Source organism: Mucilaginibacter panaciglaebae, assembly GCF_039539265.1.
In the GTDB taxonomy this organism is placed as follows: domain Bacteria; phylum Bacteroidota; class Bacteroidia; order Sphingobacteriales; family Sphingobacteriaceae; genus Mucilaginibacter; species Mucilaginibacter panaciglaebae.
Genome location: NZ_BAABCV010000005.1, coordinates 57,672 through 288,357 on the forward strand (window position 1 = coordinate 57,672; position 230,686 = coordinate 288,357).

Annotated in this window: 203 protein-coding genes (1 of these 203 running past the window's edge); 99 read left to right on the forward strand and 104 right to left on the reverse strand. The window is 43.8% G+C overall.

The genetic code is table 11. From position 1 onward, the window contains the following. Positions 1-102 precede the first annotated feature (102 nt). The 6 genes from ABD772_RS08025 to ABD772_RS08050 all read right to left on the reverse strand — a co-directional run bounded on the left by ABD772_RS08025 (position 103) and on the right by ABD772_RS08050 (position 8,720). Positions 103-1,341, reverse strand: coding sequence for a PP2C family protein-serine/threonine phosphatase (locus tag ABD772_RS08025; protein ID WP_345102660.1), 1,239 nt, complete (start codon positions 1,339-1,341; stop codon positions 103-105). Between the two features lie 41 nt (positions 1,342-1,382). Continuing rightward, positions 1,383-2,528 (reverse strand): ABC transporter permease, encoded by a 1,146-nt coding sequence (locus tag ABD772_RS08030; protein ID WP_345102663.1) that lies wholly within the window; start codon positions 2,526-2,528, stop codon positions 1,383-1,385. Positions 2,529-2,582: 54 nt separating this feature from the next. Continuing rightward, on the reverse strand, positions 2,583-3,713 hold the full coding sequence (locus ABD772_RS08035; protein WP_345102666.1) for a glycosyltransferase family 2 protein: 1,131 nt from the start codon (positions 3,711-3,713) through the stop codon (positions 2,583-2,585). Further along, the gene (locus tag ABD772_RS08040) at positions 3,697-4,674 is read right to left on the reverse strand and encodes a hypothetical protein (protein WP_345102670.1); all 978 of its coding nucleotides are present in this window, start codon (positions 4,672-4,674) and stop codon (positions 3,697-3,699) included. The genes ABD772_RS08035 and ABD772_RS08040 overlap by 17 nt, the downstream gene beginning before the upstream one ends. A gap of 104 nt (positions 4,675-4,778) precedes the next feature. Beyond that, complete coding sequence (gene uvrA / locus ABD772_RS08045; RefSeq protein ID WP_345102673.1) at positions 4,779-7,622, reverse strand: excinuclease ABC subunit UvrA; 2,844 nt, start codon at positions 7,620-7,622, stop codon at positions 4,779-4,781. A 309-nt stretch (positions 7,623-7,931) separates the two neighbouring features. Next, on the reverse strand, positions 7,932-8,720 hold the full coding sequence (locus ABD772_RS08050) for a lytic transglycosylase domain-containing protein (RefSeq protein WP_345102675.1): 789 nt from the start codon (positions 8,718-8,720) through the stop codon (positions 7,932-7,934). Between the two features lie 246 nt (positions 8,721-8,966). On the opposite strand from ABD772_RS08050, the gene ABD772_RS08055 reads away from it, so the two are divergent. Both ABD772_RS08055 and ABD772_RS08060 read left to right on the forward strand, forming a co-directional pair. Further along, positions 8,967-10,307 carry a pseudouridine synthase gene (locus ABD772_RS08055; RefSeq protein WP_345102676.1) on the forward strand — a complete coding sequence of 447 codons (1,341 nt, stop codon included), beginning with the start codon at positions 8,967-8,969 and terminating at the stop codon, positions 10,305-10,307. A 76-nt stretch (positions 10,308-10,383) separates the two neighbouring features. Beyond that, the gene (locus ABD772_RS08060) at positions 10,384-11,526 is read left to right on the forward strand and encodes a lactonase family protein (RefSeq protein WP_345102678.1); all 1,143 of its coding nucleotides are present in this window, start codon (positions 10,384-10,386) and stop codon (positions 11,524-11,526) included. Positions 11,527-11,591: 65 nt separating this feature from the next. On the opposite strand, the gene ABD772_RS08065 is transcribed toward ABD772_RS08060, so the two are convergent. Both ABD772_RS08065 and ABD772_RS08070 read right to left on the reverse strand, forming a co-directional pair. Further along, complete coding sequence (locus tag ABD772_RS08065; protein ID WP_345102680.1) at positions 11,592-12,068, reverse strand: hypothetical protein; 477 nt, start codon at positions 12,066-12,068, stop codon at positions 11,592-11,594. Continuing rightward, positions 12,058-12,621, reverse strand: coding sequence for an RNA polymerase sigma factor (locus tag ABD772_RS08070; RefSeq protein WP_345102682.1), 564 nt, complete (start codon positions 12,619-12,621; stop codon positions 12,058-12,060). Before ABD772_RS08070 ends, ABD772_RS08065 begins: the two co-directional genes overlap by 11 nt. Before the next feature lie 224 nt (positions 12,622-12,845). Between ABD772_RS08070 and ABD772_RS08075 the strand changes: the two genes are divergently transcribed. From ABD772_RS08075 to ABD772_RS08100, 6 genes are all read left to right on the forward strand, one after another. After that, the gene (locus ABD772_RS08075; protein ID WP_345102684.1) at positions 12,846-13,823 is read left to right on the forward strand and encodes an Abi family protein; all 978 of its coding nucleotides are present in this window, start codon (positions 12,846-12,848) and stop codon (positions 13,821-13,823) included. A 79-nt stretch (positions 13,824-13,902) separates the two neighbouring features. Then, on the forward strand, positions 13,903-14,247 hold the full coding sequence (locus ABD772_RS08080) for a DUF6249 domain-containing protein (protein ID WP_345102686.1): 345 nt from the start codon (positions 13,903-13,905) through the stop codon (positions 14,245-14,247). A gap of 100 nt (positions 14,248-14,347) precedes the next feature. Then, positions 14,348-16,501 (forward strand): outer membrane beta-barrel protein, encoded by a 2,154-nt coding sequence (locus ABD772_RS08085; RefSeq protein ID WP_345102688.1) that lies wholly within the window; start codon positions 14,348-14,350, stop codon positions 16,499-16,501. A 61-nt stretch (positions 16,502-16,562) separates the two neighbouring features. After that, positions 16,563-17,687: a lactonase family protein gene (locus tag ABD772_RS08090; RefSeq protein ID WP_345102690.1), complete on the forward strand. Its 1,125-nt coding sequence runs from the start codon at positions 16,563-16,565 to the stop codon at positions 17,685-17,687. Positions 17,688-17,691: 4 nt separating this feature from the next. Beyond that, entirely contained in the window at positions 17,692-18,948 is a 1,257-nt protein-coding gene (locus ABD772_RS08095) for an alpha/beta fold hydrolase (RefSeq protein WP_345102692.1), read from the forward strand. A 37-nt stretch (positions 18,949-18,985) separates the two neighbouring features. Next, positions 18,986-19,450: a hypothetical protein gene (locus tag ABD772_RS08100; RefSeq protein WP_345102694.1), complete on the forward strand. Its 465-nt coding sequence runs from the start codon at positions 18,986-18,988 to the stop codon at positions 19,448-19,450. Between the two features lie 80 nt (positions 19,451-19,530). Here ABD772_RS08100 and ABD772_RS08105 read toward each other — a convergent pair whose 3' ends face one another. Beyond that, positions 19,531-20,019 carry an SRPBCC family protein gene (locus ABD772_RS08105; protein WP_345102696.1) on the reverse strand — a complete coding sequence of 163 codons (489 nt, stop codon included), beginning with the start codon at positions 20,017-20,019 and terminating at the stop codon, positions 19,531-19,533. Positions 20,020-20,029: 10 nt separating this feature from the next. Then, the gene (locus ABD772_RS08110) at positions 20,030-20,335 is read right to left on the reverse strand and encodes an ArsR/SmtB family transcription factor (protein ID WP_345102698.1); all 306 of its coding nucleotides are present in this window, start codon (positions 20,333-20,335) and stop codon (positions 20,030-20,032) included. Positions 20,336-20,509: 174 nt separating this feature from the next. Between ABD772_RS08110 and ABD772_RS08115 the strand changes: the two genes are divergently transcribed. The 3 genes from ABD772_RS08115 (at position 20,510) to ABD772_RS08125 (ending at position 24,222) form a co-directional block, all read left to right on the forward strand. Next, positions 20,510-22,609, forward strand: a complete 2,100-nt coding sequence (locus ABD772_RS08115; protein ID WP_345102700.1) for a CehA/McbA family metallohydrolase domain-containing protein — start codon at positions 20,510-20,512, stop codon at positions 22,607-22,609. Positions 22,610-22,871: 262 nt separating this feature from the next. Then, a complete protein-coding gene (locus tag ABD772_RS08120; RefSeq protein ID WP_345102702.1) occupies positions 22,872-23,504 on the forward strand; it encodes a hypothetical protein in 633 nt (210 codons plus the stop codon). 97 nt (positions 23,505-23,601) lie between these two features. Then, entirely contained in the window at positions 23,602-24,222 is a 621-nt protein-coding gene (locus ABD772_RS08125; RefSeq protein WP_345102704.1) for a hypothetical protein, read from the forward strand. A gap of 2 nt (positions 24,223-24,224) precedes the next feature. Here ABD772_RS08125 and ABD772_RS08130 read toward each other — a convergent pair whose 3' ends face one another. Beyond that, complete coding sequence (locus ABD772_RS08130; protein ID WP_345102706.1) at positions 24,225-26,252, reverse strand: tetratricopeptide repeat-containing sensor histidine kinase; 2,028 nt, start codon at positions 26,250-26,252, stop codon at positions 24,225-24,227. Between the two features lie 120 nt (positions 26,253-26,372). Here ABD772_RS08130 and ABD772_RS08135 point away from each other — a divergent pair, with 120 nt between their 5' ends. Then, positions 26,373-27,503: a glycerate kinase gene (locus tag ABD772_RS08135; RefSeq protein ID WP_345102708.1), complete on the forward strand. Its 1,131-nt coding sequence runs from the start codon at positions 26,373-26,375 to the stop codon at positions 27,501-27,503. On the opposite strand, the gene ABD772_RS08140 is transcribed toward ABD772_RS08135, so the two are convergent. After that, entirely contained in the window at positions 27,500-28,735 is a 1,236-nt protein-coding gene (locus ABD772_RS08140) for a hypothetical protein (protein ID WP_345102710.1), read from the reverse strand. The genes ABD772_RS08135 and ABD772_RS08140 overlap by 4 nt on opposite strands. Before the next feature lie 114 nt (positions 28,736-28,849). After that, positions 28,850-31,138 (reverse strand): GH92 family glycosyl hydrolase, encoded by a 2,289-nt coding sequence (locus tag ABD772_RS08145; RefSeq protein WP_345102712.1) that lies wholly within the window; start codon positions 31,136-31,138, stop codon positions 28,850-28,852. A gap of 236 nt (positions 31,139-31,374) precedes the next feature. Between ABD772_RS08145 and ABD772_RS08150 the strand changes: the two genes are divergently transcribed. From ABD772_RS08150 to ABD772_RS08165, 4 genes are all read left to right on the forward strand, one after another. Beyond that, the gene (locus ABD772_RS08150) at positions 31,375-33,693 is read left to right on the forward strand and encodes a DUF7133 domain-containing protein (RefSeq protein ID WP_345102714.1); all 2,319 of its coding nucleotides are present in this window, start codon (positions 31,375-31,377) and stop codon (positions 33,691-33,693) included. A gap of 278 nt (positions 33,694-33,971) precedes the next feature. Then, the gene (locus ABD772_RS08155) at positions 33,972-35,732 is read left to right on the forward strand and encodes an L-lactate permease (RefSeq protein WP_345102716.1); all 1,761 of its coding nucleotides are present in this window, start codon (positions 33,972-33,974) and stop codon (positions 35,730-35,732) included. Further along, on the forward strand, positions 35,729-36,688 hold the full coding sequence (locus ABD772_RS08160) for a D-2-hydroxyacid dehydrogenase (RefSeq protein ID WP_345102718.1): 960 nt from the start codon (positions 35,729-35,731) through the stop codon (positions 36,686-36,688). The genes ABD772_RS08155 and ABD772_RS08160 overlap by 4 nt, the downstream gene beginning before the upstream one ends. A gap of 59 nt (positions 36,689-36,747) precedes the next feature. Then, positions 36,748-37,326: a DUF4142 domain-containing protein gene (locus ABD772_RS08165; RefSeq protein ID WP_345102720.1), complete on the forward strand. Its 579-nt coding sequence runs from the start codon at positions 36,748-36,750 to the stop codon at positions 37,324-37,326. Positions 37,327-37,682: 356 nt separating this feature from the next. On the opposite strand, the gene ABD772_RS08170 is transcribed toward ABD772_RS08165, so the two are convergent. The 3 genes from ABD772_RS08170 to ABD772_RS08180 all read right to left on the reverse strand — a co-directional run bounded on the left by ABD772_RS08170 (position 37,683) and on the right by ABD772_RS08180 (position 41,930). After that, on the reverse strand, positions 37,683-39,896 hold the full coding sequence (locus tag ABD772_RS08170; RefSeq protein ID WP_345102722.1) for an ATP-binding protein: 2,214 nt from the start codon (positions 39,894-39,896) through the stop codon (positions 37,683-37,685). Positions 39,897-40,049: 153 nt separating this feature from the next. Continuing rightward, complete coding sequence (locus ABD772_RS08175; RefSeq protein WP_345102724.1) at positions 40,050-40,868, reverse strand: MBL fold metallo-hydrolase; 819 nt, start codon at positions 40,866-40,868, stop codon at positions 40,050-40,052. A 48-nt stretch (positions 40,869-40,916) separates the two neighbouring features. Beyond that, positions 40,917-41,930, reverse strand: a complete 1,014-nt coding sequence (locus ABD772_RS08180; protein ID WP_345102726.1) for a dipeptide epimerase — start codon at positions 41,928-41,930, stop codon at positions 40,917-40,919. A gap of 163 nt (positions 41,931-42,093) precedes the next feature. Here ABD772_RS08180 and ABD772_RS08185 point away from each other — a divergent pair, with 163 nt between their 5' ends. Next, complete coding sequence (locus ABD772_RS08185; RefSeq protein WP_345102728.1) at positions 42,094-43,083, forward strand: hypothetical protein; 990 nt, start codon at positions 42,094-42,096, stop codon at positions 43,081-43,083. Here the strand turns inward: ABD772_RS08185 and ABD772_RS08190 are convergent. From ABD772_RS08190 to ABD772_RS08210, 5 genes are read right to left on the reverse strand one after another with little or no spacing between them, the layout of a single operon-like run. Next, positions 43,052-43,684 (reverse strand): rhomboid family intramembrane serine protease, encoded by a 633-nt coding sequence (locus tag ABD772_RS08190; RefSeq protein ID WP_345102729.1) that lies wholly within the window; start codon positions 43,682-43,684, stop codon positions 43,052-43,054. The two genes, ABD772_RS08185 and ABD772_RS08190, sit on opposite strands and share 32 nt — an antisense overlap. Next, positions 43,681-43,974: a hypothetical protein gene (locus tag ABD772_RS08195; RefSeq protein ID WP_345102730.1), complete on the reverse strand. Its 294-nt coding sequence runs from the start codon at positions 43,972-43,974 to the stop codon at positions 43,681-43,683. The genes ABD772_RS08190 and ABD772_RS08195 overlap by 4 nt, the downstream gene beginning before the upstream one ends. Positions 43,975-43,979: 5 nt before the next feature. Further along, positions 43,980-45,422 (reverse strand): M14 family zinc carboxypeptidase, encoded by a 1,443-nt coding sequence (locus tag ABD772_RS08200; RefSeq protein ID WP_345102731.1) that lies wholly within the window; start codon positions 45,420-45,422, stop codon positions 43,980-43,982. 43 nt (positions 45,423-45,465) lie between these two features. Beyond that, on the reverse strand, positions 45,466-45,822 hold the full coding sequence (locus ABD772_RS08205; RefSeq protein WP_345102733.1) for an MmcQ/YjbR family DNA-binding protein: 357 nt from the start codon (positions 45,820-45,822) through the stop codon (positions 45,466-45,468). After that, positions 45,823-46,530 (reverse strand): hypothetical protein, encoded by a 708-nt coding sequence (locus ABD772_RS08210; RefSeq protein ID WP_345102735.1) that lies wholly within the window; start codon positions 46,528-46,530, stop codon positions 45,823-45,825. 53 nt (positions 46,531-46,583) lie between these two features. Between ABD772_RS08210 and pepT the strand changes: the two genes are divergently transcribed. The 13 genes from pepT to cysM all read left to right on the forward strand — a co-directional run bounded on the left by pepT (position 46,584) and on the right by cysM (position 60,110). Continuing rightward, positions 46,584-47,837, forward strand: a complete 1,254-nt coding sequence (pepT, locus tag ABD772_RS08215) for a peptidase T (RefSeq protein ID WP_345102737.1) — start codon at positions 46,584-46,586, stop codon at positions 47,835-47,837. Between the two features lie 580 nt (positions 47,838-48,417). Continuing rightward, positions 48,418-48,939 carry a YceD family protein gene (locus ABD772_RS08220; protein ID WP_345102739.1) on the forward strand — a complete coding sequence of 174 codons (522 nt, stop codon included), beginning with the start codon at positions 48,418-48,420 and terminating at the stop codon, positions 48,937-48,939. A 15-nt stretch (positions 48,940-48,954) separates the two neighbouring features. After that, entirely contained in the window at positions 48,955-49,143 is a 189-nt protein-coding gene (rpmF, locus tag ABD772_RS08225) for a 50S ribosomal protein L32 (protein ID WP_345102741.1), read from the forward strand. Between the two features lie 15 nt (positions 49,144-49,158). Continuing rightward, the gene (gene plsX, locus ABD772_RS08230) at positions 49,159-50,094 is read left to right on the forward strand and encodes a phosphate acyltransferase PlsX (RefSeq protein ID WP_345102743.1); all 936 of its coding nucleotides are present in this window, start codon (positions 49,159-49,161) and stop codon (positions 50,092-50,094) included. A 12-nt stretch (positions 50,095-50,106) separates the two neighbouring features. Further along, positions 50,107-51,096, forward strand: coding sequence for a beta-ketoacyl-ACP synthase III (locus ABD772_RS08235; RefSeq protein ID WP_345102745.1), 990 nt, complete (start codon positions 50,107-50,109; stop codon positions 51,094-51,096). 244 nt (positions 51,097-51,340) lie between these two features. Next, positions 51,341-51,817, forward strand: coding sequence for an acetyl-CoA carboxylase biotin carboxyl carrier protein (gene accB / locus ABD772_RS08240; RefSeq protein ID WP_345102747.1), 477 nt, complete (start codon positions 51,341-51,343; stop codon positions 51,815-51,817). Between the two features lie 103 nt (positions 51,818-51,920). Beyond that, positions 51,921-53,261 carry an acetyl-CoA carboxylase biotin carboxylase subunit gene (gene accC / locus ABD772_RS08245; protein WP_345102749.1) on the forward strand — a complete coding sequence of 447 codons (1,341 nt, stop codon included), beginning with the start codon at positions 51,921-51,923 and terminating at the stop codon, positions 53,259-53,261. Positions 53,262-53,328: 67 nt separating this feature from the next. Further along, the gene (tatC, locus tag ABD772_RS08250; RefSeq protein WP_345102751.1) at positions 53,329-54,183 is read left to right on the forward strand and encodes a twin-arginine translocase subunit TatC; all 855 of its coding nucleotides are present in this window, start codon (positions 53,329-53,331) and stop codon (positions 54,181-54,183) included. A 25-nt stretch (positions 54,184-54,208) separates the two neighbouring features. Further along, on the forward strand, positions 54,209-54,643 hold the full coding sequence (gene rpiB / locus ABD772_RS08255; RefSeq protein ID WP_345102753.1) for a ribose 5-phosphate isomerase B: 435 nt from the start codon (positions 54,209-54,211) through the stop codon (positions 54,641-54,643). Between the two features lie 86 nt (positions 54,644-54,729). After that, a complete protein-coding gene (locus ABD772_RS08260) occupies positions 54,730-56,115 on the forward strand; it encodes a LutB/LldF family L-lactate oxidation iron-sulfur protein (RefSeq protein ID WP_345102755.1) in 1,386 nt (461 codons plus the stop codon). Positions 56,116-56,331: 216 nt separating this feature from the next. Continuing rightward, a complete protein-coding gene (locus ABD772_RS08265) occupies positions 56,332-58,308 on the forward strand; it encodes an alpha-ketoacid dehydrogenase subunit alpha/beta (RefSeq protein ID WP_345102757.1) in 1,977 nt (658 codons plus the stop codon). A gap of 118 nt (positions 58,309-58,426) precedes the next feature. Then, positions 58,427-59,236, forward strand: coding sequence for a serine O-acetyltransferase EpsC (gene epsC / locus ABD772_RS08270; protein WP_345102759.1), 810 nt, complete (start codon positions 58,427-58,429; stop codon positions 59,234-59,236). A 1-nt stretch (position 59,237) separates the two neighbouring features. Next, positions 59,238-60,110: a cysteine synthase CysM gene (gene cysM / locus ABD772_RS08275; RefSeq protein WP_345102761.1), complete on the forward strand. Its 873-nt coding sequence runs from the start codon at positions 59,238-59,240 to the stop codon at positions 60,108-60,110. Positions 60,111-60,340: 230 nt separating this feature from the next. Here the strand turns inward: cysM and ABD772_RS08280 are convergent, their stop codons facing one another. From ABD772_RS08280 to ABD772_RS08290, 3 genes are all read right to left on the reverse strand, one after another. Further along, complete coding sequence (locus ABD772_RS08280; protein ID WP_345102763.1) at positions 60,341-62,560, reverse strand: transferrin receptor-like dimerization domain-containing protein; 2,220 nt, start codon at positions 62,558-62,560, stop codon at positions 60,341-60,343. A gap of 184 nt (positions 62,561-62,744) precedes the next feature. After that, entirely contained in the window at positions 62,745-63,218 is a 474-nt protein-coding gene (locus ABD772_RS08285) for a ribonuclease H-like YkuK family protein (protein WP_345102765.1), read from the reverse strand. Between the two features lie 138 nt (positions 63,219-63,356). After that, entirely contained in the window at positions 63,357-63,887 is a 531-nt protein-coding gene (locus ABD772_RS08290; RefSeq protein ID WP_345102767.1) for an OmpA family protein, read from the reverse strand. Positions 63,888-64,043: 156 nt separating this feature from the next. Here ABD772_RS08290 and ABD772_RS08295 point away from each other — a divergent pair, with 156 nt between their 5' ends. Beyond that, positions 64,044-64,598 carry an arylesterase gene (locus ABD772_RS08295; RefSeq protein ID WP_345102769.1) on the forward strand — a complete coding sequence of 185 codons (555 nt, stop codon included), beginning with the start codon at positions 64,044-64,046 and terminating at the stop codon, positions 64,596-64,598. Positions 64,599-64,662: 64 nt separating this feature from the next. Here ABD772_RS08295 and ABD772_RS08300 read toward each other — a convergent pair whose 3' ends face one another. The 5 genes from ABD772_RS08300 to ABD772_RS08320 are packed head-to-tail and all read right to left on the reverse strand — an operon-like array spanning position 64,663 to position 68,531. Continuing rightward, positions 64,663-65,100 carry a QcrA and Rieske domain-containing protein gene (locus tag ABD772_RS08300; RefSeq protein WP_345102771.1) on the reverse strand — a complete coding sequence of 146 codons (438 nt, stop codon included), beginning with the start codon at positions 65,098-65,100 and terminating at the stop codon, positions 64,663-64,665. A gap of 26 nt (positions 65,101-65,126) precedes the next feature. Further along, complete coding sequence (locus ABD772_RS08305; protein ID WP_345102773.1) at positions 65,127-66,047, reverse strand: DUF5777 family beta-barrel protein; 921 nt, start codon at positions 66,045-66,047, stop codon at positions 65,127-65,129. A 22-nt stretch (positions 66,048-66,069) separates the two neighbouring features. Next, complete coding sequence (locus tag ABD772_RS08310; protein WP_345102775.1) at positions 66,070-66,612, reverse strand: YceI family protein; 543 nt, start codon at positions 66,610-66,612, stop codon at positions 66,070-66,072. A gap of 3 nt (positions 66,613-66,615) precedes the next feature. Beyond that, positions 66,616-67,896, reverse strand: coding sequence for a hypothetical protein (locus ABD772_RS08315; protein ID WP_345102777.1), 1,281 nt, complete (start codon positions 67,894-67,896; stop codon positions 66,616-66,618). Next, positions 67,893-68,531: an RNA polymerase sigma factor gene (locus ABD772_RS08320; protein WP_345102779.1), complete on the reverse strand. Its 639-nt coding sequence runs from the start codon at positions 68,529-68,531 to the stop codon at positions 67,893-67,895. Before ABD772_RS08320 ends, ABD772_RS08315 begins: the two co-directional genes overlap by 4 nt. A 227-nt stretch (positions 68,532-68,758) precedes the next feature. Between ABD772_RS08320 and ABD772_RS08325 the strand changes: the two genes are divergently transcribed. Continuing rightward, on the forward strand, positions 68,759-69,556 hold the full coding sequence (locus ABD772_RS08325; RefSeq protein ID WP_345102781.1) for a glycosyltransferase family 2 protein: 798 nt from the start codon (positions 68,759-68,761) through the stop codon (positions 69,554-69,556). 11 nt (positions 69,557-69,567) lie between these two features. Next, a complete protein-coding gene (locus ABD772_RS08330; RefSeq protein WP_345102783.1) occupies positions 69,568-70,983 on the forward strand; it encodes an oligosaccharide flippase family protein in 1,416 nt (471 codons plus the stop codon). Here the strand turns inward: ABD772_RS08330 and ABD772_RS08335 are convergent. The 5 genes from ABD772_RS08335 to ABD772_RS08355 form a co-directional block, all read right to left on the reverse strand. Further along, positions 70,980-71,645, reverse strand: coding sequence for an ABC transporter ATP-binding protein (locus tag ABD772_RS08335; RefSeq protein ID WP_345102785.1), 666 nt, complete (start codon positions 71,643-71,645; stop codon positions 70,980-70,982). The genes ABD772_RS08330 and ABD772_RS08335 overlap by 4 nt on opposite strands. A 53-nt stretch (positions 71,646-71,698) precedes the next feature. Further along, a complete protein-coding gene (gene lpxA / locus ABD772_RS08340; protein ID WP_345102788.1) occupies positions 71,699-72,484 on the reverse strand; it encodes an acyl-ACP--UDP-N-acetylglucosamine O-acyltransferase in 786 nt (261 codons plus the stop codon). Further along, a complete protein-coding gene (locus tag ABD772_RS08345) occupies positions 72,481-73,893 on the reverse strand; it encodes a bifunctional UDP-3-O-[3-hydroxymyristoyl] N-acetylglucosamine deacetylase/3-hydroxyacyl-ACP dehydratase (protein WP_345102790.1) in 1,413 nt (470 codons plus the stop codon). Before ABD772_RS08345 ends, lpxA begins: the two co-directional genes overlap by 4 nt. Before the next feature lie 59 nt (positions 73,894-73,952). Beyond that, positions 73,953-74,990 carry a UDP-3-O-(3-hydroxymyristoyl)glucosamine N-acyltransferase gene (gene lpxD, locus ABD772_RS08350; RefSeq protein WP_345102792.1) on the reverse strand — a complete coding sequence of 346 codons (1,038 nt, stop codon included), beginning with the start codon at positions 74,988-74,990 and terminating at the stop codon, positions 73,953-73,955. A 116-nt stretch (positions 74,991-75,106) separates the two neighbouring features. Then, positions 75,107-76,339 carry an HD domain-containing protein gene (locus ABD772_RS08355; protein ID WP_345102794.1) on the reverse strand — a complete coding sequence of 411 codons (1,233 nt, stop codon included), beginning with the start codon at positions 76,337-76,339 and terminating at the stop codon, positions 75,107-75,109. Between the two features lie 196 nt (positions 76,340-76,535). Between ABD772_RS08355 and porX the strand changes: the two genes are divergently transcribed. Further along, positions 76,536-78,089 carry a T9SS response regulator signal transducer PorX gene (gene porX / locus ABD772_RS08360; RefSeq protein ID WP_345102796.1) on the forward strand — a complete coding sequence of 518 codons (1,554 nt, stop codon included), beginning with the start codon at positions 76,536-76,538 and terminating at the stop codon, positions 78,087-78,089. 260 nt (positions 78,090-78,349) lie between these two features. Here porX and ABD772_RS08365 read toward each other — a convergent pair whose 3' ends face one another. Beyond that, a complete protein-coding gene (locus ABD772_RS08365; protein WP_345102798.1) occupies positions 78,350-80,827 on the reverse strand; it encodes a glycoside hydrolase family 95 protein in 2,478 nt (825 codons plus the stop codon). Between the two features lie 87 nt (positions 80,828-80,914). Beyond that, on the reverse strand, positions 80,915-86,527 hold the full coding sequence (locus ABD772_RS08370) for a hypothetical protein (RefSeq protein ID WP_345102800.1): 5,613 nt from the start codon (positions 86,525-86,527) through the stop codon (positions 80,915-80,917). A 636-nt stretch (positions 86,528-87,163) separates the two neighbouring features. Here ABD772_RS08370 and ABD772_RS08375 point away from each other — a divergent pair. Genes ABD772_RS08375 through ABD772_RS08385 form a run of 3 tightly spaced genes read left to right on the forward strand, consistent with a single transcriptional unit; the run spans position 87,164 to position 90,952 of the window. After that, on the forward strand, positions 87,164-88,879 hold the full coding sequence (locus ABD772_RS08375) for an IlvD/Edd family dehydratase (protein ID WP_345102801.1): 1,716 nt from the start codon (positions 87,164-87,166) through the stop codon (positions 88,877-88,879). Between the two features lie 10 nt (positions 88,880-88,889). Further along, positions 88,890-90,203 (forward strand): gluconate:H+ symporter, encoded by a 1,314-nt coding sequence (locus ABD772_RS08380; RefSeq protein WP_345102803.1) that lies wholly within the window; start codon positions 88,890-88,892, stop codon positions 90,201-90,203. Between the two features lie 35 nt (positions 90,204-90,238). Continuing rightward, positions 90,239-90,952 carry a 3-keto-disaccharide hydrolase gene (locus tag ABD772_RS08385; RefSeq protein WP_345102805.1) on the forward strand — a complete coding sequence of 238 codons (714 nt, stop codon included), beginning with the start codon at positions 90,239-90,241 and terminating at the stop codon, positions 90,950-90,952. Positions 90,953-91,138: 186 nt separating this feature from the next. Here ABD772_RS08385 and ABD772_RS08390 read toward each other — a convergent pair whose 3' ends face one another. Beyond that, a complete protein-coding gene (locus tag ABD772_RS08390) occupies positions 91,139-91,972 on the reverse strand; it encodes an alpha/beta fold hydrolase (protein WP_345102807.1) in 834 nt (277 codons plus the stop codon). 55 nt (positions 91,973-92,027) lie between these two features. Here ABD772_RS08390 and ABD772_RS08395 point away from each other — a divergent pair, with 55 nt between their 5' ends. From ABD772_RS08395 to ABD772_RS08405, 3 genes are read left to right on the forward strand one after another with little or no spacing between them, the layout of a single operon-like run. After that, complete coding sequence (locus ABD772_RS08395) at positions 92,028-94,088, forward strand: polysaccharide lyase family 8 super-sandwich domain-containing protein (RefSeq protein WP_345102809.1); 2,061 nt, start codon at positions 92,028-92,030, stop codon at positions 94,086-94,088. Between the two features lie 13 nt (positions 94,089-94,101). Beyond that, positions 94,102-95,817, forward strand: a complete 1,716-nt coding sequence (locus ABD772_RS08400; protein WP_345102811.1) for an ATP-binding cassette domain-containing protein — start codon at positions 94,102-94,104, stop codon at positions 95,815-95,817. After that, positions 95,810-96,925, forward strand: coding sequence for a glycosyltransferase (locus ABD772_RS08405; RefSeq protein ID WP_345102813.1), 1,116 nt, complete (start codon positions 95,810-95,812; stop codon positions 96,923-96,925). The genes ABD772_RS08400 and ABD772_RS08405 overlap by 8 nt, the downstream gene beginning before the upstream one ends. On the opposite strand, the gene ABD772_RS08410 is transcribed toward ABD772_RS08405, so the two are convergent. The 4 genes from ABD772_RS08410 to ABD772_RS08425 are packed head-to-tail and all read right to left on the reverse strand — an operon-like array spanning position 96,861 to position 101,049. Further along, the gene (locus ABD772_RS08410; protein WP_345102815.1) at positions 96,861-97,958 is read right to left on the reverse strand and encodes a glycosyltransferase family 4 protein; all 1,098 of its coding nucleotides are present in this window, start codon (positions 97,956-97,958) and stop codon (positions 96,861-96,863) included. The genes ABD772_RS08405 and ABD772_RS08410 overlap by 65 nt on opposite strands. Before the next feature lie 12 nt (positions 97,959-97,970). Next, positions 97,971-98,915: a GNAT family N-acetyltransferase gene (locus ABD772_RS08415; protein WP_345102817.1), complete on the reverse strand. Its 945-nt coding sequence runs from the start codon at positions 98,913-98,915 to the stop codon at positions 97,971-97,973. Beyond that, positions 98,908-99,915, reverse strand: a complete 1,008-nt coding sequence (locus ABD772_RS08420; protein ID WP_345102819.1) for a polysaccharide deacetylase family protein — start codon at positions 99,913-99,915, stop codon at positions 98,908-98,910. The genes ABD772_RS08415 and ABD772_RS08420 overlap by 8 nt, the downstream gene beginning before the upstream one ends. A 9-nt stretch (positions 99,916-99,924) precedes the next feature. Further along, a complete protein-coding gene (locus tag ABD772_RS08425) occupies positions 99,925-101,049 on the reverse strand; it encodes a hypothetical protein (RefSeq protein ID WP_345102821.1) in 1,125 nt (374 codons plus the stop codon). A 278-nt stretch (positions 101,050-101,327) separates the two neighbouring features. Between ABD772_RS08425 and ABD772_RS08430 the strand changes: the two genes are divergently transcribed. The 4 genes from ABD772_RS08430 to ABD772_RS08445 are packed head-to-tail and all read left to right on the forward strand — an operon-like array spanning position 101,328 to position 105,389. Continuing rightward, on the forward strand, positions 101,328-102,062 hold the full coding sequence (locus ABD772_RS08430) for a class I SAM-dependent methyltransferase (RefSeq protein ID WP_345102822.1): 735 nt from the start codon (positions 101,328-101,330) through the stop codon (positions 102,060-102,062). A gap of 1 nt (position 102,063) precedes the next feature. Beyond that, positions 102,064-103,101, forward strand: a complete 1,038-nt coding sequence (locus tag ABD772_RS08435) for a radical SAM protein (RefSeq protein WP_345102825.1) — start codon at positions 102,064-102,066, stop codon at positions 103,099-103,101. Positions 103,102-103,104: 3 nt separating this feature from the next. Continuing rightward, the gene (locus tag ABD772_RS08440; RefSeq protein ID WP_345102827.1) at positions 103,105-104,568 is read left to right on the forward strand and encodes a B12-binding domain-containing radical SAM protein; all 1,464 of its coding nucleotides are present in this window, start codon (positions 103,105-103,107) and stop codon (positions 104,566-104,568) included. After that, positions 104,568-105,389, forward strand: coding sequence for a class I SAM-dependent methyltransferase (locus ABD772_RS08445; RefSeq protein WP_345102829.1), 822 nt, complete (start codon positions 104,568-104,570; stop codon positions 105,387-105,389). Before ABD772_RS08440 ends, ABD772_RS08445 begins: the two co-directional genes overlap by 1 nt. Positions 105,390-105,404: 15 nt before the next feature. On the opposite strand, the gene ABD772_RS08450 is transcribed toward ABD772_RS08445, so the two are convergent. The 3 genes from ABD772_RS08450 to aat all read right to left on the reverse strand — a co-directional run bounded on the left by ABD772_RS08450 (position 105,405) and on the right by aat (position 107,786). Then, the gene (locus ABD772_RS08450) at positions 105,405-106,325 is read right to left on the reverse strand and encodes a nucleotidyltransferase domain-containing protein (RefSeq protein WP_345102830.1); all 921 of its coding nucleotides are present in this window, start codon (positions 106,323-106,325) and stop codon (positions 105,405-105,407) included. 112 nt (positions 106,326-106,437) lie between these two features. Further along, positions 106,438-107,037: a crossover junction endodeoxyribonuclease RuvC gene (ruvC, locus tag ABD772_RS08455; RefSeq protein ID WP_345102832.1), complete on the reverse strand. Its 600-nt coding sequence runs from the start codon at positions 107,035-107,037 to the stop codon at positions 106,438-106,440. 110 nt (positions 107,038-107,147) lie between these two features. Continuing rightward, on the reverse strand, positions 107,148-107,786 hold the full coding sequence (gene aat, locus ABD772_RS08460) for a leucyl/phenylalanyl-tRNA--protein transferase (RefSeq protein WP_345102834.1): 639 nt from the start codon (positions 107,784-107,786) through the stop codon (positions 107,148-107,150). A gap of 90 nt (positions 107,787-107,876) precedes the next feature. Here aat and ABD772_RS08465 point away from each other — a divergent pair, with 90 nt between their 5' ends. From ABD772_RS08465 to ABD772_RS08475, 3 genes are all read left to right on the forward strand, one after another. Continuing rightward, positions 107,877-109,256, forward strand: a complete 1,380-nt coding sequence (locus ABD772_RS08465; protein WP_345102836.1) for a DUF1800 domain-containing protein — start codon at positions 107,877-107,879, stop codon at positions 109,254-109,256. 69 nt (positions 109,257-109,325) lie between these two features. Next, on the forward strand, positions 109,326-110,714 hold the full coding sequence (locus ABD772_RS08470) for a DUF1800 domain-containing protein (RefSeq protein WP_345102838.1): 1,389 nt from the start codon (positions 109,326-109,328) through the stop codon (positions 110,712-110,714). Positions 110,715-110,841: 127 nt separating this feature from the next. Then, a complete protein-coding gene (locus ABD772_RS08475) occupies positions 110,842-112,044 on the forward strand; it encodes a DUF1501 domain-containing protein (protein ID WP_345102840.1) in 1,203 nt (400 codons plus the stop codon). Between the two features lie 235 nt (positions 112,045-112,279). Here ABD772_RS08475 and map read toward each other — a convergent pair whose 3' ends face one another. Continuing rightward, a complete protein-coding gene (gene map / locus ABD772_RS08480; protein ID WP_345102842.1) occupies positions 112,280-113,044 on the reverse strand; it encodes a type I methionyl aminopeptidase in 765 nt (254 codons plus the stop codon). Positions 113,045-113,197: 153 nt separating this feature from the next. Then, entirely contained in the window at positions 113,198-113,761 is a 564-nt protein-coding gene (efp, locus tag ABD772_RS08485) for an elongation factor P (RefSeq protein ID WP_345102844.1), read from the reverse strand. 228 nt (positions 113,762-113,989) lie between these two features. On the opposite strand from efp, the gene ABD772_RS08490 reads away from it, so the two are divergent. From ABD772_RS08490 to ABD772_RS08510, 5 genes are read left to right on the forward strand one after another with little or no spacing between them, the layout of a single operon-like run. Further along, the gene (locus tag ABD772_RS08490) at positions 113,990-115,645 is read left to right on the forward strand and encodes a hypothetical protein (protein ID WP_345102846.1); all 1,656 of its coding nucleotides are present in this window, start codon (positions 113,990-113,992) and stop codon (positions 115,643-115,645) included. After that, entirely contained in the window at positions 115,642-116,601 is a 960-nt protein-coding gene (locus ABD772_RS08495) for a glycosyltransferase (protein WP_345102848.1), read from the forward strand. The genes ABD772_RS08490 and ABD772_RS08495 overlap by 4 nt, the downstream gene beginning before the upstream one ends. A gap of 2 nt (positions 116,602-116,603) precedes the next feature. After that, positions 116,604-117,683: a glycosyltransferase family 4 protein gene (locus ABD772_RS08500; protein WP_345102850.1), complete on the forward strand. Its 1,080-nt coding sequence runs from the start codon at positions 116,604-116,606 to the stop codon at positions 117,681-117,683. Then, positions 117,680-118,804, forward strand: coding sequence for a DUF1972 domain-containing protein (locus ABD772_RS08505; protein ID WP_345102852.1), 1,125 nt, complete (start codon positions 117,680-117,682; stop codon positions 118,802-118,804). The genes ABD772_RS08500 and ABD772_RS08505 overlap by 4 nt, the downstream gene beginning before the upstream one ends. Then, positions 118,785-120,044 carry an O-antigen ligase family protein gene (locus ABD772_RS08510; RefSeq protein WP_345102854.1) on the forward strand — a complete coding sequence of 420 codons (1,260 nt, stop codon included), beginning with the start codon at positions 118,785-118,787 and terminating at the stop codon, positions 120,042-120,044. Before ABD772_RS08505 ends, ABD772_RS08510 begins: the two co-directional genes overlap by 20 nt. Here ABD772_RS08510 and ABD772_RS08515 read toward each other — a convergent pair. The 4 genes from ABD772_RS08515 to ABD772_RS08530 form a co-directional block, all read right to left on the reverse strand. Further along, a complete protein-coding gene (locus ABD772_RS08515) occupies positions 120,028-120,417 on the reverse strand; it encodes an HIT family protein (RefSeq protein WP_345102856.1) in 390 nt (129 codons plus the stop codon). The genes ABD772_RS08510 and ABD772_RS08515 overlap by 17 nt on opposite strands. Positions 120,418-120,498: 81 nt before the next feature. Further along, positions 120,499-120,972 (reverse strand): transcription elongation factor GreA, encoded by a 474-nt coding sequence (greA, locus tag ABD772_RS08520; protein WP_345102858.1) that lies wholly within the window; start codon positions 120,970-120,972, stop codon positions 120,499-120,501. A gap of 217 nt (positions 120,973-121,189) precedes the next feature. After that, positions 121,190-121,486, reverse strand: coding sequence for a hypothetical protein (locus ABD772_RS08525; RefSeq protein WP_345102860.1), 297 nt, complete (start codon positions 121,484-121,486; stop codon positions 121,190-121,192). 44 nt (positions 121,487-121,530) lie between these two features. Next, a complete protein-coding gene (locus ABD772_RS08530) occupies positions 121,531-122,469 on the reverse strand; it encodes an NAD(P)-dependent oxidoreductase (protein WP_345102862.1) in 939 nt (312 codons plus the stop codon). Between the two features lie 94 nt (positions 122,470-122,563). Here ABD772_RS08530 and ABD772_RS08535 point away from each other — a divergent pair, with 94 nt between their 5' ends. Continuing rightward, a complete protein-coding gene (locus ABD772_RS08535; protein ID WP_345102864.1) occupies positions 122,564-123,565 on the forward strand; it encodes a VHL beta domain-containing protein in 1,002 nt (333 codons plus the stop codon). 3 nt (positions 123,566-123,568) lie between these two features. On the opposite strand, the gene rsmA is transcribed toward ABD772_RS08535, so the two are convergent. Next, positions 123,569-124,348, reverse strand: a complete 780-nt coding sequence (gene rsmA, locus ABD772_RS08540; protein WP_345102866.1) for a 16S rRNA (adenine(1518)-N(6)/adenine(1519)-N(6))-dimethyltransferase RsmA — start codon at positions 124,346-124,348, stop codon at positions 123,569-123,571. Positions 124,349-124,505: 157 nt separating this feature from the next. Between rsmA and pdxA the strand changes: the two genes are divergently transcribed. Further along, the gene (gene pdxA, locus ABD772_RS08545; RefSeq protein WP_345102868.1) at positions 124,506-125,558 is read left to right on the forward strand and encodes a 4-hydroxythreonine-4-phosphate dehydrogenase PdxA; all 1,053 of its coding nucleotides are present in this window, start codon (positions 124,506-124,508) and stop codon (positions 125,556-125,558) included. Positions 125,559-125,688: 130 nt separating this feature from the next. Here the strand turns inward: pdxA and ABD772_RS08550 are convergent, their stop codons facing one another. Together ABD772_RS08550 and ABD772_RS08555 are read right to left on the reverse strand one after the other, a co-directional pair. Beyond that, positions 125,689-126,381 (reverse strand): SGNH/GDSL hydrolase family protein, encoded by a 693-nt coding sequence (locus tag ABD772_RS08550; RefSeq protein ID WP_345102870.1) that lies wholly within the window; start codon positions 126,379-126,381, stop codon positions 125,689-125,691. A 251-nt stretch (positions 126,382-126,632) separates the two neighbouring features. Continuing rightward, complete coding sequence (locus ABD772_RS08555) at positions 126,633-127,961, reverse strand: BamA/TamA family outer membrane protein (RefSeq protein WP_345102872.1); 1,329 nt, start codon at positions 127,959-127,961, stop codon at positions 126,633-126,635. A 218-nt stretch (positions 127,962-128,179) separates the two neighbouring features. Here ABD772_RS08555 and ABD772_RS08560 point away from each other — a divergent pair, with 218 nt between their 5' ends. Next, positions 128,180-129,520 (forward strand): glucoamylase family protein, encoded by a 1,341-nt coding sequence (locus ABD772_RS08560; protein WP_345102874.1) that lies wholly within the window; start codon positions 128,180-128,182, stop codon positions 129,518-129,520. 110 nt (positions 129,521-129,630) lie between these two features. Then, positions 129,631-131,811 carry a hypothetical protein gene (locus ABD772_RS08565; RefSeq protein ID WP_345102876.1) on the forward strand — a complete coding sequence of 727 codons (2,181 nt, stop codon included), beginning with the start codon at positions 129,631-129,633 and terminating at the stop codon, positions 131,809-131,811. Positions 131,812-131,873: 62 nt separating this feature from the next. Here ABD772_RS08565 and ABD772_RS08570 read toward each other — a convergent pair whose 3' ends face one another. After that, positions 131,874-132,554: a GNAT family N-acetyltransferase gene (locus ABD772_RS08570; protein WP_345102878.1), complete on the reverse strand. Its 681-nt coding sequence runs from the start codon at positions 132,552-132,554 to the stop codon at positions 131,874-131,876. Positions 132,555-132,638: 84 nt separating this feature from the next. Here ABD772_RS08570 and ABD772_RS08575 point away from each other — a divergent pair, with 84 nt between their 5' ends. Continuing rightward, entirely contained in the window at positions 132,639-133,130 is a 492-nt protein-coding gene (locus ABD772_RS08575; RefSeq protein WP_345102880.1) for a hypothetical protein, read from the forward strand. Positions 133,131-133,135: 5 nt separating this feature from the next. Here ABD772_RS08575 and ABD772_RS08580 read toward each other — a convergent pair whose 3' ends face one another. The 3 genes from ABD772_RS08580 to ABD772_RS08590 form a co-directional block, all read right to left on the reverse strand. Beyond that, positions 133,136-133,291 (reverse strand): hypothetical protein, encoded by a 156-nt coding sequence (locus ABD772_RS08580; RefSeq protein WP_345102882.1) that lies wholly within the window; start codon positions 133,289-133,291, stop codon positions 133,136-133,138. A 39-nt stretch (positions 133,292-133,330) separates the two neighbouring features. Continuing rightward, positions 133,331-135,439 carry a PKD domain-containing protein gene (locus ABD772_RS08585; protein ID WP_345102885.1) on the reverse strand — a complete coding sequence of 703 codons (2,109 nt, stop codon included), beginning with the start codon at positions 135,437-135,439 and terminating at the stop codon, positions 133,331-133,333. Between the two features lie 210 nt (positions 135,440-135,649). Next, on the reverse strand, positions 135,650-136,789 hold the full coding sequence (locus ABD772_RS08590; RefSeq protein ID WP_345102887.1) for a YncE family protein: 1,140 nt from the start codon (positions 136,787-136,789) through the stop codon (positions 135,650-135,652). Positions 136,790-137,041: 252 nt separating this feature from the next. On the opposite strand from ABD772_RS08590, the gene ABD772_RS08595 reads away from it, so the two are divergent. The 3 genes from ABD772_RS08595 to ABD772_RS08605 all read left to right on the forward strand — a co-directional run bounded on the left by ABD772_RS08595 (position 137,042) and on the right by ABD772_RS08605 (position 138,819). Continuing rightward, a complete protein-coding gene (locus ABD772_RS08595) occupies positions 137,042-137,587 on the forward strand; it encodes a peroxiredoxin (RefSeq protein WP_345102889.1) in 546 nt (181 codons plus the stop codon). A gap of 68 nt (positions 137,588-137,655) precedes the next feature. Then, positions 137,656-138,240 (forward strand): carboxymuconolactone decarboxylase family protein, encoded by a 585-nt coding sequence (locus ABD772_RS08600; protein WP_345102891.1) that lies wholly within the window; start codon positions 137,656-137,658, stop codon positions 138,238-138,240. Between the two features lie 114 nt (positions 138,241-138,354). After that, complete coding sequence (locus ABD772_RS08605; protein ID WP_345102893.1) at positions 138,355-138,819, forward strand: response regulator; 465 nt, start codon at positions 138,355-138,357, stop codon at positions 138,817-138,819. On the opposite strand, the gene ABD772_RS08610 is transcribed toward ABD772_RS08605, so the two are convergent. The 5 genes from ABD772_RS08610 to ABD772_RS08630 all read right to left on the reverse strand — a co-directional run bounded on the left by ABD772_RS08610 (position 138,816) and on the right by ABD772_RS08630 (position 144,135). Next, on the reverse strand, positions 138,816-139,244 hold the full coding sequence (locus ABD772_RS08610; RefSeq protein WP_345102895.1) for a response regulator: 429 nt from the start codon (positions 139,242-139,244) through the stop codon (positions 138,816-138,818). The genes ABD772_RS08605 and ABD772_RS08610 overlap by 4 nt on opposite strands. Positions 139,245-139,250: 6 nt before the next feature. Next, positions 139,251-140,336, reverse strand: a complete 1,086-nt coding sequence (locus ABD772_RS08615; RefSeq protein ID WP_345102897.1) for a hybrid sensor histidine kinase/response regulator — start codon at positions 140,334-140,336, stop codon at positions 139,251-139,253. Positions 140,337-140,404: 68 nt separating this feature from the next. Further along, positions 140,405-142,540: a sensor histidine kinase gene (locus ABD772_RS08620; RefSeq protein WP_345102899.1), complete on the reverse strand. Its 2,136-nt coding sequence runs from the start codon at positions 142,538-142,540 to the stop codon at positions 140,405-140,407. A 4-nt stretch (positions 142,541-142,544) separates the two neighbouring features. Beyond that, on the reverse strand, positions 142,545-143,309 hold the full coding sequence (locus ABD772_RS08625; protein WP_345102901.1) for a methyltransferase domain-containing protein: 765 nt from the start codon (positions 143,307-143,309) through the stop codon (positions 142,545-142,547). Positions 143,310-143,325: 16 nt separating this feature from the next. Continuing rightward, positions 143,326-144,135 (reverse strand): hypothetical protein, encoded by an 810-nt coding sequence (locus ABD772_RS08630; protein WP_345102903.1) that lies wholly within the window; start codon positions 144,133-144,135, stop codon positions 143,326-143,328. Between the two features lie 398 nt (positions 144,136-144,533). Here ABD772_RS08630 and ABD772_RS08635 point away from each other — a divergent pair, with 398 nt between their 5' ends. The 3 genes from ABD772_RS08635 (at position 144,534) to ABD772_RS08645 (ending at position 146,750) form a co-directional block, all read left to right on the forward strand. Further along, positions 144,534-145,649: a pepsin/retropepsin-like aspartic protease family protein gene (locus tag ABD772_RS08635; protein ID WP_345102905.1), complete on the forward strand. Its 1,116-nt coding sequence runs from the start codon at positions 144,534-144,536 to the stop codon at positions 145,647-145,649. A 9-nt stretch (positions 145,650-145,658) separates the two neighbouring features. Beyond that, positions 145,659-146,231, forward strand: a complete 573-nt coding sequence (locus ABD772_RS08640; RefSeq protein ID WP_345102907.1) for a Crp/Fnr family transcriptional regulator — start codon at positions 145,659-145,661, stop codon at positions 146,229-146,231. A 69-nt stretch (positions 146,232-146,300) separates the two neighbouring features. Beyond that, positions 146,301-146,750: a carboxymuconolactone decarboxylase family protein gene (locus ABD772_RS08645; protein ID WP_345102909.1), complete on the forward strand. Its 450-nt coding sequence runs from the start codon at positions 146,301-146,303 to the stop codon at positions 146,748-146,750. A 142-nt stretch (positions 146,751-146,892) separates the two neighbouring features. Here ABD772_RS08645 and ytxJ read toward each other — a convergent pair whose 3' ends face one another. The 3 genes from ytxJ to ABD772_RS08660 all read right to left on the reverse strand — a co-directional run bounded on the left by ytxJ (position 146,893) and on the right by ABD772_RS08660 (position 148,729). Further along, positions 146,893-147,222, reverse strand: coding sequence for a bacillithiol system redox-active protein YtxJ (gene ytxJ, locus ABD772_RS08650; protein ID WP_345102911.1), 330 nt, complete (start codon positions 147,220-147,222; stop codon positions 146,893-146,895). 247 nt (positions 147,223-147,469) lie between these two features. Next, entirely contained in the window at positions 147,470-147,964 is a 495-nt protein-coding gene (ribH, locus tag ABD772_RS08655; protein WP_345102913.1) for a 6,7-dimethyl-8-ribityllumazine synthase, read from the reverse strand. 87 nt (positions 147,965-148,051) lie between these two features. Then, complete coding sequence (locus ABD772_RS08660; protein WP_345102915.1) at positions 148,052-148,729, reverse strand: tetratricopeptide repeat protein; 678 nt, start codon at positions 148,727-148,729, stop codon at positions 148,052-148,054. A 144-nt stretch (positions 148,730-148,873) separates the two neighbouring features. Here ABD772_RS08660 and recF point away from each other — a divergent pair, with 144 nt between their 5' ends. Beyond that, entirely contained in the window at positions 148,874-149,974 is a 1,101-nt protein-coding gene (recF, locus tag ABD772_RS08665; protein ID WP_345102917.1) for a DNA replication/repair protein RecF, read from the forward strand. Continuing rightward, on the forward strand, positions 149,967-150,257 hold the full coding sequence (locus ABD772_RS08670; RefSeq protein WP_345102919.1) for a DciA family protein: 291 nt from the start codon (positions 149,967-149,969) through the stop codon (positions 150,255-150,257). Before recF ends, ABD772_RS08670 begins: the two co-directional genes overlap by 8 nt. On the opposite strand, the gene ABD772_RS08675 is transcribed toward ABD772_RS08670, so the two are convergent. The 3 genes from ABD772_RS08675 to ABD772_RS08685 all read right to left on the reverse strand — a co-directional run bounded on the left by ABD772_RS08675 (position 150,244) and on the right by ABD772_RS08685 (position 151,140). Then, positions 150,244-150,441: a hypothetical protein gene (locus ABD772_RS08675; RefSeq protein WP_345102921.1), complete on the reverse strand. Its 198-nt coding sequence runs from the start codon at positions 150,439-150,441 to the stop codon at positions 150,244-150,246. The two genes, ABD772_RS08670 and ABD772_RS08675, sit on opposite strands and share 14 nt — an antisense overlap. A 166-nt stretch (positions 150,442-150,607) precedes the next feature. After that, a complete protein-coding gene (locus tag ABD772_RS08680; protein WP_345102923.1) occupies positions 150,608-151,027 on the reverse strand; it encodes a nucleoside-diphosphate kinase in 420 nt (139 codons plus the stop codon). Beyond that, entirely contained in the window at positions 151,000-151,140 is a 141-nt protein-coding gene (locus ABD772_RS08685) for a hypothetical protein (RefSeq protein WP_345102925.1), read from the reverse strand. The genes ABD772_RS08680 and ABD772_RS08685 overlap by 28 nt, the downstream gene beginning before the upstream one ends. Positions 151,141-151,197: 57 nt before the next feature. Here ABD772_RS08685 and ABD772_RS08690 point away from each other — a divergent pair, with 57 nt between their 5' ends. From ABD772_RS08690 to ABD772_RS08710, 5 genes are read left to right on the forward strand one after another with little or no spacing between them, the layout of a single operon-like run. Continuing rightward, complete coding sequence (locus tag ABD772_RS08690; RefSeq protein WP_345102927.1) at positions 151,198-152,208, forward strand: DHH family phosphoesterase; 1,011 nt, start codon at positions 151,198-151,200, stop codon at positions 152,206-152,208. Positions 152,209-152,214: 6 nt separating this feature from the next. Next, entirely contained in the window at positions 152,215-153,177 is a 963-nt protein-coding gene (locus tag ABD772_RS08695) for an FKBP-type peptidyl-prolyl cis-trans isomerase (RefSeq protein ID WP_345102929.1), read from the forward strand. Positions 153,178-153,233: 56 nt separating this feature from the next. Then, entirely contained in the window at positions 153,234-154,229 is a 996-nt protein-coding gene (locus tag ABD772_RS08700) for an FKBP-type peptidyl-prolyl cis-trans isomerase (RefSeq protein WP_345102931.1), read from the forward strand. A 49-nt stretch (positions 154,230-154,278) separates the two neighbouring features. Then, on the forward strand, positions 154,279-155,046 hold the full coding sequence (locus ABD772_RS08705) for a TatD family hydrolase (RefSeq protein WP_345102933.1): 768 nt from the start codon (positions 154,279-154,281) through the stop codon (positions 155,044-155,046). 32 nt (positions 155,047-155,078) lie between these two features. Continuing rightward, positions 155,079-156,098: an asparaginase gene (locus ABD772_RS08710; RefSeq protein WP_345102935.1), complete on the forward strand. Its 1,020-nt coding sequence runs from the start codon at positions 155,079-155,081 to the stop codon at positions 156,096-156,098. 267 nt (positions 156,099-156,365) lie between these two features. Here ABD772_RS08710 and gcvP read toward each other — a convergent pair whose 3' ends face one another. Further along, positions 156,366-159,275, reverse strand: a complete 2,910-nt coding sequence (gene gcvP, locus ABD772_RS08715) for an aminomethyl-transferring glycine dehydrogenase (RefSeq protein WP_345102937.1) — start codon at positions 159,273-159,275, stop codon at positions 156,366-156,368. 160 nt (positions 159,276-159,435) lie between these two features. Between gcvP and ABD772_RS08720 the strand changes: the two genes are divergently transcribed. Beyond that, positions 159,436-159,894, forward strand: coding sequence for an Lrp/AsnC family transcriptional regulator (locus tag ABD772_RS08720; protein ID WP_345102939.1), 459 nt, complete (start codon positions 159,436-159,438; stop codon positions 159,892-159,894). A 90-nt stretch (positions 159,895-159,984) separates the two neighbouring features. On the opposite strand, the gene ABD772_RS08725 is transcribed toward ABD772_RS08720, so the two are convergent. After that, positions 159,985-160,704, reverse strand: coding sequence for a pyridoxine 5'-phosphate synthase (locus ABD772_RS08725; RefSeq protein WP_345102941.1), 720 nt, complete (start codon positions 160,702-160,704; stop codon positions 159,985-159,987). A 354-nt stretch (positions 160,705-161,058) separates the two neighbouring features. Here ABD772_RS08725 and ABD772_RS08730 point away from each other — a divergent pair, with 354 nt between their 5' ends. Further along, on the forward strand, positions 161,059-164,040 hold the full coding sequence (locus tag ABD772_RS08730) for an outer membrane beta-barrel protein (RefSeq protein WP_345102943.1): 2,982 nt from the start codon (positions 161,059-161,061) through the stop codon (positions 164,038-164,040). A gap of 99 nt (positions 164,041-164,139) precedes the next feature. Here the strand turns inward: ABD772_RS08730 and ABD772_RS08735 are convergent, their stop codons facing one another. Both ABD772_RS08735 and ABD772_RS08740 read right to left on the reverse strand, forming a co-directional pair. Further along, entirely contained in the window at positions 164,140-164,505 is a 366-nt protein-coding gene (locus ABD772_RS08735; protein ID WP_345102945.1) for a response regulator, read from the reverse strand. A 109-nt stretch (positions 164,506-164,614) separates the two neighbouring features. Next, the gene (locus ABD772_RS08740; RefSeq protein WP_345102947.1) at positions 164,615-165,019 is read right to left on the reverse strand and encodes an OsmC family protein; all 405 of its coding nucleotides are present in this window, start codon (positions 165,017-165,019) and stop codon (positions 164,615-164,617) included. Positions 165,020-165,159: 140 nt separating this feature from the next. Here ABD772_RS08740 and lipA point away from each other — a divergent pair, with 140 nt between their 5' ends. Genes lipA through ABD772_RS08755 form a run of 3 tightly spaced genes read left to right on the forward strand, consistent with a single transcriptional unit; the run spans position 165,160 to position 167,448 of the window. Beyond that, entirely contained in the window at positions 165,160-166,038 is an 879-nt protein-coding gene (gene lipA, locus ABD772_RS08745; RefSeq protein WP_345102950.1) for a lipoyl synthase, read from the forward strand. Positions 166,039-166,065: 27 nt separating this feature from the next. Next, on the forward strand, positions 166,066-166,614 hold the full coding sequence (locus tag ABD772_RS08750; protein WP_345102952.1) for an RNA polymerase sigma factor: 549 nt from the start codon (positions 166,066-166,068) through the stop codon (positions 166,612-166,614). Between the two features lie 9 nt (positions 166,615-166,623). Next, positions 166,624-167,448 (forward strand): anti-sigma factor, encoded by an 825-nt coding sequence (locus ABD772_RS08755; protein ID WP_345102954.1) that lies wholly within the window; start codon positions 166,624-166,626, stop codon positions 167,446-167,448. Between the two features lie 131 nt (positions 167,449-167,579). Here the strand turns inward: ABD772_RS08755 and ABD772_RS08760 are convergent, their stop codons facing one another. Continuing rightward, positions 167,580-169,085: an NAD(P)H-hydrate dehydratase gene (locus tag ABD772_RS08760; protein ID WP_345102956.1), complete on the reverse strand. Its 1,506-nt coding sequence runs from the start codon at positions 169,083-169,085 to the stop codon at positions 167,580-167,582. Between the two features lie 125 nt (positions 169,086-169,210). Between ABD772_RS08760 and ABD772_RS08765 the strand changes: the two genes are divergently transcribed. The 5 genes from ABD772_RS08765 (at position 169,211) to infB (ending at position 177,137) form a co-directional block, all read left to right on the forward strand. Then, the gene (locus ABD772_RS08765; RefSeq protein ID WP_345102958.1) at positions 169,211-171,613 is read left to right on the forward strand and encodes a S9 family peptidase; all 2,403 of its coding nucleotides are present in this window, start codon (positions 169,211-169,213) and stop codon (positions 171,611-171,613) included. 266 nt (positions 171,614-171,879) lie between these two features. Further along, complete coding sequence (locus tag ABD772_RS08770) at positions 171,880-172,296, forward strand: hypothetical protein (RefSeq protein ID WP_345102960.1); 417 nt, start codon at positions 171,880-171,882, stop codon at positions 172,294-172,296. Positions 172,297-172,429: 133 nt separating this feature from the next. Beyond that, positions 172,430-172,900, forward strand: coding sequence for a ribosome assembly cofactor RimP (gene rimP, locus ABD772_RS08775; protein ID WP_345102962.1), 471 nt, complete (start codon positions 172,430-172,432; stop codon positions 172,898-172,900). Between the two features lie 4 nt (positions 172,901-172,904). Beyond that, positions 172,905-174,140, forward strand: coding sequence for a transcription termination factor NusA (nusA, locus tag ABD772_RS08780; protein ID WP_345102964.1), 1,236 nt, complete (start codon positions 172,905-172,907; stop codon positions 174,138-174,140). 63 nt (positions 174,141-174,203) lie between these two features. Beyond that, positions 174,204-177,137 (forward strand): translation initiation factor IF-2, encoded by a 2,934-nt coding sequence (infB, locus tag ABD772_RS08785; protein ID WP_345102966.1) that lies wholly within the window; start codon positions 174,204-174,206, stop codon positions 177,135-177,137. Between the two features lie 394 nt (positions 177,138-177,531). Here infB and ABD772_RS08790 read toward each other — a convergent pair whose 3' ends face one another. The 3 genes from ABD772_RS08790 to ABD772_RS08800 all read right to left on the reverse strand — a co-directional run bounded on the left by ABD772_RS08790 (position 177,532) and on the right by ABD772_RS08800 (position 179,972). Beyond that, a complete protein-coding gene (locus ABD772_RS08790) occupies positions 177,532-178,206 on the reverse strand; it encodes a metal-dependent hydrolase (protein WP_345102968.1) in 675 nt (224 codons plus the stop codon). A 103-nt stretch (positions 178,207-178,309) separates the two neighbouring features. Then, on the reverse strand, positions 178,310-178,615 hold the full coding sequence (locus ABD772_RS08795) for a YbaB/EbfC family nucleoid-associated protein (RefSeq protein ID WP_345102970.1): 306 nt from the start codon (positions 178,613-178,615) through the stop codon (positions 178,310-178,312). Between the two features lie 139 nt (positions 178,616-178,754). After that, the gene (locus ABD772_RS08800; RefSeq protein WP_345102972.1) at positions 178,755-179,972 is read right to left on the reverse strand and encodes a serine hydrolase domain-containing protein; all 1,218 of its coding nucleotides are present in this window, start codon (positions 179,970-179,972) and stop codon (positions 178,755-178,757) included. 141 nt (positions 179,973-180,113) lie between these two features. On the opposite strand from ABD772_RS08800, the gene ABD772_RS08805 reads away from it, so the two are divergent. The 3 genes from ABD772_RS08805 to ABD772_RS08815 all read left to right on the forward strand — a co-directional run bounded on the left by ABD772_RS08805 (position 180,114) and on the right by ABD772_RS08815 (position 182,709). Then, on the forward strand, positions 180,114-181,112 hold the full coding sequence (locus tag ABD772_RS08805) for a tetratricopeptide repeat protein (protein ID WP_345102974.1): 999 nt from the start codon (positions 180,114-180,116) through the stop codon (positions 181,110-181,112). A 3-nt stretch (positions 181,113-181,115) separates the two neighbouring features. Then, positions 181,116-181,994 (forward strand): tetratricopeptide repeat protein, encoded by an 879-nt coding sequence (locus ABD772_RS08810; protein ID WP_345102976.1) that lies wholly within the window; start codon positions 181,116-181,118, stop codon positions 181,992-181,994. A gap of 88 nt (positions 181,995-182,082) precedes the next feature. Beyond that, positions 182,083-182,709, forward strand: coding sequence for a CatA-like O-acetyltransferase (locus ABD772_RS08815; protein WP_345102978.1), 627 nt, complete (start codon positions 182,083-182,085; stop codon positions 182,707-182,709). Between the two features lie 115 nt (positions 182,710-182,824). Here ABD772_RS08815 and ABD772_RS08820 read toward each other — a convergent pair whose 3' ends face one another. Further along, on the reverse strand, positions 182,825-183,388 hold the full coding sequence (locus tag ABD772_RS08820) for a C40 family peptidase (protein WP_345102980.1): 564 nt from the start codon (positions 183,386-183,388) through the stop codon (positions 182,825-182,827). 186 nt (positions 183,389-183,574) lie between these two features. Then, positions 183,575-185,803 carry a DUF2961 domain-containing protein gene (locus ABD772_RS08825; protein WP_345102982.1) on the reverse strand — a complete coding sequence of 743 codons (2,229 nt, stop codon included), beginning with the start codon at positions 185,801-185,803 and terminating at the stop codon, positions 183,575-183,577. 360 nt (positions 185,804-186,163) lie between these two features. Between ABD772_RS08825 and fumC the strand changes: the two genes are divergently transcribed. The 4 genes from fumC (at position 186,164) to ABD772_RS08845 (ending at position 189,429) form a co-directional block, all read left to right on the forward strand. Further along, positions 186,164-187,561: a class II fumarate hydratase gene (gene fumC / locus ABD772_RS08830; RefSeq protein ID WP_345102985.1), complete on the forward strand. Its 1,398-nt coding sequence runs from the start codon at positions 186,164-186,166 to the stop codon at positions 187,559-187,561. A 111-nt stretch (positions 187,562-187,672) separates the two neighbouring features. After that, a complete protein-coding gene (locus tag ABD772_RS08835) occupies positions 187,673-188,173 on the forward strand; it encodes a fumarate hydratase (RefSeq protein ID WP_345102987.1) in 501 nt (166 codons plus the stop codon). Positions 188,174-188,179: 6 nt separating this feature from the next. Then, positions 188,180-188,974: a S1/P1 nuclease gene (locus tag ABD772_RS08840; protein ID WP_345102989.1), complete on the forward strand. Its 795-nt coding sequence runs from the start codon at positions 188,180-188,182 to the stop codon at positions 188,972-188,974. After that, entirely contained in the window at positions 188,974-189,429 is a 456-nt protein-coding gene (locus ABD772_RS08845; protein ID WP_345102991.1) for a low molecular weight protein-tyrosine-phosphatase, read from the forward strand. The genes ABD772_RS08840 and ABD772_RS08845 overlap by 1 nt, the downstream gene beginning before the upstream one ends. 148 nt (positions 189,430-189,577) lie before the next feature. Here ABD772_RS08845 and ABD772_RS08850 read toward each other — a convergent pair whose 3' ends face one another. From ABD772_RS08850 to ABD772_RS08870, 5 genes are all read right to left on the reverse strand, one after another. Further along, entirely contained in the window at positions 189,578-190,570 is a 993-nt protein-coding gene (locus tag ABD772_RS08850) for a glycoside hydrolase family 43 protein (protein ID WP_345102993.1), read from the reverse strand. 3 nt (positions 190,571-190,573) lie between these two features. Next, the gene (locus ABD772_RS08855) at positions 190,574-191,800 is read right to left on the reverse strand and encodes a DEAD/DEAH box helicase (RefSeq protein ID WP_345103113.1); all 1,227 of its coding nucleotides are present in this window, start codon (positions 191,798-191,800) and stop codon (positions 190,574-190,576) included. A 146-nt stretch (positions 191,801-191,946) separates the two neighbouring features. Then, positions 191,947-192,375: a CBS domain-containing protein gene (locus ABD772_RS08860; RefSeq protein ID WP_345102995.1), complete on the reverse strand. Its 429-nt coding sequence runs from the start codon at positions 192,373-192,375 to the stop codon at positions 191,947-191,949. Between the two features lie 103 nt (positions 192,376-192,478). Then, the gene (locus ABD772_RS08865) at positions 192,479-193,342 is read right to left on the reverse strand and encodes an AraC family transcriptional regulator (RefSeq protein ID WP_345102997.1); all 864 of its coding nucleotides are present in this window, start codon (positions 193,340-193,342) and stop codon (positions 192,479-192,481) included. Between the two features lie 244 nt (positions 193,343-193,586). Next, on the reverse strand, positions 193,587-195,626 hold the full coding sequence (locus tag ABD772_RS08870) for a glycoside hydrolase family 127 protein (protein ID WP_345102999.1): 2,040 nt from the start codon (positions 195,624-195,626) through the stop codon (positions 193,587-193,589). A 267-nt stretch (positions 195,627-195,893) separates the two neighbouring features. On the opposite strand from ABD772_RS08870, the gene ABD772_RS08875 reads away from it, so the two are divergent. Both ABD772_RS08875 and ABD772_RS08880 read left to right on the forward strand, forming a co-directional pair. Continuing rightward, positions 195,894-198,326: an alpha-L-arabinofuranosidase C-terminal domain-containing protein gene (locus tag ABD772_RS08875; RefSeq protein ID WP_345103001.1), complete on the forward strand. Its 2,433-nt coding sequence runs from the start codon at positions 195,894-195,896 to the stop codon at positions 198,324-198,326. 182 nt (positions 198,327-198,508) lie between these two features. Further along, positions 198,509-199,753, forward strand: a complete 1,245-nt coding sequence (locus tag ABD772_RS08880; protein WP_345103003.1) for a PQQ-dependent sugar dehydrogenase — start codon at positions 198,509-198,511, stop codon at positions 199,751-199,753. 148 nt (positions 199,754-199,901) lie between these two features. Here the strand turns inward: ABD772_RS08880 and ABD772_RS08885 are convergent, their stop codons facing one another. Next, complete coding sequence (locus ABD772_RS08885) at positions 199,902-201,455, reverse strand: sulfatase family protein (protein WP_345103005.1); 1,554 nt, start codon at positions 201,453-201,455, stop codon at positions 199,902-199,904. 172 nt (positions 201,456-201,627) lie between these two features. On the opposite strand from ABD772_RS08885, the gene ABD772_RS08890 reads away from it, so the two are divergent. Next, a complete protein-coding gene (locus ABD772_RS08890; RefSeq protein WP_345103007.1) occupies positions 201,628-202,398 on the forward strand; it encodes an SDR family NAD(P)-dependent oxidoreductase in 771 nt (256 codons plus the stop codon). A gap of 1 nt (position 202,399) precedes the next feature. Here the strand turns inward: ABD772_RS08890 and ABD772_RS08895 are convergent, their stop codons facing one another. Both ABD772_RS08895 and ABD772_RS08900 read right to left on the reverse strand, forming a co-directional pair. Then, entirely contained in the window at positions 202,400-202,849 is a 450-nt protein-coding gene (locus ABD772_RS08895; protein WP_345103009.1) for a DoxX family protein, read from the reverse strand. A gap of 66 nt (positions 202,850-202,915) precedes the next feature. Further along, the gene (locus tag ABD772_RS08900; protein WP_345103011.1) at positions 202,916-205,306 is read right to left on the reverse strand and encodes an ABC transporter permease; all 2,391 of its coding nucleotides are present in this window, start codon (positions 205,304-205,306) and stop codon (positions 202,916-202,918) included. A 245-nt stretch (positions 205,307-205,551) separates the two neighbouring features. Here ABD772_RS08900 and ABD772_RS08905 point away from each other — a divergent pair, with 245 nt between their 5' ends. Then, positions 205,552-205,947 carry a hypothetical protein gene (locus ABD772_RS08905; RefSeq protein WP_345103013.1) on the forward strand — a complete coding sequence of 132 codons (396 nt, stop codon included), beginning with the start codon at positions 205,552-205,554 and terminating at the stop codon, positions 205,945-205,947. A 4-nt stretch (positions 205,948-205,951) separates the two neighbouring features. Here the strand turns inward: ABD772_RS08905 and ABD772_RS08910 are convergent, their stop codons facing one another. Then, a complete protein-coding gene (locus ABD772_RS08910) occupies positions 205,952-207,523 on the reverse strand; it encodes a sulfatase family protein (RefSeq protein ID WP_345103015.1) in 1,572 nt (523 codons plus the stop codon). 135 nt (positions 207,524-207,658) lie between these two features. Here ABD772_RS08910 and ABD772_RS08915 point away from each other — a divergent pair, with 135 nt between their 5' ends. After that, complete coding sequence (locus tag ABD772_RS08915; RefSeq protein WP_345103017.1) at positions 207,659-207,985, forward strand: hypothetical protein; 327 nt, start codon at positions 207,659-207,661, stop codon at positions 207,983-207,985. A 206-nt stretch (positions 207,986-208,191) separates the two neighbouring features. Here ABD772_RS08915 and ABD772_RS08920 read toward each other — a convergent pair whose 3' ends face one another. The 4 genes from ABD772_RS08920 to ABD772_RS08935 form a co-directional block, all read right to left on the reverse strand. After that, positions 208,192-208,371 (reverse strand): hypothetical protein, encoded by a 180-nt coding sequence (locus tag ABD772_RS08920; RefSeq protein WP_345103019.1) that lies wholly within the window; start codon positions 208,369-208,371, stop codon positions 208,192-208,194. A 223-nt stretch (positions 208,372-208,594) separates the two neighbouring features. Then, positions 208,595-208,948: a single-stranded DNA-binding protein gene (locus tag ABD772_RS08925; protein ID WP_345103021.1), complete on the reverse strand. Its 354-nt coding sequence runs from the start codon at positions 208,946-208,948 to the stop codon at positions 208,595-208,597. Further along, the gene (locus ABD772_RS08930) at positions 208,942-209,340 is read right to left on the reverse strand and encodes a response regulator (protein WP_345103024.1); all 399 of its coding nucleotides are present in this window, start codon (positions 209,338-209,340) and stop codon (positions 208,942-208,944) included. Before ABD772_RS08930 ends, ABD772_RS08925 begins: the two co-directional genes overlap by 7 nt. Positions 209,341-209,488: 148 nt before the next feature. Next, a complete protein-coding gene (locus tag ABD772_RS08935) occupies positions 209,489-210,139 on the reverse strand; it encodes a response regulator (protein ID WP_345103026.1) in 651 nt (216 codons plus the stop codon). Between the two features lie 288 nt (positions 210,140-210,427). On the opposite strand from ABD772_RS08935, the gene ABD772_RS08940 reads away from it, so the two are divergent. The 6 genes from ABD772_RS08940 to ABD772_RS08965 are packed head-to-tail and all read left to right on the forward strand — an operon-like array spanning position 210,428 to position 217,345. Further along, positions 210,428-211,117 carry a TolC family protein gene (locus tag ABD772_RS08940; protein WP_345103028.1) on the forward strand — a complete coding sequence of 230 codons (690 nt, stop codon included), beginning with the start codon at positions 210,428-210,430 and terminating at the stop codon, positions 211,115-211,117. Then, on the forward strand, positions 211,117-213,279 hold the full coding sequence (locus ABD772_RS08945; protein ID WP_345103030.1) for an exopolysaccharide transport family protein: 2,163 nt from the start codon (positions 211,117-211,119) through the stop codon (positions 213,277-213,279). Before ABD772_RS08940 ends, ABD772_RS08945 begins: the two co-directional genes overlap by 1 nt. 12 nt (positions 213,280-213,291) lie before the next feature. After that, positions 213,292-214,455: a glycosyltransferase gene (locus ABD772_RS08950; protein WP_345103032.1), complete on the forward strand. Its 1,164-nt coding sequence runs from the start codon at positions 213,292-213,294 to the stop codon at positions 214,453-214,455. Between the two features lie 2 nt (positions 214,456-214,457). Continuing rightward, a complete protein-coding gene (locus ABD772_RS08955) occupies positions 214,458-214,607 on the forward strand; it encodes a hypothetical protein (RefSeq protein WP_345103034.1) in 150 nt (49 codons plus the stop codon). A 32-nt stretch (positions 214,608-214,639) separates the two neighbouring features. Then, complete coding sequence (locus tag ABD772_RS08960; RefSeq protein WP_345103036.1) at positions 214,640-216,133, forward strand: O-antigen ligase family protein; 1,494 nt, start codon at positions 214,640-214,642, stop codon at positions 216,131-216,133. A 9-nt stretch (positions 216,134-216,142) separates the two neighbouring features. Beyond that, positions 216,143-217,345: a glycosyltransferase gene (locus ABD772_RS08965; RefSeq protein WP_345103038.1), complete on the forward strand. Its 1,203-nt coding sequence runs from the start codon at positions 216,143-216,145 to the stop codon at positions 217,343-217,345. Positions 217,346-217,399: 54 nt separating this feature from the next. Here the strand turns inward: ABD772_RS08965 and ABD772_RS08970 are convergent, their stop codons facing one another. Then, positions 217,400-218,179 carry a glycosyltransferase gene (locus ABD772_RS08970; RefSeq protein WP_345103040.1) on the reverse strand — a complete coding sequence of 260 codons (780 nt, stop codon included), beginning with the start codon at positions 218,177-218,179 and terminating at the stop codon, positions 217,400-217,402. Beyond that, positions 218,180-218,974, reverse strand: a complete 795-nt coding sequence (locus ABD772_RS08975) for a glycosyltransferase (protein WP_345103042.1) — start codon at positions 218,972-218,974, stop codon at positions 218,180-218,182. It lies immediately after the preceding gene. A 78-nt stretch (positions 218,975-219,052) separates the two neighbouring features. On the opposite strand from ABD772_RS08975, the gene ABD772_RS08980 reads away from it, so the two are divergent. Next, complete coding sequence (locus ABD772_RS08980; RefSeq protein ID WP_345103044.1) at positions 219,053-220,396, forward strand: oligosaccharide flippase family protein; 1,344 nt, start codon at positions 219,053-219,055, stop codon at positions 220,394-220,396. A gap of 4 nt (positions 220,397-220,400) precedes the next feature. On the opposite strand, the gene ABD772_RS08985 is transcribed toward ABD772_RS08980, so the two are convergent. The 11 genes from ABD772_RS08985 to ABD772_RS09035 all read right to left on the reverse strand — a co-directional run. Further along, on the reverse strand, positions 220,401-221,516 hold the full coding sequence (locus ABD772_RS08985) for an acyltransferase family protein (RefSeq protein WP_345103046.1): 1,116 nt from the start codon (positions 221,514-221,516) through the stop codon (positions 220,401-220,403). A 50-nt stretch (positions 221,517-221,566) separates the two neighbouring features. After that, positions 221,567-221,905: an STAS domain-containing protein gene (locus ABD772_RS08990; RefSeq protein WP_345103048.1), complete on the reverse strand. Its 339-nt coding sequence runs from the start codon at positions 221,903-221,905 to the stop codon at positions 221,567-221,569. A 33-nt stretch (positions 221,906-221,938) separates the two neighbouring features. After that, entirely contained in the window at positions 221,939-222,487 is a 549-nt protein-coding gene (locus tag ABD772_RS08995) for a hypothetical protein (protein ID WP_345103050.1), read from the reverse strand. Between the two features lie 16 nt (positions 222,488-222,503). Then, a complete protein-coding gene (locus ABD772_RS09000; protein ID WP_345103052.1) occupies positions 222,504-223,121 on the reverse strand; it encodes an acyltransferase in 618 nt (205 codons plus the stop codon). Between the two features lie 8 nt (positions 223,122-223,129). Then, the gene (locus ABD772_RS09005; RefSeq protein WP_345103054.1) at positions 223,130-224,302 is read right to left on the reverse strand and encodes a glycosyltransferase family 2 protein; all 1,173 of its coding nucleotides are present in this window, start codon (positions 224,300-224,302) and stop codon (positions 223,130-223,132) included. Beyond that, on the reverse strand, positions 224,299-225,219 hold the full coding sequence (locus ABD772_RS09010; protein ID WP_345103056.1) for a glycosyltransferase family 2 protein: 921 nt from the start codon (positions 225,217-225,219) through the stop codon (positions 224,299-224,301). Before ABD772_RS09010 ends, ABD772_RS09005 begins: the two co-directional genes overlap by 4 nt. 24 nt (positions 225,220-225,243) lie before the next feature. Continuing rightward, positions 225,244-226,446 carry a sugar transferase gene (locus ABD772_RS09015; protein WP_345103058.1) on the reverse strand — a complete coding sequence of 401 codons (1,203 nt, stop codon included), beginning with the start codon at positions 226,444-226,446 and terminating at the stop codon, positions 225,244-225,246. Continuing rightward, positions 226,443-226,856, reverse strand: coding sequence for a response regulator transcription factor (locus ABD772_RS09020; RefSeq protein WP_345103060.1), 414 nt, complete (start codon positions 226,854-226,856; stop codon positions 226,443-226,445). The genes ABD772_RS09015 and ABD772_RS09020 overlap by 4 nt, the downstream gene beginning before the upstream one ends. A gap of 119 nt (positions 226,857-226,975) precedes the next feature. Beyond that, on the reverse strand, positions 226,976-227,794 hold the full coding sequence (locus tag ABD772_RS09025; RefSeq protein ID WP_345103062.1) for a glycosyltransferase family 2 protein: 819 nt from the start codon (positions 227,792-227,794) through the stop codon (positions 226,976-226,978). A 181-nt stretch (positions 227,795-227,975) separates the two neighbouring features. After that, a complete protein-coding gene (locus ABD772_RS09030) occupies positions 227,976-230,075 on the reverse strand; it encodes an LruC domain-containing protein (RefSeq protein WP_345103064.1) in 2,100 nt (699 codons plus the stop codon). A 296-nt stretch (positions 230,076-230,371) separates the two neighbouring features. Next, positions 230,372-230,686 carry the 3' portion of a hypothetical protein gene (locus ABD772_RS09035; RefSeq protein WP_345103066.1) on the reverse strand. The gene runs 39 nt beyond the window's last position, so 315 of the gene's 354 nt are visible here — the last part of the coding sequence; its start codon lies beyond the right edge, outside the window; it ends in the stop codon at positions 230,372-230,374.

Below are 230,686 nucleotides of genomic sequence, written 5' to 3' on the forward strand. Positions count from 1 at the left end.
CAACAACCCGCTCTAAATCTTCCCCACAAGGGGAGACTTTTTGACTAGTGTTGTCTGAAGCCTTCCCTTCCGCGGAGGGTTGGGAGGGGCTGCTGCTCATTCTTAAAATATTCTCAACGTCAAAATAGTAATATCATCAATGGGTTTACCCTTGATGCCCGTGTTAAGGTGATCCATCAGCATTTGATTGAAATTATCGGGCGAGAGCTCACCATTTTCAGCAACAAAATCGATCAAGGTATCTTCATTCCATACTTTATCGCCATACGGTTCGAAATCAAGCAAGCCGTCAGTATAGTTCACCATCATAGTGCCGGGCTCAATATCAATCTCTCCCTCGTTTAAAAACGGCAACTGGTCAAAGGCCCCGATCATGGTCGTGCCCAGCTTAAGTTGAATGACCTCGCCTTCTGAATATAAAATAGTGGCGTTATGGCCGGCGTTAATATAGTTAAGCTTACGGGTTTGCTCATTGTATTTGGCAATAAACAAGGTAATAAAACGCTCGCCCTGGGTATTTGAGACCACTTTTTTGTTCAGGCGGTCAATGATATTGGTCAAGTCGTCTTCTACCGCAGCCCATGCATGCAAACTGGCCTGAAAGTTAGCCATCAGCAGAGCGGCCGATACACCTTTGCCGGATACATCGGCGATGCACCATAAAAACTCGTTTTCATTAAGGCGAATAAAATCATAATAATCGCCGCCAATATTTTGATGCGGAAGGTACTTGGCGCCAATCTCCACGCTCTCATCTTTATGCATCCGCACCGGGATGAGCATGTTCTGTACTTCGGCGGCCAGTTCCATTTCGCGCTGAAAACGCTCGGCCTGTAAACGTTCGCGGAAAAGTTTTTTATTCTCCAGCGCCACTACCACCACGTTAATCATAGTCTGAATAAAATTCAGATCGTTATTTAACATTTCGCCGGATGTATTGAACTCGCCTATAAGCGCAAATGCCAGCGCTTTGCTTTTGTGGTAAATAGGAATAAAGTAATCGTATTTTTTAAGGATGGGGTTGGTATTGCCCGCCAACGATTCGGGCGCCTTAATTTTATTTAGTGTAAGGCAGGCTTTATTGAGCGCCCCCACCTGTTCAAAGTCGCCCCCGTATTTGGAGATACAGGCGTAAGTTCTGTCCTTCTCAATCAGGAATCTGAAGGTACCCACTTGCAGGTAATTTTGCAAAATCACTTCAAGCATCTGTATCAATACAGGTGTTCCGGCGTTCTTATTGATAGCCCTTGTTATCTCTAATAAAGAGTTTAACTCCGACTGCCTTTTTAACAGTAGCCTGATTAATTCGTCCTCGCCTGACGAGGGTATATTGTTTTGCATTGTTGGGTCTCGGAAAGACTAAATTAGAGAAAAAATATAATTTAAAGACGAGTGCTTGCCGATTTTATGTCAAAAGCATCGCGTAAACCTACGGTTACCAGGTTAAAGGCATAGACTATCAGCATGATAGCTAAGCCAGGTGTTATAGACAAGTAAGCCGAATCCATGATGATATAACCATAATGTTCTTTAATCATACTGCCCCAGGTTGGCATCGGCGGCTGCGCACCAAATCCCAAAAAACTCAGGCCGGCCTCCAATAAAATTGCCGACGCAAAGTTAGATGACGCCATTACCAGTATAGGCCCGGCAATATTAGGCAAAATATGTCTGCGGATTATACGGAAATTGGTATAACCTAACGATCGGGCAGCCTCGATATATTCGGTTTGTTTTAAGCTGATAACCTGGCCGCGCACCAATCGCGCCACATCTACCCACATAGATAGCCCTACGGCTATGAATATTTGCCACAAACCCTTGCCTAAGGCAAATGAAATAGCAATAACCAACAACAGCGCAGGCAGCGCCCACAGAATATTCATCAGCCAACTTAATGCGGCGTCAATCCATCCGCCAAAATAACCGGCTACAGCGCCTACGGTTATGCCGATGACCAGACTGATAATAACGGCCATTAAGCCTACTGACAAAGAAATGCGGGCGCCCAGTATTAGCCGGCTCAGCATATCGCGGCCGTAAATATCTGTGCCTAACCAAAATGTTTTATGAATGATATAAGTTGATGTATCCTGAGCAATTGGCGGCGGTGAGCATACGTATGTTTTGGTCTCAGGCTTGTCTTCGTCGCCAATGTATTCATCAACGGTGATCTTATTGCCCGCAATTTTATAGCCGGTAATAGGTAAATCCTGATAAAGCGCCGGCTGTCCGTACAGCATTTTGGTGAACAGACTGACTGTATCGATATGCTCCGCTTTTTTAAGCCGGAGCATTATGAAGGTTGAGCCCGGTTTTTTAATGCTAAGCTGGATAGTTTGGTTGTTGGCCTGTGGGGTAGAATCTGGCATGATAACATACCCCAGAATGGCCACAATCACACAAAACACAATAAACAGCAGACCCGCAACCGCAAATTTATTGCGCTTAAAAACCTTCCAGGTGCGTTGTGTTGGAGTTAAATCAGCCAAAGTGCGTTCTGTTTGGCTAATATAATACGATTGCATGAATTGTCAGGCAAGCAGCCGCCGAACTTGACATTAAATAAACAGCCCCAGGGGTTACTTTACCAGCCGCCCCTTCCATTGGTATTTTCGGCTGGGCCCCATTAAACCCAGGTAGGCCATATAAATTACGTGCAGAGGCGCTACAACAAGGTATAGCCGCAGTAGCCGTGTGCGGTTAAAGAAGGAGCATATTGGGTATAGGTATACAACTTCAATAAAACATTTAAGCACAAATTGAGTGATGAAAACCTGGAAGAACGCCTGATTGAAGAAGCTCAATAAAAGGCTAATGAGCATAGACATATTGAAGAGCCATATCATAACGGCAAATGCAATTACTTTTTTGTCTTTGTACTTGGTTGATTTTGAAGCCCAGCGGCGGCGTTGCTGCAAAAATGATTTTAAGTTACTCTTTGCGTGGGTATAAACAACGGCGTCCTTATAATTGAGGAAGCCGATCTTTCCCGGGAAATGCTCGGTCACCTTTTGAAGTAACAACTCATCATCGCCCGATGCAAGTTCGTCGATCCCGGTAAAACCACCTACTTCGTAAAATATGTCTTTACGATAAGCCAGGTTGGCGCCATTGCAGGTCCAGGCGCGTTTGTTGCCAATAAATGAAGCTCCAACGCCAATCAGGAACGAAAACTCAAGTGTTTGCAAACGCTCAAACAGCGATTTTTCCTCGAAAAATATAACCGGCGATGAGATCATGACCGGCTGCCCGGCTTCATAATAGCCAACAACCGATGACAACCATTTCGGCCCCATACGGCAATCGGCATCGGTAGCTACCATCAACTCTCCGGTAGACATGCCTATGGCTTTGGCGATAGCTTTTTTCTTATAGGAGTTTAGCGGCTCCGCTTCGTTGAGCTGTAAAAGCTTAACACCGCGATTGGCATAACCGGCTATTATTTTAGCAGTGTTGTCAGTCGAATGATCGTCTACAATTATTATTTCGGTTAATTCTTTTGGATAATCCTGCGCCAGAATGTCTTCGATCGTTAAATGAATGCGCTCTTCTTCATTTCTGGCAGCAATCATTACCGTTATTTTAGTTTTAAAATCACCGGTTTTTACTATGGGCCGCTTCAGGTTAAACCATCCTTTAATAAGATAGAGCAGCAGCAGCAGATACCCGCCGGTGAGCAATGCACAAATGACACTATATATTGCGATCAAAGAATTTTAAGTTAAAAATGAAAACGGAGCCTAAAATAGCGGGAATAATTAAATTAATAAGCCAGATGGATGTAAAAGCTGCAATAACAGCTACCTGCTGGCTTGTAACATAAGCAAATAACGTGGCCGAAGCAGTAGCCCGTACTGGTACATCCAACAGGTCGAGCGAAGGCAATGCCGATTGAACAAAGAATACGATAAACACCATCAGTATTACATCCACAAAAGCAATTTCAGGAATCACCAGGTGGATAACCAGGTAATACTGAAACGAAAAGATAAAAAAGCGGGTTAAGCAAAAACACATAATTTTTACCAGTTCTGAAAACTCATACGCGCCCATAATATCAAAAAAACGGTGGTACTTCCGCAGGAATGATATGCTGTTTAACAGTCTGACCAGCCACTTAATATTGAAAAACGCTATCAGAAAAAAGGTCGAGAATGCAAGCCCGACAAGAGTTATCAGCGTTAATATCCACCCGTTAAGATGTAAAAAAGTATAGCAAAACCATATCAACGCAGCCGACCCAAGCACATTGGTAATCACATTTTGGCCAAATGAGCCCACTGCCATGGCAAATACGCCATGTATGCGCTTCCGGGGCGGCAAGAACATTACACGGCCTCCATACTCACCAATTCTGTTGGGGGTGAAAATGGCCCATGTCAATCCGCAGAAAACGCCTTCAATGCATTCCCACAAACTTACCTTGACCAGCTTGCGGGTTAGATACTGCCATTTCAGGCATTCCACCAGCCAGTTAGCCAGCATTAGCAGCACCACAACTGACATTACTATAGTAACCTCTTTATGGCTAAGCCGGGCAATCGCATTTTGAAACTCTTTTAAGTTATTGCCTTTGATTAAATACTGGTGGTAGATAAAAACAAATGCTAAAACCAGTATGGTGGCCTTAAGCAGGTAAGAAAAAAACTTTTTAGCGATAGAGGTTAACAACAGCTTAAATTTTTGTGCAATGTTACAAAAAAACCAGGCAAGCGGTTAGTTTGCCTGGTGTAACTATACAAATAGATGGTAGTATTGTTTGGTAGTAATGAAGTTTAGAGCGCCATCTCCTTTTTCAAGAACTGACCTGTAAAACTGTTTTTCACCTTACATAAACCTTCGGGAGTGCCGCTATACAGAATGGTACCTCCCCCCGATCCTCCTTCAGGCCCGAGGTCGATAACATGGTCGACCACTTTAATTACGTCCAGGTTGTGCTCTATTACTAATACAGTATTGCCTTTGTCAACCAGTTGATAAAGCACCCCTAACAGTACGTTAATATCTTCGAAATGTAAACCGGTTGTCGGTTCATCTAAAATATAAAAAGTATTGCCGGTATCTTTTTTAGAAAGCTCGGTGGCCAGTTTAACGCGTTGCGCCTCGCCACCCGATAGGGTGGTTGACGATTGGCCCAAACGAATGTAACCCAAGCCTACATCCAACAACGTTTTTACTTTGCGGTAGATAGATGGAATATGCTCGAAAAACGGCACAGCGTCCTCGATGCTCATGTCCAGCACGTCGCTGATAGATTTGCCTTTATAGCGCACTTCCAAAGTTTCGCGATTGTAACGCCGGCCGCCGCATTCCTCACAAGGCACCTGCACGTCAGGCAAAAAGTTCATTTCTATAACCTTCATACCCGCACCCTGGCAGGTTTCGCAACGTCCGCCTTTAACGTTGAAAGAGAAGCGTCCCGGTTTATAACCGCGGATCTTCGATTCGGGCAGCGCTACATACAGATTACGGATATCAGAGAAAACCCCCGTATAGGTAGCAGGGTTTGATCTCGGCGTCCGGCCGATAGGCGTTTGATCGATCTCAATTACCTTATCGATATTATCCAGTCCCTCTATCTTATCGTAGGGTAAGGGCTGTTTTTTAGCTCTAAAAAAATAATGATTCAATATTGGGTATAAAGTCTCCGCAATCAGGCTGGATTTGCCGCTACCCGATACCCCGGTAATACCTATGAGCTTACCCAATGGGAAATCAACACTCACCTTTTTAAGGTTGTGGCCGGTAGCTTTTTTAAGTGACAGCAACTTACCATTTCCTTCGCGACGCTTTTTAGGCACTGCAATTTCTTTTTCGCCGTTGATGTACGATGTGGTCAACGTATGCCGCGACATGAGTTCGGCAGGCGTGCCCTGGGCTACTACTTCGCCGCCATGAACACCTGCTGCGGGGCCCATATCAATCACATGGTCGGCTTCCAGGATCATATCTTTATCGTGCTCAACCACCAGTACCGTATTCCCCAGGTCGCGCAGGTTTTTTAAAGCATTGATGAGGCGCTCATTATCGCGTTGATGCAGGCCGATGCTTGGCTCGTCCAAAATGTACATTACGTTCATTAGTTGTGAACCTATCTGCGTAGCTAAACGAATGCGTTGCGCCTCGCCACCCGAAAGGGTTTTCGCCGTACGGTCTAATGTCAGATAACTTAGCCCCACATCCATCAAAAACACAATACGGGCGCGTATCTCTTTTAAAATTTCTTTGGCGATAACGTTCTGGCGCTCAGTCAGCCTGTCCTCAAGGTTTTCAAACCATTGCTGCAGCGTGCGGATATCCATGCAAGCCAGCTCGAATATATTTTTATTGCCGACCTTAAAGTTCAGCGACTCTTTTTTCAGTCTTGCACCATCACAAACCGGGCAAGTTTTAAGTACGCGGTAATTTTCCATGTCGTCCATACCTTCGTCGCCGCGACGCTCCTGCTGCTCTTCGAGCATACGGATAATGCCATCAAAAGTGATCTGATAGCTCTGGACGTTCCACTTATTATACTCAACAGCAACGGTTATCATGTCCTGGGTGCCGTTCAGGATGATATCCAGCTTTTCTTTTTCCAGTTTTTCTAACGGAGTAGACAAAGAAAACTCATACTTTTTAGCCAGCGCCTTCAACACCTGGAAGATCCAGGTTTCGCGGTACTCGCCCAGTGGCGCCAGGCCCCCGTTCAGAATACTTAGTTTTTTATTGGGGATAACCGAAGCCTCATCAACCTCAAAAATATAACCCAGGCCGTTGCATTTTTCGCAGGCACCATAAGGCGAATTGAATGAGAATGTGTTTGGCTGTGGTTCATCATATGATATACCCGAAACCGGGTCCATGAGGTATTTACTAAAATAAGCCACGTTATTATCCTTATCGGCAATGCGGATAATGCCTTTGGCAATTTTTAAAGCAGATTGGATAGATGTATACAAGCGCTTGCTGTTCTCTTCATTGATTTGCAAGCGGTCGACTACGATATCAATATCATGGATCTTATACCTGTCAAGTTGCATTTTTGGTTCAACATCGGCAATAGCACCGTCGATCCAAACTTTTAGATAGCCTTGTTTGCGTATTTGCTCAAACAATTCGCGGTAATGGCCTTTACGGGCTTTTACCACCGGCGCCAGAATATTTACGGGTTGGTCCTTGAATTTTTCGGCAATCGTTTTCAGGATCTGGTCCTCACTCATTCGCTCCATTTTCTCGCCGCTCACGTACGAATAAGCATCCGCAGTACGGGCATACAGCAAACGCATAAAGTCATAGATCTCTGTGATCGTCCCAACGGTCGACCGCGGGTTTTTGCTAGTGGTTTTTTGTTCAATGGCAATAACCGGGCTCAGGCCGGAAACTTTATCAACATCCGGGCGCTCCATACCGCCCATGAACTGGCGCGAGTAAGCCGAAAACGTTTCCATGTAACGGCGCTGCCCTTCGGCGTAAATAGTATCAAACGCCAGCGACGATTTGCCGCTGCCACTAAGCCCCGTAATCACAACCAGCTGGTTGCGCGGAAAAGAAACATCAATATTTTTTAAGTTATGTACCCGTGCGCCGTAAACCTCAACTTCACTTTGCTCGCCCAGATCTATATGTTTTTCGCTCATGTATTATAATTAGTGAACTTTGTAATGAGTGATTGAGTGGATGAGTGATTTTTTTCTTCTTTTTTCTCCGTCTTGTCATTTCAAGCAGCCCGGGAATCTATACGTGCGTTAAGCAGCAATAAGTGCAGATGTAAAACGACAACCTAAATAAATTAACTAAAAAAGTAAGCGATAGTTTCAACAATCACTCATTCACACGATCGCTAATTCACTCATTGAAATTAGCCTGCAAAGTTAGTGAAAAAAGCCCGATCTGCAGACTGCAGACCGGGCTTAAAGTGCTCCGTAATAAAATTTTACGCTTAGCTGTTAGTTGTAAGCAAAAAATTCTTTAGGCTGTAAATAGTTGTCTTTGGGTTTTAAATAGCTGTAGTAATTGTCGTAACCATATTTTTTTGGGTGATCAATTATCGCTTTCATAGCAATCAGGTTATACACATAACTGCCGGTTTCGCGATTAAGCTTCATTCTGAAATAATTATCTTCACTTTGGGTTCTGATGGCTTTAGCTAACTTAATTGAACCATTATTGTAGGCGGCCGCAGCCAAAGTCCAACTGTTAAACTCATTGTGCAGGTCGCGTATATACTTGCAGGCAGCAATGGTTGCTTTACGCAGGTTAAGGCGCTCGTCAACACCGTGGCTAACTTTTAATCCGTAAGTACGTGCGGTGCCCGGCATAAACTGCCAAATGCCCCGGGCGCCTTTTGATGATGTCCCTTCTTTCAGGCCAGATTCAACTAAGGGCAGGTATTTAAAATCAAGCGGAATCCCGTAGGCCTTTAAAATGGGCTCAATTATCGGAAAGATTTTCTCGGCTTTGATTTGTAAAATGTGTGATTGAACATTCTTGTAAGTGTGCCTTTTTATTGAATACTGCATTTTGCGGTACACTTTAGCACTTGCAGGGAGCGATTCGTTGGCAAAGCTGTACTCCGTTTTCCCCGCGGCACTATAATTGAGATAAGATACAAATCTGGGGGCTTTTAGTGCCGGTGCGGGCGCCGGTTTTACAAAGGCAACACTGTAGATGTTGAGCTTTAAAATGACTGCCAGCACGAGGATTACGGAGCACGTAATAAAGTGTTTTTTAATCATTTCTTTTTAATTTAATGAACAATCCATTTGGTAAATGTTGTACAAAGGTACGGTATATAAGTCAGATTGTCAAACACTTACCACCCCCTTAGTGTTTTGAGAATTTTAAAATAGTTCAAAAATCGCACTTTAACTGCGTTTAAACCAGCTTTTTGGACCGTTGAAAAAAGTTGAGAAAACAGGCATGTAACCACCGAAAAATCGTACCTTTGGGGCTCACGCTGCGAAAGCGCAAACTAAAAAACTATGGTGTCTAAAAGACCAGAAAACAACCGCAACGACCGGCCTAAAAGACCAGCCGGAGCATCAAGAAGTGCTGATAGCAAAAGATCATCTTCACGCCGCGATAACGAGTCAAGAAACGCGGATAAATCAAACAACAAAACGTCCGGAAAAAAATACAGCAGTGGCCCCGCCGCTGAACGCAGTTCTTTTTCATCTGGCGCAGCCGATAAAAAAAGCTTTGCCCCGCGTAAACCTTATTCGGGCCGGCCAACCGGTGATGACGACAAACCCAAAAGAGGCTATGGCGATCAGGCTGGCGAAAAGAGGGGCAGAAGCAAACCCTATTCAGGCCGCCCCGTAGCTGGCGATGACCGCCCCGCAAAGAGAGGCTTTGATAATGATGCTCCTAAAGGACGCAAATTTGCCGGCGACGACCGCCCGGCAAAAAGAGGTTTTGATAATGATGCTCCCAGAGCGCGCAAATTTGCCGGTTCAAAACCAACAGGCGACTTTAAAAAGCGCGAAGGCGATAAACCATTCCGTAAAACGTTTGACAAACCCGCTTTTGACAAACCGTACCGCGATAAGCCTGCCCCCGGCAAAACGCTTCGCCCTAAAAAATCAGCTCCTAAAAAAGAAGACGATCACCTGATTCGCCTGAACCGTTATATAGCTAATGCAGGTATATGCTCGCGCCGTAAGGCTGATGAGCTTATTATTGCAGGTGTGGTATCAGTAAATGGTGTGGTGGTTAATGAGCTGGGCCTGAAGGTTGACCCAACCAAAGACGAAATACGTTACAACGGCGAAACTTTGAAGCGCGAAAAGAACGTTTATGTGCTGCTGAATAAACCAAAGGATTATATCACCACTACCGACGACCCGCAAGAGCGCCGCACCGTGATGCATCTGGTTGAAAAAGCCAGCCGCGAGCGTATTTATCCTATCGGCCGTTTAGACCGTAATACTACAGGCTTGCTGCTCATGACCAATGACGGCGACCTGGCCGATAAGCTTTCGCATCCGCGTAGCAACATTACTAAAATTTACCAGGTTGAGTTGAGTAAAAACTTAACCCAGGGCGATTTGAATAAATTGCAATTTGGTGTTGAGCTTGAAGACGGTGTAATTAAACCAGATTCGGTAGCCTATGTTACCGGCGGTACTAAAAAAGAAATTGGCGTACAGATACATAGCGGCAAAAACCGTATTGTGCGCCGTATGTTTGAACACCTGGGTTATGAGGTAGTGAAACTTGACAGGGTTGTTTATGCAAACCTGACGAAAAAAGACCTGCCGCGCGGACGCTGGCGCTATCTGGAAGAAAAGGAAATTATACAGCTAAAACACCTGATTAAATAAAATATTGGCCCCGCAATTGCAGGGCTTTTTTTATGGATTTTGCTACCTTGCGTTATAAACCATTGCGTAGCATCCTATGAAAAATTTACTGTTAGTTATGGCGCTGATATCTCCTTTAGTTTCTTCGGCTCAGAAGAAGGCTAAAACCGGCCCAAAGGTGTTTGACCTGGTAATAGGTACTTATACCGGCACCGATGCTAATGCAAGCAAAGGTATATATGTGTATCGTTTTTATGCCGAGCGCGGTGAGGCTGCCTACCTGAACGAAGTTGAAACCGATAATCCATCATTCGTAGCAGTAACTAACGACAATCATTTTGTTTATGCCGTAAATGAAAATAATGCTGACGGGTCTGGCGGCGTGAGTGCTTTTAAATTTGATAAGCAAAGCGGCAAACTTGAGCTTATCAACGCTCGAAAGACCAAGGGTTCGCCTGCGCATATTAGTGTAGATAAAGAGCAAAAAAATGTATTCGTATCTAATTATGGCGGCGGTAACCTGCAGGTTTTTCCAATAAATAAAGATGGCTCATTAGGTGTCGCAAACCAAACGATACAAGACGAGGGCAAAGGACCCGACCCTATGCGTCAGTCGGAGCCTCACGTACATTCGGCATTTTTGTCGCCCGACGAAAAATATTTAATGGTTTCAGACTTAGGTTTAGATAAGATCAACATTTATCGTTACAAGGCATCAAAGGTGCCGTCACTAACTCCGGCCGAGCCTGCATTTGTAAGCACCGCCGGTGGCAGCGGTCCGCGTCATACCACATTTTCGCCCAACGGCAAATTCATGTATAATGTGCAGGAAATGAAGGCAACTATTACTGTATATACCTATGACAATGGAAAGGTAAGCGAGATCCAGCTGATCAAAATGATGCCGGATAGCTTTACCGGCGTCAATGGTGCTGCGGATATTCACATATCGCCGGATGGCCGTTTCTTGTACGCCAGCAACCGCGGTACGGCTAACCAGATCGTAGTTTTTGCTATAGATCAGCTAACCGGTAAACTAACACGCGTGGATGCTTACTCAACTGTCGGCGATAATCCCCGCAATTTTATGATCGACCCAACCGGACGTTTCTTGCTGGTAGGCACCAGCCGCCGTATCTATGTTTTTGTGATTGATAAAGCCACCGGCCGCCTGATGCAAAATCGCGAAGCTATCGATGTGGCTTCGGCAGTTTGTTTAAAAATGGTGCCGGTTGAGTAAAGGAATTAAAGCATAAGCCTTGTGCGATTCCCCTCTTGAGTGGGATCTTTTTTGGCGGTTACTATTTAATTCAACACAGCTTTTTTACTACGCTGCGTAAGCAAATAATCGCCCAACAACAATACGGCTACTGCAACCGCAGCCAATACATAAGTGGCAGGCACTGCCTGTAGTTGATTAATTACTGATGTTATACTGCTGTCGCCAACAGCAGCATTCGAAGGAGCAGCGTCTGGCAATACGACAATGGTTAAAACGGTAAGCGTAAATACTGCAGTTATGACATACCAGGCTTTTTTGGTAATAATTGGCCGGATAGTGAAAGGCTTAGGGTTGACGTTGATCTGCCGCATTACGGCGGCCGTAAAATCAAACGAAGGCCCCTCGGCCGGATGCTGCTTTAGTAGTACTTTTAAAGTCGTTTCGCGCACGGTATCCCCCTCGATCATCTTCATCACCGATTCGGTAAAACCTTCGGCAGTTTTATCGGCATCTGCTTGTTTAAGCAATTGCTTTAGTTTGTCGTCTTTATCAGTCTGCATAATTTCCCTCCAATAAAAATCTCAAATCTTTCTCTAACACTTTACGCGCCCGGTATAATTTAATTTTAACATTGGGCTTTGATAACCCGGTGATCTCTTCGATCTCTTTTATTGGCAGATCGTTAATATAGTACAGTGTTACTAATAATGCGTCAATCTCCGGCAGCTTTTGTATAGCCGCCCGCACTTGTTGTTTTACCTGACGGGCATGTAATAACTCAAATTGGCCCGGTAAATTGTCGGGCATTTCATGTTGTTCTTCATTAAGAGTAATAGTTGAAACCTTGTTCTCCTTTAACCTTGTTATAGCCGTACGGTAAGCAATAGTATACAACCAGGTCGAAAATTTTGAGTTACCCTGAAACGAATGGATCTGCTGATACGCCTTGATAAAGCAATCTTGTGCCAGGTCCTGAGCGTCATCGGCATCGCGCAGTATTTTGAGGCTGATGCTGTAAACCATATCCTTGTATTTATTGACAAGGAACGCGTACGAAGCCGGATCGCCGTTCTTAACTTTATCTATATAGTACCGGTCTTCTGCAAGCTCCATTGCTAATGAGACAGAAAATTGAAACGTTTGGTTACAATAATAAATTTAAAGCTAAAATGTATACCGTCAATTAAATAATATAACCATTTGATAGATAAGTGCTTGCGTATATGCTGCTTGTATTTATAAAAAATAAATTATATTTTTGTATTAACACGCTCACCCCGCTTCCCGTCAGATCAGCGCGCTTAGGGTGGGCATTTTCTTTTTGTAGTCTAACCTAAATGCCGCTAATCCCTTATAGTAAACCGGCTTTAACACTTGCTCAACAATTACAGCAACTAAAAGACCGAGGCTTAATTATTGAGAATGATGATAAAGCAAAGCATTTATTAGAAAATGTAAGCTATTATAGATTGAGTGGTTATTGGTATCCATTTATAAAAGAACCAAAGTCTGCGCATCAATTTAAACGGGATGCATCTTTTAATCAAGCTTTTCGTCTATACTGTTTCGATAGAGAATTACGAAAGCTGGTAAATTCTGAATTAGAAAAAGTTGAGGTCGCTATAAGGGCCAAGATGATTTATATTTTGGCCCATCAGTATGGCCCGTTTTGGTATTCAAATAGTGCTTTATTTGCAAACCATAGTAAATTTAGTAGTACGCTTAGTGCGCTCCAAAAAGAGTATAATAGAAGCCGGGAAGATTTTGTTTTGGCATTTAAAGTAAAATATAGCGATCCCTTACCGCCCAGCTGGATGATTTTTGAGATAGCATCATTTGGTGTTTTATCTCACTTATACGAAAATCTAAAACCAAGCAGACAAAAACGTGAAATTGCACAATACTTCGGCCTAGATAATACTACTTTCACATCCTGGTTGCATAGTATAGTTTATATCAGAAACTTATGTGCTCATCATTCCAGATTGTGGAATAGAAGATTAAGTGTTGCTCCGAATCTACCTTTAAATACCCATAACCAATGGCTAGTGGTAACTACCAAATCTGATACACGAACGGGCATAACGTATGCTATTAATAATAGTACTTATTACGTGTTGTCAATGATCTTATATTTTGTTCAAACCATAAATAAGGAAAGTAAATTTAAACGTAAGATATTAAGGTTATTAAACAAATATCCTGCTATTGATCCCGCAGCAATGGGCTTTACCCGTAATTGGAAGACCGAACCTTTATGGATTGAAAAAAGTTTATCTTTTAAGATCAATCTCCTTCTTAATGATTTATTTTAAATATTTTGTATCCGGATGATGGTGATTACTGTCATATAGGCAAGCAGCTGAAAACAGCTACATTTAAAATTTAGAAATCATGCACGAAGTAACCAGAGACTGTATAGTATCCTTAGCCGCGTTTGCCGCCATATTTGGCATAGCTTACGTTTTTTTAATGACCCGCCACCGCGAGCGCATGGATATGTTAGAACGTAATGTACTTACCAACCCTTTCCACCGACCGCAATATGGCTTGGCTACCCTTAAATATGGGATGCTTTTGGCAGGCATTGGTGTAGGCTTTATTATGGGCTGGGTATTATATACCTATTGTGAGATGGATCAGGCACTGGGTGTTATATCAATGGTATGCCTGTTTGGCGGTTTGAGTTTAATTATCAATTACCTCATCGTCCGTAATAAATATAACAATAAAGACTAACCCTTAACCAGCTGCACGTCTGCAGCAATAACCCGCAGATTTATTAACCGGTTGAAAAGCGTCTTTCGGCGACTTAATGGAACCCCTTTGTCAAAAAACTATGAAGAAACTTAACCTTAAAACCCTTTTTATATTACTGCTGATGATTTGCAGCTTCACGGCTTTTGCGCAGGACAAAACCCTGAACGAGGTATCGGTAAAAGCACAGAAAACGCCTATAAAACAGGAAGCCGACCGTATTACCTACGAAATGCAGGCCGACCCTGAAAGTAAAACCAGCAATGTCCTCGAAATGCTGCGCAAAGTACCTTACGTTACTTTGGACGCTAACGAAAATATTATGCTCAAAGGTAACACCAGCTTTAAGATATTAATTAATGGCAAACCATCAAGTATGGCAGAGCGCGACCCTAAAACCATTTTGCGCAGCATCCCGGCATCCACCATACAACGTATCGAGGTTTATACCACTCCACCGGCTAAATACGACGCCGAAGGTTTGGGCGGTGTCATCAACATCGTCACCAACAAAAAACTGGTTGACGGTTATAATGGAACAGTTAATTTTAATGGCCGCTTTCCCGGCGGACCGGGCGTCGGCACTTCGTTTTCGGCTAAGGCCGGCAAATTTGGCATATCTGCTTTTGGCGGCGGCAGTTTGAATGATAATCCGCTAACGACAAACAGCAACAAACGTACTGCCACCGGAGCCAGCCCAAGCTTTCTTGATCAGCAAGGCAACAATAAATCAAACGGGAAAAATGGTTATGTGGGCGCCGAGCTTAGTTATGAGATCGATTCGCTGAACCTCATCTCCGCCCAGTTTAATATTAATGGCAGCGGCGCTAACGGTGTAGGTAACCAGGTAAGTTTACTCAGCGGACCCCTGGGCATTATTAACGGCTATTATCTGCAAAACCATAACAGCAATAGTGGTGACGGCCTTGATGCATCCCTGAATTACCAGATAGGTTTTAAAAACATCAAAAACAAGCTGCTCACCTTTTCATACCGCTATTGGCGATATAACAATACATCCGGGGCAAACATTGCTACAGCCAACCGAATCAATTATTCTACCCCCGATTATAATCAGGACGACACTACCTCTTCATCAGAGCAAACCGCGCAGGTTGATTTTGTGCAGGCATTTAAAAAAATCACTGTTGAAGCGGGGGTTAAGGCCATCTTCCGAAAAAACTCGAGCGATTTTAATTATAACTCGTTTAACACTGCTACTAACCGTTTTGAAAACAATACGGCTTTGTCCAATAACTATCGCAGTACTCAAAATATCCTTGCGGCCTATAATACCTGGGGATATAACGCCAGGGCGTTTAGCTTAAAGGCAGGTTTACGTGTAGAACAAACTTTTACCAATGCTGATTTTGTTTCGACCTCAACAGCCGCGCAGCAACGCTACCTGGATGTTATACCGTCCATAGCATTTAATTTGCCCATTAATACTTTAAGCAGCTTCAATGCCGGTTTCTCGCAGCGCCTTAAGCGCCCGGGCATTAACAAACTAAATCCATTTGTTGATCGTTCCAATCCTAATTTTGAAACCTATGGCAACCCCAATTTAACAAGTGTGGTTATATCAGATGTCCGGGTGGGTTACAGTCTCTCGGGCAAAGGGAACCTGAACATCGGTGTATTTTATGACTTCGGCAAGGGGCTGGATTTGCCGTTGTCTCATTATGACCCGGCAACCAACATTACTTACACTACCTACAAAAATAACGGCGACGTAAAAGGCTTGGGTAATTTTGTAAATATCAATTATCCAATAACCAAACAACTCAATTTTGGCACCAGTTGTAATTTAATGTTTTTTAGCCTTACCGGCGATGCCGACGGCACCGTAAAGACCAACCACTTTACCACCCTGGGCATATACAATACATTGGGTTATACCTTTGCCAATGGCTGGCGCGCTAATGCCAACGTAGATATAAATGGGCGAAATCCAACCGGCTTACAAGGCTCTACAAACGGGGTGATCAATACCGGATTAAGCATTAACAAGCAGCTTATTAAAAACCAGCTGGTATTTTCGGCAGCAGTGCGTAATCCGTTTAATAAATACAGATACACTATTACCACAACAACCGGCGCCAATTTTACGCAAACGCAAACCGACCAAAGCTATTTCAGAAACTTCACGGTCAGTCTCAACTATAACTTCGGTAATTTGACGAACACGGTTAAGAAAACCAAACGCAGTATTAATAACGACGATGGCGTCAGATAGCGCAGATTTTAAGGGCACTATTTACTATCTTGCAGGTGATAAACCAATTACCTGCTTAACCATGAAAAAAATATTTGCTATACTGCTGGCGCTGCCTTTGCTGAGCCTGGCACAGAAAACCGCAAAAACGTACGACCTGTTATTAGGCGGCTATACAGGCACTAATGCCGGTAAAGGTATAGCCGTTTACCGCTTTGATACACAAACCGGAACGGTAAATTTTTTAAACCAGTTTGAGGGCGTTGATAACCCCGATTTTTTGGCCATTACTAACGATAGCAAATTTGTATACTCCTGCAATGTAGACCCTAAGGGAGCAGAGGCACAAGTTAGCGCATTCAGGTTTGACAAAACCAGCGGCAAATTAGAATTAATCAACAAACAACCTGCCGGTGGTATTAACCCCGTGCATATTATTTTAGATAAGGATGGTAAAAATGTGATGATATCACACTACAGCAGTGGAAGCCTTACTGTATTGCCGGTAAATAAAGACGGATCGCTGGGGCCGGTTTCGCAAACTATTCAATATACCGGTTCCGGTCCGCACAGAAATCAGAAAGGGCCGCATGTACATTCGGCCATGCTTGCCGACAATGGGAAGAAATTGTTAGTGGCCGATCTGGGTACAGACCATATCAACATTTATAATTACGACAGCAAAAAACAACAGCCCATTATTACTGAAAACGCAACAGCCGAAATGACCGGCCCGGGCGACGGCCCGCGCCACATGGAGTTTTCGCCGGATAGGAAGTTTTTATATGTGATACAGGAGCTGAGTGCTTTTGTACGGGTTTATAAATATGATAATGGCAAACTTGCTTTTATACAGGCAATAAATATGATGCCGGCCGATTTTACCAAAAACAGCGCCGCCGATATTCACCTGTCGCCTGATGGTAATTTCCTGTACGCGTCAAATCGCGGCGGGGCTAATAATATTGTGCAATATGCCGTGGATAAATCGGATGGTAAACTAACCTTTGTCGATAAATTTGATGTAAGTAAGGCCCCGCGGGGTTTTACTATTGATCCTTCAGGCAACTATCTGCTAAGCGCCGGGCAGGAAGGAAATACGATCAATATTTTTAAAATTGACAAAACAAACGGTAAACTTGCACTAACCGATAACAAAATTGATATACCGCAAATAGTTTGCCTGAAGTGGGTATCGGTCGACTAAAAAAATGAAGAAAATAATCGCAGCGCTGCTGGTTCTCTTGGCAGCAGGTGTAGCCTCTGCACAAAACCATAAAGCAAATGATGCACAGGCCGCCAAATTTGTAAAGTATTATAATGCCGGTAAGCCGGATAGCATTTATACCCTGTTAAGCAATGCCGGTAAAGCTAAAGTGCCACTGCCGGGAGTAAGTAGTGCTGTTACGCAATTAAAAGGGCTTTTAGGTGACCTGGTAAGCCAGGAATATTACCAGGCGGCCCCTAATGGAGGCGACACCTATGTGGCGGTTTTTGAAAAATCGGGCCCGGTGCTGTATTTAAGTTTCAGTAAGGAGCACAAGTTAACCGGCTTTTTTACAGATGTTGATAAACGTGTAAGTCCCGGATCTGTAGCTATTAAATCAGCCGGTGCTGACCTCAGGGGTACGCTGACTGTTCCTAATGGCACAGGCAAAGTCCCGGTTGTGTTGATCATAGCCGGCTCAGGCCCTACCGATCGTAATGGCAATACGGTGCAAATGAATATCAGGCCTAACAGCTACCTGTTATTGGCCGACGCCTTTAAGCAAAGCGGCATTGCCACCTTACGTTACGATAAACGCATGGTTGGCCAAAGTACAGCAACAAAACCGCAGGCTCAAACCACATTTGACGACATGATTAATGATGCCATAGCTTGCATCAGGTTTTTAAAGGCCGATGGCCGTTTTTCTAAAATTATTATAGCGGGCCACAGCGAAGGTTCATTGATTGGGATGATAGCCTGCCAGCGCGAAAAAGTTGATGGCTTTATATCATTGGCGGGCCCGGGCTTCCCGCTCGATCAGGTTTTGAAGCAGCAAATAAAAGCAAATGGCACTGAGCCTTCCTATAGAAGGGCAGCGCCAATAATTGATAGCATTAAAGCCGGGCAAACGATAAAGCAAAAATTGGAGCCGGGTTTTGAAAATCTTTTCGGCGCGTCTTTACAGACTTATATGCACTCGCTTTTTCAATATAAGCCCCAACAGGAACTGGCCAAAGTAACGGTACCCGTATTAATTGTTCAGGGCACTACAGATATTCAGGTGGGCCTTGCAGATGCACTTGCATTAAAAAAAGCAAAACCCGATGCCAAGGTTCAAATTGTAAATGGCATGAGCCATATCCTGAAAGAAGGCCCGGAAGACAGGCAGCAAAACGCCGCAACTTATTTAAAGGCCAATTTGCCCCTGCATCCCGAATTGGCCCCTGCATTGGTTAATTTTATAAAAAGCGTCAAATAATTAAAAGATTTCGGCCCATCATTCGTCTGCACTGATTATGTACAATACTTTGTTAGCCTTACACTCGCTTACCCGCTGGCTGGTTTTAGGTAGCATGGCCTTTGCATTGTTTCGTGCTTATCGTGGCCGGTTGCTTAAAAAATCTTTTTCAAAGACGGATAATATTGCCCGTATAGTCTCGGCGACAGCAGCCCATGTGCAATTGGTATTAGGCGTAACTTTATATTTTATAAGCCCCATTGTTGACTATTTCCTGCATAACTTCAGTACAGCAGTGCACGAGCGTTCTATCCGTTTTTTCGGCATGGAACACATTACCATGATGCTGATTGCCATTACGCTGGTCACTATTGGTTCGGCGAAGGCAAAACGCAAACCTGCCGATCAGCAAAAATTTAAAACCATGGCTATCTGGTATACTATAGCTTTTGTCATTATTTTTCTGTCAATCCCGTGGTCTTTTTCACCCTTTACCAGCCGACCCAACTTTAGACCATTATAGTCAGTCGCTTTCTCTAAACATTCGGCAACAAAAAAGCAGCCGAAAAGGCTGCTTTTGATACGCGATATATTTGATCAAGATTACGCTTCCAGTAATTCGTCCAGGTTTTCCAGCCCCATAGAAAATCCTTCTTTGAAACCCATTTGAACAATTTTCTCCAGATCATCCTCGTTAGCAAAAGAAAGCGTGATTTCTACCTTAGAACCCGTATCTGTCGATAAAAAACGATTATCCCAGGTCATAGTCGGAAAGTTAGCGTCTATGGCCCCTTCTTCATTGCAAAAATTCGCATCGGCAACAAAGTTTTTTCCTGGCTCTATCGTCTGAAAGCTAACCTTGCACCAGGCTTTTTCACCGTTCGGCCCCGCCATGCAATATAACCAGTGCCCCCCTTCGGTAAAATCCATGGTTTTGGTAATGGCGCGCCATGGTCTGGGAGCCCACCATTTATCAAGCTGCTCAGCCTCGGTCCACGCCCTCCATACTTTTTCAACCGGTGCATTAAAAGCACGGGTGATATTTAATTTCCTGTTTGAAATGTCTTTTAAAATTTCGGTTTTGTTTGTCATAATGATTGTTTTAAAGATCTTTTAATACGTTGTCTAATTGGTCAAAGCGGTCCTCCCATATCTTGCGGAAAGTGTCCAGCCATTTGTCTACTTCTTTCATTTTATCGGCATTTACGTGATAGTATATTTCGCGGCCATTTTGTTTTTGAGTCACGGCCTCGCACTCAGCCAGTATTTGAATGTGCTTTGATACTGCTTGCCTGCTGGTATTAAAATGCTCTGCTAACGCATTGGGTGTCATGGCATGTATAGCCAGCAGGGCTAAAATAGCTCTGCGGGTTGGGTCGGCAATGGCTTGAAAAATATCTCGTCTCATTTTATCTGCAACTGATTGATTGCAAATATATATGCAACTTTTCGGTTGCGCAAATTTATTTTTAAAAAAATTTCCCCGGTATAGATTACAGGGATGGTTTTAAAACCATCCCTGTAATCTTGTTTAATAAAAATTAATGGCTACTTTTATTTACCAAGGTAAACCACAACACTTATGCTTATTTTAAAACAATTGCGAGCCATTGGCTTGTCTTTTATTGTGCTGATGTTTTTTTACACGCTCAGTTATGCGCAGACCATCAACCAGCAAGGATTAAATAAAAAAAACGGTGTCACTGTTACTCAAAAGGCATCCAATGTTGAGCTCACCTGGCCTGTTGGTGGTTCAGAACATGGGCGCGTAGTACTTGATCTGACTAAGGGCAGCCCATTGTTCAAAAGCATACAAATTACATCGGCAGGAAAATATAAAGAAGTTGCTGCCGACCTCGACCCGCAGTTTATCCTGACTATAGGTAAGCGCGATTTGATATCGCAAAACGGTTGGAACATTTTTTTTGATCGCGTGCCGCAAAAGCCCTTTAAATCATACAATGTTAATTTTGATAAGGGCAATGCCTCGGTAAAAAGTGACGGATCGCGCACTGTTGTAAGTATCGATGGTATCAGCTCGCATAACTTTAGCGGGCATTTAGAATTGACTTTTTATAACGGCAGCCCGCTGTTTAATATAGCGGCAGTGATGGCAACACAAGTCGATTCGACCGCTATTTTGTATGATGCCGGACTAACCAGCCCAAACCCAAAGTGGAGCAAGATCAGCTGGTCTGCAACCAATAATGAATTTACCGGTACGGCTTCAAAGGCGACGGATACGGCACGTAATGTCGAAGTGAAATATCGTACTATTATTGGCGAGACGGGCAAGGGCAGCCTGGCTGTTTTCCCGGCACCTCATCAATATTTTTATCCGCTTGACGAAGCCTTCAACCTGAAGTTTACCTGGTATGGTAATAACTACCGAAAAATGCTGCCGGGCTATGGCATCGGTATTCGACAGGACTTATACGGCGATCACCGCTATGTGCCCTGGTTCAATGCCCCGCCGGGAACGAAACAGCGACTTAACTTTTTCTGTATGATCGGCGGGGGCGCAGGCAAGGTTTTATTAGAGCAGATTAAGTTATTCACCCATGGCGATAAGTTTATCCCTCTGCCCGGTTATAAAACCATGGCAAGCCATTTTCATAACGAATACACTACACAGGTACTGCTTAAAAACAAACCTGTAGAGGCCGAACCCGAATACGTCCGTGTGTTTAAAGAACTGGGGGTAAACATTGTTCATCTGGCCGAATTTCATGGCACCGGCCACCCTAAAGGACCGGATGAGCGTCGTTTGACAGAGTTGAACACCCTGTTTAAAGAGTGCGAAAAGGAATCGGGCAAAAACTTCATGCTTTTACCCGGCGAAGAACCCAACGAATTTTTTGGCGGCCATTGGCTGGATTTTTTCCCTAAGCCTGTGTATTGGGTAATGTCGCGTAAAGAAGGAGTGCCTTTTGTGGCCGATGATAGCCGCTATGGCAAGGTTTATCACATCAGCAATAAAGATGAAATGTTGAAGCTGCTGGAAATCGAGAACGGCCTGGCCTGGACCGCTCACGCCCGCACCAAAGGCTCGACCGGTTTTCCGGATGCTTATAAAAATGAGGCCTTTTATAAATCAGACCACTTTAACGGCGCGGCCTGGAAAAATATCCCGGCCGATCTGTCGACCGAACGCATGGGTAAACGTGTTTTTGATTTGATGGATGACATGAGCAACTGGGGCCTTAAGAAAAAGGTACTGGCCGAGTCGGACATTTTTAGTATCACCCGGGAAAATGAAATGTATGCTCACGTCAACATTAATTATTTGAAATTGAATACCCTGCCCGATTTTAAGAATGGATGGCAGCCCATATTGGATGTGCTGAAAAGCGGCAGATTCTTCGCCACGACCGGCGAGGTGTTAATCCCCGATTTTAAAGTTAATGGCGCCGAAGCCGGGTCGACGATCAAAGTAACGCCGGCTACCAGATCAACTATGGATTTTACGGTTAAATGGACCTTTCCGCTCAACTTCGCCGAGATAGTCAGCGGTGATGGCAGGGGTGTTTACAGACAACGCATTAATCTGAAAAGTACAACAGCATTTGGTACCCAAACGTTCCATATCCCTATCAATTTAAAAAACAAAACCTGGGTGCGCCTGGAGGTATGGGATGCTGCGGTTAACGGCGCATTTACGCAAACGGTGTGGGTAAATTAATAATCTAAAGTGATTGATCCAAAAATAACTTATAAGTCAGTAAAGGTGATCCAAAGTGATCCAAATAAAAAAGTAAATTTTATAAATGTCCTGTAATTCAGCTGTTTGCATTTTTTTGGCGATCCAAATGATCCAAACTGATACACATTTCCGTTTGGATCACTCACTGCACAAAGCCGCTATACCATTATGGAATAGTAAGAACTTTTGCATCCTACAGAAAAATCCTTACTATATTTAGTATAACCAACAGCACCTTATTATGAAAAGACTACCCATTTTTATGATATTACTGTTTACGGCGGTAGCTGTAAACGCACAATCAACAACAGACAGCGTAGAAATTAAGTTTAACAAGCTACTTGATGAGACCGGCATGGTTTTCAAAATGCCGGAAGGTTCGGTTAAAACACCTATTGTTAAAAACCGCCAGATCCATTATGATTACGCGGTTAAATATCCCGATCGGAATATGGAAATCAGATATACCATAGTGCCGATGGCCGGCCGCGTGGCAGAATACCAGGAGTTTCAGAAAAATCACGCACCGGGCAGCGCAATGGCCGATCCGAATAAAGGATTCGACGCTTTCACTTATGTAACGGCAATAAATGCCGGCGGCGGCGTTCAGGACACCACTATTAAAGGACGCAGATTTCCGGCCGCGGACGTAAAAAAAGAGTTTGGAGCAGATTATGGAGCTTTTTTATTGATTCCGGTAAAGAACAACTCTTTTGGTACCGAATACAAATTTTGTAGCCTGGTTTCTCTGCAAAAAGATAATGTGGCCAATGTCTATATTTTCTACCTGTGCAACTCCATGAAGGAACTGTTTGATACCTACCAGGCAATAGGCGCACAGAATATCTATTATGCGTTGAAATTTAAGGATTAACGCCTGGATGAATAGCGCATATTTGCAAGGTGAAGCAATAAGAATTTGCGTCATATAAAAATCCTTGTTATGTTTAGCAACTAATTAAAATCTGATCATGAAAATACTTCATGCTTTTATTGCGTTGCTATTTGTTTCAATAACAGCCGGGGCACAATCAAAAACCAATAATGTCGAGGCTAACTTTACGAGATTGCTCAGCCAGGCCCGCATGACTTTCAAGATGCCGGCCGGCGCGGTAAAAGCACCGATTGTCAAGAATAAACAGTTAACCTACCAGTATGCGGTTAAGTATCCAGGCCGGGGCATTGAGATCCGTTATGCTATTTTGCCGAAAGGCCTGCCGCCGCAACATAATCAAGCTCCATTAAATGGTAAGCCGGCGGGGCCGGTTAATGACCCTTTCGATACTTTTAGTATGGGTGTGGCTACTAAAGTAGCTGGCGGCATAAAAGACCCAAAGATGCAAATAGGCGGATTTGACCCTGTGCAGGCCAAAAAAGAGTTCGGGGCCGATAAGGTTACATTTTGGATGATCAACCTACAAAACAACTCTTTTGGAACCAGTTATAAGTTTTGTAACATGGTAGCCATGCATAAAAATAATGGGGCCAATGCCTTTGTTTTTTATCTTGCCAATTCCCTAAAAGATCTGACAACCGCGTTTAACGAAATAGGGCCTTATAATATCTATTATAATTTAAAATATAAGCAATAAGCTTACATCGGCAGCTCAATATAAAATGTGGTTCCGTAACCGGCCGAGCTTTCAAACCACAGACGGCCGTTATGACTCTCGATGATTCGTTTGGAGATGGCCAGTCCTAGGCCAAAAGGCTGCTCGCCCTCGGTGCCCAGGCGTTTAGCCGTGGTGAACATTTCAAAGATCTTATCTTTATCACCGTCAGGTATGCCCATGCCATTATCGGCTATAGAGATGAGTACTTTACGCTTGTCGGTTAAAGTTTTAATACTCACAAAGATCAATCCGCCTACATAGCTGAATTTTATCGCATTAACAATCAGGTTATTAAATACCCGCCATATTTTTTCGCGGTTAATGGCGGCAATTATTGGCGCATCATCGCACTCAAAAGAGATCTGTTGTTTTTTCTCGCTGGCTTTATATTGCAATAATTCAACCGAGTTATGCAGCATCTCTTTAATATCCATTTCTTCTTTTACCAGCTGCACTTCGTCACTGGCCAAACCCGAGCTTAACAACTCATTGATCATTGCGAGCGAATGGGTTCCTGTTGACTCAAGCAGCTTCAACATATGACGGTTTTCCTCGGATGTTTCCTCTTCATATATCGCGTTAGCCAAACCAATCATACCTGAAAGCGGGTTACGCAGATCATGCGCCATTACCCGCATAATGCGTATTATATTTTGATTAGCACGCTCAAGTTCTTCCAGTGTCTGCTGTAGCTGCTCGTTATGCAATCTGGTATTTTTATGATTTTTACGGCTCTCTTTAAGTACACGCACCACCGAAAAACTGATCACTATCAGCAATATTGAAACCACAGTAACAGCAATGATGTATAACTTTTGCAGGCGTTCATTGTGCTCCAGTTCTGACAATAAATTTTCGCGGTGAATAGCGTTCAATTCGCGTTCAATGTCAACCGCGCGCAGGTTTGAGTTGGTTTTATCCAATGAATCTTTCAACCGAATGTATTTAGCCTGATACTGATAGGCTTCGGTTGCCTTGTGACGGGCAAAAAGGTATTCGGCATATAGTCTGTTCCACTCAATTTGAGGCACCGGATTATCCTTACCAAACAGGTCAAGCAACCGTTTGCTGTTAATAAAGGCAATGGCAGCCTTATTATACCGGCCCAATTTTAAATATAACTCAGCCTGCTTTATATATGGCGGGATACGTATCCCATCTACGTCCTTAATACGTATCGCAATACAAGCCGAAAGATATTTTTCAGCCTCAGCTAATTTACCTTGTGTAAGCGCTAAACCACCCAGATTATCATAGACAATAAAGCGCGGGGCGCAGGTAGTTTCTTTAGCTATCCGGCCTTCGGCGTCTGTCTTATCAATAAAAGCAAGATTCTTTTTATAATAGTAAGCCGCGCTATCATACATACCGGCTCTTTGATAAGTAACGCCGGTATTATCCAAAGCTGCTTGCGTTAAGAAAAAGACCCTCTGCGCCGACATGTTTTTATGACAACCGACCAGCTCGTGGTAACTCTGCACCCAATAACGGGCCGCTATAACATAGTTTTGTTGATTGAAATATATATTGGCGATTTTTGAAGTCAGATTGCCGCCGTCACAGCCACGGTTAGTGCGTTTACGGGCTTTATCATAATACTCCAGAGCGTTGGCATATTGTTTTTGGGCAATAAAGGCGTCTGCTTTAACCAGCAGAGTTTTGTAATAATCGTCCGGATACCGGGCGATATTGTCTGTCTTGGCAAAAACCGCAAGGGCGCTATCGGCATAAAGCGAGGCCAATGACCCGTTTAAGTGGTACCAGTTCGACATATAATTGTAATAAGCTACTATCTGCGGACTATTACTCTTAAAGCGCAAACGTTGTTTCATCAGCATATGCATGGCGCTATCGGCTTTGCCGGCTATGTAAAGGCTATCAGCAATTTTTACATATTGCCTAATGAAATTATCAGCCCGATCATCTTTTGAATTGCAAGCTAAAAAGAAACCCGAAATGCAGATGGAAAGAAAGACAGAAAGGAAACCACGCGCCGCACTTACAGACATGACAATTTTTAGATGGGTTTTAAGCTGTTGCAATCTCAAAGATATAAAACTTTGTATAGTAACCTATAAATCAGTTTGTACAGCAATAGCATTTATCAATAAACACCTTAACTTGGCAATATGAATATCCTGATAGCGCCCAATGCGTTTAAGAATAGCCTCGATGCTAAAAGCGTAGCTGAAGCTATAGCCGAAGGGCTTAACCAAAGCAGCTTGAGTTGCTGTTGCCATATCTTCCCCGTTGCCGATGGCGGCGACGGAACCGGGAGACTGTTAATTGAACATTTTAAGGGCGAACGGATAAGCACCAGAACACATGATGCTTTGGGCCGTCCAGTTACCGCTCAATTTGGTTTGGCAGATAATGGCCATACGGCCATAATTGAAATGGCTGACGCTTCAGGTTTGCACTTGCTTAATACGGCGGAGTTGAATCCAATGCAGGCAAGTTCTTATGGCACGGGCGAACTGATCAAAGCCGCGCTGAATAAAAACATCAACAGGGTAATCATCGCTATGGGCGGTTCAGCTACTGTTGACGGGGGTGTTGGCATATTGAGCGCATTAGGGATAAAATTTTTTAATCGGCAAGGCGATGAGTTAGCACCAGCTCCTGCTGCATTAGGTGATCTGCATTATGTCGATACCAGCAACTTAGATCAGCGTATACTTAACGTTGAGATCGCGATTTTGTGCGATGTAGACAATCAACTACTCGGGCCCCAAGGTGCCGCTACCATGTTTGGGCCGCAAAAGGGCGCTTCGCCTGATGATGTTGTGAAATTGAATATGTTTTTGAACAACCTTGCAGCCATCGCTCTAAAACAAACCGGCAAAGATATGGCTGCTATTAAACATAGCGGAACAGCCGGTGGTGCCGCTGTCGGTATGTATGCTTTTCTGAATGCCCGACTGGTAGCCGGTGCCGATAATTTTTTAAAGCTGACGGGTTTTAATGAAGCGCTTCAGGACATAGACGTAGTGATAACCGGCGAAGGCAGTATTGATGAACAGACACTGCATGGTAAAGCTCCGGTCGCAGTAGCCATGATGGCCAACCAAAAAAACATTAAAGTGATCGGGCTGGCGGGTAAGGTGCTGGCAGAACCCGGCGGGCAATTAAATCGGTGGTTTAATAAACTAATATCTATAAATAAAACACAGGTCGATTTGGAAACTGCGCTAAAAAATACCCGCCAAAACCTCGTTTCGACGGCCAAAGAAATAGGCGATTGGTTAGCGAATGCCTAATGGAGTTCTCGCTTGTCGTTTGCGGCCCAGATGTCGCGTATCGTATCCTCATCGCCATGGCCGTCAGGCACTGCTGTGCTTGGATTATTAGCGTAGTACCAACGCTTTTTGTCCAGAGGCGAGGTGGTTTGACGACCGCCCGGCATTTCGACGTGCCCGTTCGGGTCGGTCTTTTTTACCCAATCAAAGGCATAGTGCAACCAGTTTTGCCGATAAGCTGCTGGCTGGTGCGCAAACCAACTGATCTCGTCATACCCCCAAACCCAAATACTCAGGCCAGCGGCATGAGCCTGACTTGGTTGTTTGCTTACACCATAGTTGTCAAACTCAACCAGGTAAGGCAAATGCGCGCAACTCCAGCCGCTTGGGGTAATGCCGCCTTTGCTGCGCAAAAATAAAGCGTCGGTGTGTCCAACTTCCAGTTTGGCTTCTTCAGGCTTGTCAGGAATTTCTTCTATACGTAACGGGAAAGCGTGTACATCCATCAACAAATGCCCGTCCTTGACGAAGCCACCACTCGGCACGTGCGAATCGCAGATCACCATTTTGCGGCGGGCGTGTTTGTGTGCATATTCGCGGATTAACCCCAGGATCTGTGCATAATGATCCAGATTCTTGTCGTTCTTGTTCATTAGCTCAACCTGGCCAAAATGCAAACCTTCAATACCTGCATCTATGTAAGATGCGCCCAGGAAATAAAAGAACAGCTTCGTTTCATTTTGGCTCACATCGGGTACCGAGCCGCGTCCCCACTGGCCTTTAAATTTACCGTCGGGATATAACATCGCATCGTAACTAAAATTACGATGTTCGACAGGTAGGTTCAAAGCTTTGAAAACCCAGTCGGGCACCGGCAGTTGGTTAACCTGCGGCGTTACAATCTCAAAGATGCAAGCTTGCAAAATAATATCCGGATCAAAGGCATGTATTTTTTCGGCAAGCTCTTTTTCCCTGATCAGATTTTGAGGGATATCACCCTCCTGGCCCCATTGGCACACCGCCCGCCCGATGAATTTAGCACCGATATTTTTAATCATGCGCAGATTATCATCAAAATCGCCCTGACCTATCAGCAGGCTTTGCATCGTAATAGCCCGATCGAGGTAGTTTTCCAATACCTCCCGAGATATTTTGCCTTTGAATTTGTAGTCCAGCTTTTTTGCGGGCTGATTGGCAATAGCGGTTGTGCTCAGTAAGCTAAGAATGATTAATAGGTTGCGGAATGGTTTCATGATATACTAGTTTATGTTCATTTCGAACGGAGTGAGAACGCCATGCACACGCTAATAACCATGTGTAGATTCCTCTCGTTGGTCGCAATGGCAATCTGTTAAAGGAGGGGCTGCTTATATCCCCCACTTTTTATTAGGCTGCGGGCCCATTACAAATTCCAGCGTCCCGCCGTTTAATATTTGCTTATGCTCAATATAGCATTTGTTATAAGGCTCGCCGTTTAAAGTGGCCGACTGAATATAAACGTTAGCCGGCGAATTATTTTTGGCGACGATGGTAAATATTTTACCTGTAGCACCCGCACGAATAGCCACCCGGTTAAATGTCGGGCTAAATAATTCATACCGTGGATTGCCAGGAGTGGCCTGGTGCAACCCGCTTGCTGCCAGCACATACCAGGCCGACATCTGGCCAACGTCCTCATTACCTACCAGCCCCTCAACACCGGTCTTATAGGCATTGGCACAAATTTTACGCACCCATTTCTGGGTAAGCCACGGAGTGCCTAATCGGTTGAACATAAACGGCACCAGGTGAACGGGTTCATTAGCTTGGTTATAGTAGTCGTTCCAATTGTAATTATCCGGTGTGTTTTCAAAGAATGAATTCAAATCGGCAATCATTTTTTCGCGGCCGCCCATTAATGCTGCCAGGCCGTCAATGTCATGCGGAACAAACCAGCCCTGCTGATAAGGGTTGCTCTCCACTGTACCATATCCCTGGTGCAACCGGCCATTGTTTGGCCAAGGCTCCCAGTCACCGTTGGCTTTCCTGGGACGGAACCAGCCTTTTTCGGGGTCAAATATCTTTTTGTAGGTCTGAGCGCGTTCGGCATATAGCTGCACATCCTCCGGATGCCCTAACCAGGTGGCTAGTTGTGATTGGCACCATTCGTCAAAGCCATATTCCAGCGTGGTTGAGATATCCATCGCTTTACGCTCAGGTGTATTGCCAAATTTCTCAACCGTATTGCGCGCATATTTATAGGCCTTCTGCCCGTCAAAATTGCGAATCCCTTTGCTGTAAGCATCTGCAATAACGGGGATAGCCGGGTTACCCACCATGCAGCCCGAGTAAGCGTTTAAAAATTCCCAGCGCTCCAGGTATCCGTTACCGCTTTGATCGGCCAGTTCAACCAACGAGTTGATCATATCGCTTACGATAGTGGGGTTAATAATAGTTTGCAGCGGAAACTGGCTTCTGAAAACGTCCCAGCCGCTAAATACCGAACGTTTCACAAACTTGTCGGTATGATGTGTTTTCATGTCGCCGCCCATATAAGTGCCATCAACATCGGCAGTGGCGCGCGGATCGATCATGGTGTGGTACAATGCCGTGTAAAATACCGTTTTCTGATCTTCTGTACCACCGTTTACACTAATCGCTGACAGGCTTTTGTTCCAAAGCGTTTTAGCATTAGCGCGTACCTGCTGAAAATTCCAGCCGGGTATTTCAGAGGTTAAATTAAGGCGTGCACCCTCCATGCTTGAAAAAGAGATGCCCGTCTTTAATAGTACCACTTCTTTATCTTTGGCTTCAAACTCAGTAAAAAATCCAAGATGTTTGCCTTGCAGCTCTTTGAATTTAGAAACAATATTAGCCTTGGCTATCAGTGAATCATATTTCAAACTTGTTACACTTTCGCTTTTGCGCGATATGCCTGCCGGGATATCAGCCATCCAGGCTCCATAGTTTTTAAATGGTTTGCTAAACTGCGCGTAAAAATAAACGGTGTAATTAGCCTTACCATCACCATTGCCCCAACCACCGCCTTCAGGCGGGCATTTCATCCAGCCGGTAATAGTGTGGTCGTCAATCACTTTAATGTATTGCTCGGTAGAGGTGCCGCCAACGCGACGCGCCAGGTCGACCTGAATGCGCGACTCTTTATTTTTGGGGAACGTGAACCGCATGATGCCGCTATGCGGAGCCGCAGTCATTTCGGCGTGTATATTGTAATCGGTGAGCGTGGTAGCGTAATAGCCGGCTTGCGCTACTTCATCTTTTTTACTGTAACGAGAGCGATAGCCAGGTAACTCAGGATGCCTGCCTGCCACTACATGCATTGGGCCGGTAGTTGGTGTAACCAGGAAATTGCCCAGATCGCCATACCAGCCTATACCGCTCATTTGCGTAAAGGCAAAGCCCTCGATATATTTCATTTCATAGCTGTAGCCAGGGCCATTATCGCCGCCGGTTATAGTGTTTGGGCTTATCTGTACCAACCCGAAAGGTGTTGCTGCTCCCGGAAAAGTTTTTCCAAGCCCGTGATAAATTCCGGCATCGGCTGCACTGGTGCTCGCGCCTATAAATGGGTCGACATAATCGGCAGGCGTTTTGCTTTGTGCCGATAATTGCGATGCCGCGGCCAGGGCCAGCGCGCAAAGTATCAATCTTTTCATCAGTATAATTGGTTCTTTATGGATGGTATCCGCAGCTAAATGTCGGAAAAATAAAACAAGCACCGCGCTGCAGATTCTTCATCCCCAAAGTAAAATAATTATTACGTAATCGATTTCTCAGTTAAAAATGGGTTTTAGTGTTTAAATAGCGATGTTTTTATAAAAAAATAAGTTTTATTTTGATCTTAACTTAAAGTGTATACCAATTTTGCTGTACACTTTGCCAATTACCCTGAATGAAAAAATACGCTTACATAACATTACTGCTGGCTGCAGTAGGCATCCTTTATCAATGCACTGCACATAAAATGCTGGCCACTAACCCACCCAAGGCCGATATCAATTCATCGCCGGTAATCCCTGCTGCCGAGTCTATCAGCAAAATGAAACTGGAGCCGGGCATGGCCATTAAACTGATTGCTTCTGAACCGCTTATAAGTACACCGGTGGCGATAACTTTTGACAGGTATAACCGGATCTGGGCTATTGAGATGCAGGATTACATGCCCGATACTTCCGGCCGTGGAGAAAACGAGCCGCTGGGTAAAGTGGTTGTGTTAAGCGATAAGAACAAAGACGGCATAATGGATACGCGCAAAGTGGTGATCGATTCGCTGATAATGCCCCGGGCCTTTTGCCTGATCGGGAACGGCATCTTAGTTGCCGAACCACCTCGCCTGTATTATTATGAGCTAAAAAATGACAAAATAGTAAAACGAACTTTGGTTGATGCTAAATATACCGACGGCGGCAACGTTGAGCACCAGCCTAACGGCTTATACCGTGCTTTGGATAACTGGATCTACAATGCCAACTCGCCTAAGCGCTATCGCAAACAAGGCGATAAATGGCTGATCCAATCAGCTCATGAAAAAGGGCAATGGGGTATCGCGCAGGATGACCAGGGCCGTATGTATGCCAATGACAACTCGACCAACCTTCAAGGCGACTACTTCCCGCCAAGCCTGGGGCTGACCAATAAGAATCAGCGAGGGCTTGCCGGTTTTAATGAACGCACGGTAGCGGACAACCGCACTTTCCCCATACGCCCGACGCCGGGTGTAAACCGCGGTTACATGAAAGGTATTCTGGACGACAGCCTGCGTTTGGTAAACTTTACTGCAGCTTGCAGCCCGATGATCTATCGAGGTGGGTTGTTTGGCCCTGCTTATACGTTTAACGCTTTTGTTGCCGAGCCTTCAGCCAACCTGATCAAACGCGATATATTAAATGAGAGAGGTAACGTAGTAAAAGGCCGTGAGGCCTACCATGGCCGCGAGTTTTTAGCGAGTGTGGACGAGCGTTTCCGCCCGGTGGGTTTGTATGACGGGCCTGACGGTGCTTTATACGTTGTAGACATGTATCGTGGCATTATCCAGCATAAAACTTATTTAACGCCCTACCTGGCCGGCCAGATAGCCAAGCGTAACCTGATCAAGCCGTTGTCATGCGGCAGGCTATATAAAATATATCCGGCAGGTAGAAAGCTGGTAAACGTTACCTTCCCGGATGACGCTGTTAAACTAGTGGCGTTATTGGGTAACCCGAATGGCTATGTGCGGGATAAAGCTCAGCAGATATTAGTTGATACAAAACCTCAACAAGCCCTGCCGGCTTTGCGCGAGGCGGTTAAATCTGATAATCCACTGTTAGTAACGCACGCCTTATGGACCCTGGAAGGTTTTGGCGAATTAAAAGCTGATGAGGTGTTGGCGTTGCTGCAATCGCCCGATTGGAAGATCCGTATGCAGGCTTTAACGGTATCGCCCAATATCATTGATCAGGATAACTATAGCCGCTTTACGGCGGTGTTGGCCAGGATGGTTGCCGATAACGACACAACAGCCATAACTGCTGCACCTTACATAGGCTTTGTAACCGGCGCCATTCAAAAGTATGACCGCAAAGCGGCCGACGGGCTACTGTTTAGCCTGGCCACAAAATACCCTAAGAATATTTATGTGGCGGATGCCATTGTATCTAACGTCCAGGGCCGCGAAGAGGCATTCCAAAAAGAAATGCTGGCTGCTGTGCCCGATACTGCACTTACCATTAATAAACGCATAGGCCGGGTGGTTGCCGCTATTGAGGACGCTAAACTGAACAGCGACCCGGCGCTCATGGCTAAATACTTTCCCAGAGGGGTGGCCATTTTTGGTACGGTTTGTAAAACCTGCCACGGCGAGGACGGCAATGGCGTTACTGCATTGGCGCCGCCGCTAAATAAATCAGAGATTGTTAATGGTGATAAGAGCCTGATGATATCTATTTTGCTAAAAGGACTGACAGGCCCGGTGAAGATTAACGGACATGTTTATAAAGCGCCTGAGATCGGCGGCGAAATGCCGGGTTTTGCAGATAATAAGGATTTCAGTGACGACGATCTGGCACAAGTGATGAACTTTGTACGTCGTTCATGGCAAAATAAGGGCAGCAAGATCAATGCATCCGATGTAAAGACGCTGCGCGCCAAACTGGCTTCGCGCGAAAAGGTATTTACGATGGAGGAACTGCAGACGCCACAAAAGCAGAATCCAAATATCAGGACTAACTAAGCGGACTGGATTAGCACGCGTTCTGTTTCACTTAAATATGAAACAGGTGAAACAAATGAAACGATATTTTTTATAATTCATTGCAGATAAGCGGGTTATATAAAGCCCCTGAAACAAACTGAAACAACATATAAGTCAGTAAACTTTCGCTTTAAAATTTGTTAACGCGTTGATATTCAGCAGAGCATAATTGGTGTTTGGGGTGCCTGTGAAACAAGGTACCGCTTCATTTAGTGGTTATTCCAAATAATCTGCTAAATTTATGTCAACCAATTACCATGACCTGGATACAACCCGTCAATCCCTTACATCATCTTGCACTATCGGCATTGGTAGCATTGGTGCCGGTGCTGGTAATATTTTGGGCGCTTATTATTAAAAAAACTAAAGGGTACAAGGCCAGTTTAATGGCATGTGGGGCGGCCTTTATCATAGCACTTACCGTTTATGGTATGCCGGTTAAACTGGCTGTACTTTCCATAGCTAACGGGGCCATCTACGGCTTTTTCCCCATATGCTGGATCGTCATCAGTGCGGTATTCCTGTTTAACCTGACCGTAAAGAGCGGCAAATTTGAGATCATTAAACATTCCATGGCGGCTATTACCGCCGACAGGCGCTTACAAGCCATGTTGATCGCTTTTTCGTTCGGCGCTTTTTTAGAGGGCACAGCGGGCTTCGGCGCCCCGGTTGCTATTACTGCGGCTATGCTGGTAGGTTTAGAGTTCGACGCAATGTACGCAACCGGTTTATGCCTGGTAGCTAATACTGTACCGGTGGCTTTTGGTTCTGTAGGGATTCCCATCGCGGTGGCTTCACAAGTTTCAGGGCTTAGCGAAATGCAGATATCGCAAATGATTGGCCGAACGCTGCCCCTGCTATCTTTTATTACGCCACTTTATCTGGTACTGCTGATGTCGGGATTTAAAAAGGCGATGGAAGTATTGCCCGCTATTTTCGTTTCGGGCGGATCGTTCGCCTTACTACAATTTTTGACATCTAATTTTGTCGGACCGGCCTTGCCTGATATCATTGCCGGTATAGGTTCTATTATTTCGCTGGTTGTATTTCTTAAGTTCTGGAAGCCTGCCACTATCTGGCGGTTTGCTAATGAGCGCTCGCCGCTTACCGTTGTAAAGGGCGAGTATACGCTCAACCAGATCATCACGGCATGGTCGCCTTTTTTGTTGCTGACTATCATTATCCTGACTTGGGGCCTGCCATCGGTAAAAGACTTTCTGAATGCCCACGGGCAAGTACAATTTGCCTTCCCCGGGCTTAAAAATGCCATTGCCGACTCGAAAGGCGCACTTATTCCGCATGTTTTCAAGTTTAATTATTTGTCGGCAGCCGGTACAGCCGTTTTGTTGGCAGGATTGGTGGCAGTGCCCCTTGTGGGGTTAAGCTATCGCCAAAGCCTGACTGTTTTTGGCGAAACCATGAAACAACTCAGGTTCCCGATTATTACTATTATGTCTGTACTGAGCTTTGCTTATATGATGAACGATTCAGGTATTACCACAACTATAGCTATCCTATTGGCAAATACAGGCCCTTTATTCCCATTCTTTGCACCCATTTTGGGTTGGCTCGGCGTTTTCATTACCGGGTCGGACACGGCATCGAATGCTTTATTTGCCAAACTTCAATATGTAACTGCAACCAATATCAACGTGGCTCCGGTGGTAACTGTGGCGGCAAATTGTTCGGGCGGTGTAGTGGGTAAGATGATATCGCCGCAGTCTATAGCCGTGGCGGCGGCAGCTGGCGACCTGGTAGGTAAAGAGTCGGCATTGTTTAGGTTTACAGTTAAGCATAGCTTTATTTTACTGATGCTAATCTGTCTGCTGGTGTTAGGGCAAGCTTATTGCTTTAGCTGGATTGTCCCATCGCCACCGGCAAATAAAATAAATGGCGTAACTTTAAACACCGGACAGCCGGGCTATATTTGGTTGATATTAACATCAGCAATTTTGGTGGTATTTATTACCACAATCAAGTTAACCGGCAAAAAATCTACCTTAAAAGCTAAAGTATGAAAATAGTGGTTCTTGACGGCTACACACTTAATCCCGGCGACTTATCCTGGGACGCGCTGAAGGAGTTAGGCGATGTTACTATACATGACCGTACTCCCTCCGATCAGATCGTTTCGCGATGCTATGGTGCCGAAGTAGTGCTCACCAATAAAACCCCGCTTGATGCAGCTATACTCAACCAGCTGCCCGATTTGAAATATGTGGGGGTATTGGCTACAGGTTATAACATTATCGATATAGCGGTTTGCAAACAAAAAGGCGTGCTGGTTAGCAATGTGCCGGGTTATGGCACCGCTGCTGTAGCTCAATTTGTTTTTGCCCTGTTGCTGGAGCTGTGCCTGCACGTGCAAAAGCATAGCGATGCTGTTTTTGAGGGGAAATGGTCCAGAGCTGTTGATTTTTGTTTTTGGGATTATCCCCTCATCGAACTTACCGGCAAAACTTTAGGTATAATTGGTTTTGGCACCATTGGTCAAAAAGTGGCCGATATAGCCGCGGCTTTTGATATGCAGGTTATTGCCCACAGCCGCCGCCAGACAGATCAATCGCACCGCAAAAATTTTAAGTGGGTTGAGCTTGATGAGTTGTTGAAGCAAGCTGACTTTGTAAGTATCCATTGCCCGCTTACCCCCGAAACACAAGGGCTGATCAATGCCGGAAATTTACGCAAAATGAAAGCATCGGCTTTCCTGGTCAATACTTCGCGCGGGCCCATCATTAATGATACAGACCTGGCGGATGCCCTGAATAATAATGTTATTGCCGGAGCCGCCGTTGATGTGCTGTCTAAAGAACCGCCGCCGGCAAACAACCCGATCTTTAAGGCCAGGAACTGCATTATTACGCCGCACATTGCCTGGGCTGCTCAGGAGGCGCGCACAAGGCTGATGAATACCGTGGTTGATAATCTAAAAGCCTTTGCAACTGGCCGGCCGGTTAATGTGGTAAATAATTAAAATTCCTGAAACATATTTATTTCCAATAGGTTTACTAATAAAAGAAAAAAAATAAACCTATGAAAAAGCTAAGTTACGTAGCAATGATCGCAGCTGCCGGATTGATGTTCCAGGCCTGCCACAGTTCGACAGACAGCACTAAGGCTGCCGATAGTGCAAACGCAGTAAAAGATTCAACTACCACCGGCGCGGCAGGTATTGCCGTAGTTGCCGACGATGCTAAATTTGCGGTTGACGCCGCCAATGGCGGCATGACTGAGGTTGAATTGAGTAAACTGGCTGCCACTAAAGCAACAAATGCTGAAGTGAAAGCATTTGCCAATATGATGGTTATGGATCATGGCAAAGCCAATGAAGAGTTAAAAGGCATAGCCGCAACAAAAAACATTACCCTGCCAGATTCGGTAAACGCCGACTCTAAGAAAGCGGTGGAAGACCTGTCAAAAAAATCAGGTGCTGATTTTGACAAAGCTTATGTAGACAAAATGGTTTCTGATCATAAATCTACTGTTGATATGTTTGAAAGCGCTTCAAAAAACCTGAAAGACCGGGAATTAAAAGCATTTGTTGATAAAACTTTACCGGTTATCAAAGGCCACCTGGACCATATCAATAAGATTCAAGGCAGCATGAAATAAGAAAAAATATCATTTTTACGAAAAGCGTACAGTGCGGCTTCGGCCAAAAAGTACGCTTTTTTATTTTGACGAAAATGAACCGAAAGCCGGGCGAAAGCTATTTAATTTGGGTATAAAAATTTTTGCAGAATAACATTTGGAAAAATTAAAAATAAATTATTTTAAAATTTATTCTACTTAGTACATAGGATTTTATACTTTTGAGGACTTATTACAATCGGACTAAACCAGTCGTTCTTTATGAGAATAATGAGATCAGTTAATTTTAGAGGAGAAGTTTTAGCGGACTTCTCCTTTTTTAACGCTCATTATTCAGAACTAACTGCTAAACAAAATGCCGGCCCCCGCCGTTCATCTTAAACTACAATAGTGCTTAACAAGGCATCGTATAGTTTGTCAATTTCGACAGGCTTTCTTAAAAACCCTTTAAAATACGAGTGATGTTCGCTCTGGTATTCGGCTGTAACATCTGCCGTTAAGGCAAAAATCGGTGTTTTGTGGTTCACGTTGCCGGTATCTGTCATGATAGTTCTGGTAGCCTGAAACCCATCCATCTCGGGCATATGAATATCCATCAAAATAAAATCGAATGCATTTTGTTTTGATTTTGCTACGGCCTCCACGCCATCTTTAGCCAATTCAACTTTTAATTTCCAATTTTTCAACAGTTTACTAATCAGCATTGTATTAATGACATTGTCTTCGGCAAGCAATACTGCGCGGCCTTCTAAACTGTCAGTATATTTAGAGCGTACTTTATCGGGCTTTAAAGTGCGTTTAAGCTCAATCTCGAAATAAAAGCTTGAACCCGTTCCTTCTTTACTTTCCAGCCGGATATCACCGCCATGTAGTACTACCAGTTTTTTAACTATAGCTAATCCAAGGCCCGAGCCGCCTTGTTTGCGTGTGGTAATGGATTGGGGCTGAGAAAAGCTTTCAAAAATATCCTGCAGAAAAGCCGGTGCTATACCTATACCGGTGTCATTAACAACAAAGCGCAACCTGTCTTGGGCACCAGATGAAGTTGTTTTTTCAACCAACAGATCGACATGGCCAAAATAAGTGAACTTGATAGCATTCGTAATTAAATTGCCCAGTATTTGCGTGATCTTGTTTTCATCCATTTCATACGATTCGGCCACGCCATCGCCAATTTTGAGATTAAGTTCAAGGCCTTTTTCGTGAGCCAGGCTCTCATAAGTCTTCCTGATATTATCTAACAGCAGCCTGAAATTGGTTGGCCGCATTTCCAGCGTGGTCTTGCCGGCTTCAAGTTTGGTAAAGTCAAGGATGTCATTAATCAGCATCAATAAACTGTTTGATGCAAAGCGCAGCGCATTGATAAGCTCCTGTTCTTCAGGCTTAGTTCGGTCTGCCAGTAATGAAGATATGGTGATCACCGCGTTTAAGGGTGTGCGTATTTCATGGCTCATGGTAGACAAGAACTCTTGTTTTACAGTGGCCGTCTGCTCGGCTATATTCTTTTTCTCAATGATCTCGGCTTTTTCAAGTTGTAATTGCGCTTCCTTTTTAAGGGCCTCCATTTTATTGATGAGCTCATAGTTTTCAATGATCTTAACGGTTTGGGTATTGATCACGCTTTCGCGCTCGGTCATATAGAGCTCTAAATATTTCAGCGCATTAACAGGGTCATTTTCCAGCTTGTATATCTCATACAACAAATGGTAGCATTTAAATTTTACCATCGAAAGGTGGTAGTCGGTACTGAGGCTAAGGCCTTTTTTAAGTTCGACTTTGGCCTGGTTCCATCTGCCCATTTCAACATACAGCGAGGCCAGCTTATGGTAAACCATGCCCAGGCCCAGGGTTTCGCCCATTTCGAGGTGTATATTAAGGGCCGCTTTTAAATCCTCTTCGGCCTGGGCCAATTTTTTTTGCACCAGATATATCTTGCCTCTGCCATAGTAAGCAAAAGCCAGTCCGCGGATATCGCCGGTTTGTTTTTTAAGCTCGATAGACAGCTCAATAATTTCAAAAGCTTTTTGGATGTTATGCTGTTTCAGGTAAATACCGGATAGCGGGTTATAAGCATTTGATTTAAGATTAAGGTCGCCCGCTACTTTGGCAGAGGCTATGGAGTCTTCGTAAGCTGCAATGGCATTTTTCTCGTCGCCCAGATACTCATAAATAGTCCCTAATGATTTTAAGCATCTGGCCAGGTTATGATGATCGTTATACTTACGGTAAGTGTTTATACAATCAACCAGGTTAACCATACCTAAATGGTAATTGTTGGTTTTGTAGTGTACCCCGGCAATATTATATCTGGCGTCGGCTATCCCCTTTTCATCGCCCAGCGTTTCATATAAAGCCATGGCCTCAGTCGACATATTTAACGCTTGTTCGTGCTGGCCTACAACCATCAAGAACAAAGCCGCATGGCTAAGACTCTTGGCCGTCAGGCATGGTTCATTAATTTTTCTGCTGATATCAAGCGCCTGGCCGGCTAACTCGATGCTGCGCTTTAAATTGTAGGTTCGGCACGAATATGCCTCGTCTAATAAAGCCGAGACGTGTTCCTTTTCATTATGCCGGGAGTTTAGATCCATGCCTACAGTACGGTCAATTTAGTGCCGGAGTTTATCGGGGTTAAATAATTTGGTTAAAAAACTGGTATATAATCAGGTAAGTTACAATTAATTTGAATAAAAAATTCTACTTGCAGTAAATAATTGTAATAAATAAGAGAGGGTGAATGGCGGTTAAAACAAACTGGTTTGCAAATTTACAAGCGGCGCATAGCTATTAACCGCCGATGCGCAGATGTGATACAAAGCGGTTTCATGGTAACGCGAGGCCACTACAATTTCGGCGCCCCCGGCATGGGTGCTAAACAGGTTGTAAACCAGTTCAGGATCATTATTGTCTTTGGACAAGTGCGCTAAAAACAGATGACTCATATAGGAGGGCTTGTAATCCATAAACAAAGCAAGCGCCTGTTTATTGGATAGGTGCCCTTTCCCTCCGCGGATACGTCGTTTTAAGTGATATGGGTACCGGCCGCGCTCCAACATTTCTTCGTCGTAATTAGCTTCTAAGAAAGCTGCGTGGCATTGCTGAAAGTGCTGTACCAAGTTTTCGCACACAGCCCCTAAGTCGGTAAATACGCCTACTTTAACCCCCTCATAAGCAACCGTAAAACTATGCGGATGTGCTGCATCGTGCAATTTCATGAAGGGCGTAACAAGCAGTTCGCCAATGCTGACAGGTGTTTCGGCTATGAAATCAATGGTCAGATCTGCGTCGATTGCTAAACCGCCGTGCAACAAAGTAAGCGGTGTAATGTAAACCGGCAGTTTATATTTTTTGGCAAGTATGGCCACGCCACGGATATGGTCGGAGTGCTCATGCGAAATGAAAATAGCTTTAACCTTGCGCATAGAAAGTCCCAGGCGGGCCATGCGTGTTTCCGTTTCGCGGCAGGATATGCCAACGTCAATCAATACAGCCTCGTCTTTATTACCGACGTAATAGCAATTACCATTGCTTCCGGAATTTAACGAGGCTACAAATAAAGACATGCTACAAATTAACGGTTTTTAGGCCATGATAAAAATTTAACTCCAAATTTATTTTAGCTGTAATCCAAGTCCCGGAGCATTGCTCAATTGATATTTTCCTTCAACCAGTACCGGGGTTTGATAAGGGTTGTTGGTAGTCAGAAAAGGCCCGTCTATATCGGCCCAATCGCATTGCGGAGCCAGTGCTGCGGCGGCTAACGAGGCGCAGCTTGTTTCGCTCATGCAGCCTATCAGCACTTTCATATTCAGCTCGTGCGCTTTATCGATCATTCGCTTAGCTTCATACATCCCTGCCGATTTCATCAACTTGACATTAATACCATGATAAACGCCTTTGGCCTTCTGTACATCAGCAAAACGCTGAACGGATTCATCGCCGATAACAGGCAGCGGGCTGTGTTGGGTAAGCCAGGCGTTACCTTCAATATCTGATTTCGGCATGGGTTGCTCTACCAACACCACACCTTGTTCTTTAAGCCAATGAATCATATCCAGGCTTTGTTGCCGGTCTGTCCAGCCTTGATTTGCATCTACATAAACAGGCTGGGCGGTTACCGAGCGGATGATTTGGATCAGTTCCTTATCATTATCGCGCCCCAATTTTACTTTGATCACCTTAAAACCTCCGGCCTCTTTTACCTTCTGCCGAAAAATATCGGGTGTATCAATACCAACGGTATAGCTGGTTGAAGGCATCAGTTCAGGATGGCTATCCAAAAGTTGCCAGCAAGGTTTGCTAAACAGTTTGCCTTCGAGATCATGCAAAGCAATATCAATAGCCGCCTTAACAGCCGGATTGCCCGGCGCCAGGCTGTCGAGATAATCTATGATCTCCGCAAAATCAAAAGGAAACTTAAACAGGCTGACATCAACCTTATTTAAAAATGCCGCAGCACTTTGAAAGCTTTCGCCCATATAAGGCACCATCGAGGCCTCACCATAGCCAACATAGCCTTCATGTTCAAGCTGAACCAGCATAATTGGCGTGGATGTACGGGAAAATCGTGCGATGGTAAAGGGATGTCGCAATATCAGCTCGAAGGGTTGATAAGTCAGTTTCATGTTATAATCTGAAAGCTAAAATACTCTTTTTAAAATGATGGTTATCTTTGTCCGGACAATATAAAATGTCGAACACCGAATTTTGAATGATGAATAATGAAGGAATAAGCTTCGATATCCAGAATTCATTATTAAGTGAGTGCGTAACAATTATAAAATACCGATGCCTGTAAAACCCTACGAGCCGTTCAAGTCGGCTAACTTTAGTAATAAGTATTGCTTTTTAACCGGCCAGCTGCTTAACAGCCCCGAAGAAATTATACAGGTTTTTCCGCAATGGCTAATGAGCCTTTACGGCCTGGAAGAAAAGCCCTTTAAAATGCTCGACGAGAGCATGGCTACTTACAAGGATATCAAACTGCCGTGTTCGGCAGCGGTGAATGAAACCTACCTGGAGCCGCTGGAAAAGGAGATAGCACAGGCGTTTACCACCGGCTATGAGGCGGTGAAAGCAATTGATGAATTAAAAATTTTTCAATGGGCGGGCAAATTATTGTATGGCATTATTTTTAATGAAATACAGGCGGGTATCAGGCAGCAGCATGCGCAGGGTGAGGAGTTTAATATTTCGCAGTCTATCATTCATAAATTCAGCAACCTGCATTTAATGCTGCAAACGCTTAATCTGCCGGTATTTTTAGAAGATTTTACACCTTATAGTATTTTCTTGTTTAAGGTTGAGAATAATGAGCAGGAGTTTGGCTATCGCGACGAGATCAATACGCTTACTTTTTCTTTGCGGATAAAAGATTTCGGAATGATCGTCTGTTTCCAGGATAATGGGGCCAATAAGCAATTCCATAAAGAGATAGTGGAAAAGATAGGCGACAACACGCTTCATCCCATACAGTTTGAAGAATTTAGCGGACGTGTATTTTACTCGGCCTATTTATTTAACCGCCTGCCCGAATATACCTTGCTACCTGTCAATGAAGCGTTATACATTGAAGCAGAACCACTACGCGGGATGAGCAGCAAGCCGCTTTTTGACCATTGGCAAAATAAGGTATACGCCCAGGTGCTTGAAAACTTTTGGAAAAACTGGGGGTTCCTGCTGCTGGAGATCATTAAAAATCCCGAAGAGCCTATGAGCTTTTTATTTGATGCCGAGGGTAAATTTATTAATGCAGCAACGATTGCACTCCCTCGGTAACCTTGTGTATAAATTGAGGCGCCAGGCTTGGGTGTAGTATCAAAGTTATGGCTACACCACAAAAAGCGCCAAAGAGGTGTGCATCGTGGTTGATATTATCACGAGCATGTTTTGAAGCAAAGTGGCAATAAATCAGATACAGGATACCGAATAAAATAGCCGGGATTTGAAATGGTAAAGGAATGATCATCATCATAGCCATCGGTTCATATATAATGAAGCCGAACACCACAGCACTGATGGCTCCCGACGCGCCAAGACTGTGATACCAATAATCGTTTTTATGTTTGGCTAACGATGGCAGATCACTGATGACGAGGCTGGCGATATATAATACCGCAAATTGCCAGTGACCGATAGTAGCTTCTAAAGTAAACGCAAAACAATAAAAAGAGATCATGTTAAAAGCCAGGTGCATCCAGTCGTGATGAATGAGGCCGCTGGTTAACAGGGTATACTGTTTTTTATTGCGATGTACGCTGTAAGGATGAAACATCATCTTACCAAACCATTCCTCATTATTAAAAGTTAGTATTGAAGTAACCAGCGTAATAGCAAATATAAAAGACGCAACCGGGGCGTAGTGAAGATATTCAATCATTTTAAATCAAGTTTAGTATCCGTTAATAAACGGGCTACCGGGTAGCGAAGATAGGTCTTTTCGAAATAAGGCGAATTGCGGTATACAAAATTTAACTGTGCAGATGCGCTTTTTGCCAACGCAGGGTCTTTTGCCTTCGCCTCATCCAGCTTTTGGCGTAGGGCCGGTTGCTTCTTTAACAGTTCGGCTGCGACATCCTCAAACACATAGGGCGAGTAATATTCTTTTTCGTCAAATATCGAATCAAAGAAATTCCAGGCAAAGTAGGAGTCGACACCCTGCGGCTCCAATGTTTCTACAATGAAGCGGTTAAGCGGCTGGTTGGCATAACCACATAGTCGCCGGCGTAAAACTTAACTTTCATATTAACAGTGCTTACCTTTACGTTGCTATGCAGGTAGTGGCCTTCATACGGCCGGTTAGGTGTTTTATGGTCGATGATATAGTACATCTGCACGTCAAGCGTGGTGTCATGCGCCAATGGCCGTATAGCAACCCTGTTTAGCTTGTACAGATCAATCACTTTCCCCCAAGCCTGCGGAATGATATACGCTGTCGGTTTATTGACAGTAATTGTTGGCAGATAGTTGTCATAATATTTAATGGTTTTAGTGAATGGCTTGCTGCGGTCATAATATAGGCGATTTAAGCCGCTCACTTCGCTGGGCTTATAGCCCGCTGTAAAACCTTTAAAAACCAAGGTGTCATAATGGCCTGTATCTAGCGTCCAACCAAGTGCAAAACTGTTTTGGTTTCTCACCTGTTCATCGGCCTTAGTTTTTAATTCGCCTATTTGCCTGGCATCGCGTTCAACAACATCTACTAAAGCCTGCATAAAATCATAAGTAGCATAAACGCGTTTGTCAAACGGCTTAAGCATATGCGTCTCAGTAATATAACTGATGATATTGTGTTGCGATGTATACCCGGTTGCAAAGCGCGGCGTTTCCAGAAAACTTACTATGCCAGAGTCGGGGATGTTCTCTTCAGCTTCTACATAAGGGGTCATCTCGAAACCGCTTTTTTTCATGCGGCGGTATAGTTCGGGCGATAACGTCTCAGAGGTATACTTAGCCAGAATGGGATTTTGTTTATCCTTTTGCGTCTCGATCAAGGTCATCACGTACTGATAATCTGCACCATCGCTGGTGTGGTTATCCAGGAAGACCTCGGGTTGCCAGGTGTTGATGATCTGCTCTAATGCCCAGGTGTTGCGGCTATCGGCCTTGATAAAATCGCGGTTCAAATCCAGGTTACGTGAGTTACCTCTAAATCCGTATGAATCCGGCCCGTTTTGGTTGATACGGCTAAGGCCGCGGTTAAAACTTCCGTCGATATTATACAAGGCCACCATGCAGATCACCACGTTTTTGGGCAGCGCATTCTTTTTAAGCAGGTCGCGGGCAAACATCATGCTGGCGTCAATACCCTCAGGTTCGCCGGGATGAATACCGTTATTGATAAGCAATACACGTTTATGCTGTTTTTTAACAAGCGCCGGATCAAAAACTTTGTCGCGCGATAGCACCACCAGCGTAAGCGGTTTGCCAATGTCAGTCGTGCCGTAATTAATCAACTTCATTTGCGGATTAGTTTTAGCCAGCGCTGTATAATAACTAATTACCTGACCGTAGGTAGCCGTATAATTTTTATCCCAACTTAACTCAAAGGGAGTTAGCTGAGCTTTGGCAAAACAAACAGACAGGCAAGCGGCTAAGCCGAGTACAAACTTTTTCATAACATTTTAGCAAAATGAGTACGCTTTGTTAAGGTAATGATTATTAAGACGCGCCGTTAATCCCGGCTTGTATTTTTTTAGGCAGCCCTTTTACCACTTCGTTGTAAGAGTGATCAATCATGCCGATGAGTTGCTTGCGGGTAAGCGAGCCATTCATATACACAGTGTTCCACATTTTTTTATTCATGTGGTAGCCTGGCTGCACTTCGGGATGCCGTTCGCGTAGTTCTACAGCTAATTCAGGGTCGCATTTCACGTTGAAGTTGTCGGCTTGCTCCAGTCCTATCAGTAAAAAAAGTTTACCGGCTACTTTAAAAACCAACGTTTCCTCGCCAAATGGAAATCCTTCTGTCACGGCTGGCTTTGCCAGGCAATAATCGCGCAGCTCTTCTATATTCATTTAGTAGTTGATCTTTTTGGTATACGGCACAGCCGGTCCAAAATTTACTTTTAAGCCCACCTGTATCTGGCGATATTGATCAGGTGAGTTATTTTTGAACTTGCTGGACGGATCGGCATAGCCGTCAAGCCCCTCGCTAAAGGTGACGTTGTGTACATATTGTATGTTAAGCCCTATAAAAGGCTCGCCATAGGTGTTGTAAATTTTAAACTCATACCCAAAACGTAGCGGAACCCCAATATTCAGACTGTTGTCGTTGCCCGGAAAACGATACCCGCGTGCATCATAACGTTGTATAAATTTCATATGATTAACAATTACCCCTACACCGATTCCTCCATACAGATCTTTCAATATCGCTCCTAAAAAAGAGCCTTCATAATCAATAGCTTCGCCGAGCGAGTAATCGCCATGTACAAATACCGCTGTGTATTGATTATTGTACTGACGCGTGGAGGGGTCGGTAATAATGCTGCCGCCCGAAAGTTGGCCGGTTTGAATTTCAAAACCTAACGGCACATACGGTGTTAAATTGTAATAGGCGACAACGTCAAAAGATTTACCTTGATTAGCCTTTTTCAAATCGGCAAAAGGATAGTTGACGCCGCCAAAAACGCCTAACCCCCAATTGCTAAAATTGTAACTGTCCTGGGCATACGCACCGGCTTCGGCAAAAATTAAAGTGATACAAAGTATAAGCTTTCTCAAAATCAAACATTAAGTTACTTTAGCTGAAAATAATCAAATAGTATTACAAATATATGAACTTTAATTTGCCAACCTATTTTACTGTCACAGAACGTTTTATGCGTTATGTTGGTATAGATACACAGTCAGACCCTACATCAAAAACCTATCCCTCTACCGCCAGGCAAAAAACCCTCGGAAAGCTGCTGGTTAAAGAGCTTTTGGAGATTGGGATAGCCGATGCTCATTTAGATGAGTTTGGCTATGTATATGCCACTATTCCGGCCAATACTGACAAACTCAATGTGCCTGTTATCTGCTTTTGCTCGCACATGGATACCTCGCCCGACTGCAGCGGCGAAAACGTAAAACCCATTATCCATAAAAATTATAACGGCACAGATCTGGTTTTGCCGGATGACCACACCCAGGTATTAAAGATGGATGAGCACCCCGATCTGAAAAACCAGATTGGGAACGACATTATAACCGCCAGCGGCACCACATTATTAGGGGCCGATAACAAGGCCGGGGTTGCCGAAATTATGGATGCCTGCTATCAGCTGGTAAATAATCCTCAAATTAAACATGGTACTATTAAAATATTGTTTACTCCTGATGAAGAAATCGGCCGTGGCGTAGACAAAGTAGACATCCAAAAGCTGGGCGCTTATGCCGGCTATACTATGGATGGCGAAAGTGCCGGAAATATGGAAAATGAAACTTTTAGTGCCGATGGTGTCCGCCTGATCATAAACGGCGTAAGCTCGCACCCTGGGTTTGCCAAGGGAAAAATGGAAAGCGCCATCAAAATAGCATCCATAATCGTGGCTATGCTGCCGTTTGAGCTTTCGCCCGAAAACACAGAAGGGATGGAAGGTTTCATTCACCCGGTTGGCATCAATGGGCATGTTGAACAGGCGACAATCGATTTTATTATTCGTGATTTTGATGCCGATAAGTTAACCAGGTATGCCAACGAGATCGGGGAAATAGCTGATGAAGTGCTGGAAGATTTCCCCGGCTCAGGTTACGAACTGCAAATACAAGAACAATATCGCAATATGAAACAAGTGCTCGACCAACACCCTGAAATCGTGGAATACGGCATGGAAGCCATAAAGCGAGCAGGGTTAGATGCCAAATTATGCAGTATTCGCGGCGGCACCGACGGCTCGCGTCTGTCATTTATGGGATTGCCGTGTCCAAATATTTTCGCCGGCGAACACGCTTTCCACAGTAAACAGGAATGGGTATCGGTACAAGACATGCAAAAAGCAGTGGAAACTATTTTGCACCTGTCAGCAATTTGGGAAGAAAAAGCCTAGCGCTTTTTCTTCTGCTATTTTAGGTTGTTGTGCCACTCGTAAACACTTTGGTTAGGTCAATATACCTGGCCAGGGATTTTTGGGCTTTGCGAGATTGCCTGGCGCTTACTGTGACAGGCATGCGGTTACTTTCCTCAAAGTCACGTTTCAATACAATGCCGATACAACCAAAATCTTATCCCTGAACTTTTTCACGGTACGGTGCCGCCCGGCCTACGTGGCGTCACCTTAACTTTTTTGACAACCCCTCGATTATAAGCCAGGATACCGGCGGATTGATTAAATGTATAGTTTTTGCATTTGCTATGTATGGCTTACGGGCCTGCTTGAAAAAGTGAATATAAAATTGAAGATATAAACTGCGGCGACTAACTTTGCGCCGGAAATTTATATTTTAAGAAGAAGTGCCGGTTGTATTTTATATGTCGGGCGGGCAATAATTTAACCGCTTGTTAGCATAAAACGCATTAACTGCGCTCAAAATCAGGTTTATTAGCAGAAAAACTCGTGCAAAACCATTTAAAAAAAACCTTTTTCAGTATTAGATTTTTCCCTACATTTGCAGGCTAATTGTTGCTCATTGAAATCGCTACGAAACTATTCAATTCCTTTTACCGGTTTAGCGCTGGGAAAGCATCATTTTGATTTTGATGTAAAGGATGATTTTTTTGACGAGTTTGATTACTCGCTGGTTAAGAAGGCTGATTTGAAGTGCGGGGTTAATTTGGAAAAACAGGAAACAATGGTGATTCTTGATTTTCATATCACCGGCACTATCCAGGCTACTTGTGATACCTGCCTGGCCGAATATCCCCAACAAGTGGAAATTCGCGAACAGCAGATAGCCAAGTTCTCTGACGAGGAAATAACCGATGATGAGGAGATCATCACCCTAAGCAAGAATGATCATGAGCTGATGCTTGCCGGGTTGATCTATGAATATGTTAACGTTGCAGTGCCATTTGTAACAAGCTGTGGCGACGTGGGCAACACCCAGTATTGTGATAAAGAGATGCTTGATAAACTGAAAAGCTTGTCGGGAGGTAATGAACAAATTGATAACACGGACCCACGGTGGGACGCGCTAAAAAAAATTAAATAATAATAACTATAAGTTATGCCACATCCAAAACGTAAAATATCAAAATCAAGAAGAGACAAGCGTAGAACTCATGATAAAGCTGTCGCTCCAACGTTAACTACTTGCAAAGTTACCGGTGCAGTACATTTGCCACACAGAGCATATACTGTAGATGGTAACGTTTACTACAACGGTAAATTACTGATAGAAAAAGCAGTAGCTTAACACTAATTTTCTACTATGAAGATTGGCTTAGATATTATGGGCGGAGATTACGCCCCCAAAGCGGCTGTTTTAGGGGCTATCGAAGCATACAAAGTATTATCTGACCATACACTTGTGCTTATAGGCGACAAAGAGGCGGCTTTAAGCATTCTTCGTGAAAATGATTTTAACCCGGATAAATTCGAGTATGTACATACTACCGAAGTTATTGGCATGGGTGAGCACCCTACCAAAGCGGTTGTTCAAAAACCAGACTCAAGTATCAGCGTAGGTTTTAAGTTGCTTAAGGAAGGGCAGATAGATGCTTTTTCATCGGCAGGTAACACCGGCGCAATGCTTGTGGGTTCTATGTTTAGTGTTAAAGCCATCCCGGGTATTCTTCGCCCGGCTATTACTACCATTGTTCCGCGGGTAAAAGGCGGCATCGGCATACTACTTGATGTGGGCGCCAATGCCGATTGCAAACCAGAAGTGCTTTTGCAATTCGGGGTGCTTGGCAGCCTAATGGCCCAACATGTTTATGGTATTGAGAATCCCCGCGTAGCGCTGATGAACATCGGCGAAGAAGAAGAAAAAGGAAACCTGCTTTGCCAGGCTACTTATCCTTTAATGAAAGAAACATCCCAGTTTAACTTTATTGGTAATGCCGAAGGACGTGACCTTTTTGGTGATATGGCCGATGTTTTTGTATGCGATGGTTTTACGGGGAATATTATTTTAAAACTTGCCGAGTCTTTTTACGTAATAACCCGCAAAAAAGGGCTAAAAGATGACTTTTTTGACAGGTTTAACTATGAGCAATACGGTGGCAGCCCTATTTTGGGTGTGAATGCGCCGGTTATTGTTGGCCACGGGATATCAAGCCCTGAAGCCATTAAAAATATGGTTCTTTTATCTAAAGATATGGTTGAGAGTGAGTTGGTTGCTAAGATGACCAAAGCCTTTCAATAAAAAATTATAACTATGAGTAAAATTACTGCAGCTATTACGGCTGTCAATGGTTATGTACCTGATTATGTATTAACTAATCAGGAGCTATCTACCATGGTAGACACCAACGACGAGTGGATAACCACCCGTACCGGTATCAAAGAACGCAGAATATTGAAAGGCGAAGGTCTTGGTACCTCAGACCTTGCTGCACCTGCGGTACAGGGCTTGCTTGAAAAACGCGGCATCGGCCCGGAAGAAATCGATCTGATCATTTTTTGTACAACCACCCCTGATATGCCTTTCCCGGCTACGGCTAATTTGTTTGCGCACAAAATCGGTGCAATAAACGCCTGGGGATTTGATATGCAGGCGGCCTGTTCGGGCTTTGTGTTTGGTTTAGCTACCGGCGCACAGTTTATTGAAACAGGCATGCATAAAAAAGTATTGGTTGTTGGTGCCGATAAAATGTCGTCGATAGTTGACTATCAGGACCGTGCTACCTGTATTATATTTGGCGATGGCGCGGGCTGCGCTTTATTAGAGCCTAGTACTGACGGTCATGGTGTTTTGGATTCAGTATTAAAAAGCGATGGTTCGGGTATCCCATTCCTGCACATGAAAGCCGGCGGCTCTATTAAACCTGCCAGCCACGCTACCGTTGATGCACGCGAACATTATGCTTACCAGGAAGGTAAAACGGTATTTAAGTTTGCCGTTACCAGTATGGCCGATGTAGCTGCCGAGGTAATGGAACGTAACCATTTAACAGCTGAAGACATTGCATGGTTAGTGCCGCATCAGGCAAACAAACGTATTATTGATGCCACGGCTGCCCGTACAGGCCTGAGCGATGACAAAGTAATAGTGAACATCGAGCGTTATGGCAATACCACCAACGCAACCATACCTTTGTGTTTGTGGGAATGGGAAAACAAATTTAAAAAAGGTGATAACCTGATATTAGCTGCTTTTGGTGGCGGCTTTACCTGGGGGGCGATGTACATTAAATGGGCCTATTGATGTGCAAATGTGTGGATATGTCCCAATAGCTATCGGGATGCAAATGGATTGATTTTCTTTTTGTTAGTACATTAAAATAAAACCATACCGCTCAATACACGTTAAACGTTATACCATATGCACATCTGCATATCTGTAAATTTGAAGCGCACATCTGGATATTCGCACATTGAATTGTAGATTTGCACATTATAACTAACTTAGAAATAATACACATTATCCAAAAACCCTATAATCTGCAACAATGGATATTAAACAAATACAGGATCTTATCCGCTTTGTTTCCAAATCGGGAGTAAACGAAGTATCGATCGAACAAAAAGATTTTAAGATCACTATTAAAACCGCTCAGGAGCCGACTGTAGTTCACGCAACTATTCCGGTTGCCGCACCTGCTGCCGCTGCACCTGCGCAAGCTTTGCCTGCTGCACCAGCCGCATCGTCTGCGCCTGCCGCACCAGCCGCTGCTGATACATCAAACTATGTAACTATCAAATCGCCAATGATCGGTACTTTCTACCGCTCGTCAGCGCCTGATAAACCATTGTTTGTGAATGTAGGTGACGAAATATCAAGCGGATCGGTAGTTTGTATTATCGAAGCCATGAAATTATTCAACGAGATCGAATCAGAAGTATCAGGCCGTATTGTAAAAATACTGGTTGATAACGCTTCGCCGGTTGAGTATGACCAGCCGTTATTTTTAGTAGAACCCATTTAGTGGTTGATTAGGTGAATGGTTGATTAGTGAGTGGTTAAGTCCGCAAATAATCAATCAAAAATTGATTAAAAAGATAACTTAATCACTACTTAACTAAAAAAACATGTTTAAAAAAATATTAATAGCTAATCGTGGCGAAATTGCCCTGCGCATAATCCGCACCTGTAAAGAAATGGGTATTAAAACGGTTGCTGTATATTCTACTGCCGACCGTGACAGTCTTCACGTACGTTTTGCTGATGAGGCTGTTTGTATTGGCCCGCCACCAAGCAAAGATTCCTATTTAAATATTCCAAACTTAATATCAGCTGCCGAGCTCACCAACGCCGATGCTATCCATCCGGGTTATGGTTTCTTGTCAGAGAATGCTAAATTCTCGGCCATTTGTGCCGAGTACGGCATCAAGTTTATAGGCGCTACTGCCGAGCAGATCAATGCTATGGGCGATAAAGCATCGGCTAAAGAAACCATGAAAAAAGCGGGTGTGCCAACTATCCCCGGTTCTGAAGGTTTGTTAAGCGATGTTAAACAAGGTATCGCAATTTCTAAAAAAATTGGTTATCCGGTTATTCTGAAAGCTACCGCCGGTGGTGGTGGCCGCGGTATGCGCGTGGTATGGAAAGACGAAGAGTTTGAAGCTGCCTGGGACTCGGCACGTGCTGAGTCTGGTGCTGCTTTTGGTAACGACGGTATGTACCTGGAAAAATACGTTCAGGATCCCCGCCACATTGAAATACAGGTAGTAGGCGATCAGTACGGTAAGGTTTGCCACCTGTCTGAGCGTGATTGCTCTATCCAGCGCCGTCACCAAAAGTTGGTTGAAGAGGCGCCATCGCCGTTTATGACCGAAAAGCTGCGTAAAAAAATGGGAGAGGCTGCTATTAAAGGCGCCAAAGCGGTTAAATATGAAGGAGCAGGTACTGTAGAATTTTTGGTTGATAAAGACCGCAACTTCTACTTTATGGAAATGAATACCCGTATCCAGGTGGAGCACCCGGTTACAGAAGAGGTGATTAACTTCGACTTGATAAAAGAGCAAATTAAAGTTGCGGCCGGTATCCCAATCTCAGGTAAAAATTACGAACCAACAATGCACGCCATTGAATGCCGTATCAACGCCGAAGATCCGTTTAACAATTTCCGCCCATCGCCCGGTAGGATAACCAACTTCCACTCGCCAGGTGGTCATGGTGTACGTGTTGACACACATGTGTATAGCGGTTATACTATCCCGCCAAACTACGACTCAATGATTGCCAAGGTTATCTGCGTGGCTCAAACCCGCGAAGAAGCCCTGAGCACCATGGAGCGCGCGTTAAGCGAGTTTGTTATCGAGGGTATTAAAACTACTATACCTTTCCACTTGAAATTATTGAAAGATCCAAACTTCCGTGCCGGTAACTTTACTACCAAGTTCATGGAGACGTTTGAGTATGCTGAATAATTTTAAAGTATTAATCTAAATAAGAACTAAATTGCGCCCGGCAGCGTTATAGCCTCCGGTAATATCAATGAGCGACGATAATAAGTTAGTAAAAGCAATAAAGGATAAAGGTAAAAGTCTTGAAGCCGAAATGTCATTCTTTGACCATTTGGAGGCTTTAAGATGGCATTTAATACGCGCCGCTATCGCTGTTGTGGTATTGGCGTTAGTTGCTTTTTTTAACTACGATTACATCTTTAACAATTACATCATGGGGCCTTTCCGCCCTGATTTCTGGACCTACAGAATGATGTGTAAGTTGGGCGAAGGCTTTTGCATCACCAAGTTCAATGCCGTGATTATTAATACCGAAGTTGCCGGCCAGTTTATGCTGCAGATCAATTCATCGGTGTTGATTGGTATTATTCTGTCTATACCATACATTTTGTGGGAGATATGGCGCTTTATTAAACCGGCGTTATTAGAAAAAGAACGGAAAGCAGCAAGCGGCTTTGTGTTTTATGCATCGATGCTGTTTTTGCTGGGTATCTTATTTGGCTATTATGTCATTGCGCCTGAATCGATTGCTTTCCTGGCTAATTATGAGGTAAGCGATACTATTAAAAATGAGTTTACCGTAAGTTCATACTTATCTATGGTAGCTACCATTACCTTAATTATAGGTATTGTTTTTGAGTTGCCGATATTCATTTATATTCTGGCATCAATTGGTATCCTCACCGGTACTTTCATGAAAAGAACCCGTCGTTATGCCGTAGTGATCTTGCTGATCGTCGGTGCGATCATTTCGCCATCGCCCGACTTTTTAACCACTATGATTGCCACCCTTCCGTTATTTGTTTTGTATGAGGTAGGCATTGTGGTGGCGTCGGTAGTCGAGAAACGTCGTGCCAGGGCTCACGATGAACTGATGAATTCATAGATCATTATCACCCCACCTTATAATCATGATTGAAGGATTAAAAATTGCAATCGGCGCAGATCACGCCGGGTTCGAACTGAAAAATGCTTTATTGCCCTTATTGGGCGAAGGCGTGAAAGATTTCGGTACTTTCTCCAAAGAATCATGCGACTATACCGACTTTGCTCACCCGGTAGCAACGGCAGTTGAAAATAGCGAGTTTGATTACGGCATATTGATCTGCGGTAGTGCCAATGGCGTAGCCATAGCGGCTAACAAACATCAGGGCATTCGCGCTGCATTATGCTATAATGAGGCGGTTACCGAGCCCGCCCGCAGCCATACTGATGCCAACATATTATGTATACCGTCAAACTTTGTGACGGAAGATCAGGCTAAAAAAATTGTCGAAATATTCTTTACCACCAAATTTGAAGGCGGCCGGCATGCGCGCAGAGTTAACAAAATAGCATGCGATTAATAAGCTATTCTTACATATTATTCAAAAAAAGCGGCAGGGTACTTCTCTGTCGCTTTTTTTATATTGTAAATTCATAAATTAGCAGCATGACAAGTACAGCTGAGGAATTTCTGATCGACTCAGAAAACAAATCATTTGATATCAACCACCGTCGCATCATCAACTACAATATCAATAAATATGATACGGCGGTTGATCGCGGCTTGTCGCGTATCATTAACCTTGAGAACGCTAAGCGCCGCGGCCATGTGTTGAAGTGGAAAATGATGGAAAACCTTGACAAGGTATTACCCGAGTTTGAGGCGAATTTTCAGAAGCGCGGCGGTAAAGTGATTTGGGCTAACGATGCAGCGGAAGCCAATAAAGAGATACTTAGCATTATTCAAAAGGCCGGCGCCAAAATGATTGTAAAATCAAAGTCGATGGTGACCGAGGAGATCGAACTGAACGAATTTCTGGAGCATCACGGCGTAGAATCTATTGAAACCGATCTGGGCGAATATATTATACAATTACTGGGGCAAAAGCCTTACCATATTGTTACGCCGGCTATGCACTTGTCGAAAGAAGATATTGCTAAACTGTTCCATGAGCGCTTTGGTACACCTATCGACTCAACGCCCGAACAACTAACCCAAAAAGCACGCGAACTGCTGCGCGAAAAATATGTGACAGCCGAAGTCGGTATAACCGGCGGCAACTTTTTAATTGCCGACACCGGCAGCATCGCCCTTTCAGAAAATGAGGGTAATGCACGTTTGAGTACATCATTCCCTAAAATACATATCGCTGTAGTGGGTATTGAAAAAATTATCCCGTCGCTGACGGATCTTGATCTGTACTGGCCAATGCTGGCTACCCACGGGACAGGCCAGAACCTGACCGTTTACAACACCGTATTGAGCGGCCCCCGGCAGCCTGATGAGGTTGATGGCCCCGAAGAGATGTATGTGATATTACTGGACAACGGGCGCACTAACCTGCTGGCTCAAAAAGAGCAGCGACAGGGCTTATACTGTATCCGTTGCGGTGCTTGTTTAAATGGCTGCCCTGTTTATAAAAACATCGGCGGGCACGCCTATAACACCTCCTATAGCGGGCCGATAGGTTCTATCATCACCCCGCATTTAAAAGGGATGGAAGAATTTAAGCACCTGAGCTATGCCTCAAGCCTTTGTGGTAAATGCACCGAGGTTTGCCCGGTTAAGATAGATATTCACAAAATACTGCTGCTTAACCGCCGCGATGCAGTAAAGGATGGCTATGCTCCAACCACCGAAAAATGGGGTTGGTTTGCCTGGAAAAAAGGTATGTTGAGCCGCAAGCTCGAGGACTTTTTTAGCGGTAGCACCAAAAACAAGTTGTTAAAAACTTTCTTCAAGAAAAGCTGGGGGCATTATAAAGCCATGCCACACGTTGCGCCAAAATCATTTACCGAGCAATGGAAGGAGCGTCATCAAAATCAGGAATAGGTTATGTTGATGTCATCTCTCGACCGTAGGGAGATATGACAACCTTGTATTTTTTTCACGCTGCTTGAAGTGGAAACATGGGCAGCAGACAATTTTTTTGTTGAGCACTTTCGATTAAAACCGCCTTCTACATTTTGCATCGGCGATTATCTTCCTTAAATTAGGTGCCCTCTTAACTTGTATATTGGGGGCAGTGCAAACAGATTAAATTGATGTATGATTTTTGACCGGAAGAATCTGGACGATAACGCGTTGATTGCAATTTACAAGAAGTTGCTATACCCGCGTGTTATCGAAGAGAAAATGTTGATCCTGCTGCGGCAGGGGCGCATTGGCAAGTGGTTTTCCGGCATTGGTCAGGAGGCTATTGCCGTTGGCGCTACCCTGGCTATGGAGCAGGGCGAGTATATCTTGCCTATGCATCGCAATTTGGGAGTATTCACTACCCGGGGTGTCCCGTTCCATCGTTTAATGGGGCAATGGATGGGTAAGGCATCCGGCTTCACCAAGGGGCGCGACCGCTCGTTCCATTTCGGTACACAGGAACATAAAATTATCGGCATGATATCGCACCTGGGCCCGCAAATGGCTCTGGCTGATGGTATAGCTTTGGCCGATGTATTGGCCGACCGCAAAAAAACCACGCTGGTGTTTACCGGTGAGGGCGGCACCAGCGAAGGCGATTTCCATGAGGCCGTAAACATTGCGGCAGTTTGGAATTTGCCGGTTATTTTCCTGATCGAGAACAATGCTTATGCACTGTCTACCCCTACCCAGGAACAGTATCGCGCAAAAAAACTGACGGATAAGGCTATTGGCTATGGCATAGAGGGCCGGCAATTAAACGGAAACAATATCCTGGATATGTACTATGGAATCAGCGAGATTGCGCATAGTATACGCCAAAGGCCCCGGCCGGTTCTTGTAGAATGCACGACGTTCAGGATACGCGGGCATGAGGAAGCATCGGGCACTAAATATGTACCTGCCGAACTGATTGCCGAGTGGCAGGACAAGGATCCGCTGCATAGTTTTGAAAACTTTCTGATAGCCGAAAATGTACTTCGCCCGGAATGGATCCCCTTTTTGCGCGATGGATTTTTAAAAGAGATTGACCCGGTTATTGACCGCGTATTGGCCGAAAAAGACATCCGGCCTAATATTTTTACCGAGCTTGGCGATGTGTACAGACCTTTTGCCAGGCCTTCATTTAAACTCTCGCCCAAATCAAACATAGTACGATTTATTGATGCTATACGCGATGGGCTGCTGCTCTCCATGAGCAAATATCCAAACCTGGTTATAATGGGTCAGGATATTGCCGAATATGGCGGTGTTTTTAAAGTAACCGAAAATTTCAGTGAGCTTTTCGGCAAAGAACGTGTACGCAATACCCCCCTTTGTGAATCGGGCGTTATTGGTGCCGCTATGGGTCTGGCATTAAATGGTTATAAAGCCATAGTTGAAATGCAGTTTGCCGATTTTGTAAGCAGCGGTTTTACCCAGGTGGTAAATAACCTGGCCAAAACCCATTATCGATGGGGACAAAATGTTGATGTAGTAATACGTATGCCTACCGGTGCCGGTACCGCAGGCGGCCCCTTTCACTCGCAGAGTAATGAGGCCTGGTTCACTAAAACCCCAGGGCTAAAAGTGGTTTATCCGGCTTTTCCGGCAGATGCCAAGGGCTTGCTTATGTCGGCCATTGCCGACCCCAACCCGGTGATGTATTTTGAGCATAAATACCTGTATCGTAATCTGACCGGCGAGATGCCCGAAGGGGAAATATTTATAGAGATAGGCAAGGCTCGCATAGTTAAAAAAGGCACTCAGGCTACTATTGTTACGTATGGCTACGCTGTACATTGGGCGCTTGAATACCTGAGCTTGCACCCGGATCAATCTATCGAGATTATTGATCTGCGCAGCCTGCAACCATGGGATAGCGCTACGGTCATTGCCAGTGTAAATAAAACGCATAGAGCGCTGGTGTTGCATGAAGATACGCTAACCAGCGGCTTCGGCGCCGAGGTTGCTGCCGTGATAGGTGAGAAGTGTTTTTCTGAACTGTATGCCCCTGTAATACGCTGCGCCAGCCTGGATACGCCGGTGCCGATGGATAAAAATTTAGAGAAGCAATTTTTGGGTAAATCGCGCCTTGAAAAGGCCATGCAGCAGTTGCTGAATTATTAGTTGGTGCATAGGCAGACATCCGCAGTTGTGCCTGCAGATCAAAATCCGCAGTTTTTACATATAAACAACAAATTTTTGTATAAACTTGTATGCACAAATAGTTGAAGGGGATATCACCATGAACCACGAATTTTATCGCCAGATATTAAACAAGCAGCAACAGGCTGAAGCAATACCTTCTAACAAAGAGATCACCGCCTGGGCTTTGCAGGTAATTCGTTTGTTGTTCCCTGAACAATCTAAGAAAGTATTTATTTCTATAGGGCAATTGCAGGATGAGTTTGCCAGGCTGCAGGATGAACTTTTGCATATTATGGAAGGCACCAAAGCCTGTGCCGAGGGCGATAACAAGCATCGTGCGCAAGGTTTTTTTAACAGCTTACCCGAATTATACCGGGTACTTAATACAGATATAGAAGCCATTTTTAATGGCGACCCTGCTGCATGCAGTGAATTTGAGGTCATCCGTACTTACCCGGGGTTTTTCGCAATATCATTTTATCGCCTGGCGCATAGCTTATATGTACATGGCGTTCCAATAATTCCGAGGATATTAACCGAGTACGCGCATTCAAAAACCGGTATTGACATACATCCGGCCGCTCATATTGACGAATATTTCTACATTGACCACGGTACCGGTATTGTAATCGGCGAGACTACCCGCATTGGTAAAAATGTAAAGTTATATCAGGGGGTAACTTTGGGTGCACTAAGCGTTGCTAAATACATGGCAAACACAAAACGCCATCCAACGGTTGAGGATAATGTGGTGATCTATTCGGGTGCTACCATTTTAGGCGGCGAAACAGTAGTAGGACATGACAGTGTCATCGGAGGGAATGTTTGGTTAACCAAAAGTGTTGAACCGCATTCGCGTGTTTTTCACGCTTCAACGGTGAAGGTTTTAAAAAAGAGCGAAGATTGAAATGGCAACATTAATTGAGTTGATCGGTAATACGCCGCTGGTTGAAATAAAGCGACTAAATCCAAATCCTAACGTTAAGATATACGGCAAGCTGGAAGGCAATAACCCGGGCGGAAGTGTGAAAGACCGTGCGGCTTTAAACATGATCAGAAGCGCTTTAGAGCGGGGCGACATCAAGCCGGGCAGTAAACTAATTGAAGCCACCAGTGGTAACACAGGCATCGCGTTAGCTATGATTGCTTGTTTGTACGGACTGGAAATTGAGATAGCATTGCCATCAAACTCAACGCAGGAACGTATATTGACAATGGAAGCCTTCGGCGCCAAAGTTACCTTGCTGGATGGCATCGAAGCCTGCCGCGATTACGCCGAAGACAAAGCAGCTAACCAGGGCTATTATATCCTGAACCAGTTTGCTAACCATGATAATTACATGGCGCACTATAAAACTACCGGCCCCGAGATATGGCGCGATACCGAGCAAAAGATAACGCACTTTGTAAGTGCTATGGGTACCACCGGCACCATTATGGGCTGTTCAAAATTTTTAAAAGAAGTTAATCAGAACATACAGATCATAGGCTGCCAGCCAACCGACGGCTCTTCAATACCGGGCATACGCCGCTGGCCTGAAGCTTATTTGCCAAAGATATTTGACCCCTCAAGAGTTGACCGTGTAATGGATATTTCTGAAGCTGCCGCAACGGACATGGCCCGCAGATTCGCACGCGAGGAAGGTGTGTTTGCCGGCATGAGCAGCGGCGGAGCATTATCGGCAGCTATCGAGCTGGCTAAAGAACTTAAAGAGGGCGTTATCGTCTTTATCTGCTGCGATCGTGGTGATCGTTACCTCAGCAGTAATTTATTCGGGTAAAATTTTTTGTTATGCTGAGATAGTGAAGCATCGGCTACGTCTGCTTTCCGTACCCAACCCGGATACAAAATTAAGTGATCCAAATTGGTTCAAAATCAAGACCTGTAAGTCAGAAAAAGTGATTCAAGGTGATCCAAACTAAAACCTTGGTTTTTATAAATTTCTGATTATCAATAGATTCTATTTTTAAGGCGATCTAACGTGATCAAAGTGATCCACATCAGTGTGGATCACATGGCTGCTTTATCCAAATACTGCGCCAGCGCGGCGATCCGTGCCGATACCGCAGCAATCTGCTGTTTCACTTCATCCCAATTACGTTGTTCTATCGCTTCGCGGATGCCCGGCATCGTTTTTACGCCATAACCGGTATAAAAGCCGGGGGCATAAATAGTGTGCCGATACCATGGGCGGCGTGGTAAACCTGCCGGCGACAGCAACTGTTGCTCGGCTTTGTAAACTATTTCATTTAATAATTTATGATCAGTGTCGGACGCAGGGGCTGCAGCTACTTTATTGGCCAGTTTGCCGGCACTTGCCTTTAATGCATCTAGCGCGGATGTTAGTGGCGAGAAATCAATAGCCGGCACTTCTGATTTAGCAAGTGGCGCATCCATGTGTTTGGTGGGGTCGGCTGCCAGCCTGTAGATATTGGTTTTTAACAACTGATTTTGCATAGCGGTGCTTTCGCGCATATTGTTAGCTAATTCTACTAATTCTTTGCAGTAGCCATCAAGTGTTGTATACAGGTTTCTGAAATCAAATGGCAAAACATCGGCATCGGCCATGCGCAGTACAGCATGACCAACGGTTTTAGCCAATACTGCGCTATAAACAGAACCAGGATCTTTAAAACGATTATAATCGGTATAAGAATCAATAATAGAATGGTATTCTCCGCCAGTGCCTTCTCCGCCATACCCTATATCCAGCGTAGGCACGCCTAAGTGCTGTAGAAACGACGAAAAGTCTGAGCCTGAACCCAGCGCATCAATGGGTTCAACTTTACGGTCCAGGATCTCTTTACGTGCTTTTACCGAGCTTGCATTAGCCAGATCATGTGCCTTGCTCCTTTCGCCCACGGTCACTTTAGTTTCCGGATCAATTACGCTTTTTGATACCTCGCCGATAAAGTTCTCCAATGCATGTGAGCCGCCGGCATGATAAAACCCGCGTGATATGTCATCCGAGTTAATATACACTACTGCTTTTTGCTGCAGCTCTTTGTCATGGTCTTCCACATACTCGGTCGAGCCTAGCAGCCCCGGCTCCTCGCCGTCCCAGGCGCAATAAACAATGCTGCGTTTAGGTTTCCAGCCGGTTTTGAGCAGGTCGCCTATAGCTTTGGCTTCGTCAAGCATAGCAGTTTGTCCGCTTAGCGGATCGTCGGCCCCATTTACCCAACCGTCATGATGATTACCACGCATTACCCATTCATCAGGATAAGTAGAGCCTTTTATTTTGGCAATGACATCATAAGCCGTCACCAAATCCCAGTTAAATTCCAGTTTTAAATGCACAACGGCCTTACCCGGGCCTACATGATAGGTAAACGGCAATGCTCCGCGCCATTCGGCAGGTGCTACCGGGCCTTCCAGTGCGGTTAGTAAAGGTTGAGCGTCTTTATAGCTGATAGGCAACACCGGTATTTTCAATATTGTAACAGCCTCTTTTCTGTCCAGCCGTTTCGCCTTATCGGTCGAGCCGATATTCGGTGTCAGCGGATCGCCGGGATAGATCACCATATCCATTACCGAACCACGTTGTACGCCGGTTTCGTTTTTAAATGCGCCTTTGGGATAAACATCACCGGCAAAATAGCCGTCATCTTTCGGGTCGGAATAAATGATACAGCCAATAGCACCATGCTCGTAAGCTACCTTAGGCTTAATGCCACGCCAAGATTTACCGTACTTGGCAATTACGATCTTTCCTTTTACATCAATGCCCATGCTGGCCAGCATATCATAGTCGTCTGGTAAGCCATAGTTCACAAACACTAACTGACCGGTCACATCACCATCAGCGCTCCAGGCGTTGTAAGTAGGCAACTGCCCGTTCTGGTCTGTCGTTGGGTCTTCAACCAACGGATTCTCTTTCAGGCCGGCTATAAACCTGGTAGGGGCGGTCATTTCGAGTAATCGCGTTTTCGGTGTCGGAAACAATACTTTGTATGGCTGCAAATGGGCATCAAACCCATACGATTTAAATTTTTTCAATATCTTTTCAGCAACCACTTTACCACCCGGCGAACCTAAATGATGCGGATAGGCTGACAAGTCTTTAAGTGTAGCGCTGATTCGTTCTGAGCTGATAGATTGATCAAATTGCTGCTCGGTTTGTAATTGTTTAGCCGACGAGTTGGACGTGAAACCCATTAAAGGGTTGTCCTGGGCATTTGCATAGGTGGCGCCAAAAGCGATAAGACTAAACGCAAATAATTTCTTCATGGATGTGAGGCGGTTGTTGTGCGCAATTAAGGTAGGTAATTTTTGCCTGAGGAGCAAGATTAGAAAACGGCGAGATAGATTAGAGGCGACTTATCCGGTAAATCAGGTCTGCCGGGCAATCTCTTTCATGATAGCGCAGTTAAAGCTGCTGCTTCATTCCAATTTAGTGTAGTGCTGTAATGATCTACTGTACCATTTTATTGGCGCAGCATGAACTGGCAAACGCTTCGGGTTTGGCTTTAAATACAAAACCCATGCTTAAAATGTAACCCATTGCTTCATGCAGCGCCTGGTTTGATTTAAACATGGGGTTAGTATTAATATCTGCGTGTACCTCCAGATCAACATCATACAGGTCAAGCAAGTCGCAAAGTTTGTATGAAATGTCAATCGACTTTTGTACCTCGGTAAGCATGCGTTCTTTGATACTCATTTTTTGCCCGGTACGCTCCTGGTGGATGTACATAAATCCGCCGCGGCCTTCGCGTAAAAAAACAATAACAGTAGCAAAGTCAGTAATGGCTCCCTTTACCTGCGAGTCGGTACCGATGCATACTTTGAGCTTGTTGCCTTGCAAGGTTTCGCGCTCAATGGTTTTTTCAACTTCTTCAATAATGGGCGATTGGATGACTTCTCCGCTAAATTTTCTCCATGTCATAAAGTACGTTTTTAGTATAAGTTAATGCATATCTTAAAGATAAAGCACAATACAGCATAAAACGTTTACCTTATGATGATTTATTTGTTAACATTTTGCCTATATATCAACAGGTTAACAAATAATCAGGACAAAAACCTACTGTTTTTTAATCTCAACGCGGCGGTTTCTCGCACGGCCCGGTTCGGTGTTGTTGTCGGCGATGGGCTTTTTGTCACCATAGCCTTTAACAATCAAATTGTCGCCGCTTACGCCTGAGTTAACCAGGTACGTTTTTACTGAATTTGCTCTTTCAACAGACAAAGCCATATTGTGCGCGTCGGTGCCTTCGGCAGAGGCATGTCCATTAAGCACAAATTTTACGGTTGGATCTTTTTTCATCTCGGCAGCCGCTTTGTCCAATCTTGGGTAAGATTCGGTTTTCAGAATGCCTGAGTTAAATTCAAATTGTATGTTGGCAAAGTTATAGTTTGGTTTTTCAGGAACAGGCGCAGGGGTCGGTTTTTGAGCAGGAGCAGGTGCGGGTTTTGGTGCCGGAGCGGGCGTCATAGCTTCGGTTTCAACAGGAGCAGCCGCAACCGGCTTTGGTTTTTTTGCCTTACAGGCATCTAACAAAATCATGACTGATAATACGGAAACGGATAAAGAAAGAACTTTTACAAATTTCATAATGTAATGGATTGTTTGGTTTAAAACGGGCTTTAAGAACCGATATTGTAAATAATACACTAGTTAATAATCGGCGGCTAAGATATTTTAATATTGTTTGAGGCTAAAGACAACGTTATCAACAAATAAACATTTTGTTGGTTAATCTTTATGTAAATGAAGAACATTATATTTTTTGGCGACAGCCTGACAGCGGGATACGGCTTAGTAAATGTACACAATGAGTCACTTCCGGCATTGATACAACAAAAAATAGAGGCATTGGGGCTACAGTATAAAGCAATCAATGCCGGATTGAGCGGAGACACTACCTACGGTGGTTTAAGCCGGCTGGACTATTGGTTAAGCCGGCCGGTTGATGTTTTTGTTTTAGAGCTCGGATTAAATGACGCAATACGAGGTGTGCCGGTAAGCATGACCAAACAAAACCTAATACAGATCATAGACCGTGTTAAAGAGAAATATCCACAAGTAAAAATAGCTTTAATGGGAATGCAACTACCGAGGTTCCTGACTAACTCAAGAGTAGAAGCATTTAGTAATATATACAGGGATTTGGCACACGGTCATCAGCTGCCTTTTGTGCCATTTTACCTGGAAGGCGTTGCCGGGAAACGGCATTTGAACCTGCAGGATGGCCTGCATCCATCAGCCGAAGGCTATAAGGTTATAGCTGAAAATGTTTGGCCGGTAATAAAAAGCTTGTTGTAATGCCATTGCGAGCAATGGCGCAGCTAAATAAGAATTGCTGCGCTTAGATCGCAATGGCAGTTTTTTATACAGTAACAGTTAACGTAGTGCCAGTTATAGCTATGGTGTATCGCTTAAGGGCGCGCGTTGCGGGCCCTTGTATCAAGGCGCCGGTTTTACTAAACTCGCTTCCATGGAGGGGGCAAATGAATATTCCCTGGCTGTTGTTATAATTAATGGATGTTCCTTCATGTGTACAGGCTACTTGTACCGCGGTGAATGAACTTACTACATTCCCACCAGCCAGTCGTACAATGATAATGCCGTTGCTTACTGACTGGTCGCCAATGTTTTTTAGAGACGAATTCAAGTCAATATCAACTGTCGTGCCTGTTGCCGGCGGATTATTATTGCCGCCCGAAGGGCCGGGACTGCCACTTTTACTGCATGATACTACGCTGCAACCCATACACACTGCAAGGGTGCCGATACCCAGTTTGGTTAAAAATTCATTACGTTCCATGTTAGTTTTATAGAGGGTAACTGTTGTTATTCTTCTTTCATTTTTTTATGCTTGCCGCTAAAGTCAAACATGCGCGAAATGGTGAAACCAATACGGTACTGACCTCTTGAGTAACGTTGCTGCGACCTGCTTAGCATATTCATTTCAGCAACAGAATTGGCATTGGTAATATTTACTGTAAATACGTGTCCTCCGGTTTCAACCTCATAGCCAAAGCCGAGGGGGTCTTTGAAGCTATAAGTGTCGCTTCTGAAGTTAGAAAAAGGATGGGCATAATCAATAATAAACCCGGTATGATTGGTCAGCTTTATACGCGCGGCGGCTTGCAATGAGAAAAACGATTGCTCGTTATTAGCAGGACTTATCGGGAATGGGGTGTTTTGACGAAGGTAGCTTGGTGCCACCTGCAGGGAAACAGCCGAAGCAAATTTATGCGCTATAATTACCTGGGCAAAGTACGATAATCTGCTGCTAAAAGTAGGAAACGTTGCGCCCTGGTATGGCTGCGCACCGGCCTCGCCCAACAAGGTAACCGCCAGTGGCGAGCTGCCATCGGATATTTGGTGAACTAAGGCCCACTTTAATTCCAACTGTATTAATTGCCCTATGGTACTGCGCCCGAGGTCGACATTAAAGTTGTCGCTCACGCCATATTCAAATCCAAAAAAAACATCATTAACCCTATCTATGCCAAATGCGGTCGATCCACCACCATTAGCACCGGCTATGTCGCCAAAGCGGTGAATGATCTGAAAATTAAACTCATTTTTTTTAACCATCTCGGTAGTTTGAGACAGCACCAGCCGGGAAGATTTAAAAATGGCTACCGGGACCGGTTTTTCATCTTTACTCATGGCGCTCATTAAAGAATCAGCTGCCGATTTTTCTTGTGCCTTTGCACCGATGGTCAGTGCAAGTGCGGCTACTAATACGATGTGTTTTTTCATTGTCGTGATAATTGTGTTTAACTTATTTGGCTGCCGTATAGGTGGCAGTAACATTCATTTTAATGCTTTCGGCGATGTTGTGAAACACCAGTCGGGGTATATCAATGTGATGATCGACGCATTTAACCATAAATTCTGATTTCATGGTGATGGTGCCGTTGTTGACAGTCAGAGTACCCGGTATGGTACGGTTTTGTTTTACATTATGTACATCGAGCACCCCGGTAACGGTAATGGGATAAGTGCCATTCTTAGTCAGGTCCGGGTGCTCTTGTATCTTACCTTTAAATGTCGCGTGCGGGTATTTATCGCTTTCCAGGTAATCGCTGTTAAAATGCTCTTGCATTAATGATTTTGGGAACTTGAATGTGTTGATTGCTACGCTGAAAACCAGGTCGCCGGTACCGGAGTTATAAACCGATTGCCCGGAGCTGGTTTTAGCTGCTATATCTTCGATAGGAGCACTTGAAAAGAGACTGATCTCGGCATTCTTACACATGTAAAGTCCCTGTCCCGTCTGGAATAAGCTCATCCAGGCGAGTAAAATAATACTGATATGTTTCATGTTTTACTTAGGTTTTGTTAGCGAATTAATGTTCCAGTTAAGCCCTACCGCTACACCAAAGGTTTGCACCTTAACCTGGCTATAGCCGATGTCTGACAATGGTAACTTTAAATAAGGTGTCAAACTTAAACCCACTTTAGAGTTCACTTTGCGCTCATAACTTGCCTGCAAGTTCATGATGCTGAAAAAATATTTGCCCTTCCCCTTAACCGCATAAGATGACGGACCTGGATATGGCGTGTCGCCATAGTCATACTTGTAGCTTTCATGCATCATGATGTATGAAGATATACCTGTACCAATACCAATCTTGTTACCCGATTTGTTAAGCAACTGATAGCCAACGTTTATCGGGATGTCCAATACCCGGCAGTCTGCAGTTACAGTCTGGGGGTCATATCTAAATTTATAAGCGGTATGATACGCGCTAAATGGCAAAGAGTATGGCTTGGTTGAATAAGTGGCGCCGGTGCTGACAAAGAACTTCTTAACGCCTACTGTAAACAATAATCCGACATTAGTACCCGGGCTGGTAGATTGAAATGAGCCTACGCCGTTAACCTCTGAAGCTGCCAGTACACTTAATGCATATTGGGGCTTGAAAGCAATACTGGTTTTAGTCTTTGCCGACTGTGCAGGCGACGCAATAGCCACCGCATTTATGCCCGTTCTTGACGGCTTAGTCAACACCTCCGGATTTGCGCCTGATATGTCATTGATAGTAATTGCACCGGTGCTTAAAGGTGCTATTGCCAGGTAAGACCTTGTGCTGTCGGCCGCCAAATTATTGTTAAATGCAGGTGCATCTAACCTTTGCTTTTTACCGTTTGACGATGCTGCGCCATTGGCTTTGTTAAGGCCGGCTAAATACTGCCGCTGCACCCTGGTTGGTTGAGCGGTGCTTTTTTCAATAGCCGGCGCGTTTGCAGCCTTAGCATTTGATGATGGGGTTGGATGCGCGGCGGGTTGACTGTTTACGACTACTTGTTGCTGGTGCGTGGCAGCGGCAGGAGCTTGTGCTCTTGTTGTTTTATTAACAGCTACCTGCTGTTTATTTTGCACTGTAGTATCAGCCTGCGGCGCAAACAGCCACCAGCCAAAAAATGCAAGCAACACTGCTGCAACGCTGCCCAAAACAGGCAGCCAGAAAACCTTCCCACGATGCTTCCCCTGTTCAAGCATGTTCTCGAAGTTATCCCAATCACTTTCTCTGAACGCCGGTTCATTAACCGGGTCCTGAAGACTGTGTTTGAAGATATCATCTATGCTCTGTTCTTTTTTCATTCCCTAATACCTTTATTACTATAAAATACCGGCGAAACGCTGGCCGCATTGATAGCCATCACAGGTGTAAAACCCACGCCGTTTGAATAATTACCGGATTGATCTGCATCCAGGATCATCTGCTTTAATTTTTGCCTCGCTTTAAACAGATTTGATTTTGAGGTGCCGATGTTGATGTTCAGCATTTCGGCAATCTCCTCATGCGAGTAGCCGTCTATGGCAAACAGGTTAAATACCGTGCGGTACCCCTGCGGCAGCTTTTGTACCATAGCCAGCAGATCATTATAATTTAAATTATTATCTGTGGCTACACTTGAGTCATAAACATGCTCTGCTTGTTCCAGATCTTCGGTATAAGCCATTTTAAGGTTTGCCCTATAATAATCAATCGACACATTAGTCATAATCCGACCCAGCCAGGCTTTAAACGGCCGCGATGTGTCATACGATTCTATTTTAGTGAACACCTTAAAAAATCCCTGGTTCATCACCTCGGCTGCTTCATCCCTATCGCCGGCATAGCGTAAACAGATAGCCATAGAGAAGCCGTAAAATGCTTTATACAGCATTTTCTGACATTTCCTGTCCTGTTTTAAACAGCCATTAATCAGTTGGTGTAACTCTTTTTCGCCCATTGGGTTAATAATAGTTGCCTGGGTGACTTTATCCGTTAATTATTAGCATCACGTTAATTAACAATGAAAGGTTGCCCTGATCAATAAATTTATTTAAAAAAATCGAATTGTATATAATAAAAAAATGGCGCTGACTATGTAAATTTTAAAAGCATAGGCAACCTTTTAGTATTGTGGTTCGTGTTTCAGGTAAACACCTGTGATAAAACAAGAATAACGATACTAAAATGGTTCCATTATCAATAGTTATTATAACCAAAAATGAGGCTGAAGCAATAGGCGAGTGTATTGCAGCTGCAAAATTGATCACTGACGATATTATTATTATAGATAATTATAGTACCGACGAGACCAGCAATATTGCTATTACTCAGGGCTGCCGCTTTTACCAGTGTAATTGGGACGGTTATGGAGCCAATAAAAATAAAGGTATCGTGCTGGCTAAGTACAATTGGATTTTAAGCTTAGATGCTGATGAGATTGCCGACCTGGAGCTGATACTTTCTCTGCATAGCCTGAAATTAGATGACCCGACAGTGGTTTATGACGTTCGGTTTAAATCTTACTTTGGAAAAAAACTAATACGTTACGGCGCCTGGGGACGAGATCACCATATCCGCCTGTTTAACCGTACACGGGTTAAGTGGTGCAGTTCTAATGTGCATGAAACGTTGTTACTGCCCGAGGGCACCCAAATGCAACGATTGGACGGCTATATGCATCATTACTCGGTAAAAGACCACCGTGAATGCTATACTAAAGCACTTTTCTACGCACGCCTAAGCGCAGAGAAGTATCTGAACAATGGGAAAAAAGCTAATATTATAAACCTGTATCTATCACCAATATTCAGCTTTGTAAAGACATATGTTTTGTACGGGGGATTTTTAGATGGAAGAGAAGGCCTGGATATAGCCCTCATTACTTATAAAAACAAATGGCTGAAATACCACTACCTGCTCAGGTTAGAAAACGGCCAAAAGAAAAAGAAATACCTTAGGCCTGAACTGGCTGTGGAGTATTAACTTCAAGTCTTATGAAGGCCGCGGGTCACTTAAAAAATTTTTCTGCGAATGCGCTGCAGCTGGTAGCTAACAATATTTTCGGTTTAGTTATTTTTTATGTGCTTTCAACCGGTTTAAGTAAAGCAGATTTTGGCCGCCTCAACCTGGTGCTGGCTATTTTGCTTGCTGCTTTTAATGTTCTCTCCTGTGGTATCGACCAACTCATCGTCAAAAAAATTGCTGCGGATGATGACCGGCAATCTGCGCTTTCGTTGTATATCATTCACACCCTCATAACCGGCATTATTTTGTATAGCATGCTCTTAGCCGGCTATACTTTCATCCCCAACAACACTTCAATTTATCAATTACTGCTGCTCGTAGGTATCGGCAAGTTGATGATCTATTTTTCGACACCTTACAAACAAGCTGCTAACGGATTAGAGAAGTTTAAGCTGATGGCATGGCTATCAGTAATATCTAACTTTGTGCGATGCGCATGCTTGTTGGTTTGCCTGTTGGTGCATAGGTTTAGTCTTAGCACCGTTGTAGCTGTTTTCATCGCCGGAGATATCTTAGAGTTTGTAATAGGGTTGATCTTATTCAAACGTTGGGCTGGCATACTGATAACACTAAAGTGGAATAAGAGAAAGTATTTCGAACTGGTTAAAGAGGCATTACCGCAAATCGGCGTAGTGATCATTACTTCGTCGCTTGCACGTTTCGATTGGATATTTATTGGTATCATGCTGTCTGCTATTAAATTGGCGGAATACAGCTTTGCCTATAAGGTGTTTGAAATAGCCTTGTTGCCGCTATCGGCCGTTGCGCCGTTGCTGATACCGCGATTCACCAAAATGTTTAAACAAGGCGATATCAATATCAATGGAATGAAATTTTTAATGAGTACAGAAGCTATCATAGCGGGCCTGTCAGTACTATTGATCAATATTTATTGGAGCCCCGTTATAGACTGGGTAACGCATGGAAAATATGGTGCGGTAAACCAACATGTGATATTCTTTCTGTCGCTATGCTTGCCACTACTTTATCTCGAAAATTTTTTATGGACGATGTTCTTTGCGCAGGGCAGAATGAAAATGATACTCCACGCTTTTATTATCACGCTGGCAGTAAATGTTTTGGGCGATATAATATTAATCCCACTCTTTCAAAATGAAGGCGCCGCAATAGCTTTTTTGTTGGCGTGTATAGCGCAGATCATCTTTTATCTGGATAGAAATAATATTGCCGGTTTACAGGGTGTATGGCAGCCGGTACTCACCTGTACCATCTGCGCCGTTGTGGCCGGATTAGGAGCGCGATCGATAACCGCCGATAACTGGCTTGTTATACCCGTAGCAATAGTTTTTTATGGCGGATTACTGTTGATTACCGGGCAGATTAACCACAGCGCGCAAGCACGTTTAAAAGCTATATTTAGCTAAACCTGATTTTTGTAGTCGGTTATGCTTAGCGTATGCTGGCAGAAGCTATATTCATGCGCTTGATTGGAGCAAATAACGGTAAGCCGGCCTGTTGCGAATTGCTGTACCAGGTTGATATACCATTCCACTCCTTGTGCATCCAGATTGGAGGTTGGTTCGTCCAGCATCAGAATAGGTGTATCTGTACAAAAGGCCAATGCCAGCTTTAGCCTTTGTTTCATTCCCGACGAAAAATATCTGATCAACTTATTGGCATTTCCGGGCAAATTAAGAAGGTCAAGGATAGCGGCTTTGTCTATTCCCGGTTTATAGTTTTTAAACTTGAAATGGAAATCGATCATTTCGCTTAATGAAAATTCCTCGATCAACTCAAGATATGGTGCCGCAAGGCTCAGGTAATTGTATACCTCGCTTACTTCTATTGGAGTGCCATTGCCGGTATACACAATCTCACCCATTGACGGCGCCAAACTACCATTCAGAATAGCTAATAAAGTAGATTTTCCTGATCCGTTAGAACCCAATATGGCATAAGTTTCGCCCTGATTAAATGTATAATCAACCCCGTTGAAAATCCAGTCGCGGTTAAAGCGACGGCCTATATTTTTAAGGGTGATTTGCATGGCGTTTATTTGGTCAATGGTCGATAAACCATAGTCCATAGCTACAATACCCCTTAATTATGGACTATCGACTATGAGCTATGGACTTAGAACTATGAATTCCCAAACCCTTTCATGATGCCGCGTTGCGAGTTCTGCACAAAATTGATGATCTCGTCGCGTTCAATAGTTGGGTTAAACTCGGCTTCAATAATGTCGAGTGCTTTGGTAATATTATATTTTTTCAGGAAAATGACACGGTAAATTTCCTGTATCTCGGCAATTTTTTCATTGGTAAAACCACGACGGCGTAACCCTACCGAGTTAATACCAATATAAGATACAGGTTCACGCCCGGCTTTGGTATATGGTGGTACGTCTTTACGAACCAATGATCCACCTGAGATCATGCAGTGTGCACCTATCTCAACAAACTGATGTACTAAAGACCCGCCGCCAATGAAAGCAAAATCGTATACATTAATATGGCCGGCCAGTTGTACCGAGTTGGCTACAATAACGTTATCACCAATCACACAATCATGTGCCACGTGTACGTAAGCCATCAGCAGGCAGTTGCTGCCTATGGTTGTGGTGTTTTTATCTAAGGCGGTGCCGCGGTTAAGGGTTACGCATTCGCGGATCACGGTATTATCGCCAACCGTTACCGTACTTGGCTCGCCCTTGTATTTCAAATCCTGAGGCGGTGCCGATACTACAGCGCCTGGAAAAATACGGCAGTTTTTACCAATGCGGGCACCGTCCATAATTACAGAGTTTGAACCTATCCAGGTGCCCTCGCCAATTTCAACATCCTTGTGGATGGTAACAAATGGTTCGATCACCACGTTATCGGCTATTTTAGCCTGCGGATGTATGTATGCTAGAGGCTGGATCATGCTTCTTCAGTTTTTGTTTGTTTAACAATTTGTGCCATCAGTTCGGCCTCAACAACTACGCGCTCGCCTACCACGCCTACACCTTTCATTTGTGCTATTCCACGGCGTATAGGTGCAAGCAAATTGCAATGGAATATAATGGTGTCGCCTGGCACTACTTTATCTTTAAAGCGGGCATTCTCGATCTTAAGAAATAACGTTATATAATTTTCAGGATCAGGTACCGTATTCAGCACCAATATACCACCGGTTTGGGCCATTGCCTCAATTTGCAAAACACCTGGAAATAAAGGCGTTCCGGGGAAATGTCCCTGGAAGATGCCTTCATTCATTGTGACATTTTTCAGACCCACCACATGGCTTTTGGTTAGTTCCAATATCTTATCGACCATCAGCATAGGATAACGATGCGGTAATATTTTCATGATCTGTTCGGTATCATAAACCGGCTTCATGGTTGGGTCGTACACCTTAAAGTGTTTACGGCTGCGTTCTTTTTTTATCAGCGTTTTGATCTTTTTAGCAAAAGCTACGTTTGCCGCATGGCCCGGTCTGGCTGCCATAATGTGACCGCGCAATGGTACGCCAACCAGCGCCAGATCGCCAATCATATCTAATAATTTATGGCGGGCAGGCTCGTTTTGATGGCGTAGTTCGATGTTATTTAAAATCCCTTGCGGTGCAACTTTGATATCCTTACGGTTAAACAGTTTAGCCAGATGGTTCAGCTCTTCCTCGTCTACTTTTTTGTCAACTACAACAATAGCGTTATTCAGATCGCCGCCCTTGATCAGGTCATGTTTTAACAGCATTTCCAACTCATGCAGAAAGCAGAACGTGCGGCATGAAGCAATGCTGTCAACAAACTCGGTTATCGACGATATACTGGCATGCTGACTCCCCAAAACCTGCGAATTGTAATCAACCATGCAAGTAAAGCGATAGTCATCGTCCAGAGGCATGGCTACCATTTCTACTTTACGGTCGGGTTCAGAATAATGGATGTTATAGGGAATATGATAATATTCGCGGTCGGCTTCCTGGTCAGTGGAGCCAACCTGTGTTAATGCTTCAACAAATTGTATCGAGCTTCCATCCATAATCGGTGTTTCGGGGCCATCCATATCAATAAGCACATTGTCTATCTCCAGGCCCACTAATGCGGCCAATACATGCTCTATGGTACTAACGCTGGCGCCGTTTTGCGAGATAGTAGTTCCGCGTGATGTATCTGTAACGTTATCTACATCGGCATCAATAACAGGCATTCCGGCTATATCAATCCTTCTGAATTTATAGCCATGGTTTTCGGGTGCCGGATTGAAGGTCATGGTAACCTTTTCGCCTGTATGCAAACCCGAGCCTGAAATAGAGACGGGTGCCTTAATAGTTCTTTGTTTGATGTTCATACTATGCTCATTCGTTCATTAGTTTCACTTGTGGTTTCTGGTGAAAGTGATAATAAACGTTAGTCTTTTTTTAATTCTTTGATGATTTTTTCGAGTTCGTAAACCCTCTTGTCCAACTCGGGCAGCTGCCGTAGTTTAGCGTATGCCCGCAGGTAGTCTTTATAAGGCATATGCGGTCCGCCACCCCAGGCTTGTCCTTCTTGTTTGATTGAACTATTAATGCCGGCTCTGGCCGAAAATTGGCTTCCATTAGCGACGCTTAAATGACCGGCAATACCAACCTGGCCGCCCATCATTACACGTTCTCCTATTTTGGTGCTGCCCGATATGCCGGTCTGCGCAGCAATAACGGTATTTGCACCAACTTCTACATTATGTGCAATTTGCACCAGGTTGTCAATCTTTGCACCCTTACGGATGATAGTTGACCCCATCGTTGCGCGGTCGACAGTTGTATTTGACCCTACCTCGACATCGTCCTCTAAAATAACATTGCCTATTTGAGCTATCTTTTTGTAGGTGCCGTCAGCAGTAGGGGCAAAGCCAAAGCCATCGCTGCCAATCACGGCGCCCGAGTGCACAATTACGTTGTCGCCCAGCGCGCAGTCAAAGTACACCTTAACACCCGAAAACAGGGTTACGTTTTTACCCAGCGTCGCATTGTCGCCTATATAGCTGTTTGGGTAGATCTTGCTTTTGTCACCAACTTTTACCCCTGGTCCAATATAGGAGAAAGCACCAATGTAAACATTCTCGCCAATTTGCGCGGTCGGGTGGATAAAACAAGGCTGCTCAATGCCGCTTTTATCCAACTTGATAGTATTGTAGGCTTCTAATAGTACTGAAAAGGCGCTATAAGCATCTTCAACGCGTATTAAGGTAGCTTTAACAGGACTTGCCAACACCTGACTGTTATTTACAATAACAATAGATGCATCGGTGCTGTAAAGATATTGCTCATACTTGGGATTGGCCAGAAAAGACAGCGAGCCAGTGCCCGCTTCCTCTATCTTGGCTAATGCGCTAACCGCCACTGACGAGTCGCCCTCGACGGTTCCATTTAGTATTGAAGCTATTTGCTGTGCCGTAAATTGCATTGGGGCAAATTTAATGTTAAAATTATATTATCAGCGATTAGAGATTGGTTAATTAGAGATTAGTAAAATGGTTTTTGTTACGAAAGTGGGCAACGAACCCTCTAATCTCTGATCAACTAATCACTAAACCCCAAATCTTTACTGTAACAAAGTATATGTTTTTCAACCGTTTTAGCAAGCGCCTCCAGGTTTGAATAGTCGCTGGCTGTGGCTATATCTTTAACGCTTCCATCCTTCATCAGTATACCGATATTGCCGTCGCCAACGCGGTAGGCATTGTTTTTTATGGAGTCGGTAAATACAAAATAACCAATCTCATCAGCCGCAATGCCGTATCTGTTCATGGCTAATTTACCCAGCTCTTCAACCTGTTTTTGGTCGGCCGGTTCATTAGTTATCTCTACATGCGGTAATTTGCGATGCACAAAATTGTTGCACAGGGTAGATAGCACAAAGTCGTCGCTCAAAGCCCAGACTTTTACCGCCGATAGTATATCTGTATCATCCAAATGCGTAAAGATCTCTAAGTGGCCGTCTTTAATAAACACTTCGCTCGTAAGCGTATGATTTAAAAAATGACCGAGCGAGGGTGTAGCAAAAAGTTTCTCGCCCCGTAAAACCATTTGGCGTGCACGCTCCAGAATTTTCACCAACAGTTGCTCGGCAGCTATCACCGTTTTGTGCAGATATACCTGCCAATACATCAGCCTGCGGGCTATGATAAATTTTTCGACCGAATAAATGCCTTTTTCCTCAATGACAATGTGATCATCCTTTACATTCAGCATTTTGATAATGCGGTCATAACTCACCACGCCTTCAGATACGCCTGTAAAAAAGCTATCACGATTCAGGTAATCCAGGCGGTCCATATCCAACTGGCTGGATACTAATTCATGCAGGAATTTTTTAACATAAGTGTTTCTGAAAACGCTGATAGCTTTGGTTAACCGGCCATCAAACTCTTCATTCAGCTTATCCATCAACAGGATAGAAATATCCTCGTGCGATACGCCTTTAACAATGGTATGTTCCAACGCGTGCGAGAACGGGCCGTGACCAACATCATGCAATAAAATGGCGATGGTTAGGGCTTCTTCTTCGTCAGTAGTGATTTCATGGCCTTTTGCGCGCAGCGTTTCAATGCTCATCTTCATGAGGTGCATAGCACCCAGGGCATGATGAAAACGCGTATGCAGCGCACCCGGATATACCAGGTGGGTCATGCCCAATTGCTTGATATACCGCAGGCGCTGAAAGTAAGGGTGTTCAATCAAATCGAACACCAACTCGGTTGGTATACTGATAAATCCGTAAACCGGGTCGTTTATAATTTTCTTTTTATTCAATGTGTAGTTTATACGCTGCAAAAGTCCTAAATTATGACATATGTTGTACCTGCTAATTGTTAATTTTTGTTAATACTATGCCATAAAGCATAACAAATGTCAGGCTTTGGGGTTATATGCCTATGTTTGGTCTGAATTATGCTTTAACAGCCTGACTTACTGAACGACATTTATTTATTGAATATTATCAAATATTATGCAGGATACGACAATACTGTGGGCTGATGATGAAATTGACCTGCTAAAACCACATATACTTTTCTTGAACGAAAAAGGTTACAAGGTGACAACTGTAACCAACGGAAATGACGCTGTAGAATCTTTTAAAAGTAACTACTTCGACCTGGTATTTCTGGATGAAAATATGCCCGGGTTAACTGGTATTGAAACATTGGCACAGATCAAAAACATCAATAACGATGTGCCTATTGTGATGATTACCAAGAACGAGGAAGAATACCTGATGGAGGACGCCATAGGTGCTAAAATTGGTGATTACCTGATCAAGCCGGTACACCCGAAGCAGATCTTGTCTACCATAAAAAAACTAACCGAGAATAAACGCCTGGTAACTGAAAAAACCACCATGGCTTATCAGCAGGATTTCAGGAACTTAGGTATCACGTTAAATGATGCGCTGAATTTCCAGGAATGGGTTGATGTTTATAAAAAGCTGATATACTGGGAACTTGAACTACAGCAGCTGGAAGATGCGGGTATGCACGAGATCCTTACCTTGCAAAAGGCTGAGGCAAACACACAGTTCTGCAAGTTTGTAGAGAAGAATTATCTGAACTGGCTGAAAGATCCGGATAATGCACCGACCATTTCTCCGCAACTGTTTAAAAAGAAGGTATTCCCGAAACTGGAAAGTAATGTGCCGGTATTCTTTATATTGATTGATAACCTGCGTTACGATCAGTTTAAGATCATCAACCCTATCATATCCCAATATTTTAAGTTAGAAGAGGAGGATACTTACTACAGCATTTTGCCTACCGCTACCCAGTATGCGCGGAACGCCATCTTCTCGGGCCTGATGCCTACAGAAATGGAAAAACGCTATCCGGATATGTGGCAGAATGATGAGGATGAGGGTGGAAAAAACTTATTTGAGGCCGATTTTGCTGCCGACCAGATAAGCCGTGTTTATCGTAAGGAATGCAAGCACTCGTATACCAAAATACTTAACATTGACGAGGGGCGCGCACTGAATGACTCGGTAAGCAACCTGATGAAAAACGATCTGAACATTGTGGTCTATAACTTCGTAGATATGCTTTCGCATGCGCGGACGGATATGCAAATGATCCGTGAGCTGGCCAGCGATGATGCGGCATATCGTTCATTAACGCTGTCTTGGTTTGAACACTCGCCTTTGATGGATCTGTTGAAATTCCTGGCTACTAAACAAGTGCGTGTAATTATCACCACTGACCATGGTACTATCCGCGTTAAAAAACCAAGTAAGATCATAGGCGACCGTAATACTAACACCAATCTGCGTTACAAACAGGGCCGTAACTTGAATTTTAATGCCAAGGATGTATTTCACGTACGCAATCCGCACGATGCGATGCTGCCGAAATTGCACGTAAGCTCAAGCTTTGTCTTTGCTAAAGAGGATACCTTCTTTGTATACCCAAATAACTATAATCATTTTGTGAATTTCTATAATGAAACCTTTCAGCATGGCGGCATCTCGTTAGAAGAGATGATCATCCCGATAGTGACCTATGGGCCCAAATAAAAGCTTAGTTGATTAGATATTATTAAAAAGAAAGAGCGCTCCGCGATATACGGGCGCTCTTTCTTTTTAAGATCTCTTGATTGTCTAACCGGAGACGCAAGATGTTGCGTTTCTACTGTGCGTTTTATCTAGAGACGCGATGTTTCGCGTCTCCCGCTTTGCAATTTCCGCATGTTTCTGCTCCTATCCGCGACATGGCTTTTTTAATATCTAACAGGAGAAGCACAATGCCTCTCCTCCAATCTAATCCTTCCTTATCTCTAAATTCCTATAATCGTGTAAGTTTTACCCGCTACCGTATTAAAATCATACAATAGTGTCGGCTTTTCTCCGGTAGGTTTCAATTGTGCTTTTTCTGAGATGATAGGCTTAGCCGTTTCTTCATTTTGATAAAAGAAGTTGCTGTTGGCGCCTTTAGCTGTTTTGATAGTGCCGCTGGTCAGTTTTAGGCGGTTAGGTACGCGCAGGCGGCAATTACCGCCTATGGTCGATTTGATTTTTACCTCACTCAGTTTGCCGTTATTCCACTTCATACTTACAATTTCAAACCCGCCGCGAGCGCGCAGGCCACTCACACTTCCTGCAGGCCAGGCATCGGGCAGGGCTGGCAACAGGTTTAGTGCACCATCGGCACTTTGCATAAGCATTTCGCTGATACCGGCCGTGCAGCCAAAGTTGCCGTCGATCTGAAACGGCGGATGCGCATCAAACATATTTGGATAAGTTCCGCCGCCATTGTTTGAGCTGCCATGATTTTTGCCGGTTGGCGTCAATTGGTTTTGTATTAATTTGTAGGCGTGATTGCCGTCCAGCAGTCTTGCCCACAAATTCACTTTCCACCCCATCGACCAGCCGGTGGATACATCGGTACGATAGATGAGCGAAGTACGCGCCGCATCAAACAGCTCAGGTGTGCGGTAGGCTGATATCTGGTTGCTAGGATACAAACCATACAAATGCGATACGTGTCGGTTATGATCATTCGGGCTGTCCAGATCATGCAGCCACTCCTGCAGCTGGCTATGCTGGCCTATCTGCATAGGCGGCAGCCTGTCGCGCGCCGCTTTCAGTTTGGCGGCAAATTCCTGGTCGATACCTAGTATTTTGGCTGCTGACATTACCTCACTGAAAATATCGAAAGCCAGCTGATTATCCATGGTTACGCCGGCGTCAATGGCAATGCCGCCGCCATATGCCTGCGGATTGTTTTCGGGCGATACTGATGGGCTGATAACTAACCAATGGTGTCCGGGCTCTTCAATTAAATCCTCAAGAAAAAATTGTGCTGCGCCCCGTATTGCCGGATACACGGTTCTCAGATAAGCTTTATTGCCGTTATACATATAGCGGTCCCAAAGCTGGGTGCTTAGCCATACGCCACCTGACGGCCACAGGCCTGAGTAGATAGCATCCACCGGGCCGGTAATGCGCCACAAGTCGGTGTTGTGGTGTGCCACCCAGCCGCCCACGCCGTACATGGTTTTGGCAGTTTGTTGGCCGGTTACTGAAAGATCCTTCACCATTTGTACTAATGGCTCGTGCATTTCGGCAAGGTTAGTTTCCTCAGCCGGCCAGTAGTTCATTTCAGTATTAATATTGATGGTATATTTACTACCCCATGGCGGGCTCATTTCTTTATTCCAGATGCCTTGCAGGTTGGCCGGTTGGCCGCCCGGTTGCGACGAAGAGATCAGCAGATACCGTCCAAACTGAAAATACAGCTCCACCAATTGCGGATCATTGCCGGTTGCAAAATCGGCTATACGCTTGTCTGTTGGATTTTTAGCTGCGTCTGTAACACCCAGATCCAGCTTAACGCGGTTAAAATATTTTTGATAGGCTGCAACGTGGTTCTTTACCAACGTTGCATAAGGGATAGGCCAGGCTTTGTTTAAATAATTACCGGCCCGGGCTGCTTCATCGGCACTGATATCGTCATACTTCACAAAATTTGTGGCGATAGATATAAACAGCGTGACCGCATTTGCTTTAGACACATTAACTGAAGTATCGGATGCCGACACATCGCCGCCATCTAACTTAACCCTTACCAGCGCCTGGAATTTATCCTGACCTTTAATGCCGTCGCGGTTACCTGATATGCCCGACAATACTAATTCGTCTTTGCCTTTGGTGATTACGCTTGATTTCTGCGGACTTGACATCGCTGCCGAAAAATTAAGACTTCCCGGCTTGCTTGCCGACAGATGCACCACAATAACCTGATTGGCGTTTGATGCAAAAGTCTCGCGTTTGTAAGTTACGCCATCAACAGTATAAGTAGTAGTAGTAATTGCTTTGGCAAGGTCCAAATCGCGGTGATAGTTTTGGTACTGCTCATGCCCGGGGAAGTTAAGATAAAGATTACCAACCGGCTGATAGCACATGCCGTTATCCTTACTGGTCATCATTTTTTTAGAGGCCAGGGCCGCTGCTTCTTTGCGTTTATTTTCAAAGATAAGGCGCTGCACCTCCTTTAAAACTGATAAAGCCTGATCGTCATCATTCCGGCTGGGGCCGCCGCTCCACAATGTGGCTTCATTAAGCTGAATGGTTTCGCGGGCCGGATTACCATATACCATACCTGCCAGGCGGCCATTACCTATAGGCATTGCGCGCTCCCACACTGAGCCCGATGGCGTGTCGTACCAAAGCTTTAAATCGTTTTTTTGTTGCGCAAACAAAGGGCTAGCCGCGCATGTCAGCGCCAGCGCCAAAAGGTTTCGTCTCAGGTTCATGATAAATTGGTTAACAGCTTAATTTTATTAAACTTTTACCAAAGTAATCATTATCCGTTAATAATTGCAATCGATTGCAATTATTTTTTATGGTTTATTGTTAATCTTAAAAGCTCCATCACCCAAACCGCCCTGGCTGTCTAAGCCTGCAATTTTTATGGTGTATTTGCCATTAATATCAGATGTATAAAAAGATACACGCGCTTTGCCGTTCCGGTCAGTAGTGATGTCAGGCTCCCAAAATATGGTTGAGCGGTAATCAGCTACTTTCACAGGCGATTCCATATTGTACTTTGGGCTATAAAATAACTTAGGGCTTGCCAATGGGATCGGCTGGTATTTTGCAGTAGCCGGAGGTGTAGGCCTGTACCAGCCTGCGCCGCTTTGGGTGGTAAGCTCAACATGTGCCCAGTCATAATCCATATGGCCTGCCCGGTTTGTATTCCTATTGCTATATGCAACCTCAAGGCCTATAAGTCCTTGGATGTGTATTCGGCTTAATTCATCTATTACATCACTTGAGTTCTGAAACCATACTAATTTGGCACGACCGGGCGCATTGATGGGGAACGCTGCCACATCTTTAATATCATCAGCACGTACTGCTGGTATTGAGTCTATCGGCTGCGGTAAATCTATATCAAGCGGCAATGGCCATCCATCTATTCGCAGGTCTATAGAATAGCCATTAAACTCCAGTATAGGTATAATCTCTTCACGAATAACATCGTCATGTTTCATTAATATAACCCAATATGAGCCAATTACTTTAAACCCGGGTAACTTTTGAGCAAGCAATTCATATAGATTAACAGCGCCCGATTCCTTAATATCTTTCTTATCAAACACCAGATCCGAGCCGCCAGGCCCGAAAACATTCCGCGATTGTGGAATAATTTTGGTTGAGTTGATCTTCACCTCTTCCAATACCCGGCCGGTTAGCTCAAAATCGTCTTTACCTAAGGCCGCTTTACGCTTAACGTAATTTAATTGCACAGTATCCGTGTTAACGTACCAGGGCGTTGACAGGATTTTGGCCGCCTCTGGCGCTATTACTGATTGAAAACGATCAACCGATACGTCACCAAAGTTTTTCACCTTTCCCTTGCCATTAATAGCTTGCAGCAAATAGGCGCCGCTGTCAATGCGGGGCAGGTTTTTAAATTCAAAAAGGCCATTTACGTCTGTGGTAGTCTCGTCCGAAAATACCGGCCGCAGCGACGTTATCCTTACGATACTGTTTGCAAGCGGTTTGTTGACCGCGTTGCTGGCCCTGCCACGTATTATGTACGGTTGTTCCGCCTTAAATTTCACAGGTTTGGCAGGGGCAAAGATATCTTTCCAATCATATCCCGTCCATCCCTGTGTCAGCATCAGGTTGTCCAGCGCCTGCCACGCGTATTTATCTTTACGGGTGACGTAATAGCCCGGGTTTTCAATTTCTCCTTTCAGGTCTGATCTGAGCAGCAGACTGGCAGCTATGCCGTTGTTGTCCATGCTGTCAGGTTTAACCTGAGAATCATCAGTTACCGCCAGGGAGAAACTACCCTGCACCGGCATGCCACTTTTGTCTTTTACGTTTATCTCTAATCCCACGCTGTCGCGCTTAAAATATCTGTCTTTGTTAGGTTTGATGCTGATGTTCAGTGCGTCGTTATTGTCAATAAACACGGCCCGTTCATTAATCGGGATACGGCCCTTAAAGAAGGTAAACCTTGCGATGCCTGTTGGGAACTGGTTCTTTGCCACCGTAAGGATAGGGTTATTCAGGTTAACTTTTTGCGAATAGTAAACCACACCCCTGGACATCCCTGTCAAATAGCAGGCACTATCGGCAGGCAATGATTGGGTGCCGGCAATTTCAATCTTCACGCTGTCACCTTTTTCGGGGTTATCAATATGCATTACCGTACCTGCCGATTGAATTTTAGGCAACTCAAATGCCTTAGCTACCGGTTCGCTTATTTGCGCCCTGTAGGTCTCGCCGGCCTGTGGGGTAAATTCAAAGGTGCCCATGCCTTGATGAAGCGGCATAAATGAGGCTATCTTATTGTTTTTACTGTCATAGATCCCGCCCGCTACAGCAATGCCCCGGCCATCTTCGACAATTGCTTTAAACCCAACCACCGATTTAAGGCCCGCTACCAGGTTGCCGCCTTCGGGCAGAAATTGTACATCGATATTTTGGAGGCGATTAACCATAAGCGGTACCTGCGTTATCATATACCCATCGTCTTTATTCAAGCTGGTAATTTGTAGGCGAATGCGCCGCCTGTCTGATTTGCTGTTCAGTTCCTGACTGATGTTCAGGCTGCCGTCGGCACCGGTTTGCATTTCCTGTTTTGAAAGATAATGCCATTCGTCGTAAACCTTAACCTCAACCTTTTGATAGGCTACTGCCCGGGTAGGATCATCAGCCCGGGTTAATTTAAGATTAGCCTGCAACTGATCTTTATTACCGGCCTTCTGCATTTTAACGGACGAGTTTACCAGCCAGCTTTTTGTAGAAGGGATACCCAGATAAAAACGCTGCGTAAACATATAGTCGCCGCCAAAGTTCTGCATCCAGTTGGTGTAGGCCCGCAGGGTGTACCCGCCTTCTTTAAACATGACCGGCTTTAACGGTATTTGCCCCCATCCAATTCCATCTTTGACGGGGATGCTTATTCGGCGCACCACGTTTGTGCTATCGTCATCCAGTTCGACATATAATATGCCGCTTTGGCGGGAGGCGGTTAAGTTTACGCCGTCAAGCAGGTAACTCTTAAACCATAAGGTATCGCCAATATTGTAATAGGGCTTGTCGGTATGGAGGTAAAGCTTCTCAATCGGCAGGCGTTTGTTAAAGCTATCCAGCGGTGCAGTAATGCGGGTCAGGTTTTTATCGGTAGATGGCAACAGAAAGGCCTGATTGGCTGCGGCTTGTTCTCCATCTATCGTATATCTGAACACCTGCCTGCCCAGCTCGCCGTCGGCATTGATGCCCTCCACAGCTACTTTATAGGTGCCGGGCCCGTCGGCATTGAAAAAGTTAAAAGTGCAATTTCCTGATGTATCGGTTTTTAAATAGGGGTTCCAGTAGATGGTGGTACGCAGGTCGGGCATTTTTGTGGCATTGCCGGGGTGGTCATAATGCGGCGAGTAAAATTCGCGCACCTTGTTAAAGCCTTTGGGGGTAAGGTTTATCATGGATGGATTGTAGAACTTTTTAATCATGCCTCGATTGGTGAAGATCAAGATAGTAGGGCCGCCTAATATGGCTTTTAATGCCAGGTTAGCATCTACAACTTCTATTTTAATAATGTCGGTAGCATCCAATGTGCCATCATTAAAGATCTCGCCCTTTTCAATAGGGTCAAAAATCTTTATACCATCGATTATGATATTTACATCTGTCAGCTTTTGACTATCACGATACTTAGGATAATTGAGAAACAAACGCCTGTATGAGCCTTTGGAGATTGTTGTTTGAACAAAAACAATGCGTGGTAGTGCCCCCTGTAAACAAATACCCAAATTAGCACATAATTCAGGTTGAGGTATTTTGTAAACTTTGTCAACGGACTCTTCAGGGACTTGAAAAATACCTTGCATAGCAATAGCCTGTTTAGGCTCTGGTTTTTTAGCCCTTATCTTTACTTCTTTCAGCCGATGTACTTTATCCAGCATACCCAATCTTTCATAAATATCATCTTCCTTTTTACCACTTTCTAAAAACTGCTGCAAAGTGCTGTGAATATTCAGGCTCAAATCGGCCGGGTTTGGGTTGGGATTAATTTTTATTCCGGGGATACTATCCAATATCAGCTTAACCTTATCGCTGCCTTTATTAGTCCGAGCTTCAATAGCAAATTTAATGCTATCGGTGGCAAACATGGGTTCAAAACTAAACCGGCCATCAGCACCTGCGGTGGCTCTTTTAAGCAGTTTGGCTTTTAGCGATATTAAGCTGACATTAGCGTCTGCAACCGGAGCAGGTTTATTATTTAAAGTAACTACCTTGCCCGAAATAACCATCCCCAATCCTTCAACTGGGAATGCGGGTTGATTATCAACCGGGCTGTTCAGCTCTTTCCAGCTAAAGCGGCGGTATCCTTGGGTAAGCATCAGGTTATCCAGGGCTTTGTCAACCTCCACACTTTTGTTGGCGAAGTAATAGTTAGGTTGTTCTACATAGCCTTTCAGATCAGAAGTGAGCAACAGGTTTGAAAAAATAGTGCTTTCTTTGTTTTCATCAAAAGGTACTTTACTTTCGTCGATCACTGACACCGAAAAATTACCGAATGTGGGCTGGCCCTTGCTGTTTTTTGCTGTTAATTTAACCTGGATACGCTCCTTGCTCTTATAGCTAGCCTTTGCAGTTTTTATGTCCAGAGACAGCTGATCATTGCTGCGGATAAAAGCAATACGCTCGTTCAAAGGTTCGCCCGAACTGTTAAACAAAGTAAATTGAGCAATACCAGTGGGGAATGATTGTTTACCAAGCCAGATAGAAGTAATAGGCTTTTCTATTTTTATCGGAGACGAAAAAACGATCTCACCATTTATATGGGCAATTATATTAACCTGCGACTGCAATAAAGATGCCGATGCCTGTATCCTGAGTAAAACACTGTCTTTATTGGGTTGATATATACTAAGCACATATCCTCGATCTGCCGCCTGCGGTAAAGCAAAAGTTTTGGTACTGCCATCATCAAAAATAATATTGGCTTTATAAATTTTACCGGCAATTGGCCTCAATAAAAAACTACCCATGCCGGCATGCAGGGTTTCTATTTTAGCTACTTCTTTGTTATCATCATCCGTGATATTGCCCTTGACGTTTATACCGAGTCCGTCAACATCTACCGCCTTAAAGGCTATCCTTGAGTTGCTGCCATTAACCAGGTTGCCGCTTTCGGGAAAGAATTGCACATCGCTTTGCGACAGGGTAGCCTTAACCGGGAAATCACGAGATACTGGGTATTTGTCGCTGCCCTGTAAAATGGTGTGGATATAAGCACCTTCAGGATGCTGTTTAATATCATCGGGAATCGCAATTCGTAAATTGCCCAGTGCATCGGTTTGGCTATTTTGCTGCCATAGGGCTTTGTGGTTTACCCAGATCTCATAGCGTACATCCTTTTCGCCTAAAGCCTTGCCTGCATCATTGGTATAATTAAGCAGGGCAGTAAGTACCTGCTTGCCCTTGTTATCCCGGTAACTGAAATCAGCCTTAGCGACAATGTCACCGCCGGCGATATCCCCTACCAAAAAAGTATGGTCATAAAAATAGTCCTCGCCTGCATTACGCATCCATTGCGTGTAAGCGCGGATACGGTAACTGCCCTGGTGGTAATCGTCCTTCAAAATAAAATCGCCCATAACCATGCCCGAGGTAACCGGTAGCTTAAGCTGTTGTAACAAGGAATCCCGCTCATTGATCAGCTCCACATACATAGCTCCGCTTAAGGCCGATAGTTGATGCCGCGAACCGATGGTCAGGTAGCCTTTAAACCAGATGGTATCGCCCAAGGCATAGTAAGGCTTGTCGGTGTGCAGGTATACTTTTTCCTGCGGGATGCTGTCTGTCCAGCGTTGCAGGTTGGTAGTCAGTTTGCCCAGAACCGGGTCGTCCGGGCGCGAAGTAAAGGCAAGAAGAGAAAAAATCAAAAAAATAAGGCACAATCCGGTAAATGCCCGAACTTGTATTTTCATGGTGCAGATGTTTAGGTTTAGATTTTTAGAAATTATAACGCAGTTTCAGCGATGTATATTAAGGTCTAAAAAGGTAATGATGCCAATGGAATATAAGACTTTTCATAATTGGGGGAAAGATTGGAGTATTGGTTACAACTAATGTAAACAGATTATTACATTGAATGCAAATAAAAGGCGTTTTGAACTTGAAAAAATGACTTATAAGTCATTTTTTAGCGCCTTTAAGCCCTGAAAAAATAAACCGGTATCGCTAAAAGCAACACCGGTTATAACCAACTCAAACTAAATAATGTAGTGCCAACCCCCTAATTAGCCTACTATTAGCTATTGTTATTAATGGTGATATGGTTAAGGTTATTTGAAGGTATAAATTATACTAATTAGTTTTGTTGTTCATTTTGTTCACATTTTTTTACCCGTTTAAGCTATTGAAAATAAGGATGTTGTAGTCGGTTGTTTAAAAGTTGATCTCCTGCTCCTGTTTATTCGTCTAAATGGTTGCAGCATCCGTTGCTTATATTTCGGGGTTTTATTTAAAGATTTACTACTTTGCATTAATATAACACTTATAATAATAAACGTATACGTAGCATTTTAAACTTAGTTGTAAAATGCGCTTCATTTAAATATTGTATGTCTAAATTTCGTAGTACAGACTGGTTTGGCAAGAGGGATAAAATGGGCTTCATATACCGCAGCTGGATGAAAAACCAGGGTATGCCCGAGGATATGTTTGATGGCCGCCCGGTAATTGGTATTTGTAATACATGGTCTGAACTTACGCCTTGTAACGCGCATTTGAGGGATATTGCCGAAAGTGTACGCCGCGGAGTGCTTGAGGCCGGGGGCTTTCCGGTCGAGTTTCCGATCATGTCGCTGGGCGAAACCTTATTGAAACCTACCGCAATGCTATTCAGAAATCTGGCTAGCATGGATGCTGAGGAGTCAATCCGCGGTAATCCTATCGACGGTGTAGTGCTGCTAACCGGTTGCGATAAAACTACACCTTCAACCATGATGGGCGCCGCCAGTGTTGATCTGCCCACTATTGTTGTACAAGGCGGGCCAATGCTGAACGGTAAATATAAAGGCCACGACATAGGTTCGGGCACTAACGTATGGACTTTCACCGATGATTTAAAGACCGGTGCGATGAGCTATGCCGAGTTTACTGAAGCTGAAAGTTGTATGTCCAGAAGCCCCGGCCATTGTATGACTATGGGTACGGCATCGACAATGGCATGTATGGTCGAGTCGTTAGGGATGTCATTGAGTGGCAGCGCGGCGATACCTGCAGTCGACTCCAGGCGTAAACGCATAGCGCAGCTTTCGGGCAGGCGTATAGTAGAGATGGTGAAAGAAGATCTGAAGATGTCAAAAATACTAACCCGCTCAGCTTTTGAAAATGCGATAAAAGTAAATGCGGCCATTGGCGGATCATCCAACTTTGTCATTCACTTAACTGCCATTGCAGGCCGTATGGGTGTTCCGCTTGATATTGAGGATTTTGACAAACTGGGCAGTAAAATGCCGTTGCTGGTAAACCTTATGCCATCGGGCAAATTCCTGATGGAAGATTTTTATTATGCTGGCGGCCTGCCTGCCGTGATCAAGCAAATGAGTGATGTGCTGGATATGGAAGCGCTGACGGTGACCGGTAAGTCGCATAAAGAGAATATAGTCGACACTGGTAATATCTATAACGAAGCCGTTATTTATCCATTTAACAAACCGTTGATTGAAGAAGCAGGTATTGCCGTTTTAAAGGGCAACCTGGCTCTAGATGGCGCCGTGATCAAACCATCGGCTGCTACACCTGAATTAATGCAGCATCGCGGACGTGCGGTGGTGTTTGAAAATATTGAAGATTACCATGCCCGCGTTGATGACCCCGACCTGGATATTGACGAAACCTGCGTAATGGTGTTAAAATGCGTTGGCCCTGTGGGCTACCCGGGTATGCCTGAGGTTGGTAACATGACCTTACCTAAAAAGATACTGGCCAAAGGTGTTACCGACATGGTACGTATATCAGATGGCCGAATGAGTGGTACCGCCTTTGGCACTGTAGTGCTGCATGTATCGCCTGAGTCGGCTATAGGAGGTACGCTGGGATTGGTAGAAAATGGCGACATGATCCGGCTGGACGTAGCAAAGCGCGTAATTGAGCTTGAAGTTCCGGAGGAGGAATTAATTATGCGTCGCGGCAGATGGGCCCCACCACCGCTGACTTCAGAGCGCGGTTATGTGAACCTATATGTTAACCATGTGCAGCAAGCGGATAAAGGCGCTGATCTTGATTTCCTGGTAGGAAGTTCAGGCTCAGATGTGCCCCGTGATTCGCATTAAATAAACACTGATGGTAATACTGATCCTGCTTCTCTGCATTGTTACACTGATCGTACTTATCACCTGGGCAAAGCTAAATACCTTTTTAAGTTTCCTGGTGATATCGTTAATGGCAGCGCTGCTTTTGGGCTTGCCGTTAGATCATATTGTACCCTCAATAAACAAGGGTTTGGGCGATATGCTCGGGTCATTGGTCATAGTAATTGCTTTAGGATCAATGTTGGGCAAACTGGTAGGCGTAAGCGGGGCTGCCCAGAAAATAGCCACTTCCATGCGCAATGCCTTCGGCGAAAAGTACATTACCTGGGCTATGTGCCTGACAGGTTTTATTGTCGGTATTCCGCTATTTTACAACGTAGGTTTTTTCTTGCTGATACCTATCATCTTTTCAGTAAGCAACCGGTACAAATTACCGTTGGTTTATGTGGGGATACCTATGCTGGCGTCGTTATCAGTAATGCACGGATTTTTGCCGCCGCATCCGTCACCCATGGCTTTGCAGATCCAGTTTCATGCAGACATTGTCAAAGTGTTTGTTTATGGCATAGTGGTAGCTGTACCGGCTATTGTAATATCCGGGCCGCTATTTGCGCGTACGTTGCGGGGTATGAAAACGCAGTCGGTAATTGCCATGTCTGTGCAGGATATCAACGATGATAAACTCCCCGGTTTATGGAATAGCATCTTGTCATCGCTCTTGCCGGTTATATTGATAGGCGCAAGTAGCCTTGTTGTTAAATTTGCAGGCGACAACGTGACGGTTAAAAGTATAGCGGGTTTTTTGGGCGATGCCAACATTGCTATGATGGAAACCATCGCGATAGCAACTTATACTTTAGGCATTCGACAAGGTATGAAGCTTACCGGGGTAATGAATGTTTATGTCGAAGCGATACGGGAGGTGTCTATGATCCTGCTCATCATCGGCAGTGCCGGAATCCTGAAACAAATATTTTTAGATAGCGGCGCAAACGGACAAATAGCCACCATATTGCAGGGGCTTAACCTGCCTCCTTTGTTGCTGGGATGGATCATAGCCGCCATATTAAGGCTGTGCCTGGGCTCGGCCACCGTGGCCGGACTCACCGCCGCAGGTATTATTTACCCGTTAATGCGCCAAACCGGAGCCGACCCAAACCTAATGGTACTTGCGGTAGGTGCGGGGAGTTTGTTTTGCTCGCATGTTAACGATACCTCGTTTTGGGTAACCAAGGAATACTTTGGTCTGAGCATGCGGCAAACATTCCTGTCGTGGTCGCTGATGGAAACTTTGGTATCTGTTATTGGGTTAATAGGCGTGCTGATACTGAATACAATAGTGTAATAATTTTTGATACTTTTGACTAGATCAACAAAACCATGAAGAAACTTATTTTAACCCTACTGCTTGGCGCGGCCATGACCTCAGCCTTCAGCCAAAAAACAAAAGACAATACGCTTACCAAAAAGGAAGCCAGCCAGCATTGGAAACTGCTGTTTGACGGCACAACCACTAACGGCTGGACAAATGCTAATGGTGCTGCCGTAACTGCGGCGCCCGGCGCCTGGGAAATTGTTAACGGCGCCCTGACGCTAAAAAAAGGCGCCAATGGCGGCGACATTTACACAGCCGATGAGTACGGAGATTTTGAGTTTACGGCCGATTTTAACATTGAGCCGGGTACTAACACCGGTATCAAGTATTTCTGCTATAAATATGATAAAGGCGGTAACCTGGGCTGCGAGTTCCAGATCATTGACGATGTTTTAGGCGAGGATAATAAGCAGGCCAACCACTTATTGGGCTCTTTATATGATGTACTGCCACCGGTAGAAGCTAATAAGAAAGTAAACCCTCCCGGCCAGTGGAACACCATCCGCATAGTAGCTAAAGGCAAAAATGTGCAGCATTGGGTAAATGGCAAAAAAGTGTTGGAATACACCCGCGGCAGCGACGAATACCTGGCCGGGGTAGCTAAAAGTAAGTTCAGCAAGGTTGAGCCGGTATTTGGTACGGTTGAGAAAGGCCGTATCCAACTGCAAGACCATCATGGGCCGGTAGCGTATAAAAATATTAAGGTAAGAAACCTGTAGCAGGTATTGATCCGACTGATCCACCGCAATAGGTGTATCAGTTGGATCAATTGGATCGGTCCAAAAAGGTAAGGCGCTGGTTATTAATAGCTTATGCTTTTGATGGCCAAAAAGTGGATCACTTTGGATCACTAAATATGACTTTTAAGTCATTTTTTGGATCAGCTGTTTTTGGCCACTTTGCCCTTAATACCCATGCCTTTTAAAGGGCTGGGTAAAAAAATCATCCACGATTCTATTAAACTCATCCCGATGTTCCATAAGCGTGGGGTGGCCCGAATTGGGAACAATCCACAAAAAGGCATTTGGGATATTGCGGTAAATATCCACGGTGTGATGAACCGGTATCAGGTCATGATCGCCACCGATGATGAGCGAGGGGGCCTTGATAGTCCGCAAAGCCAGGAGCGGAATATTGGGCTGCAGCCAGTCCAGCATAAATATTTTATAGGTATTTTTTGTTGCTGCATCCTTAAGGGGCATGCGTTTTTGCCAGTTGGCATAATCGCGTTGTTCGGCTTTCCAATAGGATGGCATCAACCCGGTCGAATCGGGCCAGAGGTTGGCACCTGTCGCTGCCAGCTTGATCACTTTATCGGGGTGTCGCATGGCGAGTACCAATGCATTAATACCGCCATCACTCCAACCTAAAACATAAGCTGAATCAATATGCATAGCATTAAGCAGCGCGTCAAAGTCGTCAGCCATCATCTCGAAACTCAGCGAGTCGCGATTGTCTTTGGTCCGTCCCTGCGCACGACTATCTACTGCTATAACCTTATACTTTTGGGCAAAATAGGGGATGTTATTGCCAAAGGCCTGCATACTGCCGCCATTACCGTGGATCATGAGCAATGGCCGGCCATTACCGTAAACTTCGGTATACATCCGGATGCCCCGCACGTTATAGAATTTGCCAACGCTATCATTATGGCCGTAAGGGATTTGTTTGTTTTGTGCAAAGGCTGCGGTTTGCAGCAATAAGCCAAAAGCCAGTATAGCTGTAAAGAAGTTTTTCATTTGACGGGTGTTAATTAACAGGATAGGCCGTAAATAATTACATTTGGCAGCCACCATGAATTTACCTAATAAGCTTATAAAAGTATTTATTTTATTCGGCTGTTTGTTTGCAGAAACTTGTTACGCGCAAACCAATGAGCCAGCTGCCTGGATAAAGCAGATACATAACCGCTGCCGGCAGATGTTATTATCTGACCAAACTTACGCTACCGAGCGCGGATTTATATTAACCGACGACATTAAATACAACACCAATGCAGCAGGCTATTTGAAAGCCCAAAGTGCCGATGGCAGCTGGCCCGATATCAACTACAAAGACCAAACCCGCGGTTCGTGGAAACCGTCGTGGCATTTATACCGGGTATTGCTGTTGAACCGCGCATACTTTAAAACACATAATCAGGCTTATCTGGCTGCTGCACACAAAGCTTTGCATTTCTGGATCAGGAACGATTTTCATTGCGAAAATTGGTGGCACAATAATATCAATGTGCCTTTTGCCTACAGCAGCGCCATGTTGCAGATAGGCGATAAAGCCGATTGGCAGGAAATGAATTACCTGAATAATGTAGTGACTACACGTATCCCGGTACATAATCCTACCGGGCAAAACCTGATCTGGCAGTTGGATAACGAAGCGAGGGTTGCATTGATCCATAACGATTATAAAGCTTTTGCCAAAGCCATTGCCGGTATGCAGGACGTTATAACCATAAGCACTAAGGAAGGCATACAGCCCGATTATTCTTTTCACCAGCATGGTCCAATGATGCAGGTTGGTAATTATGGGCTATCGTTTGTAAATAGCCTGTTGTTCTGGATGTCGGTGACGGCGCATACGCCGCTGGCTTTTGAGCAGCCCAGACAGCAAATTGTTTTTGATTATTGTACCGAAGGCTTGCGCTGGCTGATCTATAAAAAAGAAATGGATATCCCTGCCATCGGGCGCCAGCTCAGGATAAATACCGGATTAAAGCGTGGCGAAAACCTGCATGAACTTTTTGAGCTTATTAAGTCCTTCGATAAAACACTAAGCTGTAAAACTGTGATAGATGGTTTTGCCGATAAAAACCAATCGACGTGTACGATGGCGGGCAACAAAGGTTTTTGGGCAAGCGACTACATGGTGCAGCTTAAGAAAGATCATTACATGATGAGTGTTAAGATGCACGGCCCGTTTGTAAGCCGGCTCGAGGTTGCCACGAATGCTGAAAATTTAAAGGGCGCTTTTATTAATGACGGATTGACCCTGGTACAAAGCAGTCGCAAGGAATATACCAATATCCCCGCCGTATGGAACTGGACAATGCTGCCGGGCACCACCTGCGACACAACCATTGATCCCGGCAGCAAAGCGGCCCTGACTTCGGGCAATAAAGGTACTTTCGTAGGGCAAGTGTCTGACGGGCATATTGGTGCCTGTGCAATGGCTTACGAAAGGCTCAACATTAAAGCGCATAAAAGCTATTTTATGGTGAATGACATGCTGGTAGCCCTGGGTGCTGGCATCACATCTCCCGATAATAAAAATCTGGTAACTACAGTCGATCAAAGTTTTCACAGTGGGCCAATTGTAAAAGGGAATGGCTGGTTGTGGCATGATAACAAGGGTTATTATTTTATCGATAAAGATGAGCAGGTAAAAACCCGGTCAGAATATCGCCATTCGGACTGGGCGGGCATTAACCGCAACGGCACTGAAAACGATGCGCCGGTAAGCGGGTTGGTAACTACCACCTATATCGGGCATAATCAAAATGACAGTTACGCTTATATTATCAAGCCGGACATCAGCCTGAAACAAATAAAAGCAAAACCTGCACCTGATGTTAAGATATTAGCGAATGCTTCTGATTTACAAGCCATAAGTACTGCCACCGCAGTGATAGCAGTTTTTTACGAGCCTGGTAGCCTGAATGCAAGCGGCACCACCATAGCAAGTAATAAACCCTGTATGCTTATTTGTGAAAAAAATAAAGGCAAGATCACCGGTGTGTGGGTGTCAAATCCCGGTCGGAAGAAAACTTCCATTGAGCTGAATATTGGCGGCGTTAAGCAAACAATAAATATGGCCGACGATGATATGGCGGGAGCTTCGGTTAGTGTGATGTTGTAGGCAACGCAGACGCGTGTCTGTCCGTATTGTTAAAGATCAACAATACATTGCGCTGCGCTTGAAACAGATCATTAACGGTATTCTGAAAATCCTCGAACCTCGCGAAAAGATCAGGCTGGCACAGCTTATTCTTTCTGATCTGGTAATGGGCGTGCTGGATATTGCTTTTCTGGGGATGATGTTGGTAGTCGTCAATTTCTACCTTAAAAACCAGGAACCGGCAGCATTGCCATTTCTGCCGTCGGTTTTATTAAATCGCAACTCGCTTTTGTTTATTGGCGTTTTTCTGGTGCTCTTCGCAATGAAAAACTGGCTTGGTTACCTCAGTTCGCGCGCTCAGCAAGCTTTCTTTTACGGCATTGCTTCGCGGTTATCTGAACGTAACATCCGTACTTATCTGAAAGACGATTATCTGCGTTTTGTTCATACTGATTCATCTGTGCTCATTCGCCGCATCAGTAATCAGCCTGTTGAGTTCAGTAATTATATTCTGACCAATGTGCAGCAGGTGGTGTCGCAGGCCATTTTGATTTTAATTACCATGGCCGGGGTACTGCTTTGGCACCCAGGCTTGTTTTTCATGTTGCTTTTGCTGCTGTTACCGCCGGTTGTGGTGCTGGCTAATTTTATCCGTAATAAACTAAAAATAATACGCGATAACAATCGTGCGGTAAGCCAGAAGGTTATTCAGTATTTAAAAGAGTCATTAGAAGGTTACACAGAAAGCAATGTGTACCGCAAGGACGATTTTTTTGTGAGCCGTTACCACGCGCAGCAATTGCGGCTCAATAATAATATTGCCACCCAACAAACGCTGCAAGGCTTCACCTCACGGTTGGTGGAAGTTTTTGCCATTATGGGCTTTTTTGTGCTCATCGCCATTAATAAATTCTCGTCGGGTACGCCGGCCGTGAGTCTGCTTACCATCGGTGTGTTTATGGCTGCCAGCTACAAGATCATCCCCGGTATCATTAAAATACTGAACAGTACCAGCCAGATTAAAACTTACAGCTTCAATATCACAGATCTGCAGCCGGTAGAAAACCAGATAGCCATAATAGACGAAGCTGTTCGGTTACGCTCTGTAGTATTTGACCAGGTTAAGTTTAGATATGACAAACATTATATTTTAAACAATCTGAGCTTTGAGATACAAGGGGGCGATTTTGTGGGATTGTCGACGGCATCGGGCAAGGGCAAGACCACCATTATTCAGTTAATGCTGGGTTTTTTAAAGCATCATAAAGGGAATATCCTGTTTAACAATACTCGAACCAACTGGATTAAAAGACAGGGCTTTTTAAGCCGCATATCGTACATAAAACAGCAAACCTTTATTATCAATGATACCCTTGCTAAGAATATTACCCTCTCTGACGGATCTTGTGACACGAAGAAGCTGCATAAAGTAATCAGCTTTTGCGGCTTGGACGGGTTGGTTGACAGTTATGCCGACGGAGTTTATGAGTTTATCCGCGAAAACGGCAAAAACATAAGCGGGGGTCAGCGCCAGCGCCTTATGCTGGCCCGGGCGCTTTATCATGATTTTGACATGCTGATACTGGACGAAGCTTTTTCTGAGATGGATGAGCAATCAGAACGAATGATCCTGGGCAGGCTGAAAGAATTAGCCCGCCGGGGCAAGATGGTGATACTGATTACGCACAATACCGGCAGCCTGGAATTTTGCAACAAAATAATCAATCAGGAGGTGGTAGACTATGCGTAAAACGCTGATCATCCTGACACCGGGTTTCCCCGAAAACGAGGCTGACACTACCTGGCTGCCCGACAGGCAAATATTTGTGCGGGTGCTGCGCGATACCTATCCTGAACTGAATATTGTAGTGTTGTCATTCCAATACCCTTACCAGTCGCGCGAGTATTGGTGGAACGGCATCAGGGTGATAGCGCTGGGCGGCAAGGGTAAACGCGGCTTGTTAAGACGCCTGTTATGGTTTAAAGCCTGGCATAAATTGAAGCAACTACATAAAGAATATGAAGTGGTTGGCTTGCTCAGCTTCTGGTTGGACGAGTGTGCATTTGTTGCTCATCAGTTTGCCCAAAAACACCGCTTAAAAAGCTATGCATGGCTCCTGGGGCAGGATGCGCGGCCAGGTAACAGGTATGTATCCCGTGTGGTTACTGATGGCAGCAACCTGATCGCTTTGTCGGATTCTGTTGTCGCTGAATTTAGAAAGAACTACGGCGTTAGTCCGCAGCACCTGGTCCCCTGTGGGGTTGATCCGGCTATGTTTGCCTTGCAGCCTATTTCGCGTGATATCGATATTTTAGGCGCCGGGTCATTGATCCCGTTGAAGCAGTACCATTTATTGATTGAAGTTGTGCGGTTGCTAAAAAAGGATTTCCCTGCAATTAAAGTGGTAATATGCGGCAAGGGCCCCGAGTTACAGCAGTTGGAAGAGAGAGTTTCCAGGTACAACTTAGCGGCCAATATAGAATTTAAAGGCGAGGTGCCCCACCCTCAGGTGCTGGCCCTGATGCAGCGTAGCAAAGTGTTTTTGCACCCTTCAAGCTATGAGGGTTTCGGTAATGTGTTGCTCGAGGCCCTGTATGCCGGTGCTTATTTGGTATCATTTCTGCGCCCTATGAATGAACCGTTTGATCGTCATTATGTAGTGGCCGATGTACAGGAAATGGCGCAAACCACCGCACAAATATTAGCAGATAAAAATCGCGACCATTGGCCGGTATTAGTTTATACGGTTACTCAAATGGCGCAGGGTATTATGAAAATATTTGATCTGCCGCTTACAGTGATGCCGCAATTTGATGAATCTGCCGTGCAATTGCCTCGAACGATAAGTGCGAGGTAAAATAAGCCAAAGCTTTTTCACGCTCGGTAGCCACATCGAGCCATTGGGTTTGATGCAGTGCATTCAGTAACTTGGTCTCATCGCCGGGTGGAAACAGCAGCCCGATATGGCCGTCATTGGTTATCATCCTGAACGAAAAGATATCAGACACCACAGGTACACACCCGCATGATAGCGCCTCGCAAAGCGCCGTGCCGCTACCCTCGTAGTGCGATGCAGCTATAAAAAAATCAGCGCTATTAAACCAGTAAAGCATTTCGTCATTAGGGATTTTACCGACCAGTTTTATGGCATCCGCATTTGGCGCGTCATCTAACAACTGTTTAATCTGCGGCAATAGCTCTGCGGTATGGTAAAGCATGTAAAGACAGGCTTGCGGTTCGGTTTCAGCAAATTTGAGGAATGCTTTAACGGCAGTGATCGGGTCTTTATTGGTATCTAACCGGCCTACCCATAGGTAAGCCTTTTTTGCATCAATACGGGTTTCAGACCGGGCGGTTTTTCTGTCGATAGGATAAAATATAGACGACAGTTCCATCACCTCATAAATTTTTTTTGGCGATGCGAGGTTGCCTTTAGCTACCCAATCCAACCCCATATCCTTTGAGGCAAACAGGTAAGCATCCACACATTTGTCGGCCACACGTTGCAGAAATTTACGAATGCCTTTGGCCGGTTTTTCGGCATGGTTTTGTATAATGATGCGTGTTTTGCGCGGTAGGCTCAGCCGTAACTGGATAACTTGCAGCGGCTTATTCAGGCTATGTACAATCACCACGCCGGGGTTCAGGCTTTTAACCAGGCGATGCAGCTTTCCGGGGAACCACAGACGCTTACCCCCATAATTTAAAAAATGACGTTGTACGCCATCCTGTGTAATCTCGCCCTCATAATTGATGCGTGTGATGTTTGCAACTTTGCCATATTTTGACAGTGCTGCTAACACACCCCCATAGGCCCTCGTCCGCACCAGCCAGGGCTGCGGTGAGCTGTACAGTGGGTCATAATCATAGCTTAGTGAAACAAGCTGCATCGTCAAACAAGTTTAAAAAATATCAATATCGGCAAAAGTAAATTTGAAGCGGTTGGTTATTATGTCCGTATCAATAGATTTAAAAATGACATGGTATGAGGGCTGCGGTTTTAAATACGCGGCAAACAACCGGTGCAAAGCCGTACCCGGACTAACTTGAAAATGAATAGCCGGCAAGCCCAGCTTACCCGCCAAATGCCGTAGTTTTTCTAATGTCCTATTAAAATCATCGCCCACGTTGCCGATATCGCCAATATACAGGCCATTTTGAAGCTTTATCCAAAATAACGACTGATCGATCTGAATAACCTGGGTATTTGAGTAAGTTTTATACTTAAAGTATTGATCGTCCCTGTAAACGCCGTCAAAGCAGTCGGCCAATACTGAATTAGCTATGCCGGGCGCCAGGCGAAGGTAAGGCTTGAGTATCCACTGCTGATAGCGCCGGTAAACCGGTTTAAGCAATGGAAATTTATATGCTATCTTTTCGAGCGGAAGCGCCTTTACCGGAATCTCAAAGCGTTCCATAACTTCGGTACAATGCCAATTAAGTTTATTTATAAAACCCGGTAACGAATTTTGATTTGGAAAGCCAAACACCACACGTATGCCTTCCTGTTTACATAAAGTATAAGTATGATTAGCCAGCCGGGTAAACAAGCCCAGGTTACGGTACCCGGGATGCGTCATTGTATCTGCCGACTGGGCGGCTAAAATGCTTTTGCCATCATACCAAAGCAAGGTAGGTATTACACCGTAAAATGCTACCGGTTGTTTTAACTGATTATAGGCTAAGTATCCAATGTATTTTGCGCCTGTATATGCGGTATCATATTTCTTTGGGAAATGATCGGCGGCCGGGCTGCGCTGGTACACCGCCTGATGCAGCGCGGCCAGGTCGTCCATGTTTCCGGCGCCAAGCCGTTCAATTAATAAGCTATCAGATGGGCTAGTCATATTTGCAGGTTATGGTAGCATAAAGTTGATTAACGGGCGATATAAAGGGATTCACTGTGAGCCGCTCGCGCAAGGTGTCATCCTGCGCATCGGTTGGCGTATTAAAATCCATTGCCAGTAATTGGTAATAGCCCGCCTTTTTTGCCAGGTTGATCACATCGGCATCATAACTGCCATAAGGGAAGGCCAGGCTGGTAGCTGGTTTACTGGTCAGATTTTCAAGATACTGCTTTACCCGTACCATTTCTTCAAAAGCATCAGCCGGATTGATTCGCGTCAGGTCATTATGGTAGTAGCCATGCGCCCCGATGCTTGCATAGGGCGATGCTGACAATTCCTTGATTTGCTGAGGCGTCATCTGCAGCCAATAATCAGTTTGTTCGGCATCTTTTTTAAAAGGCACCAATGGGTAGAGCTTTTGCATCATGTCTGTTTTTTGCTCAAAACCCAGGTTGCGCAATTCATCCTTTAGCGTGATATGATTAATTGCCGATGTATAGTGATCATACAAACCTTTATAATACTGCCGCCCGTTATACGTAATTTGTTGCGGACCGAACTTGCTGACAATGCCCAGAAAATCGTTCCATAAAATATCCTGACCGTCGTTAGCTATGCCAGTTATAAAAAAGGTGGCCGGCATTTGGTAGCGCTCAAGCAGCGGCAGCACATATTTGTGATTGTTCGCAAAACCGTCATCAAACGTTAGGCAGATGTTGAATTTGTCTGCACTGAAATTGCCCGCATAATAGTCATCTAATGAAACCACATTACAATACTTTTTATAAAGCTGTAAATGCTGCTCAAATAGTTGTTGGGTTAAAAAGATCGGATTAAAGCGTGTATGATCGCGTTGGCAAATGCCGTGATAAATAAGTATCCGGCTGCCCCGGGCGTTTGTGTAAAAATTTTCGTCCAGGCCCAGGATATAACGCACGTCGCGTTTCAGCAATTTATACTTGTACCATAGCTTTGAACTTATTTTTTTAACGATACCCATATCCGGTTATTAGTTAGCCGATACCGGGAAAACCGCCTCGGGGTAATAGCTCTTAATTTGTTGCATTAGGCCCGGCAGGTCGCCTTCAATATATTTGCAACAACCGTTTATAGTTACCTGGCTAAAGTTTCTTAAATCGATGCCTTTCAATTGGTCCAATAGCGAAGCATCAAAAAGACGGATCTGGCTATGGTGTATAACTAAAAGAATATCGGACGGGTTAGTAGCGTAAAATGATTCAAATACGTTAGTGGCAGGTTGTTTTTTTGTTACTACAATTGCTCCGTCGTGGTGCCCGTCAGTTAAATTACAAAAAGCTCGGCGGGGATACATTGAGTTGTATAACTCGGCATCGGTAAGCATTTTGGTTTTACGGGCCAGGCGTATATGATCCCAAATATTCCAGTTGCCGGTCAGGGTCGAGTCGGTGCCAAAAAGTATAGTAGTATGGTTTTTTAAGTGATCGATCCTGGCGGTTTTATTAAACAGGAAGTAGTTTGACTCCGGGCACCATACCAGGGCCTCAAATTTCTTAGCCTGTTCCCCGGTCATAGCGATACCGTGTACACCGATCAGTTTTTTATGGAGCAGGTTCCAGTGGTTAAGTTGATCAATCTCATTATTAGCCAGGTTGTCGTCCCCCTCGCCTATATGGATCGTCGCCGGCATTTTGCGCTTAAGCGGATTATTAAGCTTTAATTTCCACCATTTTTCAAATTGTAACGAGTGGATGCTATGACCTTGTTCAATAGTTATAGGTGCGTTTTTTACGACCAGATGCTCGCCATGATTTACCACGGTTGTGACCCCGCAGAGCAGATTTTTGAATATGCCCCAGCTAACGCGTAAGGCTGACGGAACCTTTAATACAGCCTCAATTTCCTGCTTATAATTAGTGTGGATATAGTTTCCCCATTCGGTATAGTTGTTATAGGTTTTATCGCCAAGCTGGGGAAACAGGTTAAAATCCAAATGATCATGCGAATTAACCAGGCCCGGAAAAGCCAGGGCGCCACCAAAATCAAGTTGCAGGGCACTGGCCGCAACACCTCCTAACGGCAACTGCTTACCATTTTTTAAATAAATATTAGTTTGGCCGTTACCGGTTATGGGGGTGACATTATTCAGTATCATGGCATCAAACAATTGATTTTGACATCGCTGTATTCATAATTAAAGCAAAGCTTTTATTGCACGTGTATAAGCAATTACGGTTAGCTATAAATGAAGGTTGCCCGCCTGTTTATTTCAGGCGGCAGGCAACCTTTATTTTCTGAAGGGCGTAACCCTGTTGATAATTGTGTAATTGTAGAATTAGTTTCTCTTTATAGTGGTGGGTTGCAGAGCCCATCACTATTGGTTATCAATTGAAATACCGGCAGCTAGAAATAGAAGATTTAATCTTTCAGACATTGGATATCAGTGCTCAACATAAGGCCATTAAGCATTTAAAACCGCGTAAGCCGGATTTTGAGGAACTATATACTGCCGTAAGGGCCTATGAGAGGAGAGTATATACTGACGCTCAGTTAGCTTCGCTCCCTGATTTTAGTATACATTCCAAAGAGTGGGAGGTCCGTCGGCGCTCGAGTAACAGATTGCTTGCTTATTTGGGGAAAAAGCGCAAGTTTTTAAAAATACTTGAGGTAGGTTGCGGCAACGGCTGGCTATCGGCAAAGATGGCCGGCCTGCCCAAAACCTATGTAACCGGACTTGACGTAAACATGGCCGAAATTAACCAGGCAAACCGTGTTTTTAGGATGTCCAACCTGGAGTTTACTTATGACGTTTTTAATGAAAATACTTTCGATAAGGAACGTTTTGATGTGATTGTGTTTGCAGCCTCATTACAATATTTCTCATCGGTGGTTTCTGTATTGAGGCAGGCTGAGCGATTGCTGAACCGGGGTGGCGAAATTCATATTGTCGATACGCCTTTTTATGACACCGAGGAAGCCGTTGAGGCTGCGGAGCGGTGTCGTAACTATTATGAAGACATGGGTATTCCCGAAATGGCCGATCATTATTTTCATCACTCTATCAGCGAATTCTGGGGGTTTAAATATCAGATTTTGTTCAACCCGGCCAGCCTGCTGAATCGCCTGTTTAAAAAAGATCCATTTTACTGGATAGCAATTACCAAGTAATATGCAGTCAATAGCACATACCTATAAACGTTACCGCACGCTGCAAACGCATCGCATATCGGCCCTGCCGGTTGTGATACTGATGCCGCACAGCGCGTGTAATTGCAGGTGTGTAATGTGCGATATCTGGAAGGATAATAAAAACCTGAAGCAGCTTACGCCGCAGGATATCGGAGGCCTGTTAACATCGCTCAAAGAGCTGGGTACGCGGCAGGTGGTAATGTCGGGTGGAGAAGCGTTGCTCAATGCCAATTTCTTTCAGCTTTGTAATCTATTAAAGTCGCGAGGTATTAAAATCAGCTTGCTCAGTACCGGCTTGTCCTTAAAAAATAATGCTGAAGACTTGCTGCGATGGGTCGACGATATCGTAATATCGCTGGATGGTGATGAGGCTATGCACGATGCTATACGCAACATTCCGAACGCCTTCAAAAAATTAAAGGAAGGTGTGCAATATATCAAGATGCTTAATCCGGCTTATCGTATTACAGCACGCACAGTCATTCATCGCATTAATTTCAGGAACTGGCCAAACATCATCGCGGCGGCAAAAGATATGGGTATAAATCAGATCAGCTTTTTGCCTGCCGATATCAGCAGCCATGCTTTTAACCGGCAAACGGCCTGGGCGGAGCCACGTCAGCATGAAGTTTTGGTGAGCGAAGCTGAACTGCCTGAACTAAAAGATATAGTAAACACTGTTTTGAGCCTGACTACCGATTTTGAGAATAGATATATTGCAGAGTCGCCCGAAAAAATTCGAGACATATACTATTACTACTCAGCTTTTTATAAGTTAAATCCTTTCCCCTATAAAAGGTGCAATGCGCCGTGGGTTTCAGCCGTGATTGAGGCGGACGGAAGCGTGCGGCCTTGCTTTTTTCATGACACAATAGGAAACATACATTATAATTCATTAACCGAAATATTGAATACCAACCAGGCGACAGACTTTAGGCGGACGCTGGATATGAATACGCACCCGACCTGCGTTAAGTGCGTTTGTACATTGAGCCTCTCACCGGCAGCGACATTATAGGACATGAGTAAGCTACTTTTTTCGCACTCCTATTTTTTACGGTTTGACCCCAAGCAATGGGCCATCGGCCAGCCTTATGCACCACTGGGAACGCTTTATGCTGCCTCGCTGATGCGGGAGCATGGCTATGAGGTGTCGTTATTTGATACCATGTTTGTTGCCGACCCGAAAGCGCTCGAACCGGTTTTGGATGCCAGTGGCCCCGACCTTTTTGTAATATATGATGACGGGTTTAACTATCTCACCAAAATGTGCCTCACTAACATGCGCGAGGCTGCCTTTGATATGTGCAAAATGGCAAAAGCCCGCGGATGTAAAGTGATTGTTTCCAGTTCAGACTCGACCGACCATTACGAGGAATACCTGAAAGAAGGGGCCGACTATGTACTTATTGGCGAAGCCGAGCATACGTTGCTTGAACTGGCCGATTATATAAAAAACCGAGGCGATGATGCCTCACATATAGCAGGACTTGCATGCCTGGATGCTGAAGGCCGGGTATATAAGACGATGTCTCGCCCGGTATTAAAAGACTTGGATAGCCTGCCCTTGCCGGCCTGGGACCTGGTGGACATTGAACCTTATCGCGATAGCTGGTTGAAACATGCCGGTTATTTCTCTATCAATATGGGTACAACCCGTGGCTGTCCGTTTAAATGCAATTGGTGCGCAAAGCCTATTTATGGCAATCGGTATAACTCGCGCAGCCCTCAAAATGTGATCAAAGAATTGAAGATGTTGAAGGAGCGTTTCCCGGTTGACCACATCTGGTTTTGCGATGATATTTTTGGATTGAAGCCCGGTTGGGTAATAGAGTTTGCCGAGCTGATGCAAAAAGAGAATCTCCGCACCCGCTTCAAGATACAGTCGCGCGCTGATTTATTGGTAGAGGAAGAGTTGGTTGAGGCATTGGCCAAAGCCGGTTGCGAAAATGTTTGGATAGGTGCCGAAAGCGGCTCACAAAAAATACTGGATGCCATGGATAAAGGCACCACTGTTGAGCAGATCTGCATTGCTACCAAAAACATGAAAAGGGCGGGCATCAAACCATCATTCTTTATTCAGTTTGGTTACCCCGGCGAGGATAAAGCCGACATTGCCAAAACCATAAGAATGATCAATGAGTTGCTGCCGTTCGAGATTGGTATTTCAGTTTCGTACCCGCTGCCGGGCACTGTTTTTTACGAACGCGTAAAAGCCGAGATGAAGAAAAAAACCAACTGGACTGACTCGGACGAGATGGCGCTAATGTTTAGCAATACTTTCCCCGCGGGTTTCTATAAGCAGCTGCATAGTTACGTACACAAAAACTATCACATGCATCTGGCTAAAAACAATCTCATGAAAGTGTTTAAAGAGCCGCACCGCATCAGTTTTAACACCTTGAAAAAAGCTTTGTCTGTGCTATATTACACCCCGGCTACTTTTATTGAGCGATTAAAATTAACACAATTGGAAAAAGCGTAATGGAAGCCGCTGCCCCACATATTAACGAGCAAAAAGCTGCCGAGGCATTTTCAACACAGTCGGCCATATTTGATAAGATCTACTCGTCAAACGCCATTGTAAATTACAAACGCGAACGGGTACGCACACACGTGCTGCACTATTTGAAACCACAGTCATCTATACTCGAGCTAAACGCAGGTACCGGCGAGGACGCTACTTTTTTTGCAGGCCTGGGCCATAAAATACACGCTACAGACATAGCCGAAGGCATGCAGCACAAATTGCGCGAAAAGGCCGAAAGGTATAATTTAAACAACTTAATTTCGGCGGAATTATGCTCGTTTACTCGACTGCATGAGCTGAAGAAAAAAGGTCCGTACGACCACATCTTCTCCAATTTTGCCGGCTTGAATTGCACTGCGGAATTGGACTCGGTTCTGCGGTCACTACCGACTTTGCTTAATGCTGAGGGAATAGCTACGCTGGTGATCTTGCCTGAATTTTGTTTGTGGGAGTCGTTGTTGATTTTTAAAGGGCTGTTTAAAACAGCTACCCGTCGTTGGTTCAGCAAAAACGGCGCGAAGGCTCATGTTGAGGGCACGCATTTTACTTGTTGGTATTATAATCCCTCGTACGTGATCGATCAGGTCAAAGGATCGATGGATGTATTGTCTGTCGAAGGGCTTTGCACCATTGTGCCGCCATCATATATTGAAAATTTTGCAGAGGATCATCCCCGCGCTTATCGCCTGCTAAAAAAATGGGAAGACAAGCTGCGGTTTAGTTGGCCCTGGAGAGCGATTGGAGATTATTATATTATTTCTTTAAGAAAAAAATAGTCATCCGCTGCATGTTCAATTTGCCAATACATTCTGCGGCTCGATCATGATCTGCGAAATGCGGCTTTCATATTGCGCCAGCAGCCTGGCCTGGAAATTTCCGGGATCTGGCTTGGCGTAATGTTTACCTGTATCCATCTTCATTACGGCCCCTTTTGAGTTAAGCTTTTTCTGTTCGGTCTTTTTGCTCCAGCGGCCTGAAGTGATGCGCATCAGCAGGGTATCGAGGATGTCACCCAAAGGGTTATTGAATATTTTTTCGAAGGCTGTTTTAAATATCGATGGCTTTAGCGGTTTGGCTGACGATATGCGCATGATCTTGTTAGGCAGGTATTCGCGTGTCCAGCTGTTGGCCGCATAAAATTGCTCTATCACCGTGTCACCCTGTAGCGGAATTAATGTTACTACCTCGACTGCAGTATAAATGGTTTTTTCTTTGATCTCCAGCTGCTCTTCGTCTATGTAATAATTCATGCAGAAATAATCCTGCTTATTAACCAGGAAGGTGAGTTTCTTGAACGCATGCATCAGCGTACGGGCTATCCATAAGCGATTTTTCACAGTAATAATAAACAGGTCGATGTCCGAATCCTCGTCGGCATAATTTTTAGACAATGAACCCGAAATTGCGATGCCGCGGACATAAGGAAAACGAATAAGCCAGCTGCCTATTTTATGCGCCACCTTGATCAGCTCGGCAGCTTTCTCATTACCGTTGTAGCGACGCACCACCAACGAGTAGTCGTTTTTAAGCGAGTAAAAATTGCCAAACTGAAAAACCGACTGGTGTGCAACCAAATATCTTAGCGCCAGGTCGAAATCTGCCTGATGATATTTGTTCTTCAGGAACAGGTATATCTCGCCGCTGGTGAGTGGGTATTTGAATATATCAAAATACGCCAGTGTTGCTAAAATATTTTCTTTGGCTTCGGTCACGTTGATAAATCTGCGTATTAACTATTAACATGACGTAGCGTTTAGCAATTAGGTTGCCTCGGGGAAAAATAACCCGATTTAAGGATTGAGAAGATTTGGATGATTTTTTGGATTATTTGACAATCCGTTTGGTGTTATCCTTTACAAAAGTATCCCAACCTGAATAGGATTTTTTTGCGCCGCCTTTAGCGGTGGTAATTTTTTGGAACGAATGGCATACAGCAACAGCCAGGCCGTCGGTGGCATCTAAAAATTCGGGTGTTTCTTTAAAGTTGAGCAGGCGTTGTAACATGCCTGCGACCTGTTCTTTGGTGGCATTGCCATTGCCGGTTATAGATTGTTTGATCTTACGCGGCGAATATTCGGTAACTTCAATATTGCGCGACAGCGCAGCAGCCATTGCGACACCTTGCGCGCGCCCTAGTTTTAACATTACCTGAATGTTTTTACCATAAAACGGAGCTTCGATTGCCAAACAGTCGGGTTTGTAATTGTCAATGAGGGCTACGGTTTTTTCAAAAATGCGCTGTAGCTTCAGCATATGGTCATCAAGCTGCTCCATTTTTACAACGCCCAGGCTTATCAACTCGATTTTTGCACCTGTTTCTTTTACCAGGCCATAACCCATAACCGCCGTGCCGGGGTCAATGCCTAAAATGATACGTTCTTTGATGTTGGGTGTTTGCTGCATGTATTTAAATACCCTTGTCATTTTCAAACTATTACACGCGGTTTTAGAAAGCGGCTTCTAAATAACAGTGTATGGATCTCTCCTCGTTCGCCGTTGAGATGACATAGGAATATAGCTGTAAAGGTAACTAATCAACCCGCACTATCAGTCAACATCGCCATATATTCTCTCCGGTCAATCATCCGTGCGCCCATTGCTTCCAAATGATTACTATGCACCTGGCAATCCAGTAACTTGTATTCCCCGGTTTTAAGGAGGCTGATAAGCGCCGTCTTTGAGGCATTGCTTACCTTGCTGAACATGCTTTCGCCACAAAATACATCGCCCACCGTTACCCCATACATGCCGCCTGCCAGTTCATCTCCCTGCCAAACTTCGACGGAATGTGCATAGCCTAACCGGTGCAGGTTGGTATAAGCAGCTTTCATATCTGCAGTGATCCATGTGCCATCCTGATCTTTACGGGGCACGGCCGAACAAGCCGCTATCACATCATCAAAACAAGTATCAAAAGTAACCCGGAAGCGATGTGAGTTGAGCACCCGTTTCATGCTTGATGATATTTTTAACTCGTCCGGAAACAAAACAAATCTCTCGTGAGGTGAATACCACAAGATCGGTGTGTCATCATTGTACCAGGGGAAAATGCCTTCACGGTAAGCCAGCATCAACCGGTCGGCCGACAGGTCGCCGCCTATAGCCAGCAAGCCGTCAGGTTGAGCTAATCGCGGATCAGGAAATATTAATTGATCATTAAGCCTGAATATCATCGTAACAAATTTAATTCATATGCTAAATGTAGCCCTATAGTTTAAACTATTTATTAACTTGGTTGTCATAAGGTTTTAATGCTACCGTATATGGCCAATTTAAAGCAGATCAAACACTTAACGTCGCGCGCGGGTTTTGGTATGAGTTTCGGAGACTTTGAAACCGCCGGGCATGTAACTATTAAACAGGCTATACAAGATGTATTTACGGCGTCGGCAGATTGCAAGCCGCTAACGCCGATAAAAGAGAACTTTGATTATGTGATGGTGGATCGCAGCAATCCTAATGCGCGAAAGATGGCCCAGCAGAAACAACGTCAGCAAGAACGGCAGTTAAATCTGGCCTGGCTTAATTACATGAGCACCACGAAAGGCCAGTTGCGCGAAAAGATGGCCTTGTTCTGGAACAATCATTTTGCCTGCCGGGCGCGGCAAAGCATGTTTGCTCAGCAAATGCTTAATATACAACGTAGTAACGCATTGGGTAACTTTAAAACCATGTGTATTGAGGTAAGCAAAGCACCTGCTATGCTGCAATTTCTCAATAATCAGCAAAACTTAAAGGGGCATCCGAATGAGAATTTTGCGCGTGAACTGATGGAGCTTTTTACTATCGGCCGCGGTAATTATACAGAGCATGATATTCGTGAGTCGGCAAGGGCTTTTACCGGATGGGGATATGATAAGGACGGGTCGTTTCGCTTCCGCCGTTTTGTACATGACGACGGACAAAAAACCTTTATGGGTAAAACCGGTAATTTTAAAGGTGACGACATTATTAACATCATCTTCGAAAAGAAAGAAACAGCTTATTTCATTAGTAATAAATTATATAAGTACCTGGTAAACGAAACTCCCGACCCCGCGCATGTCCAGGCTATGGCCGAGGTGTTTTACAACGCCAATTATGAGATAAAGCCTTTGCTTGAGTATGTATTTAATGCGCCCTGGTTTTATGAGGAAAAGAATATAGGCAATTTGGTAAAATCGCCGGTTGAATTGATCGTTGGGTTAAACCGCCAGTTTAGTGTCGACTATGAGCGCCCGGCGGTGTTGATGCAATTTCAGCGCGTATTAGGGCAGGTACTGTTTCACCCGCCCAACGTAGCCGGCTGGCCAGGCGGACGTAACTGGATTGACAGCTCATCATTGATGTATCGTATAAAGATACCCTCAACAGTGCTTAACGGTGGAGTGATAGATTTTGCAGGTAAAACTGATCCGGAAGATGAAGCATTTCTAACTACTCAGCACAACAGGCAGGAAGATGTAAATATGCGTGTGCAAACCAAGCCCGATTGGGATAAGTTTTTAAACAGCATACCTAAAGGGCTTGATAAAGCAAGTATAGCTCAGTTCATGCTGGAGCCTAAGATGAGCGCAGTGCTAAAAAACAGTATCAACAATTCGACCGATACTAAAGCGATGGTAATTGAACTGGTATCATCTCCAGAGTATCAGCTTTCATAACTATTAACCCTGAGAAGGATATAATTTATATAATTAAGAAAACAAACTCCCGCTCATGGGATAACGGGTATGAATAACTCGAAACACATAAAGCATTTATACGCAAGGGCAGGCTTCGGCATTACGTTCGGAGATTTGCACGACAAGCAAAACTGGTCGATAAAAAAGAGCGTAAGGAAGCTTTTTAAAGCTTCTGAGAAAATACAGCCCCTTACCGCAGTTACCGAAAACATTGATTTGAGGCCGCGCCGTTATAATTCTTTAAGCGACGAAGAAAAGCGCATGCTTAACCAGGACCGTAACGCGCAGGAAAAGGCGCTGAATGATGCCTGGGTCAAGCAAATGAGTATCATAGACGCCCAGCTTCGCGAAAAGATGACCTTGTTTTGGCATAATCATTTTGCGTGTAATGTAGGTAATTCGTTTTATGAGCAGGAGTTAAATAATATAGAGCGTGCCAATGCCTTAGGCAATTTTAAAACACTGTTGCTACAGGTATCGCAAACGCCGGCGATGCTGCAGTTTCTCAATAATCAGCAAAATCAAAAAAATCATCCAAACGAGAATTTCGCGCGTGAACTGATGGAGCTGTTTACCCTGGGCCGCGGACATTATACGGAGCAGGATGTCAAAGAGTCGGCACGATCATTTACGGGCTGGGCTTATAATGGTCAGGACGGTACTTACCGCTTTAATAACCGTGTACACGATAATGGTATCAAAACATTTTTGGGTCAGACTGCAAATTTTTGCGGCGAGGACATTATTGATGTCATTACCGGCAACAAACAAACGGCTACATTTATATGCACAAAGTTATACCGCTACTTAGTTAATGAGGTGCCTGATGATGATCATGTAGCCCAAATGGCCGATGTGTTCTACAAAAATAACTATGAGATAACGCCGCTATTGAAATTTGTTTTCCTGGCTGATTGGTTTTATGACGAGAACAATATTGGCAACCTGGTAAAATCGCCGGTTGAACTTTTGGTGGGATTGAATCGCCAGTTTTATATTAGTTACCAAAACCCCAATGTACTCATGCAGTTTCAACGTACGCTGGGGCAGGTATTGTTCAGGCCACCTAATGTAGCCGGCTGGCCGGGTGGCCGTTCATGGATAGATAGTTCATCGCTGATGTTCAGGATGAAGATACCGTCTACTATTTTAAATGCCGGTGTAATAGATTTTACCGGCAAGGCAACGCCCGAGGATGAGGCTTATCTGGCGGCGCAACGCAAGCAGCAACTAAATGTCATCAGACGCGTGCAGGCAACCCCTGACTGGGACAGGTTCCTGAAAGAACTGCCTGAGAACATAACGCACGAAGACATAGCCCGGTTCCTGCTGGAGCCTGAATTAAACAAAACAGTGATTGACGAAGTGAGCAGGCCAGGTGATATAAAAACGGTTGTGATACAGATAACATCAACCCCTGAATATCAGCTGTGCTGATTAATGAGCGGATGTATATATGAATGATTAATTGATAAAGGGTTAAATTGAATGTGATATTGAGATATTAATGATAGCGGTAAGCAATTCATTATTCACTCAATCACGCATTCACTAGTTATAAGTTATGGAACGCAGAGATTTTTTAAAAAACACCGCATTAGTGTCAGGCGCGTTTTTGGTGCCGGCCTTTTTGAAACCGCTTGAGGCAATAGCCAAAGGCCAGCTTACGGGACACAAGAATCTGGTGATCATCCAGTTGTCGGGTGGTAATGACGGATTAAATACGGTTATCCCTTATGGTAACGATATCTATTATCAAAAGCGTAAAACTATAGCTATCAATAAGCCCGACATCGTTACACTGAATGAGATGCAGGGGTTGAACCCTAATCTGTCGGCCTTGAAGGAGATATATGACCAGGGATGGATGAGTATTATCAACTCGGTAGGTTATCCCAATCCCGACAGGTCGCATTTCCGCTCGATGGACATCTGGCAAACCGCCAGCGATTCGAATCAGTTTCTGAGCACCGGCTGGATAGGCCGCTACCTTGACTCTAACTGCCAGACTTGCATAAATCCTTATACAGCTATCGAGGTGGATGATACCTTATCGCTGGCGATGAAGGGTGCCCGGATGAAAGGGATTGCAGTGCAAGACCCCAATAAGCTATACCAGGCCACCCGCGAGCCATTCTTTAAGGATCTGGTGCATGATCACGGAGCTAATTTGAATGAAGACAACCTGGGCTACCTTTATAAAACCATGATAGAAACCTATTCATCGGCAGATTATATAGAAAAAACTTCAAAGACCTATAACGTGACCGCCCAATATCCAAATACCGGGCTGGGATATCAGTTAAAAAACGTTTCTAAGTTTATCAATTCAGGATTAGATACCCGCGTTTATTATGTGTCGCTGAGCGGATTTGATACGCACGTGGGCCAGCAAAACCAGCAAGGGCGGCAGTTGAAAATTTATGGCGATGCGGTAGCGGCCTTTATCAAAGATTTGAAGGCAACAGGCAAACTTGACGACACTATGGTAATGACCTTTTCTGAGTTTGGCCGGCGCGTAGAGCAAAATGCCAGCAACGGTACCGACCATGGTACGGCCAACAATGTGTTTGTATTTGGCGGCAAGCTGAAAAAACAAGGCATCTTCAATGATTCGCCTGATTTAACAACGCTGGACAATGGCGACCTGAAATACCAGATCGACTTCCGTGATGTTTACGCTACCCTGCTGGATAAATGGCTTGATGTAAATAACAGCCAGGTGCTAAACAAGAACTTTTCGGGCCTTGATTTGATCAATGTATAACAGCAAAGTGTTTCACAAAAAAGTGAAACACTTTGAAACACTTGAAACACTTTTTGATTATAAATTTCTGGTAATCAATTATTTGACAAAATAGAGTGAAACACTTTGAAACAGTACCAAAGGTTTAGGTAAACGCTATTAATTGGCTGTTGTACAGTTATTTATGTGATTTTTGAGCTATTTTTCGGAATAGGAGGTGAAACACCCCTTGACGCAATATTTCGGTTTACGGCAATTAATCCCAAATGCCATTTTGTGCTGTAAGTATCACCGGCTTATCGCCTGTAACTATGATGGTATGCTCATGCTGCGCAACAAAACCACCCTTATTGCCACTTAGCGTCCAGCCATCAGCTTGTGTGTCGGCAATTGTCGACCGTGTTGAGATGAATGTCTCTATCGCCACCACCAAATTCTTTTTAAAACGCGTTGTGTTATACCTGTCGCAGTAGTTAGCTATCTCGTGGGGTTCTTCATGCAAGCTCCGGCCAATGCCATGTCCGGTCAGATTTTTTATGACCGTGTAGCCGGCTTTTTTAGCTTCGGCCTCTATCAAACGGCCTATCTCCGATATTTTGACGCCACCTTTAATGTTGCTGATCGCCTTTCTCAATATCTCTTTCGATGCTGCTACCAGCTTGCCATGGCCGTGAATATCTTCGCCCAATACAAACGAGCCGCCATTGTCGGCCCAGTAACCGTTTAATTCTGCCGAGACATCAATATTTACCAGATCGCCTTCTTTCAGGATCTTATTTACCGACGGTATGCCATGTGCAGCTTCCTCATTTATACTGATACAAGTATAGCCAGGGAAGCCATAGGTTAGCTTAGGTGCAGAGCGTGCACCCAGCTGTTCCAGCAATTCGCCGCCATACTCGTCAAGTTCTTTGGTTGACATGCCCGGCTTGGTAAACTCACGCATCTTCTTTAGCGTGAAGGCTACAGCATCGCTTGCCTGCTGCATGCCAATTCTTTCAGTTTCGGTAGTTATAGACATGTCTGGGTTTTTATCTGTAGCAAAATTAACAATTAATACATTTCTGACCTATTTATGTCCGTATTGAAATTGTTAGACATGCGCGCGGACATAGGTAAAAATAAAAGCCCCGAAGGTCATCTCCGGGGCTTCTCTTATTGTGAGTTGTTTAAATTATCCTTTAACACGCTCAACATAGCTGCCGCTTGTGGTATCAACTTTAACTTTATCGCCAATGTTGATGAAAAGCGGAACGTTAATTTCGGCGCCGGTTTCAACAGTAGCTTTTTTCATGGCTCCGCTTGAGGTATCGCCTTTTACAGCAGGCTCGGTATAAGTGATCTCTAACTCGGCCGATTGCGGCACCTGGCCCATAATAGGCTCTTCGCTTTCAAAGGCAACAATCAGGTTCATGCCTTCTTTCAGGAATTTTACGGCAGGGCCAAATAATGTTTTCGGAACGTTATGCTGATCGTAAGTAGTGTTATCCATGATCACCAGCTGATCGCCATCTTCATACAGGTATTGGTAATCGTTGGTTTCAACGCGGGCAATGTCAACCTCCTCATCCGTACGGAAACGATATTCGACCAATTTGCCGGTTTTAACGTTACGCATACGCGCCTGATAAAATGCGCGCAGGTTACCCGGTGTACGGTGTATAAATTCTTCTACCTGAACAAGTTCTCCGTTAAAGCGAAGAATGTTCCCATTTTTTACGTCTGATGCTTTTGCCATAACTTTTTAATGAGGCGCAAACTTAGCCACTAATAGGCAAACTTGCAAATGGAGCTTTTAGCTGAAAGCATAAACCGAAAGCGCTATTCTGCCTTCGGCGGAAAGGGCTTTTTCAACCCTTATGAGTTACAAACCCGCGGTTATATAACATAGCAGGCAACTTAGAGCCTGAACCACCCGTAATCCCTCTGCCGGGATTAAGCTATTAATTAGCCCCGGTGTGTTACAATGGATCGACTGTTATCTGCTATTAATTTTCAAAGATGGAAAGCCTGTGCCGATTGGAAACTGCTGCTGTTTTTGCTGCTGTTTTTAAACGTAAAGATAGCCGTTAAGATACCGGCAATTGCGCTCATTTACCTGTTACGCTTTGATTTCAGGTTTGGTTTTAAGTGGAAAAATTCAAGGCTGCCCCTGTTTTATCCATTTATTGTTGCTATCGCGATAATCGGTTTCGTTATCAACGGTTATTACACCAATTTAAACTACAACCTGATCTTTGTTACGGGGATTTTGTTTTGGGTAGTTTGCATACTGGCTATTCATCAAATAAAATTGGCGGTTGAACGAAACGATACCGTTGTAGTTCATCAAACTATCCTGCTGTTTTTTATTATCAACACTATCGCCTCGCTGGTAAACATCGGGCTGATTGTGCTCGAAACCCATACGCTTAATCCTTATACCTACCAGGGGCAGTATCAAAAATATTTTATCAGTACCGGCGATTTCATCAGGGGAGTAACTTTTGATACCTCGACCACCAACGCGATACTCAATGCCTTTGGCGTAATGTATTTCATCACCAAAAAAAATATGGTAATGACGCTGGTGTGTATGGCAATACTGTTGCTTACAGCCAGCAACTTTACTAATGTATTTATGCTGGCGGTGCTGGCCTTTCTGTTTGTATTTAAAAGTACGCGCGATCAGAAAAGCATCATCGTTATTTGTGTGGCTTTCCTGGTACTGTTTATGGCCAAAATATCTCCACAGAATAATAATTATGTGGTAAATACTATTAAATCGGCCTTTTACAAAAAACAGGTTATTTCACCCTGGCCGCAGTATGACCATACGCCTATCACATTAAAGCCCGACAGTGTTTTAACTTTCGAGGAAAAACGCATCAAATATGCAACGCTTTACCTGGATAGCCTGGCCACTTTGCCAATTAACCAGATTCATCGTGAGCCATTGCCCCAGGGCGTGCTGACCACCGGCGCAGGCAGAATTCAGAAACCTGAACCCGACTTAAACGCACCGCAATATCAATGGCTCAGAACTACGCCACCCGAGCAAAAGCAACTGGTTGATTTTGCCCAGGAGCATCAGGCAGACCTGCCGCTAACGAATATGTCCAAGCCACCTGCCATACCCGGAAAAGTGATCGGATTTAAACAAACCTTTAATTTTTTGAAAATGCATCCGGCCAAAATATTGGCGGGCGAGGGTGTGGGGAACTTTTCGTCTAAACTAGCCTTTAGAGCTACCGGGTTAAAGTTTACCGGCGGGTATCCGAAGAAATACATCTATATAAACCCTGATTTTTTGCGCAACCACCTGGATGTGTATTTGAGCTTTTTTACCCGCTCGGCGGCGACACATTCATTAACTAATAGCCCATTTTCGGTGTATGACCAATTGCTGGCTGAATATGGTTTGTTGGGTTTGTTGATGCTGTTAATTTTTTACGTAGGGTTCTTTGCTAAAAACTACCGGCTGCTTACTTATGGTATCCCGCTGCTGCTGTTTGTGCTATTTATTTTTTTGATCGATTACTGGTTCGAGCAACTGTCGGTAGTGGTGTTCTTTGAATTGCTGATGTTTTTGAATATCAGTGAAAGTAAAAACTTGGTCGCCCAAAAATCTATACAAATATGATAGCCACACCTGCCATAACTGTTTTAATGCCCGCCTATAACGCCGCACGCTATATCGGCGAAGCCATTACTTCTGTTTTGCAGCAAACGTTTACAGATTTTGAATTGCTGATAGTTAATGATGGCTCGACCGATGATACGCTGGAAATCATTCAAAGTTTTAATGATGAGCGCATTGTAGTTGTGAGCCAGCCCAATCGTGGTGTAGCTGATGCGTTGAATACCGGACTAAAACATGCCCGCGCGTCCTACATTGCCCGCTTTGATGCGGATGATATTTGCTATCCGTATCGATTGGAAAAACAGATCCGCTTTTTACAGGACAACCCTGAGTACATTCTTGTCGGCAGCGAGGCCAGGTATATTTTAGAGAACGGCGATTTCCTGTTCGACTTTCATTGCATAGCTTATTCGCACGAACAAATTATTGATAAGCTGTATTTCTACTGTCCGTTTGTACACCCAACGGTGATGTATAGAAAAAGTACGGTAATAGATGCCGGCGGTTATCCTACCCATGCCCATAACTTTGAAGATTATTTGTTATGGACGACATTGGCAGGTTCAGGCAGACTATGTAATCTGACTGAACCGCTTATCAAATATCGTTTAAATTCAACCTCGGTAACTATTGACGAAAAATGGCGGGGCCGCAGGTTTCGCGAGCTAAAGCGCACGATCGTATTGCGTGGCTCGATCACTGCTGCCGAGGGTAACGAGCTGTTGGCAATTATCAAAGATCAGGACGTGCGGCAGATCAAGGAAGCAGCTTACAACGCACTCTGCGGCAAGAAATACCTTATCAATAATCATCAGCCCGGAAAAGCACGCGGACATTTTAATAAGGCGATCAAAATATATCCGCTGCGACTGGAAAATTACCTGTTGTACGCATTAAGCTATTTCCCCGGGAGCCTGATAGCCTGGTTGCACAAATTTAGCCCCAACCGATTGTAGTGATGAGGGTGAGCATTATAGCGCGATCGACCTTATATACCGTCCCTGGCGGCGATACGGTGCAGGCTGTACAAACGGCCCTGCATCTGGTTGACCTTGGTATTTGGGTCGATATTAATCTGACTAACGACGAGATAGATTATAAACAATACGATCTGCTGCATTTTTTTAATATTATACGCCCGGCCGATATTTTATATCACAGTCATAAAGCCGGCAAGCCCTACGTGGTTTCAACTATTTTGGTGGATTACAGCGAGTATGATAAACGATATCGAAAAGGCATAGGGCACTTGTTTGGCTATTTGCGCGGAGATAATATAGAGTACATTAAAACCATTGCACGCTGGCTGCTGGGGCGCGATGCTTTGTCAAGCCCGTCATATCTGTGGCGGGGGCAGCGTAGAAGCATTCTGCATATCCTGAATAAAGCCGGATTGATCCTGCCTAATTCTGAATCAGAGTACCGGCGGCTTAGGCAGGCTTATCCATCGGGTGTAAAATATGAGGTAGTGCCAAATGGCATCGATCCTGAATTATTTCTATATAAGGCCAACGCCGGGCGGGATAATAACCTGGTGATCTGCGTGGCGAGAATAGAGGGGATTAAAAATCAACTGAATTTAATTAAAGCCTTAAATAATACCAGGTTTAGGCTGATGCTGATTGGCAACCATAGTCTTAATCAACAAGCTTATTATAGTGAATGTAAAAATATCGCGGCAGCAAATATTGAATTTATAAACCATCTGCCGCAGGATGAACTGGTGGCATACTATCAACGTGCCGGTGTACATGTGCTTCCCAGTTGGTTTGAAACTACCGGGCTGAGCTCTTTAGAAGCTGCAGCGATGGGCTGCAATATTGTGATCACCGACAAAGGAGACACCCGTGAATATTTTGGCGATGATGCTTTTTATTGTGATCCAGGAAGTCCGGAAAGTATCTTGTCAGCAATTGAACATGCCAGCGTTGCTAAGCACCGGCCTGCTTTACGCGAAAGAATTTTGCAGAAATATACCTGGGCACAGGCAGCCAATTGCACGTTAGCTGCGTATCAGCAAGTAATAACGCAGCAATGAAATTAAAGATAGCCATATTAGGAACCCGCGGCATACCCAATTATTACGGTGGTTTCGAGCACATTTCAGAATATGTATCCGTTGGACTGGTGAAGCGCGGGCATGAAGTGTCGGTTTACAACTCGCATAACCATCCATATACGCAAGGCGACTGGAACGGTGTAAAGATCATTCATTGTTATGACCCCGAGTACCTGCTAGGCTCGGCGGGGCAGTTTGTGTATGACCTGAATTGCATCCGCGATGCCCGTAAGCGCAATTTTGATGTAATACTGATCATGGGTTATACCAGCAGCTCTGTCTGGGGTAGCTTCTATCCTTCAAAAAGTGCTATCATCACCAATATGGACGGGCTGGAATGGAAACGCAGCAAATACTCCAAACCCGTGCAAGGCTTTTTAAAATATGCCGAAAAGCTGGCGGTGAAATATAGCCAGTATTATGTGTCCGACTCGATGGTGATCAAACAATATCTGGCGCGTAAATACGATATTAACAGCCGTTACATCCCTTATGGTGCTGATATGATCACACCCATTGAGCGCGAGCAAATTACCCCGGAAGAAGCGTTGAAAGAAGATTATTTTTTGCTGATGGCCCGCATGGAGCCTGAAAACAATATTGAGACCATACTGGAAGGCTATAACCAGAGCAATTCAGACAAACCGTTCCGCGTGTTGGGTAGTACCGACAATCGCTTTGGCAAATACATCACCCATAAATTTAAAAACGACAGCCGTATAGAATTTAAAGGGTCGATCTATGATACAGCCAAAGTGCGGGCGCTGCAGAATAATTCGTACCTGTATTTTCACGGGCATAGTGTGGGTGGCACCAACCCGTCGTTGTTAGAGGCCATGGCCAGTGAGGCTTTGATTGCCGCGCATAACAACCCTTTTAACCAGTCTGTTCTGAGCAAGGATGCATATTATTTTTCAAACCCCGCCGATGTGAAAGCCCTGGTGGAAACCGTACAACGCCGCGAGCCCGAAAAAGTGATGGTTGACAATAACCTGCAAAAAATAAAACACCTGTTTAACTGGGAGAGCGTAATTGACGGTTACGAGAAATATGCTATGGAGTGTTACCTGAATTTTAATAATGAAAAGGTTATTGCTTAAAGAAGGCAGCACTGCCACCAAAATAAGCTATTACCACTTACTGGCTTTTCTGGCCAGCTTGCCGTTTAATTTTTTTTACAGCCATTTAATCCTGATCAGTTTTTGTTTGCATACACTGATACAGCTAAATAAAAAGGATGTTAAACCCATTTTTACCCGGAGCAACCTGGCGCTGCAATCGGTTTTTTTTGTGACGATGCTGAGCACCATTTACTCAGTAAGCCGTCCACAGGCGTTTGACGAGTGGGGCAGACACCTTACTGTTCTTTTACTACCGGTGTTGTTTTGTTTAACATCGTTTGATGTCAGGAAATACCGGCAGCAATTGCTATTTGGCTTTTCATTGGTTTGTACCGCAGTTATCATCTATTTGTACCTGGACGCCCTGCACAATATCCGCTATTATGGTTTGCCGGTGTCTTATTTATTTAGCTCGGCTTTTACCAATCATAATTTTACGTTGCCTATTGATATCCATGCTACTTTCTTCTCGCTGCAAGTAGCGATAGCCTTAATTTTTATGCTGGCGTTGATGCTGAAAGAGCAGCACAAAAAATGGAGGTTATTTCACATCTTTTGCGCTTGCGTGCTGCTGGCGGGGCTGGTGCAGCTTTCATCAAAATCGGTGTTCGTGCCGACGATTGTTATTATTAACCTGGCGGTGCCGGTGTTTTTATTGAAAGATAAAAAGCGGCTGCGGTTTATTGCTGCTACTGCTTCTTTATCAATTATCGCCGTTGCAGGTATGTTTGCTATAAAATCATTGCGGACGCGTTATGTTTCAGCCTTTAAATACGATTTGGCATTAACGGGGTATAACCAACGTTTTGATTCACGACTTGATCGCTGGCGCTCGGCTTTGGGGCTGATCAGGAGATCGCCGGTTGTAGGGTATGGCGCGGGCTCAGAGTTGGGGTTATTGCACGAGGACTTTTATATGCGCAAGTATTATAACTCATTTGTAAATCATCTGAATACGCATAATCAATACCTGAGTTTCTGGTTAAAGTCGGGTATTTGGGGATTGCTTGTTTACCTGGCTACGCTTGTATTCGGCTTCTGGCAAGCACTAAAGAAAAACGACCTGCTGTTCTTTAGCTTCATGCTGCTTATCGGCATGGTATCCTTTGCAGAGAATTTACTGGATGTAGATAAGGGGGTGATCTTTTACGCGTTTTTCTTTTCGTTTTTCTTTTACTCAGACCAAAGAAAACCTGGACTGTCTATAACTGCGCCTTGATCTTTTCGGCAGTTGCCTGAAACTCTTCGGGCGTAAATTTCAATTTGGGATTAGCAAAATTCATATCGCCCATGCCATTAAGCGGTATCAGGTGTACATGGGCATGCGGTACTTCCAGCCCGATAACCGTCATGCCAACCCGGTTACAAGGAATAGCTTTTTCGATAGCCGCGGCTACCTTTTTAGCAAATAGCAACAGGCCCGTATAGGTGTCATTATCCAGGTCAAATAGTTTATCAACTTCTTTCTTCGGCACAACCAGCGTATGGCCCTCAACCAGCGGAAAAATATCCAGGAAGGCATAATAGTTATCATCCTCAGCAATTTTATATGATGGGATGTCTCCGGCGATGATTTTTGAAAAGATTGACATTTGTTGATTGGTTTATTGAGTTGATCGGGTGAGTAGTTGTTAGCATAACTTAATCAACCAACTCACCCGATCAACTACTCACTAACGACTAATTTCCAATACCTCGAACTCCATTTTGCCGGCAGGTACGGTAATTTCGGCTATCTCGCCCACTTGTTTACCTAACAAACCTTTGGCAATGGGCGATGTCACAGATATCTTACCCGATTTCATATCGGCTTCGCTCTCGGCTACTAATTGATAAGTCATGGTAGCCCCGTTTTTAACATTTTTTATCTTGACAATGGACAAAGCCAAAACCTTCGAAACGTCTATTTTCGACTCGTCAAGCAGGCGGGCCGCAGCCAAAGTTTCCTGCATCTGGGCTATTTTGGCCTCATGCAGTCCTTGCGCTTCTTTAGCAGCGTCGTATTCGGCGTTCTCAGAAAGGTCGCCTTTATCGCGTGCTTCAGCAATAGCCTTGGATATATTAGCACGGCCTGTTGTCTTTAATTCCTGTAATTCTTGTTTTAACTTTTCTAAACCTTCTTTGGTAAAGTATGCTACCTCTGCCATAACTCACTATTTAAATTTCGTTTTTTAGATGTCTTGGTCAATGTAAAAAAAAACCGCCCTCCCTTTTATAGAAGGACGCAATGACTTTAAAAACAAACAAGACTATAAGGTCATGCCCATATAGTCTTGCTTAGTGTAAAACGAAGATAAGCTATTTCAGTTTTAAAAAGCAAATTTTTGTTGCCCCACTGCAAAAAATTGCTTTTAAAATGAGTAATCAGTGATTGGAGATTAGTTTAGTGATATAAATCACCCGGCTTTGTTGATTTTTTGCCAAAACGACCATGCAATCTCCGCAGGTATTTAGCACAAACCTTTCAGCAATCGTGTCAATCACAGTATATACCGGCAGGGCAGCTACAATTATTACGAATACTTTGAGAAACTGCTTTTTAATAAATAGAAGTTTCCAGACCACAGTCGCCAGTACATAATAAACAGCTGCAATAACCCCGGTACTCAGCAGGCTCAGGGCCATTATAGAGGCTGCCTGAAAGCCACTGCGAGCGGCCATTTTTAAGCATAAACGGTCAGCGTCTTAAGAAAGCGGTATAACAGTTACTCTGCATTTAAGCGCAGTTCAGCAAGCTTCCCCGCCATTACCTCGCTGATCTTGCGATAAGAGTCAAAGGTCCAGCCGGCAACATGTGGGGTTAATAGTACCTTGCCCGAGCGTTTCAGGTCGTCAAACCATTCCTGCTCGTCCAGCGCAGGGAACTTTTCGGTTTCCAGCACATCCAAGCCTGCCCCTAATATTTTACCGTCTTTGATGGCATTTAGCACTGCACGCACTTTAGCTACCTTGCCGCGAGAGGTGTTAATGAAGAATATCGGTTTTTTAAAATGGAACAGCAATTCATCATTGATCATGCCGTTAGTTTCTTTGGTAAGGGGGACGTGTACGCTCAATACGTCGCTGTACTTAACAATCTCTTCCATGCTTACCTCGCGGGCGTAGCGGTCAGAGAAACCGGTTTTATATTTATCGTAAGCGATGACATCAACCTCAAAGCCCGATAGCTTTTTAGCAAAGCTTTTACCCATAAATCCGTAACCTATAATGCCCACAGTTTTGCCTTTTAGCTCAAAGCCACGGTTGGCCTCGCGTTTCCATTCGCCATTGCGGATCTCAGCGTCGGCGGTGTTAAAATGATTCATGAGCGATAGCAGCATGCCTACAGCATGTTCGCCCACAGCATCCATGTTTCCTTCGGAGGCGTTGATCAGTGTCAGATTTTTTTCGGCAGCGTAAGCCACGGCAATATTATCCATCCCGGCACCGGCGCGGCATACAAAGCGCAGACTGGCGGCGGCATCCATCACCGGCTTATCTACATTAAACTTTGAGCGGATAACCAGCCCGGCATAATTGGCGATGATCTGCATGGCCTCTTCCAGTTTAATGGTTGGCTGATAGTCGCATTTATAGCCTAAGGCTTCGGCTTGTTCAATAAATATGGGGTGTATGTCGTCGACAATTAGGATATTGTTGTTCATTTTCCTTGCTGAAAGGCAAATATACGTAACGAAAGATTAATTACTTTTGAATATGACCAGCCTCTCAATTAAAAAAACAATCCTGTGTCTTTTAATGACAATCTCTCTGTGTTTTCAATCACGAACTCAGGAAACTGTTACTAAAACAGAGCCGCCGGTATTCGGCTTTTATACTAAAACGTTAGATTGTGGCGGAATCATGGTTCGCTCATCAAATGAAGTAGACGACAAAGCGCTGCACGTTGCCGCGCAAAAGATCAACATGATGCTGGCTAATATTCCTGATGCGCGGTATAATCTGGCGCAGTGGGGTGCCGAGATACATATTATCGGCAAAAATCAACAAACGTCAGACTTGCCCGAGTTCCGGGGGCAGAAAGGAGCGCTTAATACGGAGAATCGTGGCATGGCCACCAATATAGACCAACGCACACGGGGTATGGGGGGTATTTATACTTCATGTGGGGAAGAAAATTTGCTTAACCTGCCCGGCGACCGCTATGCCGCTGGTTTGGACATCTGCATTCACGAGTTTGCGCATAATATCATGAATTATGCCTTGAACGATGATCTGCAGAAAAAGATCCGCGATCAATATCGCCGGTCTATTGATAAAGGTTTGTGGAAAGATGCTTACGCCGCGGTTAATGCCGGCGAATATTGGGCGGAGCTATCTATGTGGTATTTTGGCGCGCATGGCGAGTTTTTAAGAGGTACTCAAAAACCGGCACCCGGTCCGGCGGCTTTAGCTGCCTATGATCCGGAAGGTTACGCGTTGCTGAAAGCCATTTACGGCGGTCAGCTAAAAACAGATAAGGCAGCTATTGCAGCTGCGCAAAGCGTCGCGCCCAATACAAAATCTGCTTCGGTTAATCAGAAAGTTAATTTGATGTTTACCAATAACACGTCGCAAAAGTTGAAATTGTTCTGGATCGATTACCTGGGTAAGGCCAGGCCATATGGCGAATTATCGCCCTATAATAAAACGGTTCAAAAAACTTTTGCCGGTAATGTATGGAAAGTAACCGACGGGAAAGGCAAAGCCATAGGTTACTATACTACCAGCGCTCGTTATGCTATGGTAACAGTAAAATAATTACTATCGGTTAGCACTAATTTGCTGGGTTATCTTTACAAAGTCGGCTACGGTAAGGCGTTCAGCGCGCAATTCGAGCAGTGCATCTTCGTGCATTTTATCTTTGCTGATGAGTGACGACAGCGCATTGCGTAAAGTTTTGCGGCGCTGGTTAAACCCGGCTTTTACTACCTGCCAGAAAAGCTTTTCGTCGCAATCCAACTGGCTGGTCTCATTACGGGTCAATCGTATTACTGCTGATAATACTTTGGGCGGCGGATTAAACACGCCCGCCTTTACCGTAAACAGGTACTCAACTTTATAATATGCCTGCAGGAAAACGCTTAGTATGCCATACTCTTTGCTGCCTGCTTTGGCTGCACAGCGCCCGGCTACTTCTTTTTGAAACATGCCGACAACCTCAACTACCTGCCGGCGGTTATCCAGCACCTTAAAAAGTATCTGCGATGAGATATTGTAAGGGAAGTTGCCGATGATACCCAGCGGGCCGTCGAATCGTGCAGCGAAATCAAGTTCCAGGAAATCGGCATTGATGAGCCGGTTACCCAGGGCGGGATATTTCTTTTTCAGGAAATCGTACGATTCGGTATCGATATCGATCAGTGAAACTTCGTAATCAGGCCGTTCCAGCAAAACATCCGATAGGATACCCATGCCCGGCCCAACTTCAAGTACCTGCCTATAACGGTTTTCGGGGCGGAGGCTGTCCACTATTTTTGTAGCGATGTTTTTATCGGTCAGGAAATGTTGGCCCAGATGTTTTTTTGCCCGTACTAATGTCATTATTAAACAAATATTTGAGCAAATTAAGGCATATTTGTTCTTTAATCAGGAACTCTGTGCCTAAAATCTTTTCTTTGTAATACAAATTAAGGCAAAGGCCAAAGCTAAAAGGTACAATCGATGTAATTTTAAACACATCGATGTAATCAAAAATAAAATGGACAAACCAAAAATAGGCATCAGCATAGGCGACGTAAACGGTATCGGGTTGGAGATCATCATCAAAACGCTTACTGACAGCATGATATTTAATTATTGCATCCCTATTGTTTACGGGCATACTAAAGTAGCATCGTTTTATCGCCGTGTAACCGAGGTGGGCGAGCTGAATTTTAACGTTATCGACCATCCTTCTAAAGCGCAATATAAACGCGCTAACATGATAAATTGCTGGGAAGAGGACGTGAAAATTGAACCGGGAATCCCTAACAAAGAAGTGGGTAAATTTGCTTTTGCCTCGTTAGAGCGGGCTACTGCCGACCTGATTAATGGCGACATTGATGCGCTGGTTACCGCGCCGATTAATAAAGACACTATCCAAAGCGAGGATTTTAACTTCCCGGGCCATACTGAATATTTACAGGATCGTGATGGCGCAGCTGAATCACTAATGTTTTTGGTGAGCGATACCTTACGTGTTGGCGTAGTAACCGGGCATATTCCGGTTAACAAAGTGTCTGCCAGCATCACTACCGAAAAAATACTGACTAAATTAAAGCTGATGAATACCAGCTTGCGCGAGGATTTCTGGATACGTAAACCTAAGATTGCGGTACTTGGCCTGAACCCACATGCCAGCGATAACGGTTTGATTGGCCATGAAGAGCAGGATATCATTATTCCGGCTATTGATGAGGCGAGAGCTAACGATATCCTTGCTTTTGGTCCGTATCCTGCCGATGGCTTCTTTGCTAATGCAAGCTATATGCAGTTTGATGCGGTGCTGGCCATGTATCACGACCAGGGCCTGATACCCTTTAAACAGATCGCGTTTGAGTCGGGCGTTAACTTTACAGCGGGACTGAAGTTTGTGCGCACATCGCCAGACCATGGCACGGCTTATGACATCGCCGGTAAAAATCAAGCCTCAGAAATATCGTTTCGCGAAGCGCTGTTTACTGCATTGCATATAGCGCGTAACCGTAAAGAAGGTGCTGAATTAAGCGAAAATCCACTGCAATTTACCAAGCTGCAGAGGGATAGAGACTAATATAACTCCTTGTCATTTCGACGAGGAACGAGGAGAAATCTATACACGCGCAATTCTAAGCGTGTATAGAGATTTGTCGCTATGCTCGAGATGACATTGTTACGTTTATTGAAGAGTATTATATCCAGGGTTATTTACTCGTCCCCTCCAGTCTTGCCACAATATAAGGCGCAATGATATTTTTTGAAGCTTCGACACCCGGATGCAGGCCATCAGGCACAGCTTTAATATAAGCGTCGCGGCCTTTATCTAATAAAGCTTTCCAATGAGGATAGTGATCAATCAATAATAAGCCGCGGGTGTTGGCAACGTCACGATACATCTGGTAATATTTTATTAAGTCAGGGCGTTGCTGGCCATGTACATCAAGCGCAATATCCATGGTTTGCAGAATTACTTCGCAATCCGGGTTATAAAGTTTGATGCGATCGATCATGTAATTCAGATTCAACTTCGCTAATTCTACGCTGGTTTTGTAGTTTAAAAACGCATCATTCATGCTAAATTCTATCAATACCGCATCAGGATTCTTTTTAATTACGCTGTCCTCCAGATTCTGCACACCCCATGTTGACCACATCGCGCTTTTAGCAGAGTTAATGGTAGTAAGTTGGTTGTTGTACTTTTTATTTAATGCGCGATTCACCGAATCGACCCAGGCGCGGCCGCCAATGGCAGCGGTAAGGCTGGTGCCGTAGGTCACCAGGGTTTGGTGTTTACCCGCGGCAAGGTTTTTCACCAGTTTAGATTGACTAAACGTAGTAGCTGATGTTACTAACCCGGCAATAAGCAGCGGCAGGCTCTTAAACAGATAATTTTTCACAATGAGGCGTTTATTGGTTATTGCAAATATGCCGAATTTGCAATTAAAATACTCATTAGGGCTAATGCATCATTTTGTGGTTAAATATTAGTTAATCGAAATTTAATTAATAATATTTTTTAGAACTTTTAGGAATATTTATATCTTTATTGGTTAGTCATCTATAAATTAATGGGCAAATTTTAGTATGTACTAAACACTAATTCGGCTTCCTGCATGTACATGCAGGAAGCTTTTTTATGCAAGTTATTTTAAAACGATTCGTTAAGATTAAGAAAGAAACCTTTTCGGCCAAATTGTCCAAAAGCATAGTCGAGCGCCAGGTTGGTGCGGGTAGCTTTATTGAATAGCACCCTGAAGCCGGCACCATAACCCGGTTGAAACACCTGAAACAGCTTAGTGCCATGCTCGTCATTAGCAGTCTGCAAATTACCGAACGCAACCCCACTTAAAAATTTGTTCCGAAGAATGGGAAAACGGAATTCGGCCTCCGTATCGTTAAACTGCGTCCCTTTAAAATATTGGGATGTATAACCCCGGCCGCTTCTATATGAACCATCGCGCGCAGTACCCGGTAGCTCCAGATAAGGTATGTCGCCTGTCACCAGGTATGATCCCCAGTTCCATAGAGCCAGCACGGTTTCAGGGTTAACGTCAGACAGGCTGATGTATTTGCGCAGGTCGCTGGTTATTTGTACAGCGCTTTTCGTACTGCCTATCCACCGTTGATTAACCCGTATACCGGCGTCAAAATAAACGCCTTTGTAAGTCCGGTTTGGGTTATCGCGGGTAGTGTAGGCTATGTTAAACAAGAAGCCGTTAGATGAATAATGATCTTGCGGGAAGCCATGCCCGGTATTGTAAACGCCGGATGGGGTAGATAAACCTGTCGAATCCCGCGCATTGACATTACGCCTGATCTCAAATGACATCCCTGCCCCTGCAAAAAAGTTCTTGCCGATGTTCTTATACAACTTTTCGCGAATGTTATAATAGTTAGAGCGAATGACGTAACCCTTGTGCGAGCCATCGGCTAAAATTTTTTCCGGAGTTGAACCATTGGGATAACCCCGGCCAATGCCCAGGCCAAAATCGGGCGAAACTGTTTTGGCAGCTACCAGATTACCTTGAAAATTCCATTTATTACCCGGTGTAAATACGTTGTGGTTTAAGTAAAAATATATAATGCCTTTAGTGGTAATGGAGGCCGATGTAGCAGCGACAGACAATAATGTTTTGGGGTCATTACCCAACCTGCGGCCGGCAACCGCCTTAATGCCTAACTGCCCGCCGATAGTAGGATTAGCTGCTACGTTTGGCACTATGGTAATGCCAGAACTTTTGTGCAGGCTATCCGGTTTTTTATGCGGATGTAAAATGGCGTGGGTCAGGTCGCCAAAGTCATATTGTTTGCTCAAGTCTTCAATGGGTTTGATGTTAAATTTCCTGGCACGCAGTGAGTCGGCTTTGAGCGAGTCGGCAGGCGGCCCGGCCTGGCTAAAGGCCAGAGCAGGAGCTACTATCAGCGCCGGCATTAACATCCATCTCAGTTTGAAATTATGGATATATTTGAAATGCATTGTTTTCAATTTAACTAACAGCCACCTGTAGCAGCATCTCTAGCGGTTATGCATATTTAAGTGATATTATGCGCTTTTGTTTTAAACCGAGTTTCAGTAAAATGTAAAAACCGGAAAGCATATTATGTTGTCAGCCACCGCCGGCATTCTTTTTATTGCCGTTATGAAGTGATATTTGTAAACTTGCATATACCAGTTACTCCTGCGCTTACTTAACAATGAATATTAAAAAATTTAGCTTATTGGCCTGTGCCACAATATTGTTTTTTTGGACGGCGGCCAGTGCTCAAACACCAATACCTGCCGATCTGACTATTCACAAAAACTTAAGTGACAGCCAATTGCTTGATCTGATGCAGAAACAAACTTTCAGATACTTTTGGGATCTGTCGCACCCAGCGAGCGGAATGGCCCGCGAGCGCAGCACCACCAGCCAAAACTTTGGCAATAACGTGGTTACTACCGGGGGTACTGGTTTTGGTATCATGGCGACTGTTGTAGCGGCCAATCGTAAATTTGTGTCACGAAAAGATGCTGCTCAGCATACATTAAAAATTGTCGATTTTCTGTTAAAGGCCGACCGTTTTCATGGTGCTTATCCGCACTGGCTGAATGGTGAAACTGGCAAGGTTATCCCTTTCAGCAAAAAAGATGACGGAGCCGATATTGTTGAAACCTCTTATCTGTTCCAGGGCCTGCTCGTCGCACAGCAATATTTTACGAAAAATAATCCTGTCGAAAAAGAACTGCGTGCCAAGATTGAACAACTTTGGGATGGCGTAGAATGGGATTGGTTTACCCAGGGTAAAAAGGTGCTGTACTGGCACTGGAGCCCAGACTATAACTGGGATATGAACATGCCCATACACGGGTGGAATGAGTGTTTGATTACCTACATAATGGCAGCTGCATCGCCAACGCACAGCATCAATAAAAATGTCTACACGGACGGTTGGAGTAACAGCAAGACTTTTATTAACGGCAAAACTTATTATGGCAAATATACCCTGCCGTTAGGGCCTGATTATGGCGGCCCGCTGTTTTGGACACAATACTCATTTATGGGATTAAACCCCCGCGGATTGAAAGATCAATTTGCCGATTACTGGCAACAAGCCACTAATCATACTTTGATTGACCGGGAATACTGCATTGAAAACCCACTGAAATACAAAGGTTATGGCGCCGATTGCTGGGGGCTTACTGCCAGCGACAGTTGGAAAGGCTATTCAGGGCATTCGCCAACAAACGACCGGGGCGTGATTACGCCTACTGCTGCTTTATCGGCTTTCCCGTATGCACCGCAATATGCCATGCAGGCCATGCGCCATTTTTATGAAGATCTGGGTGATAAGATATGGGGCGAATATGGTTTTGTGGATGCCTTTAGCGAACAGCACGATTGGTACGCCAAATCATTTTTAGCGATAGACCAGGGGCCGATTATTGTGATGATTGAAAACTATCGCAGTGGGCTGATCTGGAAATTATTTATGAGCAACACTGATGTTAAAAAGGGGTTGCAGAAGTTAGGATTTACCACCGTAAAAAAACTGTAGCAATATAAAGCTCCGGATGAAAAGTTGCTAACTTGCAAGTTGTTAATCCGTATAAACCATCAAACCAATATTTTCAGGCGGATTTTATGCCGTCGCAAAGATTAAACTGTATGAAAAAAACCTTACTCCTTTTAAGTTTAATTGCCGCTTCGGCAACCATATCCGCACAGGTAAAGCCGGCGCCGGCTCTGCCCCAAAAAACGGCGTTTCAAACCGGCAGCCCATGGATACCCCAGATTGACGTTCGCTCGGATATGGCGATTGTTTATGGTACTAATGATCGGCCTGACCTTACTTTTGAGCAGCGTGTACAATCATGGCGCGATCACGGTTATCAAACGGCCTTTATGACTGGTATCGCCTGGGGTAATTATGCCGACTACTTCCTGGGTAAATGGGACGGCCATAATCACCTGGATGTTGCACAGGTTGAAAAAGATGGCACCCCCATCATGCACGGACATAATATTCCGTATGTGGTGCCTATTCCGTCGTATATCGAATATATGAAAACCGGAGTGATAAAAAGAGTCATCGACGTGGGTATCAAAGAGATATTTTTAGAAGAGCCCGAGTTTTGGATGCGCGGCGGTTACAGCGTTCATTTTAAAGAAGAGTGGCAAAAATTTTATAGCTTCCCATGGAAAGCGCAGGACGAAAGTCCGGAGAATACTTACTTGTCCAACAAACTCAAATATCATTTATACTACGAGGCTATTAAACAGGTGTCAGATTATGCCAAAGCCTATGCTAAAAGCAAGGGCATCAATGTAAAAGTTTATATTGCCACCCACTCGCTGGTTAACTATTCGTCATGGCGAATTGTTAGCCCTGAAGCCAGCCTGGCCTCGTTACCTGGTATTGACGGCTACATTGCCCAAGTTTGGACAGGAACCGCACGCGAGGCTACATACTTTAACGGCGAACGTAAAGAACGTGTATTCGAGAACGCGTTTCTTGAATACGGTTCAATGGTGTCAATGACAGCACCTACCAAACGCAAGCTGTTTTTCCTGACCGACCCGATAGAAGACGCACGCCGCGATTGGGCCGATTATAAGCGTAATTATCAGGCTACGTTTACTGCCAAGTTGTTATACCCGGTGGTAGCCAACTACGAGGTAATGCCATGGCCTGAGCGCATTTATACCGGCAAATACAAAATGGCTAACAGCGATTCAAGCGTGTATATTCCTAAATACTACTCCACCCAAATGCAGATCATGGTAAATTCGCTTAACAGCATTCCGGTATCTGCCAATAAAGTAAGCGGCGTTAACGGTGTTGGTGTGCTCATGAGTAATTCGCTGATGTTTCAGCGTTTCCCTACCCATAACGGGTTTGAGGATCCGCAGTTTTCTATTTTCTACGGACAGACTTTGCCGCTGGTTAAACGGGGTGTGCCGGTACAAACTGTGCACATGGAAAACTTAGGCTACCCGGCCACGCTGAAAAATATTAAAGTGTTGGTGATAAGCTACTCTAACATGAAACCGCATTCGGCACAGGTGCATAAGCAGTTGGTTGCCTGGGTTAAAAAAGGTGGTGAGCTGATCTATGTAGGTAAGGATGATGATCCATATCAATCAGTAATGGAGTGGTGGAATACTAAAGGCAATAATTATACTGCGCCATCGCAACATTTATTTAAATTATTGGGGATTGACCCGCAAAGCGGCACTAAAAAATATAAAGTGGGCCTGGGCCATGTTTATGTACTGCGCGAAAACCCGAAAGATTTTGTAATGCAGGCCAATAACGACGGTAACTATCTTAATACCGTGAAAGAAGCTTATGAGGCCGACGCTAAAGCAGGCAAACTTGTCTTTAAAAACAACCTGTATCTGGAGCGCGGCCCGTATGATATAATTGCTGTATTAAATGAAAACCCTGATACGAAACCGTATATAGTTAAAGGCCCTGTGATCGATCTGTTTGATCCGCAATTGCCGGTACTGGCCGAGAAAACAGTTAATCCGGGCGAGCAATCCTATCTTTTTGATGTGAAACGCGTGGTTAATAAAACCAGGCCGCAGGTACTGGCATCAGCTTCAAGAGTAACAGACGAGAAGATCGCCGCAGGCAAATACAGCTTCGTTGCCAAAAGCCCGATAAATACTCAAAATGCAATGCGAATACTTTTGCCATCGGCAGCTAAACATATTATAGTTACTGATGCGAAAGGCCAGGCTATCACTGATGTGCAGTCGTCATGGGATGCTTCGTCAAAAACCCTGTTCCTGGGTTATGCTAATAGCCCTGATGGTATTCATGTGAGCATTGGTTGGTAAATGGTGATCAGAGATTAGTGGCTGGAGATAAGAGATTATTTAAACCTCCAGCCATTGATCTCTTATAGCTGTTTTTTTATCACGTAAAAGTATACTTCGCTGCGCATTTCAAAACCCAGGCTGTGGTATACTTTTATTGCCCGCTCATTGTCGGCTCTTACATGCAGAAAAGGGATATTGCCCTCGCGCTTAATGCGGTTGATATGAAAGGCGAGCAGCTGTCTGGCATACCCCTTTCCGGTATAGTCAGGGTGCGTGCAAACAGCGCTGATCTCGGCATAAGGCACGGGGTTCATCCGCTGGCCGGCCATGGCTGCTAGTTTGTCACCATCAAATATCCCAACGTAATGGCCAAAATCGATGGTGCGTTCAGCAAACGGGCCGGGGTTAGTAAGCTGGGTTAGTTCCAGCATTTGCGGGATATGCTCATCAGTTAAATTGGTCAGATTGGCGTTATCGACCGGCAGAATCTCCCCTTTGTAGACCATTTGATAACCCGGAATTGCCGCTAATGTCTGCCATGGCGATGGAATATCCGTTACCTTCGCCGGCACAAAAACAAACGGGCCGTCATGCGGTAAAATATCATAAAGAGCATTAAAATTTTCGGTCGATGTATTTTTAAGCCCCACAAATGGTGCAACTTCTTTATTAAAGTATTTAATTTGCGTATTGCCGTTGCTCAGGTTTTGATTGCCTGTCGCCAAGGCGTTATATGCGGGATTATCTAATACATGTTCCATCAACGACAAACCTATTAAAAAAGAATTTGAATGCGGCGGTCTGTAAAGGTGACTGCGAATTTTTACTATTTAATTACGTTACACATGAAATATTTACCCCTATCAATGATTGTACTGTGCTTAGCCGCCTGTTCATCCCCACAAAAAAAAGCCGACAATACGGATACTGTAACTCGGCCGGATACTGCAAAACAAGATACATTAAAAGCCAAAAACAGTAAGCCGCTTGTTATTTCGTCTTATTGTTTTTTGCACCGCCAAGGTAAGGATAGCACCCGTGTGGAGTTTACCGTAGTAAATAATTATGTACAAGGTTTGATGGATTGGTTCCCGTATGAGAAGGATGGCCGTAGCGGCGTTATAGAGGGCACATTGAAAAATGATACGCTGCATGCTGTTTGGTCATACGCCCAGGAGCGTACAAAGGATACTATGAAAGTAGAATTTCTGTTAAAGAGCCCAACCGACCTGCGCCAGAAACCCCTGATAGCTAACATGAAAAACGGCCGCCAGCAAACGGATGTAAAAGCTGGTTATACTGTACTTTATAAGCCAAGCAGTAGGTCACACAGGTAAGTAATTTAATAAAGCCGCTTGTCGTAAATCTCTCGTAAGGCAAGGGCCAGCACGATACCAAAGGCGACACCCAAACCGTGCCGGTGCAGGGCAATGCCCGCTGCAAAACCCAGGATAAAACCAACGACCGATATGGTATTTTTTTTTCGCTTAATATCCACCAGGTAAAAGTACCAAACATCAGGCTTTGGCCATCAGTTTTATTTAATAATGGTTACGCTACCGGTCATTGCTGTACGTCCGCTTTTGGGATTGATGACGTAATAGTAAACACCAAAGGGAAGGCTCTTGCCATTAAATTTGCCGTTCCACGGTACGGCATAGCCGGTTGATGTATATACTTTAGCACCAAGCCGGTTAAACACGTCTACCGTAGCGTTTGGGTAAGCACCCAGATATTTGATATCCCAGGTGTCATTGACCCCGTCGCTATTGGGGGTAAATGCGTTGGGTATCACCGGTGTTTTTAATACTGATATAGCCACCTGTGCGGCTCCTGTGCAGCCGCCCCTGGTTGTTGCCGTTAGTGTATAAGTAGTGTTTTCTTTCGGACTAAAAACCGGGTCTAGAATATTCGGATCGCTGACCCCTGCAGACGGCGACCATTGATAAGTAAGACTATCGCCGGCGACTTTGGGGTTAAGCGTAAGCGCCCCGCCCTCTAACGCTGTCGCGCTTGATACCAGGTTAATAGCAGGGCTTTTATAAACTGATATTTTTAAGGAGTCGACATATGTACAGCCATTTTGCGAGGTAAAGGCGTAATTAATGGTATGTATGCCTATACCCGCAGCCTGCGGGTCGAATAATCCGGTAGCAGATACGCCAGGGCCGCTAAATGTACCGGTTCCTGTGAAGCCATTTTTGTTTTCGGCTATTTGTTGTGGGCCCGATTCGATACAAACTGAATTTAGAGGCGTTAAGGTGATAGCCGGGCTTGCATTAACCACAATATTCTGGTCGGTTGTGTTACCGCAGATATTGCCCGAAGAAGCAACCAGGCGTATATGATATGGTTTTGAGATTTGTCCGGCCGGGACATTATATAAATGTTTGAATTGATTATTGGCCGGAATTTGTTTCGCAGAACGGTTATAGACACTTTTTGTAGTGGGAGCGCCGTCATAGTCCCAATATATTTCCAGCCTGGTAATGTTGCCAAAATCAATAGTCGACTTGTTGGTTAATATTATACTATCTGAAGCGCAAATTGGTTGAGCGACGGAAAAATCAGCAATAGGATTGGTGCCATTAACTGTAAAGGGAGTACTGGTTGTTAAAGAGCAGCCTGAAGGCGCAGTTAAAGTTAATGAAACAGTATAAATGCCAGCCTGCGAATAATGATGCTGGGGATTTTGCAAAGCAGATGTATTGGGATTAGCGGCTGTAGACTGTGCATCGCCGAAATTCCATAGATAAGTATAGCCGGCGCTGCCACCGGCGAAATGAGTAGTGTCTGTAAACTGCACGAAATCAGCCTGGCAAACGTCAGGTAGTTTAAATCGGGGTGTGTCCACCGGCGATACGGTAATGGCCTTATAGGTAACATCGCTCACGCATGATGTCGATGATACTACTTCTAACGCCGACACAAAATTGCCCGATTTGGTGTAAATATGGGTGACCATCCTGTTGTCCGGATAGGTTTCAGATGTCGAACCATCGCCGAAACTCCATATCCATTGAACGATAGTGCCATTTATAACGGCAGATTTATCTGTAAGTGTAACCGGCTGACCAGGGCAGCTTTGTGATTGCACGTCAAAATCAGCCAGAATTTTTGGAGCTACGTCTACTTGTTTGGTGATCGTAGATTCGCATCCGTCTGTATAAGTTACGGTTAATGTCACCTTGTACCTGCCGTAAGCTGAATAAGTATAACTGGGATTAGATAGATGCGAGACTTGGCCGTCGCCAAAATCCCATGACCATGCGGCTATTTGTGCTGGTTGCGTGGAGTTGTCCTTAAAATCAACTTTTTTAGATAAGCAACTGGTGCTGTTATCAACCGTTGCTGTAAATGCTGCGCTACCCGGACAAGCGCCGGTAACTGTAGTGCGGTAAAAATAATCGGTTTTTGATATTGCCGCATTTACTGCCATCATGTAGCTGTTGCTGTTGCCGGTATGGTCCCTGGTATTCCACGAAATGCTGCCGGTGGTGGCGCTTTCAGTGATGTAAGAGCCATCGATAGGAAAATTGTCGGGAAGTGCCGGCCCATGAGTAGTGGTTCCGGAGCCAAAATCAATCTTTGCTACCGGGTCGCCCAGGCTACCTGCACCTAACTGTGCATAGCTTTTACTACTCACGATTGAAAATAAAATCTGTAGTAAAAGAAATACATGACCGGGCTTAGTGAAAGCTGCAATACTTTTCAGGTACATGGGCTCAAAATAATCAAACACACTGACAAAACAAGCTTGGCGTTTAAACGGCCTGGTTTATGGTTCGGTATACACAAACAAACGCGGATATTTAACTAATCATATCGCAATCTGAAATTAATCTGACCGCGATTTTTACATTACGCGTCCCAGACCAAATTGGTCGCCTGCTTTAACGGGTTTGCCATTTTTAAAGTCAATCTCCAGTACCTTTTCGCTTTCGACATTATTGAAGTGTTCATCTTTAAGCGTGGTTAATACTTTGCGGGTTTTAACATCAATAACCTCGCCGCTTGACGGGTAGGCATATTTGCCATCCAACGTAAAGGTTACCCAACCGGGCATGTCCTGTAACGGGATAGTGGTTAATTGCTGATAAGGAGCCTCGCCACTAAAAATATGTAAGCGCATATTGAAGCCATCGCAAAGCCAGATTTCTTTTTCATCGGGCGTAAGGCCTATGCCGTGGCTTGGGCAGGCATGGCGGCGGACAGGCCCTTTGTCCCAGCCTTCTACTACCACTTGTTTTATTTTACGACCGGTGGTTAGATCGCCAACCTCAAAGCCCAGCAGATCATTGCAGTTTACAAAAATGCGTGTTTCTTTACCGTTAATTGTAAATGGGCGCACAAAGTTTATAAACGGACCAACCTGTCCGATGACGGTATTAGTTTGGGTATCGGCAATTTTTACTACAGTATTTGCAATATCGGCCAGATAGGCATGTTTGCCCGATAGCGCATATATGGTATTGTGCGATTTGTTAAACCCGTCCAGTCGCTTAATGATGTTACCGGTTTCGCAATCAATAACATTCCAGTAATGGCTTTCTAATGAGGGCAGATACATGGTTTTACCATCAGGCGCTATCGATAATCTGTCGCATCCATCCGGAATAGGCTTTTCCCAGATCAGTTTACCGGTTATCAGGTCGACACGCTGCAGGCCTTCTAACGTAGTGATATACACGCTATGTAACGGAATGCTAACGGCGATACCCTTAACATTTGATGGCAGCCCACTTTTGGGATGTAATCCGTTTAGCGGGATGCGTTTAATAAATTTATGGCCGTGGTCAATATCAAATATCAGCAAGCCGTGTCCCCCATAGCCAAGATAATCGCGCACGCCAGGGACGGCGGCAAACAAGTATCGCCCGTTCAAGAAGCCGGAAGGCGGCGTTTTGACAGCCTGGCTTGCTGTTTTCCATGATAAAGCAGAGACGATGATTATAAGCCCTGATAGCGCTGCCGCCAAGCTGATTCTGATTTTCATAATGACTGGTTTGAGTTTAATTGGTTGCGTTAAAGTACGCAAGCTAACTTAAAATAGCAAGCGGCAATTCATCGCCGCGTTTCACACAATATTGATACTCATTAAGATAAGATCAGTGCAAGGATCGTCTATTTATAAAACCTATAAAATGTTTTGGTACTATAGAGAATAACTATGGGATATCTAAAAATGCAATATTTTCACGGGGCGATTTACTGTATATTTGTAAAAATTTAAAACTCTTCAATATATATGATTACTATAGGACACAAATTTCCGGCATTTTCAAAAACTGCTGTTGTTAGCCTTGAAAAAGGAAAAGAATTTGAAACATTGACTTCTGATTTTTTAGTTAATGATGACAATGTTTGGACAGTGATTTTTTGGTGGCCAAAAGACTTTACTTTTGTTTGCCCTACAGAGATTGCTGAATTCAACAAAAATTATGGCGAATTCCGTGACCGCGAAACCCGTTTGATCGGTGCGTCGACCGACTCTGAGTTTGTTCACCTTGCCTGGAGAAATAACCACGACGATCTGCGCGGCCTGAAATTCCCGATGCTGGCTGATACTTCAAAATCATTAGCCGAAGATCTGGGTATTTTAGAGCCAAACGAAAAGATTGCTTACCGCGCTACTTTTATTATTGATCCACAAGGTATTGTACGTTGGGTATCAGTTAACGATTTAAGCGTTGGCCGTAACGTTAAAGAAGTATTGCGTGTACTGGACGGTTTACAAACAGACGAGCTTTGCCCTTGTAACTGGGAAAAAGGCCAGGAAACATTAACTGTTTAGTAACTGAAAAGATCCCCGGTAAAGCGGGGATTTTTTATTAATAAAAACATTTTACCGAAACTATTGCTATGAGCGAAAGCACTGAAACTATAAATGAATTTTTGCAAAGCATTGGTGTTGATACAGCCTACCGTACCGCCAGCCTGTCTTTGCTCGAAAATGGCGAGTCGCGCTATTTGCGCGATTTAAAGTTGAACTTTTCCAGCACCTTAACTTCTGAGTATTTAAGCGCTAAAGAGTGCGGCCTGTTAGGTTTAAGCGTAGCTGTTAATAACAACAATTTGCCATTAACCAATTTCTATACCAACTACGCAACCGAGCAAAGTGCCACCGCAGAGGAAATTGCCGAAGCTGCTGCCTGTGCCTCACTGTTGGCGTCGAATAATATATTTTACCGTTTCAGGCATTTTACGCAGAAGGATAAATATGGCCAGATACCAGCGCGTATACGTATGCAGATCATGATGAAGCCTGTTACGGGTAAGGAGTTTTTTGAACTGATGAGCTTAACCATTTCGGCAGTAAACGGCTGTGAGATGTGTGTAAATGCGCATGAGGACTCATTAATTAAAATGGGTACTACTGAAGAGCGCATTTTTGACGCTGTGCGTATAGGTTCGTTAGTAACATCGGCGGGAAAAATTATATTCTAATTTTGCTTTTGTTTAATTTTATAACTAATTTGTAATAAATGGGGTTATTATGCGTCTATAGATACGTAATAACCCAATTTACCTTTAACTAAGCATATTTAAAGCGTCATCCCCATGGCCGACAAAAAAATATCAGTATTATATGTTGATGACGAAGAAAACAATTTGTTTTCTTTCAAGGCAGTATTCCGCATAAAATACCAGGTGTATACCGCAATAAGCGGCGACGAGGCACTTAAAATACTTGCAGAAAAGCCTATTCAAGTTATTATTACAGACCAGCGCATGCCTGCCATGACCGGCGTTGAGTTTTTAGAAAAAGTTATTCCGATTTATCCGGACCCAATACGCTTACTGTTAACCGGCTACGCCGATATGAATGCGGTAGTTGACGCTATAAACAAAGGCAAGATATTCCATTATCTGACCAAGCCATGGAACGAGGAAGAATTGGATATGACCATAAATCGTGCTTTCGAAGCATACCTGGAAAAAATCAAGCTAAAAAAGGAAAACGAAAAGCTTGGCATGTCAAATGAGCAACTGGAGTTTTTGCTGAGACAGAAATTGCTTTCTTAATAACCTTGCGGTAACCCGATACCAAACTCAGCAGCTACTTTGTTTAATAACGATTTAAGACCAATTGCTGTAATAGGTTTGGTTATACGCGCTTTAAATGAGTGGTACGAGTTTATCCGATTAATATCAGATAATTCAATTGACGAGGTAAGCGCAACAATATAGTATCTGTCCTGAATGGATTTTTCGAGCTTTTCAAAACGTTCTATAAATTCAAACCCGTTCATTAAAGGCATATATATATCTAAAAATACCAGGATAATTTTGAACGAGGCATCGGGCTTATTTTCGATGATATGCTGAAGAGCTGAAGAAGCGTCTAAAAAACTTTCCACCATATATGTATTGCTTACATTGCTGATCATTTTACGCGCTATAAAATGATCAAGCTCAGTATCATCAATAATAAGGAATGATAAATCCATGTAAACCTATTTGCTTGGAATAGTCACTTTAAACGTTGTCCCTTTGTTTAGCACAGAATTAACTTCGATTTGTCCGTTGAGCTTTAGCAAGGCGCTTTTAACGTTATACAGGCCAAAGCCAGAGCCGGCCTCCTGTGAACTGGCGCGATAAAACAAGTTAAATATTTCGCCGAGATGATTACCCAAAATACCAATACCGGTATCGCTTACGGTTATAATTGCAACCCCTTTAGCAACCTCAATGGTAAGATCAACCATTTTGGCATCGTTATTTTTATTTTGATATTTGAATGCGTTTGATAGTAAGTTATTCAAAATAAGTTTTAGTGGCACGGTGTCGCTTCTGAAAGGTTCACGCTGGTTAATGTTTACCTTGAAATTAATATTGGCATTAGTGGCGATCATGCGATAGATATCTTTAAACTCGTCCAGCATTTTCTGGAAATCAATTTCGCCAATATGCAATTCGCCCCGTTGCAGACTGTAGTAATCATGCATGCTAAGAATATAGGTGTCAAGCTTTTTCAGTGATTTCTCCATTAAAAAAAGCATCTCCTTCATTTCGGCGATATCATGCATATCGCGTGCAACGTCTATCGCGCCTAATATGCCCGATAGCGGGCCACGGATATCATGGCTTACACTATAAGCAAACTTGTCTAACTCGTTGTATGCGCGCTGCAGCTCGTCATTTTTGATGGACAGCATAGAGTTGGCCTGATAAAATTTGTTGGCCTCTTCGATAGCCGAAACAATCTCGGCTTCCATCCACGGCTTTTTTACGAAGCGGAAAATGTTACCGCGATTTATCGAGTCAATTACAGAATCAATATCTGTATAACCGGTTAACAAAATACGCATGGGTAAGGGATGCGTACTGCGTATCTCCTCAAAAAACTCCACTCCTGTTTTCCCCGGCATGCGCTGGTCGCAAAAAATAACTCTTATATCCGGATGTTTTTCAAGATGCTCAAGTGCGCCAGGCACAGTTACTGCAGTATAAACCTGATAATCCAGCCTCAAGGTCGCTTTAAAACCTGTAAGATTATCCATTTCATCGTCTAAATACAGTATTTTAATTTTTTCGGCCATCGTAATCAGTTTATGTCGGTAATTGTGTGGGTTTATCGATTTCTTAATTGGGTTCTGTTATACGCAGATCAAGCAGCTTTTGTGTCATAAACCGCCGGAATTTTCAAAATAAATTCTGTGCCTTTGCCAACTTCAGAGTTCACTACAATTTGTCCGTTGTGTTTCTTAATAGTATTGTAGGCAATACTCATGCCCAAACCTGTGCCCTCGCCAACGTCTTTAGTAGTAAAAAACGGTTCAAATATTTTTTTCACGGTTTGTTCATTCATGCCTATGCCGTTATCGGCAATAGCAATTTCGACATTCCCCTTATCAATTGTCGTACTTACTTTGATCTCGCCACCGTCATTGTCGCCAAACTTTTTGTCAATGGCATAAGCTGCGTTTGATATGATATTTAAAAACACCTGGTTAAGTTTGCCGGCATAACACTCAACCAACGGCAGTTCGCCATAGTCTCTGATAATTTTTGTTTTACTGCCCACCAGGTTGTTGGCTATAATCAATGTAGACTCCAGACCCTCGTTGATATCGGTACGTTTCAAATCGTCTTCATCCAGTCTTGAGAATATTTTTAAGCCTTTAACAATCTCGGCAGTACGCGACGCCCCTTCATAAATACCTTTGATCAGATGGCGTATTTCCATCACCAGATAATCAAAGTCAACCTCTTCTTTATACTCTTCAATTTGTTTTTTCTTCTCTTCAACTGGTGCATCAGACTGGCTTACGTTTTCGATGGTGTTCATCACATCCAGGATCATTTCCACATCGCGTTTTAGCGGATTGATATTTGAGGTCACAAAGTTTATCGGGTTGTTGATTTCGTGCGCAATACCTGCAGTTAACTGACCCAACGACGCCATTTTTTCTGAGTCGACCAGTTGTGATTGCGCTTGCTTTAGATCATCAAGCGATTGGTTTAACTCATGCGTGCGTTCGCTTACCTTTAGTTCTAAAACAACATTTTGTTCGCGTATAATGCGCTCGTTTTCCTTGGCGACATTCAGCGCCTCTGCCTGCGATGCTTCTTTCTCCTTTTTTAGAATGTTGATTCTATCGGCCAAACCGAAGGATAGTAAAGCCATCTCAATAACAGTTGCTCCCTGCATCGAATAACTGGTAAAGGTATTATAAGGCAGCACACCATTGTCTTTTAAAGCAAATATTACAGCACCGATTAGTAAACTCAGCCACGATAAGAACACAAACTTTGCCGGCCGGTAACCATTAATCATCACTATTACTGATACAATGATTAAACTGAAGGCAAACAGGGTAGTAAATATTTGCATCAATTTAAAACCTGTTTGTATCTGGCCGGTAAGGGTTACCAGAAACGCAACAATCATCAGTACAATAATGGCGGTAAGTACTTTGTCAAATCTGCGCGCGCGCTCACTGGTTGTAAGAAATATCTTGGTAAATAAAAGCGCAGCTATCGGGCCGATGCAGGCAAACAGAACTACGCTTTTTAACTCAAAGCCAGTTGCGTTGCCCCATAAATATTGAAAGGTAAAGCCTTTAATACCGATCTGTGTTAAACCCACCGATGCTACATAGATTACATAATAGAAGTAGCTCTTGTCACGAACTGAAAAGTAAATGAACAAGTTGTACAGGAACATGATAACAATGGCGCCTATAAATAACCCTGAAAGTACGTCTTCACGGCTCAAAACCTGCCATAGGGTAGCCGGTTCATTTATTGAAATTGGCAATATCAGCTGTTCTGCACTTTTTACACGCAGGTAGTACGTTTTGCTGGTATTTTGGGGGATGTTCAGGTCAAATATATAGTCGGGATGGTCATATTTGCGGGTATGAAATGGTTTTATCTCGCCCATTAAATTACCGTGGTATACGCCTTTATTGTCTGCAGAAAAAAGTTCAACCTCGTCCAAAATAGGATAAGCTACGTCGAGCAGCATGCCGGTATTTGCCGATTTGTTATTAATAGTGAAGCGTAGCCAGGTACTATTGGCCGAGAAGCCAAGATTAGGCACATCTTTATTGTATTTTTTAAATCCGGCCGACTTTAAAACGTCGCCCAACCCTAATTCTTTATCGGGTTGCAAAACGTAAACGTCTTTACCAATCAACACGCGACTGGTATTGGCGTCGATTATAACATCAGCACTGGCCTTAAAACCAAACAGTAGTAAAGCAATAAACGTCAGCGTTCTTAAAAAATACTTGCTCATTGTTTTATTTAATACTAGTTGCTACTACCAGGTTAATTGAGCATGCAAAATATCCTTCGGTATCGGCTTGTTTTAATGCGCCGTAAAATTCATCGAATTCTTGCCTGGTAATGAAACCCTGATCTGCGGTTTCCTGTATCATCTTCTCAATCCATAGATATTGGTTCGCTTCATCTAATGTACTAAGAATGAACGGATGTATCTGAAAATTAATATCTTTGAAATTGCTTTGCTTTAAATAGTATGTTAATTTTCTGGCGGCAAAACCGTTATTTATCTTGGTGCCCGTTAAATATGCATTTAACTTTTTATGTGTTTCTGTAAACGGTGTATAAAATGAGAGGCTATGCCAATCTGTTTCAATAATTACAAAAGGGCTTTCCGGTTTAAGGATACGTGCAATTTCATTAACAACTTTTTGCGGCTCTTTTAAGTGCTGTATAACACGTTCTGTACGTAAACCGTCTACGCTTTGATCTTCAAATTGCAAAGGATAAGCTTCTGATAAGACAAATTCAACGTTGCTTAGCTCCCTGGCGTCGGCTTTGCCTTGTTCAAGCATCGCCGGGTCATGGTCAATGCCAATGACTTTTGTGCCCTTGCTTACTGTCTTTGCCATTTCGATGACATCTTTACCTGCGCCGCAGCCCAGGTCTATAATAGTGCCGCCATTTATTTTCTGGAAATAGGTGTATGATTCTTCCTTTAGATTGCCTAATAATCTCCGTGAGTTTTGTAAATAATTAATATCGTAATGTTTCTCTGACATGGCAGTTAGTATTTTATTATAAAAAGTTGATATCGCGTTCATTAAAGTCGGTTTCCAGAAAGTCCTGGTTGGCAGCTTCGATAAACTCTTTCAGATGCCATCTGTCCAGATTAGGGATAGTTAATGCACAATGAATAGTAATTTTCTTTTGCTTTAACTCGGTTATTGTCCAGCTGTCAGGATGGCTACGCATTTTCATGATCTCGTCATGGTCATCAATCCTCGCTTTGCTCATACCATTCAGGTCATTCAAAACCATGGCGGTTGCAATAAGATCAAGCTTGGGATAGTAAAAAGTGCCCTTGTTGCCGATGTTGCTTACAAGCTCCATTCCACAGTTAACCACCGGCTGCACGGTGTAGGGCGCGCATAATGCAAATAAGCTCTGCAAACCAACTTGTGATGCCAAAGCAATGCCGGTACGAATGAGTAGTGGCGTACCTATGCCGTAACCTGAAAGCTCGGCCGAGTTCCATAAACCGCAAACCTCGCCTGTTCCTAGTCGGCTGTATTCCCAAACCAGTTTGTGTATAGATGGGTCTAATAAACTGACCGCCTGCTCAATAGGCAGGGGTTCAGAACCGCCGGATACATGCACCCGCGCACCGCCGAATACGCGTTTACCATCCATTGATTCAACTATAATTACAAAAACAGCCGGATTGGTTGTCCATCCATTTTTGGAAGATGTGACTTTTTTAACCCCTATGCTTGACAAAACATTAGTATGTCCCTCAACAAATAGCATGCAGGTGTGGGGCTCATCAATAGCTCTAAAAGCTCTAAGCCTTACCTCAGGGGCTGCTTTACTCAAATTCTCATCCATCTGTTTTGTTGTATAGTTATCAGCAATTATAAATTAAAAAGGTACGCCTAAAAAACGGCAAATTGATTAAACTATATTTCATCGCAACTAACTAAGAATCAAGGCGGCTAATGCTTAGTGCAACAATCGATTGCTTATAGGTTTGATCACCGAAAATTAGCAAAATAATTCCTAAAACGAATAATGCCAAAAAACTTTAATTAGTTATCTGAGCTTTTATTTAAGATTAAATTAAGCTTTTAATAAGAGGGCTATTAAATTGAATATTAATTAATATTCTTTAATATTTGATTTTTATAAAATTAATTAAATTTATTTTGGAACAGCTATTGTACATCAACTTATAAAGTTGCTTTAATGCCTTTTGTTGTATTATTGCGCATAATGAGACGCCTTGTATGGAAAAAAGTTACTTAAAAACCAGACATAAAATTTTTGTCCTATTAGTTGTAAGTTTATTTGCGGCCTCGTGTAAAAAGGATCCGCAAATAAAGCCCGGCCCTAATAATACAGACCCGGCAAACTATGCTACTTTAGGGTTATATGAACAAATGAATAATACGGGCGCCCGTCGTATATTTATTGCCTGTTCAAAATTGGGCGATATAGCTACTAAAAACTACGGTTTGGTGTTTGACACCGGATCGACCGGGATGACCATCGATGCTACGGATATAATTCCTGGTTCGATGATCACCAGTAATGGCTTTCAATTTTCGGGCGATAGCACAGTGGTTAGCGGTATCACCATAACCTCGCAAAAAGCTGTGATAAGTTATGGCGGTATTGATGGGGCAATATCAGAATATGGTAACCTGGCCTATGCCAAAGTAACTATAGGCGACGGGCACGGCAATATTACCACACCGCGTATACCCTTTTTTTTATATTATAAAGTTATTAATTTAAGTACTGGCGCACAACTGGCCGCACATTCGGCTGATGTGTTTGGCGTTGGTCCGGGTGTTAGTGCAACCAGCCGTAGTATTGGCAGTCCGTTAAGTTATTTTAGTTTGAACAGTGACATTACAAGTGGCTTTCGTTTAGCCAAATTTAATAGTACAAACTTTTTAAGTTCGGTTACTTATACCAGCGATCTGCTTTATATCGGTCTTACAACTAAAGATTTGAATTCGTCGGGCTTTATTATGCATCCGTTAGGCTACAATCCGTTTACCGGATATTCGCCAAATATTCCGTCATCCATAACTTATAACGGCAAAACCATATCCGGAACCATACTGTTTGATACAGGTACGCCGCTTACGCACATTATTGAAGATCCGTCAGCAACCGATAATTCAGCACCATTGCCAACTAACAGCACCGTCTCAATAACCACCGGGCAGGGCTTTACTTACCAGTATACTACAACGTCTGATTTTAATTTAACTCAGGTTGAAAATCCCTCATACTCAAAAGATAATCGTACAGTATTCAGTATCGATTTCTTTTTAACCAACGAGTATTTGCTCGATTATGCAAATCATCGCATAGGTTTAAAAAATAATTAGCTTTGACCGATGCATACGGTTCTGCTTGATCATATCAAAAAGTACATTACGCTAACAGAGGATGAAGCAGGGCTGATCTGCGCAAAGCTGAAGTTGATACAAATCAAGAAAAAAGACTTTTTGCTGTCGGCCGGAAAGGTTTGCCGTGCCAACTATTTTGTGAGCAAGGGCTTACTGCGCTTATATTTTGTCAACAAAAAAGAACAGGAGCAGATTACGCAATTTGGCATGGAGGGTTGGTGGGTTACCGATTATGACAGTTTAGACAGCCAAAAGCCATCGCGCTTTTACATTCAGGCGGTTGAGGATGCCGAAGTTATTGCCTGGAACAAAGACGTGCAGGAAGAGCTGATACGCGCTATCCCGCAACTCGAAAAATATTTCAGGCTGATATTACAGCGGGCCTATGCAGCTACTCAGCGCCGTATTGAATATATGTACTCTTTCACTGACGAGGAACGCTACCGTCATTTCAGTAATCTTTATCCCGATTTTCTTCAACGTGTGCCACAATATATGCTGGCTTCTTATTTGGGATTTACTCCACAATTTTTAAGTAAGATAAGAGCTAAAAAAGCTTGATTTCTTAATCTGGATTAAGTTTTTGATAGCGTTTGGTGCCGACCTTTGAGCTATCAAAATACTAAAATCATGAACAACAGAGTAAACATTTTGCAACTTGAACCAGAGGGATACAAGGCGATAGCCAGTCTCGAACAATATGTAGCTAACAGTGGCATTGACAAAATACACTGGGAATTGATAAAGATTCGCGCGTCACAAATAAATGGTTGTGCTTATTGCCTGGACAAACACAGCCGCGATGCCCGCAAGGCCGGCGAAACCGAGCAACGCATTTATGTATTGAGCGCCTGGAGAGAAACTGAGTTTTTCTCGCAAGAAGAACAGGCTATCCTTGCTCTTACCGAAGAGATCACTAATATTTCGCATGGCGGTGTGTCAGATGCAACCTATCAGCAAGCGGCGGTTTTATTTGATGAGCATTATCTGGCCAAAATAATTATGGCTGCGACGCTGATCAATGCCTGGAACCGTATTGGTATTAGCACTCATCTGCAGCCGAAGAGAGTTGAGGCGTAACAAGTAAAGTCTCTACATTTGCAATAGCAGAGTATCTGCAAGCGGTTGTGAAGTTTCAGATGATCCGCTATCGTTCAGAATAAAATAAACAGAAACGCCCTGTAAATATTTGCAGGGCGTTTCTGTTTATTATGATGTCTTCTTAGCTGATTTCTACCAATGTATCCTCTACAGATATTTCGCCATGCGACTGGTCAAGGATGCACTCGCCGTCTTTAATTAGCAGCAACTGCGGCGACTCGTGGTGTACCTGGAATAATTGCGCTACCTGGTTAGATATGTCCCGGTGCTGTATCAAATCAAGGAAATAAAGAGACATTTCTTCAGGCAGATTATCCCAGTCTAATTCAAAACGCCTTTTGGCCATCATACTAATGGAGCAGCGGGTGCTGTGTTTAAAAATGAGGCTATAGCCTGGCTTTTGTTTTATTTCGTTAAGCTGTTCTGTTGATGTTAATTGTATCCACGTCATATATTTACAAAGATAAAAACCGCTTTGCGGTTATAAGTAATTACAACGTCAAACAATTGTTTGTTTGGAGATGGGATGGCAAGTTTAACAAAAGCTCAATATGCGATTATCTGCGGCCTCTTGAAGGGTAAGAGGCGTAAGCAGGGCAGAGTTTATTAGCGCATGAAGTAAGCACGCTTCCTAATGTTATCGCCAGCAGAGTTATATATACAATTTTTCTCATGTTCTAATATCTGTTATACGCAAACTAGCCTTGTAAAGTTTTGGCTAGTTCTGCCATTTTTATGGCTGTTATAGCCGCTTCATCACCTTTGTTGCCGTGCTTGCCGCCCGACCGGTCAATGGCCTGCTGCTGGTTATCTGTAGTTAATACCCCAAAAATAACCGGCTTTGAATATTTTATAGAAACGTTACTTAACCCGTTAGCTACTGCATTACAGATAAAGTCAAAGTGTCTTGTTTCTCCCTGTATAACGCACCCCAGGCAAATTATTGCATCAAAGTTGCCATTTTTTAACAATATATCAGCACCCGATGTCAGCTCAAAACTGCCAGGGACAGGATGAGTTTCAATGTTTTCGGCAATAGCTCCATTTGATATCAGGCTGTTGTAAGCACCCTGATATAAGGCATTCGTGATCTCTGCATTCCATTCAGCTACCACAATGCCAAAGCGGTACGGCGCTGCCGGTGGGATTTTGCTTCCGGAAAAATCTGATAGATTTTTTAAATATGTAGCCATAGGGTTGAAGATTGGAGTTTGAAGATTGAAGATCAGAAATACCGGACGGTAGCTCTAATCTTCAATCGTTAATCTTTAATAACTTAACTACAATTTTGCTTCAACGCGGGCAATATACCCGTCAATGCTTTGCGCTTCGGTGCTGGTTGGATAATCAATTTTGATTGATTTATAAGTATCGGCGGCAGATTTATTATCATTTTGCGCCTCATAAACCAAACCTAATTTTTTAAGATATAACGGAGATAAAAAGGAGTTGCTTGCTTTGTCAGCAGCTTTTTTAAAGTATGAAGCAGCGTTGCTGTAGTCTTTTAGTTCTACGTAAGCGTCGCCTGCATCACCTAAAGCTTCGGCAGCAACCATTGAATCATCACCATGATAGTTATTTAGGTTTTCTATCGCCTTGCGGTATTCGCCTTTATTCAAATAAGCTACACCCAAATAAAATGATGCCAGGTTGGCAGCTTTGGTGTTGCTGTATTCACTAACAATTTTTTCGAAACCAGGATAGCCGGCGTCGCCTTTAATAGCTTTGTCCCAATCTTTCTTTGCCCAAAACTCTTGAGCTACATACATCTGATCGGCAGCTTTTTCTTCTCTCGGAGCCAAATATAATTTTTGATAAAGAACATACACCAATATCATGGCAACTATTGCTGAAGCTATAAATATTAAGCTTTTTTGATTTTCGCGTGTAAACTTACTCACCTGCGCAAAGTTGTTATTGTCTGGCTGCACAGCTGTATTCTCCCGGTTTTTTGACATTTCTATTCTAAATTAAAGTTTGCAAAACTACATTTTTTAAAAATTTTTAGCAATATGTTTTTATTTTAATAAAGCGCCCGATTTTTTTTAATAGGATTTATGCCGCAAAAGCGTGGTGTTAATTGCTAAATTTGAAGCACGCTTATGTATTTAGAACGCCTGTCTGTTATCAACTTTAAAAATTATGAAGAAGCCGAACTTAGCTTTAGCGACGGCGTAAACGCTTTATTAGGTAATAATGGTGCGGGCAAAACTAATTTATTGGACGCGATTCATTACCTGTCGCTTTGCAAAAGTTACTTTAACCCGATTGACAGCCAGCAGATAAAGCAAGGTGCCGATTTTTTTATCATTACCGGGCATTTCAGTAAAAATGGGCATGATGAAGCGGTGGCCTGCTCTGTTAAGCGTAATCAAAAAAAGCAGTTTAAACGGAATAAGAAAGACTACCAGCGCCTGGCCGACCATATAGGCCTGTTGCCACTGGTAATGGTATCGCCTTATGATATCAGTATTATTATTGAAGGAAGCGAGGAGCGGCGCCGGTTTATAGACAATGTAATATCGCAAACAGATAACCATTACCTGGACGAGTTGATAGCCTATAACAAAGTATTGGCCCAGCGTAACGCATTTTTAAAACAAATTGCCGATAGCGGAAGGTATGACCCCGGGCTATTGGAAGTTATAGATGACCAACTTATAGTTTCAGGCACGCGTATTTTTGAAAAGCGCCGGGCATTTATGGATACTTTTACGCCTATATTTAACAGGCACTATCAATTTCTGAGCGACAATGCTGAGCAGGTTGAACTGGTATATGAGTCGCAATTGCTGAATAATAGCTTTGAGAATCTTCTGAAGAAGTCGGTAGAGAAAGACCGTGCATTGGAGCGTACAACCGCAGGCATACACCGCGACGAACTGCAATTTGCTGTGTATGGTATGCCTATGAAGAAGTTTGGTTCGCAGGGTCAGCAAAAATCCTTTTTAATTGCTTTAAAATTAGCGCAGTATAGTTTTCTGGATCAGCAGAAAGGGTTTAAACCTTTGCTGTTGCTTGATGATATTTTTGATAAGCTTGACGATAACCGGGTTACCAAACTGATGCAGATGGTATCTAATAACGACTTTGGGCAGGTATTTATCACAGATACCAGCGACACTAAGGTGAGTGATATATTTAATGAGATGAATGTGCCTATCCGTATATTTAAAATAAAGAAAGGCGAAGTACATGCGTAAAGCCAACGACAAATCAATAAAAGATGCTATTGAGCAGATGATGCAGGTTTATAAAATCAAACGTAAGTTTGACGAAACCGGAATTATAGCACACTGGCCTGATCTGGTGGGTAAAGCGGTGGCCAGCCGGACTAAGGAAATTTTCATCCACGACAAAAAATTATTTCTGCGCATCGAATCGTCAGTAATAAAAAACGAATTGATGGTTATCCGCGATCAAATTATTGAACGAATAAACAGCGAAGCAAAAAACCGATTGATTGAAGAGGTTATCTTCCTCTAGCCAATCGCAAACTCGGCCTTTTATAAAGGTCATCGCGAATAATAGAGTAGGCCAACAATGTAATACCCGGAGTAAGGAATGCTAATTGCACCTCGGGTGGATGATGAATAAAAAACAGGGTATGAACCAATACCACTACGCTCACTACAAGCACATACAAAAGTATTCTTAGGACCGGTTTCATATTGTAAAGATTAATTATCTGTGATATGTCAGCTATCAAGCCACATTTGATAACATTAATTGAGGTAAATCTAACAAACAAATAGCCTGCAACAAAAAAAGTTCCTAGAATTTCATTGAAAATGAAATCGTTAGAAACTTTTTTGCGTATTGATTAGTTTTTTTCGTTACACGCGTTCAAACGCTGAGAAAAAGAAGCTTCCCTCTATTTCCGCATTCTCGTCAGAATCTGATCCGTGTACAGCATTTGCGTCAATCGACTTTGCAAACAGGTTGCGGATGGTTCCGGGCTCAGCCTTAGCAGGGTCGGTAGCACCGATCAGCTTACGGAAATCCTCAATCGCATTGTCTTTTTCAAGTATCGCAGCTACTATTGGGCCTGATGACATGAATGCAACCAAGTCTTTATAAAAACCACGCTCTTTGTGTACTGCATAAAATTCACCTGCTTTTTCGGCACTTAAAGAGGTTAGTTTTAAAGCAACTATTTTAAAGCCGCTCTTAGTAATTTTATCCAAAATTGCACCGATGTGCCCGTTGGAAACGGCATCGGGTTTAATCATTGTAAAAGTTCTATTACTCGCCATTTATGTTGTTGATTTTGGGCATCAACTGCAATAACGCAGCCAAAAAAATGCCCCGATTGTAAATATTTTTGCAAAAGTAGGCTTTTGCTACCACACACTAAAGCTTTTTTCATTTAATTGTTAAGTCGTTAACATTTATTTACATAGCTTTGCAGCTCTTTTTTAAATAGATGTTAGACATAGCTTCGCTTAAAAACCTTTTAGCACAGCCCCAAAAAATAGTTATCACAACGCATCATAAACCTGATGGTGATGCTATGGGTTCTTCTTTAGGGTTATATAATTACCTGATACAGCAGGGCCACCATACCACGGTGATTCCCCCCACTGATTATCCCGACTTTTTAAGTTGGATGCCAGGCAACACTGAAGTGATTATCTATACCGAAAAAACAGACCAGGCCAACGCTTTAATAGCTGATGCGGATATTGTTTTTTGCCTCGATTTCAATAACCTAAGCCGTATAAATGAAATGGGCGAACAGGTAAGGGGCGCAAAAGCGTATAAAATTATGATCGATCATCACCTCGAACCAGAGGATTTTGATGATTTCCGTCATTGGGATATCAACGCCTGCGCAGCCGCTCAATTAGTTTACAGCTTCATTTCAGATGTATTGGACAACAAAAAACTGATCAATAAAGATGTAGCCACCTGTCTGTACACCGGCATTATGACAGATTCTGCGTCGTTCAGATTGCCGAACACTACATCGGCTGTGCACCGGGTAGTGGCCGATTTAATTGATGCGGGTGCTGTTAACTGGCGTATACATGAACTCGTTTATAACAGCGCATCAGAAAATCGGCTGCGGTTTTTGGGCCATTGTTTGTCAAACCGCCTGGAGGTATTGCACGAGTTTAACACTGCAATTATTGTAGTGACCAAGCAAGATTTAGAAAAATATCACATTAATACCGGCGACACCGAAGGTATCGTAAACTACGCATTATCAATAGCAAGCATACGTTTGGCAGCTTTTATAGTTGAACGGCCAGACCGTGTGAAACTTTCGTTAAGATCAAAAGGCGATTTTCCTGCAAATGAGATTTGTAAATTGTATTTTAGCGGCGGGGGCCACAGAAATGCAGCAGGCGGACATTCGTCTTTAAGTTTGCAAGAGGTTGTAAATCAATTTAAATCAATTTTACCCGAATACAAAAAACTATTAATTCAATAATTAAAAATGAAAAAAAATCTCATGTTTTTAGCGCTTGCCGCAATTGGGCTGGCAAGTTGTAATGGAGGATATAAGAAGGGAGAGGGCGGATTCTTATATAACTTTTATACCAGTAACTCCGGACCTAAAGTAAAAGAAGGCGACTTTTTGTTAGCCAACCTGATCATAAAAAATGATGCTGATTCAGTTTTAATGAGCACTTATGATCAAGGCCGTCCAAGCCCGCTTATTTTGCCGAAATCCGCTTATCCGGGCGATATTTTCGATGCGTTGAAATTATTTACCGAAGGTGATAGCGCTACCCTAAAACTACCTGCAGACAGCGTGTTTAAAAGAGGAACTAAACCTCCGGGCTTTAAAGGCAAATACCTTAACTATACTATCAAGATTGTTAAAGTAATACCTAAGGGTAAATTGACCGATCAGGCATTTAATGAAAAGATTACTGCCTATATGAAGTCGCAAGCTGATGCTGAAAAAAATGCAGAGCCTGCTAAACTGAAAAAATATGTTGATGCAAGCGGTCAGAAATTCAATAAAACTGACTCTGGTTTATACTATGTTATCACTAAACCGGGTCAAGGCCCATTAATTGCAGCAAATGATACTGCTGTTATCAATTATGTTGGTAAACTGCTTGGCGGCAAAGTGTTTGACACCAGTATTAAAGCCGAAGCTATTAAAGCAAAATTAGGCAGTTTAGACCAGCGCCCTTTCACTCCAATTCACGTAGCAGTTGGCCAGAGAAAAGTTATCGCCGGCTGGGATCAAGGCCTGCAGCTTTTAAATAAAGGCGCAAAGGCAACCTTGGTGATTCCTTCGAGCTTGGGTTATGGCCAAATGGGTGCAGGGCCTATAGCGCCTTATACTCCGGTTGTATTTGAACTGGAAGTTGTTGACGTTATCCACCCAAAACCAGGTTCATTGGCTCCTGCGCCAACAGCAGCAGCTCCGGTAGCTAAAAAGTAATTTATTAAACCGATTTTATACAGCCTCTCTTTTTAATAAAGGGAGGCTTTTTAATTATGAAAAGATATCTTTTATTTTTATTAGTCGCCACATTTGGCTTAAAAGCCAGCGCTCAGGACGATTTTCAGCGTACGCCAAAAGGCACAATGTATAAGTTGTATACCCACAATACCAGCGAACGCATTAAAGTAGGCGACATAGTTACATTTAATGTCATACAAAAAACTGATAAAGACTCTGTACTTTACAGCAGCTATGCCTCTCACAAGCCGGCTTTGGTAAAAGTTGAGGCTGCCGGCGATATGATGGATATATTTCCGTTGTTAACTGTTAATGACAGCGTTTTGGTAAAAGTGCCCACCGATACTATTTACAAAGGACACGACGAAGCCCGCCCGCCGTTCTTTCCGAAAGGCAGCAGTTTGTTAATTCTGTTACATATTGATAAGGTGCAATCTTTCGAAAGCTTTACTGCCGAGCGCAAGGCTGCCGAAGATAAACTGGCCGCTGAAGAAGCTGTGAATGCAGAAAAATACATTGCCGACAAAAAATTGAAACTAACCACTACAGCTTCTGGCCTGAAATACCAGATTATACAGGCAGGTACTAAACCTAAACCTGTTGCCGGCGACACAGTATATGTTAACTACGTTGGACATACGCTGGAGAATAAGATATTTGACAGCAGTTATGAAACGGTTGCCAAAGCTGCCGGCTTACAACAACCAGGTCGTACCTATGAGCCGTTGAGTTTTGTTTTAGGTACTCAAGGTATCATTCCGGGTTGGCAGGAGGGCATAGCGCTAATTAACGAAGGTACCAAGGCCACATTCGTTATCCCCTCAAAATTAGCGTATGGGGCTAACGCCGCCGGGCCGGATATTCCACCATACAGTACACTGGTTTTTGATATAGACTTAGTTAAGGTTGTGCACCCCAAAACAAAACCAGCTACTACAGTGGTTAAGAAGCCCGCTACTAAGAAAAAAACAACAACCAAAAAGATTACGACGACAAAGAAAACGGCCGTCGCCACCAAAAAGAAACAATAAAGCAAAAAGCCTTTCAGTTAATACCGAAAGGCTTTTTTAATTTTGCGACATGATTTTAACCGACACGCATACTCATTTATACTACCAGAGAGATGATCAAAAACGCGTTGAACTGATACAGCGCTGTCTTGATAATGATGTGAAAAGGCTCTTCTTGCCTAATGTGGATGCTGCTTCAGTTCCGCAGGTTTTTGGCTTGGTAAACGAGTATCCCGATATGTGTTACCCTATGCTGGGCATGCACCCCTGTTCGGTAAAAGAAGGCTGGGAAGCCGAGTTGGCCATTATCCGCGACAGCAAAAAGGATCACACCATTTATGCCATTGGCGAAATAGGTATTGATCTGTATTGGGATAAAACCACGCTTGATATACAGGTGCAGGCTTTTCGCGAGCAGATCAATTGGGCCAAATCACTAAAGCTGCCAATCGTGATTCATTGTCGCGAAGCTTTTAACGAGGTGTTTGAGGTTTTAGAGCAAGAGAATGATGACGATCTGCATGGCATATTCCATTGCTTTACCGGCAATGCAGCGCAGGCACAACGCGCTATCGACTTAGGTTTTTACCTGGGGATAGGTGGTGTGGTAACCTACAAAAACGGCGGACTGGACAAATTTTTACAGCAATTTGATCTAAGCCATATCGTTTTAGAAACGGATTCTCCGTATCTTTCGCCCGTTCCGCACAGGGGGAAACCCAATGAAAGTTCTTATCTGATCTATGTCGCGCAGAAAGTAGCAGAAATATATCAAACAGATATACAGACCGTAGCTGATATAACAACCGCCAATTCCAAAAAAATATTTGGTGTGTGAGGATGATTTAAACTTAGCATAATCCCGAATTAATGAGCCAGATACTCATCATTTACACCGGTGGTACAATTGGCATGATGACCGATCCTGTTACCAAGGTGCTCAAGCCGATCAACTTTGAGCAGATCATGGACAATGTACCCGAATTAGAAAAGCTTAACTGTAAGATCAAAGTACACTCGTTCGATGAGATCATCGACTCGTCAAACATGAACCCCGAGATATGGAGTGAGCTTGCAGGACTGATCGAATCGCATTATGATGATGTAGACGGATTTGTGATCCTTCATGGTTCTGATACCATGGCTTACACTGCATCCGCACTGAGCTTTATGTTGGAAAATCTGGCTAAGCCCGTAATTTTCACTGGCTCACAACTGCCTATCAGCGCTATCCGTACCGATGCTAAAGAAAACCTGATGACGGCTATTGAGATTGCCAACGCCAAAAAGAACGACCGGGCACGCGTGCCGGAGGTTTGCATTTATTTTGATTATAAGCTGTTCAGGGGTAACCGCTCATTCAAATACAACTCATCTAAGTTTGAGGCGTTCCGTTCGCCTAACTGCCCTATACTGGCCGAATCCGGCGTACACTTGCGCTTTAGCGTAAATGATATCCGGCAGCCGGCTAACGCGCCATTGAAACTGCATAAGAACCTGGTTAATGAGGTGGCGGTACTGAAACTTTATCCGGGCATTAGTCCTAAGGTGGTTGCGGCTACTTTGGATGCCGATGTGCGCGGTATTGTGATGGAAACTTTTGGCGCCGGAAATACGACTACCGACCAATGGTTCATCGATCTGCTTAAAAAAGCTATTGACAGCGGTAAGGTTATCCTGGATATATCCCAATGTAAAGTAGGCACTGTGGAGCTGGGCCGTTACGAAACCAGCAAACAACTCAAAGACATTGGCGTAGCTAACGGTTACGATATGACCTTCGAGGCGGCTGTTACCAAAATGATGTATCTGTTGGGACAATACGATGACCCTAAAGAGGTAAAGCGTTTGTTAGAGATTGATTTACGGGGCGAATTGACAGAGTCATAATCCGTATTGGTGATCCACGCGAGAGTGTGTATCAATTGGATCAGTTGGATCACATGATATTTATAACTCTATGATAGTTAATGATTTAGTTTTGACAAGGTTTAAAAGTGGATCACTTTGGATCACTTTTTATGACTCATAAGTCTTTTTTTGGATCGCTTGGTTCAGGGCAATACAAAAAAAAGGCTGACGATCCTCACAATCATCAGCCTTAATATTTACATCATCTGCGCATCTGAATATACAAACAGCTGCACATCAAGAAATTCACGTTCCAAATTCCGGTGTAGTTACTTCGCTTTCCTCAAACTCATAATCCGTTAATGGCGGGCATGAGCAGATCAGCGTTCTATCGCCATAGGTGTCATTTACACGACCAACCGACGGCCAGAATTTATAAGCAGCCACGTAAGGCAGCGGGAAGCCTGCTTTTTGGCGGCTATATGGCCTGTTCCACTCGTCGGCGGTAATTACAGCTGCGGTATGCGGTGCATTTTTAAGTGGATTATCAGCTTTATCTGAAGCGCCTTTTTCTACCTCCGCGATCTCTTTACGGATAGCGATCATGGCATCACAAAAACGATCTAATTCGTGTTTAGGCTCAGACTCGGTAGGCTCAACCATCACCGTGCCTGCAACCGGAAAGGACACAGTAGGTGCATGGAAGCCATAGTCCATTAAACGTTTAGCGATATCAACCACCTCGATACCTGCGGCTTTGAATGAACGGCAATCCAGGATCATTTCGTGAGCGCAACGGCCATGCGAGCCGGTGTACAGTACCGGATAGTATTTTTCAAGACGAGCCTTGATATAGTTGGCATTCAGGATAGCATAACGGGTTGCGTTAGTTAGTCCGTCGGCCCCCATCATGGCAATGTAAGCATGCGAAATGATCAGGATAGAGGCCGATCCCCAAGGCGCTGCCGATACGGCATGTATAGCCTTGCCATTGTCGATATCAACCACAGCATGGCCCGGTAAATATGGCACCAGGTGTTTGGCTACGCCGATAGGGCCCATGCCGGGGCCACCGCCACCGTGCGGGATACAGAATGTTTTATGCAGGTTAAGGTGGCAAACGTCGGCACCAATGGTCGCCGGACTGGTCAGGCCTACCTGGGCGTTCATATTTGCACCGTCCATATAAACCTGGCCGCCATTGTCATGGATGATCTGGCAAATGTCAATGATCGACTCTTCGAATACGCCGTGGGTTGACGGATAAGTAACCATCAGACATGACAGGTCGTCTTTATGCTCTTCGGCTTTGGTTTTCAGGTCGGCTACATCGATATTGCCATTGTCGTCGCATTTTACTACAATGATTTTCATGCCCGCCATAGCTGCCGATGCAGGGTTAGTGCCATGCGCAGATGATGGGATCAACACTACATTACGGTGGTGGTCGCCGCGATCCATATGATAAGCGCGGATAACCATTAAGCCGGCATATTCGCCCTGCGCACCCGCGTTTGGCTGTAAGCTCATGGCTGCAAAGCCGGTGATCTCGCTTAACCAGCGGTTTAGCTCGTCGAACAACTGCATGTAGCCACCTGTTTGGTCGACAGGTGCAAATGGGTGCATACGGCTAAACTCGGCCCAGGTAACCGGTACCATCTCTGTGGTTGCGTTGAGTTTCATGGTGCATGAACCCAGTGCGATCATCGAGTGGCAAAGCGAAAGATCTTTAGTTTCTAATGATTTGATATAACGCAGCATTTCATGTTCTGAATGATGCGTGTTGAATATGGAGTGAGCCAGGTACACAGAAGTACGTCGCAGCCCCGCCGGGATAACGGTTTCCAGGTTAGCCTGCTTGCTGTCGAAATCAACATCATTAACTGATTTGCCTTTAACTTTGGCAAAGATGTGAACCAGGGCCTTGATATCTTCGGGCGTAGTAGTCTCATCAATGGAGATAGTTACTACAGAACCATTATAATTTAAGTTGATGTCGTTATTTAAAGCCTCTGAGTGGATAGAACCAACCAGATCGCCCAGATCTAACTTAATAGTATCGAAATAGGCATCGTTTAGTTGGCTATAGCCCAACTGCTCTAAACTTTGGCTTAACAGGATAGCCAGTCCGTGTATACGTCCGGCAATCAGTTTTAAACCGTGCGGGCCATGGTAAACGGCATACATACCGGCCATAATGGCTAATAAAGCCTGGGCAGTACAAATATTGGAGGTAGCTTTATCTCTGCGGATATGCTGTTCGCGGGTTTGCAGTGCCATACGCAGGGCATAGTTTTCGGCGCTATCAATAGTAACCCCGATGATGCGGCCCGGTATGGAGCGCTTGTATTCTTCTTTAGTAGCAAAAAAAGCAGCATGCGGACCGCCAAAGCCCATTGGCACACCAAAACGCTGGCTTGAGCCAACTACAATGTCGGCACCCCATTCGCCCGGAGGCGTTAACAGTACAAGGCTCATTAAATCGGCAACAACGGTGGTTTTTATGCCTTTGTCATGTCCTTTAGCTACAAAGTCGGCATAGTCATAAACCTGACCTTTACCGGCAGGGTACTGAACAATGGCGCCAAACATGTCGTCAGTTAATTCAACGGTACGGTGGTCGCCTATTTGCAGGCTGATGCCATACGGCTCTGCCCTGAGTTTTAAAATATCTATAGTTTGGGCGAAAAGCTCTTCTGATACAAAGAAAACTTTAGCGCCGTCTTTTTTACGCAGGGTATATTGCATAAACATTGCCTCGGCGGCGGCAGTGCCTTCGTCCAGCAAAGAAGCGTTTGCAATTTCCATCCCCGTAAGGTCAATAACCATAGTCTGGAAGTTTAACAAAGCCTGTAAGCGGCCCTGAGCAATCTCTGCCTGGTAGGGAGTATATTGAGTATACCATCCCGGATTTTCTAAAATATTGCGCTGAATAACACCCGGCACGATCACATCATAATAACCCTGACCAATGTAGCTGCGGTAAACTTTGTTTTTTGATGCGGTTTGTTTGAGGTCCTTAAGGTAAGTAAACTCACTTTTTGCCGCAGGCAGGTTAAGCGGCCTTTTTAATCTGATTTTAGCAGGTACCGTTTGGTCTATCAGTTCATCATGCGAATTTACGCCAATAGCTTTTAGCATTTCTGCGGTGTCCGCTTCGCCGGGAGCAATGTGCCTACCCTCAAATTTTTCCTCGTACTGTGTGTTTAATTTCATGCTAACTGCTTGATTATTATCGCAGGCAAAATTACATAATAAAGAATTTTTATTTTATATAGATGATTGCATTGGTAATTTTTGCTGAAAAAGTTAATATTTTTATAAAATATTTCTTGATAAGCCCGTATTTAACCATTTAATCAGAAAAATTATCCTCATGGAAACTATAGACGAAATTGACAAAAGCATTTTGCGCGAATTGCAGAAAAACGCCAAGATCACTACAAAGGAATTAGCCTCGAAACTAAACCTCACCATATCGCCGGTTTACGAGCGCATAAAGCGGCTTGAAAACATGCGATTTATTAAAGAGTACGTCGCTGTGCTGGATAAAAATCTCATCAATAAACCATTTACCAGCTACTGCCAGGTATCCATGCGTTACCATGAAGAGTATATAGACAAATTTGAGGAAGAAATATTAAAGCTCGACGAGGTGCAGGAGTGCTATCACATTGCCGGACAAATAGATTTTTTATTGAAGATAAATGTAAGCAGCATCGATGAATACCATGATTTTATCAGGTACAAGCTGTCCAAGATCAATAACATAGGGTTATTAAATAGCGCCTTTGTGTTAAAGGAGATCAAGAAAACATATGCGTATAATATTTAATTGCATATTGACACGCGACGCATCGCGTCTCCCGTTTTTGCAAGCATTGGTGTATAAGACGCGACGCATCGCGTCTTATACATCGTACAATTATTTCGCCAACTGCCTTAAATATAGCTGAACGGTATTTTCTAAGCCATAATACAATGCATCGCTAATCAACGCGTGGCCTATGCTCACCTCGTCTAAAGCCACAATGTTTTCCGCAAAATATTTCAGGTTATTCAAATCGAGGTCATGTCCGGCATTAATACCTAAGCCCAGTTGATGTGCGGTTTCAGCGGCTCTGATGTAGGGTGCAATTGCAGCCTCTTTGCTTGGGCTGTATTGATGCGCGTAAGCTTCGGTATAAAGCTCAATACGGTCGGTGCCCGTTGTTGCGGCCGCCTCAACCATTTCAATCACCGGGTCAACAAAAATGGACACGCGGATGCCTGCATTTTTAAATACAGCTATAATATTCTTCAGGTATTCCTGATTTTTAAGGGTATCCCAACCGTGGTTTGAGGTGAGCTGTCCCAAAGCATCAGGTACCAAAGTAACCTGCTCGGGTTTGACAGCCAGTACCAGGTCAACAAACTTTTGCTCCTGGCAATTGCCTTCAATATTAAACTCGGTAGTAACAATCTTCTTCAGCTCATAAACATCATTGTATCGGATATGACGCTCGTCAGGACGGGGGTGTACCGTTATGCCTTGTGCGCCAAAGCGTTCGCAGTCCCTGGCAACTTGTATCAGGTTTGGATTATTACCGCCGCGCGAATTGCGCAGGGTAGCTATTTTGTTAATGTTAACAGATAGTCGGGTCATGGGTAGTTACACGTTAAAAGATCAAATATCACCATTAGTTAATTAATAGGCCAATATTATGATATCATTTAATTGAAATAATATTATAATAACACTTTACCATGGTTGATTTATTCATACTATGATTTGGTTTGAAGGCGGCGGAAATTAAAACAAACTTCTAATGTTCTTTTTTGTTGATACCGCTGATTTATAATGGCCTAATGTAACAATTATGGTATTAATGAACCATTTGGATTATGCAATGTAACAATAGTATTATTGATAATTGTTATAAGTAATTTAAATTGAACCTTTGTGCCTAAACGATATTTAAAGCAAATATTTTATACTAAACGTACCACATCTTCTATTATGAAATTTATCATTATTCCCCTATTTTTAATATTTTCCCTGGCCGGAAGCTTATTTGCACAGTCGACGCATAATGTGCGTGGCACCGTGGTTGATACTGCAAAACAAACTCTGCCCGGAACCACGGTGAAATTAAAAACCGACCTTGGCGACAGCTTACAGGTTATTACTGACCTTAATGGTAAATTTGTACTTTCAGGTATAAAGGGAACCAAGATCACGCTTTATGTATCCACCATTGGGTATCAGGCCATTATTAAACATTATAGTTTTTCGCCTACAGACAGCACCACACTGATGATACCTCCGATTGTTTTAAAAAGCGAAAGCAGAATGATCAAAGAGGTTACCGTAGTGGGTATTAATCCGGTAAAATTTACGGAAGATACTGTAAGCTATAAAATAGCTGCTTATCCGGTGCGCGAGAATGCCCCTGTCGAGGATGTATTAAAAAAGATGCCGGGCGTTGATGTTGACGCAAATGGTAACGTAAGCGTACAAGGAAAATCAGTTACCAAAGTACGTATCAACGGTAAAGATTTTATGGGTGGCGACGTACAATCGGCCACTAAAAATATACCTGCAGACATATTGGAAAGTGCGCAGATCATTGATGATTATGGCGATCAGGCTAACTTAACCGGCGTTAAGACCGGCGAGCCTAATAAAATATTGAACTTCACTATCCGCGCCGACAAAAACTATGGTTATTCATTACAGGCTAATGCCGGTGTTGGCCGTGATGCCTTGCCTCAACAACCCGGGATTGACAATAATACGCGTTACATGGGTTCTGTAAACTTTTTTAACTTTAAAGGAAACAGGCAAATAACCGTTTTGGGCAACATCAATAACACCAATACCAACACCTTTAATTTTGGTGGCGGCGGTGGCGGGGGTAACTTTGGCGGCGGCGGCGGTGGTGGTGGCGGCCGTGCACAACGGGGCGGTGGTAATACGGGTTTGGCAAGTACCAAAGACGGTATCACCATAGCGCGTGCCATAGGTACTAACTACCGCGACCAGTGGGGTAAATATATCTCGGTGTATGGTAGCTATAGTTTTTCTGACAACTCTACATTTACACAAAGCAATACCTTGCGTACCAATAGCGGTTTGGGTACTGAAAACACCAATCAAACCACTGCCAATGACAACCCGATAAATCATCGTTTCAACTTTAACCTGGAGTATAAACCCGATACCATCAACTATTTAAAGATATCGCCTACATTTACTTACGGAAGCACTAATTCTACGTCGGTTGAGGATGTAGATTACAGGACAAACGATACTACAACCCAGGCTTATCGTACTCATATGCTGAGCAGATCGACCTCGCCGGCTTTTAGCACCTTTTTGTTATACAATCACCGTTTTGCAAAGCAAGGGCGTAATTTCAGTTTGTTTACACAGGTAAGTACTTCAAGTAGTAACTCATACAGTAATCCTGTTTTAAATTATACAGCAGGTGTGCCTAACGTACCAACTAACCAGGTTATCAATTCAGATAATCACACTACTACTTTCGGTGGCAACTTGTCATACCTGGAGCCCATTGGCAGAATATCATACCTGGAGTTAAGTTATAATTATAACCATTCATACACTTCAAATGATAAAGAGACCGACACCTTGGCGACAGGCAATGTTTACAATAATTATGCTTTATTGAGCAATAATTACAATTATACATTTACCACAAACAGGGTTGGCTTAAACTTCAGGGTGATTGATACCAAATATAACTATACCTTAGGGCTTGGCGTTCAGCCATCTGTATTAGATGGCCGTTCAATTACCAATAACATCAATACGCATAAAAGCCAAACCAATATTGTGCCGGCTGCGCGTTTCATTTACAACTTTTCAAGGAATGAAGCTTTAAGTATAAACTATAACGGTTCAAGCACTCAACCTTCATTTGATCAGCTACAACCGGTTGTCGATCTGTCGAGCGCGTCATACCCGGTGCAAGGTAACCCGGATCTGAAACAACAATTTACCAATAGAGTATTTGTACGTTATAACTCTTTTGGTTTAGAATCGGGCAACATATTATTTTTAAACACGTCATTTAACCAGATCAGCAATTACGTAGCAACCCGTACTACTACTTTCCGCCGACTAAGTTCGGCTGTAATAGCTGCTGATCCGGCATTAAAAAACTTCAGCAACACTACTTTAACCCGTTATTTAAATGCAGACGGATATTATTCGGCTTCTGCACAAGCTTTGTTCTCAAAGCCATGGGATGACCGCCGTTATACTTTGTCCTTTAATGGTAACGTCAGCTATACCAAATATCCGGGTTTTGTCGATGTGGTTGATAGCAATAACGTATCAAGCCCGACATTGAAAAACATATCGAAAACCTTAACCTTTACACCCGGCACCCGTTTCAGATTGGATATAACCGACGTTGTTGATGCACAAGCCAGCGCGAATTACTCAATCAGCAAAACGGATAACTCTTTAACCGGCAACAGTGCATTAACACAAAATACCAATATCCGCGCATTGACATTAGGCCTTGCCGGTAAAAACTATTTTGGCAACTGGACATTTAGCTACGATTATTCTAAGCAGATCAACTCGGGATATACTATCCCCGTTACCAACCCTAACATCCTGAGCGTATATTTAGAGCGCAGATTTTTACCGCAAAACCGTGCTACTCTTCGTTTAGCGGCTTATGACTTGTTTAACCAGAATACAGGGTTTTCTGTAAACAGCGATGGTGCCAGTGTAACCCAAACCAGTGTAAACAGACTGGGCCGTTATTACATGTTGACGTTCTCGCTACGTCTGCAAAAATTTGCGGGTCGCGCGCCTGCACAAGGTGAAGGGGATGACCGCGGCGGTCGTGGTAATCGCGGTGGCAGCGGTAGTGACCGCCCGCGTGGCGACCGGCAACGTGGTGGCGGTGGCGGCAATTTTGGCGGCGGTGGCGGCAATTTCGGTGGCGGCGGTCCGCAGTAGTTGCACCAATTAACTCAGGTAAGTTAGATAGCTATATAAAAATAAAACCCCGGCTGGGGAATAACCAGCCGGGGTTTTATTTTAAAGCTTTATAGGTGTCTAAGCGACAGAACTGATTATGCGTTCAAGCTCATCCAGGTCAAAAGGCTTGGCTAAATAGGTTTCGGCGCCTGCGTCGTTGGCTAATAGCTGTATATCGCTGTTTGCAGAGAAATAGATTACCGGGATATTTTTAAGCTCTTCGTCCTTTTTAAGTGTTTGTGTAGCAATTATACCTCCCGCATCGGGTATCCAGTTATCCATTAGTATTACATCCGGCATAATACCCGAAACGCGTTCGGTTATTGCGTTGCAATCTGTAAAGGTGTATACATCCCAACCTTTCTCTTCTAAAATGTAATTGCAGATAGACAGGATATCCTCGTCATCGTCAAATACAATGATCTTCCGTTTGGTATTGCTCATTATGGTTTAATCAAAGTAAATATTGGCGTGAAGCTATGTATAAACACTAATTGTTTGTAAATGTTTGCTTGAAATATAAAATAGTTAACTATAGGCCAATATATAAACCTTAATCCCAGCCAAAATCAATAGTTTTAATCACATCCGGGTGCAGGCTTACAGCCACCGGACAACCCAGTGCAGCCTTTTTAAGTATCTCCTTTTCTTTTTCAGTGTATTGTTTCGGGAATTTAAAAGTCGTCACCACCTCGGCAACACGGCGCGGGTTTGCGGCCATTACCTTTGTTACTTCGCACTCAGTACCATTCATGTCAATGCCATGTACATCGGCGGCTATGCCCATCGTAGTCAGCATGCAGCCTGCTAATGATTCGGTCAGTAAATCTGTGGGCGAGAACGATTCGCCTTTGCCTTTGTTGTCGGTTGGCGCATCAGTAATGATTTTTGTTCCGGATTGTAAATGGGTTGCCTCGGTACGTAAGCCGCCCAGGTAAGTGGTGTGTATAGTTGCCATAAAGATGTGTTACAATATTGATTAATATTTATTTCTCACAAATCTATAAACGTTTATTAACGTATATCAACTAACTGTAATAAATTTGACAAAGAACGCCGCCTTTTTTGGGTTAAGGGGTTTTTACTTACTTTTGTTTTATGATTGAGTTGCCGGTAGTACCTGTTGAACCAAAACAACGCAAGCCAGACTGGTTGAGGGTGAAGCTTCCTGTTGGAAAAGAGTATGCGCATGTACGTAGTTTGGTTGATACCCATAAACTTCATACTATTTGCGAAAGCGGCAATTGCCCAAATATGGGCGAATGCTGGGGCGCAGGTACTGCAACATTTATGATATTGGGTAACATCTGTACCCGCTCGTGCTCATTTTGTGCGGTGGCCACCGGGCGGCCGCTGGCGGTTGATACCGATGAGCCAAACCGTGTAGCTAACTCAGTGAAACTAATGCAGGTAAAACACTGCGTAATAACATCGGTGGATCGAGATGATCTGAAAGACGGTGGCTCCATCATCTGGGCAGAAACAATCAATGCCATTCGACGCGAAAGCCCTGAAACTACGTTAGAAACATTATTGCCCGATTTTAAAGGACAATGGGATAACCTGGCCCGTGTGCTTGAAACCCGCCCTGAAGTTGTATCCCATAACCTGGAAACCGTACGCAGCCTTACCCGTGAGGTGCGCATACAGGCCAAGTATGATCGTAGTTTAGAAGCCCTGAAACATATTTCTGATACCGGATTACGTACCAAATCGGGCATCATGCTGGGTTTGGGCGAAAAAGAGCAAGACGTTTTAGAAGCAATGGACGACCTGCTGGCAGCCGGGGTGCATATACTTACCCTGGGTCAATACCTGCAGCCAACGCGCAGCCACCACCCGGTTGTTGACTGGATACACCCCGACCAGTTTGCTTTTTACAAACAAGCCGGATTGGATAAAGGGTTTAAATATGTGGAAAGCGGACCACTGGTGCGGTCGTCTTATCATGCTGAAAAACACCTGTTTGAAATCTGAGAATTCCTTTTTATCTTCACCCTGTTTGTGAATAAAAGAAAACTGTCCCTTTCTGAAGAAGAGCTGGTTCTGGCCTTAAGAAACCGCGAAAAAATAGCTGTCGAAGCGCTATACGATATGTACTCGGCGTCGCTATTTGGTGTCATTTCGCGTGTTGTTTCTGACGAGGCAACTGCCGAAGATATTTTACAGGAAACTTTTGTAAAAATATGGCATTCGTTTTCAAGCTATAGCGAAGATAAAGGCCGCTTATTTACCTGGATGGTAAATATAGCGCGCAACCTCTCTATCGATAAATTAAGATCGAAAGATTTTAAGAACAACAGCAAAAACCAAGCACTGGAAAATAACGTAACTTCCATAGATGAACAAAAAAGCACAGTTTACAAACCTGAGTTAATGGGCATCAAAGATTTAGTGCAGACACTTAAGCCCGAACAAAAGTCTATCCTTGATTTAGTTTATTTTAAAGGTTACACGCACGTTGAAGCGGCTGATGAACTTGGTATACCGCTTGGAACGATAAAAACCCGGTTGCGTATGGCAATAATTGAACTCAGAAAATATTTTAATTGAAGCCGAAAAGTGGAAGACGTGAACAAATTTATTGAATCAGGGATCTTAGAACTCTATGTTCTGGGAAACGTTTCGCCAGCCGAACGACGGGAGGTTGAAGCTATGATTCAAAAACATCCGGCGGTGAGGGCAGAGTTAGAGGAGATTGAAAAAGCGCTGGAGTCTTACGCCTTCGAAAATGCCATCCAACCGTCTGATAAGCAACGCACTAAAGTTTTAAATAGCCTGGTTGTCAATCTTGCTGACGATCGCACCTTTACAAAAAAGGAAACCGTTACTGAGCCTACCGTAATTACCATGCGTCAGCCCGGTACAAGTAATTTTTATAAATATGCATTTGCTGCCAGCGTGGCCTTGTTGTTAGCCAGCATTGTTGCCATCTACAATTTAAGTAATAAGCTGCAACAGAAGACACAGGAACTGGTAGCCGCCAACCTGCAAAATCAAAAGTTTACCACAACGGTAAATTTTATGAATGAGCAACTGGGCGTATTCAGAGATACCAGCTATAAAATATTGCATCTAAAAGGCACTAAGAACCTGCCCCATGGCAATATGCTGGTGGCATGGAATCCGGTTAAGAAAAAGGTAATGATAGACCTGCAGGCAGTAAATATGCCGGTTAATGATAAAGAGCATCAATACCAATTATGGGCGTTGGTTAGCGGTAAACCTGTAGACTTGGGCGTATTTGATAAAATAACCGAAGACGGTGCCCGGATGAAAGAAATGAGACCGGTTGCTTTGGCTGAGGCTTTTGCGGTGACCCGCGAGCCAAGAGGCGGCAGTGTCAACCCAACCATGAGCGAAATGATGGTTATCGGCCAGTTTTAATAAAAAATTATTTTTGCTGTAACTAATAACAGATAACGGCGTCTTATAAGTACAAAGCAAGGAGTATTTGTTCTTTATAAGATCAGTTAATAAGTAGGAAAAACGGACGTATAATACTTGCGGCCGTTTTTTTATGCCATTAATTTGGCCATGGTTAGCGGCAATTGCCGAGCCAGAAGGCCGGGCATGACCACATTCATGCGGTTGGGCAACGCCAGTTCATCTCCTGCTTTGCCATGTATATAAACACCAAGTATACAAGCTTCAGTCGGCAGGTATTTTTGTGCGAGCAGTGAAGTGATAATTCCCGTAAGCACATCGCCCATACCACCTGTAGCCATAGCTGCATTGCTGGTAGAGTTGAAATAAACCTTTCCTTGTGGCGTAACTACCAGCGTGTAATCATTTTTTAACACGATGTTGATGTTACGGTTTTTAGCGCTTTTTATAGCACTTTGCAGCCGTTGCCACCAATTGTCATGGTCGCCAAACAGGCGGTCAAATTCCTTCATATGTGGGGTGACAATACTCCCTGCAGGCACTTTATCCCAGAGCTTGGGGTTAGCTGCCAATAAATTCAATCCGTCAGCGTCGATCACTATGGGTTTTTTGAAATTGTCCAGCACTGCGCCCAATAATTTCAACGCGTCATCGCCTTTACCCAAGCCCGGCCCTATGCCAATAGTGCTGAATTTTTCCCATTCAATCTCAGGCAATTTATTTTCTTCACGAACCACAGCCATTACCTCGGGTTGATAGGTATTCAATGCAGTTAGCCCGCTTTGAGGCACACAAGCGGTGGTTAGGCCGGTGCCGGCATAAGCGCATCCCGCCGAGCTAAGCAGGGCTGCTCCCATAGTTTCAGCTTGTCCAGCTATGATGAGTGCGTGGCCATAGGTGCCTTTATTGCTAAAGCGATGTCGGGGCTTTAATAACTTTCGGATATCTCTTTCTTCCAGAAACAGGTAAGGCGATCGCAGCGACTTTATAAAGTTTTCATCCAGGCCAATGTTCACGGCCTCCCAGCATTTAATATGTGGTGCAGACTCAGGTAGCAGGAAATTGATCTTAGGTTGCTGGAAGGTGATCGCCAGGTCGGCATGGATCACTGTAGCTTCTCCGTCCAGCTCGCCATCAGTATAAAATCCGGTAGGGACATCAACTGCCACCACAGTTTTGTGTAAGTCGTTTATATAATCAGCCAGACGTTTATAATCATCGTGCAAAGGTTTGTTGATACCGCTGCCTAATAACGCATCGATAATGATCTCAGCATCTTCCGCCGGAAACGGCGCTTTAGGTTGGAGCTCATGCAGATCTAACCCCATTTGGGTAATGCGACCAAGATTGGTATTAAAATCATCAGTCGATTTTTCTGAAAAGCGCGATACTTTGATATTGATCTTAAGATATTTATGGTCATATAGCATACGCGCAATAGCCAGGCCGTCGCCGCCGTTATTGCCGGTGCCACAATAAACCGCAACTTTCAAATTCCTGTCGGGAAAATGATTTACAAACCAACCGACAAAAGCCTTCGAGGCCCGCTCCATTAGATTAATAGAGCTGATAGGTTCGTTAGCTATCGTATAAGCATCAGCTTCGCGAATTTGTTGAGCGGTTAGTAGTGGCAGCATACCGTATAAATTTAAAGTTTCCTGGTTTTGTTTTATAATAGTTTTTTAGATGAACCGGGTGATGGGATGCGTCATACTGATTATTACTTACAAACTCTTAAATTGCGTTTAACAATTCCGTTAAGATGAAACGTTTTTTAACCATTTTCCTTATCCCTGTTTGTTCGGTAACCTATGCCCAGAAGCTGGAAACCCTGAGCGTCGAAAAAATAATGCGCGATCCGAAATGGATAGGTGTAGCGCCGTCCAATGTCCGCTGGAGCGACAATAGTGAAAAACTATACTTTAACTGGAATCCCGGCAACACTGATCGCGATGAAGTGTTTGCCATTACCCCTGCAAATATAAAACCGGCAAAGATCAGTATAAATGAACAACGCACCTTTACCACCGGTAATGGCGAGTGGAATAAAAATCATACGCAAAAGCTTTATGAGAAGAACGGCGATCTGTTTTTGCTGGATATTAAATCGGATAAAACGCGCCAGCTAACCAATACTGCCGAGCGCGAAAGCAATCCAACGTTTATCGGCGATCAAAGCAAGGTGGTTTTTAGCCGCGCAGAAAACCTGTACTCACTCAACCTGAATGGCGGCGAACTGAGTCAAATTACCAACTTCACGCATTCAGCATCAGCCACACCTGTTGTGCAGGCTGGTGGCCGCCAGGGCGGGCGAGGCCGTGGTGCTCAAAGCCAGGCCGCCGGCAATGAACAAGAGCGCTGGTTAAAGGCCGAGCAGCTGGAGTTATTTGATATTATCAAAGTAAGAGATAAAGACCGGAAGCTCGACTCAATAGAAGTGAACCAATTTGCACAGAAAAGGTTAAAGGAAATAGGCGTAGGCGACCAATCCATCAATAATGTCACCTTAAGTCCAGACGGGCGATTTGTAACCTATAATCTGGTAAAAATAGCAATTGATGCCAAGCGGGTTAATGTACCCAATTATGTAACTGCTTCGGGTTTTACAGAGGACATTCCGAACCGCACAAAAGTTGGCATGCCGGAGAATAGTTATGAGTCGTATGTTTTCGATACGCAGCGCGACACCGTATACCGGATATCTGTGTCTGCTATTCCGGGGATCAAAGACGTGCCGGCCTATTTTAAAGATTATCCTAAAGAATTGGAGCAGCGCACCAAACGCAATGAAGACCGCAAAGTGGTCATTCGCACAGCGCAATGGAGTGGGGATGGCAGGTATGCGGTTGTAATGATAAACGCCCAGGACAATAAAGATCGCTGGATCATGAAGCTGGATGCTGCCACCGGTAAACTTTCGCTGCTGCACCGCGAGCATAATGATGCCTGGGTTGGCGGCCCGGGAGCTTATGAGTTAGCCTGGCTGGACAATACCCATATCTATTTTGAAAGCGAAGATTCTGGTTATGCACATATTTATGTGGTTAATGTAACCAACGGTAGCAAAAAGCAGATCACCAGCGGCAAATGGGAAGTGCAAACCTTACAGCTATCTAACGATAAAAAGAACTTTTACTTTACTGCCAATATCGAACATCCGGGCATAACCCATTTTTACCGGGTGCCCGTTAGTGGTGGCAAACCCGTTAAGCTCACTTCAATGAAGGGAATAAACACGGTTACCCTGTCGCCGGATGAAAATTGGCTGGCTATCATTTACTCGTACACCAACAAACCCGAGGAGCTGTACATCCAGGCTAATAAGCCGGGCGCGAAGGCTGTGCAGGTAACCACCTCATTGACCGAAGAATTTAAATCATACCCATGGCGCGACCCTGATATGATCACTTTTAAAAATCGTTATGGCAGCGATGTATATGCCCACCTGTACCTGCCTGCCAAAGCCGACCTGGCTAAGCCTGCAGTGGTATTTGTGCATGGCGCAGGCTACCTGCAAAACGTAACCTATGGTTGGAGCGACCACTACTTCCGCGAGTACATGTTTAATAATATGCTGGCCGATAACGGCTATACTGTATTAGATATCGACTACTCAGGCAGCGCCGGCTACGGGCGCGACTGGCGTACGGCTATCTACCGGCATATGGGCGGCAAGGACCTGAGCGACCAGGTAGATGGGGTGAAAATGCTGGTCGAGAAGTATGGCGTTAACCCTAAACACATAGGCATGTATGGCGGCTCGTATGGCGGCTTCATGACGCTAATGGCCATGTTTACCGAGCCTGATGTTTTTGCGGCGGGCGCAGCTATTCGTTCGGTTACAGATTGGGCGCACTATAACCACGGTTACACTTCGGATATTTTGAATGAGCCTTATACTGACGGGAAGGCTTATCGGGCAAGTTCTCCTATCTATTTTGCCAACGGCCTGAAAGGCAACTTGCTCATGCTGCATGGTATGATAGATCAAAATGTAAACTACCAGGATATCATCCGGCTAACCCAGCGTTTAATTGAACTGCATAAAGAGAATTGGGAATTAGCGTCTTACCCGGTCGAGGATCATGGGTTTGTACAGCCCAGCAGCTGGACGGATGAGTATAAGCGGATTTACAAACTGTTCGAAGCAAATTTAAAGAAGTAGCATTTGAGTACTAATGCTAGTATATTTGTATAGTAACTATTTTTGGGATGACATATAAACATTCGGATGGGTCTGAACAAATAAATGAAAATGACTGGTAGTAAATGCTTTTTAGACACTAGTGTCATTATTTATTTTTTAAAAAATAACGCTTCCATCATTGAACCAAAACAATATGCCCTTATTTACAACCGACAATCATTTCAGGCTAATTGAGCTTGATTTGATCAGTTTATGAGCTTATCTTACATTATTAAATTAATAAAATGAAAAGATGGAGCATGTTTTTATTGGTAGTCTGTTTGGGCTGCCAAAACCATTCCTCCCCGTCGCGTGTTCACATCTTGTTAATTGAAGGTAATCGCTCGCTAAAGATAACAGGAATTGACACTATAGTCCTGAATGATATCAATCGCGATAGCATAAAAAACTGGCAAAGCTTGTTTGCTATATCACGCTTGCCGGCTGATACCGACTTAAAAGAGTACCAGCCAACACAGCCGGGTAAATATCGCGTTAGCAACGGCTCAGTAATTTTTACGCCCGATACGCCCTTTGTGAAACAGCGAGCTTATTTTTTGCGCTACTATAATCATGCAGACAATAAAAGCACCTGGGACTACATCCGCGGCAATGTAAAACCCGGGGCCTTACACTATACCGATTTGATTTTTAAGCCTTAGCGTTTGACTATTTAAATATTTTAGCTATATTTGCATTATTGAACACGAAAGAGGGGGCCATTTGCCCCCTCTTTTATTTACCAATATTTTTATTCCGCTACCCGTCGGGATAAGAAAAAAGCGAGGTTGAATAATGAATATTGAAAAAAGGGTTGCTGAACTGGTTGACGAAAAAATTGCCGAAATAAACAGGCCCGATGTGTTTTTAGTGAGTGCCAAACTGCACAGCAACGGAAAACTGATCATCCTGATTGACGGCGATAAAGGCGTTGGTATTGATGAATGTGTACAGATAAGCCGCTATGTAGGGTTTAAGCTGGAAGAAGAAGATGTGATCAAGACGGCTTATAACCTGGAGGTTTCATCGCCGGGCATTGATACGCCGCTGGTGCAGCCAAGGCAGTATACCAAAAATATCGGCCGCAATCTGTCTATAAAAATGGCCGATGGCTCGAAAAGAGAAGGCACCTTAAGAGATGCAACTGAAGACGCCGTTATAATTGAAGAAAAAATTAAAGAAAAAGGGAAAAAAGCCGAAATTGTTGAAAGCACTATCCCGTTAGAACAAATATCAGAAACAAAAGTTTTAATATCATTTAAGTAAGAAAATGAGCAATATTAATTTAATTGATTCATTCCAGGAATTTAAGGATTTCAAAAACATTGATCGTCCGACGATGATGAGCGTGCTGGAAGACGTTTTCAGAAGCATGATCCGTAAAAAATACGGAACCGACGAAAACTGTGACGTGATTGTGAACACCGACAACGGTGACCTGGAAATCTGGCGTACACGTGTGGTTATGGAAGATGGATTCAGTGAGGATGACGACCTGGAAATTGAGTTGGCCGAAGCAAAAAAGATTGATGAGGACCTGGAAGTTGGCGATGAGTACATTGAGCAGATAACCTTAGAGAGCTTTGGCCGCCGGGCTATTTTGGCTGCGCGTCAAACCCTGGTGTCAAAGATCCTGGAGTTAGAGAAAGATGAGATCTTTAAAAAATACAAGGACCGTGTTGGTGAGATAGTTACCGGAGAGGTTTACCAGGTTTGGAAAAAGGAAACTTTGGTTTTGGACGATGAAGGCAATGAGCTTTTATTGCCAAAAACCGAGCAAATACCTGCCGATTATTTCAAAAAAGGCGACAGCGTAAAAGCGATAGTTTACAAAGTGGATATGATGAACAGCAATCCCAAGATCATCATTTCGCGTACTGCGCCGGAGTTTTTACAGCGATTATTTGAGCTGGAAGTGCCTGAGATTTTCGATGGTTTGATCACGATCAAAAAGATCGTTCGCGAGCCGGGTGAAAGAGCTAAAGTGGCCGTTGAATCGTACGATGACCGCATTGACCCGGTAGGCGCCTGCGTGGGGATGAAAGGTTCGCGTATTCATGGTATCGTTCGTGAGTTGAAAAATGAAAATATCGACGTTATAAACTATACCAATAATACACAGTTATATATACAACGTGCTTTGTCGCCGGCTAAAATTACATCGATCAAACTAGACGACGAGAAAAAAACAGCTGCAGTATACCTGAAACCAGACCAGGTGTCGTTAGCTATTGGCCGCGGTGGCCACAACATCAAATTGGCAGGTAAATTGACAGGTTACGAAATAGACGTTTACCGTGAGGCTGATGAGCATGACGAAGATGTGGATATTGAAGAATTTTCGGACGAAATTGATAGCTGGATCCTTGACGAGTTTAAACGTATTGGTTTAGATACAGCAAAATCAGTTCTAGCCTTATCTGTTGGCGAATTGGTGAAACGTACTGATTTGGAAGAAGAAACTGTTAAAGAAGTTCTATCAATATTGCAGGCAGAATTTGAATAAAAGGAATTAAGCAAAATTAAAATCGTATTTTTGCATAAAATAAAGCAGAGAAAGTAATAATAAATGTCAGAAGACAAATCGATTAAATTATTTAAAGCAGTAAAAGAGCTTAACATTGGTATGGGTACCATTGTTGATTTCCTTGCCTCAAAAGGCTATAAGGTTGAGAAACAACCTATGGCGAAGCTGGATACCGACATGTACAATGCCTTGTTAAAAGAATTTGCTGTTGATAAGAGCATTAAGGAAGAAGCAAAGCAGATCAGTATCGGTAAGATACGTAAAGAAGAAGCTGCGTCAATTCCTGAAAAACCGGTGGAGGCCCGCCGTTCAAGGGATTTTGAAAATGAAGAGATCCTGATTAAGAACGCCGGAAACTTTACCGCTCCGCCGGCACCTGAAAAACCAAAACCGGAACCTGCACCAGAGCCTGCAAAGGCCGAGGAAAGTAGCGACGGGCTTCGTGGCGTTAAAATTGTAGGTAAAATTGACCTGAACAATTTAAACGCGAAACCGGCTGAAAAAGCTAAAGAAGAACCGAAAGCACCCGAACCGGTTGCACCAAAACCAGAGCCAAAAGAAGAACCCAAAGCACCCGAACCGGTTGCCGAGGTTAAGCCACAGCCGGCTCCTGAAGTACCTAAAAAAGTCGAAGCGCCAAAAGCACCTGTTACTCCTCCGCCTGCTGCTGCAAGTAACAGCGAGGGTGACGAAGGCGAAGACGTGATCAGGGCTAAAGCCGAGCGTTTAAGCGGACCAAATATTGTTGGTAAGATTACTTTGCCGGTTGCGCCAAAACGTAATCCGGTGGCGTCGTCATCAAACACCAATGCCGACCAAAAACGTAAACGTAAGCGTAAAGACGGGCCTGGACAGGGACCGGGTACGCCAAATGGTCAACAAGGTAATAACCCTGCGGCAGGTGGCCAGCAAGGGGGCAATAATCAACACGGTGGAAATCAACATGGCGGCGGTCGTCCTGATTTCAGAAACCGTCAGGGTGGTCAGGGCGGAGGCTATCAGGGTAATCGCCCAAATAATAATTTTAATCGTAACGCTCCGGGTACACCGAAAGAAGAGCCTTCTGAAAAAGATATACAAGACCAGATCAAGGCTACACTTGCCCGTTTAAGCGGTGCAGGTAAGTCTGGTAAATTTGCGCAACGTGCTAAATTCCGTCGTCAAAAACGAGACGATGTTGCGGCCAGTGCGGATGAATTGGCAATGGAGCAGGACGCCCAGTCAAAAGTGCTGAAGGTTACTGAATTTGTTACCGCTAATGAATTGGCGATAATGATGGATGTGTCTGTTACGCAGATCATCTCTACCTGTATGAGTTTGGGTATGTTCGTTTCCATTAATCAACGTCTGGATGCCGAAACCCTAAGCATTGTTGCTGATGAGTTTGGTTACCAGGTTGAGTTTGTGAAACCTCAGGACGAGGAAGCGATTCTGGAGCAGACCGATGAACCGGGAGACCTGGTTCCGCGCGCGCCGATCGTTACCATTATGGGTCACGTTGACCACGGTAAGACCTCGTTACTTGATTTTATAAGAAAAACCAACGTTATAGGGGGCGAAGCCGGGGGTATAACCCAGCACATTGGTGCTTATGAAGTAACCTTACCTGGCGACAAAGGCAAAATAACCTTCCTGGATACACCGGGTCACGAAGCGTTTACCGCTATGCGTGCCAGGGGTGCACAGGTTACAGATATTGTAATAATAGTAATTGCTGCTGATGATAGCGTGATGCCGCAAACCCGCGAGGCTATTAACCATGCGCAGGCTGCAGGTGCACCTATCATTTTTGCATTCAATAAGATGGATCGTCCGGGTGCTAACGCAGATAAAGTGCGCGAGCAGTTGTCAACCATGAATATCCTGGTTGAGGAATGGGGCGGTAAATACCAAACACAGGAAATATCGGCCAAAACCGGTATGAATGTAGATTTATTGTTAGAAAAAGTATTGTTAGAAGCTGAACTCTTAGAGCTGAAAGCTAACCCTAATAAGCGTGCCGTAGGTACAGTTATTGAAGCTGCTTTAGATAAAGGCCGCGGTATTGTGACTACTATTTTGGTACAAGCCGGCCGCTTAAAAGTGGGCGACCCGATATTGGCCGGTTGTTATAGCGGTCGTGTTAAAGCATTAACCAATGAGCGCGGTCAGCGTGTTGAATCTGCAGGCCCGTCAACACCGGTACAGGTGTTGGGTATGCAGGGCGCACCTACAGCTGGCGACAGGTTCAACGTTTTAGAAACCGAGGTTGAGGCCCGCGAAATTGCTAACAAGCGCTTGCAACTACAACGCGAACAGGGCTTACGTACACAAAAACATATTACGCTTGATGAAATTGGCCGTCGTTTGGCAGTGGGTAACTTCAAAGAACTGAATGTTATTGTTAAAGGTGATGTTGATGGTTCGATCGAGGCATTGGCCGACTCATTATTGAAACTGTCTACCGAACAAATTCAAGTTAACGTAATATCAAAGGCAGTAGGTCAGATCTCCGAGTCGGACGTATTGCTGGCATCAGCATCCGATGCGATCATCATTGGTTTCCAGGTACGTCCGTCAGGGGGTGCGCGCAAACTGGCTGAAGCCGAGCAGATCGACATCAGATTGTACTCTATCATCTACGACGCGATCAATGAGATCAAAGCCGCGATGGAAGGTATGCTGGCGCCTACATTCGAAGAGAAGATTGTTGCTAATGTCGAGATCCGCGAAACCTTTAAGATCAGCAAGGTGGGTACCATTGCAGGCTGTATGGTGTTAGACGGTAAGATTACCCGTAACAGCAAAATCCGCATTGTCCGCGAAGGTGTGGTTATCTACACCGGCGAGCTGGCCTCATTGAAACGCTTTAAGGATGACGTTAAAGAGGTATCAGCTAACTACGAGTGCGGTCTGAATATCCAGAACTTTAATAATATTGAAGTAGGCGATATAGTTGAAGCTTACGAAAATGTAGAAGTTAAACGCAAGCTGTAAACTTTAGCTTATTAAGTATAAAAAGGCTCTCAGGATTTTTGTCTTGAGAGCCTTTTGTTTTGTTGTGATTTGGTGTTGTTGCTTAAAGGGCCTTTGTCATTCTGAGTTTAAAATCCGGGGGCCTCTAAAGGTTAAATGACGACATGACGCCAGACATGCTGAGGCTCTCGAAGCATGAAGGCTTATAGTCGCTTTGTTATTCCCGCCGCTTACCCTTCGGGAGCCTCAATTGGTGACAGCCTTTTTGAATTAATCCCCGCGCTGGCATTCTGAGCACAACGAAGAATTATCTCTTGAACGAAGTGAAAAATCTGCAAACTATAATGGCAAAGCGTCTAAGCCGGTCGGCAGAATGCTTCGTTCCCTCGCACGTAGAGGAATGACAAGTTGGTTATTACAACTCTATTGTCTCCTCTAAAGTGGGCAACTTAATATTTACCCCGGCTTTAATAAACTTCTCAACGGCTTCATCCTTATCAATAACAATAACCGGGAAGGTGTCATAATGCACCCCGATCACGTTGTTGCAGTTAATGAATTTGGTAGCTTTTATGGCATCGTCAACACCCATTGTATAATTGTCGCCGATAGGTAAGAAAGCCCAGTCCAGGTTTTCATCTTCCAGTAATTTCATGTCATAGGTCAATGCGGTATCGCCGGCAAAGTAAATTTTCTTACCTTCTGAATAAATGACAAAACCTGCCGGGTTGCCGCCTGCCGCCCCATCGGGCATGGTGCTTGAGTGAATGGCGTTCACCATTTTAACCCGGCCAAAATCAAAGTCAAAACCACCGCCTATATTCATGCCATGCGCCTCGATATCATGCTTGCCCAGCCAGGTAGCAATCTCTGCAATACATATAACCTTAGCACCACTGCTTTTCTGAATATCGATCAGGTCGGCTACGTGGTCGCCATGACCATGGGATATCAGGATGTAATCCGGCTTAAGGCCATGAATGTCTATATGCTTAGCTGCCGGATTTGGCGTAATAAACGGATCGAACAGTAGTTTCTTTCCTTCAGTTTCAATCAAAACAGTTGACTGCCCGTAATATGTTGCTTTCATTTTGACCCTCTAAATCTTCCCCCGAAGGGGCGACTATTTAATTTAAAATGTTAATCTGATTGTTATCTAAGCCCGCTTCCCGGGACGGCGTGGGCGGGAGGCCTTATCGCCCAAACATGCCGCCCATACCACCCAACATATCTTTGGTGACAGCAGTCATTTCGGCCTGACTAACGTTTTCGGCTTGCTCTAAAGCTTTATTTATCGCAATGGTTAGCAGCTCTTCGATCTCTTCTTTGTCGGCCTCCTTAAAAAATTCCGGATCGATAGTAATAGACTTGATCAATTTATTCCCGTTAGCCGTAACGCTGATTTTTCCGCCCTCGGCAGTACCGGTTACACTGATGGCATCCAGGCGCTGTTTAACCTCGCCCGCTTTTTGTTGTACTTCAAATAGTTTGTCAAACATAATATTTTGATGTGCAGATATGCAAATGTGCGCATGTGCAGATAATGCTTTTCAACATCGTAAACTTGTATATCTAAGGTTTTAAAAATCTGTTAATTCATTCGCACATCTGCATATCCGCAAATTTGCACATCTGAATCTAGTCGTCGCTCGTATCACCATTGCCCTTATAAGCGCTTTTGCGCACTATCGGCATACCCGTGATCTTGAACAGGTCGTCCAGTTTTAACAAACTACCGTTAGATAAGTTTGTGAGCATTACAATAACAATATCGTCTTTAATATCTCTTAGATAAATATGACGGAAGCCGTGCCACCAGCCGGTGTGGTAAATAACCTGTTTGCCCGGCGCCTCGAAAATTCGCCAGCCATAGCCGTAGTTAAAATGGCCATGTACCCAGGGGTTACGCGGTACATAGGCCGAGTCCATAGTAGATTGTTTCAGAAGTTTACCGGCACGCAGCGCCCGGTCAAATATCCACAGATCGCCAACAGTGCTGTAAACGCCTTTATCGCCCACAGGGCCATCCAGGAAGTTCTGGGCTACCGAGTAACGCCATTGGCCTCGGTCATGCCCAACTACGTCAACGGGTATTTTCTCATAATCAGCTTTAGAATATACGTCGGTGTGCAGCATCCCGGCAGGCAGAAATACGTTCTTTTTCATGTACTGCGAATACGGCATCCCGGTAACTTTCTCAATGATAGAACCCAGCACCATAAAGTTGGAATTGTTGTATAGGAAAGTTTTGTTAGGCGAGTTAAAGCGGGCAGGCTTGTATTTGGCAATCATGGCCATAGCATCCTTATTACTCAGGCCAATTTTTTGTATGCGATGTTCTTTGCGGTAAATGTCATCCACAAAATAAACATAGTTCATCATGCCCGATCGGTGGGTAAGCAGCAGGCGGATGGTCACGCCCTCGTAGGGAAAATCGGGAAAGAAATCGCGCACATCCTGGTCGAGTTTGATCTTGCCTTTTTCCCATAGTTGCAGGATGGCAGTACCTGTCATGGTTTTGGTAATGGACGCGAGCTCGAAACGCGAGTCTATTTTTAGGCTGTCGCGATGCAGGTAGTCGGCCCAGCCGATGGCGTTTTCGTAAATGATCTTGCCGTGTTTGGCCACCAGAATATTGCCGTTAAAGCCGCGGGTTTTATGCAGATTTTGGATAAACTCATCAATGCGTTTATCGCCCTTTTCAGGGTTGTATGACAACAGTGCCTTGATATCTAATGGTTTGCTTTTTCCTGATGATCCGAAGAAAGAAGTTTCTTTGTCGCCGCTGGATGAGCAGGCTGATAAAAAAAGTATGGAAATGGTAAACGTTAGCAGGCATTGTTTCACTAAGCTCATAAATAAATAACTGTAGGGGTAAATGAATTGCGAAAATTGTAAAATATAACACGCGCTGAAACTAAAGTTTTAAACATTTTAATTGTTTTAGTTAATAACCCTAATTACATTTAAGGTATAAACCCTTTCAACCCAACCGTTATGAAAACCTATCGCAAATTGTTGTTAACATGGGCATTGATTATTTGTTCGACTGTATTGTTTGCGCAGAGTAACCGAACTCAGGCAGACAGCCTTTTAAAGCAAGGCGTAACCCTGAATGATGCCGGCAAATTTGCCGAAGCTGTTGCTAAATATGATGAGATACTCAAAACCGAGCCAAATAACGTAACGGCCCTTTATGAAAAAGGGTTTTCGTTGTCGGCAGCGGGTAAAAGTGACGAGGCCATCGCTTGTTTTGAAAAGATAACCTCAACAGCCAATTTTCCGGATGCCTACGTTGGGTTAGCCAATATCTATGATTCCAAAGGCGACTATGAAAAAGCCTTAAGCTATTATATGAAAGGTATTGCAATAGCACCCAAAAACAGGAATTTGTGGTTCAACCTGAGCGTGTCTTATGCGCGTCAGCAAAAATATCCGCAATCTGAGTCGGCTGCTGCCGAGGCCATTAAGGCTGATCCGAAGCATATAAGCAGTTATCGTAACTATGCGGTTGCGGCATACCTACAAGGCAGAAATGCCGAGGCTTTGCTGGGCCTTTCAAACTATTTAATGTTTGGTGTACCTGCTAATCAATCTGCAGGTGCTTGTCAAATAGTTAAAGAAATACTGCGCACCTCCCCAAAGTCTGATGCCGGCCCGATTGCCAAAATGCAACAGGAAACCATTGTACAAGCAGCCAAATTGGCAACCGCCGGCAAAACAAACCTTACGCCGACAGACTCGTTAACTATACAGTTAACGGCTGTATATAAAGTTATAAAGACACAGGAAGCTCAATATGGCTCGCCATTTTTTTCCAGGTATTTTGGCGATTTTTTTGGCAGGATAGCAGAATCGAATTATATGGATGTATTTACTCACTTTATTGCCGTAAGCTTATCGCCGCAGGATAATTTGGCTTGGTTGAAGACCCGCCAGGATGATATCAAGGCGTTTAATATATGGTTAAATACCCAAAAGAGACAGACAGAATAACACATGAAAAAAACTTATCTACTTGTATTAATCGCTTTTAATTTACTAACCGCAAGCCGTTCTTTTGCACAATCGGACGAAGCGGCTGCTAATTATAAAACCGCACTTAGCCTGGTTAATGATAATAAAGGCACCGAAGGTATCCCGTACCTGGAGAAGGTGATCAAAACACAATCTAACTATACCAATGCTGCCTATAGTTTGCTGGGCGGTATTTACGATAAAAGCAATCAGCCGCAAAAGGCTATTGCAATTTATAAAGAGGGGCTGAAAGCCTTCCCGCAGGATCAAAATCTGAACTTTAACCTCGGGATAGCTTACTTTCGCGACAAGCAATACGCCCAGGCTGAACTGGCTGCTATTGAAGCTATAAAAATTGACCCAAAACACGCCAATAGCCAACGCCTTTACGGGCTGGTAACTTTCCATCAAAATAAACGCGTCAACGCGCTGTTGGCTTTTTGTAACTTTTTGCTGCTTGACCCTAACGGCGACAAAAGCGACGAAGCAATTACCAATATGCAAAGCATCCTTAAAGGCGGCGTATTAAAAGCTGAGAGCGCCGCAACAAAACTGTCGCCTGCCGATGCTAAAGAAAATGCCAGGTTCAACGCAATCATATCAACTAGCATAGCCTCGGGCAAAGTTAAAAAACTAAGCGGCGATGCATTATTAGAATACCAGCTTAAGACCATTTTTACGCAGGTTGGCCAATTATCAGCCAAAAAAACTACTAAAAACTTTTTTGATACCTTTTATGCCGGTTATTTTTACAAACTGGCGCAAAGCGATAACCTGCCTTTGTTTGTGAAGATGATGCGCACGAAAAACTTAGACCCGGCTTTGAGCAATTGGGTTGGTGCTTTCGAGCATAAGTATTAAATGCCGTTTAGCTGAATACGTTTATCATTAATTGTTCTGTTTATAACCCCAATAGTCATGACATTTGCAACGAAACTATCAGTTACCAATGAAAAAATTAATTGATATAGACACCTGGAAACGCAAAGATCATTTTAACCTGTTCTCAAAATTTGAGGAGCCGTTTTGGGGCCTGGTGGTTTCGATAGACTGCACGCGGGGCTACAAAAACGCGAAAGACAGGAATCAGTCTTTTTTCCTGTACTACCTTTACCGCGTTTTGCAGGCTACCAATGAGGTAGAAAATTTCAGGTACCGGATAATAGATGGCCGGGTTTACCTGTACGACCAGAATAATGTAGCCACAACGGTTAACCGCCCCGATGATACTTTCGGTTTTGCTTATTTAACTTATTTTGAAGACGAGCAGAAGTTTGTGGAGGGGGCTAAAACGGAGATAGAAAAAACAAGGCGGTCGACTGGCCTGGTGCCCTCTGCAGAAGGGGCGAATGATATTCATTTTTCGGTCCTGCCATGGTTAGATTTTACCTCAATATCGCATGCCCGGGCATTTAGCTTCCCGGATAGCTGCCCTAAGATCTCTGTCGGGAAAATGACCCACGTGCATGGTAAAAGAATGATGCCGGTTTCAATTCATGTACACCATGGGTTAGCAGATGGTTATCATGTGGGATTATTTGTAGAGCGATTTCAGGAATTGATGAATGAGAATTAGCGTTAAATTACAGTTGCGCTGTGGGAGGTGCTTAGGCTCTCGAAGCATGCGGGAAAGGCCTGCGCCTACCCTTTGAGGGCCTCAGGGTGACACCTTAATTTTATGTTGCCGATTTTCAATATTTATGATCTTCGTCATTCTGCTTAAAAATGCGGATGGTTTTCACGTAGCGAGTATTGTAATAAGAATCATAATAAGAAGTCTCCGTGACGCCATATGCTTTGCCCGAGGTGGAATGAATAAACGCCAGTTTTTCGCCTGGCAAAGAAGATATGATGCCCATATGGCCCACCACTTTTTGGGTACTGTCTGTGCCGGTAAATAAAATCAAGTCGCCACGTTTGGCATCTTTCAGATCGATGGGATGCTGTACCGGTGTAAAATCGGCCGAGGTACGAGGTACGGCAATGCCGAAATGGTTAAACACATAAGTAACAAAGCCCGAGCAGTCAAATCCCTTTTCAGGATCGATAGAACCATACAGGTATGGAGTACCTTCCAGCGAACAGGCAAAGGTTACCAGTTCGTCGGGTGTAGTGTTGCCGGTATTAATATGTGTAATGTGTTCTTGCTCATAAGTTTTAGGCGTCAGGTCGGTGCCAATAACATCAGCTTCGTGCGAATGCCCACAGGCAACAATCGCCAGAAAAAAAATACAATAGATACTGGTAAAGCGCATAAGCAAAGAGCATTAACTTGTCTTTGTAAAAGGTTGATTGGCATGTTTTTGTTTGAGGGCATAACAAAGCGGGTGTCACCCTGAGCCCGTTGAAGGGTGAGCATCGGCCTGGCAGTGTTCATCGTCCCTTGCGCTCATACTTGGACAGGCTCAGTATGATCCACGTCTTTTGATTTCGCAATTACCTTATTTCTTCATCCTAAAATCTGGCAAAACGTAGCTGTAAACACTATACCTTAGTTCGCTCCAGGCGCTTTTTTTTGGGAACGGAAAGCCGGGAAATAGTTCCTGGCTGTTAGGCACAAACTTAATCTTTACCCGTATAACCGATCTGTTAGCTGTTAAATTCATCGGTATTAAAAATTCATCATCCCGAAAACGGCGATTTGATGTTTTTGTGCGTAGTAAACGGTTTTCTAATTCGCCCGGCGGGTCGGAGTATAAACAGGTATTTGAGCCGGCCAGATACCAGGTACCGGCCAATTTCCAGTCAGCAGTTTTACCTGCTCCGGCATCAGCAATATAAACTTCAGCGGTTTGATTAGGGAAACTGTAGTCAAGCGTGCGCCGCAGTAACGCCCCCTGATTGTTAGCCGCCAATTTAATGGTAAACTCTGAACTTGCGCGCGTGTACCTGCCATCCTCTTCATGTGCCGGATAAACCTCTTTGCCGGCCCTGTCACCCACAAGCTTTATATTAGGAAACAGATCAATCCCTAGTTCATATCTTGAAGTGATCTTCTCGACAGGCGAAGCATCGGGCGAAGCGTAATTATGATTGGTTTCGCTGGTGGTATTACCTATGTCAATGTCGTCGGTTTGTATTAACGACGGAGCGGGCAGGCCGTACCAGTAAGTTACAGATTGGTAATGCTCTGTGCTGAGATTTTCGGCCCCATGTTCAAACTTAATCACGGCGCGTTTACCAAACGGCATCATATCGCCCAGTAAAAACCGGTAAGCAGATTCGATGAGGTCCTTATCATTTTTAGCGGCAGCCTTTGTTTGCGATCCAAGCGGGTGCCCGGCAAAGGCAAGTGTCATGTTTTGGCCGCCCCAATAATCGCCGCCACCGGCCCATTCTTCGGTACCGGTGCCATAGCCTTGCGGGCTCTCACTGTCATCAAAAAAGAAACGTGGATCGCCCTCTAAGGTGCCCAGGTTAGCATTGTGCGAAAATATGAATGATGTCCCCACAAAACTTCCCGACCAATCATCATGCCCTTCTATACCACGGGTATCCAAATAGGTCATATCCTTTCCAGGTTCGGGCTGCGGCATATCTGCATAGGTGGCATGAAAATAAGCAGTTAAGTTTGGTGCTGCTTTTAAGGGTTCATATCTTATTTCATAATTGATTTTAGTATCGCCGGGTGAAATACTTGTCAATTCAAACTTAGCCGATTTAAAGAACGGCATCGGGTAATAACAAGCCAGCTCAATTTTATTGTTGGGATAATCAAAGCGGATATTAATGGGGAAACCTTTTACCAGGTATTCTCTCGAGTCGCGGTTGTATAAAGTCCCGGCGCCGAAAAACAAGGCCAGGGGTGCATCTATCGATGGTTGCCGGGCATTGTCCCAGGTAACCTGCAGGCGCAGTTGCTCCAGGTCAGCGGCTTTATCCAAAGGCAGGGTTAATTTAAATGCCCGCACAGAAGAGGCTGCAGATTTGATATTGGCGATAATCACTTTGCTGTTGTTCAACTTTACCTCGCCGCTTATCTTTTTGATGTTTTTTGGGGCGATGTCCGTCCCGGCTTTATCAATCAGGTCGAGCACATCCTTATCAGGCGCGCTGTTAATATCCCACGAGTTTATTTGTTGTGAAAGATTTTGCGGGTTGGCATATAAATGATAAATGAAATACCCGGTACCATAATGTGTTTTGGAATAAGCTATCCTGAACGCATCCTTAAAAGGCATGGGTGTCCAGATCAGGTCGGCACCTTTGGTATCGGCCCAGGTAAAATTAAGCGGTTTTGGGAATGCTGTTCCGGGGATAAAGACGGTGGAGGTTTTGAACCTGCTTATGGCGTTCATGCGGTCGGCGGTAGCGCTTTCTTCAACCACATTATCTTTTCCATCTGCAATAAAATGCCAGGGGCTGCCATGCCAATGATTAGCCCTGAAAAAATATAACACACCCTTGCCTTTAACGTCTAGTGCTACATTATGATCTTCCTGATTGGCAAACAGGTAATGGCTGGCATCGGCAGATTGATTGCCGCCTTCGCGGTCATAAGTGCTTCGCATATAGGCCCGGTCGCCAATGCGCTGCATGGGCCATTTATCCCACATGCTGTAAGCGTCTAAGCCTATGGGTATGATGGGCAGCGGTTTTGTTTGCTGGGCAAATAATTGCGCCGCTAAACAAAGCATAGCAGGGATGAGCTGGTACTTTAAAGCTTTCATAATTAAGTGTGTGAACAATTGGTTGTACAAAGAAAGAATAATAGCCAATAGAATATTTTCAATAAATGGCTAATTGTGATACTATGTTGACGTGAGGCGAAATGTCGAACACTAAGTGTAGGACAATGAAATGATGAAGTATCTACATATGCGGCATAACACGGGCAACTACCGGCGCCTCCCCCCTCCCAAGGTGGGGAATTAAAATAATTTTTTAACACCCTCTTTCTGCCGCAGGCGAAAAGAAGGGGTCGGCGGGCGAAGCAATGCCGGCATGGCTGCCCCGTAACTTTTTAAATATTATTTTACATCGCACCCGTTTTAGCCCTACCTTTGCGGCTTAAATTATACTGCATTACCATGAGTTTCAGAACCGAACACGATACCATGGGCGAGGTACAGGTGCCTGCCGAAAAATATTGGGGCGCACAAACCGAACGCTCACGCAACAACTTCAAAATTGGTCCGGAGGCATCCATGCCGAAAGAGATCATTGCCGCTTTTGCTTACCTGAAAAAAGCTGCCGCATTTACCAATACTGATCTGGGCGTTTTACCTGCCGATAAACGCGACCAGATAGCCGCTGTTTGCGATGAGATACTGGGCGGTAAGTTAGCCGGCGAATTTCCGCTGGTGATTTGGCAAACCGGTTCGGGTACACAATCAAACATGAACGTTAACGAGGTTATTGCTAACCGTGCGCACGTCATAGCCGGTAACAAGCTGGGCGAGGGCAAAACATACATTCACCCGAATGATGATGTGAACAAATCGCAATCATCGAACGATACTTACCCTACCGCTATGCACATTGCTGCTTATAAAATGGTGGTCGAGGTAACAATCCCCGGTATTGAAAAGCTGCGCGATACGCTGAAAGCCAAAAGCGAGGCCTTTAAAAGTGTGGTAAAGATAGGCCGTACGCATTTGATGGATGCTACGCCGCTTACTTTGGGTCAGGAGTTTTCAGGCTATGTGTCTCAGTTAGATCATGGCTTAAGGGCACTGAGAAACACTTTAGCGCACCTGTCAGAGCTGGCATTGGGCGGTACAGCAGTAGGTACCGGTATTAACACCCCAAAAGGATATGATGTTAAGGTTGCCGAATACATCGCTAAATTTACCGGCTTGCCTTTTATCACTGCCGAAAATAAATTTGAAGCTCTGGCTGCGCATGACGCTATTGTGGAGTCGCATGGCGCTTTGAAACAGATCGCAGTTTCATTAATGAAAATTGCTAATGATATCCGTATGCTGGCTTCGGGCCCGCGTTCAGGTATCGGCGAGATCCATATCCCGGACAATGAACCGGGCTCATCTATCATGCCAGGTAAAGTTAACCCAACCCAAAACGAAGCTGTTACCATGGTGGCTGCACAGGTTATGGGTAATGACGTTACCATATCAGTAGGCGGTTCAAACGGGCACTATGAGCTAAACGTATTTAAACCGGTGATGGCGGCTAACTTCCTTCAGTCGGCACGTTTAATCGGCGATGCTTGTGTGTCGTTCAATGATCATTGTGCGGCAGGTATCCAGCCAAACTACGAGGGTATTAAAAAACACCTGGAAAATTCATTGATGCTGGTTACTGCACTTAACCCGCACATCGGCTATGAAAAAGCAGCCAAAATTGCTAAGACTGCTTTACAAAACGGTTCATCATTACGAGAGGCAGCCATTGGTTTAGGATACCTAACCAACGAGCAGTTTGACGAATGGGTTAAGCCTGAGGATATGATTGGTAGCCTGAAATAAATAAAAACGTCCTTTTGTCATTCTGAGCGTAGCGAAGAATCTGTAAACTACGCAATCGCTGCCAGGCAGATTCCCCGCTATGCTCGGAATGACAAATGTTTAAAAATTCGCATGTCAAAAGCTTTCACCTTTTACCTTTTAGCTTTCAGCTTTTTCCTAACCGCCTGTTCACCCAACCCCAACCTGCAGGGCCGGGGTGAGGACTACCTGCAAGGTGAGTGGAAGCAAGACAGTGTACCGATGCAAAAGCAGTTATTGAGTTATTCGCTGTATCGATTTAAATTTACCTGCGACTCGGTGTATATGGAACTAAGTGAATACAGCAAGGTAAATACAGGGATGGATAGCTGTATGCTTGACGGACATTGGAAAGAATATATCCGTGGCACTTACAGTCAGCGCGATGATACGTTGCATATCCGCGGCAATTTTTGCAATGCCGACTATACATTGAAAAAGCAAGCAGGCTGTTTTCGCTCGGGACCTTATGAAGAATATTTTAAGGTGAACAAAAAAGCTGATTCAACAGTTCAGTTTTTAAGCACATCAAACGTTATACCTATCAATTTACATTTAATTAAACGGACGTCCTGCACGCCAAAACCACTATAGTATAATATGAAACTTAAATTTGTAAAGAAATTAGCTTTAGGGCTGGCCATTATATATGCGCCGATGCAGAGCATGGCCTGGGGTACAAATGGGCACCGCATATCCGGCCAGATTGCCGAGAACCATTTAACTCCCAAAGCCCTTGCTGCGGTAAGAGCAATTCTGGGCCACGAGTCGATAGCTATGGCGAGCAACTGGGCCGATTTTATTAAATCAGACCCCGCTTATAATTACTTATATAGCTGGCATTTTGTTGATTTTGAACGACCAATGAGCTACCCGGAGATGACGGAGTATCTTAATCATGATACCAATCCGAATGCCTACAATAAACTGGAGTTTTTAGTGAGCGAGTTAAAAAAGAAAACTACTACTAAAGAGAACAAGCTGTTATACCTGCGCCTGCTGATACATATTACGGAAGATATCCATCAGCCTATGCATACTGCACACTCCGGCGATAAAGGAGGCAACGATTTCAAGGTAAACTGGTTTACCAAGCCTACTAACCTGCATTCAATTTGGGATACGGAACTCATTAACTTCCAGGACCTGAGCTACACAGAATACGTAAAGGCTATTGATTACCCAACTGCTGCTCAAATCAAAGATTGGCAAGCTGCACCCATCAGCAAGTGGGTATTCGAGTCGAGCAACCTGGCCGAGCAATTGTATAAAGAGATCACGCCGGGCGAAACATTAAACTACAAATACAATTTTACACATATAGATATTCTGAACCAGCAGTTGCTAAAAGGCGGTATCAGGTTAGCAGGATTGTTGAATAAGATATTTGGATAGTGGGCAAAAAGCTGAAAATACTAATGGTTTGCCTCGGAAACATTTGCCGCTCGCCGCTGGCGGAAGGCATAATGCAACATCTGGCAGATAAAGAAGGATTAAACTGGCAGGTCGATTCAGCGGGTACTGGCGATTGGCATATTGGTGAGCCGCCCGATCGCCGTTCTGTACGTACTGCACAGCAACACGGCATCGACATCAGCAAGCAAGTTTGCAGGCAGTTTACACCAGAAGATTTTGACAGGTCCGATCATATCCTGGTAATGGATAAAAGCAACCTGAGTAACGTAGTGGCTATGGCCCGCAATGCAGAAGACCGCCAGAAAGTATCCTTATTGTTAGTCGATTGGGTAGTGCCGGATCCTTATCATGATGATACGCAGTTTGAGCCGGTATTTAAACTTATTGAGGCGGGATGTAAGGCCTTTATTGAGAAGTATAAGGGCGAGTATTAGTAACCAACCGCTTGTCATTTCAAGCATCGCGAGAAATCTATACACCCCGTTTGTACGCAGATGCTTAGCGTATGTCTCTCTCTACGTTCGGGCGGAATAAAAAAAGCGCCATAGACTCTATGGCGCTTTTTTATTATGCGATTAGCAATTACTTAATCTTCCTTGCCGCTACACCTTCATTAGTAATTTTAACAGGCAGGATATGACCGTTTTCATCAAAATACATCTTATCGATACAGGTTACGCGGTGGTTGCCATCATGGTCGCCTAATGGGCGACGGTGGTAAACAATATACCATTCGTCGGTTTTAGGGATATTGATCACCGAGTGATGACCAGCGCCTGTAGCGATGGTGGGGTCTTGTTTCAGAATAACATCGATACGCTCAAACGGGCCGGTTGGCGAGTCGCCCATGGCGTACGCTACGCGATAGTTAGGGCCGGTCCAGCCGCCTTCGCTCCACATTAAATAGTATTTACCTTTACGTTTAAACATCACCGGGCCCTCTACATAATCTTTCGGGGTGATTGATTTATAAGTTTCGCCATCGGCAAATGGCTCAACACCTGTAAAATCTTTATTTAACTTCGCGATATTACAATGGCGCCAGCCACCATAAACAATGTAATATTGCCCGTCATCGTCTTTAAAGACAAACTGATCAATAGGCTGAGCGCCGTTAATGAACTGGCCGATTAACGGTTTCCCCAAATAATCTTTAAACGGGCCTCCTGGCTTTTTCGCCACACCTATACCAATTCCTCCCACCTGGTTATTATTCTGAATATCATTAGCGCCAAAGAAAATATAGTATTTGCCATCTTTCTCAGTTACTGCCGGAGCCCACATGGCTTTATGCGCCCATTTAATGGCGGCAGTGTCAATTATGTGCTCGTGTTTTGTCCAATGTACCAGGTCGGTTGATGAATAGGCATCCATATACACTTGTTCCTCATATCTGGCCGAGTAGGTAGGATAAACCCAGTAAGTTTTTCCAAAGATCTTGGCTTCAGGGTCGGCATACCATCCTGGAAATATCGGGTTGCCAGAGGTGGTTTTAGCTGCGTCCTGGGCCAGGGTAACGCCAGTTGATAGCGCCAGCAAAGCAGCAGTTAATTTTAGTGATCGATAAATTCTCATAATTTAGCTTTTGTTGGTTGGCTTATTTTTAGTCCAGACACGTTTTTTATGCCGGTTATTACGGTTCTGATCTGGTTTTCTTTCTAGTCTGGCCTCGGTAATACTTAATAGATGTTCAGGCAGCGGATGCTGTATGATCTTTCGCTCAATCAGCTCTTCAATGCTCTTTAATCTGCGCTCGTCGCGATGATTGACAAACGTGATGGCAGTGCCGGTAGTGGCAGCCCTGGCGGTACGGCCGATGCGGTGTATATAATCCTCAGCATCAGCCGGGACGTCATAGTTAATTACCAGGTCAATGCCTTCCACATCAATACCACGCGATAAGGCATCAGTACCAATAATAATAGGCAATTGCTTGTTTTTAAAGCGAAGCAAAATTTCCTCCCTATCCCGTTGTTCAAGGTCAGAGTGGAATGATTCGGCATGCAAGTCTATGGCCTTTAATTCTTTGTAAAGTGATTTTACGATCTCTTTGCGCGATGCAAAAATGATTGTACTCAGATAATTGCCATCCTTCAGTAAATGCTGTAATAAAGGCGTTTTCTGCTGGTCATGCAGGCGGTATATCTGCTGATCAATACCCACCGCAGGTTGCGATATGGCAATATTAATCTGTTCCGGATCATGCAATGCCTTTTTAGCCATGGTGCGTATGCGCGGCGGCATGGTAGCCGAGAAAAGCAGGGTCTGTCTTTCTTTTGGCAGATAGCTCACTATACGCATAATATCGTCATAAAAACCCATGTCGAGCATCCGGTCGGCTTCATCCAGTATCAGGTAATCTATCTTGTTCAATTTCAATAGACCCGATGTCAGGTGAGCAATCAGCCGGCCCGGTGTTGCAACAATGATGTTTACATTGTTTTGTATGCCACGGCGCTGCTGTTCATAAACATGGCCATCGCCACCACCAAAAACCGCTATTGAACTGATGCCGGTGAAATAGGCCAGGCCTTCAACCTGTTGGTCTATCTGTTGAGCTAACTCGCGGGTAGGTGTCAGTATCAGTGTACTGGTGTGATCTTTTTTGGTGCGGCCTATCTTTTCCAGTATCGGCAATAAAAAAGCCGCAGTTTTGCCGGTGCCGGTTTGGGCACAGGCTATTAAATCTTTTCCTGCTAAGATAAGCGGAATGGCCATGCCCTGAATAGGTGTAGGGGTAGTATACCCCATGCTTGAAATGCCTTCGCTTAGTTCGTCGTTAAAATTAAAATCGTTAAATGTCAATGTTGTGTATTTGGCGTACAATATACGCAAATTGTAGTGTTAGTTAAAATGAGGACACTTCATAACGATGCATTTCGAGTGAAACGAGAAATCTATACATCCGTTCGTAAGCATTGATGCTTAGCGTGTGTAGGAAAACATGAAGCTTACGACTGGATATAACTTTTCAACTGCTCAATGGTATCTTCCTGGGATAGAATGGTTTCGGTAACCACGTCGCTCATGGATATGATGCCGCACAGCTCATTATAATCAAAAACCGGCAAATAGCGGAGGTTTCCCTCGCTCATGATGTGCATACAATGATCAATGGTGTTATCGGGCAGTAGTTTTGGCAGGTTGGTGCTCATGATCTGCCCGGCGGTGGTATGATCTGACGAGCGGCCTTCGAGAATAACCTTGCGGGCGTAATCTCTTTCAGTAAGAATGCCGGCATAGGCGCCATTTTCGGTAATAACTATCGAGCCGATATTGCGGTCTGCCATCAGCCTTAAGGCATCTAACACTAAGGTAGCGGCATCAACGGCAACTACGTTACCCCCCTTGCGGGCGAGTATGTCTGAAACTTTTCGCATACATTTAAGGCTTGTTGTGTACTGATTATACCAAATATAACCAATACAAAATCAAAAACACTTAATAATGAGCTATTTATATTAACATTTGTGGAAATTGTTATTAATTGGCTCGCTTGATCAGAAACCGGCGCTGGTATTCCATGGGTGTTTGCCCCTTAACTGCTTTAAATTTGCGGTTAAAATAAGATACATTGTTAAACCCCGCATCCATACTTACCTGCGACATGCCCAGGTTAGTGTTTTGCAGCAGCTTGCAGGCGTAGCCGATACGCAGATCGATCAAAAACTCGGATAACGTTTTGCGGGTAAACTTTTTAAAATACCGGCAAAAGGCAGACGGGGATAGGTAAGCTATAGACGCTACCTCATCCAGCGAGATATCGCGTTTAAAGTTGTCGAGTATATAGTCGTATACCTTGCTCATCCGGGTTGATTCGTCTACATTTAAGCTATGCAAAAAGCCCGAACTGGAAAGCAGCGAGTAGCTGGCAGCAACTGACAGGGTATGTAAAATATCTAATAAAGTGATAACTGTTTCTGTAGGGCTTTTGGCAACCAGCGCATTCATTTTTTGAGCGATAAGAGCGGTGGTATTTTCGTCAAAAACAATACCCTGCGATGAGCGTTGTAACAGGTCTTTTATCTGTTTAAAATGTTTACGGTCAAAGAAACCAGGTCCTAGAAAATTTTCATGAAACTGGATAACGATCTGCCTGATGGCTTCGTTTTTACTTAGTCCGCGGGTATAAAAAGTATGTGGTAAATCGGCACCGAACATGCACAGGTCGGGGCCGTTAAATTCCGTAATGCTGTCGCCCACCATTCGCTGGCCCGAGCCTTCTAAGATCAGGATGATCTCAAACTCGGAATGAAAATGGAACGGGAAATCGTTATACTTAAATTGCTCCTCCTTAACAACAAACAGATTGTCGGGACTTACAATGTTTTCACGAAAAATTCTCATAACGCTGTAGCTTCTCTATCACGGACGCGAACTAAGCTACTCATTTTTTTTGAAAAATTGTGATGCGAGGCCCGCTCTTTTAAATCGAAGCAAAACCGGTGTGCCAGGGCTCTCTAAGCATGAGCCGTGGCGCGGAGAGCTTCTCTCTTAAGCAACGCGAAAAAATCTTATACGAGCGATAATTAGCGCGGCGTACAAGATTTCTCTTCGTTCCTCGTTGAAATGACAATGGATATATGTTAATCTACTTCCCCTCCGGCATCCAAACCTGGTATGTTGTACTGAGCTTGCGGTTACCCAAACTATAAAAAGGTATTGCTGTAAAGCTTACGCTTTTGCCTTCTTTGTTGGTAGTTTCGCCTGTTATCACATTCACGCCGTTCAATAAATCAGCGTTATAGTTCATTGCCATTTTAACATTAGGGTTCAGCGTATAATCCTGTACGCCAGGGTTCTCTATATTCTCGAAACCATACACCACCGGACCCGCTGCAATCGCAATCTTACCCTTAATAGTCTGCACCGAATCGTTTACTGAAACAATGCGGGGCTGTACCGGCAGGCTCAGCTCAACTACATCACCTTTTTTCCAGGTGCGTGTAATGGTTGCGTAGCCTTTCAATTGGTTCAGGGCAACGGCTTTGCCGTTAATTTTCAGCGTCACGTTGCCGCTAACATTTGAATGATACAGGTCGAAAGGATTTTCCTTATGCACTGCCCAACCCGGGATGCGTACATTCAGGGTAAAGGTTTTCGGTTTGTCGGTAGTCACGTCAATGCGCGTATTGCCTTTCCAGGGGTAGCCGGTGGTTTGTTTCAGGGCGATATTGCCGCCGCTAAGATTAATTTTACCTTCGCTGCCAATGAACAAGTTTACGTACACATTGTCCTTATTGTAACCATAAATATATTGGGGCAATGCCGATACCATTTTCAATATCATTGGCGGGCAGCAGGGGCAGTCGTGCCATGCCCAGCGGTTGTGGTCTGTGGCGACGAGCGGGTTTTCATAAAAATAATGATCGCCGCTTAATGATACACCCGACAGCAAGTTGTTATAAACTACACGCTCAAACTCGTCCATGTATTTGCCGTCGGTTTCCAGTTCATTCATCTGTTCGCTAAAGAAACCTGAACCAATAGAAGCACAGGTTTCCAGGTAAGCATGCTCAGGTAGAAAATAATTCGGTCCGAAGCGCTCGTCGTCAGCTATAGCACCCTCGCCGCCGGTGATAAACATGCGCTTGCCCACCATATTGTTCCAGTAGTTGTTAACGGTTTTAATATAGGCCGGGTCTTTGGTCTCCAGTGCCGTGGCCGTTACTCCGCTGGCCAGCAAAGTTGCCCTGACAGCATGGCCCTCAATAGTGCTTTGTTCCACTACCGGTACTTCATCCTGATTGTAAGAACCATCGCTGGCGCGTTTATAGGTGCCATCAGGGTTACCATGATTGCCGCGGTCATCTATCCAGTATTTAGCCAGCGTCAGATAATTTTGCTCATGTACAGGTACGCCCATCTTGCTTTTCAATTCCGGATGTTTTTTAAACAGCTGGTACAAACGCAGCTCAATTTCTTCCGGTCCGCCGTGACCGGGAACGATGTTGTTTTTTGGCGCAGGGCCCATCTCTTTAAACATATAGTTACTCAACTTTACGCCCACTGCCAATAGTTTTGTTTTGCCGGTAGCATTGTAATAATGAATGCCTGCATCAACCAGCATACCTGCATTATAAACGTCGTGTTGCCAGCGATCCTGCCCGCCGTTTAAGCCCCAGCGTTGCTTTGAAGGGGTAAGGGTGGTATAGGTATTCAGATAACCATCGGGGTCAACCGCTTGCGCAGCTGCTATGCGATCAATGTAAACGTCTAGTTTCTTTTCCAGTTTCGGGTCGGGGTAGGAGGCCAATATATCAGCAGCGCCACGGATAGTTTCATACACCAGGCCGTCATACCAGGGTGGCCCGTCATGCTGGTTAATATCTGTCTTGCCTTGTGCTACCAGGTCGAAGTTTCGAAAGGCGTCACGGGTACGGCCCCATTTTTCTTTCTCATTTTTGATAATGGGACGATCAGGTTCGTACTTGCCTTCCAGTTTATCTAAAACATCATACACGGTCACCGTATTCCACACTTTGATCTTCGGGCTCCAGAAAGAGTCGTTTACTTTAACCGACTGCAGGGTTAAGGGATGTATAGTGTGCTCTTGTGCAGAACCTTGCCGGGCTGCAAACACCAATTGGCTTAATGCCAGGGCAAAAATGGATTTTTTAAAAGAGATCATTTAATATTTACTATTAAACAGAATTGTTTTTGAAAACGCTTTTACGCAATGCTAAGTTGCAATTTATGCCGACTTGTTTTTGCACAATTTTGGCCTTTTTTTGTACAGGGTTGATTTGGTTGGATGTAAACAGGGTAACACCCTTTTGTTCTCCCATTAGTCAAAATTGAACTAAAAAAGATCAATTGCGTGCAAACATATTGCGATACAATCTATGATTTTTGAACAATTTTTCAATCCTCGCCGTTAAAAATAAACCATCTCGACATGAAGCACCTCTTCTGTATATCTATTAGCGCTACAGGCCTGGCTTTTTTTGCACTGGCTGCGTCGGCACAAAATGCCCGTATTACTGTTGACGCTTCTAAAGTGCTTAATAAAATTCCGTCCAAAATGTATGGCTCATGTATTGAAGATGTGAACCATGAAATATATGGGGGTTTATATGATCAGCGCCTATACGGCGAAAGTTTTGAGGAACCGGCTCCGCCCATCAGTTACCGGGGCTGGAAAACGCTGAATGGCCAGTGGACAGCCAACGATGGCGGTATTGAAGTAAAAGCCGGCCCCGGCGACAAACTGGTCCGCGAAAACCCGATCATAAAAAATGGCAGCGTGGAGGCTGATATTAAATTTACCCGTAGGGGTGAGAATGCTGGTTTTATTGTCCGTGTCGGCCGCGAGCAGGCGGGGATGGATGATTTTGATGGTTATGAGATAAGCCTGAACCCCGGCCGTCAGATACTGGTGCTGGGCAAGCATGTGCACAACTTTAAATTACTGAAAGAAAGCAAGGTAAGTTTTGACAAAACGGGTTGGACCCATTTAAAAGTAGACATGAACGATGGCCAGATTACCATCTACCTGAATAACGAGGGCAGCCCGGCTTTAAGCTATACGGATGATGATAAGCCGCTGTTAAGTGGCAAGGTGGGCCTGCGCACTTTCCATGCGGGTGCGATATTTAAAGGTATCGTTATTAAACAAAATGGTGCGGCAATTAAAGCTGATTTTGTTGGCAAACCCTCATTACAGGTTAGCCAGGTTTGGGATGCGGTCGCGAGCCCATCAGCGAAAGCTAAATTTGCATTGGATAGTATGGATGCCTATAACAGTAAGCAAGCTCAAGTCATCGAATTTTTAGGAGGCACCGGTAAAGTGGGCGTAGCCAACAACGGATTGAATCACTGGGGCATCGGCATAAAACAAGGCCAGACTTTTCAGGGTTCGGTGTTTTTTAAGGCCGATGGATTGACCAGCCCGGTAACCGTTGCCCTGCAAAACGCTGCGGGAACTAAAACTTATGCGGCACAGCAGTTTAACGGCGTAGCATCCAATTGGACAAAACATGCATTCAGGCTAAAGGCTAACGCAACCGACGCCAAAGCGCGCTTTGTTATTTACATCAGCAAAAAAGGAAAACTAACGGTTGATCAGGCTACACTAATGGGCACCGGCGCTGAGCAGTTTAAAGGTTTGCCTCTGCGTGCCGATATTGCCCATAAAATGCAGGACGAAGGCCTGAACTTTGTGCGCTACGGCGGTACTATGGTGAATGCCCCCGATTATAAATGGAAAAATATGGTGGGCCCGCGCGATAAGCGCCCTATCTATGAGGGCCATTGGTACCCGTACACCAGCAATGGGTTTGGTATTGAAGAATTTGTGGCTTATTGCGAAGCTGCAGGTTTTGACGCAGCTTTTGCTATCAATGTTGAAGAAACCCCGCAGGACGTTGCCGACATGCTGCAATACCTGACAGGAAGCACTACTACCCCCTGGGGAAAAAAGCGGGCAGATGCCGGTCATCCGTCACCTTATAAATTGAAATACATTGAACTGGGTAATGAGGAGGTAATTTGGGGCGACTTAAAGAACGATTACCAGCACTATGCGGAGCGCTTTAATTTATTGTACGATGTTATTCACAAAAGCAATCCGGAGATCAAAGTGATTTGTGCGGCCTGGTGGCGTCCGAGATCGTTGGATAACATGGAAATGGTTTTCAGAGCGATAAACGGCCGTGCCGATTATTGGGATCTGCATACCGATGCCGATAATGCCAACGCCGGTTCCAAAGTTGACCGCGACCTCCAAAACATGAAAGACCTGTTTTTGAAATGGGACCCTAATACCAAACTCAGGATCACCATTTTTGAGGAAAATGGCGGCCTGCACAACCAGCAACGCGCATTGGGCCATGCTACTACTTTAAATGCCGTTCGTCGTCACGGCGATTTTGTGCTCACTTCATGCGCGGCCAACGGCCTGCAAGCCCTGGGGCAAAATGATAACGGCTGGGATCAGGGGCAGGTGTTCTTTACGACGTCGAAGGTATGGGGCATGCCGCCGTTTTATGCTACGCAGATGGCTGCCAAAAATCATGAGCCATTGCGGGTAGAAAGTGTTGTCGAGGGCGGTCTGGATGTAACAGCCACTCGCAGTGAGGCGGGCGATGAATTAGTGATCCACGTAGTGAATACTAAGAGCGGTACGGTGGCAGCTACGGTTAATTTGGGTAGTTTTGGGGGGAATAGTGCGGTAAAAGTATACACCCTGGCAGGCGACCCGAAGGCAGAGAATACGCCGGAACAACCTACTAATATATCAACAAAAGAAACAACAGTCCCGCGCAGCGGAAATACTTTGAATTATAGCTTCCCGGGAAACTCTTATACCATTTTGCGATTGGGGAAATAGGATACCTAGTGCCATTGTCATTACGGGCGAAGTGTGGCAATCGCGAGTATTGCATCTTTGCGGTGCTTCATCGTTCCGGCCGCGCAATGATAAATAACAGGCTGTAACTATTCCGTTAGATAGCCCGCACAATACGCCGAATCCGTATCTTGGCGACAATCAAATTTTTACTATAAACTACAATGAATAAGAAATTTTTTTGGTCGGCCGGTGTATTGGCCGCCATGATTGGCCTGAGCGGTTTTATTGCAAATAAATTTACAGGCGCTAAACCAGCCGAACTCAAACTACCTGCGGGTTTCTCTGCCACAATAGTTGCCGACTCGGTTGGCTCGTTGCGCCACCTGGTGGTTACCAATAAAGGCGACGTCTACGTAAATTTGAACTCGACCCGTCGCAGCGGCGGCAAAGGTATTTATTTTCTGAGCGATACCAATCACGATGGGCGCCTGGACAAAAAGCTAGCCTTCGCCAATTATCCAGGTACCGGCATCAAGATCAAAGATCATTACCTGTATTCAACTTCAAGTACCGGCTTATTTCGCTATAAACTGAATGATAAGGATGAAGTTATTTCGCCGGATAAGCCGGAGATTGTTGTACAAGGCCTTGTAGATCATCAGCATGACAATTCAAAATCTATTGCATTGGACGATCAGGGAAATCTGTTTGTAACCATTGGCTCATGGTCTGATGCTTGTCGCCAAAAAAACTCAGGCGAAGGCATTCAGGGCTGCCCGATATTAGACTCGGCTGCCGGCGTCTGGAAGTTTAAAGCCAATAAACTGAATCAGACTTTGGGCGATGGTGTACGCTATGCTACAGGGATTAAAAACGCCGTGGGTATTGATTATAACCCGGCTACCAAAACCGTATTTGCAACCCAGCACGGCCGCAGCTTTGATAAAATGTCTCCTGCATATTTTACGCCCCAAAAAAGCGCCGAATTACCAGGTGAAACTATTTATGAACTACACCAGGGTACTGACGCCGGTTGGCCCTATGCTTACTACGACCAGCAGTTAAAACACAAAATGGTGTCACCGGAGTACGGCGGTGATGGTAAAACAACCACCGATAAATACGCCGACCCGGCGGTAGCGTTCCCTGGCCACATGGCTCCTAATGACCTGTTGTTTTACACCGGCAACATGTTCCCGAAACGATATAAGAATGGCGCATTTGTAGTGTTGCATGGCCGTTCGGTTAATCCGGTACAGGGCTACCTGGTAGCATTTATACCGCTGCTTAACGGTAAGTTGTCATCAAAGTGGGAAGTATTTGCCGACAACTTCGCCGGCAGCGATTTGGCACACCCAACCGGCCCCATGAAGTACCGCCCTATGGGTCTGGCCCAGGGTCCTGATGGGGCACTGTATGTGGCTGATGATTTGAAGGGCGCTATTTTTAAGATAGTTTATAAATAGCGTACATCTTCACAATCATGTCAGTTCAAGCATAGCGAAAAAATCTTATACGAGGGATAGATAATATCTTGTATAAGATTTTTTTGCGTTGCTCCAGGAACAAGTTCTCCCGTTGGTTGAAATGGCACCGTCTTTAATGAAGTTTAGATTACTTCTTCTTCCTTGCCTTCGTATCCTTAATCAAATAATCAGGAAATTTAGCCTCTGGGGCGCCGTACTTATTGCGTAGGTTTGATTGTCCGCCAACGTCGGTAGTTAGCGGCAGGTACATGCCTTTAGTATCCGCAAGGGCTTCAAATAATTCTTTGTTCATCGCCTTTACTGTCGAAGCATATTTAGGATCGCGAATCAGGTTTTTGGTTTCCAGCGGATCGGCTTGTATATCGTAAAGCTCGTCGGTGTCCCAAATGCCGTAATAACGAATGTATTTATATTGATCAGTACGCAAGGCGTGCATGGTTGGTGTTTGCGGGAAAGAGCGCTCCCAATAATACTCATACAATAAGCCTTTGCGCCAGTTATCTACAGATTTGCCCTCCAATAGTGGCAGATAGCTCATGCCATCCATATAAGCTGGCGCTTTTAGTCCGGCGGCTTCAAGTAGTGTTGGCGCAACATCTATATTGGCAACAACCTGTTTAACAACGGTGCCGGGTTTAATCAGGTCAGGGCAGTAAGCCAGCATCGGTATACGCATGGAGGCTTCGTAAGCATTGCGCTTGTCTATCAAACCATGCTCGCCAAATTGGAAACCGTTATCGCCCATATAAATGATCAGGGTGGATTGCAGCAGACCTTCTTTCTGCAAATAATCCATTACTTTGCCCACCGACTCATCCACGCTGTGCAGCGTTTCGGCATAGCGTTTATAATAACTGCCTATATCCAGATCGCTATGATAAGGGAAGTCAACGCCATGCCATGAGTTGCGTTGGTTTTGCACCCACATTGGTGCGCCCTGTACATTTTTGGGGTCCATGGTACGGGGTGGCTTAAATTCATATTTTGCAGCGCGTCCTTTATCGCGCTCGGCGGGTATAAAATCGGCATGTACGCCTTTGTGCGCCAGGTATAACATGAACGGCCGTTTTTTATCGCGATGACTTAGAAAGTCGATTGCATAGCCGGTCAATTCATCAGTGATATAACCCTTTTGAGCAATGTGTTTGCCGTTTAAGTTAAGGCCTTTTTTTTCGGGAAGATAAGAGCCTTGCCCTTTAAACGATAGCCAGTAATCAAAACCGCGTTTAGGCTCATCGCTGTCGTTACCGGCGTGCCATTTACCCACCATAGCGGTTTGGTAGCCAACCTTTTGCAAATATTGTGGAAAAAAGATCAGATCAGGCGAAACAGGATGTTCATTATCGATCACCTTGTGTTTATGCGAATACAAACCTGTTAAAATTGAAGCTCTTGACGGTGAACAAAGCGAATTGCTTACAAAGGCATTAGGCAAATAGGCACCTTCGCGCGCTATGCGGTCCAGATTGGGTGTCTCAATAAAATCCTGCGTATGCAAAAAACCCAGGGCGTCATAGCGATGATCATCCGCCAGAATAAATACAATATTGCGCGGCTTTACATGATCGATTTTTGCAAGTTCTAACGAACCATCCTTTTGACGCACTTCTGCATTTTGCGCGTGGATACTTACAATTGCTGATAGCCACAGCACCACAGCTATGAAATACTTTTTTTGCATGAGAAGATTGTTTATCAGGTTTAACTAATGACGTTGTCTATACAACAACATTATTACTAACTTACAAAAAATGATTTAATAGCAGTGAATATTTTGTGGAGTTGATATTTGAAGGTTTATTTTTTACTTTGGTGGTCCGGTGCTTTGCCTCGGGGCCTTTTTTATAAACTATATGAAATTTAAAGACAAAATTGCCATTGTTACCGGCGCGGGTCAGGGTATTGGTTTTGAAATTTGTCGTCAGCTGGCGGCAAATGGTGCTACTGTACTGCTCAATGATATTGATGCCGAACTGGCAAATGCAGCTGCCGAAAAGATAAACGCACCCGGCGGACAAAACTGTATTGCTTTTCCGGGCGATTCAAGCGATGTCGGTTTTATAAACCGGATGGTAGATAAAACCGTAAGTGACTATGGCCATCTGGATATCGTTATTGCCAACGCTGGTATTACTTTATATGGCGATTTCGCAACTTATTCGCCTCATGCTTTTTTCGAGGTTTTACGGGTAAATCTGGGTGGATCATTTTTTCTGGCGCAAGCGGCCTCTAACAAAATGAAGCTGCAGCAAGGTGGCGGATCGATATTATTTACCTCGTCGGTTGTAGGTCACCAGGCGTTGAAAGACCTGGCCTGTTACGCCATGACCAAAGCGGCGTTAGAAATGCTGGCTAAAAACCTGGTTATTGAACTGTCGCAATATAAAATCAATGTAAATACAGTGGCACCGGGTGCAACGCTAACCGAGCGCACTATGCTTGAAGCCGATTACGAACGTGTTTGGTGCGAAATTACACCCATGGGCCGCCCGGCTTATGTAAGCGACATTGCCAATACCGTATTGTTCCTGGTATCAGAAGAAGCCAAACACATCACAGGGCAAAGCATCATTGTAGACGGCGGCTGGACAGCCGTAAGTACTTTGCCTAAAGGGATAAAGTAACTTAGGGGTCCCGGCGTTGTTTAAGCCAGGCATCTACAGACAGCCTACCTGCACCTGACAATGTTAATGATAATAGTCCTGCAATATATAATAAGTTGATCTCATACCCGGGCGGCCCGAATTTTGGACCGGGGGGCGTTAAGCCAATGGTATTCACCGAGCTAAATCCAAATTTATAGTTCACGGTTATAATTGCTACCAGCATAGTAAGAATGAGCGGGATACTCGCCACCGTGGTAAATGCGCCCACAAATATAGCCAGCCCGCCAATTAACTCAACAAAAGGTAACAGCAAGGCATTTAAATGGGGCATAGGCACATTTATTTGTGTCAGCAATTTTTCCAGACCGATAGGGCCCCGGCTTAGTTTTACCCAACCGTGCGCCATAAAACCATAACCCATTATGAGCCGCAATACAAGCGGCGCGTATTGTTGATATTTTTTATCCATACAGGATATGTCGGGAAACGCCTGTAATCCTTACAAATAACTAGACGATCGGTGAACTTAAGTCCTTTATTCAGATCTTAAGCTCTTTACGGGATTTGCCATAGCGGAGCGCATTGCCTGGCTACCAACGGTGAGCAGGGTGATGGCTACCACTAATACGCCGGATAAAGCAAACATCCACCATTGCAAACTAATGCGGTAGGCGAAATCATTCAGCCATTTACTCAACGCCCAAAAGGCTATCGGCGTGGCAATGACTATGGACAGAATAACCAGTTTTACGAAGTCTTTAGATAACAGCGTTGTGATATTTGCCACCGATGCACCCAGTACCTTACGTACACCTATCTCTTTTACCCGCAGCTGAGCCAGAAATGAGGTTAATGCAAACAATCCGCTTACGGCTATTAATACAGATATTGCCGAAAAGAACAATATTATGGTGCTCAGCCTGTGATAAGTAACATATAAATTTTTAAAATTTTGGTCTAGGAATGAATAGCGAATAGGGTAAGCCGGTTCAAATTTTTTCCAGGCTGCCGTTATAGCTGCCATTGACGATTTAATACTGTCGGTTTTTAATTTTATTAATATTGCTCCACCCGACCTGAATCCGCAATGCTGGTTGGATATAGAATAAATGGTTGGCACAATCATATTTTCAAGGCTTTGCACATTAAAATCTTTTACAACACCCACTATGTGATAAGGCAGTGTATCGCAATAGGGGAAAATAATGTTTTTGCCTATTGCATATTTAATATGCATCCTTTTTGCCGCCGATTCATTAATGATGGCGGTATTGTCCAGATCTTCGGGGTAACTGTCATCAAAATAACGGCCTTCAACCAGTTTGATGCCTAGAGTTTTGAAGAAATCAGCGCTTATTTTTACTGAGTTAAGCCGGTATTTTGAACCCTCGAAACCAAATTTAGCAGTGTTGGTATCAATGTTAGTGCTTCCCGGCACTGATGTTGTTTTTGACACATATTCAACTCCCGGAATTGCCAGCAAGGTGTTACGCACTGTAGAAAAATTGCTTTCGCGGCTTTGTTGCAAAGCCTCAATACGTACCACTTGCGAAGGATTTAGCCCCAGATCTTTATTTTGTATATAATTTAGTTGCCGGTTAATGATAACGATACCGGTAATAAATAATGCCGACAGCGTCAGCTGCACCACTAATAAACTGTTTCTGAAAAATACGCCTTTACCGCCATCGACTTGGTCGCCTTTTAAAACTGTAGCCACCCTAAAGTTTGATAAAAACAACGCCGGGTACAAACCTGAAACTAAAATTATTGCAACTAGGATCCCGGCTATTTGTAAACAAAGGGACGCGGCGTTTTCATTACCTGAAAAAGAAAGTGGCACATTAAAGCTGTTGCTGAAATAGGGCAATAGCAGCGATACTAATGCCGACGCCAGTATAAGGCTTATGAGGCATTGAATGCTGATTTCGAGTAGCGATTGAAAGATAATATTCCACCGCGTTGAGCCCAGTACTTTGCGTATGCCTACTTCCCTGGCCCTGGTAATGGCGCGAACTATAGTTAAATTACTAAAGTTAATGGCGCTTGCTATCAGCAGAAATATAGCCAATACCAACAGTACCAGCGTGATCTTGAAATTGCTCGCGCCATATTTAGGGAAGTTATGGATATTCCCGACCTTGTCGGTGAATATTGTATTACGAAGGTCGGAGCGTTTGGTGTTTGCAGGCTTACCGAAGCGTTTCATCCAATCTACGAAATATACCCGGTTCAGGCTAGCTTCCAGTTGACGGTCGGCAACCGGATGTTTGAGTTTGATATAGGTCAGAAATGAGTAATTCCCCCAAAAATTATTGGTTTTATGCCAGGGGTCGCGCATTAAAACTTTGGCAGAAAAATGTGTTGGGGTTGCAGCGTCTTTTAATACACCTGTTACGACGCAATTTACCTGATCAAACATTTTTATTGTTTTACCCATTGGGTTGCTGTGGCCAAATAACTTTTGACTTACTTCCTGACTTAAAATAATGGCATCAGGAGCCAGTAAGGCCATATTGACATTACCGATGGCCAATTGATAAGGAAAAACTTTGAAAAAAGATGAATCTGCTACAGTGACTATACCATCCTGAAAGATTTTTTTATCGGCGGTTGCCATTAACACCTGATAGTCATCGTCTGGTTGGATACAGGTTGCAGCCTCAATATTAGGATGGTTATGGGCCAACATATAGGCCAATGGCGCTGGCGTGGTTGGTTGTACATCGCCTTTTTCTTTGAACGATACTTTATACACCTTTTTAAGCGATGGGTCCCACTTATCATAACTTAACTCATAATTGAGATATATCAAAATCACAATAAAGCTGGCTAAGCCTACCGCCAAACCGGCAATGTTAATAGACGACGGCATGGCATTTTTAACCACATTGCGCCAGGCTATTTTGATATAATTTTTAATCATGGGTGTAAAGGTTTAAAATAATGATTGTAAAGCCTTTATAATATTGTGCCATTCTTTACTTTCTTGAAAATCAGGGTATTAAAAAAATATAGTTGCTGCTATTGCACGGTTATGATACAGAACGATGTTCAATGGCGTACACTTCTGGTAATGCAATCAAGGTAATGTCGTTAACAAGGTTCTTTAGAGCGGTAAAGGCAACCGGTATAGCTTAGCCAACGTAGTTGTAGTGAAACCAATTATAAATGAAAAAATCAGTAATCTTAACCATGGTGGCGATAGTGGTGGCTATGCTATCTTGTAAAAAAGGCCAGATGCCGGCAGTTTCGCCTCATAGCCTTACTGTTAAATTTAGGCTTTATACTGATAAGGATCTATCTGACGATTCAAACAACATTATCTTTTCAATATTTATCAGAAAAAAAAACACCACCCTGTTCGATTCAACACTTGCAACAATAAAGATAAAGGATATCCCCGACGCGGCTAACGCCTGGGTATACGAAAAAAAGATACACAACAACAACTCTATTCTCATTGCCGGTTTTCGTTATGTAATTGAAAACGTAGGCAACTCATCTCACTCAGATACCATTTCTGCAAACGAAGAAAGCAAATTGATTGATTACCCTTTCCATTAATATTTTACCGGTTAATTTTGGATATGGTATAACCCTGCTTAACGTATTGATCAAGTAATGCTTTCAACTCCTTTACCCTTTCAGGATTTTGGCTAAATAAGTTCTTGCTTTCCAGTGGATCGGCTTTTAGGTTATATAGCTGACCTGTTGGCCCGCCTTTTACAGTTTCAAGCACAGATGGCTCTGTAAACCCGCCCGAACCCAGGCAATCTATGTATTTCCAATCGCCTTTCTTGATAGCTAGTTTACCTCGTGATGATTCATACAGGATATCCTCTCGGGTTGGTGTTGTTACATTACCCATAAGCACCTCATAAAAGCTGAAGCTGTCTTCGCCGTAGGGCTTGGCTATTTGCTGGCCGCTTAGTTGGGCAAAGGTGGCCATCATATCGATAAGGCTTACAGTATGGGTGTAAGTCGCAGGTTTTTTAATTTTAGCGGGCCATTTTACAATGAGTGGGATATGGTGTCCGCCATCATAAATGTCGCCTTTCTGTCCACGGCGACCGGCATTACTTTGGTGGTTATAAACCTGTATGTCGTCCTCGGCCCAGGGTGCGCCGTTATCGCTCGCAAAAATAATAATAGTGTTATCACTGATACCTGATTTTTTCAATTGGTTATTTACCTGCGCCACTACATTATCTATCTGGAGCACGAAATCGCCATAAACACCCATGGCCGTTTGGTCTTTAAAGGCTGCGTCGGTTAACCACGGAGTATGGGGGCCGGTTAGGGGGAGATAAAGCATGAATGGCTTGTCGGGCTGGCTTTTTACATGCCTGTCAATAAAGGACAAACCCTGGCTTACTATTGTATCCAGGCAGTTCTCCATTTTAAATGTGCGCGACATCTCGCCGTTACGCCACCAAATGCCGCGCTCCCAGTAAATGTCATCAGCATTGGTATACTTTTTATCCCAAACACGTTTAGTGTCATCTTTTTTATGAGGATAAGCGTCAGCAGTCAGAATAACATCCGGATCAACCACCTGGTTATTTTTTACAAAAGTGTAAGGCGGCATATCCAGCGAAGCGGGTAGAATAAAATTGTAATTAAAACCCAGCGCCTCCGGCCCGTGGCCGATTGGTTTTTTAAAATCGGTGTTTGTATAACCGCTGCCTTTGCCGCGCCGGTACTGTGGTTGACCGGTATCTTTAACTCCCCACGATAAACCTAGGTGCCACTTACCTACAACAGCGGTTTCATACCCGGCACGTTGCATTAGGGAGCCTATGGTTTCGCGCGAACTTTCAATCAACGGTTGTAAGTAGCCCAGGTATTCGTCGTGTTTTGGGAGCCTGAAATAATAGCGGCCTGTAAGTATGCCATATCTTGAGGGCGTACAAACCGCACCACCCGAATGGGCATCGGTAAAAGTTATGCCTTGTTTAGCGAGTTGATCAATATTTGGCGTATGAGTTTTGGCATCTTTGTTTAATGCGGACACATCGCCGTAGCCCATATCGTCGGCCAGAATAATAACAATGTTGGGTTTGGTGTTTGCGGGCTTATGTTGAGCCCAAACTTTAAAACTACAGGCTACTAAAAAGACAGCAAAGATTTTTATTTTCATGGGAAACGATTATTTATTTCTAACCTACGAAAAATAGGAAGGGGATGCGACTTAAAAAGAGGAAAAATTCATATTTACTTTGCAATTCAAAGTACTTTTATTATGTTTGTCTATTGCATTTTTAATTTAAATATTATGATACAGAATAATTATTTGTTAGTCCCTGTAACTTTAGTAAAAAGGGCAGTACTTGGCGCAATTATTGGTTTGGCCATTATTTTATTTTTTGTGTTGAGTGCTGATAGGCCGCATCCTGAATGGGGACAGTTGTGGATGATAAGACCGTTGTTGGTTGTGCCGCTCGCCGGTGCCGGTGGGGGCTTCATTTCTTATTTGACGGACACACTGGGTGAGCAGGGCGGCTGGAAAAAAGCAGGTGCTATTGCACTTAGCGTAATTGTGTTTGTTATTGCCCTGTGGTTGGGGATAGTTCTGGGTTTAGCCGGTACGATGTGGAACTAATACCTGCGTCGGGTGGCTTGCCTGAATCAGGCTAACCGGCCGCCATAATTGTACCTTGCCCTGACCCTGGCAACGGCTTTGGGTAACGGATCTGTCAAAACTGCTTTAATTGCAGCAGTTAATGACGCTTACTGCTTTGCTTATGTATTTTTTACGTTAATCGCAGCCCCGGGTTCGAGTTTTAAAACTTTAGCAGCCGGGGCTTTTTATTTTGCTTTTCCATCATAATCCTCCATCTTTTTTAATTTTTCCCATTCTTCATAAAGCTGACGGGTACGTTGGCTTGCTGCCGCTACCTCATCTTTTTCGCTTAAGGGAAATTCTGTTACCAGCCTCAGATTTTCTGTTCTCTGCTTTTCGGATGTTCTTGTGTCGCGCTCTTTCATGACCTTGCTTAAATTAAATAAGAATAGTCGCCGGCTTATGCCAGGGTATCTGTTAATAATAACTATGTAATTAAATAGCAAACTATATAGGCAGACCGCAGGGTTGATATTTTATAAGATCAACAATGGGTACGTCAAGCGGGTTTGCCGGTAACTACGGAAATTAGTTGCGATCAACACGCAATTTCAATAGTATTTATGCCCTCCGCAAAACAATTTATTGTCAGATATTTAACTGAGCAGGGGCAAACGTCAGATCTAAAACCTCAAGGCTGGTAGCCAATACTTCTGTACGATAATGTTTTATTCGTTTTTCGTCCAGAAACATCTTGGTTTGTATTCGGCCCTGGAGATACACTACGGCCCCTTTATTCAGATTCTGGGTATTTGAAAGATTCTCGGGTATGCTGATGCTATGATATTCTTCGTGTAGCAGGCGTTCGCCATCTTTCTTTATCCATTCGCTGGTTACCAGCTGGACGCATAAGCTGCGCTGTCCGTTGTTAACATGCCAGCGCGGTTCTTTGCTTATATAGCCCATTAATAATACTTTATTTACTGTGTTCTTGTCTAACATGAGCTGGCGTTTTGCGATATACTAATAAGTTCAGTTATGCGACCTGTAATATCATTGAGGTCAAAAGGTTTGGCAATAAACGCGTTGCAACCATAATTGCTGAGTGAACCAAACACCCTGGGATATGCTGATATTAGTATAACCGGAATATCAGAAGTGTTTGGATTGGTTTTGATCTGATGGCATATCTCGCCGCCATTAATGCCTTTAAGGATGTAATCAAGAATAATGAGGTCCGGACGGTTACGGTTTATCTCAGAAAAGATATCATCGGTGTCATCTAAACTACTAACTCCGTAACCCTCATAGGTCAATATCTCTTCCATTATGTCTAAAATGTCGTTGTCATCATCAACAACCAGTACCCGTTTATTTTTCTCTGCAGTTATCATAAGCAAACAAATCCCTTGTATAGGAACGAAGATATTGCCTAAGATTTTTACATATTCCGTATTAATACGGCGATTTTGTTCCGGTAAATACGCATTTTAGCTCACGGTTAGCTCGGGTTCTATTGTAACTGTAGAAAGTGCTCTGTTCTTAATTTATCAAGCCGTTTTTGATGGCGTAACGGATGAGTGCGGCTGTATTGCGTGCGCCGGTTTTTTCGATGAGTGATTGCCGGTAACCTTCGACGGTGCGTTTACTGGTAAACAATTTGTCGGCTATCTCCTGGTTAGTCAGGCCGTCGGAGACAAGCATTAATACTTCTATATCCCGGGTAGAAAACTCAATGCCGGTTTCTGCCTCATGCTGCCGGCGGTCGGGCTGCGCAATTAACCGGTCAAGGAGACGAAGCGATAATTCTGCGCATATGTAGCGCCCATCGAGATGAATATGCCGTAATGCAAATGTTAATTCGTCGGCACTTATATTTTTAAGCAAATAACCACTTACACCGGCCTGGAAAGCCTGCATTACATACCGCTCATGATCGAGCATGCTCAAGATAATTACTTTAATGTTTTTGGAAGCCTGAGATAGCTTGCCAGCCATCTCTATGCCATTCAGTAACGGCATGTTAATATCGGCCAGAATAATATCAGCAGTTACGCCTTTGTTAATAAGATCAATCACTTCCTGGCCATTGAGCGCTTCGCCCACTATCTGCATGTCCTTTTCTTTTTCCAAAAGGTTGCGTATGCCATCACGCACGATATTATGATCCTCTGCCAGTATGATTTTGATCATAGAATTGATTATACTAACGCTAAAATAAGGTAATAGATTTTATTTTGTTTATAAAATTTGAGTGCAATTGAGGGTAGTAAAGCAAACGCAACCATTCCTTCGGCTTGAGGCTTTGTTAATTGATGAGATAATGGGGAAAATTATTTGACGGATTTATTCAAGGCGTTTGGTCCAATATCAGTAACTTAACCTCGAAATTGACGTATATGTAAGCCAGGAGAGAATTAATGCATAAACAAATTTTTTATTACTATAGTTGTATAAATGCCCAAAAACAACTTTATACCAATGCACTTTAAAATTAAAAAAGGACTTATATTTTTTTTCCTGATGATAGGCTTACAAGGCATAGCACAGGAATCTACTATACAAAATCTTGCAGATGATGCGTATATCAGTAAACTGGTGGATACCGCGATGAAAAACTATCCGCGGATGCGCTCTTATCAAAATCGTATCAATATAGCAGGCAGCAATATTACTAAAGCTAAAGTTTCATGGCTCGATGCAGTGACAGTTTCTTATATATACCAACCGGGTACAACTACTATTGACCCCGTAAACCCCTCTACCAGTTATTTTAAAGGTTTGCAAGCCGGGGTGTTTTTAAACATTGGCACCTTGTTAGCTAAGCCATATCAGGTACGTCAGGCCAAACAAGAGCTTCTTATAGCACGTAATGATCTTGACGAATATCGTATAACCATAACAACCGAGATCAAAAAAAGATATTACCTGTACATTCAGCGGGTTGCCGAACTTAAGCTGCAGATAAGCACTATGCACGACACAGAAAGCGCATTAAAAGACTTAAAACATAAGTTTGAAAAAGGAGAGGAAACTTTTGACTCTTATAACAAAGTGCAAATACAGTACAGCGAACATCAGCAAACAAAGGTACAAGCAGAGGCAAACGTTTTTATTGCGAAAGCAGATTTAGAAGAATTGCTTGGTACAAAACTAGAAAATGTTAAGTAATGGAATTCGGTAAATTTTTTAGGGTAATTAAAAAACATAAGTTTACACTTGTCCTGGTTCCCATATTTGCAGTAATTATTACGTATTTTCTGGTACATAACCAGCCCGATGTATACTCGTCGCAAGCCAAACTGGCCACGGGAATAGTTGATCAGACCCAACAGCATATATTAAGTGATGCACTGGATCTTCAAGACTCTAAAATAAATCAGCAGTTTTCTAACCTGATAGAAATGCTGAAATCAAAAAGAATGCTTGATCAGCTAAGCTATAAATTAATTATTCATGATCTGACCAGCGACAGACCTTACCGAAAACCCAGTACGTTACTTAGCCAATTGAATGCAAGTGCCAAACAACATGCTTTGGCTACCTATACAGATCTGTATAAAAAAAGACATGCATTGTCATTATTTAACCGGGATCAAAATGGGTTGCATAAGCTGCTTGAGTCGATGAAGTATGATGACCAGTCGATACTTAAAACCTTGCTTGTTTATCGCGTGCAAAACAGCGATTATATCAATGTTCAATTTGACTCTGAAGGTGCCGAGCTTTCTGCAGTAGTAGTAAATACACTGTGTACTGAGTTCGTAAGTTATTACACTTTACTAGTTAAAGAAAATCAACGCAAGGCGGTTAATTTTTTAGGTCAGTTATTGCAAACCAAACAAGATACTTTAAACGCAAAAATGCTTGCGCTTAAGCAATACAAAATTAAAAACCATGTATTGAATCTTAATGAGAAGGCAAAAAGCTTATACGGACAAATGTCTGATTTTGAGACCCGGCGCGAAGAGGCAGAGCGAAACGCACATGCAACACAGTCGGCCATTAACGATATTGATAAAAAGTTTGATCCTGCCGCCCGCCAGTATGCCGAAAGTGATAAAATAGCTGACGCACAAAAAGTATTAAGTACCCGCACGCAGTTACAAGCTGTAACTGATGCCTATGTACAAAGCAATTTTGATCCGCGCTATAAACAGAAGATGGATTCGCTTAACGGTGCCATCTCCGCCCAAATCGGGAGTTTGTCTGACAGGTATGTACTTAATCCGCTATCAACAAAAAAAGATCTTGTTGACCAAAAACTTAGCTTGCAGGTACAAAACGAACTGGCAAAAAACAGCAACGGAAGCATTAACAAAGAGCTTAATCGTCTTAATACAAAGTTTGATGCACTTGTGCCACACGAGGCCGCTACACAAGCGTTAGAGAGTGCCATAACCATTGCGAGCCAGGAGTATCTTGAAATACTGCAAAAGTATAATCAGGCCAACATGGAGTCCAACTTCTCTACTCAATTGCGGATAATAGAAATTGCAGAGCCGGGTAGCGCGCAACCTTCAAAAAAAATGTTGTTGGTTATCATCAGTGGTGCAGTAAGTTTTGTTTTTTGTATTGCTGTATTATTCATCTTGTTCTTTTTTGACAATAGCATCAACAATGCCAGCGAACTGGCCGATCGTACCAAGATACCTGTACTGGGTTATCTTAACCTGTTGCGTAATAAAGAAATTGATCTTAAGACCGTTTGGGATAATAATAAGGCGGCCGGCGAAACCCGGCATCTGCGTTATCTTATCCAGTCGCTGCGTTATGAAATTGAGACCGAAATGGGCGATAACCAGGTATTGTTAATCAATAGCATTGAAAAAGAGGCCGGAAAAAGCTTTGTTGCTATTAACCTGGCCTATGCCTACGCATCAGTAAATAAGAAGGTATTGGTAATAGACGGCAATTTTAGCGATCCCGGTATCACTCGGTTTACTAAAACACAGTATTATCTCGAAGATCTTTTGCCAGGTGTGCTTGACAAATCGTTTGTTACAGGCGACAGTATGATAAGGGTTATAGGTAATAAAGGCGGTGGTTATTCGCTGCTTGAAATAGGTGGCGAGCAGATAGTAACCGAAAAGATCGCTGCCCTTAAAACCATGTTTGATGTGATTATTATTGAAGCTTCGGCGTTAAATACGCTTAACAGGTCAAAAGAATGGGTTCAATTTTCAGATAAAATAATAACCGTTTTTGAGGCAGGAAATAGTATTACTGATGAATATAAACAGCATATCCAATATCTTAAGCAGCAAAGTAACAAGTTTATTGGCTGGGTGATAAATCTGGTGCGGCCAGAAAATGATGAGCAGCATTATTAAATTTAAGTGGTCATGACGGTGCTTCCCATTTTATGGATCATATTTCAACTGATCATCGGGTATAATTTAGTGCTGCCCTTGATAATTTATGTATTCTCGGCTTTTGGGCGTAGCAGAAACATACCAATCTCCAATACAAGCGCAGATTATGCCATCATTGTTACTGCATATGAGCAGGTAACTCATATCCCGGCTGTTATAACCTCCATACTCAGCCTCAACTACCAAAACTACCTGGTTTACATTGTGGCTGATAATTGTGGCAGCGCCGAGCTGAATTTTACCGATGACCGGGTGATTGTTCTGCAGCCTGAAACAACCCTGGCAGGCAATACCCGTTCGCATTTTTATGCTATCAAAAACTTCGCGCGTGCGCATGATCGTCTTACTATCATCGATAGTGATAATATACTTGATGCTGAGTATCTTAATGAATTAAACAAGTTGTTTGATCAGGGATATATAGCTGTTCAAGGCCTGCGGGATGCCAAGAACCTGGACACAACCTATGCTTGCCTGGATGCAGCGCGCGATATCTATTATCATTTTTACGATGGTAAGTTATTATTTAAAGCAGGTTCATCGGCTACACTGGCCGGGTCAGGTATGGCTTTTACTAAGCAGCTTTATATCGATTGTCTGGGCCATCGTGATGTAGTTGGCGCAGGCTTTGATAAGGTATTGCAGGCAGAGATTGTGGGCCGTAATACCCGAATAGCATTCGCAGAAAAAGCAATTGTATACGACGAGAAGACCAGCCATACCGACCAGTTGGTTAACCAGCGTTCGCGATGGATAAATACCTGGTTTAAGTATTTTTCGCTGGGCTTTTCGCTGATTGCCAAAGGCATTAGCAACTTTAGCTGGAACCAGTTTTTATTTGGCCTGGTATTATTAAGGCCGCCTTTATTCATTTTTTTATTCTTGTCGGCCGGATGTTTGCTGGTTGACATTTTTGCGAGCCCCGGCGAAGTAATATTTTGGGTAACAGGCTTTATTTTATTTATTGGAGGATTTGGTTTTGCCTTGTTAAGCTCAGATACCGATAAGCGCATTTACCGTTCGCTGGTTAATATCCCTAAGTTCATGTTTTTTCAGGTACTGTCATTATTAAAGGCGCGCAAGGCAAATGAGCGGTCGGTAGCAACTAAACATCATTATACAGCAGGACGATAACTATGAGAATAGATCCGGCCGAAGAGGTAGTTAAGAAGAAAGAACTGGATGAGGAAAAGAACGCCAGGATACAAAAAGTTACCCGCATAGTTGCTTTGGTAGTGGCATTTATCAGCGTGTTTTTTTTTATTATTAAAATATTGTTTCTATAGTGAACGACCCAAACTTGCCAGCGACACAAACCATGCACCTTTCAAAAAAAGGCAAGGGCTTTTGGTGGAATGTTAAAAAGCAGTTCTTGTTGGAGAAACTATATAACCCGGTAGGCATAACCCTGCTGATATTATTAGCCGCATTTATAGCTGTTGGTATTGCCAAATTCGGTGTAGTATTCGGGATGCTTTTTCTGATAATGGTAGTAGGGTTGCCTACAGTTTATGGTGTTGTTGTTTATCCGCAATTTGGTATCATTATATTGTTGGTAATGGCCTATATGCTGTTTATGCTAATGCGTTTGGGAGTATCAGGGCCCATCGGCGTTATTATGGACGTTCTGCAGTTTTTAATGATGCTGGGGCTGGTTATTAAACAGCGGAAAGATCGTAACTGGGCCGAGCTGAAAGGTCCGGTAAGTACGATGATACTGATATGGCTGGCTTATAACGTGCTTCAAATAGCCAATCCGTTTACTGAGGCCCGTGCGGCCTGGATATATACAATACGTTCGGTAGCTGTGGTAATGCTAAGTTATTTTGTGTTTTTATATAACATACGTTCGGTAGCATTTATCAGGCTGATTATAAAGATATGGCTGGCTATGAGCTTTTTTGCGGCGTTTTATGCTGCCAAGCAAGAATATATTGGCTTTTCGGCAGTCGAGGAAGCGTATTTGCATTCTGATCCAAACATAGCTTCGCTTTTGTTTATAGCGGGACACTGGCGTAAATTCTCCATCTTTTCAGATCCGGTAACGTTTGCCTATAACATGTCTATGTCTGCGATCTTTTGTATAGCGATGATAGCGGGTAAACGGGCTTTATGGAAAAAGATAGTTTTAGCCTTTTTGGCCATGTCATTTCTGGTTGCTATGTTATACTCCGGTACACGCGGAGCCAATGTCCTGGTACCTGCGGCTTTATTTTTGTTTGCTATATTAAACTATAATCGCAAGGTGTTGATATTTACCGGGGTTGCCGCAGTATTTCTGGTCATATTGATCAATGTCCCAACCGGAGATCCGAACCTTAAACGCTTCCAGACGGCATTCAGGCCTAATGATGATGACTCTTATAACTTGCGTAAGGCTAATCAAAAACGCATACAGCCTTACATACTATCGCATCCTGTTGGCGGCGGACTGGGCGCTACGGGTACCTGGGGGCAACGATTTGCACCAAATTCATATCTCGCAAATTTCCCTCCTGACAGCGGATATATCCGTATTTCCGTAGAGCTGGGCTGGATAGGTTTGTTTATTTTTTGCATGCTGATGTTTACGGTACTCAAAACGGGTATCAATAACTTTTATCTGATAAAAGATCCTGAGCTTAAGACCTATTGTTTGGGCTTTACGCTAATAATTTTTGCCTACAACATAGCTAATTTTCCACAGGAGGCATTGGTTCAGTATCCCTCTAATATTTATTTTTCTATGGATATGGCTTTGATTTCGGTGTTATTAAGGCTTGACCGCGAAAAGCAGCAAATTGCTGTAACCGGCAAGTCACAACTAACGTAATATTCATCCATGGGCATCATTAAAGACCGCGATATTATAGTAGTTGGCCAACAGCCCTGGGATGTTGAAATAGGCAGCAATTGCAAAAACATAGCTTTAGAGTTTAGTCGTCATAACCGGGTACTATACGTTAACTCACCACTTGACCGCATTACCAAACTGCGCCATAAAAACGACCCGAAGGTTAAAAAGCGAATAGATATGATTTCCGGAGTTGCCGATAATCTGGTAACTATAAAAGAAAATATGTGGAATTATTATCCCGACGAGATGATTGAATCCATCAACTGGATAAAGAGCGATGCAATATTTAACTGGCTGAATAAATTTAATAATAAGCGATTTGCCCGCTCGATAAAAAAAGCGATAGACCGATTAGGATTTAAAGATGTCATCTTATTTAATGACAATGATATCTTCAGATGCTTTTATTTAAAAGAACTGCTAAAACCGGCTGTCAGCATTTATTATTCAAGGGATTATCTATTGTTTGTTGATTACTGGAAATTACACGGTAAAACGCTGGAGCCCGAACTCATTAAAAAAAGCGATCTCTGTGTGGCTAATTCTACTTATTTAGCTAACTACTGCAGGCAATATAATCCAAAATCTTATTATGTTGGTCAGGGCTGCGACCTGGAGATATTTACCAATAAACAGAACACACCAATACCTGCTGATATAGAGGACATTCGAAAACCGGTTATCGGTTATGTGGGTGCTTTGCAAAGCATCCGGCTCGATATCGAACTGCTGGCATATATTGCTCAACAAAAACCTGAATGGAGCATTGTGTTAGTAGGGCCAGAAGATGAGGAATTTAAAACAAGCAAGCTGCATCAGATTAGCAATATTTATTTTTTAGGAGGGAAACAGCCCGATACCCTGTCGGCTTATATAAATGCATTTGATGTGTGCCTGAATCCGCAGTTGGTAAATCAGGTTACTATTGGTAATTATCCGCGTAAGATTGATGAATACCTGGCCATGGGTAAACCGGTGGTCGCCACCCGTACCGATGCTATGAGCGTGTTTGAGCAACATACTTACCTCGGCGTAACAAAAGATGATTATGTGCAACTAATTACAAAGGCTTTGTCCGAGAATTCGGAAGGAAAGCAGCGTGCACGCATCCACTTTGCAGCAGGCCATACCTGGGAGAACAATGTGACGGAAATTTATAAAGCCATACAAAATGTGGCGGGTATTTAATACTTCGTGTCTGCTATCCCCGGCGTAAAGCTCCGGTTCCTATTAACTCAACACTTAATCATTCTCACTTTTCTTAAACGTAAGTAAATCGTAATTGTGTTTAACATTACGATACAACATACGCAGCAAGACTATCAATGGGTTAGTGCTTTGACGGAAGTCACTACGGGTCATAGTGCTAGGTTCATCAGCCGAGTTTAACTGATCAAAAAGCCCTTTAAAATCTTCATAGAACAGGGCTTTCCCTTTGTGTTTTAAAAACGATATGGCCATTAAAAACTCGGTGCGGTCGCCTTTTAAGCCTTCGCGGTATCGCCCGAATCTTTTAAAAAAAATGCTTCTGCGCAGGTGCGGGTGGTCGCTATAGCAATGGAACTTGCGGTAACCGGGATACCAGATCTTAAAAATCATTTCAGAGAAACCGTTTCTAAAAGGTTTCAGATACGGGTATCTGAAATAGGCATAAAATCGCACCATATCTACATCAGGGCGTTCGTCCATAATATCAAGTGCATCTTTTAAATGCTCACTATAACCCGGTTTGGGGTCAAAGTCTTCCTGAACATATAACGTATAAGGGGTATTTACAGCATCCTGCCCTTTATTAATATTATTACCCAGGCCAGCATTTGTTGTTGCAGTAATTAATCTAAAATTATATTGTTTTTCTATAGCCCTTAAATGGCTGATGTGCTCGGGTTTGCTTCCGTCGTCTGATACGACGATATCACCAAAAACTATTTCTTGTGCGGTAAAGCTTTTTAACAATCGCTCTAACGACTGGCTACGATTATAATGGGTAATTAATAAAGTAATGGTTTTAAACTGTTCCATTTAGTAACGTTTAAAAAGTACATCGGCCGTGCACTTTAGCAGTTTGAATTGCAGGTAGGCTGCCCGTGCCGCGAGCGCAAATATGTTTTTGCTTTCGCGCCAGCTGCTGCGGCCCATAGTGCTTGGCTCGTCAGGCGAATTCTTCTGATAAAACAGCTTTGTGAAATCATCAAATAAAATGCCTTTCCCTTTTTTTTGGATAAAAGATATTGCCATGCTATATTCTGTAAGGTCGCCTTTTATGCCTTCCCGATACCTCCCGAATTTATCAAAAAAGTTGCTGCGCCGCAGGTGCGGGTGATCACTGTAAACATAAAATTTAAGATGGTTATTGGCCCAGGGGTATGGCTTAAATTCCATTGTAGAAAAGCCCTTGCCATAGGGTTTGGTATAAGGATATTTAAAATATGCGTAAAAGCGGGCTATGTCTAACTCATTATCTTCGTCCATAAATTGCAGGGCATCTTTAAAATGCTTTGCAAAGATTGTAGTGGGTTCAAAGTCCTCCTGCACATAAAGCGTATATGGGGTTTTAACAGCATCCTGCCCTTTGTTGATATTATTACCCAAACCTCTATTTTTTTGCGTTGTTATCAGCTTAAAGTTAATGGTTTGTTGTAACCGTTTTAACGCTTCAACCACCTCTGGTTTGCTGCCGTCGTCAGATACAACAATATCACCGAAGGTAACATCCAGCGCTTTAAAGGCGTTTAACAGGCGCTCTAATGACTTAATACGGTTATAATGAGTAACTAATAAAGTAACGTTGTTAAAAGCAGTTTTCCCCTGTTCCATATTTTAGTATAAATATGCCTATTTGGATATTGGTTTAAGCATTATTTGTTTATATTAATTGAAATTTTTTTACGCAAAATGTGGCAAAAAGTTAATGGCCTGATCAGAAACAAATACTTTCTGTCTTTAGCGGGTAATATTATCATGTCGGGCCTTGGCCTTGTTACCATGACGCTGATATATCGGTCTTTAAGCAAAACAGACGCAGGTACGTGGGTGTTTTTCCAATCGATATTACTATTGGTTGATACTTTTAGATCAGGGTTCTTAACTACCGCATTCATTAAATTTTATTCAGGCGCCAGCGAAAAGCGTACTGCCGAGGTTGCCGGCTCGTCCTGGTTTTTAGCGTTGGGCGTAACGGGCTTGTTGGTGCTGGCCGGCCTGGGCTCATTCTTTTTTTTAGGCGATGTAAAAGACGAGGGATTATTATTGTTCTTTAAATGGTCAGGAGTGTATTATGCTTTTTCGCTGCCGTGGTTTTTGGCTACCTGCGTAATACAGGGCGATCAGTTATTTGACAGGTTATTATACATCCGGCTAAGCAACCAGGGCAGTTTTATCGTTTTTATTTTATTACTCATTATAAGCAGCAAAATAAGCCTGCCTTATGTGCTGTTTGCTTACCTGCTCTCTAACCTTATTACCAGTGTCTTTGCATTCGCAAAGGGCTGGACGCGCATTACCAACCTGAGAAACCGTACTACTGCAACTATAAAAGAGATATACAATTTTGGCAAATATAGTGTGGGTACATCACTAAGTGCCAATATGTTCAACACCTCTGACACGTTTATTATCAATTTTATGCTGGGTAAACCTGCGCTGGCTATTTATAATCTGGGCCAAACGCTGATGCAGTTGGTAGAGATACCTTTACGAAGCTTTGCAGTCACCGCTATGCCCGAACTGGCAGCAGCATACAACCAGAATAACCGCGAAGGTGTGATCTTTATTATGAAGAAATACGCGGGAATGATCTCGGTGCTGCTTATACCAGCCGCACTGATCGGCTGTGCGCTGGCCGACCTGCCCATATATGTTATAGGTGGCGGTAAGTATGCAGGCACCGAAGCAGCTAATGTATTCAGGTTATTCTTAACATTTGCCATTCTTTTTCCGCCCGACAGGTTCTTTGCCCTGACGCTGGATGTGATACATCAACCCAGAATTAACTTTTATAAAGTGCTGGTTATGCTAGCGGTAAACATAGGGTCTGACTTTGCAGGCGTTTATTTAACGCACAGTGTATATGGTGTTGCCTTCGCCACTATTATGCCTATTTTAACCGGTACCATTATAGGCTTCTGGGCCCTGAACAAATACAATCAATTTTCTTTTGGCAGTATTTTCAAAGTGGGATATGTTGAAAGTTTTGCATTGCTAAAAACAATGCGAAATAGAGGCAAAGTGCAGGCATAAGGCTTTACCAGATCCACCAGTTTTTTTTACCCGGCTGCTTATTATCCGAATAGTTGAACCGCATTTCGATGTGTTTGAAAGTCCAGGACGATAAAAGATAGATTAACGCATAATTTAAAATAAACAAATACGCGTAAGCCGATGGTGGGAATTTTAATACCCGCACAAAGACCACGTTGAACAAGCTTAATATCAGCGTATGTATCATATAAATAGAGTAAGAATATTTGCCGGTAGCGTGTAAAAAGCCTGATTTTTTTAGCAGCGCAGATACCCAGCCTTTCTCAAAAGCAAAGATCAGGATAGTGATAAAGAACATGACCTCAAATATGAAGCCGTAGTTTTTAAAATAATTGCCATTACAAACGAGTAAAATGGTTATCGCAACAAATAGTATCTCCATGAAACTGAATAGCCCGTCGCTTAGCTTTCGTAAATGGCTTTTACAGGTATCAAAGACATTGAGGCAAACTACACCAAGCGAAAACCCAACTATGCCCCTCAAAAAGCCATAGTCAAATGCCCGCGTAAGTTTAAAGCTACCGGTAAACAGGTACATGGCAACGCCGGCAAGTATAGCAATAATGAAATAGATGATTGTTTTTAACCGCGTTAAACTATACCGGTTAATAATCAGCATAGTAAAACCAAATACAATATATGCAATCATTTCAGCACTTATTGACCAGCTGGCAATGTTCCAGCTCACATCATTAATCCCCGGGAACTTTACCGAATTAAGCAGAAAAAGATTAGTAAAGAACGTGTAGAGGTTGTTACTTACATTCTCCACCTTATTTACATGCACATAGCCCGATGCGCTGTGTTTGGATAACTCGATCAGTACAAATAAGATCAATACGATAAAATGCAGCGGATACAACCTGAAAAAGCGCTTTTTAAAAAAGTGCCTTAACTCTGCGCCTGTTTTTAGGTGCTGATAGCTATAAGCGATAACAAACCCGCTTAATACGAAGAAGAAGTCGACAAACAAGTCGCTATTATAAATAAATTCATTGTTGATGACAGGAGTGGCGGAAAAGGCGCTTAAGTGAAACAGTACCACGAGGCTTGAAAATATCCCTCTGAAAATGTCCAGTACTGCAAATCGCTCCCTCATGCGGTGTTATATTTTGGTTGGTAAATATAAATTTAAACAGACAGATATCGCTAATTTAACGAGCTCCCAGCTTCATCAAAACTGCTGTAGATCTTAAAAACTTTGTCTAACCTTATCAACGCAAACAAGTCTGCAATTTCTTTGCGTAAACCTACCAGGATCAGGTCTTTTTTAACCGTCATTAATTGCCTTAACAACGCTACAAGCGCACCCACGAAAGAACTGTCGATATATTCAACCTGGTCCATGTTCAATATAATATGTTTGTGATGTGTTTCAAACAATTGCAATAGCTCCAACTTAAACACCTCAGCGTTGGTCAGGCTGGCCTCATGCAGATCAAGGGTCACTAATAGATTTTTTTGGTCTTCTTTAAATATGCTGATCATATTATTTACAGATAGATAATTGATTTAACAGGATTACCGTGCACCGGGGTTTTTCTTATATAATGAACGCACAAAAACATAAATACCGGCAAATACAATAATGAGCGATATCAGGTCCATCAGCGTTACGCCGTCATCGGGAGTAAAATAAAATATGGTGAACATTTCAAAATATGGCGGGGCAGGCATAATAATCATTGCGAAACCCAGGGTTATCATGATAACGCCTATTGCCATTAATATAAATTTATTGTTGCGCTCTGTTTGTAAATATTTGGTCGTCGCCTTGCTGTTAAATGTATGCGCCTCCAGCAACACGCTAAATTCGTCAAGTAACTGCTCTCTTGATGCATCGGTCTTTTTGTCAATTACTTCGAATGCTTTAAGATCTTCGGCGATGGTCATTTTATGTTGGAGAGCCGAGCTAAGCCTGGACTGATATTGCTTGACAGTTTCGCTGTCGAAATCATTTTCAGCCAACAACGTTATCAGTTCATCTAGTTTTTCTTCAATAGCGCTCTGTTTATCGGCTACTGTACGTAACTGATCAATTTTATCTTTATTGTCGTCGTTAGCTTTCAATATCCGTCAAATTAATTCAGTTTTTAGCCGTTATCCACTGGTTTAGAGCAAAGTCGTATTTTTTAATAACTTTTGCCGGATTGCCCGCTGCAACAGAGTAAGGAGATACATCTTTAGTCACTACTGCACCCGCTGCAATAACGCTATGCTTGCCAATTGTGACGCCCGCCGTTAATACAGCGTTAGCGGCTATCCAGCAATCGTCTTCAACGACAATTGGAGATACGATAGTCTTTTGCAGATTAATCGGTGTGTTAATGTCTCGATAGTCATGATTCAAGCCGCTGGCGACAATGTTTTGAGCAAAAATTACATTATTTCCGATGCTTACGGGGCCGATAATTACGTTGCTCATACCTATTAAGCTGTTATTACCTATTAACACGTCGCCTACACCATTGTTTATAGTGCAAAAATCTTCGATGGTTGATTTGCTGCCCAACTCAAATTTATTAAATGGCAAAACATCCATACGTGTGCGGCCTATTCTACTACCTGCGCCATGCTTGTGTATAAATGGATTAACCAGCAGCTTAACCCATAAGCGAGGCCGGGCTTCACCGGTTGGTATGAGCATCCAATGAACCAATTTTTTTAAAGCAGGATTGCTGTTTATTTTTTCTTTAAGCCCCATTGTATTTTCTAAACTACTTTTCTTTTGGCTTTTTCCCAGACCGCACTTTGATTGCCGGTAAGGTAACGGAAAATGCCCCGTACTACAGCATAGTTCATCATACTAAAATAGTAAGGTATAAAAAATATTTTGATCTTTATTTGGCGAGCCATCAATACCCAGCCTAAAATGGAGGTGCCGTAAAAAACTATCTGTCCCAAAAGTATCAGCTGATAAATAACTCCTGTATTCCCTCGCCAAACAATTAATATGTTTAATATCAAGACCAGGATCATCAAGAACGGTACTACTGTCCACCGTAGCACGCGATGACTGATATATTGGAACGACAACAAGGGCAATTTAAATGGCAGCAGCAGGCTTTTAAGCCAAATAATAGATTGAAGGCCGCCCGCCGCTATTCTTATTTTCCGTTTTAGCTCTTCCTTCACATCCTCAGACGCGGTCTCTGAGGCATAGGCTTCTGGTTCATACACAATTTTGTAGCCCTTTTCGGCTATCCGCATCGAGATCATGAAGTCGTCTATGATGGCATTTGAGGATACCGGCTGGTATAATTCTGTACGTACAGAAAATAATTCGCCCGCGGCACCAACCACAGAGTATAGTTCTGAGTCCCAGGTTTTTAATTTCGATTCGTATTTCCAGTAAAAACCCTCTCCGGCGGTGGCATCTGCTGCTTGGGTTGTAGTAACCCTCTTTTCACCAGCCACAGCGCCCACTTTTGGGTTTGCATAATGGCGGCATATGTTTACCATCGCCTCGGCATTTAAACAGGTGTTGGCATCGGTAAAAACAATAACATCGGTATCAACTATACCTTTGGCTCTATGAACTGCTGCCATTTTACCCATGCGTAAGTCGTTATGCAAGTGTATTATCTGCGGATAATTTGATACTATAGATGCCGTCTGGTCTGTAGATCCGTCTGTAACGAAAATAAATTTTAGCCTGTCATCAGGATAGATGAGTTCCAGTGTATTCTGTATCTTTTGTTCAATGAAAGCCTCTTCATTATATGCGGCAACAATCAATGTGCAGCTTGGCAGATTTATCGATGGTGGTAAAATAGGCTTGCCTGAGATAAATCGTTTTATTTTGACAAGCACGAAAAGCAACAGGCCATACCCTACAAAGGCGTAGAAAATGATGAACAGGCTTATCCAAAACGTAGCTATCATAATGTTTTTAGGGGATAACCCAGGTTCTTGCTGTCCGTTTTTTCGGTGGCATTCCACCAGATGGCTTTTAAGAGCCATTTGGTGTAGTCGCTTTGCCCGGTCCTTAAATAATTTAAAATGTTGCGTGGTGTAACAATCAGCACATAATAAATATAAAAAAATATCCTGGCAGCCAATGGCGCATTACGTCTGATAAAAAGAACACGGTTGCGATTCATAAAATATTCTTTTAAGGGACTGTTTTTACCTACAGAAACTGACTCTTTATGGTAAATAAGCGCATTGGTTATCAACCATATCTGATAGCTGGCTTTTTTGATGCGGTCGCACCAATCCAGTTCTTCATAGTATAAAAAAAAGTTTTCGGCCATAAGGCCGGCCTTTTCAATGCATTGTTTTCTAACCATCATGGCAGCGCCATGCGCGTAACCAGTTTCGCCGGTTAGGTTATCGTACTGACCTTTGTCTATTTCAAATTGGCCGATACACGCTGTACGTGCCGTGAAATAATTCATAGGGGTATAGCCCATATATTGTAGCGTATCCGGCTTGTCGAAGTATCGGATCTTGGGCGACACTATGCCTGTATTTTCATTTTCGTCAAGCGCTTTAGCAAGGGTTTCTACCAAACCAGCCGTAAATTCGGTATCATTATTTACGAAGAAAAGATATTCGCCTTTGGCTTGTGCAATGCCCAGGTTATTGCCACCTGCGAATCCCAGGTTATCATCCGACCGGATAAACAGCACGCCGGGATATTTAATTTTCCACTCCGGTACAGGATTATGCTTGCTGCCGTTATCAACAACAATAATTTCAATATCTGGCAGAGCTGTGGTCGAAAATATAGACGCTAACAGCGCTTCGGTTACTGCAGGCTGTTCAAAATTGACCGTAATGATAGAGATCGGATTCACGTAGCGTATAAATATTAAACCAGATTACACGTTTTCTTTTTGAAATAATGCCGGAATAGTTTTTAATATCAGCTTGAGGTCGTTTTTAAGGCTATAAGTTTGTGCATAGACATTGTCCAGCATTAAACGCTCTTCTTCACTCATATCACCTTTGCCGCGCTTTTCTACCTGCCATAAGCCTGTTATTCCCGCGGGGGCGGCAAACCTTAGTATGTATTTATCGGTAGTCAATTTCTCTGCCTCATAGAGTGGCAGCGGCCTGTTACCTACAATGCTCATATCGCCGATGATAACATTCCAAAGCTGCGGCAGTTCATCTATACTGGTGTTGCGGATAAAGGCCCCTACCCGGGTTATGCGCGGATCGTTCTTGATCTTAAAGAAAGCAGAGCCAGAACTGGCTTTTTTGGTATATCTGAATTCTTTTTCGCACAGTTGAACGTTGTCTGAAAAAATAGGATACTGGCATTTGCCATACGCCTGGCACTGGTGGCATAAACCGCCTTCTACAATAGGTCTTTCAGCTCCGTCGGCAGTCGCGTCAATATCGTATTGGTTAAGGTGCTTCAGATCTTTTATGCGTTGGTCGGCATTAACATACATCGACCTGAATTTGTAAAACTTGAATACGCGATATCCGGTTCCCACGCGCAATGAATAATAAAAAGCCGGACCTTTTGACTCAAGCCTGATTAATATATAAACGATTAAGAACAAAGGCGACAGTACCAGTAAGGCCCCGCCTGCAAAAATCAGATCGAAGATGCGTTTACCCAACTCGATCTTGCGTATAGAGGGATTGCTTGTTTCAATATTGTTTTTCAGCTGCGTCCAATTGTCAATCAAAAAAGCCACACGCCTTTCAATACGGGCAGACGATCTAAGCGGCAATGTAAAAACATCGGTAACGCCCCCTTCCAGCGCTAGTTTACGCAAATTAGCATTCAGGTGATTTACGATAAGAAAAAAAGGCACCGAAGGAAGCCCCTTCTTTTTTACGGTTTCAACTAATGTCAATCCGGCAGAGCCCATAATTTCGCTATTTGATATAATAGCTACAATGGACAAGTTGTCATTTACCCAGGCCGAGGCCATCTTCATCCCGTTTTCAAAATGGACTAGGTGCCGGTGCCCGAAATTATAGCCGGCAAATGCCGCCGTAAGGTCATGATCAAACCCCACCAATGCTATTGTTGGCGAATTATCTTCCTGGGAAATATCGTTCATAAATTAGCTAAAAACTTGCCACTGCGTCTTAAAACAACTCTGATTCTGGATTGCAACTCGGCTGGATTAAATGGTTTTACAATATAATCATCAGCTCCGGCATCGAGGCATTTTACGCGTTTTTCTGAGCTGTCTTCGCCAGAAAGAATAATAATAGGGATCGAATTAAAAAAATCGCTCAGTTTAACCTGCTCAATGAGGTCAAGGCCACTTAGTTTCGGAGTATTAAGGTCAGATATGATCAAGTCTGGCAGGTTACCGCTCTGCATAAAAGATAAGGCATCCATACCGGTGGGTTTTATAATGATCTCATAGGTTGTACTTAAAAATTTCTGTAGTATGGCCTGCATGAATTGGTCATCTTCGACTATAAGGATCTTTACCTGGCTGCTGTTTGAAAAACTCGTCATACTTGAAAATTTAAGATGTTGTATGTGCTAATACAATTTCTCCCTTGTACGTAATTCGTTATATTAAGTTAGTGATTTTAAATAGTCTTACTAAAAAATTTCTTATTAGGAATATAAATTTAGCGTTGTTTAATATTAAATACACGTCTTGCCCTCTTGCCTATTGCTTTCCACAAGCCGCTGTCAATTTGTATACGGCGATCAGTGGTCCAGACAATAGCATTAGATTTGCTTACCCGGTGCATTTTGCCAAATCCTTTTTGCGTTAGTTTCAGTGCCAGGTAACCATCCTCATTCGTGCCAGGCGGATGGTCAAATCCTCCAACCTGCAAGCCTTGCTCGCGCCTAAAGCCTGAATTAAAACCGTATACATTAACGGCTGCTGTCTTTTTAAAACTATTATAAAGGCGGGTCAGATCGGCCAGCATTTCATAAAAGTAATAGGTAATGCGTCCTGTGCTGCCAATAGGGATGAACGAGAAGGTGCCATAGGTTATAGCTACCCCCTTATCGTTCATTAAGGGTTTCGTCATTTCTGCTATCCAATCTTTAGGATAAATGGTATCCGCGTCGGCATTGAGTATATATTTACCTGTAGCCTCTTTAAGCCCACGGTTACGCGCAGGAGTGATGCCCTGGGTGATTTCGTTGATACAAATAACCCCGCTGGCTTTTACAAGCGCTTCTGTATTATCCTTCGAATTGTTATTTACTACAATGATTTCCACTGGATGGGTGATTACGTTGTTGCAAAGCGACGCCAACGTAGGCACTATATTCTCTTCTTCGTTATAAGCAGGGATAACAACAGATATTAACGGCACGCCTGTAGCTAAATTAGTCTTATAAGCGGCTTTTATGGCTTCTAGCGCAGTTGCATTGTTTCGATTTATATGCAGATATTTTTTTATATAAGCCGGGATAAAAATTGGTTTCATTGACAATAGCTAAGACGTTAAGGACAAATACTTAAATGACACTTGGTGCAGTATGTCAGCGTTTTAGTGCTTGTCCGGGGTTGCATTAATTGAATATATGAGTCGACAAAAATAAGTTTATTATAGCACAAAAGCGCGGTACCATAGGTCTCACGCTTTTGTGTTATAAAATTTTGGCTGTTTATTTCGAGTATATATTACCTGTACTGCGGTAGCCAGCTGCTGTGTTACTGTACCAGTCGGAATAGGTGGCCCCGCCTGATAAGGCCCAGTCTGCAAAATGCAGATAGGTTTGATTGATATTAATTGTCTCAAGAGGGTAGCTGAATGACTCAGTAAAGTTGATGGCCCATGGCTGATTCTCAGCCGAAAGGTAATACTTGCCTGTTGATGCACTCGATTTATCATCATCAGTACCGAACAATTTGCTGTTAGCTTTATCAGTCGGCGCAAAGCCCGGGAGGTGAATTTCATACCCGCGGCGCAGGTTGCTGATAAGGAACGGATTAAATGCTGAGGCCTTCAATGTCGAAGCATCTACCGGCGAAACAAAGTTTACAACTACTGAAGCGGTTTGACTAATCACTTTATCTTTTGAATTCAAGGTGTTAATAAAGAATGAGTAATCGGGATTATGAACCATCAGATCGTGATTATCAAAAGGTATAATAACGGCTTTGCTTTGTCCTGACTCTACCCCGTTGCCTGCAAGCGATATGTAAGTGCCCGCTGATAGTTTGTAGCCGCTAACCGATTGTACCGCTGATGCGCTCACCGGCAACTGTACGCCAAAGCCGTTTTTAAATGAAGCCCCCGACGCCGCTACCGAATAGTCGCCTGTCATGCTTACAACCTGGTTTTTAGCGTTGCTGGCGAATGTGTAGCGATATTTTACAACCATGTCGTTCAGGTCAAAGTCGCCCTTTTTAGGCCAGTTGTCCTCAAAAGCAATAGTTGCATAGGTATCTTTAGACGGATAATAATTGATGTAGGCTTTATTTGCATCGGTAGGGAAGGCATCTTGCTCATCTTGCACCCCGTCCCCATCAGTATCGCCGCCTTTATCAATTAAAGCTACATTTGTCTTATTAATTGCTGTAATAGGGCTGGCAGTGGCATAAACAACCAGGTCGTTAAAGTCATTGTCTGAATCTGTTCTGTTCTGGTCTTCAAAGCCCATTACGTATAGTTTATGAACGTCGTCATACAACACAACCGAGTGTTGACTTAGTGCGCTGCTTTCAGGATTAAAGGCATTCTGGCTGTAAAATTTAGTTGCCTTAGTATCTACCCCACTGCCGCTCCACGCATCTTGAAGCAATACGAATGCAACAGTTGTGCCTGCATCGAAAGTTCCAAGCTTAACTTTATCGCCTGAATGAAGGCCACCGCCAGAGCCGGCTCCTGAAGCATTTGGGAATATATACGTTATTTTATCAATGCCGTCAGCACGCGTACCACCGCTTGTTTGTGATGGCGGGTTATTGGTGTCGTAAGTGTAATATGCCAATGTATTTTGGTAGCCCGCACCTTCTGAAACAAAAGTGACCCAGACATCGGTTGTTGCGGTTATATTAATAGTGTTTACTTTATTATTCAGATAATCGGGATGCGTAGTGCTTAATGGTTTGTTTTCAGGCAATGACGCATTGATGTATGATAATAATGACGCATCAATCACATCGCCTGTAGCTTCCAGATAGGCAGGACGGCCGAGGTTTGTAGGCGAAGTAAAAGCATTTGAAGCAGAATATCCGTCAGGATAGACTATGTCAGTACGTTTTGATGAATTAGTCCTTATTGAGCCATTGTAAGCATTGGTATCAATAGTAACATTGTTAATAGCGTCAGCTACAATGTCGCCGCTGTAGCCTTGTTTACCACCAATTACCGCAGTAATACTGCCGTTATTAATTGTGGCTGTTGCATTACGTAATAAACCTACATAAGCAGGATCAATAACCAGCTTACTATAATACGCAGGGACAGTGATTGTCGCTGTTAAGTTACCGGCTGTATTGGTTACCCCTTTGAATAAAGTGTTGCCTGAATCAACTTGATCAGGAGCATAAATGCTTACGACAATACCAGATAAGGGCTGATCATTATTAGCATGCAGGGTAACATTGATATTTACGTTCTTCGTAGTAGAAAAATTGAAGCCGTCAGGTGCAATTCTGTTTACGTTTGGTTCTGTACCATTATTGGGAGAATTGTCCTTTTTGCATGAAGCGAAAATAGATAAACCACCAATTAATAAAAGTGTATACAGTTTTTTCATTACTTAATTACAATGATTGATTTTTAACTTGGATTCTTTGTACGCTTTAAAGCAAAAAAGGTTCCAAAGCGGCAATTCAAAATAAAAATGGATAATTAACTATAAAAAGGGAGTTAAGAGATTTGCTCCAATAACCGTTTAGGGAAAATATTCCCCAACAGTGGGATAATGTGGGTAATCTTCTCACACGTAGGAGTATTAAAGAAAATCGATAAGGTCATTTTGCCGGGAAGCGAAAGGCAGCCGCATTTTATGCAACTGCCCGTATAGCTAATACAGCTAACCGTTTTAAATAACTATTTAAACAGAATATATCCGCAGATCATAACCAGGTGTACAATGATATTAAGCGTTAAAAGTAATATTAAAATACCAATCTTTGAACCGCCCATACCAGCAATAATGTTAGCAAAAAATAGTACAAGTGTAATCGCTAATACAAATACAGACGCGTCGTAATAATATATCAGGGCCGCGGGGATAGGTAAAATCAATACCGCTTGTGCAAGCAACCCGATCATGAACCAGGCCAGGCGTTTATCTTTTTGATTTTCAATAAACGCATTAAGCTTTTTCAAAATTGAATAGGATTTTCCTATCGCTTCTACATT

Excerpts from the sequence above, each read along its gene's own strand:
- ABD772_RS08140 (WP_345102710.1), bottom strand. The coding sequence starts at position 28,735 with ATGAAACCATTCCGCAACCTATTAATCATTCTTAGCTTACTGAGCACA.
- ABD772_RS08085 (WP_345102688.1), top strand. The coding sequence starts at position 14,348 with ATGAAGAAACTTAACCTTAAAACCCTTTTTATATTACTGCTGATGATT.
- ABD772_RS08205 (WP_345102733.1), bottom strand. The coding sequence starts at position 45,822 with ATGAATATAGAAGAGCTGCGCGATTATTGCCTGGCAAAGCCAGCCGTG.
- ABD772_RS08840 (WP_345102989.1), top strand. The coding sequence starts at position 188,180 with ATGAAACTTAAATTTGTAAAGAAATTAGCTTTAGGGCTGGCCATTATA.
- ABD772_RS08310 (WP_345102775.1), bottom strand. The coding sequence starts at position 66,612 with ATGAAACATATCAGTATTATTTTACTCGCCTGGATGAGCTTATTCCAG.
- pdxA (WP_345102868.1), top strand. The coding sequence starts at position 124,506 with ATGGACAAACCAAAAATAGGCATCAGCATAGGCGACGTAAACGGTATC.
- ABD772_RS08820 (WP_345102980.1), bottom strand. The coding sequence starts at position 183,388 with ATGCGCTTTACCAGTATCTATTGTATTTTTTTTCTGGCGATTGTTGCC.
- ABD772_RS08685 (WP_345102925.1), bottom strand. The coding sequence starts at position 151,140 with ATGAAAAAAGCTTTAGTGTGTGGTAGCAAAAGCCTACTTTTGCAAAAA.
- ABD772_RS08265 (WP_345102757.1), top strand. The coding sequence starts at position 56,332 with ATGATTTTTGACCGGAAGAATCTGGACGATAACGCGTTGATTGCAATT.
- ABD772_RS08735 (WP_345102945.1), bottom strand. The coding sequence starts at position 164,505 with ATGAGCAATACCAAACGGAAGATCATTGTATTTGACGATGACGAGGAT.
- ABD772_RS08305 (WP_345102773.1), bottom strand. The coding sequence starts at position 66,047 with ATGAAAAAACACATCGTATTAGTAGCCGCACTTGCACTGACCATCGGT.
- ABD772_RS08940 (WP_345103028.1), top strand. The coding sequence starts at position 210,428 with ATGCACTTTAAAATTAAAAAAGGACTTATATTTTTTTTCCTGATGATA.
- ABD772_RS08515 (WP_345102856.1), bottom strand. The coding sequence starts at position 120,417 with ATGTCAATCTTTTCAAAAATCATCGCCGGAGACATCCCATCATATAAA.
- recF (WP_345102917.1), top strand. The coding sequence starts at position 148,874 with ATGTATTTAGAACGCCTGTCTGTTATCAACTTTAAAAATTATGAAGAA.
- ABD772_RS08445 (WP_345102829.1), top strand. The coding sequence starts at position 104,568 with ATGGAAGCCGCTGCCCCACATATTAACGAGCAAAAAGCTGCCGAGGCA.
- ABD772_RS08800 (WP_345102972.1), bottom strand. The coding sequence starts at position 179,972 with ATGAGCTTAGTGAAACAATGCCTGCTAACGTTTACCATTTCCATACTT.
- ABD772_RS08055 (WP_345102676.1), top strand. The coding sequence starts at position 8,967 with ATGGTGTCTAAAAGACCAGAAAACAACCGCAACGACCGGCCTAAAAGA.
- ABD772_RS08105 (WP_345102696.1), bottom strand. The coding sequence starts at position 20,019 with ATGACAAACAAAACCGAAATTTTAAAAGACATTTCAAACAGGAAATTA.
- ABD772_RS08425 (WP_345102821.1), bottom strand. The coding sequence starts at position 101,049 with ATGATACTGAATAATGTCACCCCCATAACCGGTAACGGCCAAACTAAT.
- ABD772_RS08600 (WP_345102891.1), top strand. The coding sequence starts at position 137,656 with ATGAGCGAAAGCACTGAAACTATAAATGAATTTTTGCAAAGCATTGGT.
- ABD772_RS08500 (WP_345102850.1), top strand. The coding sequence starts at position 116,604 with ATGAGGGTGAGCATTATAGCGCGATCGACCTTATATACCGTCCCTGGC.
- ABD772_RS08145 (WP_345102712.1), bottom strand. The coding sequence starts at position 31,138 with ATGAAAAGATTGATACTTTGCGCGCTGGCCCTGGCCGCGGCATCGCAA.
- ABD772_RS08260 (WP_345102755.1), top strand. The coding sequence starts at position 54,730 with ATGACAAGTACAGCTGAGGAATTTCTGATCGACTCAGAAAACAAATCA.
- ABD772_RS08200 (WP_345102731.1), bottom strand. The coding sequence starts at position 45,422 with ATGAAAAAGTTTGTACTCGGCTTAGCCGCTTGCCTGTCTGTTTGTTTT.
- ABD772_RS08530 (WP_345102862.1), bottom strand. The coding sequence starts at position 122,469 with ATGAACAACAATATCCTAATTGTCGACGACATACACCCCATATTTATT.
- ABD772_RS08575 (WP_345102880.1), top strand. The coding sequence starts at position 132,639 with ATGAAATATTTACCCCTATCAATGATTGTACTGTGCTTAGCCGCCTGT.
- ABD772_RS08315 (WP_345102777.1), bottom strand. The coding sequence starts at position 67,896 with ATGAAAAAAGAACAGAGCATAGATGATATCTTCAAACACAGTCTTCAG.
- lpxA (WP_345102788.1), bottom strand. The coding sequence starts at position 72,484 with ATGATCCAGCCTCTAGCATACATACATCCGCAGGCTAAAATAGCCGAT.
- ABD772_RS08700 (WP_345102931.1), top strand. The coding sequence starts at position 153,234 with ATGAAAAGATATCTTTTATTTTTATTAGTCGCCACATTTGGCTTAAAA.
- ABD772_RS08615 (WP_345102897.1), bottom strand. The coding sequence starts at position 140,336 with ATGGCCGAAAAAATTAAAATACTGTATTTAGACGATGAAATGGATAAT.
- greA (WP_345102858.1), bottom strand. The coding sequence starts at position 120,972 with ATGGCAGAGGTAGCATACTTTACCAAAGAAGGTTTAGAAAAGTTAAAA.
- ABD772_RS08490 (WP_345102846.1), top strand. The coding sequence starts at position 113,990 with ATGGATCGACTGTTATCTGCTATTAATTTTCAAAGATGGAAAGCCTGT.
- ABD772_RS08495 (WP_345102848.1), top strand. The coding sequence starts at position 115,642 with ATGATAGCCACACCTGCCATAACTGTTTTAATGCCCGCCTATAACGCC.
- ABD772_RS08860 (WP_345102995.1), bottom strand. The coding sequence starts at position 192,375 with ATGCGAAAAGTTTCAGACATACTCGCCCGCAAGGGGGGTAACGTAGTT.
- ABD772_RS08125 (WP_345102704.1), top strand. The coding sequence starts at position 23,602 with ATGAAAATACTTCATGCTTTTATTGCGTTGCTATTTGTTTCAATAACA.
- ABD772_RS08565 (WP_345102876.1), top strand. The coding sequence starts at position 129,631 with ATGAAAAAAACCTTACTCCTTTTAAGTTTAATTGCCGCTTCGGCAACC.
- ABD772_RS08050 (WP_345102675.1), bottom strand. The coding sequence starts at position 8,720 with ATGATTAAAAAACACTTTATTACGTGCTCCGTAATCCTCGTGCTGGCA.
- gcvP (WP_345102937.1), bottom strand. The coding sequence starts at position 159,275 with ATGAAATTAAACACACAGTACGAGGAAAAATTTGAGGGTAGGCACATT.
- ABD772_RS08025 (WP_345102660.1), bottom strand. The coding sequence starts at position 1,341 with ATGCAAAACAATATACCCTCGTCAGGCGAGGACGAATTAATCAGGCTA.
- ABD772_RS08680 (WP_345102923.1), bottom strand. The coding sequence starts at position 151,027 with ATGGCGAGTAATAGAACTTTTACAATGATTAAACCCGATGCCGTTTCC.
- ABD772_RS08180 (WP_345102726.1), bottom strand. The coding sequence starts at position 41,930 with ATGAAACTGACTTATCAACCCTTCGAGCTGATATTGCGACATCCCTTT.
- ABD772_RS08110 (WP_345102698.1), bottom strand. The coding sequence starts at position 20,335 with ATGAGACGAGATATTTTTCAAGCCATTGCCGACCCAACCCGCAGAGCT.
- ABD772_RS08535 (WP_345102864.1), top strand. The coding sequence starts at position 122,564 with ATGACAATCTCTCTGTGTTTTCAATCACGAACTCAGGAAACTGTTACT.
- fumC (WP_345102985.1), top strand. The coding sequence starts at position 186,164 with ATGAGTTTCAGAACCGAACACGATACCATGGGCGAGGTACAGGTGCCT.
- ABD772_RS08420 (WP_345102819.1), bottom strand. The coding sequence starts at position 99,915 with ATGGGTATCGTTAAAAAAATAAGTTCAAAGCTATGGTACAAGTATAAA.
- ABD772_RS08675 (WP_345102921.1), bottom strand. The coding sequence starts at position 150,441 with ATGAAACCGGTCCTAAGAATACTTTTGTATGTGCTTGTAGTGAGCGTA.
- ABD772_RS08850 (WP_345102993.1), bottom strand. The coding sequence starts at position 190,570 with ATGAGAATTTATCGATCACTAAAATTAACTGCTGCTTTGCTGGCGCTA.
- ABD772_RS08610 (WP_345102895.1), bottom strand. The coding sequence starts at position 139,244 with ATGGATTTATCATTCCTTATTATTGATGATACTGAGCTTGATCATTTT.
- ABD772_RS08720 (WP_345102939.1), top strand. The coding sequence starts at position 159,436 with ATGGAAACTATAGACGAAATTGACAAAAGCATTTTGCGCGAATTGCAG.
- aat (WP_345102834.1), bottom strand. The coding sequence starts at position 107,786 with ATGATATTCAGGCTTAATGATCAATTAATATTTCCTGATCCGCGATTA.
- ABD772_RS08705 (WP_345102933.1), top strand. The coding sequence starts at position 154,279 with ATGATTTTAACCGACACGCATACTCATTTATACTACCAGAGAGATGAT.
- ABD772_RS08170 (WP_345102722.1), bottom strand. The coding sequence starts at position 39,896 with ATGGATCTAAACTCCCGGCATAATGAAAAGGAACACGTCTCGGCTTTA.
- accB (WP_345102747.1), top strand. The coding sequence starts at position 51,341 with ATGGATATTAAACAAATACAGGATCTTATCCGCTTTGTTTCCAAATCG.
- ABD772_RS08725 (WP_345102941.1), bottom strand. The coding sequence starts at position 160,704 with ATGACCCGACTATCTGTTAACATTAACAAAATAGCTACCCTGCGCAAT.
- ABD772_RS08605 (WP_345102893.1), top strand. The coding sequence starts at position 138,355 with ATGGCCGACAAAAAAATATCAGTATTATATGTTGATGACGAAGAAAAC.
- ABD772_RS08100 (WP_345102694.1), top strand. The coding sequence starts at position 18,986 with ATGTACAATACTTTGTTAGCCTTACACTCGCTTACCCGCTGGCTGGTT.
- ABD772_RS08980 (WP_345103044.1), top strand. The coding sequence starts at position 219,053 with ATGTGGCAAAAAGTTAATGGCCTGATCAGAAACAAATACTTTCTGTCT.
- ABD772_RS08235 (WP_345102745.1), top strand. The coding sequence starts at position 50,107 with ATGAGTAAAATTACTGCAGCTATTACGGCTGTCAATGGTTATGTACCT.
- ABD772_RS08795 (WP_345102970.1), bottom strand. The coding sequence starts at position 178,615 with ATGTTTGACAAACTATTTGAAGTACAACAAAAAGCGGGCGAGGTTAAA.
- tatC (WP_345102751.1), top strand. The coding sequence starts at position 53,329 with ATGAGCGACGATAATAAGTTAGTAAAAGCAATAAAGGATAAAGGTAAA.
- ABD772_RS09025 (WP_345103062.1), bottom strand. The coding sequence starts at position 227,794 with ATGAAACCAATTTTTATCCCGGCTTATATAAAAAAATATCTGCATATA.
- ABD772_RS08950 (WP_345103032.1), top strand. The coding sequence starts at position 213,292 with ATGACGGTGCTTCCCATTTTATGGATCATATTTCAACTGATCATCGGG.
- ABD772_RS09005 (WP_345103054.1), bottom strand. The coding sequence starts at position 224,302 with ATGATAGCTACGTTTTGGATAAGCCTGTTCATCATTTTCTACGCCTTT.
- ABD772_RS08560 (WP_345102874.1), top strand. The coding sequence starts at position 128,180 with ATGAATATTAAAAAATTTAGCTTATTGGCCTGTGCCACAATATTGTTT.
- ABD772_RS08285 (WP_345102765.1), bottom strand. The coding sequence starts at position 63,218 with ATGACATGGAGAAAATTTAGCGGAGAAGTCATCCAATCGCCCATTATT.
- ABD772_RS08730 (WP_345102943.1), top strand. The coding sequence starts at position 161,059 with ATGAAATTTATCATTATTCCCCTATTTTTAATATTTTCCCTGGCCGGA.
- porX (WP_345102796.1), top strand. The coding sequence starts at position 76,536 with ATGCAGGATACGACAATACTGTGGGCTGATGATGAAATTGACCTGCTA.
- ABD772_RS08465 (WP_345102836.1), top strand. The coding sequence starts at position 107,877 with ATGGCCAATTTAAAGCAGATCAAACACTTAACGTCGCGCGCGGGTTTT.
- ABD772_RS08295 (WP_345102769.1), top strand. The coding sequence starts at position 64,044 with ATGAAGAACATTATATTTTTTGGCGACAGCCTGACAGCGGGATACGGC.
- ABD772_RS08620 (WP_345102899.1), bottom strand. The coding sequence starts at position 142,540 with ATGAGCAAGTATTTTTTAAGAACGCTGACGTTTATTGCTTTACTACTG.
- infB (WP_345102966.1), top strand. The coding sequence starts at position 174,204 with ATGTCAGAAGACAAATCGATTAAATTATTTAAAGCAGTAAAAGAGCTT.
- ABD772_RS08135 (WP_345102708.1), top strand. The coding sequence starts at position 26,373 with ATGAATATCCTGATAGCGCCCAATGCGTTTAAGAATAGCCTCGATGCT.
- ABD772_RS08335 (WP_345102785.1), bottom strand. The coding sequence starts at position 71,645 with ATGGACTATGGTTTATCGACCATTGACCAAATAAACGCCATGCAAATC.
- ABD772_RS08925 (WP_345103021.1), bottom strand. The coding sequence starts at position 208,948 with ATGTTAGACAAGAACACAGTAAATAAAGTATTATTAATGGGCTATATA.
- ABD772_RS08975 (WP_345103042.1), bottom strand. The coding sequence starts at position 218,974 with ATGGAACAGGGGAAAACTGCTTTTAACAACGTTACTTTATTAGTTACT.
- ABD772_RS08915 (WP_345103017.1), top strand. The coding sequence starts at position 207,659 with ATGATACAGAATAATTATTTGTTAGTCCCTGTAACTTTAGTAAAAAGG.
- ABD772_RS08835 (WP_345102987.1), top strand. The coding sequence starts at position 187,673 with ATGTCAAAAGCTTTCACCTTTTACCTTTTAGCTTTCAGCTTTTTCCTA.
- ABD772_RS08900 (WP_345103011.1), bottom strand. The coding sequence starts at position 205,306 with ATGATTAAAAATTATATCAAAATAGCCTGGCGCAATGTGGTTAAAAAT.
- ABD772_RS09020 (WP_345103060.1), bottom strand. The coding sequence starts at position 226,856 with ATGACGAGTTTTTCAAACAGCAGCCAGGTAAAGATCCTTATAGTCGAA.
- rsmA (WP_345102866.1), bottom strand. The coding sequence starts at position 124,348 with ATGACATTAGTACGGGCAAAAAAACATCTGGGCCAACATTTCCTGACC.
- ABD772_RS08525 (WP_345102860.1), bottom strand. The coding sequence starts at position 121,486 with ATGGCCGCTCGCAGTGGCTTTCAGGCAGCCTCTATAATGGCCCTGAGC.
- ABD772_RS08155 (WP_345102716.1), top strand. The coding sequence starts at position 33,972 with ATGACCTGGATACAACCCGTCAATCCCTTACATCATCTTGCACTATCG.
- ABD772_RS08075 (WP_345102684.1), top strand. The coding sequence starts at position 12,846 with ATGCCGCTAATCCCTTATAGTAAACCGGCTTTAACACTTGCTCAACAA.
- ABD772_RS08990 (WP_345103048.1), bottom strand. The coding sequence starts at position 221,905 with ATGATCAGCATATTTAAAGAAGACCAAAAAAATCTATTAGTGACCCTT.
- ABD772_RS08885 (WP_345103005.1), bottom strand. The coding sequence starts at position 201,455 with ATGCAAAAAAAGTATTTCATAGCTGTGGTGCTGTGGCTATCAGCAATT.
- ABD772_RS08150 (WP_345102714.1), top strand. The coding sequence starts at position 31,375 with ATGAAAAAATACGCTTACATAACATTACTGCTGGCTGCAGTAGGCATC.
- ABD772_RS08185 (WP_345102728.1), top strand. The coding sequence starts at position 42,094 with ATGCCTGTAAAACCCTACGAGCCGTTCAAGTCGGCTAACTTTAGTAAT.
- ABD772_RS08555 (WP_345102872.1), bottom strand. The coding sequence starts at position 127,961 with ATGCATTTCAAATATATCCATAATTTCAAACTGAGATGGATGTTAATG.
- ABD772_RS08390 (WP_345102807.1), bottom strand. The coding sequence starts at position 91,972 with ATGAAAAACTTCTTTACAGCTATACTGGCTTTTGGCTTATTGCTGCAA.
- ABD772_RS08595 (WP_345102889.1), top strand. The coding sequence starts at position 137,042 with ATGATTACTATAGGACACAAATTTCCGGCATTTTCAAAAACTGCTGTT.
- ABD772_RS08375 (WP_345102801.1), top strand. The coding sequence starts at position 87,164 with ATGTCTAAATTTCGTAGTACAGACTGGTTTGGCAAGAGGGATAAAATG.
- ABD772_RS08190 (WP_345102729.1), bottom strand. The coding sequence starts at position 43,684 with ATGATTGAATATCTTCACTACGCCCCGGTTGCGTCTTTTATATTTGCT.
- ABD772_RS09000 (WP_345103052.1), bottom strand. The coding sequence starts at position 223,121 with ATGGGGCTTAAAGAAAAAATAAACAGCAATCCTGCTTTAAAAAAATTG.
- rpmF (WP_345102741.1), top strand. The coding sequence starts at position 48,955 with ATGCCACATCCAAAACGTAAAATATCAAAATCAAGAAGAGACAAGCGT.
- ABD772_RS08645 (WP_345102909.1), top strand. The coding sequence starts at position 146,301 with ATGAACAACAGAGTAAACATTTTGCAACTTGAACCAGAGGGATACAAG.
- ABD772_RS08895 (WP_345103009.1), bottom strand. The coding sequence starts at position 202,849 with ATGGATAAAAAATATCAACAATACGCGCCGCTTGTATTGCGGCTCATA.
- ABD772_RS08760 (WP_345102956.1), bottom strand. The coding sequence starts at position 169,085 with ATGCTGCCACTACTAACCGCTCAACAAATTCGCGAAGCTGATGCTTAT.
- ABD772_RS08160 (WP_345102718.1), top strand. The coding sequence starts at position 35,729 with ATGAAAATAGTGGTTCTTGACGGCTACACACTTAATCCCGGCGACTTA.
- ABD772_RS08810 (WP_345102976.1), top strand. The coding sequence starts at position 181,116 with ATGAAAAAAACTTATCTACTTGTATTAATCGCTTTTAATTTACTAACC.
- ABD772_RS08670 (WP_345102919.1), top strand. The coding sequence starts at position 149,967 with ATGCGTAAAGCCAACGACAAATCAATAAAAGATGCTATTGAGCAGATG.
- ABD772_RS08825 (WP_345102982.1), bottom strand. The coding sequence starts at position 185,803 with ATGAAAGCTTTAAAGTACCAGCTCATCCCTGCTATGCTTTGTTTAGCG.
- ABD772_RS08985 (WP_345103046.1), bottom strand. The coding sequence starts at position 221,516 with ATGAGGGAGCGATTTGCAGTACTGGACATTTTCAGAGGGATATTTTCA.
- ABD772_RS08640 (WP_345102907.1), top strand. The coding sequence starts at position 145,659 with ATGCATACGGTTCTGCTTGATCATATCAAAAAGTACATTACGCTAACA.
- plsX (WP_345102743.1), top strand. The coding sequence starts at position 49,159 with ATGAAGATTGGCTTAGATATTATGGGCGGAGATTACGCCCCCAAAGCG.
- ABD772_RS08945 (WP_345103030.1), top strand. The coding sequence starts at position 211,117 with ATGGAATTCGGTAAATTTTTTAGGGTAATTAAAAAACATAAGTTTACA.
- ABD772_RS08935 (WP_345103026.1), bottom strand. The coding sequence starts at position 210,139 with ATGATCAAAATCATACTGGCAGAGGATCATAATATCGTGCGTGATGGC.
- nusA (WP_345102964.1), top strand. The coding sequence starts at position 172,905 with ATGAGCAATATTAATTTAATTGATTCATTCCAGGAATTTAAGGATTTC.
- ABD772_RS08960 (WP_345103036.1), top strand. The coding sequence starts at position 214,640 with ATGCACCTTTCAAAAAAAGGCAAGGGCTTTTGGTGGAATGTTAAAAAG.
- ABD772_RS08415 (WP_345102817.1), bottom strand. The coding sequence starts at position 98,915 with ATGACTAGCCCATCTGATAGCTTATTAATTGAACGGCTTGGCGCCGGA.
- ABD772_RS08865 (WP_345102997.1), bottom strand. The coding sequence starts at position 193,342 with ATGAGAATTTTTCGTGAAAACATTGTAAGTCCCGACAATCTGTTTGTT.
- ABD772_RS08410 (WP_345102815.1), bottom strand. The coding sequence starts at position 97,958 with ATGCAGCTTGTTTCACTAAGCTATGATTATGACCCACTGTACAGCTCA.
- ABD772_RS08080 (WP_345102686.1), top strand. The coding sequence starts at position 13,903 with ATGCACGAAGTAACCAGAGACTGTATAGTATCCTTAGCCGCGTTTGCC.
- ABD772_RS08280 (WP_345102763.1), bottom strand. The coding sequence starts at position 62,560 with ATGAAGAAATTATTTGCGTTTAGTCTTATCGCTTTTGGCGCCACCTAT.
- ABD772_RS08635 (WP_345102905.1), top strand. The coding sequence starts at position 144,534 with ATGGAAAAAAGTTACTTAAAAACCAGACATAAAATTTTTGTCCTATTA.
- ABD772_RS08510 (WP_345102854.1), top strand. The coding sequence starts at position 118,785 with ATGAAAAGGTTATTGCTTAAAGAAGGCAGCACTGCCACCAAAATAAGC.
- ABD772_RS08175 (WP_345102724.1), bottom strand. The coding sequence starts at position 40,868 with ATGTCTTTATTTGTAGCCTCGTTAAATTCCGGAAGCAATGGTAATTGC.
- ABD772_RS08365 (WP_345102798.1), bottom strand. The coding sequence starts at position 80,827 with ATGAACCTGAGACGAAACCTTTTGGCGCTGGCGCTGACATGCGCGGCT.
- ABD772_RS08325 (WP_345102781.1), top strand. The coding sequence starts at position 68,759 with ATGGTTCCATTATCAATAGTTATTATAACCAAAAATGAGGCTGAAGCA.
- ABD772_RS08090 (WP_345102690.1), top strand. The coding sequence starts at position 16,563 with ATGAAAAAAATATTTGCTATACTGCTGGCGCTGCCTTTGCTGAGCCTG.
- ABD772_RS08740 (WP_345102947.1), bottom strand. The coding sequence starts at position 165,019 with ATGGCAACTATACACACCACTTACCTGGGCGGCTTACGTACCGAGGCA.
- ABD772_RS08405 (WP_345102813.1), top strand. The coding sequence starts at position 95,810 with ATGCGTAAAACGCTGATCATCCTGACACCGGGTTTCCCCGAAAACGAG.
- ABD772_RS08440 (WP_345102827.1), top strand. The coding sequence starts at position 103,105 with ATGAGTAAGCTACTTTTTTCGCACTCCTATTTTTTACGGTTTGACCCC.
- ABD772_RS09030 (WP_345103064.1), bottom strand. The coding sequence starts at position 230,075 with ATGAAAAAACTGTATACACTTTTATTAATTGGTGGTTTATCTATTTTC.
- ABD772_RS08300 (WP_345102771.1), bottom strand. The coding sequence starts at position 65,100 with ATGGAACGTAATGAATTTTTAACCAAACTGGGTATCGGCACCCTTGCA.
- efp (WP_345102844.1), bottom strand. The coding sequence starts at position 113,761 with ATGGCAAAAGCATCAGACGTAAAAAATGGGAACATTCTTCGCTTTAAC.
- ABD772_RS08690 (WP_345102927.1), top strand. The coding sequence starts at position 151,198 with ATGTTAGACATAGCTTCGCTTAAAAACCTTTTAGCACAGCCCCAAAAA.
- ABD772_RS08095 (WP_345102692.1), top strand. The coding sequence starts at position 17,692 with ATGAAGAAAATAATCGCAGCGCTGCTGGTTCTCTTGGCAGCAGGTGTA.
- ABD772_RS08320 (WP_345102779.1), bottom strand. The coding sequence starts at position 68,531 with ATGGGCGAAAAAGAGTTACACCAACTGATTAATGGCTGTTTAAAACAG.
- ABD772_RS08695 (WP_345102929.1), top strand. The coding sequence starts at position 152,215 with ATGAAAAAAAATCTCATGTTTTTAGCGCTTGCCGCAATTGGGCTGGCA.
- ABD772_RS08115 (WP_345102700.1), top strand. The coding sequence starts at position 20,510 with ATGCTTATTTTAAAACAATTGCGAGCCATTGGCTTGTCTTTTATTGTG.
- accC (WP_345102749.1), top strand. The coding sequence starts at position 51,921 with ATGTTTAAAAAAATATTAATAGCTAATCGTGGCGAAATTGCCCTGCGC.
- map (WP_345102842.1), bottom strand. The coding sequence starts at position 113,044 with ATGTCTATAACTACCGAAACTGAAAGAATTGGCATGCAGCAGGCAAGC.
- ABD772_RS08765 (WP_345102958.1), top strand. The coding sequence starts at position 169,211 with ATGAAACGTTTTTTAACCATTTTCCTTATCCCTGTTTGTTCGGTAACC.
- rpiB (WP_345102753.1), top strand. The coding sequence starts at position 54,209 with ATGATTGAAGGATTAAAAATTGCAATCGGCGCAGATCACGCCGGGTTC.
- ABD772_RS08290 (WP_345102767.1), bottom strand. The coding sequence starts at position 63,887 with ATGAAATTTGTAAAAGTTCTTTCTTTATCCGTTTCCGTATTATCAGTC.
- ABD772_RS08435 (WP_345102825.1), top strand. The coding sequence starts at position 102,064 with ATGCAGTCAATAGCACATACCTATAAACGTTACCGCACGCTGCAAACG.
- ABD772_RS08475 (WP_345102840.1), top strand. The coding sequence starts at position 110,842 with ATGGAACGCAGAGATTTTTTAAAAAACACCGCATTAGTGTCAGGCGCG.
- ABD772_RS08345 (WP_345102790.1), bottom strand. The coding sequence starts at position 73,893 with ATGAACATCAAACAAAGAACTATTAAGGCACCCGTCTCTATTTCAGGC.
- ABD772_RS08470 (WP_345102838.1), top strand. The coding sequence starts at position 109,326 with ATGAATAACTCGAAACACATAAAGCATTTATACGCAAGGGCAGGCTTC.
- lpxD (WP_345102792.1), bottom strand. The coding sequence starts at position 74,990 with ATGCAATTTACGGCACAGCAAATAGCTTCAATACTAAATGGAACCGTC.
- ABD772_RS08065 (WP_345102680.1), bottom strand. The coding sequence starts at position 12,068 with ATGCAGACTGATAAAGACGACAAACTAAAGCAATTGCTTAAACAAGCA.
- ABD772_RS08130 (WP_345102706.1), bottom strand. The coding sequence starts at position 26,252 with ATGTCTGTAAGTGCGGCGCGTGGTTTCCTTTCTGTCTTTCTTTCCATC.
- ABD772_RS08660 (WP_345102915.1), bottom strand. The coding sequence starts at position 148,729 with ATGTCAAAAAACCGGGAGAATACAGCTGTGCAGCCAGACAATAACAAC.
- ABD772_RS08070 (WP_345102682.1), bottom strand. The coding sequence starts at position 12,621 with ATGGAGCTTGCAGAAGACCGGTACTATATAGATAAAGTTAAGAACGGC.
- ABD772_RS08805 (WP_345102974.1), top strand. The coding sequence starts at position 180,114 with ATGAAAACCTATCGCAAATTGTTGTTAACATGGGCATTGATTATTTGT.
- ABD772_RS08875 (WP_345103001.1), top strand. The coding sequence starts at position 195,894 with ATGAAGCACCTCTTCTGTATATCTATTAGCGCTACAGGCCTGGCTTTT.
- ABD772_RS08385 (WP_345102805.1), top strand. The coding sequence starts at position 90,239 with ATGAAGAAACTTATTTTAACCCTACTGCTTGGCGCGGCCATGACCTCA.
- ABD772_RS08505 (WP_345102852.1), top strand. The coding sequence starts at position 117,680 with ATGAAATTAAAGATAGCCATATTAGGAACCCGCGGCATACCCAATTAT.
- ABD772_RS08590 (WP_345102887.1), bottom strand. The coding sequence starts at position 136,789 with ATGAAAATCAGAATCAGCTTGGCGGCAGCGCTATCAGGGCTTATAATC.
- ABD772_RS09015 (WP_345103058.1), bottom strand. The coding sequence starts at position 226,446 with ATGAACGATATTTCCCAGGAAGATAATTCGCCAACAATAGCATTGGTG.
- ABD772_RS08030 (WP_345102663.1), bottom strand. The coding sequence starts at position 2,528 with ATGCAATCGTATTATATTAGCCAAACAGAACGCACTTTGGCTGATTTA.
- ABD772_RS08625 (WP_345102901.1), bottom strand. The coding sequence starts at position 143,309 with ATGTCAGAGAAACATTACGATATTAATTATTTACAAAACTCACGGAGA.
- ABD772_RS08395 (WP_345102809.1), top strand. The coding sequence starts at position 92,028 with ATGAATTTACCTAATAAGCTTATAAAAGTATTTATTTTATTCGGCTGT.
- ABD772_RS08770 (WP_345102960.1), top strand. The coding sequence starts at position 171,880 with ATGAAAAGATGGAGCATGTTTTTATTGGTAGTCTGTTTGGGCTGCCAA.
- ABD772_RS08060 (WP_345102678.1), top strand. The coding sequence starts at position 10,384 with ATGAAAAATTTACTGTTAGTTATGGCGCTGATATCTCCTTTAGTTTCT.
- ABD772_RS08120 (WP_345102702.1), top strand. The coding sequence starts at position 22,872 with ATGAAAAGACTACCCATTTTTATGATATTACTGTTTACGGCGGTAGCT.
- ABD772_RS08920 (WP_345103019.1), bottom strand. The coding sequence starts at position 208,371 with ATGAAAGAGCGCGACACAAGAACATCCGAAAAGCAGAGAACAGAAAAT.
- ABD772_RS08930 (WP_345103024.1), bottom strand. The coding sequence starts at position 209,340 with ATGATAACTGCAGAGAAAAATAAACGGGTACTGGTTGTTGATGATGAC.
- ABD772_RS08815 (WP_345102978.1), top strand. The coding sequence starts at position 182,083 with ATGAAAAAATTAATTGATATAGACACCTGGAAACGCAAAGATCATTTT.
- ABD772_RS08965 (WP_345103038.1), top strand. The coding sequence starts at position 216,143 with ATGGGCATCATTAAAGACCGCGATATTATAGTAGTTGGCCAACAGCCC.
- ABD772_RS08790 (WP_345102968.1), bottom strand. The coding sequence starts at position 178,206 with ATGAAAGCAACATATTACGGGCAGTCAACTGTTTTGATTGAAACTGAA.
- uvrA (WP_345102673.1), bottom strand. The coding sequence starts at position 7,622 with ATGAGCGAAAAACATATAGATCTGGGCGAGCAAAGTGAAGTTGAGGTT.
- ABD772_RS08905 (WP_345103013.1), top strand. The coding sequence starts at position 205,552 with ATGAAAAAATCAGTAATCTTAACCATGGTGGCGATAGTGGTGGCTATG.
- ABD772_RS08570 (WP_345102878.1), bottom strand. The coding sequence starts at position 132,554 with ATGGAACATGTATTAGATAATCCCGCATATAACGCCTTGGCGACAGGC.
- ABD772_RS08880 (WP_345103003.1), top strand. The coding sequence starts at position 198,509 with ATGAATAAGAAATTTTTTTGGTCGGCCGGTGTATTGGCCGCCATGATT.
- pepT (WP_345102737.1), top strand. The coding sequence starts at position 46,584 with ATGAACTTTAATTTGCCAACCTATTTTACTGTCACAGAACGTTTTATG.
- cysM (WP_345102761.1), top strand. The coding sequence starts at position 59,238 with ATGGCAACATTAATTGAGTTGATCGGTAATACGCCGCTGGTTGAAATA.
- ABD772_RS08330 (WP_345102783.1), top strand. The coding sequence starts at position 69,568 with ATGAAGGCCGCGGGTCACTTAAAAAATTTTTCTGCGAATGCGCTGCAG.
- ABD772_RS08955 (WP_345103034.1), top strand. The coding sequence starts at position 214,458 with ATGAGAATAGATCCGGCCGAAGAGGTAGTTAAGAAGAAAGAACTGGAT.
- ribH (WP_345102913.1), bottom strand. The coding sequence starts at position 147,964 with ATGGCTACATATTTAAAAAATCTATCAGATTTTTCCGGAAGCAAAATC.
- ABD772_RS08870 (WP_345102999.1), bottom strand. The coding sequence starts at position 195,626 with ATGATCTCTTTTAAAAAATCCATTTTTGCCCTGGCATTAAGCCAATTG.
- ABD772_RS08970 (WP_345103040.1), bottom strand. The coding sequence starts at position 218,179 with ATGGAACAGTTTAAAACCATTACTTTATTAATTACCCATTATAATCGT.
- ABD772_RS08370 (WP_345102800.1), bottom strand. The coding sequence starts at position 86,527 with ATGAAAATACAAGTTCGGGCATTTACCGGATTGTGCCTTATTTTTTTG.
- ABD772_RS08630 (WP_345102903.1), bottom strand. The coding sequence starts at position 144,135 with ATGGATGAGAATTTGAGTAAAGCAGCCCCTGAGGTAAGGCTTAGAGCT.
- lipA (WP_345102950.1), top strand. The coding sequence starts at position 165,160 with ATGATTGAGTTGCCGGTAGTACCTGTTGAACCAAAACAACGCAAGCCA.
- ABD772_RS08890 (WP_345103007.1), top strand. The coding sequence starts at position 201,628 with ATGAAATTTAAAGACAAAATTGCCATTGTTACCGGCGCGGGTCAGGGT.
- ABD772_RS08380 (WP_345102803.1), top strand. The coding sequence starts at position 88,890 with ATGGTAATACTGATCCTGCTTCTCTGCATTGTTACACTGATCGTACTT.
- ABD772_RS08165 (WP_345102720.1), top strand. The coding sequence starts at position 36,748 with ATGAAAAAGCTAAGTTACGTAGCAATGATCGCAGCTGCCGGATTGATG.
- epsC (WP_345102759.1), top strand. The coding sequence starts at position 58,427 with ATGAACCACGAATTTTATCGCCAGATATTAAACAAGCAGCAACAGGCT.
- ABD772_RS08710 (WP_345102935.1), top strand. The coding sequence starts at position 155,079 with ATGAGCCAGATACTCATCATTTACACCGGTGGTACAATTGGCATGATG.
- ruvC (WP_345102832.1), bottom strand. The coding sequence starts at position 107,037 with ATGACAAGGGTATTTAAATACATGCAGCAAACACCCAACATCAAAGAA.
- rimP (WP_345102962.1), top strand. The coding sequence starts at position 172,430 with ATGAATATTGAAAAAAGGGTTGCTGAACTGGTTGACGAAAAAATTGCC.
- ytxJ (WP_345102911.1), bottom strand. The coding sequence starts at position 147,222 with ATGACGTGGATACAATTAACATCAACAGAACAGCTTAACGAAATAAAA.
- ABD772_RS08910 (WP_345103015.1), bottom strand. The coding sequence starts at position 207,523 with ATGAAAATAAAAATCTTTGCTGTCTTTTTAGTAGCCTGTAGTTTTAAA.